We start from the raw sequence: 230,686 nt of genomic DNA, 5'->3' as shown, positions 1-230,686 counted from the left end.
CTTCTATTTGCAGTCCTTTTTCCTTCAGCTCATCAATAACCGGCTTCACTTCCTTGCCATTGAAGTTTTGGCCGATAATCAAAGCAACCTTGCGGGTATCGGCTTTGAATTTCGTGTTTTCCTGGCTCAAGGCTGGAGAGGCTTTTGTTACGCCGGTATCCTTTCCTTGCGGCGGATTGGCCCCGATTGCTTTCGCAAATTCAGTCGCCAATTCGGTACTTACATTACCAAACATGTCGACAACCTGCTGCCGGACAGACTCGCTTTCCACTTTCCCCAGCTCAAAGCTGAAGGCCTGGATCATATGTTGTTTTTCCGCTTCACTCATGCTGTTCCAGAATAATGTCGCTTGCGAAAAGTGGTCTTTAAAGCTGTCGCTGCGGGCCCGGACTTTGTAGCCATCCACTTTTTCTTCGTAATGCTTAAACCCGCCTTCTTCTTCACTAGCCGGTTCCGGCGTATTGGCAGCAAGCGAATTATTATGGTAGCTGACACGTCCCTTGTTGATCGTTTGTCGTCCGTAACCGTCCCGCTGGTTGTTATGGAACGGGCATACTGGACGATTGATCGGCAGCTCGTGGAAATTCGGGCCGCCCAGCCGAATCAGCTGTGTATCCGTATAAGAAAACAACCGTCCCTGCAACAGCGGATCGTTGGTGAAGTCGATGCCCGGAACGACATGACCCGGGTGGAAAGCAACCTGCTCTGTTTCCGCAAAATAATTATCCGTATTGCGGGTCAGCGTCATTTTTCCAATCAACTTCACCGGAACCTCTTCCTCTGGCCATATTTTGGTAGGATCCAGAATATCAAAGTCAAAACGGAATTCCTCTTCTTCCGGAATCATCTGTACACCGAGTTCATATTCCGGATAATCGCCATTTTCGATTGCCTCCCATAGATCGCGGCGATGAAAATCGGGGTCCTTCCCGTTGATTTTTTGTGCTTCGTCCCACACTACTGAATGGGTTCCCAACACAGGTTTCCAATGGAACTTGACGAAATGGGCCTTTCCTTCTGCATTGACGAACCGGAAAGTATGGACACCGAAACCTTCCATCATGCGGAAGCTTCTCGGAATCGCTCTGTCAGACATCGCCCACATGATCATATGAGCCGACTCCTGGTTATTAGCAACGAAATCCCAGAAAGTGTCATGGGCTGTCGCGGCCTGGGGAATTTCATTATGCGGTTCAGGCTTAACCGCGTGAATCAAGTCCGGAAATTTCATGGCATCTTGAATGAAAAACACCGGTATATTGTTTCCTACTAAATCATAATTTCCTTCATCCGTATAAAACTTGGTGGCAAACCCACGGGCATCCCTGGCCAGTTCGCCAGAACCACGAGACCCAGCAACCGTGGAAAACCGCACGAATACGGGGGTTTTCTTCGAAGGATCCTGTAAAAAATCCGCTTTGGTGAATTCCTTCATCGATTCATAAACCTGAAACTCTCCGTGAGCGGCAAAACCACGGGCATGCACAATCCGCTCCGGTATCCGTTCATGGTCGAAATGCGTCATCTTTTCACGAAAATGGAAATCTTCCATCAAAGTCGGGCCGCGTTCACCTGCTTTCAGCGAAAATTCATCCTCCGATACTTTAACACCCTGATTGGTCGTCAGTTTTTCTCCTTTGTCATCCGTTTTGAACTGTTCCAACTGTTCCTGTTTCCGGTTTTTGTTCTCACTCATTTAATAAACTCCTCCCTTTATGTAAAGATTGGACATTTTTCTTCTTCCCAGGGAAACGCCCTAATAAACGAATAATTTAAAACTTTTATTATTTTTTAATGATTTTAATCAGATAGTCGCACTAAATTAGGCTTACTTAAATAGGAATTATTTTGTAACCCTAATCAAAAAGAGTAATTTATTTAGAAAAATCTGTTAACATATAAGAAAGTGAAATGGGATTCCGTTTCGAGGGAAGGGATAGAAAACATGAAATATCTTTTCAACCTGCCTTGCGGCAATGAGCAGTACGGTATTTACTGTAACTGGTCAGGGAGCTACCGGAATAAGCGTGGAATTATTGTGGCTACTGCCTAGGGGCATACTTTAGTAAACCAAAGTTTACCAGGCACAAGGGGGAGATGATTTTTGAGAAAAAATAAGCGCAGAAAAGCGGACAACCGAATGGAAAAATGGGATGTTCTTGAATTTTTGACTTGGATCCCGGAAATCTTCACGTTTCCTGTCCGTTTGGTTGCTTGGTTGGTAAAAGGGATAGGCAGGCTAATCGGCAGCATTTTTGACTGGGTCTAAATCCATTAACGACTTTCTACTTGGATGAGGACCTTTTCGACCCTTATCTACTCATCTTAAACTTCCTAGCCGGGAAAAAGGCCCTTATTTCCCGTTCACCAGCCGCATTCTAATCTTCATCAACCAGATGAATAGTTTTTGCCATTTCTCTGCCATCCATTACTATTCGTCAATTGTCTGAAGGGCACTTCGCGTTCCTTTCTATCTCGATTCCAGTACTTTTGCTGTCTGGAAAAGGAAGAACCCGCCGGATTCGGCGGGTTCTTCCTTTTAGACAGTCGCTTTCGCTTTGTCTTTCTTGATTTGTTTGCTTCGCAATTGTCCGCAGGCGGCATCGATATCGGAGCCTTGTTCAACGCGGACGCCGCAATTGATGCCTTGATCCATTAACGTTTCATAAAAATCGAGGATGGCCTGTTTGGTGCTGCGTTGGTATTGGTTGTGTTCATCAACCGGATTGTACGGGATGAGATTGACGTAGGATAAATGGCGTTTATCCTTCAATAATCTGGCAAGCTCCAACGCCTCTTCCTTATGGTCGTTGACATCCCTTAACAGGATATACTCGAAGGTGATCCTGCGATTCGTCTTTTCAAGATAATAATCGACAGCAGGCATCAGTTTTTCCAACGGGAATGCCTTGTTGATTTTCATGATTTTTGTGCGCAACTCGTTATTCGGAGCGTGCAGGGAAACAGCCAGATTGATTTGAATGTCTTCATCCGCAAAGTCATAGATCCGATGGGCGAGCCCGCTTGTAGAAACAGTGATATGTCTCGCCCCGATGGAAAGCCCCTTCTGGTCATTGACCACCCGGAAGAAGTCCATCATATTCGTATAGTTATCGAACGGCTCGCCGATACCCATGACGACAATGTGGCTGACCCTTTCATCCTTGCCTGCCCCATCTAAATGATGCTGGACATTCATGATCTGTTCGACAATTTCGCCACTGGAAAGGTCGCGATTCTTCCGCAGCAAGCCGCTGGCACAGAACGTACAACCGATATTACATCCAACCTGCGTGGTCACACAGACAGAAAGTCCATAATTGAACCGCATCAATACCGTTTCAATTAGATTTCCGTCCTGCAGCTCGAACAGGAACTTGATTGTCCCGTCTTTTGATTCCTGCTTGATTGCCTGTTTCAATGTCTGCACGACAAAGTGCTCCTCCAGCAATTCAATGCAGTCCTGATTCAAGTTTTTCATATCTTTAAAAGCGGTAACCCGTTTTTTATATAACCAATCCCAAACCTGCTTGGCACGGAACCTTTTCTGGCCATGCTCGGTTAGCCAGGACGTCAGTTGATCGAAAGTTAATCCATAAATGGATTGTTTGTTCATTTGTTACCCTCATTTCAGTAGGTTTCCTTAATTTTTTCCTATACCCATACTACTGAATGTATCGCCATGTAGCAAGTCCCGGTTGCGCGATCCTAACACTTTAAAGCATCAAAGCTCCGTTTCCCCTACCGTTCCGGATACAAAATTGGTTGATATTGCCGAATAAGACCGGGGGACGAACTCCCAGTCTCCACGTCCACATCACCTACGAGTTAGCAGCCAAACGCCTTTGCTTAGCCTTTTTCATTAACCAGCCGTGTTTCGGACTGAAAAGAAATGCCGCCAAAAACAAGAGGCCTGTCGCACTTGCCATCGCACCGGCAATCGAGACATTCCAATACACTGCTGCTCCATAGCCAATCATAGCAGAAAGAATGCCGACCACACCGCTTATTAACAGCAATGTGATGAAGCGATCCGTCAACAAATAGGCAGTTGCACCTGGAACGATCAACATGGCAACAACCAAAATGGCACCAACGCTGTCAAAGGAAGCAACAGTCGATAGAGAGACCATCCCCATCAGCAAGTAGTGGACAAAAGCGACCGGTACACCGATCAACTTAGCATATTGCGGGTCAAAGGTGGAAATTTTAATTTCTTTATAAAAAACGGCAATCAGTATCAGATTAAGAACCAAGACGGTTCCCAGCATCCATACAGCAACTGGTCCGTAGCTCTCTCCTTTGATTTGCAATGTATCCCAAGGCACAAATGCAATTTCTCCCATCAAAGCATGTTTTGTATCCAGGTGCACCTGGTCACCGATAAAAGAGATTAACACAACTCCCAACGCAAAAAGCGATGTGAAAACAACGCCGATGGCTGCGTCGGACTGTATCCCGGATCGGTGCAAGGATTCCACGAAAAATGCGGTTGCCAGTCCTACAACCGCCGCGCCGATCAGCATGGGCAGGCCATTTAGCGACTGGCTGACAAAGAAGGCCCCGACAATTCCCAACAACACCGTATGACTGATGGCATCCGCGATCATCGACATCTTTTTAAGCATCAAAAGGACGCCGCTCATCCCACACGTGACACCGACCAAACAACCGGTGAGAATAATCCAAAGTGTATAATTCATAGCAGCTTCACCATCCTTGGGAGCATTCCTTTTTTACTGCCGAACAAAAAGGATAGGAAAAAAATAAACGATGCACTTAATACCATCATCGGACCGGTCGGCAAGTGGTCGATGGTTGTACTCAGAATAGCCCCGGAAATGCCGGAAACCGCACCGAAGCTTCCCCCTAAAAAGGCCATGACTCCCAGCTGCTCCGTCCAAAAGCGTGCTGCAAGCGGCGGTGTGATCAACAGTGCAGCAATCAAGACCACTCCCACCATTTGAATCCCGATAACCACGACGAGCAGAACCATGCTGAACAGCAAACTGTCGAGCAGTCGAACGGGAAGGCCGATTCCTTTTGCGAATGCCGGGTCGAATACCACTGTTTTGAATTCTTTAAAAAACAATGCCGCAATCATAGTTAAGATTAGAGAACCTATCGTAATCACTTGGACATCACTTTTGACCAGGGAAGCTGCCTGACCGAATATAAAGGTATCCAGGCCTGCCTTGCTTCCCCCGAAGTGTTGTTGGATGTAGGTCAACAAGACAATTCCGAAACCAAAAAAGACGGAAATGACGATTCCGATCGCTGCATCTGTTTTTATTCTCGACCGGTGAATGATCAGTTGAATCGCCTGGGTTGCCAACAATCCTGTCAACGCTGCGCCAATCAAAAATAACGGAATCGACTTTACCTGGAAGAGGATATACATGATACAAACCCCCGGTAAAGTGGCATGAGCCATGGCATCGCTGATCAGGCTTTGTTTCCTCAACAAGACAAAACTGCCGATGGTTCCACTGGCGAAGCCGAGTAGCAAACTGCCTGTCAACACCCACTCCGTATTGGCGTCAAATCCTAACACCGAGAAGAAATCCACTTTCATCGCCCTCCCGCTGGTGTTGTTTTTTGTAGGAAGGCGATACTGCCTCCATATGTTTTTTCCAAGTTGTCGATTGTAAAAACAGATTGAGTCGGCCCGCAGTCGACTGGGCGCTTGTTCAATAGCAAGACATGATCGAAGTAATCCTCTACGGTCGACAAATCATGGTGAACCACCAATACGGTTTTTCCCTGTCGTTTCCAATTCTTCATCAGTTGAATGATCGCCTTCTCGGTAGCAGCATCTACTCCGGCAAATGGTTCATCCATAAAATAGATGCTTGCATCCTGGGCAAGAGCACGCGCGAGAAATACACGCTGTTGCTGTCCGCCTGACAGCTGGCTGATTTGACGTTTTGCGAAACCCTCCATTCCGACTTTCTCCAGACAGGCTCTCGCCCATTTAATATCCTTGTTATTTGCACGTTTAAACCAGCCAATCTGCCTATACCGCCCCATCAGGACGATATCAAGCGCATTGGTAGGGAAATCCCAGTCCACTTCGCTCCGCTGTGGGACATAGCCAATCAACTGTTTCTGGTTTTTATAAGGCTGATCAAAAACCTCAACGGTTCCACTACGGACAGGGATTAACTGAAGGGCTGCTTTGATCAGCGTTGACTTCCCTGCTCCGTTCGGCCCGATAACCCCGGTCAACGAGCCTTCCGGTATCGAAAAAGAAACGTTTTCCAATGCCGGCTGCTTATCATACACCACTGTCATACCGCTAACTGTTATTGCATCCATGGTTCCCACCTCATTTCAAAGATTCCACGATGGTATCGATGTTGTGTCGGTACATCCCCAGATAGGTACCCTCGACTGTTCCTTCTTCGCCCATAGCATCTGAATAAAGTTCTCCGCCGATTTTGACTTCATGCCCCGCTTCCCCGGCCCCTTCGACCACTGCATTGATTGATCTTTCAGAAACGCTGCTCTCCACAAAAACTGCTTTAATATTGCGTTCCGCCAATACATCGATAATCCGCTGGATATCGGTCAAGCCATAATCCGATTCTGTGCTAAGTCCCTGAAGACCGATCACTTCGAAGCCAAAAGCATTACCGAAATAGTTAAAGGCATCATGCGCGGTTACCAAAACCCTGCTCTCTTCAGGTATCTCCATTATGCGTTCCTGTGCATAGTCCTCTAATTCTGTTAAATCTTTTAGATAATCCACTGTGTTCCGCTCATAAGCGGTCTCATTATCTGGGTCGATTTCAATCAATTCGTCCCGTATCGCCTCCGCAGCCTGCTTCCAAATAGCAATATCAAACCAAACATGCGGATCAATAATGCCCGGATTCTGAGGGTCCGTCAATAATTGGTCTTCCGGTATTCCTTTCGCAACAGCAACAGTAGGCTTCTTCTGCCGCATTTCTCTAAAGATTTCTCCCATCTGCCCTTCTAAATGCAGCCCATTGTAAAAAATGATATCCGCTTGATCCAATTTCTTGATATCCCCCTGGACCGCGTTGTATAAGTGTGGATCATCGCCAGGACCCATCAAGCTCTCCACCTCTACGTTATCACCTCCGATATGAGCTGCCACATCACCGATTTGGGCTATCGTGGTCACTACCTTAACCTTTTCTTCTCCACTTCCAACAGCATCCTGTCCAGCCGAACAACCGAACAACACCACCATCAATACACCCAAAAACACTACCGGAGTCCACTTCAAATTTCCCACCTCCACTAATTTTTCCCAAGGGCAAATTTAACTCTAAAAAAACGCCTTTGCCTGTTTTTCATTAATAACAAAAAGTTTACCTAATCCAAATTATATGCATGAAGGAAATATTGTCAACTACTTAGATCTTCATTTTTTCGTTAAAAAGCGACATTTGCAAGCAAAGCAGGGCTTTTGACTCCATTCTATATGTCTTGTATGTTATTAACGTAAATTCCCAGTAATCTACTAGGAGTAATAATAGAATCCAAACAAAGGAGTCATTTGATGAAAAAAATATGGAGAGTCTACCTTGATACATCCTTGATTGTTAAAATAACCACTGCTCTTATACTCGGCGTCATAACCGGCCTTCTTTTTGGCAATGAGGCTTCCATATTAGAACCGCTTGGCGATTTGTTGATCCGTCTGCTTAAATTTCTGATTATTCCTTTAGTATTGTTTACGCTGATGGTAGGCATTAATCAAGCGGAAACCGGCAGTCTCGGAAGGATGGGCGGGAAAGTGTTCCTTTACTACATTGTTTCCTCTGCCTTTGCCATTATCATCGGTGTTACTATCGCCAGCGTTTTCCAGCCGGGTACCGGGATGACCCTGGGAAACAGTGAAGCGGTCGAGGTTCCGGACAACCCAGGCGTGACAAGTGTCTTGCTGAATATCGTTCCGGACAATATAGCCACGGCTTTTACGGATTTAAATCTGCTCGGAATCATATTTACTGCTTTTGCCTTCGGGATCGCCATTTCTTCTCTTCGTTCTTCAGAAAGCTATGCGGAACTGGGGGAAAGTGTCTACAAAGTCATCAACGGATTGAATGAAGCAACACTGACCATCATGAAGGTGATCCTTCAATACGTTCCGATTGGTATTTTTGCGATTGTCGCAAACACGGTCGGCAGCCAGGGGATCGATACGTTACTTGAGCTGGGCAATATGGTTGCCGTTCTTTATATCGCTTTAATAGCTCAAGTCCTTCTCTATGTCGTTTTCCTACTTCTGGCCAAGTTCAACCCGGGGCGCTTTTTCTCCCAGGCCCGGACTCCGATGCTGACCGCGTTCGCCACCCAAAGCAGTTCAGGTACGTTACCGTTGACCTTGAACGCCGCGGATAATTTAGGGCTGTCACGCAGCCTCTACGGCTTCAGCCTGCCGCTTGGAGCAACAATCAACATGGACGGTGCAGCCATCCGAATCGCCGTTTCTGCAGTTTTTGCGGCCAATATAATCGGTGACCCGCTCAGCTTCACGGATATGCTGCAGGTTGTATTGATCGGCACCCTCGCCTCGATCGGCACGGCAGGAGTCCCCGGGGCCGGGATTATCATGATTGCCACGGTTTTCGCCCAGCTGAACCTGCCGATGGAAGCAGTCGGCCTGCTGACAGCCATCGATGCCCTTGTCGGGATGGGCTGTACTGCCCTCAATGTCACTGGCGACCTGGTCGGCACCTCGATTATTGACAAAACGGAAGCAAGAAAACCGAAACCAGCTAAAACTGCAAATGAATAATGATTGTAATGGCACCCTGTCTACGCTTGTTGTGGACAGGCTTTTTGTTGTCAGACTCTCTTTATTGAAGGAATTCCCCTTCAAACAGAGAAGTATTAGATGAACCGTTTTAAAAAACAGGAGGATTACAATGAGACTATCATCCTTTTCTAAGCATCCGATCATACAAGCACCAATGGCCGGCGGAACGGCAAACCCGACTTTAGCAGCGGCGGTTTGCAATGCCGGCGGGCTTGGCTTTCTTGCTGCCGGGTACAAGACTGGCCAGGAAGTGCGGGAGGAAATCAAACAAACCCGAAAACTTACGAGCCAAGCTTTTGGGGTAAACCTGTTTGTTCCAAGCGAGGATACAGTAGCGTCGACAACACTCGATGACTATGCGGGCAGACTGGAACACACAGCTAAGCGGTTAGCTGTCTCCCCCGGTGATGCCAAAAACGATGACGACGACTGGGAGACCAAGCTTGAAGTAATGATTGACGAGCACATCCCGATTGTCAGTTTCACCTTTGGCTGCCCTGCTCCGAGCGTCCTGGACAGATTGAAACAAAGCGGCAGCTATGTCATCGTAACCGTCACTTCGCCTGAGGAGGCCACGGAAGCTGCTCAAGCAGGAGCAGATGCCTTGTGTTTGCAAGGAATTGAAGCCGGCGGCCACCGAAGTTCATTTCAAAACAACAATGAGACAGAAGACTTTTCGCTCCTCCCTTTACTGCGTCTGGTCAAGCAGCAGGTAGATCTTCCCTTGATCGCCGCAGGAGGCATCATGCACGGACAAGATATAGCTGCTTTGCTGATAGCGGGGGCGGAAGCGGTCCAGTTGGGTACTGCCTTTTTGCGTTGTCCGGAGAGCGGTGCAAAGCCCCTGCATAAACAGGCACTTGCAGACAACCGTTTCTCGGGAACAACTGTCACCCGAGCGTTTACCGGCAGGCGAGCCCGTGGACTGAAAAATGCCTTTATCCAGCAAAATGACGAAGCTGCACCTGCAGCCTACCCTTTTGTCCACTACATGACCAAGCCGATTCGAAAAGCTGCAGCAGAGGCGAAAGACTTGGAAGCAATGGCGTTATGGGCTGGACAAGGCTATCAGATGGCCCTGGATTTACCGGCAGCGGAAATCGTTTCAAGATTGGTGGAGCAGCAGCACGAAGCACTTCAGGCGCAAAAAAGGCTATAGACACATGTCTATAGCCTTTCTTCATTAAAAGTCAAAAGTGTCCGGGTCTGGTCCTACCCGGTGGTTTTCGTTCAGATTATCAATTTGTTCGGTATCTTCTTTTGTCAGTTCAAAATCGAAAAGATCGGCATTCGCCTTGATCCGGTGTGCTTTCGTCGACTTAGGGATAACGACGATTTGCTGCTGCAAGTCCCAACGCAGAATAACCTGTGCCGTGGACTTATTATATTTTGCCGCGATTTCCAGCAACACTGGATGATCCAGAATCTGTCCCTGCATAAGCGGCGACCAGGCCTCCAGCTGGATATCATGCTGCTGGCAAAAGGCTAAAAGTTCCTTCTGTGTCAACTTCGGATGCCGTTCAACCTGATTGATTACCGGTTTGATGATTGCGTCTTTGATTAATTCCTCCAGATGGTGGATTTGAAAATTGCTGACACCAATCGAGCGAATGCGGTCCTTTTTATAAAGTGTCTCGAGAGCACTCCATACCTGTTTATATTTGCTATTTCCCGGCCAGTGGATCAAATACAGGTCCAAATAGTCCAGCCCCAGCTTTTCCAGACTCGTTTCAAATGCTTGAAGCGTCCCCTCATAATCCAAATGGTCGTTCCATACTTTCGATGTGACAAACAAATCTTCACGGCGGATACCGGCAGCTTTTATTCCTTCCTTGATTCCTTGTCCGACGCCTGCTTCATTCCCATATATGGCGGCCGTGTCTATACTACGATAGCCTTCTATGATGGCTGTTTTGACAGCCTCCACCAGTTCCGACCCTTCTTCCACTTTAAATACGCCAAGCCCGAGCCAAGGCATTTTTGCCCCGTTGTTCAATGTTGTCACTGCTTGTAAATGGTTTGTCATCTTTAATTCCTCCTGTTTTATCAAAAATAATTGATTAATAATACTCAACAAGCTTCTTCCTGTACGATTTGCTCCACACGATCTTTTTTCTCCAAGGCCCTGCTCCATACGGTAAGCAGAACAGCGGCGGTTACCATCAATCCGCCAAGCCAGCCAGTATGAATCAGTCCGATGGAGTCGGTTATGATTCCTCCCATATAGGAGCCAATCGCAATTCCGGCATTGAAGGCGGCAATATTTATGGCGGATGCCACATCGACTGCACTTGGCACAAAACGTTCCGCCAACATGACAACGTACACCTGCAGCCCGGGAACATTCATAAACGCAAACAAGCCCATTAATATGATCGTCGCCAGTCCGGCCACTTTGAACGGAGCGGTAAATGTCAACGTGAATAACACGATTGCCTGAATGATGAACATAAACAGCAAAGCTGTAATCGGATTTTTGTTGGACAGTTTCCCGCCGATCATGTTTCCAACAGCTATTGCCAGACCATAGACAAGCAGCAGTACCGCCACAGTCCCTTGTTTAAATCCGGTTATATCCTGCAGCAATGGAGATAAATAAGTGAAAACGACAAACGTACCTCCATAGCCCAAAGCCGTAATCACAAAGACAAGCAGCAATCTGCCGTTCGTCACCAGTTTCACCTGATCGGCAAAAGATGTCCTGGCACTCGTCTTCAAATTAGCCGGAACTAAAATACTGTTGGCGATAAAGGCAATTACTCCTATCAGGACAATCGCCATAAAGGAGAGTCTCCATCCAAACTGCTGACCCAAAAATGTACCGAACGGAACACCAGTCACCGTCGCGACGGTAAGCCCGGTAAACATGACCGAGATAGCACTGGCCCTGCGGTTTTCCGGTACCAGGTTAGCGGCAATAGTCGATCCTATCGACATGAACACGCCGTGAGAAAATGCCGATAGCACTCGGGCTGCAAGCAGTACCCCGACACTTGTGGCACTTGCCGCAATACTGTTTCCGATAATAAAAACAACCATGATCCAGAGCAACAGTGATTTACGTGACATGGATGCGGTCACTGACGTCAACACCGGTGCCCCGAAGGTCACTCCCAAGGCATATAACGATACGGTCAATCCTGCTGTCGTGACAGAAACATGCAAATCCTCCGAAATTAGCGGCAGGAGACCGACACTGATGAATTCCGTAGTCCCGATGGCAAAGGCACTTACCGCCAAAGCCAACAAAGCTAATACACTACGCTTTTTTTCTATTGTCATGGATATTTTCCTCCTCTTGAATTTGAATAATGATGGCTATCATTGCCGGCAAATGTTATTATGGTACACAGAAACAAAAATAGGAAGTACGTACTTTAAAGTGATATAGGAACCATAAAGTAATGTAGGTACTTTTTAGTGCCTATGGAAGGAGAAAATACAATGAGAAAAAAGAAGTATAATATATCGGTAGAAGCAACATTAGAAGTGATCGGGGGCAAATGGAAATGCGTGATCCTTTGCCACCTTACCCATGGAAAAAAGCGGACAAGCGAGCTGAAGCGCTTGATGCCGAATATCACCCAAAAAATGCTGACACAGCAGCTTCGAGAATTAGAAGAGGACGGCGTGATCAACCGGATTATTTACAACCAAGTGCCGCCGAAAGTCGAATATGAATTGAGTGACTACGGAAAAAGCCTGGAAGGGATTCTCGACGCACTGTGTGCCTGGGGGGATCAGCATATCACCAAGGTGTATGGAGACAAAACAGAGGTGTTGGAAGAAAGCGTATTGAACAGGTAAAACAAAGACAGGCTTGGTGTTATCAGGCCTGTCTTTTTTATGCCCTTCCTTAGTTATTTCTTATTAATCCTTAAATATGATAAATCATTATTGATTGGCTGAGCATTAAGCTAAAAGCGAGTCGGCTTTGATAATACGTGGCAAATCTGGTTACTTGTTCACGAAACTTTGAAAACATTTATGCTTCCGACGCATGCTCAATTGGCCTTTTGGCGAAAAAAACATCCTCCTGTCGAAAATAATTGTTAACAGAATAGGTATTTTGTAGTATTATTAGAAAAAATAGAGTACAGTTTGCCGGATTCATAGTTCTTTTTTCTTATTTGGTTTTTCTCATTCTTACTCTATTTTTAAAAAATCGAAAGGAGGAGTTGGAATGAAAGTAACACTGCAAAATGAAGCGGGTTTAACAAAAGTAGTAAAGGTTGGGTTTAGCTGGACTACTTTCTTTTTTGGATTTTTCCCGGCCTTATTCCGCGGGGACTTAAAATGGGCGGCGATTATGTTCATAATTGAGGCCATTCTTGGTTCTTTCACATTAGGTATTGGGGCTTGGATAAGCGGGGTAGTTTTTTCCTTTGTCTATAACAAAATCTACATAAAAGAGCTTATCGAGAAGGGCTACAAGCCTGCCGATGAGGCAGCCAAAGCACAATTAGAGCAAAAACAAATCCTTTCTCCGACAGCTTAATAATTTCGAGTGGCTTCAGTGGAGAAAGCAAGATAAAAACGCTTGGATACATTCATATATCCAAGCGTTTATTTGTTAACTACCGTGATAGCCGGATTTTACGTTCCTTATGAACGGACATGTTCAGCACTAAGTTATCAGGACTCTCCGGTTTGTTCCACCTTGCGTTGCTCCTGTTTGGAGATCAACGCATAATACGTGACATTCCGCTTAAACTGGCCTTGATTCTCTAAAAACTCCTGCAACTCCTCTATCCCAATTCCCAGCTCCTTCGCTTCTACCATCAAGTCTACCCATTCCTGATCAAGCTTTTCATAAACGTTCACGATAATTCCCTCCCAAAATACATAAGTATTTCAGGCGGCCCAGCCGTCATTATTGTTTCCAATAGAAGACCTGTGGCTTTGCGTCCCTATCTTTCAATAGGTTTGCCCTTATCTGAGTTTTTCCGGCAAGAAGCATGAATGAGAATCCCAGCCTTCGTTTTTTCTAACCCCATTTTACTAGATGACTCATTACACCTTCATTACATAGCCCGCTAAAAAGGGGAAATGAAGCAAAGTTGTTAAAGAAATTTTATAAATGATTACAAAAGACCAGGTTGATGGAAATGTCCTCTGACAGACAAAAACCACCAACAGCAATTAAGATTTCCTCATTTGAAATTGTTTTTGTAGGCATTGCGATGTTCATTCAGATACAATATTCTGCCGTTCAACTCTTCGTCTTCACCATAGTAGGAACAGTACAATTCCAGATAGAAAGCGGCGGATTTATAATCCCTTTTATCCTCAAACCAGTCAGCTAAAAATAAGGCCATTTCTGCCCGCTGCTTCTCAATCCAACTGCGCATTTCGAGAAACCAGTCCTCATATAATCCAGGCATCATGTTTTCACTTTGCTCAGACAGCAGCTGTTTAAATCTTGACGCCTTTTCATCATCGCCTTTCAAGCGATTTGCCAGCCGGATTGAATCAAGGAGACTTTGTAGATCGGATTTTAGTTTTGCCTGGAGAAAAACATGCTCCCTGTCCGTAATTAATATTGGATCATCATAGGCAAAACCGTTTCTTTCCAACAACTGTTTCAAATGATGCAATGCTACACGCAGACGATTCCTGGCGTTACCCAAATCGGCCTCTGGCCAGAATATATCGCAAAGTTCCTCTCTGGTTGCTGATTGTTGAATGCTCAAATAGATTAGAAGCTGCTTCGCCTTCCTTTTTCCCCACCCTTCAAATAATCGATTACCGTTCAAATAAACAGAAAAGCCATGGATAGTATTTACCAAGAGGATGTTACCTTGTCCGGGTTTTTTCGTATCCTGCTCCATCAACCCTCTTATTTCGGAATACAATTCTGATGTGAGGTGTTTTTGATAGTCATGCTCTAACAGACTGATAGAAGAAGAGGAGTTACGATGTTTCTGGATAAAACCGCCAATCCAGTCAGCAACCAATTTGGGCTGGTCCATCTGAATCATGAATGCCGCCTCTGGCACGGTATAACACCGTGCGTTCGGATTAAAGTTCAGGATAGCGCTGGATAATTCAGGAGGGAATATAACATCCTCTGAACCGGACAAGATCAGAATGGGAACCTTTATCCTTCGTAGACTTTCTACCCCCTCAGGGCCAAAACCGGTATGGAACAATTCAAAGTAGACCTCCGGTGATACTTTTTTGTAAGCGTTCAGCAGTGTGGATGCCTTTGCTTCTGTAGGTATGTAGCAGGCCTTATCGACGATTTCTTTCCCCATGGCCAGCATGTTTTCCTGTCCATCAACCATATACTTCCTCTGACTGACGACCTTGTCCCCCATCTGTTTTGGATAATGAATCGGTACACTGAACAATATCACGGTTCTTAATTGGCCAGGCTGCTGTCCCGCTATTTTTACGCCGACGAATCCACCCAATCCCTGTCCGATCAAATGATAAGTTTCTATCGATAATTCCTTCATCAGGAAGAGAAGATCCCCAGTTAAAACATCGATGTTTCTTTTTTCTATGCCTGCATCACTTTCTCCATGCCCCCGCAAATCATAGCGCAAAATATGATAATGTTTACGAAAATATGGAATGACAAAGTCCCATGAGTACATATCCAATCCGATTCCATGAATAAGAATCAAAGTTTCATTAGCGAACGGGTCTTCCGATTTAATCCATTGGTAATGGATGATTAAATCATCTCGTTTCATCCAGGACATTCGACCACCTCCTGCTTGGTAGACTGTGTAAAAATGACTAAATTTTCTTTCTACTATAATTCGCCAAAAGTGCGGATACTCCTTCATTCTCTGGCGGAGTCATGCGCTTAAACCATATCTTGAGGAGGAAAATTATAGAGCATGCGAGAAACTGCCAGTTTATGGTATGCACGAAAAGACAGCCTTAGAACCAGCAACAAGCAGGTGATCCACGAAAACAAAGGTTAGTGCAAATGAGCCATGTCGCTCGCTTATTTACCGAACGGAATAAAACGGAGTTGGGTTTCACAAAAACGGGTCGGCTGGATTCAGTTTCTATATTCTAAGGCCTCCAGCAAGTCTTTTGCCATCCGCTTTTTATCTCTTATAGCCCTTTCTTCCTCCTCCAGCCTTTCATATAGTGCCAGCAAGCTGTCTGTAATTCCACGGATTAATTGATCAAATCCACATCCGTTCATTTGCTTTCGATCAACAATCCATTGAATCTCATTTAATGAAAGGCCTAATTCCTTCATTTCCCGGATTGCCTCAAAATCCTTTTCTTGTCGGTGTCCATACAATAGCCGGCTATCTTGCCAGTCTGGGCCGAGCTATCATTTTAAAATGCCGACGGGATTCAATGGGATATCAAACCTGCCGATTATGATGGAAACAAAGCGCCTTCCAGGTATAATTCCGGAAGGCGCTTTTTCTCAGGCAAGATTGTATTGGGCACTTTTTTGCTTGATACTGCGGTATTTGATGATCTGGCTGGCGTACCACAGGATGACAACAAAGGTAAGCGAAAACCCGATAATGGCAGACAGCTGGTAACCAAGGTTCAAGCCTTCGGGCGCATAAAAGATATACATGCAGACAACTCCTGTCATAAAAACAGCCGGAATGCCGCAAATCCAATGCAGCTTGAAGTTCTTCAGCAAATACAAGGTGCCAGTCCATAGCATCACGGTCGCCACGACCTGGTTAGTCCAGCCTACATACCTCCATAAAAAGGTGTAATCGATCGTAGCCAGGAAAAATGCCGGGATAGAAATCGGAATCGTCACAAGTAGTACTTTCCACTTGCTGTCCATCTGATAAAATTTAGACAAAACATCCGTAGCAATCATCCTCGATGAACGGAGCGCCGTATCGCCGGTCGTTATCGGCAGGATGATAACTCCGAAGATGGCAAGAATCCCACCGATCGTGCCTAATAACGAGGTGGATATTTCATTGACGACTCCGGATGGACCGCCTGCAGCTAAGGCTTCCGAAAGGCCTGCTGTTCCGTTGAAGAAAGTCATACCGGCAGCTGCCCAGATCAACGCGATTACCCCTTCCATAATCATCGCGCCATAAAAGATTTTTCGTCCATCCGATTCCTTTTTCATCGTACAGGCCATAATCGGACTTTGGGTACAATGAAATCCGGAAATCGCTCCGCAAGAAATGGTGACCATCAGCAACGGCCATATTGGCAGATCCCCTGGATGGAGATTCGCCACTGTCAGGTTTGGCATCGGTTTGCCGGATACGATGGTACCAATCGCAACAGCCACCGCCATGATAAGCAAAATCGCTCCAAGCAAGGGATAAATTTTACCGATAATCCGATTGACCGGGAGGACAGTCGCCAAGAAAAAATAACCGAAGATAATGATCAAGGCAACCATGAAGCTAAGTGGCGTAATTTGTGAAATTAACTGGGCAGGCCCCGCTGTGAATGCGGCCGCAACCAGCAGCATCAGTACGAGCGAAAGACCGTTAATAAACGCCTTCGCCGGTTTTCCTAAGTAACGGCCTACCAGAGACGGAAACTGTGCTCCATTATGACGAAGCGACATCATGCCGGAAAAATAGTCGTGTACCGCTCCGGCAAAAACACTGCCAATTACGATCCATATAAATGCCACCGGCCCATAAAGGGCCCCCGCTACCGCCCCGTAAATCGGACCGAGTCCGGCGATGTTCAATAGCTGGATAAGATTCCCCTTCCACCAGCTCATCGGTACAAAATCCAGATTGTCCCGCTTGGTATAAGCAGGAGTAGGTGTTTGATCATTGATTCCAAAAATCCGTTCTACAAATTTTCCATAGAATACATAACCGAGAATAAGTAAGATGAGTGCCGCGAAAAATGTTACCATTGCCAATCCTCCTGTTGAAAGTCTAGTAGAGTATGAACAATCTTAACATGTTTTCGTGGAAAGTAAATACAATTTTCAGAAAAAAATTACTATTAAGTATATTAAAGGGCTTACATAAATTGCATGTCCAGTAGATTAAAGTTTTTTGAGTTCCCATGAAAAAATGGATCTTCCTTTAGTTGTTTTCGCTCTTCTTCCGGACCAAGTTGATCCTCTTTAGCGGAAAGTCGATCTTCTTTCGCTGGGTTGATCCTCTTTCAGCTGTTTTCGCTCCTCTTCTGGACCAAGTTGATCTTCTTTGGCGGGAAGTCGATCTTCTTTCGCTGAGTTGATCCTCTTTTAGCTGTTTTCACTCTTCTTCCGGACCAAGTTGATCTTCTTTGGCCGAGAGTCGATCTTCTTTCGCTGGGTTGATCTTCTTTCAGCTGTTTTCGCTCCTCCTCCGGACCAAATTGATCCTATTTGGCCGAAAGTCGATCCTCTTTCAAACGCTCCTCTTCCGACAAAGTTGACCTCTTCGGCGGAATATCTATTTTCCCTCAATAATTTTGTATTCTCTTCGATCACTAAAATAACAGAAGGCACCCAACATATCGTTCTTGGGTTCCTTCTGCTATGATACCGTTAGTTCACCCGTCTGAAGGGCTTGTTTTCCTTTCTTTCAACCAAACCTTTTACCGTTCTTCGCCATCTTCCTGCTTCGCTTCGAAGGTCCATTCCAAATTCAACCGCAATCCCTGCAGTTCATTTTGCGGTTCGCCGCTATCTTTGAAGCTGAATTTTACGTAAAGACTGTCCTCTGCATTTTCTCCATTACCTGCTTCGATACCGTCTATTAAGCCCATGAAGTTACCAGATAATAATTCATGTTCCGTTGCCGCGTTTTCCAATACCATATCTTTTAATTCAAATAACGATGTGCTATTGACGATGACTGGATAAGCAAAGACGTCGCCATCCCCGGTGTTTTTAAGGAAATCAACCCGAAGTGCCTGGGCATATTGGTTTGCCAGTTCCTCACTGACAGGGTTCCCGTCTTGATCCGTTACCGTATAATCGGTATAGAGCAGTACCTTTTTAATATCCAAACTTCCTTCATTCGTAAGGAAAAAGCTTTTTTCTGTCCAATCCCCCGGTTTTAAATTATCCAATTCTACTATAGTGGATGGGTTTGCGCTAAGTTCCAGTGTGCCTGCGGAAAAGGTGCTAGCCGAAGTGGCCGTATCACTGAAATAAGCAAAAGTCCCCCCACCTACTAAAGCTAATCCCAATACTGCTGTCATAATTGCTGTACCGATTTTTTTATACATAATGATTCCTCCTCTATTTTTGTTGTATTTCAACCCATCTTAAATAATGGGAGTGATTGTCTTTTAGTTAAAAAACGAGTTTTGTTCTTTTTTGAGAACGATAAGGCCATTTTAACTTTTATAAAATAAAATTAAAACCTTTATATTCGGTCATATATTCGTTATAAAGAACGTTTTGCTATTGCTTTCTCCATTTTCCGCTTTTTTCCTTTTAATTTCTTATCTTTTCACTCTGAAAACAGATTTCAGTGCTTATTTGAACCCACTAATCTGATTTCATAGTCTAATAAGGAATTTTTAAATAAATACCACTTGCCCACGACCTGTTTATCAACCGATCCGAATTCCCTGACGATTCATCTTGGTGCACTAAGCTGCATTCGTACAGTCTTAAAAAGGGCTTTACTTCTTTCTCTCCTATACAGGAAAAGAACGGTTCCTGTGATTTCGTTTGGGCTAAAATCGACCGGAAAGTAGAGAATAAAGTATAGATATTTGCTATACTTTTGCTAAAAGATTAAAAAGCGTGGTGAACGTTGTTGTTTAAAATCCTGCTGATCGAAGATGACACAACCTTGTTTCAGGAAATCAAAGACCGGCTCGGGCAGTGGTCGTACGATGTATATGGAATCGAGGATTATGAACGAGTTATGGAAACATTCACGGATGTTCAGCCTGAATTAGTCATTATCGATATCCAACTCCCTAAATTTGACGGGTTTCATTGGTGCCGTATGATTCGCGAGCATTCCAATGTTCCAATCATTTTCCTATCCTCCCGTGACCATCCGACAGATATGGTAATGTCGATGAATCTCGGGGCAGATGACTTTGTCCAAAAGCCGTTTCACTTTGATGTGTTGATTGCCAAAATCCAGGCGATCCTGCGCAGGGTATATAATTATAGTAATGATGTGAACGAATTGAAAACCTGGGCGGGAGCGACCATCGACCTGGAGCGGAACCGTGTCAGCAATGAAACGGGGATGATCGAACTGACCAAAAATGAAATGTATATTTTAAAACTGTTGATTGAGCGGAAAAACAAAATTGTCAGTCGCGAGGAATTGATCAACCGGTTATGGGACGATCAACGATTTGTCAGCGACAATACGTTAACCGTTAACATCAACAGACTGCGGAAGCGGCTCGGCGAGCTGGGACTTGGCGATATGATCGAAACCAAATTCGGCCAGGGGTACGTAGCGAAAGAGCAGGGAAGCCAATGATCATAAGCTTCTTACGAGAGCGATTAAGCTGGATTATCCTGTACTTATTCATACAGCTGCTGGCCCTGCTGATTGGATTCTTGGATGAAGCCATCCGCTTTTCTTCGATTATTTATTTTGTATTTCTTTCCCTTATTGTCTTTGTCATTTTTCTAATCGTCCGGTATCAACGAGAAACAAAGTTCTTCCAGGAACTCGCCGACCGCGAATATGATCTGGATGTGACCAGCCTGCCTGACCCAAAAACGCCATTCCAGCGGCTGATTATCGACAGTATCGTGATTCCAATCGAACAATTGAAGAAGGATGCCTCGACCAATCAACAGCTGCTGGAACAGGAAAAAGACGATTTACTTTCCTGGATTCACGAGGTGAAAACACCGATGACGACCATGCATTTGATTATTGACCGGATAAATGATCAACAATTGAAGTCACAGTTAAAAAATGAATGGCTGCGGATTCATCTTTTGCTAGATCAACAACTCCATCAAAAACGGATTCCTTTTATTGAGAACGACCTGTATATGGAAACAATAGAACTGGAGCCGCTTTTATTCAATGAAATAAATTCCCTCCGTTCCTGGTGTATGCAAAAACGGATCGGCATCGATGTCGATCTCTCTGTTTCTACTGTCCTAAGCGATGCAAAATGGCTTTCTTTTATCATTCGTCAACTCCTGACAAATGCGATTAAATACAGTGAGGTCTCTTCCGAAATCATGGTCAAAAGCGGGCAAAAGGACGGACAGGATCAACTGCAAATCATCGACAATGGCAGAGGAATCGAAGCCAAAGATCTTCCCCGTATTTTTGACAGGGGCTTCACCTCTACGACGAAGCACCAGGACAATGCAGCAACCGGAATGGGATTATACCTTTCAAAGATAGCAGCGGATATCTTGAAAATGGACCTCCGCGTACAGTCAGAACCCGGAGAAGGAGCCACTTTTACGTTGACCTTCCCGGATCCGGATGAATTCGTAAAAATCCGAGGCATGTGACAAAAGTGTCACATGCTTTTGCTGTTTTGTTAGAAGAATGAAAGGACTCCTGAAACCAGACATTATAGAATGGAGCTAACAACGCACTTTGGAGGGGTACAAATGAATGTATTGGAAGCATCAAAAATCCATAAAAGCTATGGGAATAAGTTCACCAAACAAGAAGTCTTGACAGGGATAGATATCAACATCGCAGCGGGAGAATTCGTCACCATCATGGGGGCGTCAGGTTCTGGGAAAACCACCCTGCTAAACGTACTCTCTTCCATCGATCGTGTCAGCCATGGCACCATCAAGGTCAATGGAGAAGAGATTACCGGCAGGAAAGACAAGCAGCTGGCTGAATTCAGAAAACACCACTTGGGATTTATTTTTCAAGAATACAATTTGCTCGACACCTTGACGGTAAAAGAAAATATCCTTTTGCCGTTATCCATCGCGAAGGTGTCCAAACAAGAGGCTAACAAACGATTTAAAGGAGTAGCCGATGAATTAGGGATTGCCGATATCCAGGACAAGTATCCAAATGAAATTTCCGGCGGACAAAAGCAACGTACGTCTGCGGCCCGAGCCTTCATTCATGAGCCAAGCATTATTTTTGCCGACGAACCGACCGGCGCACTGGATTCCAAGTCGGCTTCGGACTTACTGTCGAAAATGAGCGACTTGAACGAAAAACGCAAGGCAACCATCGTCATGGTTACCCACGATCCTGTGGCAGCAAGCTACAGTAGCAGAGTCATTTTCATCAAGGACGGCAGCATTTACACGCAATTGAACAAAGGGGATCAGACAAGGCAAACCTTCCTGAAAGATATCATGAAAACCCAAGGGGTACTGGGCGGGATCCAATATGAACATTAATCAACTGATTGTCCGCAACCTGAAAAAGAATTTAAAAAATTACTACTTGTATGTCTTTGCCTTGATTTTCAGCGTGGCTCTCTATTTTGCCTTTGTCACCATGCAGTACGATCCGGCAATGGATGAGGCGAAATCAGGAATAAAAGGGGCGGCAGGAGTACGAGCAGCATCTGTCCTGTTAGTGGCAATCGTCTCCGTGTTTTTGTTGTACGCCAACAACTTATTTATCAAAAGGCGCAGCAAGGAAATCGGGCTGTTCCAGCTAATCGGGATGACAAAAAACCGGATTTTCCGGATTCTCAGTGCAGAAAACCTGATCATTTATTTCGGATCGCTGGCAATCGGCATCGCGGTAGGGTTTTCAGTCTCCAAGCTGATTACAATGGCTTTCTTCAAAGTAACCGGTATCGAAGCAGTAGCGAATCTTTATTTTTCACCGCAAGCACTTGTTCAAACCCTTATCGTGTTCAGTGCGATCTATTTGTTAATCATGCTGATGAATTATCTGTTTATCAGGCGGCAGAGCATTCTTTCTTTGTTCCATGTCACTTCTAGTACTGAAGAAAAAGTGAAGAAAATATCAATCTGGGAGATTTTGATGGGTATCTTAGGCCTTGGATTGATTGTGACAGGTTATTACGTTTCATCCAAGTTATTTGACGGAGATTTTAACTCGATCACCTCCTTGTATGTAGTCATGCTCTTCATTTTGGGTTCTGTCATCATCGGCACCTATTTCTTCTATAAGGGATCCGTCCGGTTCGTAGCAAATTTGATCCGGAAAAACAAAGGCGGCTATTTGAACATCAACGAGGTGCTGTCTTTATCGTCGATCATGTTCCGTATGAAGTCGAATGCCTTGCTTCTGACCATCATCACCACCGTGTCAGCACTGGCGATCGCTTTATTGTCCTTAACGTACATTTCCTATTATTCAGCAGAAAAAACAGCGGAAACCGTGTCACCGGACGACTTTTCCTTGATTGACCAAGAAGCTGCCAAAAACTTCGGAGAAAAACTAACCGAGCAAGGCATTGCCTATCAAACAACCGAAATCGAAGTATTGACGGCCAGCATCAATATTACAGAAATCACGGATGCAAATTTGGAAGAATTTAATACAAACGACGGGAAAATGACCGTACCAGTTATAAGCGATACAAGCGTCGAGGAATTTGACTTGACCGAAAATGAAACTTTGTTTACCGGCTATAATGACGCTCTTCAAAAAATGATTAACTTAGATGGAGAGGGCAACGTCACGATTTATGGAAAAAACGAAGAAATACTCCAACGTTATGCCGGGCTGTCCAAGGAGAAAGTAATATCCAATTACTTTACAGTAGGCGGTCTTCCTACTGCCATCGTTGATCATACAACATTTGAACAATTGAAACATGATCTAGATCCAGAGGTACAGCAGGAAGCATCGACCTATATCGGCATCACTTTGAAGGACGAAAACCAAGTTGAGGAAGCAAATGATATCTTTCAAGGCATGGAGTTTAGTGAGGAATTTGGAAACAATTCGCTATACCAATCTACGCTGAACCAAAAACAAAACATGGGATTGATCATGTTCATTGTCGGATTCTTGGGACTGACATTCTTAGTCACTTCGGGCTGCATTCTATACTTCAAGCAAATGGGAGAAAGCGAAGAAGAAAAACCGAGCTATACCATTCTGCGCAAGTTAGGCTTTACCCGGAAAGACTTGGAAAAGGGTATCCGCGGAAAACAAGTATTTAACTTCGGGATTCCGCTAGTTGTCGGATTGCTCCACAGCTATTTTGCCGTTCAATCTGGCTGGTTCCTTTTCGGCAATGAACTTTGGACACCGATGTTAATCGTGATGGGACTGTACACGGCGCTCTATTCGATATTCGGATTCCTTTCTTTCCTTTACTATAAAAAAATCATTCATGAGTCCTTGTGAATACAAGCCCTGATTCCGTTGGTATCAGGGCTTTTTTTCAGGCCCTTTTCGCAGGCTTTGTGCTTTTTGACTGTGACATAGTTTGAATGTGTCTTCCTAATTTCTCGCATTAATTAAGCCGGAGTTCGGCGCTACTGAAAGCGAAGTATGCTGCCGAAGCGTTTGGTAACACTCTTTTTGAATAGGCAATAGAACTTCCCATTCGGTTACTGTGCAGTTTATATCTTTCACGAAAACCACAATCAAAAAAAATGGACGGACCCGCCGTTTTGATGGAAAGGCCGGTACCGAGAAAAAATCCCGCTCCGATGATGGAGCCGATGCCGATTAAGGATAACTGCCACCAATGTAAGTTACCCTTACCTTTTTCCATTTGCTTCTGTTGACGATGCTTTACTGCCTGTTTTACTAAGTGATGATGGTTCAATGCCATTTCCTCCTGCAGCCTGACTTTGTCCCTTATTATGTGTCAGTTGCTACGAAGCCATAACCGATTACCTTTACAAAGTTAGCGAACCATAGCATCCAGTCCACTCAAAGGAAAATTGCTGCTTTTTCCAAACAGGAGGAAACGGAAAGATAAATTTAATAGGACTACCATATGGTCGTCGTGACTAAGAAATTACCTACCCACCGCTTGAAGGAAATCAGTTTGTATTTTCCAGGTCTATAAGTCACTCCTTATTATCCTTTTAGAAAAATAAAGATAAAGCCAAGGTCCAAATGCAAACAAAAAATAACAGGCCAAAACTATATTTCAATGTCATGTTTGTTAAAGGTGCTTCGCTGCCTGTTTTACCGACCGCAGCGGTTGCGATGGCAATCGATTGCGGAGAGACGAGCTTAGCTATCACACCACCAGCTGTATTGGCAGCAATCAACAAGGAAGAGTTGGTCCCGATGATGTTGCCTGCAGTAGCCTGGATAGGGGCGAAAAGCGTATTGTTATTCACTACCGACCCTGTCATGAAGACGCCGATCCAACCGAGAACAGGTGACAGTAACGGAAAGACCTTTCCTGTTGTCGCAACTGCCTCCCCTAAAGCAGTTGTCAATCCACCGTAGGTCATCAGCTTGGCAATGCCAATAATGGCACAAATCATGAGAATTGGCTTCCAAAATTCTCGAACGGTCTTACCAAGAAGCTGTAGACTCTGGCTAAAACGAATCGCCCTTGTGGAAGCAACTGTCGTCAATCCTGCCAACAATATGGCTGTACCTGTCGCCCCCATGAAATCAATCGAAACAGGTATAGAAGAACCAGGAATGATGAAGCCCCATACCGCCCACTCAAGCACTGCCCCCTCTGCAAACAACCCTTTAAAAGCCGGCAGACTCCACACAAGTACGAATGCCGTTAATAGATAAAACGGAGACCAGGCCTTGATGACCTCGCCGGCAGAATGCTTCTCCGTCTGACACTCCTTGCCGTCCAGTAGAAAGATGTCCTTTGGTTGCCACTTTTTTAAAAATAACGCCAACAATCCCATGGCAAATAGAGAAGGAATGATATCTGCCAACTCCGGTCCAAGCACAACTGTAATAAGTGCCTGGGTTACCGTGTATGTTGTTGAAGTGACCAGGATGGCGGGTAGTACTTCTTTCACTCCCTTTATCCCATCGATTAGCAGAATAAGCAAAAACGGTATCGTAAAATTAATGAGTGGCAGTGTCAGTGCCGTCATGAGCGATACTTCCATCGAAGTCACTCCGCCTTCTAATGCAAACGTGTCGATAATTCCCACTGGGATTCCAATTGCACCAAAAGCTCCGGATGCCCCATTGGCGATCAAACAAAGCATAGCTGCTTGCAACGGCTTGAAGCCAAGCGAAACCAATAGTACCGCACAGATAGCAATTGGAACGCCAAATCCGGCAGCCCCTTCCAAAAAGGCATTAAAACAAAAGCCAATCAGTAATAAATGGATACGTTGGTCCTTCGATATCCCTACAATACTCCCGCGAAGTGTTTCAAATTTCCCTGACTTGACCGCAACTTTATATAACCATACAGCCATGACGATTATATAACCTATCGGCCATACTCCTTGAATCAATCCTTGCATGACGCTTCCCAGAGATTCCCCCAAAGGAAGTCGAAAAAGGAACAATGCAATGAAGAAAGTCACCATCAAATTTAACAGAGCGGCATAAATCCCCTTCATTTTCAATACTGTCAGACATAATAAGAACAAGAGAATCGGTATTGCAGCGACAAGTGCTGATACAACCAGGTTATCGAATGGATTGAAACTCTCTGCCAACATGTTAACTGCTCCCTTTTATAAGTTAGATCCCGAACGTTACTTCTTCCATAATGCCGCTTGGATATCTTTTAATGTTTTAACAGATTGGGCAAACTGTCCTTGTTCCTTTTCATCAAGCGATAACTCGACAATTTTTTTCACCCCTGTCCGGTTGATCACGGCCGGAACACCAATATAGACATCCTCATGACCGAATTCTCCATTCAGCATGGCGCCAACCGGAAGGACGACATTCTCATTTTTCAAGATAGCTCTCGTAATTTTCGCCAGTCCCATGGCGATTCCGTAAAAAGTCGCTCCTTTGGATTCGATGATTTTATAAGCAGCCTCACGAACCTGAGTCGAAATCTCCTCTTTTCTCTCTTCTGTCAGCTTAGGGGCTATTGGGGTGCCGGAGATATTCGCAGAACTCCAAACCGGAAGCTGGGAATCTCCGTGTTCTCCGATAATATAGCCGTGAACGCTCGTCGGAGCAGTTTCAAATTCTTCCCCGAGTAAATAACGGAATCTTGCCGAGTCCAGAATGGTTCCAGAACCAATCACCCGTTCTTTTGGCAGTCCGGAAAACTTCCTTGTGGCATAGGTAAGAATGTCAACAGGATTAGTGGCCACCAGGAAAATACCATTGAAGCCGGAATCCATTACACTGGTGACAATCGAATCGAAGATTTTCACATTTTTCGTTACCAAATCGAGTCTTGTTTCCCCAGGTTTTTGTGCTGCACCGGCACATATCACGACAAGTGCTGCGTCGTGACAATCCTGGTAACTGCCGAACCTTATTTGAATCGAACTAGGCGCATAGACAATGCCATGATCGAGATCCATGACATCGCCCCTCGCTTTTTCTTGATTCAAGTCAACCAGCACCAGTTCATCACAAATCCCCTGATTCATCAGCGCATAGGCATAACTGGACCCAACCGCTCCTGTACCGATTAAGACGACTTTGCTTCCAGGTGTTACATTCATCATTCATACCTCCCTACTCATATGTGAATTAATTCACATATGAGTTTAAAATTTTTTCACTAAAGTTTTTCACCAGATAAACCACATATTGTGAAGTATTTCACAATTAAATTATAATACACCTTTTTTAGATTTGCAATGCTTTTAAGGATAAGAATAAAGCATTTCTGAAATAGAAGGGTGTTCGTAAAAGCCACTCCAAAGTGTACACCGTTCCCTACGTACCTTACCCACTTTCAAAGGAAATCACACAATACGGGACAACAGAAAAACCACTAGACGTGTAATCAAACAGATAAAACACTGGAACCCGTCGATTATAGGATTAGTCGCTATGACCAGATGTAGAAGGAACAGGCTTCATGTTAAAGCCATCAAGCGGGAGACAACTCGTGTACCTGCTTGATGGCTGCTTTTTCCTTCCTTACGAAACGGTAAAAGGAACCCCGGTATATTCCTCACTCAATGTCCATAAACGGCGTGCCGCTTCCGGGTCAACAGCCCACGGACTGACACCCGTAGCTTTCTTACTGTCTTCCGGAACGACTTCTGCTATATCGACATTTTCACAGTAAACGCCGCCAAGCCCATCAAGCTGCGGACTCACTGCGCACCAGACACTAGTTGCGGCTCCTTGCTCGATGGTATGGAATTGCGGCTTTTGCTCCGAGGCTTGAGAACTGTTCTTGCTGCTTTTTACTTGTTTTGGTCCAAACTCTTCCTTGGTTAAATCCCTACCTAAGTCAGTGCTCGGAATCAATCCAGGGTGTACCGAGAAGGCACGAACATGGTGGGCCTTTCCTCTTTCGTCCAATTCCAAGGCGAATAAACTGTTTGCTGTTTTCGACTGTGCGTATGCTTTCCATTTGTCATATTCATGATGCTTATAATGAGGATCACTGAAATTAATGTTTCCTAACCGGTGACCACGTGAAGAGACTGCCACTACTCTGGCGCCATTCGCTTGCTTTAAAGCTGGCCACAGACGGGCAGTCAGTTGAAAATGACCAAGATGGTTGGTTGCAAATTGAGATTCATAGCCCCGCTCATCTCGCCTTAATGGCGGAGCCATGATCCCCGCACTGTTGATGAGCATATCCAATGGACGTTTCGAGGCAAGGAAATTCTCTGCAAATGTATCGATAGAGGCTGGATCAAGCAAATCCATGGTGTCTATTTCCACATTGGCAAGACCTCTCAGCGCTTCCTCCCCTTTTTCCAGATTCCGGACAGGGACAACCACAGTTGCTCCGGCGTTCGCCAACACCCTGGTAGTTTCCAGACCAATGCCTGAATAACCGCCTGTCACAATGGCTGTTTTCCCTGATAAATCCATGTCTCCTATTACTTCTGAAGCAGTTGCATAAGAATCGAAACCGGACCCGATCGGTTTTTGATCAGGATTGATATTCATTGCTGCAACACTCCTCTCGTTTATTAGTGAATGCCTGAAACCAAAGCGTTCTTTTTCACCAGCTTTTGTTCCGCATTTCACTATATAACCACTATAAACCTCGGAGTGGACTTGAAGGCAAGCATGGCGCTCTGACTAAATTGAAAGGTCCACGGTCGAAAAGGATAACGGGTCGGACACCTTCACGTTTTCTAGTTCATTCCCTTTTGACAGACGCTCTACAAAACGATTCCAGTCACCGATATAATCACTGCTGATCCATGAATTATGGTAAGGGTGATAACGGGAAAGACTGTCGGTTTGATCGCCCCGTGCCTTATCGGCATAGGATTGCATGGCGGTTTTCACAGCTTGCTTGAATGCAGCGTTGAAGTCGTTTTCTTCCAAACTTCCCGCCATGCTGCTGACAATCTCGGAAACAAGGGGTTTATCCCATTCAACGGCATACGATTCCTTATCCCTTGTGAATGGATCATTTCTCCTGTTTATTATATAATCCTCGGCCTTTTGGTTTTGCTTTTCAATAAAGGCATCGAAGGCCGTTCCCAACTTTGTCTTTACGCTGTCGCTGATATTGTGTGTATCAACAAGCAGCGAATACTTCATGGCAGTCAACCCAAGTTCGACGCCGAATTCTTCTTCCGATTTATGCTTGTTGTATCCAAGCTGCCGGGAGTTATACCCAACGTTCCGTGTCTCCTTAGCCAATATGCCGACCGCTGCTAAGTCCTCCATACCATACCATACCCTTCGTTTTCCTTATCTTGTCCCTCGACGTTTTCCTTTGCATATGCGTGCCGCAGTTGTTCCGCCATAAATTGGTTATCGGCCAGCAGCCACTCATCCGCGGTTCCCCTGACCCCTGCGAAATTCTCATTCTGCTCCACAAACGATTGATACTGCTCTTTTCTTTGCTGGAACTGTGATAAAATACTGTCTTTTATCTTTATTTTTTCACCGGTAACTCCATTATCTTCAAAAAAACTTCCGACAATAGTCGAAAACGATTTCGCGTATTTTTGGACATGTGTCCCCATGAGATCATTGAGTTTTTGAAGATTATTCACCTGCTCCTCACCCGAGTAGCTTTGTTTTATCCTTTGTTCTAACTGCACATATTGAGAAGCCAGGTAGTCAAGATCGTTCGCAATATTATCGGTGGTCGATGCACTGGAATATCGACTGGTGAACTGTAATTCCAAAGAAGCCCAGTTTACATCCTTGCCTTCCAAATCACTTTCTCGAATCGCCAATACTTCCTCCCGGCTATATTCCCGCTTATCAAAGGAAATGGTGCCATCCCCCTGTTTGGATAGGTTCACCAGCACCGGAGACATCATCCTTCGAAGCGCGTCCTCCTTGTGGGAGTTGATGGTGCCAGATTCCTGTTGCAGTTTATTCAAATCGCTTTTATTAAGAAAACTCGTATTGAATGGTTGGAACATGCTGCGGTCACCATAGTGTCCACTTACACTTGAACCTGCTTTCATGTAAAAGCCCCCCTTTTACGGTTACGTTCCCTTTCTATATACATCGGAGAATGATTGGAAAATTTTTAATAAATATGGAAAAAGTGTATGAATGCTTTAATAGGTTTTCACTTGATTCCGCCCTTCTCCTTTTGCAGCATACAGCGCTTTATCCGCTTTATTCAAAACTAAGTTCAGCGTCTCTCCCGGTACTTTCTCCGCCTCCGCAACACCGCAGCTTAAGGTGACGGAAACCAAACCATCGGTCGTTCTGAGTGGATGTTCCTCGACACTTTTCCGCAATTGTTCCGCGATCTCCCAGCCCTCCCACGATGTTTTCTCCTTCAGTCCAAGTACAAATTCCTCCCCGCCATAACGGGCAAAAAGAATGTCTTCCTCTAATTGGTCCCGGCAAATCTTTGCCACGTGGACAAGCAATTGATCTCCGATATGGTGTCCATATGTATCATTCACATTTTTAAAGAAATCCACATCCATCAAGATCACCGTAAATGGCGAACCTATTCTTCTTGCTTCACTGAATGCTTCCTCGCACTTTTGGAAAAACGCCCGACGGTTATATAGTTGGGTGAGTTCATCATAGTAGGCTAAACTCTCTAACCGAAGCTGAAGCCTTTTTATCTCTGTGATGTCGGTAAAAATAATCAACAGACCTTTCGCCTGTTGGAGGGGAGCTGTTCGAACCTGATAGGTCCGCCTTGCATCTTCGACCGTTAATTGGACCTCTCTTTGGAAATCCGCTGGCTCTAATTTTGACGGAAGCGGTGCGCCGGAAAGAATCGGCCACACCTGTTTAAATTCCAACCCGAACAGCTTCTTACTCAATTTCGGCAACATTCTTTTTACCGCCTGGTTGAACTCAATTAAACGGTAGGATTCATCCAAAACGATGACGCCATCATTAATACTATGAAAGATCGCGTCCTTGGCAATCGGCATCAGGGTGAACAAACGAGATGAATTGATCGACCATAAGTATAAGAGAGAAGAAAGCCATAACACCATCGGAACAGGATCAATGCCCGGCGGCGTGAAGCCGGTTAAATAGAAAAAAGCAGTAACCATGGGAACGAGTTGTCCGCACATGACCGCAAATAGTTGTGGTCGATAGACCCTTGCCGTCTCCTTCCAGCGGGACAACACTAATAAAAAAGCCACAAACATGCAGGCGAATGTGAAGATGCCGTGAATCATATACCATACGCCGACTTCCTGGTATATGTAAGGGATTCCCTGAACAGGGTCAATGTCAAAAATTCGGTAATGGAAATGGTGGAAATCATTGGTGGAAACCATCAATAAACTGATGAAGGGGAGAACCAGAAGCGCTGCCAAACTCTTCTTCGTTATTTTCATCCCTAAGTATTTCATTACAAACAGCAATCCTAAGGGCGAAGAAAATGGCAAGCCAACGTATTGAGCGGCTGTCCAAAATTTCACTTCTCCCAGGCTTGTTGCCATCAAGCCAAAAGCATAGGCAAAGCAATAAATAGTTATCGAGGCAGAATAAAGAATGAAGTAGTTGGCGATATGTCGATAATTGTGCCGCTTCAAAAATACATATAAACACAAATATAGATTAAGTACACCCGAGGTACAAACTAACGTTATAAAAGCAGTTAATGGAGAATGCACGATTTACCGAACCTCTTTTTTAAAGGTATTTTTACTATAAAGTAGCACAAATCGGTTTCTTTTTTTTCTGATTCCTGAGGATATTTCCGCTATGGTCAGGTGACTGAAGGGATTTTTTAGTGGGGCTGAAATTGACTACGCAGATTTCATGGGATTTGCTACCCTCTTGCTGTCTTAAATTGTCTTGCCAAATCCAATAAAACGACAAAGAAAAGACCGTTCCACGCAAATAGCGATGTTCAAAGAGATTTAACCATGCTGCGAGACTAGATAAAACAAGTGATATAAAAAGCGATATTTTCTCCCAAACGCCCCTTTTCACTTTTTCAAAGTGGATAGTCACACAGTTTAAAAAGGAAGTATAAATGAGCCAATTCGTCATTTATACTTCCTTCTTTCTATTACTTGTTATGGACAACCGCTGCGTCTGCCAGTCCAAGCGTACGGCCTGTAGAGACTTGCAGCTCGCGAATCAGCTCCGGTTTTTCCAAAAGGGCTTCGCCGTAAGACGGGATCATTTCTTTGATTTTCGATTCCCAGTCCTTCAGATGCTCCGGGAAGCACCTTTCGATGACTTCAAGCATGACGGACACAGCAGTCGAAGCACCTGGAGAAGCACCAAGCAGAGCGGCGATTGATCCATCCGCAGAGGTGACTACCTCTGTTCCAAATTGCAGCGTTCCTTTGCCGCCATTCTCGGTATCCTTGATAACCTGTACCCGCTGGCCGGCCACAACCAAATCCCAGTCCTTGCTGTCCGCATTCGGGATAAACTCCCGCAGCTCTTCCATCCGCTTTTCTTTGGATAATATCACTTGCTCGATTAGATACTTGGTAAGCGAAGCATTTTTCACCCCTGCTGCGACCATCGTAGCCAGATTATCCTGTTTCACGGATGTTACCAGATCAAGCAGCGACCCTGTTTTCAAAAACTTCGGCGAGAATCCGGCAAACGGCCCGAAAAGCAACGATTTTTTGTTATCAATAAACCGTGTGTCCAAGTGCGGAACAGACATCGGTGGTGCACCGACTTTTGCTTTTCCGTACACCTTGGCATGATGCTGTTCGATGACTTCTGGATTATTACACACCATAAAGAGACCGCTGACTGGAAATCCACCGATATGCTTGGATTCCGGTATGCCCGTTTTTTGCAGGAGATGCAAACTCCCGCCTCCACCGCCGATAAAGACAAAGTTCGCCGTGTGGTATTCTATTTTTTCATTTTCCATATCTTGTACTTTTACTTCCCAATCGCCTTCGCTTGTTTGCTTGATGTCTTCTACACTATGCTTATAATTTACCTCGAGTCCCTTGCTTTCCAAATGGCGGAACATTTTCCGAGTTAATGTACCAAAATTGACGTCTGTTCCTGTATCAATCTTCGTTGCCGCGATTGGCTCCTCCATTGTCCGCTCTTTCATAATAAGCGGAATCCATTCTTTCAATTGTTCCGGGTCATCGGAAAATTCCATTCCTTCAAACAAAGGATTGTCCGCCATTGTTTTAAAACGCTTTCTTAAAAATTCCACGTTTCGTTCCCCCTGGACAAGACTCATGTGGGGCAATGACATGATGAATTCCTGAGGATTATCAATGCGTTTGTTGTTGACAAGGTAAGACCAAAATTGTCTGGACACCTGAAATTGTTCATTCACTTTAATAGCTTTGGAAATATCAATCGATCCGTCTGGTTTCTCGTGTGTGTAGTTCAATTCACATAATGCAGAGTGTCCGGTTCCCGCATTGTTCCAGACATTCGAGCTTTCCTCTCCTGCGCTATCAAGCTTCTCAAATACACGAATGTTCCATTCCGGCACTAATTCTTTCAGCAACGTTCCAAGCGTTGCACTCATGATTCCTGCACCAATTAAGATAACGTCTGCTTTCGTATATGTTTTGCTCATTTTACCTTCAAACTCCCTAACGTTTGCTAAAGATGTAGGTACTTCTGCGAAGGCGTTTACAACAGCAAGGTTAGTTTCGACAAAGTTCTACATCTTTTCCAAATATTTTTATCTCCTCTCTAGTTTATCACTATTATCAAAAGATTAAAATATTTATTGCTAATAGAAGGGATTTTGAATGAGGAAGAAAAAGGAATTAGGAGGAAACAATAAGAAGGAAGGGACCAATTTGACGGCCCCTTTCCTTCTTCCTGCTCTATGGTCCTAGCGCGAGCTTGGCAATGGAGCATTCCCTGACACAAAGCCTTTATCCACTAACTCGTTCCAGAACTCCTTCGGTATGTCCCGTTGGATCATCTCGATGTCCTCTTTGATTCTTCCTGGGTGGGTTGAGCCAGGAATCACTGCTTTGACTGCAGGATGGGCAGACGAAAATTGAAGTGCTGCCGCTTTTAATGGAACATCGTATTTCTCGCCGATTTTATTTAACTGGTTTACCCGATCCAAAATTTCAGGGCCGGCTTTTTCATAGTTATAATGGTCACCGCCAAGCAATACTCCGGAATTATATGGGCTTCCGACCACTATATCGATGCCCTTCTTTTCTGCCGTGGGCATCATCCGCTGCAAGGCATGCTCGTGCTGCAATAGAGTGTATTGCGTAGCCGAAAGACAGACATCCGGCTGGGTTTCCTCCAGCATCATCGCCAATTCAATCGGTTCTGTGGTATTTACCCCAAGACCCCAGGAACGAATGACACCCTCTTCTCGAAGACGCGTCAGAACCCGGAAGGCACCTTTTCTGGCCTCTTCAAACTTCGCAGTCCACTCTTCTCCATGAAAGTCAGGAGAAACATCGTGAACAAACACCATGTCCAAACGATCTGTCTTCAACCGTTCCAGACTCTGCTCGATCGACCGCTTCGTCGCATCCTCGGTATAGTCGGTGACGACTTTATTGTCTCGGGCATATTGGAACAGCCCTTCTTTGTCTTCTTTCTCATCGAGGACGTAACGCCCGACCTTGGTGCTTATCACGTAATCGTCCCGATTGTAGTTGGATAACACCTCGCCGACGCGCATTTCCGCCAGGCCGGCACCATAAAAAGGGGCTGTATCATAATATCTTACTCCCTGATCCCAGGCAGTTTGAATCGTGGTTTGCGCTTCCTCTTCCGGAACCTCCCGGAACATATTTCCCAAAGGGGCAGTGCCCAGTCCTATTTTATGATTTAACGCTTCTTCTAGTGATTTCATGAATACTGTTCCTCCCTTGTTCAAGTCATTTTATTTCATTGTATATCCATTGGAAGGAAGATTAAAACAATTGATACACCATTACTTTTCGGATGCAACACTCCAGGGTAACCAATCACCTATTTTCCAGGAAAATGCGGGAATCACCAATAAAAAGATAAAAGCAAAGCCTACCTAGGCCTGGCTTTTTGCTATTTACTCTTAACTCCCTCAAAAAGGGAGAATCTTTCTTATTTCAAATACCGATACTCCAATAAATCGTTCAAAATAGACACTTGTTGTAATAATTCCTCGCCGATATTTGTTTCCCGAACTTTTTTTCTTTCCAATTCTTTATCAACCAGTCGTTTCACAGATAATACGTCCATCCCGTTCTGGAGGATTTCTTCCTTTGAATTAAAATGTTTGTGGGCGACGAGCTGCATACCGTAGGAATTGTATAACAACGTATAGCCCGCAATTCCCGTTGTCGGCTGATATGCCTTGGAGAAGCCTCCATCTATCACAATCATCTTCCCATTGGCTTTGATGGGATTTTCCCCCTCTATTTCTTTTACCGGGGTATGCCCATTGATGATATGACCCTGATCCGGGTCCATGTCGAACTCTTCAAGAATTTTCCGGCAAATGTCTTCCTGTTCACGTAAATGGTAATAAGGATTTTTCTGCTCTTTGTGCGTTTTCTTGTCTTTGATAAAGTACCTTTCAAAGGTGGTCATCGCTCTTTTTCCGAATAAAGAGGAAGACTCTCCGGTCCATAAATACCAGACCATGTCTGTCGCCAAATCATCGGTCTCTTCCGGATGGGCAAAGGCATGCAGCAAATTGCGCTCAAAAACATCAAACAACTCCCGGCCTTTGTAGCTTTTGCCTTCCACCTCCATGCTCTCCATATTGCCATCTTCATCCAAAGGAATACAGCCATGAATCAACAGGTTGCTGTTATATTTCAAATAAAGACTGCCTTTTTTCATTAGGAACTTCATGTGTCTGGCCAGCTTTTCCGAGTGCTGGACAGAAAACAGCAGCCGATCGATCACTTCTGCTTCTTCGTCCAACAGTTCTTCCGGATGCTCTGGATTGACTGTGGCAAAGCACGGGTTTTCAATTGGGTGCGTTTCTCCTTGAATCGTCACTTCGTTTTTATCGTAATCAACTTTATCGAGCAACAACCGATCGGACATATTGAAGTATGGGCGACGCTTGATGATCGGACTTTCGAGTTTGAATTGAATCATGGTGATTGCCTGATGAATTTTCGTAATCTGCCATTCTTCATAATCGGACAACTTTTCCTCCGGCTGTTTCTTCGGACGGAAAGCCGTATTGTCGTCATAGTATTTTTCAGCAAGGTTGAGAAGCGGCCGGAGATTGATGCCATAAGCATCTTCGATGATACCTAAGTTGTTATAGCGAGCGCATATCCGGATGATGTTGGCAAGGCAAACCTTGGATCCGGCAAAAGCGCCAAGCCACAGCACGTCATGGTTACCCCACTGAATATCGACAGAATGGTAGTTGATCAGCGTTTCCATTATTTTGTCCGGCTCTGGCCCCCGATCGTAAATATCGCCTACGACATGAAGGTGATCGACAACCAGCCTTTGGGTTGTATAAGAAAGTCCGATAATCAACTTGTCTGCCTGTCCGAGCGAAATAATCTCCTGGACGATTTTTGTATAATATTCTTTCTTGTTGGTGAATTCATCTGTTTTGTACAACAGTTCCTCGATAATATACACGAACTGCTCTGGCAATGCTTTCCTTAGCTTGGAACGGGTATACTTGGAGGAAGCATAGGAAATCAGCTTGATCATCCGCTCTATCATTTCCGTGTACCATTGATTAAGTTCCTGCGTACTGTTGAAATTGCTTTTAATCAACTGGAGTTTTTCTTCCGGGTAATATACCAATGTCGCAAATTCAGTAATTTCCTCTTCCGATAACTCCTTCGCAAACAGGTCGCTTATCTTTTCTTTTACTTTGCCTGATCCATTTCTTAATACATGCTGAAAGGCTTTATATTCGCCATGAAGGTCACTGACAAAATGCTCGGTCCCTTTGGGCAGATTGAGAATAGCCTCCAGGTTGATAATCTCCGTTACTACCTTTTCTTCACTATTGTACTTCTGGGCTAGCAAGTCTAAGTATTTGGTGTTCAAAACGAATAATTCCCCTTTCGATGCTCCGCCTTACGTGTGAAAATATATAAGCAGCCATTGTGTTATTGCATGCAAGTCCTTTCATCCTTTTCTCCATTTACCATTGGATTTCCTGCATGGCTTTGGGATGAAAAATATCCCAAAAAGAGAAGGAAAGTGCACCGTTATGCCTTGGTCTCCAAAACATTAACTTTGCACTCCCTCTAGGTGGTACTTTCCCTTGTAAATACCCATTGTTATCAATTACTAATCAGTCCTAACTAGTCATCGACTACATACAGCCCGGTAAAAGGAAATTATTTACTTTAAAGATAAATGGTTAATAGCCCTTTTTAGATCAACATCCTCCTTGATATGCCTTGGAGTCCAAGGAACGTAAATATCCGGTTTTATCCCAATTCCACTCACCCCGACCCCTTCATCAACTCTAGATAACTTAGACGTTGGATACCATAATTCAAATTTGTCTGCCCAGCTCTTTGCAGCTATATTCGCATAATCATTTAAACCTAATGTAGGTCTTCCTATTACCGTAACCTTAGAGGAGTTTTTACACACCTCCACAAATGAATCACCCGAGCTTCCACAATATACATCCGTTAACAAAACGATGTTGTCGGGACCAGGTTTTGTATTTATCACCAAGCTGTCCTCCGTTTTGCCAAATTCAAGCTCAACAAAACCCCTCCCCCTATTACTTTCCAGTTCCCCGATTATGGTGTTTATCTGATTCAAAGTGGTTGCATCATGAATGGAGGCAGCAACTTGTTTTAGTAATTTTTTGCGGAGGGCGACATTTCGGCTCGTGCAATTGGTCAACATCTTATCTTGATTAAAACTGTTCAGGTCTATCTGCTTGCCATTAAAAATAAAGGGGAGTAATTCAAAAAAAGCTAAGTCACTACCACCTTTATTTTCACGCACATCAATGATGAGGTTCCTGCTTTTGCTTAACGAAGATTCGTTTTCTGTAACTAATTGCGTAATAGCTTGCTGATCCAAAAAGTCTGTTACCTTTAAAAGCAATGTTCCTTCGGATATTTCTTTTAAAGTGTATAGTCCTTGATAAATTTCCTTTTCAAATTTTTTGATATCTAAATGGTATTCATGGCCGGTAACATCTTTTATTTCCATGGTTTTATATAATGGAAGAATGGTATTCCAATTTTCTCTTTCTGGTTCCGTCTCCATCAGTTGTCTTTGGTGAATTTCTACCAAGTCTTCAATTGCTTTACCGTCCAAGGCGATAATTTTATCTCCTGGTTTTAAACGATTTTCTTTTCCAGCAGACAGTATATAAAGAGAATCTTTGTATCTTCTTGTGGAAAAACCGACCTCTGTTTCATGGTTGTTGAATTTATCCGTGTAACGAAAACTTATATGTAAATCCTTAAAATCCAACAGATAATCACGAACGATACGGATAAATTGATCATCGTCTAAATCTTTTTGTTTTTGCCCTTCTATTATTTCCTTGCGATAGAAGTTCGGATTATCCCATCCCTGCTTATCCAGACAACCAGCATAATCATTATGCAAGATACTAATAACCTCTTCAAAAATGTCCTGGTACACTTCTTCCTCTCCTTTACTCCCATTTATTTACTATACGCACTTTTACAGCAAGATGTTTCAACTGCTCCCTAGAGATTTACGTGTTTCAGTAACAGAATCCTAGGTTAATAGTATTTTTTCACATTCAGAGTGGTTTAAAGGCAGATTGTCACCCAGCCATCATTGGTTCACTCTAAGTTAGAAAATCTGTTTTTACACCAAACCACTTATGTTCGCTAAATGTCTTTTTTAGAACCCTTTCGTAAATATAGTTCTATTTACCTAATAACACGTAAAAAAGAATGAAGGAGAATGGGAATGTCAATAGAAGAACTAAACCTCAAAACCCTAAGAAGCAAAATCATTCTCATCTTAATGATGCTGATCCTATCAGTCATTTTGGGCACAGTCGTGGAGATAAGTTTAGGTAATCAGTGGGAATTATTTGGGGATGCTTTTAGGAGCCATAATAATTATCTGCCCCGCAGAGAACAACCTTTCTTTAATTTACTTTTTGTTGATTTGTTCTACCCTGTATATTAGTAAACCCGGATTTTCTTACTCTATACTTCTTTCAAATACCGGTGGTGTATTACTTCTTGTTCCGGAATTAAAAAGTGTTCTTTATTACTTTTGTAACATTTTTCCACGGAAACTCTTTTCTTAACTTATGACTTTCGTCACTTAACAAATTAGCAATTATTGTTAGAAAATAAAGGTAAGGCGATATACAGAAAACATTATTGCCAATTATACTTGGGAAGGTAGGGGTACAGAAATGAGTAAACTTAAGAAAAACAAAAATAGCCATTTTATAATGAAGAAATTACACTTAATTTATCTATCTTCAAATTTACCTTCTTACTACTTTCGTGATTCCAAGCTGGCGGATTCATATACCTGTAATAAAATTAACGCTTCTAATCCCCAGATTTTCTCCCAAATAGAAAAGAGAATACGGAACAACACCTCTCATTTGAATGCACAAGAAATAAAACTAAGTAATATTTGTTTTATAGTTCTGCCAGACCCCTTTTCTGATAAAGGGATGTTTGTCATTGGACCTTATTTACGAGAGAATAATACAGAGACATTTGGAGAAAAACTAAATGTAGAGTGTCCCATTAAACTGGAGTATTCCTTCAAGATTTCTAAATTATCCAAAAGAGAAGTGGAAAGATATAAACAAATTCTCTACTTAGGAATTTGTTCTCAGCAAGAGGAAATAGCCAATAATAAAGAAATCCTCGATGACATAACCCTCCATCAAAAAATCACCGAAGAAAAAGAATTGTACTACCCTCATCAGCAGGAAACGGAGTTTTTATCGTTATTTAAAAAAGGAGATAAGCGATGTATTAAAATATTTCAAGAATATCGGCCTTCTTCATTACAATACTTAAACCTGTTCAACATTCGATATATGAAAAATAATTTAATGATTTTTGTTTCTACACTTACTCAGGAGGCTATTGAAGCAGGATGTAACCCTCAACAAATGATTAAACTTAGAGAATCATTTGTTAAACAGATAGAAACAAAAATATATCCCAAGGATCAAAACCATTATATCAAACATGAATTAAGAATATTGTCTTCCTATTTAACAAAAGTTCAGCAATATTTAGTGAAAGGGCACTCAAAAGCAACGCGAACGGCAGTAAGTTATATCCAAGATCATCTCACAGATTCTATTACGTTAAAACAAATAGCAACCTATTGTGGCCGTCACCCAAGTTATATTTCTTCTTTATTTAAAAAAGAAGTAGGCATTCCCCTGCAAGAATATATTTTAGGAGAGCGTCTTAAAAAGGCGAAATATTTTCTAAAGAATTCATCTTATTTACTAGTGGATATTGCGCACTATTCGGGATTTGAGAGCCAAAGTTATTTTTCCTTCCAATTCAAAAGGAAAAATAAGTGTACCCCCCTAGAATACAGAAATAAAATGATAGATAATGGTTACTAAGTTTACAATGAAAAAACTGTAATCTTCCTTAATGATCATCGTTTTTATATTAGCCAAAGATTTATAATGTTTGTTGACTAACTTACATAATAACTCTTCTTCTTTTACCGGACTAATTCATGGTACGGGTAATTATATCCTCTACCAAGGTTCGGCATAATGGATTTAAAAAAGCTGGCTATTTCTAATGAGCCAGCTTTTTTAACGAGTCTACAGCATTATTCTTCCATATAGCCAGGGTTTTCTTGTTTAAACTTCTGATAAGTCTCTTTAAAAATAAATAATGCTGTCATGGCCTTAGGAAATCCAGCGTAGCCACTACAATGAATTATTAACTCTAATATTTCATCTTTTGAAACACCCGCCCTCAATGCTACGCGATAGTGAAAAGTTAAATCAGTACCTTGCTCTCCCTGTGAAATCAAGGAAGAAAGGGTAATTAGTGCTCTTTGCTTTAAGTCTAGCGTATTATCAGAATAAAGATCTACGTATCCGAACTCTAAAGCTAATTTAGCAAATCTCGGAGAAAAGTTTTGGACTTCTTTCATCACTTTAACTCCGTTATCTCCTGCTATTTCTTCAATATTTCCCCAACCTAACTGTTGTTTATCCATTATTTCTTCCCCCCCTCTATTTAAATCTTAATTCGATTGGTGGCATTTCATCTTTCTGGACCATTAATTCTATAACGGTTGGCAGATGTTGTTCTTCCAAAGCTTGCAAGGTTGCTTCTTCAATATCCTCTTCAGTGAAACAACGACGTCCTATTGCACCTAATGAGGTCGCCAGTTCAGTTGCATTTATCTCTGTGTAAAACTTCGCCCCTACGGTTTTATCATGAATGGTTTTCATTCCTTTATCCACCATGTCATACATTCCGTTATTAAAGACATAAATAATGACTGGATAATTTTCACAAACTGCTGCAGAAATCTCCATACCATGCATAAAAAGACAGCCATCTCCAGTGAAACAAGTAATAATTTCATTTGGCCGAGCTGACTTTGCACCAATGGATAGTCCAATACCATTCCCCATGGCCCCAAACACATCATCAAAAAAGAATGTACCTGGTTTACAAACATTGAAGTGCCTTAGTGCATAGAAGGTATGACTTCCATCGTCCCCATAAGTAATTGTTTCAGGAGGTAAAAGAGACCGTAAGATTTTCATGCACCTAGCTGCTGACAAATATTCACTGCTACCAGACGTATTATCGTTAAGACCATCTCCTGCTTCAATTTCATTTTTGATCTTAATCTGTTTAGGTCTTTCAGGAGTGTATTGAAGTATATATTGAAGATTTTCTTTCGCATCCCCATTTATCATTAATATCTCTGATGGCATGGATTTCCCCGCAAAGGTTGAATCAATATCAAATTGAATAACCTTCTCCGGGAAATTGTTTTCATGAAAGCTAGCTGTAGACATATCACTAAGCTTGGAGCCAATCACAATTAATAGATCCACCCCTTCGTCTAAATAATCAGAAGCTGCTTGTGCTCCCCCCAGCCCTAAGGTTCCTAATGAAAGGGGATGGTTGGAAATGAATGTTCCCTTCCCACCCGGGGTAGTCATGACAGGTATATTCCATGTTTCAGCTAAACGTTGTATTTCTGGATAGGCATGTGCCCCATGTGCTCCTTTTCCAACCAATAGCGCTGGACGATTGGCTTCTTCTAATAGGGAGAAAAATTTATTCATATTTCCTGAAATAATAGGGTCCTCTACCTTGAGATAGTTCAGCTGACTAGAGGTCGTATCTTTTTGAAGTATGTCTAAAGGGATAGATAGATGTACAGGACCCTTCGGACCAATCATAGCTTTTTCTAAAGCGTGTTGTAAGTATAGATTGATGCTATCCTCACTTTCTACCTTTGCACTAAACTTAGTTACTGATTTAAACATATCCACTAAATCTGTACCAAAAATACTAGAATCTTGACTTAGTGCTCTCCCTGATTGACTAAGTGGGGGATGTCCAGTTATAAATAACACCGGTGCATTAAAAGCAGAAGCTTGTGCAGCAGAAGTAACCATATTGGTCCCTCCTGGTCCAGAAGTTCCCATAGCTACGCCCAAAGTATTGTTTTGTAAGGCATAGCCAGTAGCCATAAAACCTGCACCGCATTCATGCCGGGATAAGACAAAATCCATTTCTTTATCATCTATAGAGAAAATAAGTGGTATGATACTTTTGCCAGGGATACCGAATACCTTTGTACAACCTTGTTCTTTAATGAAGTTTGTAATTATTTCTGATACTTTTAAAGTACTATCCGTACATTGCACACTTGCCTCATTTAATATATTTACCATATTCGTTGATTCACCTCTTGGAAGGATTATTGAATACACTCCAGATTCTTCAGATACCTAGCATATATAGTGAGGTTGAAGTAATAATCTAGTGTATAAGCGAAGGTGGACTATTCCCTAAACTATCTGAATAAAATAGAAGAAAAGAGGGGAGAAAACCCTCTCTTTTCTCTTTTTTAAGTGCTATTTTAAAATACCTTGGACGGCAATACGTTTTTTTCCATCTGTTGTGCAAGTAATCAAAGTGATTTTGTCATTCACTTTGTCGTCTTCCAGGATATCTACATTGGTTGGTTTGATTTTTTTTAAACTTTTAACTTCATATACAAACTTCTGTCCTCCATTAGACACAATTATATCTGCCCCAATCGGTACATCAGGCAAATTACTGAAGTAACGGCCATTTCTATAACCTCTATGTCCTGCTATTGTAAAATTCCCTTCACCGAGCGTTTGATCTTGTTTAATTTGGGTTAATGCTACGTTTAAATTTTCCTCTGTAGTTTTCGGAAGAACTTTTTGTTTTAAATCAATTGCAGGAATCTCCAAATCTAGTACATCATTTAATTGTTCTTTAGGCACGGTTAATTTTTCTATCGAATCTAGTTCTACAGGTTCTCCTTGTGACTCAGAAACCATTGTAAGTGCCTTCTCCATCGCAGCTACTTCTTGACCGTTTTTCCATTCATAATACAAGGGAATGGATAAAAGAATGAGTCCGATGAATAGCAACACTATTCCGGTTTTTCTATTAATTCCTCTCAACAAACTCATCCTTTCTTATCTATTCCTCAACACGTTCATAACGGCTGCCGATAAGTAAAACTCCTCCCACTCCTACTAAAACCAAGCCTAATAGAAATAGGGTTCTCAGCCATTCTTCTCCAGTTTGGGGAAGTGTTTTCGGTTCTTTTTCAGGTGTGTCGGGTGTTTTCGGTGATTCATCATGTGTTTTTGGCGTTTCTGGTATAGCAACGTTCTCGATAACCAATTTCGCACTTAATTTTTCTTTATCAATGGTGAAGGTGATCGGTTCTTTTAATCGCTCGTACCCTTCAGGTGCTTTCGTTTCCACTAAAGTGTATTGGCCAGGGACTAGGAAGTTTAACCGAGCCATACCCATATTGTTTGTCTTGAGAGTGGATAGAACTTTATTATCACTATCTCTCACCTCAAATACAGCACCCTGAAGAGTCTTGTCTGTTTGATCGTCAACCTTGATTATTTGTAAACTACCCATTATTTTCTCGTTTTTTACGGTTACTGTTGCTATTTCTTTCTGGTTTTTCATAACTTCAAATGGTACAGCAGAAGAATCTAGCTGATATCCGGAAGGTGCTTTCGTTTCTATGAATTGATAGTTACCTGGTTTAAGATTCTCGACAACCAGTTTCCCTTCTTCGTTGGTGGTCAGTCCACTCTGAATTTCTTCTCCGTCTTCATTCAATAGTTTGAATTCAGCACCTTCAAGAGTCTCTCCTTCTTCTCCAACTTTGGTCAATTCTACAGAGCCCGGTGTTAATTTGTTAATAGCTTCTACCGTTGTTTTCTCTTTCTGACCTAACTCGATTTCGAACGTAATCGGGGCTGCATTCAGCTCATAACCAGCGATACTCTCAGTTTCCACGAACTGATAGCTTCCTGGTTTAAGACCTTGTACCATTAGCTTTCCGTTCTCATCGGTAGTCAATCCTCCTTGTAAAGTCGTTCCTTCCTGATCTTGTAATTCAAAAGTGACTCCCTCAAGGGGGGCTCCGCCTTCTCCTTGTTTGGTCAATTCCACGGCAGATGTTTGACGTTCATTCTCTTTTTCCACCTGTACTGGCTCTTGTTGGTTGAACGCAATCTCAAAAGGTAGCGGGGTTTCATCTAATTCATGACCAAATGGTGCTTTCACTTCCACGAATTGATAGTTCCCTGGTTTAAGATTCTCGACAACCAGTTTCCCCTCTTCGTCGGTGGTAAGTTCACTCTGAATCTCTTCTCCGTTTTCATTCAATAGTTTGAATTCAGCACCTTCCAGAGTCTCCCCTTCTTCTCCAACCTTGGTCAATTCTACAGAGCCCGGTATTAATTCGTTTTCGGCAGTTACTGTTACGGCCTCTGACTGCCCTACCTCAATGGTAAATGGAATCGGGGTTTCATCTAGCTTATAGCCTTTCGGAGCCTTCGTTTCCACGAACTGATAATCTCCTGTAAATAAGCTCTCCACGACTATCTTTCCATCTCCACCAGTAGTTAACCCCGATTGAATTACATTCCCTTCACTATCTTGAAGATCGAATATAGCTCCAGAAAGGACCTTGCCATTTTCGCCATTCTTTGTGAGTTCCACCATATTATCGTAGTTCATGTAAGCTCCAACACGAAAAGGTTCTACAGGTTGCCCTTTATCAGTTGCAACAGCAAAGGAATTCCATGCTGCTCTTGAAGTAGGATCGACAGAACCATCAAGGATGGATTTCGGCACATCCGATGCATCAGGTGCCTGCATGGAAAAACCAATCGTAATATCTTCACCAACCAACCATTTCGTATCCTCTTTGGATTGAATCTTGAATGAGTGAATATTTGACCAATCGTTCACCTCACTTGCAGTCATCCAATTCGGTTCTTGTGCACCTAGTGGATTATTAAGAGGTTCAGTTGTCTCAGGGTAATCCGTATACCTAGTTAAATCATCCCGTTTTGGGTTCTCTACGGTACTATAGAAGACCTCCACCCTATCCGTCCAAGAATCTGGGAGCTGAATAGCTCCATTGAACGTAGGAGTAAATTGACTTCCTCGTTCCACATTATCTGTAATACCTAAGTCATCGACTGATGGCAAAACATCGATTAATGTCAAGTTAGATATATTTTTACCACTTGAATTGGTCAACTTTAACTGATAATCAATGGTTCCTCCCGGAGTTGTTTTACCAAATGAGGAAAACTCCTCATCCAATTCACCTTTTACTAACTTCTCTGTTTCAATTTGATATTCACCACGCATAAAATAGGTATTACCAGATTTCAGCCTCGGTTCATCGGTTACATCATCTTCATTCAAATCTCCTGCATCTGTCTCAAGGATGGTATCTGTTGTATCCCCATCGTTATCAGGGACATCTAACTGCTCGTCCCCCGAGAAACCATACACATCCATTATCAAGTTATTTGGTGTATCCTCAGGTATATTGATATCTAGTTGGGCAGAAAGGCTGCTCCCAGGGCGTAAAATACTATCATTCCAGGAAATACGGACAAGTTGACGTCCACTATCATTAAAATTATTACTTAGAACTTCGTAAGATCCTCCCGCAGCTGATGTTGTAGCCTGACTTGACTTTCCGTCCTTGTCAATGTAGTCAGCGTTCGGTTGATCCTTTATTGTCACTCCCGGGGGCAGTAGTACTACAGTTTCAAGCTTCTCATTCATAGCTAAGGGAGAGTTGTTAGTGTTATTCAAATCAACTTGCATGCGGTTATCACCAGAAGTGACCTCTCCATTATTCTGTTCGAGTAATTTCACTCCAACTGTAGCAATAGGGGGTTGACCCTCTGGTTTGGTAGCTATAGTAGCACTTCGAGGTCCAGCTACGGAATCTCGTGAATCCTCGTCGTAATGCTTATTAAACGCATTGCCATCCCCATCTATCCCATAAACATTAAAAGTATTAACGACTTCGCCCGTCGTGCCTTCCTTGACGGAAAAATAATACTTAGCTCTTCCAATATTCAACATTCCTGAAGGAGCGTAGGTAAAGTCGTATTTAATGTAATCTACTTCATCTGTTTCTGTGAGTCCGAAATCTCCACGAGTATAAGTACGATCTGTTTCCGCATTCTCCACAAGCGTCTGCTCTTCTCCATTTACAGACGCTACAATATTAAAGCGCGGATCTTCATTTAAAGGTACACCATTTGGGGAATCGCGAGTAGGCTTATATCGGAATCCGCCAGGTGTATCTAATTTTTCAAAAACTAAATCACGGTCAATGTCATACACTGTTACATATTGTTCAAAATCCCCTGCTTCACTTTCCGGTAAGGGAGCAATCCCGTGTTCAAACCCTAATAAGGCATCATCATACACAACAGGGTTGGGATTCTTATTATCAAAGGAGGCCGCATTCCCTACTCCGTCCACAGGACCGAGGTGCACAGGTGCTAAATAGTTTCCTTCAAATTCTCCATTTGCTTGATCAGAATCTACGACGGTAACACTATCTTCGCCAACCGTTCGTTTCGTTGAATCATCGATATACGTTGTTTCTGTCTCAACTTGGTTTGTTTGCGTTGTACCAGCTGTTCCTTGATTTGCAGTTAACCATACTTGCACCTTTTGAGAATATATCTGTTTATCTGCATTTGATTGTTCTTCTATTGTTGGGGTTTCAAACGTCCAGCTTAATTGATTCCCATTCTGAGAAGGTTCTGGACCGGATTTCATAGAATCATAGGATAATCCCTCAGGAAGGATATCTGTCATCACAATTTGAGAATCCTCTTTTAGATACATCTCCCCCGATTCCTTTTTAGGGATATTTAGCTCAATCTCCCAAAGTGTTTTCGCCCCTGGAGAGACAAGGTTTCTATCATTATCTTGGACCTCTAGGAATTGCTTAGACACACTAGCAGACTTGGATGCTTCTATGTCGACAGTGGCGTCATCGGAAACCGGCATTTGCTCATTGGCCATGAAGGTTGCAGTAGCATCTAGTCCATAACCATCCGGAGAAACTCCATTTTCCGTATTAATTTTCAACACCGTTTCATAAGTACGTCCTGATGCAATATTGCCGAGGTTGTAATTCAACCGCTGACTAGAAGCGTCATATGTAGGAGTAACTCCATTAATTTTTAACTCTTCGAGATCCTGAGTAAAAGAAGTGAAATTCGTTATAGGAAGGTCAATAGATACTTCCGCATCGGTATATTGAGTCAAGGATCCTGTAGTCTTAAACACTAATTTATACGCAGCTGCCTTACCAGCCAGCACCGATTCATATTGTGGAGAGATATCGATATCCACATTGAGATTTCCTGATAAGATTCCAATGTTATTAAGACTGCTGACTTTTACAGTTTCTTTTTCTTCATTTATTTCCCTTTTATTTGTTTGCTCTTTTTTACTTTCCCCTTCTAACCCTGTTTCTTCTGTCGGTTCTTTACTTTGACTTTTTCCCAGTTTATTTCCGCCTTGTTCACTTGCTTCTTCCTTTTCCCTTGGTTGCTTATTATTATTATTTTCTTCCTCAGTATCTGTATTAGCCTGTTCTTCCTTAGAACTGTCGTGAGAGTTTTGTTTTTCTTTTTTTTGTTCATTGGATTGTTCAGAACCCTCTTTATTAGTGATGCCTCCTTCAGCATCATTAGATTCTTGGGCTGGTTTGTCTTGGGAGGGATTAACCTGATTTTCATCTGATAATTCTGTGTTTGGAGATTCTGATTCTATATTGTTATTAGGAGTAGATGAAGGGGGAGCAACACTAAAAGTTAATTTTTGAGAAGATAGTTTCTCCCCATTCGAGTATCCTTGAGCTAAGATAGTATTGTCCCCTTCTTTCAAGTTGGTTAAGACGATTTTAGAATTAATAAGTGTCGCCTCTTCTTTTTGCTCAAAAGTGACTTTGTGGCTCGTTTTGTCATATGATAGTCTAATATCCTCGTTTGTGAATTCTTTTGACTTTTGAATATTAAGTTTGGCCTTTGTTGGAAGTTTAACCTCTGCTCGGTGTGTATTCTTATCTTTCGAAGCGAATCTAACGACAGTTTTATCATGTGAAGATTTTCCTACAACCTCCATTTGAAAGGGGTCTTGAGAAGATTGTTGAATTGCTGCTAAAGCAGTTGAACCATAACTTGAGAACATCACTATTACTATAAGTATTGTTGAAAATGCTCGTTTCATCCTCTATCACCTCTCAATTTAAAAACTTAATTAAAAAACTACTTCTCTAACTAGCAATTATTCCTACTAAAACAAAGCTAAACTCCTATTTCTAACAACTATAAAAGCTTCAAATTTAAAAAAATATCGACATCTTAATATTTTTGTAAAATTATTAGTATTAAAAGTTTTTTGAGAGGTATTTTGTAATATTTTGGGTGTGTCAATTCAATTTTCAATTGGCATGAAAAAACAAGCGTTTGCCCGATTTTTATAAATCAAGATTTGCTTCGAACATTTTTCTTAGAAAACTTCACTCCAGTCCTTATATTGAAACGATTCGTAGAGTACTCTATATAATCAGTAAAGTAAATACAGGAGGGGTCATCGTTTTAGAGCCAAAAATAAATTTTATACAATTTATAGATTCATGGATAAGTACAAGGTTCATCTATATCCATTCCATTTTTGTAGTATCTCTGCAGTGTTTTTCCTTTACGGACACCACTCTAAGATTCATAGATCCTTGCTAAAACACTTTATATTGATATCTATTCAGTTCATGAATTCATCCATATAGCTCTGAAATCCATCCTATTGGTTTACACACAAAAAAGTTTTGGTTTCTACTTATCCTGCAAATTCGTTCACTAAGAAGCCGGCAGTCGATTTCAAAGGGGGAGAATGGACAGAATTTTATTAGAAATGAAATCATCACAAAGTTGAGCAATCTATTCGGAGTAGCAATAGATGAGAAGTGATGAAAAGGTGATAAACAATAGCAAGGCGTTTGAAAAACCGCGACTGGCCAGGTTCGAGGCATCCATCTATTTCAATTGCTTTTAATCAATTGGAGTTTTTTCCGGTTAATATACCGTGGTCGAAAGTTCAGTAATTTCCTCTTCCATTAATTCCCTCGCAAACAGATCACTTATTTAACACCTTCCGTGATGGAATATTAATCAAACACTTTATCAATCATCTTTCTTCCAATTACCCGAACATCATACACCATTTCGTCATCCCGAAGGTTTATGCCTATTTCCTCCCTTTCACTTGCGATTAGTTTATTTTAGGGTTGACATTCCTTTGATTACATATGTAGTATTGTATTACAGATGTAATCAAAAGGATAGGAGGGATAAATGCTTAATGTAACGTTGACCCGTTGTGAAGTAGTTTACTTTGACAGAAAGAAGGAATCATGATGAGAAAAACAACCCGGAACAAGTTCAAGATGATGAAATTCACACTATACATAGCATTGCTATGTGTAGCAATGCTATGTATAGCAATGCTTGCGGCATGTTCAAACGCAGAAAATAAAACAGATGCCTCACCCAATGAAAAAAAGAAATCAGAGAAAACCATCGATTTAGATGAAGAATTCTCCCAAATCGAGGAAGCGTTTGACGCCCGACTGGGGGTCTATGCAATTGATACGGGCACGAATCAAAGCGTCAAATACAATCCGGACGAACGTTTCGCCTACTCCTCCACCTTCAAATTACTCGCTTCAGCATTCTTGCTGAAGCAAAACGACCTCAAAGATCTTGAGAAGGTCGTGACCTTCGGTAAGGATGACTTGGTTACTTATTCTCCTGTTACGGAGAAACATGTGGATACTGGCATGACCCTTTTAGAAATAAGCGAGGCGGCTATTCGAAAAAGCGATAACACTGCCGGCAATTTGTTACTCAATGCTCTTGGTGGTCCGGAGAACTATAAGCAAGCCTTGCGTGAAATCGGCGATGATGTTACACAGCCTGAGCGGTACGAAACTGAATTAAATGAATTCTCACCAGGGAATAAACGTGATACCAGCACACCCAGAGCCTTGGCCAACAACCTGAGAAAAGTCGTACTTGGTGATTTCCTTCCGCGTGAGAAACAAGAGTTACTTATCGATTGGATGAAAGGAAATGCAACAGGCGATGCACTAATACGTGCAGGCAAACCGGAAGGGTGGACAGTCGGGGACAAAAGCGGGGCGGGAAGTTACGGCACAAGGAATGATATTGCCATTGTATGGCCACCAGGGAGAGAACCCATCGTCATAGCAGTAATGTCCCGGCATAAGAAAAAGGACGCAAAGTATGACGATGAACTAGTTGCAAGGGCAGCTGAAGTCACACTAAACGCTTTTAAGTAAAAGGAGCACACATGTCGGAAAGAACTGGCATGTGTGTAACTTTCTTTGTTCCGCTTTGTTGGCCGTTTCTACCATACCCTGTCATTCTTGTACTTATTTTTCTTTATCAAAAATAGTATACTATTTATCATACTGCAGAGGTTGCCTGCCTTGTTTATCCTTCTAACAACAACATGGACAAATCGGTTCCGGATAAGGAGATGAATAGAATGCCGGACTTCCACCTGGCTGTATGCATGTTTGTATCGTCTTTCGTGGTCATTGCCATCGTACTGATCCGGAAAATTTTTCAGAATCAGTTATCATCCAAATGGCAATACAATTTATGGTTTATTTTGCTGCCTGCACTAACACTTCCCTTTCTCCCTGCGAATTTATTGAACGTTGGATCTTCGTTCGTGTGGAATCGCAACCAAAATAACAATCTATCACCGGCCAATCCCTCCACAGAGAATCTCATAACGGAAAACGGAAGAAATTGGGCGCACGATTTTTCCATTTCCGTCAATCGGTTTGACGTGACATGGCTGAATCAAATCCTGACTTTTGCCTGGATTGCTGGCATTCTTGTTATGGTTGCTCTGAACCTGCATGCATGGTTGAAACTGAACCAAGTCAAAAAGTCTTCCAGGACGATAACGAATCAGGAAGTACTCACCATATTCGATAAATGTAGGCAACGCCTGCATATTTCGCAAAAAACTGTACTGGCGGATTCACCGCTCGTAAATTCGCCGATGACGTTTGGTATTTTCAAAACCTACATCATACTACCCTGTGATGCAAAAGCATGGCTATCTGACGATGAACTGACATACATATTTCTTCATGAATTACATCATGTGAAATATAAAGACATTGCGACGAATTACTTGATTGTCCTGTTCCAAATGTTGTATTGGTATAATCCGCTGATTTGGATGGCTTTCCGAAAAATGCGGTTAGACCGGGAAATCGCCTGTGACAGTGCCGTCTTAAAAACACTCGATCAAGACAATTATGCAGCATATGGAGACACCATCATCAAGTTCGCGGAGAAGTCCATTTCTGCAAGCCGGTTTGCCATGGTCAATCAGCTCGCCAGTTCCAAGCAGCACTTAAAAGAAAGGATTGTGCGGATTGCTGCCTTTAAAACAGAATCCAGACGGTTAAAAATAAAAAGCATTCTGGTTTTCAGCTTACTCGCAACAGTGGTCGTTTGCCAGATACCAGTTGTTTCGGCCATGTCTTACGGAGAGGATCGAATCAATTTTGAAAACAAACAGACAGTTTATGAAGATTTAAACGATTTTTTCGACGGGTATGATGGCAGCTTTGTCCTTTACGATTTGCAGAAAGCACAATACCATATCTATAATAAAGAGAAAAGTGTGTTAAGGGTTTCACCAAACTCCACATACAAAATTTATGATGCGTTATTTGCACTAGACTCCGGTGTCATTACACCCGGGCAGACTTCCTTGGAGTGGGACGGCACACCGTATCCATATAAAGCCTGGAACCAAAATCAAAATCTATCTACTGCGATGGAAAACTCCGTGTCTTGGTATTTCCAGGAGCTGGACAAAAAGATACAAAGGCATCATATCCAAGCCTATGTTCAAAAGATACAATACGGAAATCAAAATTTGTCCGGAGGATTGGAAACATACTGGCTGGAATCTTCGTTAAAGATTTCTCCAATTGAACAGGTACAGACGCTCAAGGACTTTTATACAAACCAATTTAAGTTCAAGGAGAAGCATGTTCAATTCGTTAAGAAATCCATTAAGCTGGAGTCAAAAGACCATGCAGCACTATATGGAAAAACCGGCACAGGCACGGTCAACGGAAAAAACGTGAACGGCTGGTTCATCGGATATGTAGAAACGAAAAACAACACTTATTTCTTTGCAACCAATATTGAAAACAACCATCACGCAAATGGCAGTATAGCTGCTGAGATAACAAAATCCATTTTAAAAGACAAAGATATTTACTAAAAAGGCAAGGGCAGGGATTCACATGAAAAATGAGATACCCAGCATTTCAGAGTCGGAATGGGAAGTGTTGAAAGTGCTTTGGAATAAAGCGCCGCAAACAGCGAATGAAATCATTTCCTCTTTGCCGGACCAAACAACCTGGAAGCCAAAAACAGTGCGCACGCTATTAGATCGACTAACCAAAAAAGAGGTCATCGGCGTTAACAAGGACCAGCGAGTCTATACATTTTATCCACTTTATTCTCAAAACGAATGCCAGCGAGCTAAAACAGAATCTTTTGTGAAACGATTTTACGATGGGACATTAAAATCGATGCTCGTTCAGTTTATGGAGGACGAGGAATTGTCCGATGAGGATATTAAAGAACTTCGGTCAATTTTGGATAGTAAGCAGGACAGACAATAAGACTCTGCAAAGATCCTTTGAATGTTTCTAGTTTAAGGTTCTGAGAAAGCTTGGTTTAGCTGTATGTTGGGTTTGAAGCATCCATCTATTTTCAGCAGTAGAGATATTTGATTAAAAAGCATCGGCAGATGACTGCCGATGCTTTTTTCTGTAACCTGTTCAGCTATACTCCTCAGTCACCGTTCTTCTGATAAAATGACCAGACCCAAGCCATGCCGACAATGCAAAAATCAGATAAATAGCTTGTGTGGCCTGAGCACCCTGCAAGAGCACTTGTAATCCCATTCCAAGTCCCAGTGCCGGGATCACCACCAGGAAGGTGCGAAAGATACGTTCAAAGCCTTTGTGAGAAGGCAGTGGCCAGATACGTGAAAAAGCGATTCCTAGCAGGACGCCCCATACCGTCACCACAAAAAGCTGGATGAGCACCAGTGGAGTTGGAAATGGCCAGTCTAACGCGTAAGAGCCTATCAGGTAAAACAGCTCCAAAAACAGCGTGATGCCGATTGCTTTGCGAAAGGTCTGCAGCCCCATCCAAGGATGAAACCATACAAGCACTGTTGCCGAAATGGCGATGATATTTACTAGATCCAACGTATCCGCCTCCTTCTCGCCAATTGGCTAACTAGTTATCTTCTGTCGTGGCTGCGATTTCCAGCTCGCTGTCGACTTCAGGTGCCCGGACATTTTCTATCAGCTGCTGGATTTCCACTGGAGGTGCAGGCGTATTTCTGGAGACAATGAAACTCACGATAAAGTTTAATGCCATTCCAATAACACCGACCCCTTGCGCATTGATGCCAAAGAAGCTGTCCAAAATAGCTCCCTCGGTTCCGAAGATGGATTCCGAGAGAATCAGCCCGATCATCAGAAGCGTGAAAATCAAGCCTGTTAGAATGCCGGCTATGGCCCCTTCTTTATTCATCCGCTTATCGAAAATTCCGAGCAGGATAACCGGGAACAGACTCGCCGCACCTAACCCGAATGCCAAGGCAACGACCTCTCCGGCAAACCCTGGGGGATTGATTCCGACATAAGCCGCGATCAACAGAGCGACCAATAAGGTGATACGGCCAACTCGCAATCTTTGTTTTTCAGAAGCTTCTTTATTAAATATCCGGTAATAGATATCGTGAGAGACTGCGCTCGACATGGTGATCAACAGCCCCGAAGCGGTCGAGAGGGCAGCCGCCAATCCACCTGTTGCCACGAGCGCAATAATAAACGGCGCTAAATTGGCAACTTCAGGCGTGGAGAGAACAATAATGTCTCCGTCAATGACGACTTCATTTGCATCCCCTTCTGAAAAATTGACGATTCCATCTCCGTTGAGGTCATTGAATTGCAGCAGACCGGTTGTTTCCCATTTGTTTACCCAGTCGATATCTTGCACTTCCTCAAGCGGTTGGTCGGCAATGGTACTGATCAGGTTATACTTCGCAAATGCGCCCACTGCCGGGGCGGTTAAATAAAGCAGGGCAATGAAAATAATCGCCCACACTGCTGACCAACGGGCGGCCCGGACATTTTTGACGGTATAAAAACGGACGATGACGTGTGGCAGCCCAGCTGTTCCGGCCATTAAAGCTAGTGTAATCATGAAGACATTAAGCATAGATAAATCGGTGAAAGGCGCCATGTACTCTGTCATACCGAGGTCGATTTGAATGGAAGTCAACCGATCGACGATATCACTGCCGGTAAGAGCCAGCTGTGGAACCGGATTTCCTGTCAATTGTAGCGAAATGGCAATTGCGGGGATTAAAAAGGCGATGATAATGACAAAATATTGGGTAGCTTGTGTCCAGGTGATTCCTTTCATCCCTCCAAGCAGGGCAAAGAAACCGACAATGGCCATTCCAATTAAAACACCAATGATAATGTCTACTTGTAAATAACGGCTAAAGACAATGCCGACACCGCGCATTTGTCCTGAAATATAGGTCAGTGAAATAAAGATTGTCGCTATCGCTGCGACCGTCCGGGCAGAACTGGAATAAAACCGGTCTCCGATAAAATCAGGTACGGTGAATTTTCCGAACTTCCTTAAGTATGGTGCCAATAATAAGGCCAAAAGAACATATCCGCCAGTCCATCCCATCAAATAGATGGTTCCATCATATCCTAAAAATGCAACAAGTCCCGCCATGGAAATAAACGAAGCAGCGGACATCCAGTCCGCAGCAATAGCAGCACCGTTCGCCACCGTCGGGACATTTTGTCCTGCCACATAAAAGCTGGATGTATCCTTTACCCTCGACCACCAGCCAATCCCTGTATAGAGACCGAACGTAATCAGCACCATGATAATGGTGATTGCTTCTACACTCAATGCCATACCTCCCTGCGAATTTATTTCTTTTTATTGATGCTTCTTTTCAGCATACTCCCGGTCCAATTTGTCCATTCTGATGGCATAGCTTAAAATCAACAGGATAAAAACCAGGATAGCCCCCTGCTGTGCAATCCAGAATGACAACGTGACCCCGAAAAAGGGAACTTCATTTAAAGGAGCAGCAAAAAGCACGCCTCCACCTAACCCAACAAGAAACCAAATTACTAGTAACAACGAAATAAGCTTGATGTTTTTCTTCCAGTACCAATTCTGTTTGTCATCAAGCGTTTGTACTCTTTCTGGTTCTCCCATTGTCCAGCCTCCTTTGTTTTTCCTTAATTATCAAGCCAATGGCTTACCGACCAATAGATTATAACCACCCATCTTTTGAAGCGCTTACAAAATGGTGAATTTAATCACCTCCTTGTCTGAAAACTTGATTCTTTACAGCTTCTGTATATTTATATGAGACAAACCAGTATTTATTTTTAGATAATTCAAAAATTTGAAAGGCCAGGTATGATAGTTGGGACTAGCAGTGAAAGGTGGAATCAACATGGTGCACCAAAATTTTTGATGACGCTACACTGCCTTTTGGCACTTTTGTTTGAACATGAGGATGAGCATGCGGGCTTAAACCCATTGAGCTTGTCCAGTGAATGTCGAAACAGTGAGTCCGTGGAGTTAACATGGATTGTTTCCAAGTGTAAAATATTCAGAGGTTTAATGTATGGGTATCTTTAAACATTTTGTTATTAAAGACTTCTTCCTGCATAACTAGTCAATGAAGATATCTAGACCTTATAACTAAGCACGAAACAAATCTTGTGAAAGAACGGATGGCACCCTTCTTCCAGAATTGAATCGCAGTTGGAATATTAATAGAAAGGGAACCAGGCTAAAGATTATTTCGACAGCTAAGCTAATTCTCCTTCCTTTCCTTTAAATTGCCGCTTATATTTTTTGCTATTTCTACGGCTATGTGATTGTTACGTAATATATTTATTTATGTTTTGACTTAGCTGCTCCCTATTCTTTTGTGAATAATAAATTAAACATGCTGCGAGAGGTAAAAAAATTTGGCCAATAATCTTTAAATATCATTTAAAAAATTTATTATAAAGTACCATGCAAGTAAGAACAATCAAAACAATAAACGCAAAAATAAACAACAAATATGCGATCAATTGGAAATTTTCCATTTAAAACACCTGTTCTTTATTCAAGGCCTGTATCCCAACGTCATACTAAAGAAAAAAGCATAAACAAAAAGCAATATCATTCCAACCAGAAAGAAAAGAAATGTGAGTGTTTTTCCTTTCAGGTCTTTCTCTCTTTTAAACCAAAAGAAGCATACCATTAGAAAGAGAACCACAGTTGGCATCAAATACAGGACCAGCCCTATGTCAGACCACCACGAATTTTTCTCCCAATAAACAGCAGGAATCGGTGGATGCTCATAAAGGTAACTGATTCTCTCTCTCACGGTGATAAATACTACCGTTAAGACAAAAAAGTATCCGTAACCAATATACTTAATCATTGGGGCGAATGCACTGGAGCGATGCAGGATAACAGCAACCGCAACTAATAAAGGTATCAAAGGGTAATAGTCGCTCACATCCACTTTTTTTCACCTCTTCTTAAGATATTTGATATGAAGATATATTCCGAGTAACACAGTGGCTCCGATAGATACGGATACAGAAATTTGTAAGACCTCTACAATGTATTCAAATATTGATTTTTCTTGAAAGGTCCGTGTATTACCGTTAACATATACCTTCGTTTGTGAAACAAACAATATACTGTAATAAACTCCTGCAATAAAGCCGTATATCAATGCTTTCACTAGTGTCATTTCGTTTTCCTTCAAAAACTTCATTTTTCACTCTCCCTAATAACCCATAGTTCTCTTATGCTGATCAAGACGTCTTCTGAACCTGGTTCTGTTAACCTTCAACAACAAACTAGTCCACCAATAACTGGTGAACTAGTTTAATGAATTTTCATGATCCGAATCAGACGTTTTACTTTTTCAGCATCCCCTGGTTCGACGTATACTTCCTCTGCGTCTTTGATAATTCCCTCTGTATATTCCTTCATGAAATTCTCATCCACTTCGGCGTTACCATCCCAGCGCAAAGGAACGTTATATACATTGATTGTTCCGTCGCCATTGCTGCTATATGTAACAGAACCATCCACTAATCGGGAACCTGCTAATTGGATGACATCCTCTGGATAGACAGCGCTCGTCTCATCGTTGGGATTGATCAATTCGCCGGCCGGTATTCGATGAACATTCAGTTCATCGATTTCTTGATTTGGTCCAAGCTGAAGCCAAACCCGCGCATATTCGATTTCCTCAGCAGAATACTCCGCCAATGAGTCGTTATTTTCTTTCCTTTCTGGGGTGTTAGAGGAATTTTCATTGCTTGCTTCCTTCGAATTTGAAGAAGTGCCGTCCGAATCCTCCGGCGTCGTTTCTTCTGATTCTGTTGAGGAATCTAAAACATCCCCCTCTTCATTCGGCTCGTCCGCTTTTTTTCCCGATTCACTACCGGTTTGATTATCAGAAGTATCTGCTTCTGATGGTTCATCCGAACTGCCACACCCAGTGAGCAACAGAACAAATCCTAGTAAGGCAAGAATGCAGCACATAAGCTTTAATTGTTTCTTCATTCAATCATTCCTTTCCTATACGAACAATCTAGCATATCGAAATCGGCTGTCAACGGACGAAAGAAGCCTGCCCAAACACCCACACAAAAACTTTCTGGTTACTAAAAATTACGATTCACCTAGACTCTTACATTATATACGAATGTTTTTCCTATCAAAATAGTAACAAGTGAATTAGTCAGCAAACTTGGAAAATTTCCTTCAGAGGTTAAAGAAGGTCTTTTAATCATCATTGGTAAAATAAGAATCTAAAAGCCAGTCCCCCTCTTCATGGGAAAGGGACTGGCTTTAATGCTTCAAAACTATTCTAATACAGAACTTTCAATTCTTTTACGCCAAACTCCAACGCATCTTCTACGTCCTCCATATATACATCCATCCGACCTTTGGTGATGGCACTTCCTCTGTCTTCACAAGTGAAGGTTTTATCAAAGTATGGAATGTAGACTTCTGTGCCAAAAGAGAAGGATGGCGGACAGGCGATAGTTTGTCCTTCTTGTACTTCGGTTCCCGATGCCGTAATGCCGTATCCGGGATCTCCTGGTTGTTTTCCGGTTGATTCATAGCCAGCCGTATAGGCGGATACTTTAAATGTTTCCCCTTTTGCATCCGGAATGGTGATTGTCTGGCCGGTAAAAATGACATCCGGGTTGGTAATGGCTGAGTTATACTCAAGCAAGGAATCGACACTTACGTTATGTTCCATGGAAATTTCCGATAATATGTCGCCTGACTCTACAGTGTACTTGCTGCTGGCAGATACTTCGCCTGCAAAAACAATTAATCCTAAAATTAGTAATGTGACTAGTGTTAAGTATTTGATAGTGATTACCTCCTATGTTTTATCTGCTATAGATATCGCATAGGAGGCTGTCTCTTATGGACGTTTTAATAGAATTGCAATATAGATGTAAAGAGAAACGAAATAAAAATTATTGTCCTCTTTCCCTTTTATACTTAACTCTTGGAGTTATCTAATATGATAAAGTAACCTTAAGAATTATATTTTTTCTTTAGATTTTAAGGGGGAAAGGTATGCTCAAGAAAAAAATTAAAGCAGGTTTAATCTCATCAATCTTTTGCACCTTGATAATCGCAACATATCTAGAGCTTAACAGTTTTCCGAATGAAACTTTTCCTTTTTATTTTTGGCTATTCTTTATGGCAATGTTTATATTTCCAGCTATATTGATATTTGGATTATTAATATCATATATTTGGGATAAAATCTCTGACAAGTATAACGTTAATCACATAATTAGTTTGTGGTTTTACATCTTTTCCGCACTTATGATAGCCGCCATAGCAGGTTTTTTCATAGATTCGGAACTCTTTTTGGTCATCTTGCGTCCAATATTTTTCATTTCTACCATCCTTTGCGCTGTTACTTTTTGGTTTACTTTGCTTTGGTTGGATAAGAAATCCCATTGATTACTTTAATAATATGAAACCAAATCCACCGTTATCTCCGTCCCTTTTCCAGGTTCACTATCAACGTGAATCTGTCCGTCGTGCAATTCAATGATTTTTTTAACAATCGACAAACCAAGACCGCTTCCTCCAGCATTGCGATTTCTCGCTTTATCGGCTTTATAGAAGCGCTCGAACAGATGTATCAAGGTTTCCTTATCCATCCCGATTCCTGTATCCGAAATCTTTACCTCTACTCTGTTATCGGCGGTTTTGTTTGCCTTCACCGTAATGGTTCCGGCAGGAGGGGTGAATTTAATACTGTTATGCAGGAGATTCGTCCATACTTGGTTCATCAATTCCTCATCCGCCATAAGCGTTACGTTATCCAGGGAAACGTCCATTTTGATTTCTTTTTCGACCCACTGTGGTTCATTAGCAAGAATAATACGTCGCAGCTGATGATCCAGACGGTAATTTTTTCGTTCAAGAGCTAAATGATCAGACTCCAAAGAGGTGAGCTTCAATAAATTTTCACTCAGTTTGGACAACCTATAGCTTTCCGTTTCAATGATTTGCAGGTAATGGTCGCGTTCTTCCTGGCTTAAGTTTTTATTTTTCAGCGCATGGGCAAATCCACTTATGGAGGTCAAAGGAGACTGTATTTCATGCGAGACATTGGAGATGAATTCCTGGCGCATTTCCTCCATTTCCCCGAGTTTATCTGCCATATGGCTGATGCTTTCGACGATTCTGGAGTATGGATGGTCACCCTGATCCCGAAATTGTGTTTGATAAAAGGAAAGGTCGATATTGAAGTTTCCTTCCGCCATCATCTTCATTGCCTGGATAATCGGATGCAGGAACTTCTCCTGATTGTTCCTCATCCATTTCGTTCGACTGATAAAATGCATAGCAAACCCAAACAATAGAAAACCTAGAATTGAATTGACCAGCTGCTTGGTAAGACCGTGTGGATGATATCCAATCGTGTCATACAATAGAGAAGTTAACCAATAGGCACAGGACCATCCGATCAACAAAGCAGCGGTGACACCCAAAATCGGCAGAATTCTTCGTTTGATGAATTCTGAGCGCTTCACTGCTTCACCTCCAACCGATATCCGAGGCCTCGGACGGTCGCGATTTTAAACGGGAAATCGTCTCGGGAAAAACGCTGCCGCAACCGTTTGATGTGGACGTCCACTGTACGTTCATCGCCCTCGTAATCAAATCCCCAAATATCTTCGATCAATTGTTCCCTGGAGAACGTTTTTTGCGGCTGTGCCGCAAGCTTGAACAGCAATTCAAATTCCTTCGGCGGCAAGTATACTTCCTCTCTGTCAATAAACACTTTATACGCAGCGCGATCAATAAGGACATTGCCTATTTCCATTTGATTCGATATGGTCACTTGATAACGCTTAAGCAATGCTTTCACCCGTGCCTCCAGCTCGGCAGGAGCGAATGGTTTTACCAAATAATCATCGGCGCCAAGGTCGAAGCCCTTCACTTTTTGGGCTGTTTCGCCCTTTGCCGTTAACATCAAGATCGGAAGTGTGGCGGAATAATAGCTGCGCACTTCCCGGCAAAATGCCCAACCATCCATATTCGGCATCATAATATCGAGGATAATCAGATCTATTTTTCCCTTCTCAAGTACGGAAAGGGCCGCTTCCCCGTCTGCCGCCTCTATGATAGCTAGTCCTTCTTTGGATAAAATCACCCGAATCAATTCCCGGATGTTGGGATCATCATCTACTATCAATATTTTAGCCATACAGTTCATTCCTTTTTATTAACTAAAGGGAACCGCTGGCCTGTATTGCGATTCCCATGTTCTTTTCCCTATTTTATATCATTACGTGCGTGATCACTATGCCTTGCGCATATAAGTCCGTACAGTCAATGGTGCAAAAATGGCCACAATGATAGCTGCACCCACCAGGGAGATCGTAAAGTCCCAGCCGATGGAACCTTGGTTGATCAAATCTCTGACCGCTGTGACCAGATGGGAAATCGGGTTGATTTTCACAAACCACTGCAGCCAATCCGGCATCGTTTCAGCCGGCACAAATGCATTGGAAAGAAACGTGAGCGGAAACAACACGATCATCGAAATGCCTTGTACACTGGACGCCGTCCGTGCAATCACCCCGAAAAAGGCAAAAATCCAGCTAATCGCCCAAGCGCAGCCAATGACAAGGAGTGCCGCAATCAGAACATAACCCAATCCGCCTTCAGGACGGAGCCCCATGATATACCCCATGGTGAAAGTGAGCACTGTGGCGATCGTGTATCGAATACTGTCCGCCAACAGCGCCCCTGCTAATGGGGCAATCCGGGCAATCGGCAGGGATTTGAATCGATCAAACACCCCTTTGTCCATGTCTTCCCGCAATTGCACACCAGTCACAATTGAAGTAGTGATCACCGTCTGTACGAGAATACCGGGAATGATGACGGGCAAATAACTTTGCACATCGCCAGAGATGGCGCCGCCGAAAATATATGTGAACATCAGGGTGAAGATGATCGGCTGCAACGTGACATCGAACAATTGCTCTGGTGTGCGCCGTATCTTAATCAACCCTCTAACAGCCATGATGAGTGAATTTTTCACTGATTGACGAAAGCTCGTTTTGTTGCGAAGCTTTCGTTCATGGGCAGGTTTTATTTGCATACTATCCATTGTTATACCTCCACTGCTTTCTCTGATTTATTATTGCTTTCCTCGGAAGTTCCAGCACCCTGACCGGTAATCGTCAGAAACACCTCATCCAGACTTGGTTTCTGTACGCTTAATTCAGCCAACTGAATATCCGACTCCCTTAAAGCAATCAATAAGTCCGTCATTCGGTCGACATCTGCCATCGGAGCGGTGATTTTCCCACCTTCTGTGGAAACAGCGGCTCGGACATTCAGCACCCGTTCAATAATCCTCCGTGCTTCTTCCATCTGTCTGGAATGTTGTACACCTAGATGCAAGGATGAGTTCCCAATCGATGCTTTCAATTCATTGACGGTACCTTCCGCAACAACCCGGCCATGGTCAATGACTGCAACCCGGTCAGCCAGCTCATCCGCCTCTTGTAAATACTGTGTCGTCAAAAGAACTGTCGAACCTGACTTGACCAAGCGCCGGATGGTATCCCACATTTGATTACGTGTTCGCGGATCAAGTCCGGTCGTCGGCTCATCCAGGAAAATGAGCGGCGGCTGGGAAATCAGGCTGGCAGCCAAGTCCAACCGCCTGCGCATGCCGCCCGAGAAATGTTTTAACGGCCGCTTTGCTGCTTCCGTCAAACTGAATTCTTCCAATAATGCAGCCGCCTTGTTTTTTGCCTCCGCTTTCCCCAGACCCAGCAGCCGGGAGAAAATAATGAGATTCTCGGTAGCGCTGAGTGACTCGTCAACAGAGGCATATTGCCCCGTCACTCCGATTAATTGCCGGACGATATGCGGCTCCTTTACCACATCATGACCAAAGATACTGGCAGAACCGGCATCCGGTCGCAGCAATGTAGCCAGCATTCTAATCACGGTCGTCTTTCCTGCCCCATTCGGACCAAGCACTCCATAAATCGAGCCTGTAGGGACCTTTAAATCCACACCGTCAACCGCTCGGTTTTCTCCAAACGTTTTAACGACACCTTTCGCTTCGACAGCCCACTCGCCGCTGCCTTTCGCGATATTTTTCCTATTATTGTTTTGCATGCTAATCCTCCTGTTTTATGTTTCTTATAAAATCTACTAATAAAGCACTTTTCGATAATCGTTCCTTGTTCCTTACCTTTCACTCCTTGTTTGCTCCATAGGTTTCCATCGATTGGTTAGCAGAAATGTTTATTACCTGTTGGATTATATACAAGGTTTATGAACGTAATATGAACATCGAGATATATTTTCGAAAAGAATTGCGAGAGGGAGAAATGGCCAGGCATTGGTCAAATAATGGAAGCAGAAGAATAGATTGAGCGTAATGTTTTCGTACGGCATAACTGGGAATCGTTTTGGAGAGGTGATTCAAATGACCATACTGACGGTTATAGCCTGGATTGCAATAGTAATCGGCTTATTATCCTCCCTCATCCTCCTTGTGGACGTTATCAGGCACCCGCAAATGATGTGGATCATGAACATCGTCTGGCCGATCAATGGCTGGTTTCTTGGCCCTTATGCGGTCTGGACCTATTTAAATGGGGACGGCTTAAAGCAAAAGATTCTGAAGCAGAGGACCACCGTGGTTTCCCTGCGAAAGTGTACTTTTCAACAAGTCACTGTTCATCAGGGTGTACACTGGGTGACGCGTTCGGCGTACCAATTGTCACGCTGACTGGATTCACCATCCTGAGCACCACTTTATTCGCCCATTATGCAGTACAGTTCACCCTGGCATACTTATTCGGCATTCTATTCCAATTTTTCGCTATTTATCCGATGAATAAAGACGCTGGCGTAATGAAAAACCTTAAAAATTCGATCAAGGCGGATACCCTTTCCCTGATATTGTTTGAAGTAGGCATGTTTGGCTGGATGGCCCTCGTGCATTATGTCATCTTCGCCGAACCTCCAAAGCCCCACCAGATGAACTATTGGTTCATGATGCAAATTGCCATGATTTTCGGCTTCCTGACAAGCTACCCGGCAAACTGGTGGCTGGTTAAGAAAGGCATCAAAGAGGAAATGTAAACGTGAAAAATGATGTAGGATGACGCAATTGATTCCTATCAAAATTGATACCAAGAAGAGACCATGGATAGTAGACTATCCATGGTCTTACATTAGTCAAAACTTTGCTTAACTTGGGCAATTCCCCGGACCGCTGGAAGTATGGGTAATATCGCTTACTTGAAATCAAACACGGGCAATCCATGGGTAAAATCGACTTCAACAGACAGATTTTCCAAGTCCACTCTATGTTTTGTCTTTCGCTCGATTGTTTTTTCTCGGGGACGTTCAAATTCTAGTGCAAAGTAAAAAAGCTCTAAAAAGTCAGCATTTAAACCATGACCATTCGACTTATATTTGATATTATCCACGTCACCCTTTTTCACAAGTATAAAAGCTGAATTTCCGATTCCTTCAACAAAACGTTTCTTTGTTTGATAGTCAACGAGATTATCTTCATCCCCTTGAAAGGATAGAATCTGCGTCTTTCCTCTAAAATTATTATAAAGCGTTTCTAAGTTTAAGTTTTGCTTGTTTTTTATCATTTTCTTCGCAAAATAATCAAATTCAATAGCAAGAGTGGCCTTTCCCATTTTTCGATATAGGACTCTGTTACTTGATAAATATACTGGCTCCATCCACGCTGAGTTATCTACTAAAAAGGAAAACAGATTTGGAACAAGCCTGTTACTCAAGTGCAAAAGATAGGCTCCGTGTGAGTGCCCGTAACCTATGATCCTGTTAGCATCAAATGTTAATTCATTCTCCCTCAATATAATTCTGACAGCCTCTATTGCACTTATGATATCTATTGCCTGCATGTAGCTCATATCATTGAACTCTTCTGCACTTTCCTTTATATCAGCAAGGACAGGAAGCAAAATATTTTTTTCAGCCAAGACCTTTAATAATGCAGAAGAGTCTTTTGCTACTGTCTCTAATTCATCTTTTGTAAGAATTTTTTGTAAGCCCTGTGGTTCTTTCAATTTAAATTGATCCGCTGATTGCATAAAAGCACTGCCAAAATAATTGCACTGAATGGTTACCATATTATACGTGTCGGCAAACACTTCTCTCATTTTTTTATAGACCTTTGAGTCTATATTGGCACCGAATCCAGGGACAAAAATGAGTAATCCTGTATTATAGTTCACTCCGTTTTGTGGAGTTGAAAAATCTATCCGCAGTTCTCGATCTGACATTCCCGTATATATGTTACGGTGTGCTGCAATATTTATACTATGCTGTTCTGCCAACTCATTTTACCCCCGATATTATTTAACACCATGTGTTTTTAAAAGGCTCTCTACTTATATTTAAGCACAAAAAGGACGGAATGTAATGATACATCTTTTTTTGACTTGGTCTCCATTGTATTTCCTAGTCTCTTTCTCCCCTTATTTACATTATAAAAGTTTTCTCCATTCTACAGCATTACCTTTCATCCACGTTCATGTTAAAATATACCTGTTTGCTATTAAACTATTGAAATTAGGGAATAGATATAGAATCATAGATGAAGGAAATCAATACATAAGGAAGTGACAACATGAAAAAATTAACCCTGCTACTCTCGGGAGTTCTCCTGGTCTTTTTCCTGGTCGCTTGTTCGGAAACCACTTCTACAAACGACAACGATGAAGAAAACAATGAAGACAAGCAGTCGGAAGAAAGCGCCTCAGAAAATAAGAAGGAAGAAAACAAAGAAAAAGAAGAAGAACAGGGAGAACAAGAAAAAGAAGAAACGAAGCCACCTCAGCCTTACGAACCGTTAGAGCCGGCGGAAGATGCCGAACCGCTCAAAGATAAGCTGTCTGAGGACGAGCTGGAACAGATGCCGAAAGCCGAAGCGCACGGAGATGACCGCACAAGGATGGTTCCAGTCGGAGAAACGTTGGTAAAAGGAGCCGAGGATCAAACCGATGGGCCTTTGAAGAATCATAGGCTTGTAGCCTATTACGGCCATCCCAACTCTACCAATATGGGAATCCTTGGTGAAATGGAACCCGACGCATTGATGGAAAAGTTAAAAGAACAAACGCAGGCTTATTCGGATGCCGATCCGTCTCGCCCGGCCATTCCAACGATTGAGCTGATTTCTACGGTAGCACAGCGTAACCCCGGTCCCGAAGGAAAGTATTTCCACAGGACATCGCCGGAGCAAATCGACGAATATGCCGAGCTTGCCAAAGAAAACGATGCGTTATTGATGCTGGATGTCCAGCTCGGAACAGACTCTGTTATAAATCAAGTGAAATTACTGGAGAAATGGCTGAAGCTCCCATACGTCCACCTGGCCATCGATACAGAATTCCACGTTAAAGAAGGGGAAACGCCTGGCATTGACCTTGGTCAAGTAAATGGAGAAGAAGTGCAAGAAGCAGTGGAATACCTTACGAAGATGGTGGAGGAAAATAACTTGCCGGATAAAATTGTGCTCGTCCATCAGTTCATGGACGAAGCACTGACGAACAAAGAAGCCATCCAGCCCACTGAAAATGTAGAAGTAGTTTTGAATTATGACGGCTGGGGTAATTCCTCCACGAAGATGTCGCTTTACCGCAAGTTCGTACGAAATGAAGCCGTGCAGTACGGCGGGTTCAAAATCTTTTATCAAAAAGATGAACCTGTGTTGAATGCTGAGGATGTATTGAAGCTTGATCCGAATCCGGCGATTATTAATTATCAGTGATTAACGATTGAGCAAAAACACAAAAATAATTGGTATAACTAGAAGTGCTGAAAAACTGGACGCAATTTTCTATAAATTAGACAGAAAACATAACTCTTGGGATAACCATCAAAATAAAATCATACCGTAAACAAAGAAGCAGGGTCATAACCCTGCTTCTTTGTTTTAGTAAATGCTCTACTTTGATGATACAGTATCGCAAGCATACTATTTAATAGATGGAGAAGATAAAAATACTATCTACTATTACGAGGGCATCCTGTTATCGCTTTTTGGCTGGGTATTATCACTGTTTTCCATAATCCTTTTTACTAGATGAGGTGAAAAGGAAAAGTGATTAAAGTTCAGTTAGTTAAGATGTGAGATCTCTAATTCGTTTTATTTTTTTGGCTTAGCTTTAAAAACGTAGTATAACATTAGCTTTGTCCTATTGATTCAGCATCACTAGCAAGCATTACGAACGTTTTATCCTATTCTCCTGACGGAACAATTATTGGTGTGGAGGATGATAAAGGAATACCAAAATCAGGTGTTCCATCAGATCGCCAGCCAAATTTCTGAGTACAAGTCATTCGAAGTTCGTTACCACCTTGCGATTCAGGAATTGCATGATAGACAATCCAATCCTCCGTTCCATCAGGGGATGGAACAAAGCTATTATGCCCGGGAGCAAACATCTTATTTTTCACACTTTTTGTAAAAACAGGAGCAGTGGATTTCAGCCATGAACGGCTATTCAACACATCGGAATCTGTAGATGCAGTCAACATCCCTAACGAATAATCATCAGACCATGTAGCGCTGGCTGAGTATACCAAAAATAATCTATTGTTTCTTTTTAACATTGCCGGTCCTTCATTTATTGCCATACCACCTTGTTTTTCCCAATCGTATTCAGGTTTTGATATCAATATCTCGGAGCCAGACAGTGTCCAAGGATTTTCCATTTCTGCAATGTAAAGAGCTGATCCATAATCAGGGAAGTACCCATAGCCCGCATACACAAAGTACAATTTTCCTTTATGTTCAAAAATAGTCCCATCCAAGCCTGGATGCTCTGTATTTATACAACCCTTTTCAATCCAATTCCCCTCAAATGGATCTTCAGCTTCATTCTCTAAGACAAAAATTTTTCTAGTCTTATCTCCACCCTTCCCATCGTTAGCAGTGTAATATACATACCATTTCCCATTCGCTTTATGAATCTCCGGAGCCCATATATTGTCACTATTTATTCCTTCCGTCGGAGGTGTCCAAATGGTCTTGCGCTCCCCATTTGGGATACCCGTCAAACTTTTCGATCTCCACAAATCAAGTCTTTTACGTCTTGTGCACATGAAATAATACTTATTTTTATCCTTATAGACCCACGGATCAGCACCTGGATTTAGTAGTGGATTTTTAAAGGTTCTTTCCTTCATGAATTCACCTTCTTTAACCAAAGTTAACTATAGGAATCCTCCAACCATCTGTTTTAGTTCTTTCTAGCGGTCTAAATAAATTAATTAGGATTCATTTCAAAATTATCAAAGCTTGCTTGATTATTCATTACTCGAAAACCAGCTTTCCCGTGTGTAAAAGGCTGAACCGATGTATCCTCGTACACGATTTTAGGTGTATCCATATCATTTACAAATACTTGAAGCCTAGTTCCCTTCACATCTACTTTCACATGGTGCCAAGAATCTACGGATAAAGTTGCAGAGACGCTATCCAATGTTTCCCATCCATAATTTTGCTTTCCTAAGTAAATTCCATTAGTTGTTATAAAAGCATAGTAGCCTTGCATAAAGTCGGGATTATTTTGTCCATGCGCCACACCATTAGCCGGATTGAGCCCGTGTACCAGAATGCCCGCATCACCACTCGTGTTACCTAGCTTTATATCCGCTTCCACCTGATAGTCCGTCCACCCGTTTTCACCGACAAGCACCTTAGAAAAGGCTTTGTCACTTGGTTGGAACGTATCATCTTTAACCGACCAATAGTTCTCGTACATTGACCAATCCAAGTTAAGACGCTCCGTAAAATCATCACTTAGAGGAGTCATGGTACTCCCTTTATAAAATGTCATAGAGGCAATATTTACTTCGCCTTTGACTACCTCTATTCTTAATTCCTGTTTTCCTTTTGTTAATTCTAAATCTTTTATCGTTATAGTTCTCCAATTATCCTTACCACCTGTATTTGGTAAAGATATAGTACCCGAAATATCAGTATCTCCCTGTAAAATTTTCAACTGGCTATCTTCATCCTCTGTTGCAATTCGAAGATCTGCATGAAAGCTATTATCTTCGTCAACATTCACCTTATAGGAAAGCCATTCTTCCGGTTGATCCATACGTACGTAATAAGCACCCTCTGAATCCTTCCTAATGTCTACTGGATCGGGACGGTATTCATTATTAGTAGAATTTTGATCGTCATCGTGATAACCAACACCTTCTCCGCCACTCTGATAATGCACAGCTTCCACTGTACCCGGAAGGGGCTTGTTAACATCCCATACACCACTTCCGTTTACCTTATTACTAAAGGCAACATAACCGAATTCCGCCTGTGCATCCTTTGTTACATAGCCAACCTTTCCTGCATTAAGAGATGCATCTACTGTTTGTTTCAGCATGCCATCAACGTAAACTTTAAAAGAATGCATGGATTTTTCTACCCTTATTTGATGTAACTTTGTAAAATCAAACTCATTTGGCAGTGTAGAGGACTCAGAATGAATTTCTTTTCCATCCCTAATAAAACGAGTAATCAATGTGTTTTCACTTGGATTTAATACCGCAACCCCATAGTTATTGTCATCCTGATAAGAAAAAGCGGCACCATATAAACCAGAGACCTCTCCATTCCCCATCAGCTTCGCATGGAATTCAGCTGTATAGTTACTTTTTGTTTCTGCTTTGGTTACTAGCTTATAGGAATTAGTCGATTCTGTGGAAGTTTGTCTTAAATACGTTTCATCATCAATCTCCCAATCTCCATCATCGAGGTTGATCCAGTTGGATTTTACGTTTTTTCGATCAAAACGGTCTTCAAAAGCAGGAAGCTCAGGACTTTGTTGTTTTGTATGAGTCGGACCTAACACCGACATCTTATCTCCATTCCATGCCATTCGGTCCATATTCATGTGCCGTAACGGACCAACAACTCCAGGTCCCTCTAAATTATGATAAAAGATATAGTCTGTATCTAGATTGGGGCCTTTGACTACACTATTGTGTCCAAGCCCTACTATTTCTCCCTCTGTATTTAGCACCAATGGGTTCTGTCTAGAAGGCCGATAACCATTGGTTGGACTATCACTTACAGCATAGTCAATTCGATAGCCTTCGCTGAACACATGGTTACCTGTATAGGTCATGTAGTACTTGCCATTTCGTTTAAAAATAGTGGACCCTTCCGTCCATCCATTCATATACGCTGCTGTAACCGTGCTTTCACCAACCGTTTCCGGATCACGCATAGAAGCAATTTCAATTCCTCTAGTCCCTGCATGAGAGAAGTACATGGAACCATCATCATCAATAAACACATTACCATCGATCGATTTACCGAAATTATCCGTCACCACTTCAAACGGACCAACAGGACTATCACTTTTCAAGACGTAGTGTCCATTTCCTCCAGGAGAAGTGTACATATAAAAGTATCCATTCCAATAGATTACCTCTGGAGCATAAGCTGCTCTCGTCTCCGTCTCTTCCGTTGCAAGCCCCTCGTACTTCCAATCTACTAGATTGGGTGAGCTCCATACTTTCACTCCTATGTCCGTATCCCGTGTACTTACATATAAATAATATAAACCATTGTACTTAAATACGTATGGATCACCCAAACCATAGTCTTCCCACTCATTGTCTAACATGATTGGATTTTGGTAACCGCTCGCTTGAGGCTTCTCTGAGCTCTCTCCATCCCCACTACACGCGCTGCAAAAACTAATCATAACCAAAAGCACAACAGACATTAAGCGCATCCATTCCCCTCCCATACCCTTACTTTTGTGCATGCTACCTATACAAAAGAGCCTGAACCAAAAAGCTTGGATTTTCATGATTAGACGTTAAATACGAACAACGAAATCCTCCCTTTAGGGAACAGCCTCCCAAAACTACCTCTTATTCATTTATTGCTTTAATTTTTTCCAAGGCAATTTTCGGTGTTCGATCCGCTTTCAATAACCCATTAATTTCTTGTTGAACGTCCGTAGTTTGCGTATAACAGTAACCACTAATATACGGGATTTCTTTAATTGCATCCGTAATATCCTTATATCGTCTCAAAAACTCTTCTTCCGTCTGTACTTGGTTGCCATACCCCCAGCCACTGTCATCATCAAAGGCAATACCTCCATATTCGGTAACGATGACAGGTTGACCTTTATATTCATATCCCTCTGCAAATGCATATTTGTGCTTATTGTGAGGGATTTTATTTTGGAGGATTCGCTCCTTATCCTTATAGCGCTTTAAGAATAATTCTCCAAATTCTTCATAATCATGGAGCGCTATGATATCAGAAACGGTATGCTCCCACCCATCATTTACGATGACCGGGCGTTCTGGATCTATTGTTTTGGACAAGTAATAAATGGATTCTGTAAATGCTTGTTGCTGTTTATCTACTAGAATATTCGGGATTCCCCACGATTCATTGAATGGAACCCAAGTAATAATGGAAGGATGATTATAATGCTGCTTCATGATCTCTTGCCATTCATTAATAAAGTTCTCTACCGCTTCATCTGAAAATTCATAGGTCGCTGCCATTTCTGACCAGACAAGTAAACCTTTTTTATCACACCAATATAGAAAGCGTTCATCTTCAATTTTTTGGTGTTTGCGAACACCGTTAAAGCCCATCTTCATTGTTTTTTCAATGTCTTCTATCATCGCTTCGTCTGAAGGAGGTGTCAGCATAGTGTCCGGCCAGTATCCCTGATCCAGTAGCAGTTTTTGATAGATAGGAACATTATTCAATAATACTTGATCGCCCTTTACGGATATTTTCCGCATACCAAAATAGGAATCCACTTCGTCAACTAGTTCTCCACCAGCAAACAGGCGAAATGTAACATCATATAAATGTGGATTTTCCGGGGTCCAATGCATGACTTTCCATTCCATTAACTCAGAACGCAAGTCGGCCTCACATTTCATGGTGGATCTGTCAGCAACAATGGCGAATTCTTTTACTTTTTCCCCATTAAAGCTAATTATTGTTTCTAATCTACAACCCTCTATAACCGCCCCGTTCAGCTTATATTCAAAGCTAACAGACTGCTTATCGATATTTGGCGTGATTTTCACATGATCCACATTCACATCACTTAAAAATTCCAACCAGACCGTTTGCCAAATCCCAGTATTTTGGACATACCAGCACCCAAAGTTTTCATCTCTCCAGCGCTGCTTCCCTCTGGGTTGAGTGCAGCTTTGACTATCTTCTACTTTGACAACCAATTCATTATCCTTCGTACTATCCACCGCACTAGTAATATCAAAAGAAAATGCGGCATTACCGCCCGCATGGTAACCAATATAGCTTCCATTAACCCATACTTTTGTAAGGTAATCAGATGCTTGAAACCTCAGAATGGCTCGTTTACCTGCTTCTTCCTTTGGGATGGTAAATAATCTTTGATACCATACATACGGATGAAACACTTCTTCTCCGATGCCGCTCGCTTTCGTTTCATACGTGAAGGGCACTTGTATATCCGTAGCAAAGGATGGGGTTTGATACCATAATGCATGTTCGCCTATATTCTGATCATCAAAAGCAAATTTCCAAGTTCCATTTAATTTCAGCCACGATTGACGTTTAAATTGCGGACGAGGATATTCTGTTCGCTGATACGTTTTCATACTTGTTGTCTCCATGTATTTCTCTCCTTTTTTAACCCTTTATTCCTGTAAAACTAATACCCTTAACGATTTGTTTTTCAAAAATCAAGAACACGATAATCACTGGTATGGAAGCGATAGCATTTGCCGTCATTGGTAACACATATGCCTGTGAATAGGTTGCATTAAATACCGGGAGACCCACCGGTAACGTGTATAAATTCTCAGATAGAATAGATAAATACGGCCATAAAAAGTTATTCCAGGATCCAATGAAGGTAAAGATACCTATGGATGCCATTGCAGGCTTGGCCAACGGCAAGATTATTTTATAGAAAATCTTAAAATTGGAACAACCGTCAATAATAGCGCTCTCAATTACCTCTTTAGGAACATTGTCAAAAAAGCTCTTCAGGATAATTACGCCCAATGGTGATGCAATCATAGGTAATATTAAGCCTGTATAGCTATCTAACATATTTAAACTCTTCACAATCTCATAAAGCGGGATGATTGTAGCCTCTCCCGGAATCATTAATCCTAATAGAAAGAAGATAAAGATATAATTTTTATAGCGAAACTTCATTTGAGAAATAGCAAAAGCCGCAAGAGACGTTAGTATCAATGTCAATATGGTGGTGATAGTTGCAACAAGAAAACTATTGAACAACCAACGTATAATAAGACTATCGACTACTATGTCAATATAGTTAGTAAATGTAAACGGCGGTAAAAACCAATCCAATGGGTTCGTTGTCGAATAGCCATTAGGTTTTAAAGATACCAACAACATCCAAATAATCGGCAGAATAAATAAGACGGCAACAATGAACCCTACGGTTAACTTCCCTTTTCGTAATGGATCACGATTTATTTCTAATAAACTAGATACTTCCGTCCTCGACGTTGAATTTTTTTCTACATTAGGCTCACTCATTTATCGCTCCTCCAATCTTTGGTTCCGAAGTTGGATAATAGAGAGTATTAGTAAAATAAAGAACAACGCATAAGACATGGTAGCAGCATAGCCCAGGTTGTTTTGTCTAAATCCTACTTCATAAATATATTGAATGAGAGGTCTGGTTGCACCACCAGGGCCGCCACCTGTTATCAACAAGATTTGTGCAAACACTTTATAAGAGGCCAGTATTTGTAATAACAAAATAACTCTCCCGATTGGAACAAGCTGCGGTAATGTTATATGACGGAATTGATCCCAGCGACTTGCTCCATCAATCTCACTTGCTTCATACAAGGAATCAGGGATATCTTGTAATCCGGCAAGGAATAATACCATATTAAAACCAACCGTCCACCATAAAGTAACGACTACAATACTTACCCAAGCAAGCACTTTATCGGCCATCCAAAAAGGTTCCGCTTCAATACCGATACTGTGCAGAATAGTATTAACAAAACCACTGTATGGTTGAAGCATAAAAATCGCTAAAAAGGAGATAACTGCTACGGATAAAATACTCGGTAAGAAAAACGAGCTGCGAAAAAAGGTTTGAAGCTTCGTTTTGATATTAGCTAATAAAGCTAATCCTAATGCGAGCGCCACCATGGTCGGAGTCGTCAAGATAACAAATAATGTCGTGTTCCAAAGTGTACGCCAGAAGTGAGGATCTCCTAACATCTCTTTATAATTTTCCAATCCAACAAACTCCATTTTTCTAACAAGAGTCCAATCAAATAAACTCATTTCCAATCCTTTAAATATAGGAAGGATAGTAAATATTAGATAGGCCACAAAAAAGGGTAAAAGATAAGGAATTGCCTTCAAGTCTTGTATCCACGATTTTTTATTCATGCGTAACCCCTTTCCCTCAAACTTAAAAGCCCCTAAGCTGGTTAGGAGCTTTTAGATTAAAAGAGTTGTTCCCTTATTAGTCTATTAAGCCCTTGATTTCTTTCTCGATTGTTTTAAATGCCTGTTCAGCTGTAACTTCACCTGTCCAAACTAGATCCAGATTTCGTACCATGATGTCTTGCACACCTCTCCCATAAATGGTATGGTCTGCAAAATTAACATAATTCGCTACCTGAGCGTACTCACTACGGTATGGAAGCTCTTCATACTCCTCAGATTCTATAACCTTTGTTTTCGCAGGGATATGACCTGCTTTAGCCCAAATCGCCCCTTTATCCGTTGCAAAATCCATAAATTGAATTGCCGCTTTTTGTACTTCTGGATCAGCATTTTGATAATAAGGGATGACAAAGGTATGTGAATCTCCCCAGGTACCCTTTTGATCAAATACATTCGGTACAGGCATTGCTGAGAAGTCTAAATCCTCCGTCGTTTCCCATGTTCCTGTGGCCCATACCCCCGTTGAAGTAGCAGCAGCGTTTTCAGATTGAAATTCCGTATAAAAATCCTCAAGATTTAATGGAATAACTTCACTGTCATAATAAAAACCTCTCAAATAATTAGCTGCTTCAATCGCTTTATCGACATCCAGGATATATTCAGGATTATCTATATCCTCCTCTGACAAAATATGCTCCCCGCCAAGCTGAGTATAATAAGACCACCATAGACGGTAACTATCCACCCCTGCAGTGGAGAATGCCAATGGATATTTATCCTCAGGCAATTTGTCTTTGAGTGTTGTTAAGAAATTTACAAACCCTTCTGGTGTTTCCTCTATTTTTGGATTACCATCTTCATCAAGGAGCCCCGCGTCCCCCACAAGCTTATTATTCAAATAAAATATTTGAGCGTGTGTATCAATTGGTACTGCATAGTGCTTCTCTTCATAAGTAGTCGCTTCTAAAATATTGGAATTAAATTCATCCCAATTCACTCCGACTTCTGATCCCAGTGAATCCAATTCCTGCACAAGGCCTTGACTAATTAGTTCCGGCAACACACTTGTATGGGATATGGCTAAATCCGGCCCCTTGCCCGCTGCGACACTAGTCAAAAGCTTTGTATAGTACTCATCATAATCCTGCATAACATTATTGATATAGACATCGGATTGACTCTCATTGAATTCATCTATAATTTCTTGCATGTAATCTGCATCTCCACCACCAAAAAGGTTCCACATAACAACTTCTGTTGCACCCTCAGGTATCTTTACATCTGATTCACCATTCGTTTCGCCATTGTCAGCACCACTAGCTTTGCCATCCGAACCACCTGAACCCGAGCATGCAGCCAATATAAGGACGGTTAGTGACAAGACTATAGAGAAAATGATACACTTTTTCATAACTTACTCCTCCTCCTCAATCATGAAAAAACAAAATCAAACCTTTTCACTTTTTAACAATTCAGAAATTTATAAAGCCAACTTCACAAAGAACAATACATTTTTCTGTACTACGGCAGTTTTTTAATACTGCTTAGCAGAAGAATGAAACCCGACAATAGAGTTGCATCACGCCCCTTTGGCTTTATTAATGAAAGAACCGACCTACTTGCAACGAATGATTGCAACCTCTCAAACTTTTTGTAACCGCTTACTAAGATGATACAATATTAAGTGTGTCGCTTATATAACATATTTAGTATAAAATATACTTAATATGTTTTTTTATCGGAACATAATATTTTTATTACCTGAATCAAATCACACAGAGGGCATAAGCAGCTTCTCTATCTACATGATCAACCCATACGAATCTCGATAAATAAAATAAAAACTCCCCCTTGTAATATGCAACAAGAGCACATTACTTGGCGAAGTAACAGAATAAACCTGATGGAATTTAACAAATGGCAGCTTTTTTGAAGAAAAAAGTGGCTGCTCAAGCTTTAACAAATTCAACCGGGATAAATAACCTTTCCGGTTCATATTCATCATTTAACTGCTTTACCAGTAAACGAACAGCTGTTTTACTAATTTCTTTTACATTTTGCTGAATATAAGATATTGCGTTATTCCTAGTAGGGTCGAACGAGACGATTTCTATGTCTTGAGGAACTTGCTTCCCGATCTCTCTTACAGCAGTGTACGTGTACTTGGCCAGTTCTGCATTCATGGAAAACACTGCTGTTACATCTGGTCTATCTTTTATAAAGCTTCCTATTGTCTCAATCGCCTGTTTCGAAACTATATCGAAGTCCAGAAGGCACCATAAATTCTTATTGATATTCAAATCCTTGCTTAAAAATGCCTTTTCAAACCCACTTATCCTTTCATTCGTTGCAGTGTTAGTGTTTGGTCGACTTATTAAACCTATACTTTCATGGCCATTATCCAATAAATAACTAATTGCTTGATACGTACCATTTAGATTTTCTGAGCTGACACTATACGTATTGATGTTCTCTAAATATCTATCAATCAACACGAGCGGAAACTGATCTAGTGTAAGCTTTAGAATTGCTTCATTATACGTTGCCTTTTCCGTTGGAAAAATAATCAACCCTTTGACATTCAATTGACGGAACATATTGACTGCATTGGTTTCCTCTATTTGGGACTCTCGCGTAATTCTAATAATCAGTTCATACCCATTTGCACGTACATATTTTTCTATATAATTCAAAAGCTGTTGATCCACTTGCGTTTTCATGGTTGGTATAATAAGGCCAATTATCCCTTTGTATGAAAGTTCAGCTAAAGGAGCAGCGGCTGAATATTTATTATTTTTTTTAATGAATGTTCCTTTTCCTTTTATCCGCTCAACTATACCTTCATCAGCTAATCCTATTAGTGCATTCTTACTTGTAATTTGACTAACATGATACTGCTGTGCTAATTCCTTTTCAGAAGGAACTCGGTCACCAGGCCGAAGTTCTCCCGATTGTATTTTACTCTTGATCTTTTCTTGAATTTGCTTATACAATGGTTCCGCCTTCATCATCATCCACTCCAAACCCAACAACATAGTATATTAATTATATTAATCATACTATGCAAATCCGATTAATTCTACATGTATTCTAATTAAATGGGGGATTTAATTGAATGATAATTAAAAAAAGGAAAGACACTACTCGATTAGTCCCGAAAGGAAAACAATATTATAATGATATTTAAGAGTGTTAAAACAAGGGCGGTCACTGGTATAGTTTTCTTATCCCTATCATCTTTAAAAATGAATATGGTTAAAATAACCGAGACAACTGTGCCTGATATTATGAACCAAACTAATATGGAACCAATTTTATCAGCCGTTACGGTTGCAATTGTTTCTGAGAGAACCATGGAGAGGAAAACTAAAACGCTAAGTGTTAAAAATACATAACTTTTCCATGTTTCTTCTTTTCCTTGATGCCCATACCTCCTAAAATCTTAAACGCGTTAACTAATCCAAAGACCTGTAACCCTTTAAATCTGGCTCATAATCGAACTCCTCTAAATCCTTATCTACTTCCAAAGTTTTCGTATAAAGCGAATCAATGATATCTCCGTCCATACCATATATTTCATATTGGATTAATATTCCGGTCTCCTTATCCACCCAAAAACGAAAAGAATCTGCTGCATTTAACTCCTTTCCATAATCACTAAGCTCACCTGCGATGATAAAGACCTCCCTGCCATTTAGCTCTGCATTCTGCTCCTCAATCGACCACAAATCCATGCTTGCAAGATAGTCTATGGCCATTTTTCTAGGGAATATCGATTGTGTAACAGGCTTTAAAAGAGGTTCCACATCCTGATTATCCGCCTTAAAATAAGTTTTGTCTGACTCATCTACCTCCCAAATATAATCCTCATTAAAGTAGTAACTGCTTTCATTCCCTTCATGATTGCTTCGAGAAGTGGCATAACCCCCAAATGGGTCCTCCAAACTAAGCTTAAACTGAACTTCCTCATTCAAATCTACACTGCTCCGGTGATAGGTGAATTCGCCTTTTGCTGTCGTGAAATTTTCCTCTGCATGCATCATAAGCTTCTTGATAGCTTTTTTGGTTAACTGGTTCCTTTCTTCCTTGTTGGACTCGTTGGAAGAATCGTTCTTCTCACTAATTGATGGATTATTTTCGGAAGAAGAGTTGAATTGATTACCATTCTTTATGACGCCCAATCCAAAATAACCAGTACCCAGCAACAAGATTGCCGTAAGAGCAAAACTTATTGGTCCTCTCCAACGATTTCGTTTCTGAAGGTTCTCATCATTTGTACGATGTAATTTTTCCAGGACCCGCTCTTTACTCTCTTTTGTGAATTCGACTTTTGTTAACTCTGAAGAGTTATCCATTCTTTGTTTTAATGACTGAAAGAATTCATCATCCATTCTTGGACACCTCTTTCTTTAATAAGTCTTTAGCCCTTCTCAACCGGGACTTTATCGTGTTTTCATTCTTCTCTAATGTGTCGGATATTTCCTTAATCGTCAGCTCTTTATAATAATACAATGTAATGATTTCTCTATATTTAACAGGAAGGTTCATAAGGCATGCTGTCACATCATCCTCGATGCTCTTCTCAAGTACCTTTGTTTCTACTGAGGGGCTTTTTAGTAAATTGATCAGACTGTCTCCTAATAAGGTCCGTTTTTTATATGCACTCCGCAAATAATCTTTGGAGCGATTGACGGCTATTTGGATCAGCCAGTTCCTTAGCGAGTCCCCTCTAAATTGGTGGTAATGTGTAAAACACTTGATAAAGGTTTCCTGCGTAATGTCGTCGGCTAATGAATAATCTCTAACATACATGTAGACAATCCTCTTAATATCTGTACCATAGCGGTCCATTATTTCTTCGAATTCTAATTCCTGATCATCCATTTTTTCACCTCATCAATAGGACGGGATAGGTTTTAAAAAGGTTTAGTTTATTTCGAAAAAGCAAAAGAAAAAGTGCAATCCTGGATATTCCCAAGGATGCACTTTTTCTTTTACGGAGGGGGCTCCTTTTAACAGGAGACAAAGGATATCAAGCCAATAGTTCGAGCTACGAGATATTTCTTTCATTTATTTTATGTATTTTCTCTCTCAAGTAGCCTTGATACTCCCCTCGCTCCACAGCACTCAAATTGGAAGGTTCCTTCTTTAAAATAATGGCAAATATTTCTGATACGTAAAGGAAAAAATGGTGTTCATCTTCACCGAATCTTTCAAATTCATCCCATGAATAACGATGATGAAAATTATCTGTATGTTCTTTCAATGCCAGAGTCCGTGATAACCACTTCATAATCCCCTAAATGAACAGGCTTCACCTTTCTATATAGCCTTTTGACATTAAACATTGTGAACAAATCATAAAATGATGAAAAACTTAAAGATACACTAAAGGCAATAGCAAATGCGAGCAGTGCCTCGCTCATAAGAGGAAATCTACCTAACATTAATAACGGGAAAAGAAAAACAAATAGAGGAAAAATCGTCGTACCGCTCTTTTTCCTTTTGGTATGCATTTTCGAGTTTGCCAAGGATTCTTTTTGCGACGCGATCATATCATCAAGCGTGATACTGTATATTAAGACCATCCGACATTCTCCTTATCCATCTATCCAATGACCAGCTCTTGATAGCGTTCTAGTTTACTAGAAAAAACCTTCTTCAGAAGGACAGCGATTATGTTTGCTCCTCTACAGGTTGCAATGAAATTCTCTCTTCATGTATGTCCTCTTCCTTTACGCCTCTCCACTCCACGATGATGTATACCTCCGAAATATCCGCGATGGCAAGCGGTTCCCCTCGTTTATTTTGATAGGATTCCCATTCTGCCGAGAACTCCCCGGTCGATTGCTCGGAGATTTCCAAGTCGCCGGGATCCACATCTTCTCCTTCAGTAGAGAATGTTTGTTCGTGAAGCGGGATGTCGTCCCTTCTATCCACCACAACGTGGACGCTAGATTTGAAATAATTCGCCTGATACAATTCCTGGCCTTTCATATATATTCTTCCTGCAAAGGTTCGGAACAATGCCGGGTTCGCTTTTATGGTGTAATCCATGACTTTCCAATGTTCACTTTCTCCACCATATGTTTCGGTCGTTTGTTCTTTTGGCAAATCCCTATCATAGAAGAGTTGTTCTGCTTTCTCTAAAAGGGTGGCCAATTGTTACCTCCTTTAACTATATCATTTTACTTCCGAGAATTATATACATATTATGGAAAAATGTAGCTGGTTATCATCCACCTTATCGGCCGATTAGAGGGCACTAGCACTATAGGGCATTAAGATTGTCAGTGCTAAGGAAAACACTTGGATCAATAACACATACCGAAAAGAATATAAAAGCAATTCCCCGGTTAGATTAATTGCATTCCCTTTATAAAAGTATTACGGTAAATAAAAAAGGAGAGTGAACCAATGAACTATATTACTTTAAACAACGGATTGAAAATGCCCCAGCTCGGATTCGGAGTATGGCAAGTAGAAAATGACGAGGCAGCAAAAGCTGTATCCAAAGCGCTTGAAGTTGGTTATCGCTCTATCGATACCGCGATGATCTACAAAAATGAAGAAGGTGTAGGAAAGGCGATCAAGGAATCATCCGTTCCACGCGAAGATTTGTTTATCACGACAAAGGTTTGGAATAGCGATCAAGGCTATGAAAACACCTTGCGTGCCTTTGATGAAAGTCTGGAACGACTTGGCCTGGACTATGTTGACCTATACTTAATTCACTGGCCGACACCGGAATATGATGACTATGTGGACACATATAAAGCGATGGAAAAGCTTTATAACGACGGCCGTGTCAAAGCGATTGGCGTGTGCAACTTTGAAATTGAACATCTACAACGTTTGCTAGACGAATGCGACGTCAAGCCTGTTCTAAACCAAGTTGAATGCCATCCACATCTTGCCCAAAACGACATCAAAGAGTTCGCCGCCAAGCATGACATCTTTGTGGAAGCATGGAGCCCATTAGAACAAGGCGGAGAAATCCTAAAAGATGATGTCGTCAAAAACATTGCAGCCTCCCATGACAAAACACCAGCTCAAGTAGTGCTGCGCTGGCATCTGCAAAACAACACGATCGTTATTCCTAAATCCGTAACGCCTTCCAGAATCGAAGAAAACTTTAACGTTTTTGATTTCGAGCTAACCAATGAAGAAATGGAAAGCATTAATAGCCTTAACCTGGACAGAAGGAAAGGTCCGCATCCGAATGAGATGAATCATCGGTAATTCTCTAAACATACAAAAAGAGACAGTTTCTTGCTGTCTCTTTTTACATGCTTCTTTAATATAGCTAACAGTATAGTTTTATTTCTCACTTATTAACTTTAATTTCCTCAGTTACAACTTTATGATTCCTCAATAACTTTTTTGGACATGTAACTAATGCCGTCAAAAAAGAGTAAATTTAAGATAATTAATTTATTCTACTTCCAACGTAAAAATGCAGATGATAACCATGTTTTTTATGAGTGCCTGTATCAATAAGGTATGTTGAAAGGATTTAATTGTGCATACTTCTTGATTCGTCCATTTTCTTCATCACTTTTTTGTTTCCTCTGCAGACAAATTGGTATATTTTGAATTCGTTTCAATAGTGTTATGACCTAATTGGTCTCTAAGCAATACCAAGTTACCACCTTTTTTAATCCAATCGCTTGCAAATGTATGCCTTAACTTATGAGGGCTCAAACCCTTCCCGATAGAAAACTCGCTTTTAGAATTAAAGGCCTTTGTATAAGTAGTTGCAAGGGTCTAGACACTTCTTACGGAGATTGGTTGCGGCTTCCTTTGTAATTTGTTATAAAAACGTAAGGCCCGTCCTCCGATACGTTAAACCGTTCTTTTCCTTTCTACCTCTCTATCATGTATCCCCACACCCCAATCGCTCACTGTTTTATTCATTATGAAGGTATAAAAGATTTATAAGGATTCAAAAAGAAAAAAATGGATGCCTCCATCAGAAACAACGATTACATTTCCACAAATTTTATTTGTAAATGTGTATCAATACAAGGAGGATCACGGGTGTTAGAATTTTAACCTGCGCATCCATAATTCCATTTTGCTAAACAAATCAATATATAAAATAGACAACAGTTAACTTTCTTCCCTACCCAACAGTCAGACCCCAAGTTATAATGAATCACCTGTACCTAAAACCCCTTACTTTTAGTACCAAATCTGTCACCATCGTTAAATAGGGTCTTTTCTAGGCATCATAAAAAATGATCGCATTATTATTATTAATCATTTTACTAAATGCATTTTCCGGTATAAACTCAAAATGTAAAGCATTTAAATAGGGAAGGGAGTGAAATGGTGCTTTGCCGTAATGATTATGATCTATAAAAGAAAGAAGGAATAAAACATGACAAATCAAATGCAACAAATTCAAATCACTCCTGACCCTTATGCACCATTCAATCTGTCCCAAGGAATTACAATCGGGGACTTACTCTTTATTTCTGGACAAACGAGCATTAATGGAGAAGGAGAGCTCCTCCATTCAGGAGATTTTATGGCTCAAGCGGAACTAGCTTTTAAAAATCTTGATAACGTTCTAAAAGCTGGAGGTTCTGCGCTTGATAATGTCTTAAAAGTAACGATTTTCATGAAAGATATGAGGTATTTTGAAGAAATCGTGGCCCTGCGAGAGAAATATTTTACTTATCCTTATCCAGCTGACTCAATTATAGAAATTAATGGATTATTTCATCCAGAAGCTTTGATTGAAATCGAAGCGATTGCTGTTAAAAATGAAAAATTTGTGGATCCTAAAAACTAATCGGACAACTCCTAAAAGATCTTGGAAAGTTTTCTCCATTCTTTTAGGAGTTATCCACTAATGAGAAATTATTATAAGAAGATGGGCACATGAGTCAGTCTACTAAAATGAAACCAAAACGATAGTCTTAAAAGTAGTCAGGGGAAGTCTTCAATCGAAGCTGCCACACTATTTAGTGATGCTCGGCGTGGGAAGAAATCTTTTGAAATGTCAAAGGGGTTACAATTCTTGCTTCTAAATAAAATGAAATAAAGTATTTCATTCCTCCTGTCTTTAAGTAGAGGGATACCCCTACTGGAGTATCCTTGATAAAGTTTAAATATTACATTATCTACTAATATGTTTCTTCATTTCTTATTACCGCAATAGGATCAAATACACGATGATCAAACTTAGATAATGTTTGATTATCTTTTACTTTGTGTGGCCAATCAGGATTGGCCAATGCACTAGTTCCTACTGAAACAAAATCAGTTTCTTTTTTACCTATCATTTCTTCTGCTCTATCGGGGTCTCCTAACTGCCCGTTTGCAATGACAGGTACATTACCATATTTTTTTGCAAGACTAGCAAGTGTATGACCATGGTCTCCAAATGCTGGTTTATCTGCTTGAAATTCGGTTGTGTGTATATAATCTGGGTTAGCTGTGGCTAGGTTTTCAAAGATTATTTTCGCCTCATCCTCTCCTCCTTTCCATTTATGAAAGAAATCATTCACTTTTCCTTGAGAAACACGGATACCGATAACAAAATTGTTGCCTACTTTATTTCGAATAGCCTTTAACACTAGAGTACTTAGTCGAACACGATTTTCAGGGGTTCCCCCAAATTCGTCTTCACGAAGATTTGTATAGTCTGTATGAAATTGATCTAATAAATATCCATTAGCTCCGTGGACTTCAACACCATCAAATCCTGCATTTTTGGCTCTTAGTGCTGCATTGGCAAAACTCTCGATAACTGCATCTATTTCTTTTTTACTTATTTCTTTTGGCAATGAATATTCTCCACTACCCCCATGGTCTTTAAGTTTTTCACCTTTTGGCTTCACAGCAGATGGGGCTATTGAATAGTTTGTATAGCGATTGTATTGAACGAGTGCTCCTGCATGTTGAATTTGCAAAAAAATTTTACCACCTTCATTATGAACTGCATCTATCACGGGTTTCCAAGCATCGGCTTGTTCCTCCGTTGCTATTCCAGGTTGATTTTCATAAGCTTGCCCATGTGCTAAATCAGGATAAGTACCTTCTGTGATGATTAAAGAAAAGCCTCCCCTTGCAAACCGCGAATAGTACTGGGCCATTCTTTCATTAGCTAACCCGTTCGGTTGAGCACTTGTTCTGGTCATTGGAGATATAACCGATCTATTTAATAGCTCCAATGAACCCATCTTATATTCGGAAAATAAATGAGGATACCTTGACATTAAATATTCACTCCTGTTTTTTTATTTGCTTGCAATTAAAAGTTTACATATGCACTGGCATTTAGTAAAATGATTAAAAATGATATATCCATCAACAATAATGATGAGGAGAGTATTATGGAGTTAACCGATTTAAAGATTTTTCTAACTGTAGCTGATGAGGGGAATTTTTCAAAAGGAGCAGAAAAGTTAGGCTATGTACAATCTAATGTCACGAACCGTATTAAAAAACTGGAATCCGAACTAGGGGTTACTCTATATAATAGACATCCGAAAGGAGTTAGTTTGACTGAAAGAGGATTGATTTTTTATGAACATGCAGCCTCTATAAGTAAACGAGCTAAGGAAGCTATTGCAGCTGTTCAGGATACAGATAACTTTGGGGGGAAGTTGGCTATTGGAGTAGTTGAAACTCTTGCATCAAATAAGTTTATGAATATACTTTCTGACTTTCAAGTACAATATCCTAATGTATCAATTTCATTAATTACAGGAACATCACCTAAATTATTAGAAATGATTCAAAAATACAAACTAGATGCTGCATTTATAACAGGCCAAACAAAACCCGATTTTATTGAAATCGAATATACAATTCAAGACGTAGTCAGTTTAATAACCAAAAAAGATTTTAAAACAGAACAGACACCAAAAACGTGGGCAGTATTTCCTGAAGGATGCCCTTTTAGAAGGGTTTTAGTAGAATGGTTGGACAGTAACGGCGAAAAACCTACTAATTTTATAGAAGTTAGCACCTTAGACACCTTGTTAAATTGTGTGAAATCCGGCTTGGCTTCAGCAGTTCTCCCTGAATCTGTAATTAATAGAACGCAAGAAATGGAGTACAACTCAATCCCCCTACCGAAAGAATATCGACTAATGGAAACACATTTGGTCAGACGTAAAGGTTTGGAAACTAACAGGATTTTATCATCGTTTATTCAAAAGATTAATGAAAGCAATCTATAAATAAAAAAACACATTAGAAATTTCTAATGTGTTTTTTTATTTGACTTTTATCTCTAGTAACTATCACTACATCAAAATGTGCTAGCAGAATGAATGAGCATTAAGCGCATCTTTTCGATAAACCAAATAGACTTTAGGCGCGATCAACTCTAATTCATTTGCCCAATCGACTGCCTATGCCCACCATCAGAAATAAGTACGGTTTTATCTTTAAATCATTGGAGTGATTTAATCGTTTAGCGAAGATTAGCAACCTCATATTTTTCTGCCCCGTCTTATTCCAGTTTTTGTGGGTTGAGAATACTACCTCCGATTGCCAGGATAAATTGTCTTGGAATACTGCTTTTCTCCTGAGGCTGTATCAAGAATAAATATCCCTTGTTTATCCTGAGCAATCGTGGTTACCTTTTCCTTACAGCCATTCATTGAATCGAAGGTTTTTGCCTGTTCTATCATTTGTTTCTATCAACTGTTCACCAGACACCGGTGTCAGAGCGCCAATATCCCAAATCATTTTTTCAAGATGACATGCACCATGCCGCCCAAAGGTCTTGATACTCGATCACCTTTGTTTTCACATCACGCAATCCACTATAAAAGAGAAAAGATCCGCCGGCCCTGCTCCAATAATGGTCACATCGTAAATCTCTGGAGCAAACAGGAGAAGGAAAGGAACTCTTCCTACTAGTTTACTCGAATAACTCTGGATACATTTCTTCCGCCAGTATTTCCATACCGTCCAAGGCATTGTAGCTATAGCCAAACATGTAATTGTAATCCACCGCATAGACTTGCTCGTTCTGAATCGCCTTCATACTAGATAGTTTTGGATTACTGTATAAGCCCTCTTTTACCTTTTCTGCATTCTCAGGGTCATTATCTATCCAAGTCGGAATAATCAGTACATCAGGGTCTGTTTCGATTAACGTTTCTAAGCTTACCTCGCCTGTTTCCCCTTCAAAAGCATTGGTGAGTTTCACTTTACTAAATACATCATTAAAAAAGCTTTCCTCTCCAGAAGCGTACACAGATACCTCATTCGGATCGGTCATGTGTAAATAGACAAATGTCTTATCCTCTTCAATACTCGATAAATTATCGAGAATAGCTTGTTCTTGCTCCTTTAATTGTGAAATAAACGCTTCTGCTTTATCTTGCACGTTAAAAATATCGCTGACCTGCTCGATATCTTTGTAGATCGATTCATATGTTGCACCAGGTATCGAGGACTCCAGCACATAAGTATTCACACCCATCTCATTTAAGGAGTCTACCGTCCCGACACCCCACTCATCATTCGTAAACAAGCCGCCTCGGCCAAAAATCAAATCTGGATCAGTCCCTAAGGCTACTTCTTTACCTACATAGGAGTCACTTAGAATGTTTAAATCATGATAGTCCTCTTTAACGGTTGAATCTGGAGCACCAAAACTAGCACCAACACCCGCAATCTTATCCTTCAAACCCAAATGCAGTAATAATTCGGCAGCTGGTCTTGTATTAGCCATGATTCGTTCAGGAGCTTGATCAAACACTTGATCCTTTTCTTCCCATTCCGCACCACCCTCCGCTTTGGTATAGTTGGTAATCGTTACGGGATATTCTTCGGCTGTCCCCTCTTCTGCTGTTGCATTACTCTCTGTTTCATTGCCACAAGCTGCTAATAGGCTTATGATCATAACGGTCATGCATATATATAAATATTTTTTCATGTTCATCCTCCTATATTTGATACACAAATCCTAGTTGTTTCGTTACTGGATTTGTATATGTTTCACATTTGATTTGATATAACTCTCCAATAATTTCCGGGGTTAACACCTCTTCCGGCGTCCCAGCCGCATATACCTTCCCATTCTGCATTGCATAAAGATAGTCACAATAATGAGCAGCCATCTCTAAATCATGCAGTGCCGCCAAGACACCAATCTTTAAATCTTTGACACATTGTAAAATTTCCAGTTGATAACGAATGTCTAAATGGTTGGTTGGCTCATCTAAAATCATAAATTGCGGCTGTTGCGCAATGGTTCGTGCCAAAATGGTTCGTTGTTTCTCACCGCCAGATAAGGATAAATAACTTCTGTTCTTGTAATCTAATAGATTCGTTTGGCTTAATGCCTCCTCCACGATATCGATATCCTCTTGATTATCTACTTCTAACAACTTCTTATGCGGCGTTCTGCCCAACAGCACCATTTGCTCCACCGTTAAATCAAAATGCATTTCATTAAACTGACCGACGACGCCTAATTGCTGTGAAATCTTCTTTTGTGATGTGTTTAGTACATCGATATCCCCCAAAAAAACCTTGCCGTTATGTGGAGGAATGCTTTTATAAATACTCTTTAATAACGTGGATTTTCCACAGCCGTTCGGTCCGATCACGCCGACAAATTTTTGTTTGTTGACTTGCAATGAAATATTCTTCACAATTTCCTTTTTTCCCAACTTTGTCTCTAATTGATCCACTACCAGCTGCATAGCTTACCCTCCAAAATTATAGCCTCTTTTCACGATCATATAGATGAATAATGGAGAACCGATCACAGAAGTGAGAATGCCGATCGGGAGCTCCACATTCTCTACCAGTATCCGCGACAACACGTCTGCCCACATCAAGAAGAGGCCTCCTAAGAGTAAGGATGCTGGCATTAATCGTGTATGATCGGAACCAACTAATCCCCTACATATGTGTGGGATAATCAGACCAACAAAGCCAATCATTCCTGAATAGGCAACCATGGTACCGGTGATCAGTGCCGCGATGATCATGTATAGTTTTCGGAACACACTGAGATTAATTCCTAAGGTGATGGCCGATTCATCGCCTAATAACATGGTATTTAACACACGATGCTGGAAAAGGAAGAGAATACAACCAGCCAGTACAACAATGGTCAAAATAGGTAACTTGCTCCAACTCGCTGATGCCAAACTTCCCATGGTCCAAAAAGTGACACTCTTGATTCCCTCGGCATCATTCGCAAAGAAAATGACCAGACTAGATAATGAACTGCATAAGGCGCCGATCACGACACCAGATAACACCAATTTTATCGACGTTACCTTTCCCCCAATGCTTGATATGCCAAGAACGAGAACGGAGGTAATCATTGCACCCATGAATGCACCAAATGCGACTCCAAACTGGGCCAATACCGTTCCACTTCCAAATCCCACAAGGATAGCAAAGGTTGCCCCCAATGAACCTCCTGATGAAATACCAAGTATGTAAGGGTCGGCTAGTGGATTTTGTACGATGGCCTGCATCACTACACCACATAGAGCAAGCCCCATACCAATGAGCAAGGCAAATAGGACACGCGGCATACGAACTTGCATGATGATATTGATATATGAATCACTTTCTATTTGTTCTAAAGATCCAAGATGCCCATTAGTGATGGTATGTAACACCACTTGCATGGATTGTTGGAAGGGAATTGGGACCTGACCAATAGAGACGGAGTAAACAGCGGTAATTGCAATTGCGCAAATAAGAAAGATCATGGCAAACAGATAATAGGTTTGCTTGAGTCGTGCATTGCTTACTTGTTCAGTACGCAAACATGTACCTCCTTCCTTTTAATTGATAATGATAATCATTATCATTATAGAGGAGGGTGGTGCATGTTTGCAATCTGTTTTTGAAATAAATTTGAGGGGCTTCAATTTTTTACTGAAATATACGTTTATATGACGAGTTTTTAAGGAGGGTCAGCGCTGTGGATTTGCAGCAAGAATATAAGCTAATTCCAAGTCTAAACAGACTATTTAGTCTCCTGAGTAAAATTTCTCTTTCATGGGGTTAAGAGTTGACAGTTTACACTCCATTGGTGATTAAAATTACGAAGAGGAGGGGATAAAGTGGTTGGTAAGTTTTCAATTGGCTTTTTTGTTTTAAGCATAGCTTCTTTCTTAATGGCTATGTGGGATGTATTATCCCCGTATTTAGTTTTTTAGCGCAGTAGTTATTGGTATAATTCTAGGAATCCTTGTCATTAGCATATTAATGATTTTTGCATCAACCTCAAGTATTTAACATTATCTCTAGTTATAGTAACCTTCACGACATATTCTTAATCCGAAATTAGTAGCGGCATTATCATCACTTGGCTTCATAAACAAAATGTATAGGTTGCATGATGTTTTTTTCAAGCGCAGTAAGTTTATAGCTTGCTGCTGAAAACAACAGTGGTTAAAAAATCCAGAACCATATTCTTTACCAAACCCAGCATTAAATAATGCCGACACAGAAACAATTTTTCCACCGCTCTTTATCACTTCGAATGATTTCTCAAGTGCCTCGCCACCAAGCGTATCAAATACAGCATCATAGTTTTTCAGAATCTCTTCAAATTTTCTGTTTTATAATTTATAATTTCATCTGCACCTAGCGATTTTACTAAATTCGCACCAGCTTCACTTGCAGTGGTTGCAATTGTTGCGCCCATTATTTTGGCTAGTTGAGTAGCGAATGCACCCGGACATTATTAGTGTTTTACTTACTAAAACAGTTGTTGATGTTCTTCTTATGTAAAATTACTGTTTCAACCTGAATACATTCTTATCTAGAAAAAACCATACCTACAATATGCTGTTACTTATGGAAAAGATCTTTTGGAGAACTCAGATTAAAAATAAACAAACTCCCCATACGTCGTTCAATTGGTAGGGGAGTTTTCATACGTAGAATAATTTCAGTCTGATTTATGAGATGTTTGCTATGCCTTTATACAAGATATCTATAGCTTGTTTCATTTTCAATAGCTTACCAAAACATTTTCTCTAAAGAGATTTGCTACCTCTTCATCTAAACTGTTTAATCGTTGTTCTAGAATAGACGACATCTCATAAGACATGAACATTGGACGATTGACAACAGTCTCTATTTCTCTATTACTATTCTCTAACTTATCAAGCAACATAACCACACCATGGATGTCTTTTTCATTTAAGAACATATTTCCAAAAGTTATATCTCTGCCTTCTTGACTAACAAAGTATAAATCAAAATTAAAACTTTTTTCAGAACCACCTCTGTTATATAGCGTCTTAATTTTGGGATTTATATCCATTCTTTCTATTTCATCCAATGAAAGCGTGGTTGATGAGAATAAGCCTTTACTATGTATTGCAGTCTCATCGACATATTGATAATGATTAAGTAATGCAATATTGCAACCAATAAATAGTAGTAGTGCCCATATTGTGAAATGCCACCTTTTAAACCAATATTTCTTTGAAGAGAAGTAACAACGAACAAACACAATCAAAGTTATAAAAGGTAAGAAAAGATAAAACATTTCGATATATTGATTATGAAATTGACGAACATATACTGCATCACTAGGCACAAACCAATCTTCCTTCATATCCGTCAAAAAGCCGGACACATTAATTAATAAAAGAAAAAAGAGTACGCAGATATATCCCTTAAACCATTTGTTTTCAAACCATCGTTCTCCTTTTTCCTTTAAAATCAATACTCCCGAAATACAAAAAAGAAACGAAGTCAAAAGTCCGATCCAATGATCAGGCAGTATTAAGAGAATAAGATAAGCGATCACTAAACTAAACCCACCAAAGAACTCCATATATATCCCCCCAATTGTTTCACTTTCCTTGCACTATGTTGCAGTCAATTTTAACACACTGTCACATCTTTCCATCCTTCCTCGTCTTGAGTATGAAATCACAATTGGAGGTGATCTTATGACTCAAACGTGGGATGTTGTCATTGTTGGTGGTGGATTAGCAGGTTATGTTGCGGCAAATGCTTTAGCAAAAAATAATTTATCTATCCTACTATTAGAAAAAGGAAAAAATATTGGCGGGAGAGCTAGAACAAGCAAGATTAAAGATCAGTATTTGAATATTGGGCCCCATGCCTTTTATAAAAAAGGAAAAGCCAAGGCCTTTCTCGAAGAATATGGTATTAAACTTAACGGTAAATCACCTCATTTAAGTGGTGTATTAGTTGAAAACAATATGGAATATACTGCACCGTTCACTCCTCTAGGGATTTTTTCAACAAGTCTTTTAAATTGGAAAGAACGGATGGAATGGCTCTTGTTTATCATGAAAATTAATCGTATCGATACCGAAAAATTAACAGGACTAACATTCGAACAATGGGTGAAGCAAGCAGCACAATCTGAAAATGTTCGGTCATTACTTTATGCTCTAGGCAGACTTGCGACGTATTGTCATGCCCCCGAAAAGGTGAGTGCAAAATTAATTGTATCGCACTTGAAAACGGTGATGGGTGGAGTACTTTATCTTGATGGCGGGTGGCAGACGATTATCGACCAGCTCCACAACAGAGCAGTCATCACAGGTGCTCAGGTTCAAACACGCACAACCGTAAAACAAATTGTCCCGGATGAACCTGATCATCTTAAATTAGTGCTATCCGTGGGCGAGGAAATGCTAGCTAAGCATGTGATTTGTACAACCGGTCCTAACGAGCTTACTAAATTGTTAGGAGATAATCTCCCCCAAAGCAGCTTTATCACCCAACCAACACCAGTAAAAGGTGCAACGCTTGATGTTGCTTTGTCTCAGCTTCCTAATCCAAAGCGGTTATTTGCCATGAGCCTGTCCGGCCCCTTTTATTATTCCATACATTCAACTTATGCCCGACTATCTGAAGATGGAAAAAGTGCTGTTCTGCATGTGTTTAAATATCACCATCCAGATGATCACATAGATAGGAAAAAGGTACAACATGAGCTTGAACAATTCCTAGATAAGATGCAGCCAGGATGGCAAAAGCATGTGATTACAAGTCGCTATATTCCGCAAATTATTGTTAATCAGCGCTTACCCCGCATTGGGGATGAACACAATCTGGTCCGTTCTAAAACAGATATCCCGGGATTATATATAGCAGGAGACTGGGCTTCTCCTCATTCCATTTTGGCAGAAGGAGCTATTAGTAGCGGGAAACAGGCAGCTGAAGAAATTATTCAGAAAGAAAAGAGTTGAATATGGTGCAGATTAGTAATGAGGATTATAAACAATTTAAACGGTTGTTGTTTTCAATCGGTTATCGGATGTTAGGTTCTGTAGCAGAAGCAGAAGATATGGTACAAGAAACTTTTTTAAAAGCGTATCAAATTGATGACCAAAAGCTAGATAATAAGAAAGCATATCTCTGCAAAATCATGACAAACCGCTGTCTTGATGTATTAAGATCAGCACAGTATAGACGAGAACATTACGTGGGACCATGGAATCCTGAACCTCTATTGCAAGAGAGTACACATGACATTGATCCCTCGGAGGTTGTTCTTCAAAAAGAAGGATTGAGTGTTGCCTATTTACGAATGATGGAACATTTAGCACCGGATGAACGGGCAGTCCTCCTTTTAAGAGAAGTATTTCATTTCTCTTATTTGGAGATTAGTAACTTCATTGAAAAGAAAGAAGAAAATTGCAGGAAAATTTTTAGCAGGGCCAAGCAAAAAATCTCGAGCATAGAGGGTGAAAGTTTAAACTACGAGAAGAATAAATCCCTTATCGATCGCTTTATCCAAGCGTTTCAAATGCAAAATATCGATGCCTTACTAGAACTCATATCTGAAGTAGTCACGCTCTATTCCGACGGAGGAGGAAAAGTCAATGCAGCTGTTCGTCCAATTGAATCCCGCTCCAATGTTTTGGCCTTTTTATACGGAATCTTCAACAAGGCTCCTGAAGACTTCTCTTTCAAAGTCAAAAAGGTCAATGGTCAGCCAGCCATTGTGACTTTTGTAAATGGTAAGGTCCAAAGTATCATTAGTTTTTATATACGTGATGATACAATTAAGGAAATGTATATTACCATGAATCCTGATAAGCTTCCCACTTATTGAGAAAAATTAAGTTGTCACTGTCGCTTAAGATTAGAAAATTATAACCTTTGGGGACAGCCTCTTTATCTATATTAAATACAAAAAGCTAATTTGTTTATGATACGGTTCCACCGCAGGAATACTAAACACAAAGTATATTTTGATAATAAAGTGTATATACAAATTTTTAAAAAAACTATAAGACCACTTAAGTATTAAGTGGTCTTATAGTTTTTTGATTACATTCTTTTCATTTTTCCATTCTTAATGAATATAATACTTCTTAAGAACATCTATAATGTGCTTTTCTCTTTTTCCTTCTAGTAATTGTAATAATTTTTCTCCATCATAAAACACATCGTGAGTTTCTGGTTTAACATTTTTATGTGTATTTATATTATTTAACACTTTTAAAGCATCTGCTGAAAACCTAGCAGTAGTAATATAACAGCCCTTCACAGGAAATGAGTTTTGCTTTTGTAACTCTTCTCTAGCAAATGGTAATGTTGTATTAAAAAACCATTTAACTGTATTTGGTTTATCATGTGGTTTTAATGGAATTTCTATTTTAGAGTTTTTACCTTTAAACTCATAAACAATAATTTCTTCATTTTGAAAATCACGAACAATAACATCATATTCATATTCACGATGTGTTCCATCAACTTCTTTTCTTTTTAGAACCTTTCCTAGTTCTATTGAAGCGTGTGGATGGATTATTTTTATTAAAGGATACATCAATACCTCAAACAAATCACCTTTCATATTTCCTAAATTAATTGATTGTCCAGACTTCTCCATTTCAGATAATGTTGCATCCACATTCTCTACAATTTCTTCAGATGTACCCCAATCATTTAATATTGAACTTTTAATTTCTTTAATTTTATGAATGATAGGGTATATATTTTCTCCAAAAATTGACCCTAAATTAAGCATTATAAAACCTAATGATTTTAATTGACTGAATGCATGAGAAGAAATTTCTTGGTACACAACAATAGGGAGTATTTTCCTCTCCCTAGTTGCACTTGATCGAACGGCTTGAACCCTTCTTAAAAACCCCTGCACATCACATGACATATAGCTTCTATGTATTACTATATCTAACACAACTAATGTCTTTTTTTCATCACGTTCTATACTATTACCCAATGTAGTATTGTAACCAGTTGTATTAGTATAAGCAAAGGCATCCCAAATATAATTATTATGTTCTGCACCTTTTGATGGTAATGTTTGATTTCTGTATACTATATATTTATTATCGATGAAATTATGTTTTATTAGCCAATTTCGTACATCTGGAATGAAAAAGCAATCCATAATCATATTACTTCGATGTTGATACATTAAAGGAATAACTTTATTACTAACACTTGATAAAATTATGTAGGTAATGCCACTATCAGTTGTTGTTTCAACAACCCCTAGATATTCTAGCATATATAGTATTTCATTCAGAGTATTAGACTTTTCTTTTTCTTTTCTCAAAGGGGATGCTGTAATCTTTAGCCCCTCGTAGTAAGAAATGATTCCTTCGCTAGCATCTAGTAAATTTAATAAATGATAAACTGGAGGACGGTTCTTTTTAGTTATTTCCTTAATAACATTAATACTTAAGCTAGTTTTATTTTTATAATAAACATACTGACCATTTCCAAATGTTATAGGGTGACTGGATTGTAATATCCCCTTACTACAAGCCCTAGAAATAATCTTTCGTGCATTAGAAGAAGTTATTTGAAATTTTTCTTGAAGAATTTGGTTTAATTCATTACCTGTCTTATAAAATTTATCATTAGCAAATATTACTGATAAATACTCGTCATATTTACTCACATAATCACCCATTTTAAAGTATTGTCACACTGCCCTTATATTATATTAATTGCTATAAAACAGTGCCTTCCTATTTTTTAAAAAACACTGTTAAATCAATGTTTTCACACTTCTGTTTTTTTAAAAGGTGTCACAATGTATCATTTTTAGTTTTACTTAAGTAGTCATGGGATACTCAACAATAAAAATAAAATTAACACTTCCACTTCATCAACCATATTTATTCACTTAATACAAATTAAAGCTTGTCACACTGCCCTTATATTACATTAATTTCTATTAAACAGTGCCTTCCTATTTTTTAAAAAACACTGTTAAATCAATGTTTTCACACTTCTGTTTTTTTAAAAGATGTCACAATGTATCATTTTAGTAAACATTAAGTTAGTACTGGTTTAATTCCCAACTCAATACCCCCTTAATTTCTGTTTACATTTATTTTAACACTTAAATAAAGTTCGTTTCGCTTAAGTATATAATTATAGTCTGTCTTTAGATGTGCTACCACCTTTCATAAAATCTCACCCTATAAATTGTTGTAAAGTACCCTCCACTACAATAAAAGACACTCTTTACGAATGCCTTATACAACCTTATCTTTACTTTTTCTCTATTGCCCCATTTTCTTACTATTAGAATAATTATACTAAATATCTATCATATTTTTCATAATGGCTAAAAAAAAGTTTGGATATTGATATGCCAATCCTTTTTTACCTTTCGCAGTATTTTCTTGTCCAATACTAGGTCTACTTGCTGTTTTTCAATCGCTAACTTTGCTCTCAGGTATTATCTCGTTCTAATATTTTATTTAACAACCAATTGTATTTGCTCAGAACAGCGATATTTCTTTCATTATTTATCTTTTGTAAGACCTTCTCCTTTAAATTGAGCAAACTTTGTTTTTCAGAGTCTAATTTAACTAGCCACTTTAAAGGGTCTATATAATATTGTCCATCGAAATCTCTAGTAATATTTAACTGATCTGTATCTCCATCTATTACTTTTACAACAGTTTCATCTATTAATATTCTCGGATAAATTGCATATTTTGATTCTAACTCATAAGCGTTAATTAGAGCTTGTCCAAAAAGCAATCCTTTATCCGAATTATATTTTATATTTCCAATTACTATTGAACCTCTTATTAAAATCCCAAAATGAGTTAACATATTTATTTGAATAGCTGCTATTCTATCAATAATTACATTTAAATAGTCAGAGAACTTTTGCCCATAGTCATTAAATATTGGTTTGAGGTCCAAAATATTAATAACTGAATCAGAAAAAACAATTACATCTGATTTATAATCTGGTTCTGACAATAGATGCATTGTTGTTAGTATATCTTCAATTTTTTCAGGTTGATTTTTATACTTATTCATTATTAAGTTCTTAAAACCTAATACATCGAAAAATACTAGTATTTTTTCCTTATATCCGTTTTCACTATTCAAAACGTTTCACCTTCATTTCTAATGCAATTTCAATAACCTTCAAATAATCTTTATAACCCTAAATTTTCGAAATTAGAATATGGTTTTAATAAGCTCAAATATTATATATAAGGAATTATATAGACCAATCCCACCAAAAAATATAGAGAAAATCAATAATAGTATATAAGTTATTACTATTAATACACCTTTTAGCGACTTATCCTTTTTGCGAAAAATTATTTTACGATATTGATGCTGTAGCTTTTCGACTGCCCAAGAGGATTCATAAAAGAATAATTCTTCTATCACAGGTAGATAGTTATTATTAAGTAACGTGTCGTAGTTTCTATATATACTAGTACTGTGTAATTCTTTTCCTTCTAATTCCTTTATAGATGACTTATCAATACTTAAGGTAAATTTACTCCAGTATTTTTGCGATTTTTCTTTTACCATATAATTATCATACACAACTACACTACTATATGAGTTTATATTCTCCAGACTAAAATCTTGATTATGTATTCTTCGACTACCTTGATAAAAGTATATATCACCTTGAATATACTCAATTTTCTTAGGCGTTAAATTATATAACTCTATCAATCTATATACCTTTCGATTTCCTTTAATAAATTCTATTTTATCCCTTACTTGCAATTTTAATATGCTATTTTGAGCTTCATTATTATTTCTACTATATTCTGCGAGTTCTTCGGATTCTCTTTTTTTAAATTTAATGTCACTAATTTTAAATAAAACAATAGTTCCCAAAATAATTATCCATAACACTATTAGTCCAATAATATTAAATATACCTAACCCCTCTCTAAAATACTTTATTATGGGGCTAATAATGAATACCAATAATAATAATAAGCCAATAAATCTAAACATTTTACGCTTCCAAAGAAAACTTTTACTTTCTGGACTTAACATTATCTCTTTTCTTTGTATCTTTTCATCTTCATTCATTATTGTTACAAATTTTCTTAACCTATCATTAAAACTCTCTTTTAGTAAAACATCCCCGTTAGTAGATGCAAGTAAAGTTTGGGCGATTAGACTTCCATGTATCATATTTAGTTTCTCAGTATTTACTTCAAGACCTAGTTTATGTAAATACTCATTTAGTGTTCTTTTAACATTACTTTCAATAATGTCTATATTAAGATTTACTTGTGTTAGTTTTATATCCTTAGTATTATCCATTTCATCATCTAAAAAAGACGTTAAATTATGTACATCAGAATCACTATACATCTTTTTTGATTCCGCACTGAATTCACCAATAAGCACAACCTCATATGTAGTTGCCTTTTTATCTGAATTTACTAATGATCTTATTACTTCTTTAATAATTGATGGTTTAAAGCTATTTTTTGTAGACTTTACTTGAATAAATTTAACACTTCCATCTATGTAAGTTATTTCTATATCTACTTTTTCTTCATTAGGTTCTACTGAGATATTTTTCCACGAAGTATTTCTAACAGACTCAAGAACACTAATTAATGCTTGTAAATAAAAACCACGAGAAGCATTTCTTCCACCATTCATCAAGTTCCCCCACTTTTTTTTATCACCTTTTTAATATTAGTTCATTCTTAAAATCTTTGTATATATTGAACCAGTGCCACTATAATATTCGACATTTATATAGATTATCCTACAAGAATGAAATTGTAATATTAATATGTAATGGAATGATATTAATAAAAAGGCTTAGTTTTTCACTAACCAAGCCCTTTGTATAACTAATGCAATATTTTGTCTAATATAACCTTATCAAAAACAACTTCAACCCTCTGCTTTACCATCACTTGTGATACGGTTCATTGTGGTTTATCTAAATAGGATTTAAACGTGTTCCTCAAATAGACGCTTTCACAAGACTACGTCTGCTGAACTACATATAGCTTATCTAAGTCATCATTTTTTAAAGATTTTAGTGAAGAGTTATTTATCCCACTCAAATAGTAAAAGTGCTTCCCTGTCAGACAAAATAACCTAATTGCTTACTCCCCGTTCGTAATTCAATCAGATATGCTGATAGTTGCTTAATTCTGGCATCGCTCGATTTGTGAAAGGTATATATATCACAAAAAGCATACATCTTTTCTTCGCCATTCTCACTTGGGGTTTTCATCGTCCCCTCGATGACCGCATTATTTCCTTGTACAAGAATACTTTTCGTGATAAATCTAAATACGTTTTTTCTGATTAGTATGTAAAAAAGCCTTAATATAACCTGTATTAATGGGTTGATCTTTTTTTGCTTCTCTCATAATTGGCTATTCATTATTTGTTTTAATAATTTTAATACGACAGGCAACAATAGAATTGAATTTATTAAAGGAAAGAAAAGAGTTGAGTTGGTGAATGCTATTAAAGTATAAAAACTTTTTTTCAGTTCTCGGTTTATGGATTATCTTTGGAAGCATAATTGGTATAGTTGTCGGGTCGACAACCACTTTCCTTTTAGAGACAAACGATTACCTTGGAGATGACATACGATTAAAAAGAGATTGGCTTATCTTCCTTCTCCCCTTTGGAGGAATTATCATTGGATACATATATATGAACTACGGAAAGGTGTTTTTGAATAATACTTGGAATGACACTGCTAAACTAAATAATCTGGTAATAGACTCGGTTCACGGAAAAAAAGAAGTACCGAGGAGAATGGGGCCTATCGTCTATTTCGGGACTTTTATCACAGTCCTTTTTGGAGGTTCAACCGGAAGAGAAGGTGCAGCTGTCCAAATGGGAGGAAGTGTAGCTGCAACGGTCAACAAATTTTTTAAGGTAAACAAATTCGATAAGAAAATTTTAATGATGAGCGGTATAAGTGCTGGCTTTGGTGCTGCCTTTGGAGCACCTATAACAGGTGCTGTTTTTGGCATGGAAATGACTGCTTTGGGAAAGCTGAAATTTGAAGCACTTGTTCCTTGTCTTACTGCAAGCTTTGTTGGTCACTATATAACTACAGCAGCTTGGGGACATAAACACGAAGAATTTATAATACAAACCGTTCCGGAGATATCTATTATTACATTTATAATAGTTATTCTTTTATCAATCATTTTCAGCCTAATTAGTGTTTTATACTGTCAGTTGAGGCATTGGATAGAAAAATTCTCTGAGAAAGTTTTCAAAAAAAACCATATGAAAAGAGCCTTTTTTGGAGGTATAGTCATTGTAGTATTAACTTTAATGGTTAATTCACAAGATTACAACGGCCGAGGATTACAGATGTTAGAACAATCTTTTATAGAAGACGTTCCGCCCTTTGCTTTTCTGGCCAAGCTAATATTTACAGCAGTAACTTTGGGTACCGGCTTTGTTGGCGGTGAAGCTATACCTTTATTTTTCATTGGGGCTACATTAGGCAATACCTTACACACATTGATCGATTTACCTATGTCATTTCTCGCTGCATTAGGATTAATTGCTGTTTTTTCTGGAGGGACTAATACCCCTATAGCAGCTTTCCTGCTTGCAATGGAGATGTTTGATGGAAAAGGATTAGAGTACTTTTTTGTTGCTTGTATAGTCAGCTATCTATTCTCAGGACACCATGGATTATGGCCATCGCAAAAAATATATGAGCCTAAGAGCAGGTTATATAATACTCTTCGTGCGGAAACTATTGAAAACGTTGAAACAAAGAAAAAACTTTAGAAAATTAGACGTAAACAGCAATATGCTGCCGTTTTATTGCTCTATTTATATAAAGACACTTCACTAAATAATAAAGTAACGGGTATCATCCAACAACAATAAACAATAGGAATTATAATTAAACAGAAAGACTCAATTGTAAGTATATTTTTAGCAACATTTGAAAAGAGGAGATGTTTATGGATTTACACTTCATATGGAAAGCTATTGTCGTCGTGATAGGAGGAGTCCTGATCTTACGATTAGCTGGAAGAAAATCAATCTCACAGCTTACTGTTGCTCAGACTGTCATGATGATAGCTGTTGGGTCATTAATTATTCAACCTGTTGGCGATAGGAACATCTGGATTACAATGTTGATTACATTTTTAATGGTAGCTACACTTCTTTTTATTGAGTATATCGTTTTGAAATCGAATGCTTTTGAAACGTTAATTTATGGAAAAGGAGTTGTAGTAGTTGAAAACGGCCAAATTAATGAACGGAATTTAAAGAAACTGCGGTTAACAATTGATATGCTTGAAGTACGAATGAGACAACAAAACATTCAGCATTTTACTGATTTACAATGGGCTACAATAGAATCGAACGGTCAGTTAGGGTATATGTTAAAGTCTGATAAACAATTCGCTACTAAAGAGGATATTCATATGCTGAAATCGCTGATTGAATCAAATCAATCTAATCCTCCAAATGAAACATCAAAAACTAAAACAAGTGTGTCAGATAACATATTTACTGAGGTTAAAAATAGAAAGCATAAAGAAAAACCTAAAGAAAATTTGGATTAACAGTAATGATAAGCATGATGATTTGCGTTCTTGATCAAGAAACATTCTTTAGGAGAATTACTAGTTTGGCTGCATCTTTCCTTTGGAGACAAACAAGAAAACGGAATCTCTGGTTTTCCTTCGGGCGCCTGCCACTTACCTAATTTTTCCATATTTTATCGAAAAATTTTAATGTGTACATTATTGTTGCAACTTGGAACTAAAAACCTCATTTACTTATGGTAAGGTTCTCCATAAGTGGTTTGGTAAAGCAAACCACAGAATTTATTGTAACTTTTTCCAACGGAATTCTTAAAGATATAGTGAATGCACTCCCTTCAGAGCATTAAGCACTTATATTGGTATCCAACCTTTTAAGGATGCACCACCCTCTGGGTGATTTCCAACAACTAATTCTCCACCATGTTGCCTAACTATTCGTTGTGAAATAGTTAACCCTAACCCGGCTCCTCCGGTTGAACGATTTCTCGATGCTTCCCCTCGATATAGTGGTTCAAATACTCTTTGAAGATCCTTTGCAGAAAATCCCTCTCCTGTATCTTGTATCGTAAAGGTCACACAGGTTTCATCTCTATTGCAATTAACGAAAATATTACCACCACTAGGTGTATGTCTGACCGCATTATCTATTAAGTTATTCACGGCTCGCTCTAATAAGTGTGAATCGCCCTTGATATTGCAATCACTTGTCAAGTTATCCGCTATGATAGAGATATCCTTTTGCTCAGCCTGAGGGCTTAGGCTTTCAATCGAGTTCTTGAGAACAAGGCTGAGGTCAATCATATTTTCGCTTAGTATCATTTCTTGGTACTCTGTCTTCGCAAACGTGAAAAGATCCTCTACAAGGCGGTCTAACTGCACTGACTTCTCCTTACAAACTGCGAGATACTCTGCTCTCTTTTCAGGTGAATCAGCAATACCTTGCTCTAGGCCATCTAAATAACCCCGTAAGGCAAATAACGGTGTCCGTAAGTCATGCGCAACAGCAGCAATCACAAACCTCCGTTCATCTTCCAGTTCAACCTGTTTCTGAAAAGATTTTTTTAGACTATCAACCATAATATTAAACCCATCATGGACTTCAGCAATTTCTGAAATTCTTGAAGAAGGTATTTCGATATCCAAATCTCCTTCTGCAATCTGCCGAGCACATAGGCTCATCTTCTCTAGCGGAATAAGAATACATCTTCGCATTGCATAAGCCACAATCAAAAAGGCCAATAGTAGACCAGTGATTCCCGCAACTATTTGAGTCATTTTTGAATCGGTCTCAATTCCCAGATTGAATGAATTTGTTTCAAAAAAATGCCCAACTACATAAAATATCCACGGAATAGTAAGTATAATAAATAAACTAAGAATGGTGAATTTACGAATGCGAATGGTTTCCATTTTCTTCTCCTTTAAAACGATAGCCTATGCCCCATACGTTCACAATAAATTGCGGATTATTCGGATCAGCCTCAATTTTCTCACGAAGCCGGCTTAGATGGACACGAATAGTATGTTTATCACCAATTCCTTCCCAAAACTTTTCAAGTAATTGGTCATATGAAAAAACGTATTTAGGATGTTCGGCAAACAATTGAAGTAAATCATACTCTTTCGGTGTCAGTGAGATAGGCTGCCCTTTTATAAACACTTCTCTTGTAGACAAATCCAACGACATACGCCCATAATCCAAGACCTTCCTAGATCCTTGTTCAGAACTCGAACGCCTTAACACAGCCTTCACTCTTGCAACAATCTCACCCGGTGAAGCGGTTTTGACTATATAATCATCTCCTCCAAGTGCTAGTCCGCGAATCTTATCTACATCATCACTTAGAGCACTCAAAAAAAGGATTGGGACATCGCTTTCCATACGAAGCTGCCTACATAACTCAAAACCGTTTTGTCCCGGCATCATTATATCCAAAATGATGCACTCAATTGTACTTTGTTTCAAGATGACAAGTGCCTGAGCAGTGTCATAAGCAGTTTCCACATAAAAACCCTCATTTTCTAAGAAATCTCTCAATAGTTCTACAATACTTTTATCATCGTCAACGACTAGAATCGTCTGTACTAAGTTCACGAAAATCTCACCTTTCCTCAGATGACACACCCTTGATACAAACCTATCAACATTTAAATTTCAATTTAAGTTTATCATTTTTTCAATGAAGAATAAGTATTATGATGGATTGTGATTATTTTGTGATTGTTTTATACCCTCTTTTGAGATATTAAAAGGTTATTCTTTTATTGTTAAACAAGCAGCAGATATTTGTAATGTTTTACAACACCTTTAACTACTTTGAAGGGGGATTTACAAATGGGTATTGAAGATCAAACATTCTCATTCTTTCCATTCGGCGCTTTGTTTTGCCTTACATTATTTTGTTTTGTAGCAGTCCGCATTTACGCAATACGCTCTCGTTATATGCATACTAAGAAAATTGACCGTCTTAAGGACCTAGTAATCAACGGGGAACTGAGAGAGGCGGAATATCAAAAACTGAAAAGTATTCTTACAAAATAAGACATAATCAATCTCAAATCATTTTAAATGGAGGGAATATATATGCGTATTCAAATTGTGTTGTTTGATGGATTTGATCTATTAGACGCCATCGCGCCTTATGAGGTGTTTACTGCCGCTGCGATGTACTCAGATGAAACTATCACCGTTGAACTCGTTTCTGCTGAAGGTGAAAGAATGGTGACAAGCGGAGTAAACCATTTACAAATCCAAGCAAGTAGTGAACTTGACTTAACCCGTAAAGGAATTATTCTTGTTCCGGGTGCATCTGGTTCTGTTCTTGATAATGGACCTGAATCAATACCGGTTAAATTACAACAAGCAACAGAAACAAACTTAAGTAATTTACTCAAAGAGGCTATGATGAAACCAGAGATACTGCTTTCCACAGTTTGCGGTGGTTCTCTCATTTTAGCAATGATTGGCTTATTAGAAGGCCGTCATGCTGTTACCCATCACATGGGGATGGGGCTTTTGAGTACTACTAATGCTATTCCAGTTAATGCTCGAATTGTAGATGATAGGAATCTTGTTACTGGTGGTGCCGTTACTTCAGGACTCGATGTTGCCCTTTACTTAGTTGAGCGAGAATTAGGTCCACGTATAGCACACGCAGTGGAGCAACTGTTCGAGTACGAACGCAGGGGTACAGTTTGGAAAGCAGAAGGAAATATACCGAAAGAAAACCAACAAGAAAATCTAGTTGAGGAGACAAGTCATCATTCCTATACTCAATCTAATGAAACAGAGAATTTTCATGGAAAATGGGATACTGCAATCTCCACTCCTATTGGGAAACTCTCCGTTTTATTAAATTTAACAAAAATAGATGGACAGATAACAGGAACTGCAAAGCAAGGAGAAGATATTGTCACTTTAGACAATCTGGTACTAGAAGGGAATCAATTAAAGTGGTCCATGAAAGTTTCCAAGCCTATGCGTCTTAACTTAAAATTTATCGTTTCTGTAGATGGAAACAATATGATTGGTGAAGCAAAAGCCGGAATGCTTCCTGCATCAAAGTTAATCGGACATCGAATTTTATAAACCGGAGGATTAAGAATGTATTCATTTATTATATTCCTTCATGTAATTAGTGCATTATTTTTGGGGTGTTTTCTTGCATTCCCTTTAGCAATTAATACATTGTTTTCTCGTACGAGTAATGAATTAATAACCAGCCTTAAAACAATTTTAGCCTTTACTCGAGCAGGACATTATGCATTGGTTCTTATTATGGTTTCTGGAGGTTGGATGGTCATTGGGTATTCATCCTACCCTTCCTTGTTTTGGGTGACACTTTCAACCCTTATACTGATCCTTATCGGTGGCTTAATAGGTATGGTGAATAAGAATATAAAACAGATTATTTTTGCAAATGATTCTAAGAAAGCACTATTGGAAAATATGGTGAAGTTAAAATGGTATGGTTGGATTACCTTCTTATCCATATTAATTGCTGTATTTGTTATGACAAATCGTAGTTTGTTTTCCTAAGTATTGATGGAGGATTTCATTCAAATGAAACAAAAAGCGGGTATACTTATTTTAATTATTTCAATGATGTGGGTGCTTCACACATTTTCAAAGAATTTTATGGTAGATCCTCAATTCGAGAAATTTATTTCTAGAAAAGATCAAATTCTAACAGACCATAACTTATGGATTTTAATGATTCGTATTCATATCTTACTTGCTATTATTTCTCTTATTACTGGACCTCTAGGAGTTATAAAAACAATCCGTGATAAATCAAGAAACTTTCACCGTTGGAATGGCAGAATATATGTGATGTCCATTATTTTAAATTTCATACCTGGCGTCTATGTCTCTTTCTTTGCTACAGGAGGATTACCAAGCATAATTGGGTTTATTATTTTAAATACATTATGGCTTATAACAACTATTCTCGGATTTTGGTATATCAAAAGACAAAGAGTTATGTTACATAGTCAATGGATCACTCGAAGTTTCTTTCTTTCCTTTGCAAATATTACTATTTATATAATTGTAGCCATTTCACATAACCTAATGAATTTTTCTTATGGAAATTCCTACACGCTAGCAGTCTGGTTAAGTTGGTCTCTTAATCTACTTTTGTCAGAATTTGTGATTAGAAGGAAACTATTCTTTTGAAGAACTTTTATGTAATTGTCGTTGAAAACTAATTTTAATAATAATGATGATTCTTTGTTCCCTCATTATTTATCTATACGTAACACAATTAATAGGCTAAGGTGAATCAAACAATTTTTAATATGATTGATTTATTAAGAAGGAATATTATTACATCAATTTATTTAGCCAAACTTTATCAATTACAATTTCTACTCTATGCTTTACCACTATTTGTGATACGGTTCACCGTGATGTATCTAAATGAGGTTTTTAAATTTTTTTCTCATCTAGATATGATTCAACAAGACCACGTCCGCTGTAATACATAAGCTGATTTAAGTCCTCAGATAATGTTCTCAAGGATTTAATAAAAAGGTCCTTATTGCCTTCAAACAATAAAAGCACTTCCCATTCAGTTGTTAGAGAACCTTCAGATAAAAATTGCTCTATATGAGTTCTATCATCTCTATAGCCAAAACATCCACTAACATAATCATAGTCACCTAAGTATCGATGTTTTAATGAACGTAAAAATTCAAACAAATCGTAATGAATCATGTATTCAACACTATCAAATGCCAATTGACTTTCATTAAAAACCTCTTCCATAAAAGGGAAAGTAAACATTACTTCAATGGGTAAATGATACGGTCTTTCTGGTTGTAATCGTTGAAAAGCATCATATAAATTTCTCCGTGGAGAAACATACCAAGAAAAAGCTTGTCTGCTATGAAGTCTATCTCTTACTTTTGGTTTCATCATAATTTCATCTAAAAGTTTATATTTTCTTCTCATCGTTAATGATATTCCCATACTATAAAAAACAGCTTGCAGTGGTAGTTGCTTCAAGCCTAATAAATAAACTCTTCCATCACTGCTTTTTATCGATGTAAATCTTTCTAACGTCTCAATTAGCAATCGTTCTTGAAATTCATCTTTACCATAATAAGCAAGTATTGATGATAAAACGGAAATAGGTTTTATGATGGCTTTTATTTCTGCAATCCATTGTTTCATAAGTTCAATAGTTGCTTCTTGATTAGAATCAAGTTTATTAATTTTACCAATAACGTCTCGTGATTCATTAGTAAACAAATCACGAATAGCCGATTCATCATCATTTTGAATATAATCTTTTAATCTTTTAATTTTGACTTGAATATTTTCTGGATTAACCTTCTTCAACTTAGAAATGTTAAATACAGCTTCTTTTATTTCTCGAAAGAAATGGTCAGCACCTCTAGAATCTATTACTAAATTGGCATCCCTGAAATTAATTAATTCTTCTGCTTTTTCACCAATTGATTCAGAAAAAGAGTGCCAGTACCATGAGTACCTACGTCCCTTAACACTTTTAATCGTGTCTCTAAGCGCTGTATCCCACTCAGCCGACCAACCTGATATTATTAGTCCATAGTCATCAAAAACTTGTTGTAATAACACAGATAGATTAGAGGAATAGCACTCTAACTCATCGGTAATATTTTTAAATCTTGTGTCTCTGTAATCGCCATGAATTTTTAGTACTGTACAATCAGCATGTGCTAAAGGTTTCATTCCTTCTATGTCTGAATCATGGTAAAGTGTTTGATACTGTACACTCAATTCATCTAATGCTTGTTCAATTAAGCGGTCAAAGTTTGTTGTGACAATTACTTTTATAAAACCTTTTTTTACTAATTCTGCAATTGATTTATGGGCTTCAGTTGGTATCTTTCTACCTTCCTCTAGGTCTTCTTCTGTAGGCTCAAAAAACTCCTGTAGTAATCCATTCCGTTCTGAAGATGTTTTAGCCAGCATAGCTATTACCTCATCATATAAAGGAGCTTTACCAAATTTCTCTTGATACCATTTAATTTCATCGGGCTCCTCCGAACCTTCTACTAACATAATTCTCCTGCATAACTCTTTCAATACACCCCAGCCTGTAGGAATACTTGCAGAATATGATATGCCTGATCCAAGTAATAAAGCATAAACCCCTTTATTTGCCTCGACTGAAAATGACAGTGACATTAATTTTTCATCCATCATAACGCCTCCTATTAATTTAATTTACAGCTCATCATAGCCGAATTCCTTAAATAATGAATCTAACCGTTGCATTATATAATCATGTGCTCTATTTGTTACTTGCAAATGGGACTTTTGTCTATGTGTATAAATTATTTCATTAAAGTTTGATTTGGGATTGGGATACAAATCAGACTGTAGTTCACGAGCAAGTTCCCTAAGTGTTATCCCTTCTTTTATAGGCGCCTTTAAGAATCGTCCACTTGTTAATTCAACAAAATAAGGATATCTACCTCTCCTATCCTTTGAATCAAAAGGCGCGTCATCATCAATAATATTTTTCTCATTAAACCCTGATGTAATTGCATAACCAACAATTATAGGTGTCCCTTTGTTCTCTTTATCAGTACTTACCATGGTCATAAACAATAATTGACCATCTTTTATTCCAGATGGTGGCTTTGGAAAGAATGTACGTTTCCTGTGTTCCTTTTTCCTTCTTCCAAAATAGGTTTGGTGGTTAGGAATACGGTTTTCGCTGTTACCTTCAAACTTTAGCCAAATTCCTGTGTTACGTATGTGGATTCGCTTTTCATCTTCCTCTTTTAGAATTTCCTCTATGACGTCTCTTTTCTCTTTACCGTTTAAAGTTTCGGTACCATTCCATTCAAGTTTTGCCCCCCACTTAACTCGATTTGGATGAATTATAACAGGCGACTCATTTTTTCTAGGCTTCTTTTGTGAATAGGCTCTATCTGTTACAGCGTCATCACAAAAGGTTTTCTCCTTGGCAATACGGTCTAAAGTAATCTCCCAATTATTATCTTTCTTTATATCATTAAGTAGACCTTCAAAATAATTATTGCACTCTCTCGAAAACACCGGCTCTCCTTCCATAAAAATACCAAATTCATGATTCTTATAGAATCCATTGAAGGTGAAATTAGCTGAACCCATTATTACAGATTCATTATCAAATATGTAAAGCTTAGTATGAAGACCTTGAAGCGCGTACATTTTCACTCCAGCTTTTTTCAGATATTCTAAACCAGTAATGCTGCTAACCCCTTTTATGAAGTCTTCTCTGTCAAAACGTGTAATTAATACACAGTCTAGTTCATTTTCAGTCTCCTGAATAAAATTAACTAAAGCTAATGCTGTTTTGTAACCAATGAATGGAGAAATAATTCGAATTTGTTTCTTTGTTGAATCTAATAATGAGAAAAAAGTACTTCCAAAATTTTTATCTAAGAAGCTAATTGGCATAGGAAATTCCCCCTTAACCTTCATTTATATCATTACAGTTATTATTTTTTGCTGCATAGCAAAGTTGTACATCTTCATCACAAAGTATTCCAATTCTTAGAACAGTGAAGTTTGTAAGTTTAACTTCGTCCATAAATTCTAAATCCAAAAAGTTATTCAGAAAATTACTTAATTCTTCCTTTTCTTCTAATAATATCATAGCTTGGTAGGGTTCGAGTATAAATTCATCTATCTTTTCACCATTGCTTAAGTATTCATAAAGCCCATAAAACTCCTGTTTTAAATAAGATAGGAAGTTACCACTAATAACACTAGCAACAGCTTCAAAATCTTCTAAGCACCGAATTTGTTTCATCTATTAACACCCCAGTATGACCTTTGCATTGTTTCAATTGCATAACAAGCTACAACACCTACAACTGTACCCATCAAGAAATATTGCATTATGATTCCCCCTTGTTAACTTTGTCCTTGATTAAAATGTAAAGGGAGACACCGAAAGATACTCCCTTTTTAAATAGATTTATTGGTGTCATCTATTCACCTCCTTTAAAAGCTAATCAAACACAAATAAACCGCAACTATCATAGTCCCAGTTAACAATTTTTAGTTATGATGTTATTAGTCTTGTTACAACATACTCAAATAAAGCTTATAGGCTTTACTAGCTCGCCATATTTTAAAAGGCCAATCCCATAATTCCTTACACCCCTTTGGTCTTGTAACAAACACACAACGTTATTAAGACCATCATCATAGTAAAACAACCAACATGTTACAGGCTCACTTATTTCTTTAGGCATAATAGCTTTAAGGAGTTCATTCGGGATATCCTGTACTGGTATTAATCTAACATCCGCCTGCCAGTCCATATGTGCTATGTGTGGGTGATTTTTCGCCATATAACTTCTAAATACTTTTATTACACTCATCAATTTTTCGCTCCTTCTTATACGTTAATGAAGATAGAAAAAGGAGGAGCAAATTCATCAGCGATCGACGAATTTGCTCCTCCGTTAAAGGTGAAGTGTTTTGCCACTTCTTTATTTAATTGGATTTGTATGGTGTCAATTTTTCTTTCTTCTGAAATGGTAATTTTGTGGATTAAGAGTTGCAACAACTTCTTACGCTGTTCAAATGTTAAAGACCTCTTGTAAGCCGTCATGAAGTTCATCATAATCTCCTTTACCACCTCATAGTCAACATTTGGGACACCTCCTTGACCTAATTGTTCTTCGATTGGGTAAATTTGTTCTTCGAGGCGTTCTTTTTCACGCTCAAGGTTGGCTAATTGACCAGTAAGTTCGCCTTTGTTAATCAATTCGTCCACATATAACTTTAAGTATTTATCCTTTTTAGATTGAATAGCAGATAGTGATTTTTTCAGCATTTCATATTCCTTCTGTAGAGGTATTATGCCGTCCTGATTTTTTTGGTTAATTCTATCTACAATTTGATTAATTAACATATCATTGCTAGCTAAACCAGCTAATTTTTGAAGAACGTACTCATCAGCATACTCTGTCCTTACACCATTTGAATGGCAGACTGCTGTTCCTTTATTTTTCCATGCGCCACAAACGTAATATTCTAGTACACGCTTACTTCCATCCTTGTTTCGATTAGTCGTTCTCCCTAATACCATGCCAGCACCACACATAGGGCATCTTAGGATGCCAGTAAGTGGGAATTCCCCACTATGAATTCGATTTGGTTTTCCAGTACGGCTTTTCATGATACTTTTAGCCTGCTCCCATATATCGCCAGAAATAATGGGTTCATGTTGGCCTTTCGTAATAATCGGGTATGGGTTTATGTTATTTCTTCTTTTTTCACTCCAATCTCGCCTAACATTGTATCTGATGAACCCAGCATATATAGGATTACACAAAATCGTTTTAATACCATTAATAGAAAACGCTTTGTTTTTCTTCGTTTTATACCCTTCTTTATTCAATCGGTTTGCAATTGCTTTATACCCATTTCCTTGCAAATATAATTCGAATATCTTCCGTACAATAACCGCTTCTTGTTCGTTAACGATAAGTTTAGATGATTTTCCTTTTCGACTATCACTTGGGACACTTACTACATCGTACCCAAGAACTTGCCCACCATTCCAAGAGCCTTCCTTGGCCCTTGCTATCATCCCCATTTTGACATTTTCAGCAATATTTGCACGTTCAAACTCAGCAATAGCTGCCATCATTTGGAATTGCAGTCTTCCTGAGGGACTTTCTGTTTCGTATCGTTCAGTATATGAACGAAAGCTAATGCCTTTGTTTTGTAAATTATCAACCATCGTTAGAAGGTCAACACTTGTTCTTGATAGCCGATTCATTTTCCACACTAATACAATATCAAAGCACTTTTGATTAGCGTCATGCAGTAATTGCTGAATGGCTGGTCGACCTTTGATGCTTTTACCACTAATTCCTCTATCAATATACTCTTTATGAATTGTATATCCTTCTCTGTCACAAAACTCTCGTAAAACATTAATCTGCTCATCAATACTGTATCCTTCCTCAGCTTGCTCAATGGTAGATACACGAGCATATATCGCAGCTTTTTTTTGCGGTCCAGACCAGGCTGTTTGATCATGGGAGCTAGATAGATCCAACGCATGATTACGCATAAAATTCACCTCCTTTCATACTTTGGCCATTTGTCATTATTAATCTTGCTAAGCTTGAAAGTGGAATATCTCGTTTGCAAGTTAGATATTCATGCTCTAATAATGATGCCATTATCCTAAAATGTTCAAGCCCCATAACAGTATCTGTTTCGAAAATCTCTGTTACAGAACATAACTCAATATCGTGATCTCTTAACTTTCTTTCAATAAACAACAAATCCTCACCCTTAGCAGCAAGGTAAAATACTTCCCACACCAGAACTACATTAAAGTATCCCTTCTTAGCGTCCTGTAATAGCTGCTGTAGAGCAGGTCTACCTGAAACAGTATTTCCATAGCATGATGAATCAGAGTAAATTCTAGTAATATCATAACCTGCACGCCCATATCTCTCTTTTAGAATTTGAATATCATGATGAAGCCTATGTCCACCTTCTACTAGTTCGGATGAAACATTTCGGGTATAGATAGCAATCTTTGTAGCAACATCATTTTCTTTGACCTGCTGTGATAGGTTAGTTACTTGGGATAGGTCTTTCATCTGATGCACTTCCTTTTTTATTATTTTCATTGCTGTTGGTTGTTAAATAAGTTGTAACCATTTCGGATAAAATATCTAATAAAACATTATATTGGTAATTGATCGAAGTTTCATTTTCCAAAATTAGTTCCCCCAGTAGTTGATTCAATAGAATAATATATATTTTAATTTGGTATTGAGGGACTGGGGGCAATCAAGATAGAAAATATAATCAATCATATTCACAATATTTCGCAAATTTTATCTGCACCCCAGTTTCCTACCCAATGTAGCGTCAGTAGCAACACTTTTGTCATTATTGACAGTACTGTAGCTACGTTCGGATTAGTCGCCCCACTCCGCAAATTCATCGTAGTCTGGTGATAGTTCCACCTCATCTAGGTTTGTTGACGTACTATTTATCTTTTTTTGATCAAAGGGAACGACTACATTACTACCGACCTTTTTGATTGTTACTTTTTTTGCATCCCCTGCATGGCGGATATCAAAAATGATACCAACCTCTTTTAGATTGGATTTCACTTCCTTCAAACGGCGACTAAGAATATGAGCAGCTTTGGGCCATGTTTTGACATTCGTATCAATCCTTTCTCGGCCAGCCTCGTAGTCCAGTCGGGTTAGTAGCTCTGCTACTGTTCCAGTCCAATTATTGCAGTTACGCATCAGTACAACGATAGCAGCCGCAACTGGATGGGATGAAATGGCTTCTTCGTTTGATTTATTTTGATTGTTACGATAGGCTTCAAGGAATCTTTCTCCTCCGTACCCCATTGCTTCTGCAATTGAAAATCCCCAACGAGTAAAATCTGCCATTCTAGATAATTTCTCAATCTTAACATTGGGATATATGGCCATTGCTTTTGACAATATTCGAAATGCCCCGCCAATAATAGATGGTTTGTCTTTTTCAAATTCCGCCCTAACTACACTTTCTTCCTTGCGGTCCTCTTCTGAAATTCGCTCTAATTCTATAGGGATGGAACGATCCATCAAGTCAGGTCTTGTAACTACCATGTTAATCCCATTTAGTGCAGGGCATCGTTGTAACTCCAATAACGTTTCGTCATCATCGGTAAATAGTGTTCTCTTACTGAACCCGCCACCTGTAGAAGCAATACACAGTAAATCACTTTTTGCAGCCGATAGGTTATCCAAATTGTCAAAACATGGCATATAGTTATTAGCTAACGAAATCGCCAAATCTTGAATACTATTTGGCATAGTCAACAAATCTCGTACAGCCGGATCAATAATTTGTCGTATATTTCGCATAGATGTAGATTTTGCAGCACCCTTTTCCCCATTAAGAACAAGTACTGCATGGGGAATCTTTGGTATCAGACAAGTTACTATATAAATCAAGAGGAGAATCTGATCATCTTCACTTTTGGTACGAACATGATTTAGTAATAATCGAATATCCCCATCAAAATCAGGCATCACTTGCGCCTTCGTATTTTTATTTCTAGTAAAGAGGATGGGTGGGTTTTCAATAACCTGACAACCTTTCGGTGTAATTTCAACTATCTCCCAATCACTATTAGCCATATCGTAATAAAACTTTCCATCCCTTTCAGCAACCCTCAATTGTAAGTGATGTTCTTCCCCATCAAACATTGCCTTCATTTCCATCACACCTAATGCCTGGTTCATTGCATCACTAGTGGACGCTTGTCCTGTCTCATCAAAGAACCTTTTAGTTAACCACATTTTGAAAGTTTTACTTTTCACTTTCCAGAGTTCTGTATGACCGTTAATTTTTATCGCTGCGTACGCTTCTTCTAATTCGTTTTTAAAAAACCTCGCATCACTTCCTAAACGAATTAAAGTATCAGCTTGTGAAGGCCTTCCTTTATTGCCAACCTCTTTACGAGAATAGTCAGGTTCATATTTCTTACGTAACGTATGCCAGTCCTCCTGTGAACAGCTATTGTGATGACACCCTGCAGAAATTGCACCATTCGAAAATTGAATGACGTATGCGCTTCGATCAATATGCTCTTCATTCCAAGGGCATGCACTTAAGACATACTTAGTAGCATTTTTTTGCCAAGTCCCCTCAGCTACAATTTCTATTCCTTTCTCATTTAACCATGCTTTAGCACAAATACTATTAGTAGCGTCTACTGTTTGGTCCCGACTTGCACCTTTTATAGGTAGAGCTAACTTTTCAGTTAGCCCGTTCAACTGTTCTTTGGATACCTTAACTACTTCCTCAGGAGATTTAATGATTTGAGAATAACGATGCGGCCGCTCTTTAGTGTTATCACCTTTACAGGCTTTCGTACCATAGAGTTTCCATATTCGTGCTGCATTGTAAGTTGTTTTATCCACTTCAACCATTTCATTACTAAATTGAAAGTCAAGTATTTCCAATATCCTTTTGACAAGAATACGACTTGCATCATCATTTGGTAGATTGATGGCATACAGTAGGTGAAATCCATTCCCACTGTCTGCTAAAATAGGTTCTGGCCAACCTTGTTTTGTTAAATATTGTTGAACATTCTTTGCTAGATTCAATGCAGCTTCATGTTCCTGGTCTGTCGATGATATTCCCGATGCACGAATTGGATCTAAATCAATTGGTAACCAGCTTCTTGAAGCTATATCTCTATCAGATGTTGTTTGCTTTACGTAACTCTGTACACAATTGTTGGATCTTGTCAGCAAATCTTCCTTGACTGGGTTTAGGGTGATATATACACCTGGTACCTCTCCATCAAATGTTGAAGCCGCTTTTGCCATGGATGTATTCTCGTCAAAATAACCACTTGCCGTACCTTTAGAAGTATTTAATACTCGGAGTTCTGTAACTTCTTGATTTACCCTTAAACTTTCTAATGTATCCTCAATGTTAGCTATTACATCAATTCGATTCTTTTGGTTCATCCTGTGTTCCTCCTGTACTTTTCTACCCTATAAAAAACCTATAGAGTTTATTTTATTTTTTCTCTACTTCATTATTAGTTCAGTCTGTTGAGGGGTTCATGTCGATATATACAACTTTTCCTTTATCTGTTTCTTGCACTTTATACACTGGGAACGTTAACGATGTGCGATTAGAATAATCTAAATTGTATCGCTCGATTATTTCTTTTACGAGTACTGCATTGTAAATCGCATTGCTTTTTCCATTTTTTTTAAGGGCATAATTTGTATTTGATTCCCCTAGGTAATTAGCGATTGCGATTAATTTATCGCTATAAGCGATTTGTACAGAAGTTAGGTCTGATAACTGTTCAAGAATTGAAGTATTTAGAGATAACCTTTTACCATTGTCTGAATAGACTACGGTCACCCCTCCTTTTCTAACTGAACGATTTTTATCGGTACAAGTAGACGCCTCAAATTTAGTTACATCTAGGGAATCTCTTTTTAATGGATTCATATTGTTTTCCTCCTTGTTTTTTTGAAGATGTTTTTTGTCTCAGTGACATTTTCTAATTTAACTTTTTTGTTAATACTAAAAAACATGAAAAAAAATATTCTTTTTTTCATGTACACTGTTAATTTTCCATATAAAAAAGCAGGCTCTTATGAACCTACTCTATATTTCTCTATTCTCATAATATAGTCTTACTGCTTCGTTTATAACTTCTTCTGATGTGCGGAATTTTTGTCCCAAATCAGCATCTTCGTTTGTTACTATTTTAAAATGCGATGTACCTTCATTATTATTGGCGAGTTCTTTTAACTCCTTTACTACCATTTCCTCATTTTTAATACCAGTCACTTCTTTTAATTCTTTAAGATTACTAAGGTACAATTCATCATCTTCACCTTTTTCCAATAGTTCCTTAACAACCTGCTCATGGATTTCTAACCGTTCTTCTTTTGCCGTAATCTCTCCTTGTTTGGATTTAAGATCACTAGTTAGAAGAACCTCTTCTTCCCTCAGTTCATGAACTATATCAATGATTTCTCTTAATCTCTTATTAAGATGCTTTATCTCTAGCATATAATGATTCGTTAAAAAAACTCTATCTTCCTGATTTAACATATTATTAAAGTTAGGGCAGAGCATACTCTCTGTTTCCTCTATTAATTCCTTTATGCTCTCATCCTTCATTTGTGAAAAGGATTTTTTTACATTAAATTGCGTAAGAGTATCAAGCTTATTCAATTCGACTAGAAGGGTTTTCCCTTGAAGAGTATAACTTAATAATATTTTAATACACTCTACAATTCCCTTCAGGTCCTGAAATGTCAAATGCTCAAATTTACCTTTTCTAACTGACTTCATTGGGCTAGATGTATATGAAAGCAAAAGGTTCTTAACAGCTCCCTTTGCCTCAATGGGAATTTCATATTCACTTTTTTTAGATCCCTGTTTTTTAAAATATTGTGGATCAATACGTAACCCATTCAGTATTTCTTTGAACTTCCTAGAGTATGCACTTGTTTGTTTCGATATTTCAACCGAACTAGTTCCTTCTTCTAATACTTCCTCTACAATACCGTAAATAGAAATCTTCTTCATGCTCACACCTGCTTTTTTTCTGTATTTATTTTGGCTATTAAATTATCGGTTAAAAAGTAGAGTCATTAACAAGAAAGCTAATTAAGTTGGATTGGGTCACCTACCCTTGCCTAACATAGTGTCAGTAGCGACAATAGATCCACAACCTCTTTTGCTATTGCCGCTACTGACACTATGTTAGAAACTCTATTCCTTTCCCGATAAGGCAAAAACTCTTGAGATGTTTAGACCCTTTGTTGGCTAAACAGTATTTTTCTCCTTAATAATTGTTTGATATCATATCTTCTAAAAATTACAAAAAAGCCATTGATACTAATGCACTCACATGGCTTTTTTGTAACCATCAAAATATTTCAGTACTTTTAACAATCCCTTTCTTCAAGGAACCTGAACGCTTATGTTCCACACGTAGCATCAGTACCAGCTGTACCGAAAGTTCTCTATAGCTCCTTGTGTCGCTACCCTGTATACACAGAAGTTATCAAGAACACCCATTTATTAATTATTCCAAATCTGTTATTCTAAAGTAATAGCTCGGTTGAAAAGCGTATAGGGGTCCATTATAGGAGATCTATACCAAGCTAGGACAATTCCTTCTTCTTTCACTTCATAACCAACTGGTTTCATTTCTAATTTGTCTAAATTAGTGATAATAAGTTCAATAGTAGTCCTTTTTTCTTGTTCTTCCATTTCTGTAAATCGCTTGGTTCCATAACGATTAATTTCAGCAAAAAACATTACATTTTTAAATGCTATAATACCTTCCAAAGGGTTAACTTCGTCATCTTCGTGCCAAAAGTCCATTTTTAGTTCATTGCCAAACTCATAAAGGGAGACAAATTCCTCTTCTTTTTTTAAGGAATTCTTATATTCTTCCTTTTTTGCATCTTCAATTTGCAACCATGTAAAATTACCCGAATAATATCTTTTTAATAGCTTCTCTAGTGACATCTACAATCCCTCCATCATGTTTTTTTGTCCCCCTTACAATTCGCGAAGAGGTGATTAGAATATAAACTTAATTATCTTCAAGAGTGATCTTTAATCCCAACACATTAATAAACTGATTTAACCTAAATACAGATTTCATGTATTCCTCAGGCGTAAATATGCTACCGTCATCAACCCAAGATGCGAATTGCTTCTTCATTATACAAGATTCCAAATTATTAAATTGGTTCCTTATCTTGTAACAGAAAATTGATATATTTTCCTTACTATCAAACCAATCCTCATGAATAAGATTAGGTAAAAACCACATACATCTGATACCTGTATCGTCTATTATCATTTTAGACGGCGGGCAAGGTAGACTTTTAAACTCTTCTACCATAAGTGAAAATATTTTATTTTTTTTATCTTCATCAAGGGTGTCGATTTGAGAGGTAGGTTCAAATCGCGCAAAAAACGCTTCACATAAACTCATCTGCCAAACCGCCTCCTCAATTTCTTCATAAAACAATTCATTGTAGTACTTGTCTTGAAAATCCTCGAAGTAAATATGGTCCCCCACCTTGTAAGTTTTAAATTCCTCTTTCTTTTTTGCTTCAAGTTGATTGTTTTTCAAAATATTTCCTCCTTCGTATTATTTGGTGACTTCACAAATAGACTATAGCACATACAAATTCATCTATGAATAAAAAAACAACTATATAAACGAACTTGAACCTCAATAAATATTCATTTATAATGTTTTTATTCACAATTTTATTCATGTTGATGATTCACTTTATGAAATATTAGTTTTAAACCATTTGTAATCTATCGTACAAATACTTATTCGGACATTTACTATGGCAAACTAAACGAATTCAACTTACGGATATACTTGTGACAATTTTGTGAACAGGAGGGTTTTTATGAAAAATCATATCTCAGAAAAAAATAAAGATAAATTGCTAGCAAAAAACAAACGCCATAAGAATATATTTGAAATTATTGACCAAGAGGAATTAACAACCGCAAATGAAATCGTTGAGGAATTAAGAAAAAGGAACATTGCAACTAGTCAACCAACTGTACACAGGGATTTAAAGGAGCTAGGAATTAAAAAAAATATAAACAACATATTCGAACCAACTGAAGAAATTCATAAAAATTTTCATCTTGACCTCATTTACGATTTATTAATCACACATAATGCTCACACTAGCAGCAATGTAGCAACCTATTTTATTAGCACTGAAAAGGGTAAAGCACAAGAGATAGCCTTTCACATGGAAAAAGCTTTCAGTAATATTATTCTAAAAACCATAGTCGGGTTAGACAATATAGTGGTATTAGTGGATGGTGATGAGATAACTGAAGAGTTTCATAATATTTTTGCTAGTAGTGTAGATTAATTTTTATGATTACTATATCAACATAAAAAAGAAGTTAAGCCCCATTTCTGAGACTTAACTTCTTATATTATTAGATCTAATAATCCTATGAAAATAGCATAGTTTGTTTGTCGATATCCCCAATCCCCCAAACAGTCATGGTTTTTTATTAATATTGCCTCTTTTATTTATAAATTCCTCTTTCAAATACGATTGTTCTTGCTTATTAGTCATCCTTAACTTATTATCGGAAACAATAATATCAAAAACTTGAAGGTAATCCATCGTTTCCTTCCTTTCTGAAGCCAATAAATCCATCACTCCCCATAGGAGCATTTTTAATTCAACATTCACTTCTTCACTAATTGCCTTAGTCATATAGCGAGACTTATGTTTCTTTGGCATTTTTGATCCCCTTTTGGGTTAACACTTTTTCATATACTTTTTTGCCATCCTTAAGGCAAACTAAATAGAGTGGATAATCGGTTCCTTCTTTAAAGGCAATTCCGATTATCCACTCTGATTTTTCTTGGTACACGTATGTTTGAAAAATTACTGGGTTTGGCAATAATTTATTTACTTTAGGAGAAACAATATCTTTATCAAGCTCTTCCAAATATACCAATAATGCCTCTTCTCCCAATCTTTCACCATCGATATTAACCTCGAACTCTTCTTTCATTAATTTTATAACTTTATCCCTAATATTCAATTTTTTAATCCCCTTACAAGTATCCTTTTTCTTTTAATGATATAAACTTATCTTCTCCTATAATAATATGGTCAAGAAGGTCTATTCCTACTATTTTTCCTGCTTCAGAAATTCTTTTTGTAACATGAATATCCTCCTGACTCGGTTCAGGTTGGCCACTTGGATGATTATGTCCTACAATAATTGAAGCTGCGTTAGACAAAATTGCAGGCTTGAACACCTCTCGCGGATGCACTATCGAGGCATTTAAACTACCAATATGACAAACATTCAAAGAAGTGGGTTGATTTTTTGTATTCAAACAAATTACAAGAAAATGCTCTCGGTCTACATCACCTAAAAATTGTTTTATCAGTTCATAACCATCCTCTGGAGAACGAATTGTTCTTTTCTTATACAAAATTGAAGATTCTTTTAAAAGTTTCAAACTTACGATGTTAACTCGTTTTGCAGGCAATTGTTTATAATTGTCTTCTTGTAATATAGATAATTGCTTAACCCTTTCTCCTGTATAAAGTTGTTTCATTATATTTCCTCCTCTAAATATAAAAATCCCCATATGCCATTAAAATGGACATGATGGGGTATTAGTTAACAATTATTCAAATATATAATATATATTTGATTTTTCACCTATTTAATATCTACGTATAATTTGATATTACTGCAATGCAATTATTAAATAGGTTATTGGAGAAATTCAAAAATCCATGTTTAGAAGAGATTGTTTTTGATTCAACTTCAAGGCCTAAGATTATCTTATTTCCAACTTCAATTTTTTCAAACATGTTGATATCACCTAAAGAGTAGCCTTCTTTTGGTTCTGCAGGGTACGCTAAAAGAGCTACTCTAAGATCCGTAGCATGTAGAAATGCTAAAGATTCATAAATATCTTGTTCCACTATCCTTTTTGCTGTTTTCTCTACATGCCCTTTGTATTTTGCATCAAATACAAAATCTTCTGACCCATTGTTGGAAATTAATAGATCAGGGATTACATTTACATTTTCAGGATTCCCCAAGAGTCGCTGTCGTTTTCCTAACACAAATGCATTTTGTTGCTTTACATTTTCCATGCCAAACCCGCTACTAATTGCTATACTTAAAAAATCTTCCCATACCTTCCAAGTATTAAGTACATAACCTGGTGCAATTGAATCCTTTGAATGATAAACAAGCCCATACCCTTTTAAAATATCTAATGATAGATTATACAACTGTTGCCATCTAGATAATCTATTAGGTAATTTGATTCGCCTAACATTATTAATGTTTTTTTGCGGTGCAAGTAACTGGATTACCCTTTGTAACTGTGCAATTAAATTTGGTTCCCTTAGATTTGGCAATAACTGCTTAGCAGCATTAATTATAACTGAGTTATATTGGTTCATATGGTCAAAGAACAAACCTTCTTGTTTAAATCCTTCTCCATCAGGAAAAAGTAAAGATTCAGGATCCACATCTCCATCAATTGAAAAATCTTTAAAAGTTCTTCTACTATATGTTCTTAAAGAACGCCTATGATTATCCCAATACATTTCCACAAATGCCCTTGCAATTAGATTATGCAAGTCTCCTTTTTCTCCTGGTTTAGACAATATTTTATCTGAATTCAATAACTTCCCGCTTGACGATAAGGTAGCTAAATAAAAAAAGTCTTCTCTCCAACGCTGATTTATCGAATCTAAGCCTAAAAACTTAGGAGCTACTTCAATTTCAATTGATGGGCCAATTCTTAAAATACCTGCAAAATCAGTAACTCTTATTTTATCATCACTTATATTAATAGGGTTTTTTGAATAACCTAGTATGTTTTTAACCCGATCTCCTGCTTTATTAATCCTCTGTATTAAATCTTCCCGAGATAAATCTGTGTCCTGCATCATTTGTTCAATTACTGGTTTCGGAGCGCCATATTCTATTACAGATATTCTTTTCACAATAATCTAACCTTCTGAAACCGCTTTTAACAACTTGTAAATATTATGGTTATCTACTTCATCTAACCCTTGTAAGTCTAATCTAGGTTCTCCGCCAAACGTAATTTCCTGTAATTTAAGAGGATGGGATCTTATACCACTAGTTACATTTAGTACTGTAGCCATTCCATATATATCTCCAAAGAAAACTTCTTCTATATGTTCTTGGACATATCCCCACAGTTCAGTAACATCTTCAAGTGCTTCATCTAATTCCAAACTGGGTTCTTTTTCATTAGTAAGAAAAACTCCATGACCTAATTGAAATTCTTTCCCCTTACCTAAACGAATCCGCTTATTTATCGCATTTAGTGCTCTAATTGCTGCTTCATAAACCGATAATGCATTTTCTGGTGTTGATGGCAAATCATCATCATTTTCTTCTAATGAAAAGTATTCCCTAAGAACTCCGTAATCAGGTTTTAACCTATATGGCGCCCACCTTCTTAAGAAAGCGACATCTAGAGGTTCAACAGATGTATCTGCTTGATTCATTGCAGCTAATATATATAGATGCTGCGGAAGAGCATATTCTATAATATCTCCCGTCTCAGGATCAAGTAACTCAAAGTACTGGGTATTAAGGGTATCAGTGTTATCTTCATTTAACCTCTTCTCAGGCTCAATACCAGCAATACTCCCTCCAAATACTTGAACGGCAGGTCCTCGATTAATTTCATCAATTACTAGCAGTGACGCTCCTCCTTGTAATTTTGCATGCTCACTTGCTCTGTATAGGGTTCCACTAACTACTCGAAATCCACTCTCTCCATTTGTTAACGGAGAGAGTCCTGATACAAATTCACGATGTTTAGTTTGTTGATGGAATACTGTTTTAAATACCTTTCTCTGATCTCTACCTTCAGCTGGCCAGACATTCTGAAATTCCTCATGTTCAGTTTCAACCTCACGAGGTATAGCCACTGGTGAATCTGGCACTAAAACTGGTGAAGGTGCCGATACACTAGTGACAGGCGTATCCATAAATGCGTGACCTACTTCATTCAAGAGTCTAGATTTGCCACAACCTGGTGGTCCAGAAAGTAATACATTCTTTCTTCTTTTTAACAAACTTAAAATTTCTATTGCTTCATTTGAGTAACTATCCATGGTTGCAAAATTCACTCCCTAACTCAAAATCTACAAATCCGGAGGTGGCCATATTTGATCGCTTTTTAGAATTATGGCAGCTCAGAATCATATTACTTACATCTTCATGCCATTCATTCAATAATGCATTTTCTGTCGCGAAGCTAGGCCATACTTTTCCTTCACTGTCTTGAATAAATAATATAAATACCGTTCCTTCTTCTTCATTAGGGATTTTATCAGTCGGTAGAAATTTGTCAATATTAGCTATTCTTCCCTCATTCCCTCGCGCACTTGTTGGAGGATGAAAAAATGCATCCTTAGATACCTCCCGCCCGGCTTCATACCAGTGAAATTTACCAGAGGCAATTCCTTTATCATCGATATGTGGGAACATTTCTTCAAAAGCAGTTTTAAATTGAGAATAAGGACTAAAACGTAAATCTCTTGCTCCTCCACCAGAAGCTGTATCATTTGACCTAGCTTCAAATTTTCTCCTGTCGCCTGCAAGTAATTCTTTGAACACTATTCTTTTTACAGAAACCTGATTTTGGCTCATTCCTTAATCATCCTTTATATAGCATTTTTAGTAAGTATTAACATTGATGTATGTCCAGGTGTTATTATATTACTTTTAACGTAATTATTCAATACAAAAGTGTTTTTTTTTTGCGTTTAACGTAATTAATTGATAAAATATCAATATCCTTTTAGAAAGGTTAGATACCATGACTGTCAAACTAAGATTATCCGAGTTATTAGGAATTCATAAAATGAGCCAAAAAGAATTAGCACAAAAAACAGGAATTAGACCTGCGACAATATCAGCTATTTATCATGAACAAATAAAAAGAATCGATATTGATCACATAAATTCTTTATGTAAGGTTTTAAAATGTGAGCCCGGCGATTTAATAGTTTATATTGAAGATGATGAATTTGACACATTTAGAAATCAGTATTCAAACAAATCAAAATTAAAAAATAATGATATGAGACTTGAAAATTCTAACCATGGTTTAGTTATTAAAAGTAATTATAACACTAATCTTAGTAAAGAGTCTGAAAACATTAAATATAATTTAACACGAGAATACATTGAAGAAATATTACTTGATATACTTAATGACAGGAAAAAAAATAAGCATAATGATTAACATCATTATGCTTATTCATTTCCTTCCCGGAACATATGCAATTGCATTTAACTCTTTTGCTTCATTGACTCGTTTATCAATTCTTCTTATGTCTCCTGTTATTTCTTTAATATTAATATTACACTGATTATAAACTTCAATAATATCTTGTGATGTTGGTTGATTATTAATACTCAAATAATGATACAACACTAGATCTCGAGTGATATATGAACCTTCACCTCTATTATTTAAACATTTATCTCCAGGAAGTCCAGGTTGTTTTCTATCTAACAACGGAAATTGATATAGAACAAATGCTATATCAGGTAAGTTTAACCCAAAAACATTTGCCACCAATGCATCTATTTCTGCTCTTATCTCTTGTCGCTCATTAGAATAAATAACTGGTTTAACTTCATCACTATTGACCTCTCCATTATAAAAGTGAATCAATTCTTCTCTTTCTTTATCCATATATGGTGAGAGTAATGATAACTTAGCTGAGTTTACTACCAATTTCTTCCCACAATTTGAAAATACATCTATTAAAGGTAACGGCAATTGATTCCAATGGAAAAAGTTTATTGTAGTTGACATTCTAAGTCTCATTAGCCAATCAAACACAAATGAATTCGTTAAAGCAATCCATAATAAGTTGTGGGCTACATCATTGGGTGTTATTCTAACTGTCGGTACCTTATTTCCAGCTACAGTATGTCTGGGAATTAATGCAGTTTGAACTGCTCTTTCATTTGTTTGGCCTGCTATGTCACAATAACCTGGTCTAGCTTTGTTAGCTTCTATATTTTTCTTTTCAACTTCAATTTTTTGAACATAAAAGTGTGGTAGAATCTTTTTAGCTTCCCAACTTAAATCGCCCCATTTAGCTTGCCTACCTTCTCCAGATATATACTCTTTAGCTGCAAAATCAAATTGGTTTATCATACGACCTTCATATAATGGATAGTAATCTTTATGTTCTTTATTAATCACTTCTTTATGAACAAATAGATTGCTATCATTGGTCATATCTAATTCTCTATTAAATTGAATTTTCCAACCTCTCGTAGAATTAATAAGCGGATGTACCTTGTAAATTTTTTTTAGTAACTCTACTTCGTATTGTGATTTTATATCAGGTAACGTTTTATAATTTGGACTTAATAGATTGATTAAATCGCTAGGGATTTTTAATAGCTCATTATTTTTTAAACTATTATTGACTTCCTCCAATGACCTCAACATAAATCTGCACTTAATGTCAGCTTCACCAGTTTTAGTCTTTTTAAATATTAATAAAGCATATTTAAACCTACTATCTATAGGAAATATATTATCTCTGTTTTCAACAGTGAATAGCAATTGAATATTGTTTTGATTAAATAACAATTCACGCATACCAGTGGTTCCCTCAGAATGTGTGAATGCGGCTGGAATAATAAAACCTACATAGCCATTTTCACATGTAAGATTATAAGCAAGTTCTAGGAAATATTTGTATAAATCTCTATCTCCACCTTGCCTTCTTCCATTAATAACATATGCCTGATGTTGAAATTGTGGAGAATTATTCACAGCTTTTGAGTAACTACTAACATTCTTCTTATGATCATTCCATAACTTTTTATAATATTCCTGAGAAAGAAACTCTTCTTCAACGTATTTTTTTAATGCTTTTCCCTGCATACCTTTTATTGTTAAATCATAATGTATAAAAAATTCCTTGAGATGAGCTTTTACTTTATTCCATGGTGGGTTACCTATTACCCCATCAAAACCATTAGAGTTTTTATATACATTTTTAAATGAAACTTGCCATATGAAAGTTTTACTATTTCTTCCCTTTTCTATTAAATCATCATTTAAGAGTTTACCGTTCCCTTTCTTTACGAAAAGTTCTTCATATTCTTCTTCCCAATCCTTAACTTTATCTCCATTTAACAATTTACCTACCAAATAGTTATTTAATAATATTAAATTTTCTTCATCATAATTATTTTTCTTCAGATTCCATTCCCTAGCTAATAATGAATCTCCTTCTACAAAGTTTCTTTTTATAGTACTTATTGGAAATTGATTCTCACCTACTTCTATCCACAAAGAGTAAATCGCTGATTTTAAAGCGTTTGGGTTAATATCTACTCCATATAAACAATTCTTTATTATTTCTTTTTTGTAAGAATTAATATCTATGTCTTCTTTAGTAAGGTTTTTAATATGAAATAATATTCTTTTTAGAGCAGACAGTATGAAGGAGCCAGACCCCACAGCTGGATCTATAATTTTTAAGTTTAAAATCTCTTTAATAGATTTATTAGAACATAAAGGGTCAATTGTATTTTTAACTATAACATCAATTAATTCGTCTTTAGTATAATAAGAACCTTTTTCCCTTCTATTGTTAGAAGAGCCGTTTTTATTTGCTAAAACTGTTAGTTTGCTTTTTTCCCATGAATCTTCTACTAAGATACTCAATATATCTGTATTTAATCTTGTTTCTTTCATTATTTTATAAAGTTCTCTTATAAGTGAATGTAGTTCTTCATCCCATTTCTCATTAGTAATATCGTGATCTCGTAAGTTTGAAACTTCCATTTTTAAATTTAATGTTATATCTGTATCTTCGGATAGTTCTATTAAATTTCTTTGATTTGCTAATAATATAAACAATAAATCAGTTAGTATTGAAATTGTTTCTTCATATATAATACTTGTGTCTCTTTTTGGATATAATTTTTTTCTTTGATTAAACAATAAACTGCTTAGAGCAAAAATTCTTTTCTTAAAATCTTTATAGTTTAATCTAAAAGAGGACGTTTCATGTGTAACGTCCCTAGACTTCGTCGTTTTAATACTCATTAGTAATCCCCTCTACTAGTTATTAATCTATAACCTCAACATAATAAAGCATCTCTTTTAGACCCTCTATTTTTCCACCCTCCGGGTTATTACTTCTAAATCTTTTATAATCTACTCCCCAGTATTTTGGTTCTCCTTTGGTCGATAAGATATCTAATATTTCATTATGAGAGATATGACCATCTGTACTATAACTTAAAAAGATATGTCTTGCTTTAATATTATTCACCAATTCATGTAGTGCATTTCGAGCTTCTCTTTTATAACAATAGGCAGAAGTTTCATCACCTTGTCTCGGCCTTTGCCCTGTTTTACCCCAAACTTTGGGATTATCACCAATTGCAAGAGTTTCAGGGATATGATAATAAGCATTATATTGTCTCTTGGTATAGGGAGGGTCTATATAGACTATATCTGCAGTTTTTAATTTTTTTACTAGATTATTGGCATCTTCATTAAACACGCTATAGTTCCCATTAGAAAAGAACAATGGGTACCTTTCAAGTTCAATTTTCTCTAGAGCTCTATTATACCAAGACTTAAGGTATGCTCCGTAGGTACCTGATATATTAGCAACTTTATTAGTCGCTAAGATTAAACTTGAGATTAATAGAGACCTTTCAATATCATCTATAAGCTTTTTCTTATACCAATAATTAATCTTTATTCTAATTGCATCTATTTTTTTTGCATTATTATCAGTAAAATATTGCCTCGGTTCACTCAAGTATTTAGCTGAACCTCCTGGTGCATATTCTTTATAGAATAATCCCTCTATTTCTGGTAGATTATTTAAATACTGTAATACTAAATCGTAAGGTTGCTCAAATAAAGAATCCGTATTAACATCTATATTTGGTAATAAGTTCTCAAATCGGGGCTCCTCATTCACTAATAAACCAGCTTTAGAATATATAAAAGAACTAATTAGTTTATCATTAGTTATAACATCGAATCCAAGTTTTTTTGCACCAATCGCAACTGATGTCGTTCCCGTAAATAAATCTACAAACAGTCCACTTGTTAGATTTGTTTCTTCAATCACTTTTTGCAAAATAAAATCTAACAATTTTTGCTTATTTCCTATAAAACGTACAGCCATGTTGTTTTTACTCCTCTTTATACTTTCCCTAATAACAAATTATAGCATAAACATCTACATAGAATAAAAAAGTTATACTTATCACAAATAAAAACCGTATCTTTTTATGATACGGTTTTATGTAATACTCTGCTAAATAAGTTCTCATACTTACCTTTGTAATGATGACTATTAATTTTAAAATCAAGTTTATCAAAGTCAAATTTAAAGGGTACTAATCTGCATTCTTGATATACCCTTACCTTGGATTAAGGATTTCTTCATCTCCAATTAAATCTTTATCCATATCTTTTTTCAAGAAATCTATACAACTCTCAACCACTAACTTCAGTCTCCCAAAAGGAATTAACTTATGGACCTCTGAATATAAAGAAATTCGGTTCATAAGCTCAGGTGAGTTTTGTCCAATACTTCTACTCCATCCCCCATCAGGGAATCTTTGTGAATAAATAATCCCTTCTGCCTCTTTACCCTTCCCATTTTCATTCAAATATTTGAGCCCATTGACGAAATCTACAACCGTCTTTTCAGACAAAGTAAAGCATTCCATTAATTTTAAAACGCCTCTAGCATTATCCTCATTAATAAAATACTTAAGAACACTAGGCCCTACAGGTTCCCCTTCTCCATCAGCCCTTAAAAACAAAGGTTTGATAATAGTTCTTAGATCATATTCAGCAAGTAACCGTTTATCTACAAAATTTATTAACCTGTTAACTAAAAAACTAAAACTTTCCACATCAGAGATAAACTTAGTTAAAAAAGAAAAACCACCATATGGAACTTTGTCAATCCCATTAATATCTGTGTTCCTTAATCTATCTTCAATGAACTCAATAGCTTCTTCTTTGCTTCGTAACAATACTTCAATGATTTTTTCTTTATGATAATTTAACTTTTCCATTGCACTGATTCTTACTAAAATCTCATCTTTAAATTCTTGAAATCCTTTAACAATTTTAAGGTCATTAATGTATTGCTGAATTATTAAATCAATCATATCTGCCATTGAGTCATTGAAAGGATACTTTTGAATGATTTTCAAAAGTATATTAATCAAGTAACTACGTTCACGATTTTTAAAAATGAAGTACAACCGATGTATGATACCTCCAGCATATTCGAAATTGTAGATATCAATGATACTATTAATCATAGTTACTACATATTCATTGCTCAAAGAATTATCTTGAGCAATATTAAGTAATATGAATATCTCATCATTTGTTAAATTGGCCTCAGGTACTAAAAACGAACTAATCATTTCCTCTTTTTGATTACTATGAGTAATTACTGAATTAAATATTGATGCCTTTAGAAATCCTGCTACACCTGAATAATGCATAGATTTTATAAATTCAATAAATAAATTATTGTTATATTCAAACCATCGCTCAATAATGTTTGGGCTTGACCATGCTAACTCAAAATTACTAATAATTTCGGATTCGTAAATAAGGAAATTGTTAAGAGCCTTCACACTTTTAATTTCACTATGTAAAACCTCTGCAATTCTTCTTGAATCGTCTCTTCTATCATTTGTATTTTGCATTACTTCATCAACGAACCAGTCCCATCGTTCTTTAGAAGGTGCCAATTTTGCTATCTCTTCAAAAGAAAAAACTCTATAATCGACGTCGACATAATATTTTGCAAACAGATATTTACCATCACGTTTAAACTGAAGCAAATAAGACTCTGCAAATTCGCATCCTGAATATTGACCAGCCCACCAGTATATCAAAATTCTTTCGATAATAATGTTAACTGAAATATCTTTAGATTCTAATAGCTTATTGCCTAGCAATTCTACTAACTTTTTTCGTTCCTGCTCAATTACTTCTTTTAGCGACTTCTCTTCAGGTTCACTTTTTCCAAATGACATAGCCCCGATTTCATGACAAATTGACTCTATTATTTTTACAATATTATTCTCTAATCTACTATTTACTAGATATTCGATTATTTCAATGCATTTTTCACGCATACGAACTACTTCATCACTTACTTGTACTACACTTACACCAAATTGAATACCATTAATTATTGGTTTCGTTACTTCGTGGCCTCCCTTTAGTATTTCAGAAGCAGCATACTTAAATATTGTCAAAGCTGCATTTTTATCATTACTTATCCATTTTTGAAGAATAGTCAATGATTCTATTATTTTTCTCGGGCTGTTTGTCACTGGAGAAAATAAGTCCCTAGTAATCCCTTTCACTTTATAATTATCATATGTTCCGTCTATTTGAATATTTTCCAGCTCACATAAGAAATTAAGTATGGTTTCAATATCATTGTTATATCTCCAGAGTTTTAATAACACAGGACCAAAATCATCTGTTGTTAATCGAAAATAGTCTCCACCATTTGCATTTTTAACACTATCAAGATAGCAATAAATAAGATTAGTAACTGATTCTGGAGAAAATCTTACAATATAGCTGGCGATTTCAAGATTTTTGCATTGTTCATAATATGCTTCTGAAAGCGACCACTCGTCAATCAGTGACTTTAGGATATCTTGAATATCCATTTTACTAACTAGTCCTGCTTCATTGATATTCTCTAACACTCTGTTTTGGTCATGTCTAATCCAATAATCAAGAATGTTTACGTCATATAAATCATTTAATGAGTATGCTAAAAAAATGTCCCCTTTTATATCTGGATAAAACCTATATTTATACCCAACTTTACGAATAATACCACCTTTTTGCATTAAACGAACTATCATTTTTATGTCATAGTTTCTTTGAATCGACTTATTAATTAAGTTGCATTGTTCATCACTTAAATCAAACGGGACTGCACAACATAAGCTAAATAGTAACCTATTACAGTCTTCTCTAGATATATAATTATTTAATATTCCATACGTATCATTCTCTAGTAACTCTTTGTGCTCACGAAATAGAACTTCTATTTTGTTTTTATCTGATGATAACTTCTTCTCTCCAATCCATTTGATTAAAGTTGGTGAAGGATATTTAGCAACTATAATATCTTCATCCATATACTCAGGTACTTGTGCAGCCACTCTTAGAAGATCAATATAGTCCTCCCTCTCCCAATTATTCAAGCTCACCTGCACCATACTATTAAAAAGACCGGCTTTTATAATTAAAGATTTAATTTTCTCATTTGAATATGTTTGAACTGACAATAATAATTTACTAAATACTCCAACAGATTTCATAAAGTTAAGTAATTCCTTAATTTCACCCGTGCATAATTCACTATCATCAACAATTATTAAGTATTTTTTTTCTTGGAAAAACTCCGACTGCAAAGAATCAACTATATTTCTCACACCATGCCTCATGACGATGATGCTATCAAATAGATCCCCTATGCCTTTTGATATAGATACATTTTTAAGAGTCTCTGTTTTTCCAAATCCTCGAAAGGAGTCTATTAATACTATGTCAGAGACTTTCAAATTATCAATCACTCTTTTTACATCACTATCCAATTTCTTTGCTTCCGTTATATTTCCGTTAGCCTCGAAATCAAAAAACTCTTCAGGGCTCACAAACTTTTTAAATCTAATTTGTTTAATTTGTTTAATATCATCCATTATTCGCTCAGTTAAAAAGTGATGCTCACGCATATGTCGATACTGAATAAGTCTCTCATCATTATTAAGATTCTCATTAAAAATAATAATGAAATCCTTCACTACTTCTTCAGGTGTAGGATTGCCTGAATAATCTAATATATTCTCAAATTCGATTTCAGAGGTATCTTTGAAACTCAATACAGTTTTCATAACAAGTTCTAAATTCTTCTGTCTAGCTAAAAAATTGTCATATGCACCACCATATGCATTTTGATATTTCTTATTAAATTCATCAACTGATTTATTGTATATTTCATCAACCACTAAAGCTAAATCTTTTTGCTGGAAGGATTCAGACACTTTATTAGTAACCAAGCCAACAATGAATGGTAATACAATACTTTCAAAAAACAAATTTTCTCACCCCTAAAATAATTTAGTTTCAATAATAATTAATTCAAACTACTACTATTTACAAATAGTCAGTCAAATTTATTAAATGATTAACCACATAGGTTAATATAGATACATTTAGAACTTAAAACCTCATTTACTTGTGGTACGGTTCCCCCCGATTAATCCGAAACGCCCGATAAACCTGCTCTAACAACACCAGCCTCATCACTTGGTGAGGGAACGTCATCTTCGAAAAACTAAGCGCATAATTACTCCGCTGCTGTACTTCATAGCTTAATCCCAGTGACCCACCAATCACAAACACGATTTTGCTGTTCCCATAGGTGGTCAACTTGTCGATTTTTGATGCGAGTTGTTCGGATGTAATCATTTCTCCCTTTATTTCCAAAGAAATAACATAGTCGTCGGCGCCAATCTTTGCGAGTATGCGGTCGCCTTCCTTTTGTTTGACCAGCTCCATGTCGGCTGCACTTAGGTTTTCAGGTGCCTTTTCGTCAGGTACTTCGATTTCCTCGATTTTCGCGTAAGCTCCTAGGCGTTTCACATATTCCGCGATGCCTTGCTTTAAGTATTTTTCTTTTAGTTTTCCTACAGAAATAATTGTTATTTTCATGGTTTCTTCCTTTTCTATCGGTGATATTGTCTATTCTCTTTAGTATAACGAGAAAAAATGGAAAATGCATGGGTTTGCGGCAAACATGAAAAAGACTATTGCTTATAAGCAATTATAATAGATGTACTAGCTCATAAAAAAATCCCGGCATGTATAAGAGCCGGGATTTTTCTTTTTATTACAGATCGTCAAATCCGTTTAAGTCGCTTGTTTTAGTGTATTGGCGGGACTTCTGTTCGAAAAAATCGGATTTTGTGCCGTTGAAGTTATCGGCATAGGCACGGATCCATTTCATAGGGTTCTCTTGATAGCCTTCGTAAATCTCGCTTAGACCGAGCATGCGAAGCATCTTGTTGGCTCGATACTTGATATAGCCTTCCATTGCGTCGAGCTGGATTCCGTCAATGCCATCGAGCACGTAGCGGCTCCATTTTGTTTCCTGTTCAACAGAATGGCGGAATTGGTCGTAAACCCATTCGATGAATTTCTCGTTATTGTACTCTGGATTTTCTGTCAGGGTGGCACGGAACAGTTCACTGATAAAGCGGCCGTGGTACAGCTCGTCCCGATTAATGTAAGAAATCATCGTGGATGTACCTACCATTTTCTGATTGCGCGCCAGGTTGTAGAAGAAAGCAAACCCACTATAGAAGAATAGTCCTTCCAATAAAGAAGAATACACCATTGCTTTTAATACCGTTTCGATAGTCGGATTGGTCGCAAATTCATTATAAATCTCGACGATTCGTTCATTGCGCTCAAGCAGAACAGGATCTGTACGTCCTTCATTAAAGGATGCAATTTGGTTATCGTAATTTGTCACCGAAGCCAAAACGTATGTATAGCTGTGATTATGCTCGCTTTCCTGGTCGGCGATGGTTGCAAGCAATGATTTGACGCTTGGATCTGTCGAATAGGCAGAAATCTTCGATGCGATATCCGTTTGCGGTCCGTCCAATGTCGCAAGCAGTCCGATGATTTTAAGGAAGGCGGTTCGCTCCCGTTCGGAGAGTTTGCTGAATTGCTTCGTATCCGTCACCATGTTGACCTCGTTGGCTGTCCAGAAAAGCCCTCGGATTGTTTTCCGCATGTCGTAAAAATGCGGATATTTCACATTGTCCCAATGGAGAATCCCGCTCGCTTCCCCGTTAAACAGCGCTGTAGCTTTATTCGGATTTGTTGGTTCCAGTACTTTTGCTCTTGTTAACTTAGCCATGTTAATACCCCTTTCATCCAGTTGATGACTTCTTGTTCCTGTTCTCCTCTTGGAGATTGCTCCACCTTCAGCGACGGAAGCGGTGAATGATAAAATCTAGCCAGCTTTTCTGCTGCCAGGCAAAACATATCATCCCCGCCAAACTGTGTATCGCCGGTGCCGAAGACGAACACATTCTCCGGCTTATAGCCTAAATCGGCCACGAAATCCTTTACGTCGAACGGTGTCTGCCCGTTATTCCAGGTATAGCTGCCAATCAGCATGGCATCATAAGCCTGCACGTTGGGAAAGGGTTCATTTCCCAAAATGTTATAGAGCGTAACCTGTCCGACATGCCGCTCGAATTCCTCAGCAAGCATTTGGGCCACCTCACGCGTGTTACCACTGATCGATACATACACTATAATGACGGATAACGAAGCAAGTGCCCTGTCGTTCGAATGCTTTGTTCTCATGTTTATGCCCGTCATGGATATCAACCCAATCTTTTTGAGAGTATACTACTAAGTTGGCGAAATATCTATATATGTAATAAAAACTATTTAATCTACTACATATGGTATCAATTCAACCACTTTAAGACAATGGCAAATATGTGTCGATTTTTTATGTGGGATGGAATCATCGTTTTGTCTGGCCGTGAATGACTTTTTTGTCTACTACTTTGAGGGATTGTTCAAAGAATAACATGTACCCCATTATTTCCGGGGAAATAAAGGAGGATTCTGTCGAAATTTTGGGGAGGATGGTTTTGCATCTTTGATTGCGATTTGATTGTTAGCTACGATATGTTTCCTGGGAATTTCTCATTTATATTCCGATTACTCTCTTGCTGAATAGGCTCCCAGTCACTATGCATCTTGCAAGACCTGCTAGTTTTTATTTCGTTTGCTTATCTCGTTCTAATTCCAATCCCAAGTTTGTCCCCGTTCTTTGACGGGAAATGTTCACTATAAGCTATTTGTACCCCTCGACTTTGGCAAGATCTCTATTCACTTGGAAGGAGAGATTTTCCCATGGATAAAATTCTTTTCGTACAGACCGGAACTGGTATCGACGTGCATGGCCAAAACATCACCAAGGCAGCCGTCCGGGCAGTGGACGATGCGATCCTCTCGAATTCGATGCCCGGTATTGAACAAAGCTTGCCGGGCCAATCGTTGGAAAACATGAAAGTCAACGTACGTCTCGCCGTCCCGTTAGACAGGCAGCAGCTCGACAAGGATGAAGTCAAAAAGGTGATTCCGTTTGGCTCCGCTACTGTTGAATTGACGGATGGCGGCATGGCAACCTCAAGCGGAATCATTCTCGAAGAAGAGAACGATGAAAACGATCTGATGTATATCGTCAATGCCGCTGTCGAAGTCGGTTATTGATGAATAATGCTCCCATCTATATGGGAGCTTTTTTTCTGGTTGAAAAAGGGTTTTTCTCGTGAACAACGAATCAGTTTAGAAAGGAGGAATTTTTATATGGCATATACACCAGATGAAAATCGTTATGAATCGATTGCTTATAACCGTTGTGGGAATTCTGGCTTGAAGCTTCCGGCCATCTCGCTCGGTCTTTGGAATAACTTTGGCGGCGAGGATGTTTTTGAAAACCAGCGCAAAATGATCCGCAAGGCGTTCGACCTTGGCATTACGCATTTCGACTTGGCCAATAATTACGGCCCGCCACCGGGCTCTGCCGAGGAGAACTTCAGGCGTATATTGGAAAAAGACTTTGCCGGCTACCGGGACGAGATGGTGGTTTCCACAAAAGCAGGGTTTACCATGTGGCCCGGACCTTATGGGGATTGGGGTTCGAAAAAGTATTTGGTCGCCAGTCTCGACCAAAGCTTAAAGCGTATGGGGCTGGATTATGTCGATATTTTTTACCATCACCGTCCGGATCCGGAAACACCATTAGAGGAAACGATGGCGGCGCTCGACTTGATCGTCCGGCAGGGAAAGGCACTGTATGTCGGGATCTCCAATTATAATGCCGAAGACACCGAAAAGGCGATCGACATTTTGGAACGTCAGGGTACACCGTTTATCATTCACCAGGCGTCCTATTCGATGCTGAACCGCTGGGTCGAAGACGGGTTGACCGACCTGCTCGCTAAACGCGGTGCCGGCTGCATTGCCTTCGTCCCGCTCGCCCAAGGCTTGTTGACCGACAAGTATTTGAACGGGATTCCAGAAGATTCACGGGCGGCCAAACAGTACATCCGCTCACTCAACGAAAAAGATGTTTCTCCTGACGTCATCGAAAAAGTCCAGCAGCTCAACGAAGTAGCACGTGACAGGGGTCAGTCCCTTGCCCAGATGGCGCTTGTTTGGGTTCTGCGGGAGAAGGCGGTCGTTTCTGCTTTGATCGGTGCCAGCAAGGTATCGCAAATCGAAGAGAATGTGAAAGCCTTGGAAAAGCCTGATTTCACCGAGTCGGAGATTGATCAGATCGAGAAGATATTGAGATGAAGCAAATACGCAGATTTTCACATAGCAAGGCTAATTTGAATATATAAAAATACCGTTTCAACATAGAAAACGCTCAGAGCCATTTACTTCTCTGAGCTTTTCGTTTGATTGATATCGAGTACAAAGGCGTTCCAATAAGAAGAAACCATTCTGGTACCCATGAAAGATAAATGGAAAGCTACTGCTTAAAGTTTTCTTTTTGCTCACCAGTGATTTTACTAGCCATTTGGTAACTCAATTGTTTTATTGGTTATAGGAGGAGATTGGGTGTATTTAATACTTGCGTATGGATTATTCTTAGGTTTGTTGGTTTTTGGCTTCTTCTTTATCCTTTCAAAATTTAAAAAGCAGTTTTACTTGGCCCCACTGTTGACATTTATTACAGCTTTAATCATTGTTCTTTATAGTTTTTACATTGTAAGAGGGTTTGAAGGAATGGGGTATGTTTTTCTAGCAATAGGTGTCTTTCTAATTAGTGTATTGGGAACGATGGCAATGCCTTTATTGACGAAATCGTCTAAACTCACAAAGGTCACTATTTGGGATAAAATCGGTCTAGTCGTATTACCGGTGATCTTTTTCACCACCATATTCGTGGTGAACGGAAAAGATGATGATTATTGGATTATTGATGAAGGGCACACCGCTGTTAATGACAACACGTATAGTCATTATCGCGTTTCCACGATTTCAGAAGGAAACAAACAAATTTATTTAATACTCGGCGAGGAATATATCGGAAAGAAAATGGAAGTGCAGGAAGTTAATCAAAACGAAAGCACAGAAGTTGTTTTGGATGTGGTGGAGGATGAAAGCAATCCGAACAAGTCCCCGTTTATTTATATAGGGCTCGATGAGATCAAAGAACCTTTAACTGTTCGCACGATGGAAGGGGAAGAAATTCAGTCAGCTCTTGAGATAATCAATGAATAGTAGAAGTTTATTTGAGTCCCGTAAGCAGGAGTTTTTATTAGCAGGAACAGCTGTCTGCTCTCGGGAACCAAGCCATCAGGAGCGGGTGCAACATAATAGGAGCACATAGCAATACGGACTACCTTGGATTTCAATATCCCTCTTATTTCGTTTGTTATAAAAGGTTTTGATTTTATTCTTGGGATGGAGAAACCGGAAGTCTTACCACGTTAAGAAGGGCTAAAACAAATATTGTTTCACGCCTTGCATGGAAGGTTAACTGAGCTATAGCGAGAATGAACAGAGGGTTCATAGAGAGCGAGGCGTCCGGATTTGTATTTTTTCCTTGCCATATTTTTAACGGTCCCTTTTACCATAACTTAGGAAAACAATTATCGAAATAAAAACTATAACGTACAAAATAAAAATAATTAAATGTTGAAATATGGAGTAAGTGATAAAAAAAGTTCCTATTATTAAATCAAAAATTCCTTCTTCAATTTTTATAGTTTTCTCCTGCTTATTTCTTGAAAAAATTATAAGTCCAATCACTGTAAAAATAATCCCAGCACTTAAAAGAAATATTCCTTTGGTATCATCATCTTCCAAATAAAACATAGCAAAGACTAAGGTTACTGAAATAATTATCTTTATTTGGCCCCATATTCGGTCTTTTATTGACAACATTTTCAATTCCACCTTTTTAAATTGTAAAACAATTCTAACAGATCGAGGGGGATATAGGGCTGTTTTTTTAGTGGAATTATTAGTTAGCATTTTGACAACGAAACACCAACAGATAACTATATGTAACCTTCGTTCGTAATAACCGGCGGAAACTAATTATTTATTTCAATTCCTAACAACTATATCTGCATTTTCGATTGGCGAAACGGTTTCCATATAATAGTCTTCCGCTTTCCAATATCGCTTTTCAAACTTCTCTATGTTATTTCTGGTTGTCTGGCTTTCACGATGGAATCTTTTTTCTCTCGGGCTATCCAGGTAAATCATAAAATCGTAGTATTTCCTCCACTCTTTTCTTTGTAAAAATACCCCTTCGATGATAATCAGGCAGGTATCCAGTAATTTGATTGTCTGTAATGATTGTGTATCGGCTAAATCGTCATAAGTCCGTAACTGTAGTTCCTTTGTTTCTTTGAGTCTTTCGAATAAATATTTTCTTAGGTAATTTATGTCCCATTGCAAATAATAATACTCATACCACGCTTCGTATCCAGTATGGTAACGTCTTTTCCGCTCGACAATGTAATCGTCTATATGAAAAATACAAACCGGAATTTTTTTCTCTTGCATGTCCCGTTCAATAGAACTAACAAATGTTGTTTTCCCGGCACGACTTAATCCATCTATTCCTATTACAACCTTTTGATTTTGTTCCACTGCAGGGAACATTTTTACTACATTGGATATGTTCTCTTCCAAGCCTATCCCGCCCTAATGCTTATTGTCTATCCTTACCTTGTTTCAGATCTATTCTTCCTTCATTTTATCACGAAATTGCCCCATCCTTTCGAGTTATTGAAAGGGCCAGTGATTGGCACGTTGAAAAATGATACATAAAAGCAAAAAACAGGCCGAATCATTGCGATTCAGCCTGGTTTTTCTCCTGATGGTTGAAGTTTTCCTTATGGATGGGAAACGATAAACGACGCCTTCCCGGATAAATGATAGTGCTCAACAGTGGATGGCACGATAAAGTGGTCGCCTTTTTTCAAGGTGAAGGTGGTTCCTTCCACGGTTATTTCCCCTTCGCCGTCCAGTACGCTCACCTGCAGAAAATCTTCCTCTATAGCTTGGTCGACTTCACCGTCCAGCTCCCAATAGTAGACAGTAAAGTATTCCTGCTGGACGAGTCGATTGGATGTCAGGCCGTCTTTGCTTATTTGTTTTTGCTCGATATCGATTGTTTCATGTGGAACGGTGGATACGGCAATCGCTGAATCCAGGTGCAGCTCCCTTGTGTTGCCTTGATCGTCGGTCCGGTCGTAATCATAGACCCGGTACGTAATATCGGAGCTTTGCTGGGTTTCCAAGATCACGATGCCTTTTCCGATGGCATGGATGGTGCCGCTCGGTACATAGATGAAATCTCCGGACTTCACTTTCACCTTGCGCAGCAAATCATCCCACTGGCCGCTATCGACCATTTGCTTGAATTCCTCGCGGCTGCCGGCATGGTGGCCGAAAATGATTTCCGCATCTTTTTCCGCGCCGATGACATACCAGCATTCCGTTTTCCCATATGGCTCGCCTTCGACTTCTCTTGCATACGTGTCATCCGGGTGCACCTGGACGGATAAATCGTTGGCCGCATCGAGGATTTTCACCAGCAAAGGATAGTCCTCCCCGCCTTTGGCTGCGTTACCGAACAATTCGCTGTGCTGTTCCCAGGTATCCTTCAATGTGCTGCCTTGCAATGGGCCATTGACGATCCGGCTCGGTCCGTTCGGATGGGCGGAAATCACCCAGGCCTCTCCGGTATGGTCATAGGGAATATCGTAGCCAAATTCCGTCTTCAGTTTTTGGCCGCCCCAAATCCGCTCCTGAAAAACGGGCTCTAAAAAAATCGGTTCTTTATACATCGTTTTCCTCCTTATGTACGTATTATCCTTGTTGTTAATTAGCTAAAATCAGTCCAGCTGCTCCGACGACGCCGGCATTTTGATCCAATTGAGCCGGTACGACTTCTGTTTCCCGGCCGGCAGGGTTCAATGCATAATGGCTGACATAATCCCGCACTTTTGTGAACAATGGTTCCCCAACCTTGGAGACTCCGCCGCCGATCACGATTTTCTCCGGATCGAAGGTGTTGATCAATGTCACACACGCCACGCCTATCAACCGGAATACGTCATCGATATACGGAACGATGTTGGCATCACCTTGCTCGTAGCGTTGGAACACTTTCTCGGTCGTTAGCGTTTCTCCTGCCAGCTCGGAACCGCGTTTGGCGATGGCTGTTCCAGACACGATGTACTCCAGACAGCCTTTCTGGCCGCACGGGCATTGGCCGTAAGACGGATCGACGACGGTGTGCCCGATATCTCCGGCATTGCCGCGCGCTCCACCCAGTAGTTTTCCGTCTGCAAACAACCCGGCTCCGACCCCGGTGCTGATGGTCATGTAAGCAAAGTCCTGATTTTCCTGTGCGGCGCCTAACCATTTTTCCGCCATGGCAGCCGCATTTGCATCGTTTTCCAGCACGACAGGAACCGGAAAATGCGCGCGTACCTGCTCCACAATCGGAACGTCCTTCCAGTTTTGCAGATTGGGTGGACAGGAGATGACCCCCGCCTTGCTGTTCAACGGTCCCGGAGACCCGATACCGATGCCGGAAATCTGACTGTCTTCAAGCCCTTCCTCCTTCAACAGCTGTTCAATCGCATCAATGATCCGTTGTATCATTACCGCTGGCTCAACGGATTTATCTGTTTTCAGTTTGCTATGCCTGCTGATGTTACCTTGTTCATTCACCAATGCCAGGGCTACTTTTGTTCCCCCGATATCTACTCCTACTGCCATTCCCATATTATCACCTTTTCCCTGTTTGTCATTTCATTAACAGCTGCGGATTGGAAAACAAATGATCGAGAATCACTGCCGCCGCTCCGACAAGCTGTGCCTCTTCCTTGAACTGCGACCGCTTGATGATCATTGGTTCTTTTCCATTGTATAAAATTCGGTCGTTGACCAGATACGAAATAGTTTCCATTGCAGCCGGATAACCGTGAACGATTGCGCCGCCGATAATGATTTCCTCCGGATTAAGGATGTTAGCTGCGTTGGCGATGCCTACCCCCAAGTAATTTGCCGATTCTTCCAGCAGCTGCATGGCTAGCGGTTCTCCTGATTCTGCGGCTGCAAAGATTTTCTCCAATGTAATCTGCTGCTTTTCTGCAGACAGTGCTTCACTCTGAGCTTGGAGCGTTTCTGCCTTCTTCGTCATCGCGATGCCGGAAGCCAATGCCTCCAGACAGCCGTAACTTCCGCAGCTGCACTTGGGCCCGTCCATGTCAATGGTATGATGGCCGATTTCTCCCGCTCCGTTTAAAAAGCCGCGATATACTTTCCCCTGAAAAATAATCCCGCCGCCAATTCCCTGGTCAGCGAATACATATAACATGCTGCTTTTTTTCTCGGAGGAACCGAACCAGTGCTCACCGAGTGCAGCTGCATTCGCATCCCGCTCCAGGACGACAGGCAGCCGGTAGCGTTCTTCCAACAGCGCACCCACTTCCCACTGTTCGATCGCTTTAATGTTCGGCGGATTTAATAGCGTTCCGGTATCCACATCGACCGGACCAGGAGCGGAAACGGCGATTCCCATTACCTCCGCTTTGTCTGCACTGTTTTCCAGCAACTGATCAATCAAATCACAGACCAATGCAGCCCATTCGTTTTGTTGTAGTTGTCCACAAACAGATTTTTTTTCGACTTGCACGATTTTCCCTTGGGGATTGATTTTGGCAGTCTGGATGTTATCCACATGGATAGCGACACTTATTACATAGTTTTGCTGGTGTAGCTGATACAACAACGGTTTCCGGCCGCCCTGAGATTCTCCGCTGCCGCTGGTTTCCACTAAACCGATCGCTTGCAGTTCTTTGATGATAGTGGAAATCGACATTATCGATAAGCCGGTGTGCCGCGCCAGCTCTGCATTGGAAACAGGGCTTGCTTTTCGCAATGCTTGTAAAACGAACGACCGGTTCTGCCGTTTCATTTCCTCCGCACTGCCTGCTGTGGATGATGAAGCCATTGTCCGCCTCCCTTCCGCTTTATTATTAAAATGATTTTAATAAGTATAGCGTATAATAAATTTTCGTAAAAATCAATTTAATTTTCAAAGCAGATTTCACAGTTATTCACCGAATCATCCAGTTATGCACAAGGTTATCCACACCCGCTCTGATTTTCTCTTATGCACATGTTTTCCTTTGCTATAAACAAGTTATCCACGCTGTTTATCCACACATTTTGGAGAGGCCTGCTTTATTTGGGGCAAGAATAAATGTTCGCCACCATATATGGATAGTTATCCTCAACTCCATCCACAGGCTGTGCATAACTATGGTAGTAACGGAAATGACGCTGTTATCAACAGGCGATTTTAGTATTGTTACGCCTTACATGTCCTTTCTTAAAGCAGAAAAAAAGCCGGATCCATATGATCCGGCTTTTTCCTATTAGTATTCCTGGGCTGCCAGTGTTACCGTTGTTTCTTGACGTTCTCCGTCACGATAATAGGTGACGGTCATTTCCTCGCCAACTTGTTTTTCCTGATAGAGATGCTTGCGCAAACCAATCACATCCTGGATTGGCTCGCCATCCAATTCGGTGATGACATCGAGCTCTTGCAGGCCAGCCTGATCTGCAGGCGACATAGGCTCAATGCTCCGTAAGTAGATTCCGCCTTCCACTTCTTCCGGAAGGTTCAGTCTCCGCTCCCATTCCACCTGGGCTACTTCCTCAAGGGAATAGGCTTCAACACCTAAGTATGGCCTTGTGACCGTGCCTTCTGTCTCCAGTTGTTCGATTATCGGTGTCGCACTGTCGATCGGGATGGCGAAGCCGATTCCCTCAACAGAGGATTGGGCGATTTTCATCGAGTTGATTCCGATTAATTGCCCGCTCATATTGATCAGTGCGCCGCCGCTGTTCCCTGGATTGATGGCGGCATCCGTCTGAATGACTTCAGCCTGCCAGTCAGCCCGTCCGTCTCCGTCAAAGTCTTGTGGAATGGCCCGCTGCTTGCCGCTGATGATTCCTTGAGTAACCGACCCGGAAAACATCAACCCGAGCGGATTCCCGATGGCAATTGCCGGCTCGCCAACTTTGACACTATCCGAGCTGCCGATTTCGATCGTTTTGTCGACTTGGTCAGCGCTCATCTTCAGTACGGCCAAATCGGTGAACACGTCACTGCCGAGCAGCTCTGCGGAGACGTGGGTTTCGTCAGAGAGTACCACTTCGACCTCGTCTGCACCCTCTATGACGTGGTGATTGGTCACCACATAGGCGCTTCCGTCTGCCGTTTTATAAATAACGCCGGATCCGGTGCCTGCTTGTCCGGATTCTTCTTGCTGCCAGAAGTTCGTAGAGGATTGAATGTTGACCACTCCGACTACTGCAGGGGTCACTTCGCCGACGATTTCGGTTATTTGCGACGAAACGTCGACGTTAACATTGGACGTAGGACCGGCTTGTGAATTGTCACCGTTTCCTTGGGTAATTTCATTGGAACCTTGTTCAGCGGACTGGAACGGCAGCAAACCCGCTTCTTGTAAGGCAGGAAGTGCCACAATCACAATCAGTGCCCCGATGACTGCCCCGATAAGCGAAGGCAGAAACCAGTTCCTTTTTTTCTTATTCGTTCTGTTTGTTTGATAATGATCATCATAATAGCCCATCGCACCCATCCTTTCTGACCTGGAAAAAACATAAAGCTCAACGTTTATAGTGTTTCCTTTCGCCAGTCCGGTTAAACTACTTCATATAGAGGGGTCGGCGTCTTCGGGTCTGTATCATGCAGGTGCAGTTTGTCGCCGATGGTGAAACCATGGTCATTTAAATAGTTTTGCACGGACATTCTGGCCAATTCTTTCATGTTGTTATCTTTGCTTAAATGAGCCAAATAAATACGTTTTGTTTGGTCTCCGATGATATCGCTCAAAGCCAGGGCGCAATCGTCATTGGAAACGTGGCCGCTGTCCCCGAGAATGCGGCGTTTGACATTCCACGGGTATCTGCCCATTTGCAGCATGGAAACATCATGGTTGGCTTCGAAAATATAGGCATCCGCATTTTCTACGGTTTTTTTGATGCGCTCGGATACGTAACCGAGATCGGTTACGAGAGCGACTTTTTTCCCCTCATGGTGGAAGGTGAAAAACATCGGCTCGGCAGCATCATGCGAGACACCGAACGATTCCACATCCAGGTCGCCGAAAGCCTTGGTTTCCTCCATGTTGAACACAAACTTCTGATCCAACTCTATTTTGCCGATCGAACCTTCCATCGCTTTCCACGTTTTTTCGTTGGCATAAATCGGGAGTTGATAACGACGGGCCATGATGCCCAACCCTTTGATATGGTCACTGTGTTCATGGGTGACCAGCAGCTTGGTAAGACTGTACGGGTCGATGTTCACTTCGCCCATCAGCCGTTCCATTTCCTTGCCGCTCAATCCCGCATCGACTAAGATTTTCTCTTTTTCTGTCGCTATATAAAAAGCATTTCCTGTACTTCCTGATGCAAGTACACTAAAGCTTAATGTCATTCCTCATCACTCACCCTTGTGGATTCCAATAACCTTTGGTACACATTTTGCAATTCTTCTATTTCCTCGTCGGACAGCTTCGCGTCTCTCATGCCGTCCTGCGCTTTCCGGATTGTATTCCGTACAAACGTCGGATTGTCATGCTGGGAAAATTGTCCTTCAGAACCCATTACCACATAATGCAAGTCGTCATTGATGGCAAAGTGCCAGGAAGGAGCAAAAACCTGCTGTCCTTCATCGAGATCGACGAATGAATAATAGCCCACTGTCGGGGTTTCCGTTATTTCCGGATCCTCCATTGGCAATGCATTGGCTTTGAACAGGCTGCTTATCGCGGAATACGCAGTAATCATGCTTTTTGGCTCCTGTCTGTCCACTTCATCAACTGCGGTTTGCAGATAGCTGGTGATTTCATTGTCGCTGTTGACAAAGGCTACCACAAAGCCGCTCTGGCTATAATAAATCGGCTTGCTGTTATTTGTCTGGAAAAAAATCAGGGCACCGGAAGCGTCATCTTTTCCCCAATAGACATATTCTCCACCAGAAAGGATGTGTTCGGATAACTCCAATTCCTTTTCCGCCTTCGTGCTATCCGGATCAATCGGCACCGGTTCCTTGAACTCTGAATACAGCAGGTTGCCGCTGCCAAGCAGGTCCACTTCCTGCTCACTCATGGCCTTGAGGGTCTTTACGTCATCGGCCGTAAAGTTTCTCGCTTTTACCGTGATGAATGAATCCTTGACCTGCTCCTCCGGCAGCTTGTCGAGCCCTTTCACATTTTCTTTCATATATTCTTCCAGTTTCGGTTCTGCAATATCTCCGGATGGCGATCGGGAATCCATCGTCTTCAGAAATTGCTGGAGTAGGAAGATATCCAGAATAAGGAAACATATGATGAATAGTGTTTTAATTTGTCCCCATTGCATGGCTTATTCCTCCCCCAAGCCGGACATTTCGCTCAAATCCAGCTCGCTCCAGCCAGTCGTGTCCTGTTTGAACCAGGCTGGCACTAACCGGATTGAAATGCCTTCATCTACCAATTTGTAACCGAGGGCAATATCCTTAATACTGCCGCTGCCTTTGGCATCTTCTAAATAGCCGGCGATTTCCTCACCACTCGGTAAATCCGGCGGCTCTCCATAATCAAACGCTTCGCCCAATTTGAACAACGGGCGGTCATATTTATAAGGCTGGTTACGCCAGGTTATTTGAATGGTAGCCTGCTTATCATTTTGGCCGAAAACCGGATACTCGTTATAAACAAGCCGGTACGTCACTTCATTCCGCTGCACATTTACATTGTATAGCTGATACTCATCGTTGGCAGAGTTGGTCCAGCCTCTGTGGGCATTGAGAAAATTGATGGTTTGGTTGACCAGTTCCGAGCCCTCGATAGTGCGGTTTTCCGGAAGCGGATTGACGTATTCCATATACTTCTCGCTTTCATAGGCCCGAAGCTCCCGGATACCGTCCGAGTAGGAAGTGCCGCCGCTCTCCAATCGATTTGATGTCATGACTTCCCGGTTTGTGAACAAGTTGTTGAGCAGCGGATCTAGATCGGAAATCGTGGTAAAGGTATCGACTGAAAAAGTCAGGTCATTAATTTCCGGTTCCCCCTGTGGGATATAAATCGGTGCCCCAGCGCCTTCTGCATACTCAATATAATTGATTTTACCATCCATATCGGCATATTGGTCCAGCACATCAGCCGCCCCGGCATTCTGCACCTCTGCGTGAATACTCATCTTTGCTTCCGTATTGTAGAATACCAATTCGACGGTACCACTATTATTTTCGTTCAGAAAAATCCGATCAAATGAACCACGTTGTACTTGATTGATGTTGTTCTCTTCCAAAGTGAACAAGTCTCTTATCGCTCCAGCCGGCACCTCCAATGGATATATCAGCTGGACAGAATAGTCATCACTGTCAGGCAGTTTCTGATCGGTCTGGATTCCCTGGTCGAGGCCGGTAAGCGACCACTCCTGGATTTCCTGGTAAAATGCTTCCTGGTCACCTCTGTTTTCAAACGATGAGAAAATGCCATTAGCTTGAAAAATAACTTTTGATGGTTCAATAATGCTCTTCTTGCTTTCCTCGTGGCCGGCCTGCAAAGGTTCATCAGTATAGTTGCTTTCCACATTTTCTGTCTCATCGTAATTCGGTTTGTAATTCCAAATTCCCAGAGTCAGCAGCAAGCTGGCCGCAATCAACGCCGACAAGCCCAATGTTTTTATCATTTCGAGCCTCATCTTTTGTCACCTCCGCTTTTTTTGATAAGCGGCAATGTGAAATGGACAGTCGTCCCCTTGCCTTCCTTGCTTTCTGCCCATATGTGGCCGTGATGGGCTTCGATGATTTCTTTGGCGATTGCCAGGCCGAGCCCTGTCCCGCCAAGATTTCGGGAGCGGGCTTTGTCAGCCCGGTAGAACCGGTCGAAGATTTTGTCCACCTTTTCCTGGGCAATTCCCATGCCCTGGTCGGTGATCGACACCATTAGTCTGTTGCGGTTGTTGTCTACCCGGAAGGTGATCCTGCCGCCATCCGGCGAATACTTAATCGCATTGGAAATAATGTTATCAACTACTTGGGTCAGTTTATCTTTATCCATCCAGACAAAGAATTCTTTGTTCGGGAGCTTCCGGTCGAGTATGATTTCTTCGGCTTTATTCATTTCAAAACGATCGATGATATGGTGGAAAAACGTGATAAAATCGACCCGTTCCATGTACAGGTCGGTTGCCTTGTTATCCATTTTGGAAAGCTGCAGCAAGTCGTTGACCAGCCGGATCATCCGGTCTGTTTCGTTTTGCGTCACATCCAAAAATTTCGGGGCGATTTCTTTGTCTTCCCAGGCACCATCTGTCAGTGCTTCCAGGTAGCTTCGCATCGTCGTCAATGGTGTCCGCAGCTCATGCGAGACATTGGAGACGAACTCTCTTCTTTCCTGCTCGACCTTTTCCTGCTCCGTTACATCACTGATGACGGTGATAAAGCCGCCAAAATTGCCGTCTTCATCCTGTATCACCGAAAAATTCGCTTTGATTAAAAAGAATTCTTCGTCATCACTGAAGTCGATGGTGACCGATCCAGTGTCAGCCTGCATATCATCATCGATTTCGTCTTCTAAATGCAGTACCTCGATCAACGGCTGTCCCTTCACTTCTTCAAAGTCTTTGCGAATCAGCTGCAGAGCCGGTTCGTTCATCAAGGATACTTTTCCTTCCTTGTCCGTCGCAATGACTCCGTCCGACATATTGGACAAGACGGAACTCAACTTACGGCGTTCTCCCTCTGTTGTGTTATGGGCTTGCTTCAATTTGTCGTTCATATCATTAAAGGTCATTGCCAGCTGACCGATTTCATCGGTGCCATATACGTTGACTGTTTGGGAAAAGTCTCCGGTAGACATAATTTTGGCCTGTTTCCGCATTTCGGTAATCGGCTTGGTGATGGTACGCGCGACCAAAATCCCCAAGACGATGGAAATGGCGATAGCAATTACGGTTCCTCTGGCAAAAATATCATTGATATTGCCCATTTGATCATAAACGCCTTCCATCGAGGCTTCCAAATACAGAATGCCGTCCGGGTCGTCCTCGCCACCTATCGGCAACACGCGCACCTTCATCCGCTTGTTGGTCTCAGGGTCCCGCATTGTAGTGTTTTCTTCCACACCGAAAATCAATGCCCGAGTGATTCGCGGATCTCCCGTTTTCCTGCTGCCGATAATATTGCTGTCAATTTCATTTTTAGCTCCGATAACCCGATACTGCCTGTCCAATACTTGAAGGGTAGAAAAAACGCTGCTATCGACCCGATCGAGAATGTTCTGGACATCTTCTTGCAAGGTCGGACCTTCTTCATCTTCACTTCGTTCTTTCTGAAAAGCCTGTTCCAAATAATAACTTAACCCTTCAATTCGTTCTTCCACCGTATCGTTTAAATTCTTTTTTAAATTTTCTTCCAGCCGGATGGCAAAATAGGATCCAATCACTTGAATTGCCAGTAACAGCAGCAAAATATAGATAAGGACAATTTTAAATCGGATCGACTGGAAAAAACCGACTTTCTTCATAAAGCATTACTCCTGTTCAGGGTTACGCAAGTAATAGCCGACACCTCTTCTGGTCACAATCCAAACCGGCGTGCTCGGGCTGTCTTCGATTTTTTCGCGCAAACGACGCACTGTCACATCGACCGTGCGGACATCCCCGTAATAATCATAACCCCATACTGTTTCCAGCAAATGCTCCCTTGTCATTACCTGGCCGATATGTCTCGCCAAATAATGCAACAGTTCAAATTCCCTGTGGGTCAATTCCACTTGTTCGCCGTTTCTGGTAACTGTATAAGCATCCGGATGGATCACCAGGCTGCCGATTACGATATCTTTATTGGCCCGGCTGTTATCTTCGGGCACCACTTGTTGCCTGCGCAAGTTCGCTTTGACTCTGGCAATCACTTCCCGATTGCTGAAGGGTTTGGTTACATAGTCGTCCGCTCCCAGCTCGAGACCAAGCACCTTGTCAATTTCCGCATCCTTGGCGGTGATCATGATAATCGGCATCGTATGGTTCTTACGGACTTCCCGGCAGACTTCATTGCCATCCTTGTTCGGAAGCATAATATCAAGCAACAATAAATCCGGGTTTTCTTTATTGGTCAGTTCGATTGCTTCGTCCCCATCATAGGCACATACGACCTGATAACCTTCTTTTTCTAAGTTGAACTTCAGTATATCTGCAATTGGTTTTTCGTCGTCTACCACTAGAATCTTTTGACTCATTATGCCACATCCTTTTCTCGTTCTTTAATAGGTTTATTTTAACGTACTTTGCGTTGTCTGTCCTTTTTCCCGATAAAAGCAGGACAATTTGCCAGAACAACTTCTTCCTGTACAAAAGCCCTTGTCATCATTTTGACAAGGGCTGCATTATTTTGGTAAGTGGTGAATCATACTATTCTATTAAAAAAGATTTGCCGGGTTCTGTAGTGCCCCGTTCTTATATACTTCGAAATGTAAATGGACCCCGGTTGAATCACCAGTCGAACCCATTACTCCTATTTTACTACCTTTCGCTACGGTTTGTCCAGTTTTCACCCGGATTGAAGCCAGGTGCGCATACACTGTACGATAGCCATTTTGATGGTCGATGACAACTTTGTTTCCATAGCCGCCACTGTTAAAGCCTGCCGAAACGACTACCCCATTGTCAGCCGCCAGAATGGAACGGTTGCTGACACCGGCAATATCAATTCCTTTATGCTGCTTTCCCCAGCGATGTCCCATTTGACTGGTAATCGTGCCGCCGACTGCCGGCCATTGCAGCGATCCGCTTCCATGGGAGGTCTCCACCTTGGTACCTTTCACGACGATTTCGTCGGTCGGTTCCTTTGTCGTTGTTTCTTCCAGCATTTTCTGCTCGGAAACTTGTCCGTTCACTTTTTTCACTGCATAACGTACTTGTTTGCTGCCCTCTTCGCCTTCTTGCTTGACTTCCGATTCACCTTTGTAAAGCGAGTCAGATTCTTTCACTTCTTTTTCATAAGGAATTGCTTCTTCCTTTTCTGTTTCTTCGGAAACAATTACCTGTAAATAGGGCTCCCGCTTGGCAACATGGATATCCTGGTCGATTTGCAGCACCGATTCTTCTGTTAATTCCGGATTTAGTTCGAGCAGGTCATCGATGTCCATATCGTACTTTCCAGCGATTTCGCCAAGCACTTCTCCCTCATTTACAGAATGGACAGTATCTTTTAGCGTGCCTTTTTCCAACTGTTTCAATCCCTGTTTCTCTGACAGCATGTCGTCGGGGTCTGCTTTAGCTTCCGATACCTTCACATCCTCGGACAGTTCTACTCCTGTCACCAACGTCTTGCCGTCATTCGTGGGAACTTCGGATTCACCGTCCGCCAGCTTTTTCAGCACTTCTGCATCGACAAACCTCTCTTTATAAGAGGTAAGAACCTGCTTTGCTGCTTGTTCGCTTTTGAAAAAACCAAGCTTTTCATCGCCGATCACCAATTGAAAAGCATCGATGTTGACGGTGAGTTCGTCCTCCAAGGTTTTGACCACTTGTTTTTCTTCTGTCACAGGCTCAAACACCTTCTCGGGAACGAAAGAAATCTCCTCGCCCGTGGTCAACGAATAACCCTTGTAATCATCCGCATGTTCCGCCAGTACCTTATCGACAGTTTCATCAACCGTTTGCTTATCTGCTACCGTTCCGACACTTTCACCGTCCATGTACACGTGATAAACGGTGTCTAAGTCGTCCTCTGCTGCCTGTACCACTTGAAAAGATAGCGCAAATCCTGCCAGAGCGGCAGCTGCTGTGGTGAACCATTTATTTCGGCGTCGTTTCGTTTCTTTATGTAAAGCTTGTATCTTCATTTGCAGGGTCCTCCTAAACGCGTTACCTGATTCCGAATCTATTTTTCACTCTCTTAATCTACCATAGGAGCAAATCGGAAGATACCGAATCAGCAGGATGTAACGAAACTGTATAAAAGCTGGTAAATTCCGCCTATGCGTGAGTATTATGGTTCACTTTTGTGTAAAATGTAACTATTTCTATCTCTTTTAATGGTAATATTTGGTTGTTGTGTTGCGATTTTGTTACATGATCAAGGAGTTTATTGGAGAATATTGGCGGTATTGGTTTTATTTTAGTGCTTTCGGGGAATAAAGAAGGTTATTTGACTTACATTGTTTCTCGGTTCAAGGTTGTTTTTTATTAGAGACCTGCACTTATCGTTGCCAGGCAGGGCTTTTCTAAATAGCGGGCTTTCCTTACAGAGCTACGGGCATCCTACGTGAATTCCCGCCAGAGGAAAGCCACCAGCCGCCTGCGGGTATATTGCTGTGGCGAGCCCAATTTATGCTGAAAAGCAAAAAAATCACCAGCGTTCTATTTCACGCTGGTGATTTTATAGAGGGAGATTCTCAGAGAAGTCCCGTCCATTCTGTATTCATGAACATTTAGCTGTAAACACTGCGGACAACATTCGTCTGTGTCCGGTCAGGACCTACCGAAAAGACAGACAATGGTATTCCGGTCAACTGCGAGATCCGCTCTAAATAATGCCGGGCATTTTCCGGAAGCTCATGCAAGCTTCTCACACCGGTAATATCCTCTGTCCAGCCTGGAAGTTCTTCGTAAACCGGTTCGCAGTCCGCTAGGTCCTTCAGACTTGCCGGGAATTCATGGATGGTTTCGCCTTTGTATTTGTATGCTGTGCAAATTTTCAGCGTCTCTATGCCTGTTAATACATCCAGTGAATTCAAGGACAAATCGGTAATGCCGCTGACACGGCGGGCATGACGTACAACAACGCTGTCAAACCAGCCGACACGGCGTGGACGGCCTGTCGTTGTACCATATTCCCTTCCTGTTTCGCGAATTTGGTCGCCGATTTCATCGTGCAGTTCGGTCGGGAAAGGACCGTCACCGACACGGGTTGTATAGGCTTTGGAGACGCCGACCACATGATTGATCTTAGTCGGTCCGACACCAGAGCCGATTGTGACACCGCCAGCAATCGGATTAGAGGAGGTGACGAATGGATAGGTGCCTTGGTCGATGTCGAGCATAACCCCTTGTGCTCCTTCGAATAGCACGCGACGTCCGTCATCCAGTGCTTCATTCAACACAACCGATGTATCACAAACATATTTTTTAACCTGCTGGCCGTACTCGTAATATTCGTCCAGAATGTCTTCCACAGCGATAGAATCTGTTTCATACACCTTCTCGAATAAACGATTTTTGTCTTTCAGGTTTTGCTCGAGCTTGTCCTTAAACGCATCCTTATCGAGTAAGTCGGCGATTCGGATACCTACACGGGCTGCTTTGTCCATGTAAGCTGGACCGATGCCTTTTTTGGTCGTGCCGATTTTGTTGGCGCCTTTTTCTTCTTCCTGCAGGGCATCCAGCTTCAAGTGATACGGCAGAATGACATGCGCCCGGTTGCTGATGCGCAAATTATCGGTAGAAACACCCTTATCATGCAAGTATTGCAGCTCTTCAACGAGCGCTTTCGGATCGATGACCATGCCGTTGCCAAGTACGCAAATCTTATCATCGAAGAAAATCCCGGAAGGAATCAAATGCAATTTATACGTAATTTCGTCAAACTTGATCGTATGTCCAGCATTGTTGCCGCCTTGGTATCTGGCCACAACTTCTGCATTTTGTGATAGAAAATCTGTAATTTTACCTTTACCCTCATCGCCCCATTGGGTTCCGACTACAACTACTGAGGACATATAGGCACCTCCGCCAACTAAATTATATTTACTATGTGCATAACATAGTAAGTTTATCAATCCCCATTTACAATGTCAATGAAATATACGAACATTATAACTTAAAACTCGATTTTCGTTCGTGAAATTGGGGGTCAGTCCCCACATTCATGCCAAAACGGGGACTGACCCCTTGCTTTTTTGAGGAGGTTGAAGTATACCCGTGGAAACATCCGTTTCTTTAGAAAAATTTTGGGCAAAACAAAAAAGCAGACGATTCGTCTGCTTTTTCCATTCTTAGCCCCCAACTGCACCGACTGGCGGTATGTCGCTTTCCTGGTAACGATGATCCAGGTCGACGAATTTGTTGTATTCTTTCACAAACGCAAGCTCTACGGTTCCAACCGGGCCGTTACGTTGCTTGGCAAGAATGATTTCAATGATGTTTTGTTTTTCCGATTCCTGGTCGTAATAGTCATCACGATACAGGAACCCGACAATATCGGCATCCTGCTCGATACTTCCGGATTCTCGCAGGTCGGACATCATCGGTCGCTTATCCTGGCGGGATTCTACCCCACGGGATAGCTGCGACAATGCAATCAGTGGTACGTTCAGTTCACGGGCCAATGCTTTTAAGGAACGGGATATTTCTGATACTTCCTGCTGCCTGTTTTCTTTGGAATTGGCGCTTCCCTGGATCAGCTGCAGGTAATCAATCAGAATCATGCCGAGACCGTGTTCCTGCTTCAGCCTTCTGCATTTACTGCGGATTTCACTGACACGGATACCAGGTGTATCATCGATATAGATTCCGGCATTGGACAGGCTTCCCATTGCCATGGTCAGTTTGCTCCAATCCTCTGCCTCCATCTTTCCCGTTCTGAGCCGCTGGGCATCGATGTTCCCTTCTGCGCAAAGCATACGGGAAACCAGTTGATCTGCCCCCATCTCCAAACTGAAAATGGCAACATTCTCGCTTGCATGAATGGCGACGTTTTGGGCAATATTCAAAGCGAATGCCGTTTTACCCACCGACGGACGTGCTGCGATGATGATTAAATCATTCCGCTGAAATCCTGATGTGATTTGGTCCAAATCCCGGTACCCGGTAGGTATTCCGGTAACAGACCCATCATTCTGCTGCAGCTGTTCAATATTATCATAGACATCGATTAGAACGTCCTTGATATTTTTAAAGGCTCCTGAATTGTTTCGCTGGGAGACTTCCAAAATACTTTTTTCCGCGTCGTTCAAGACGTCGGCGACTTCGTCTTCTTTGGAAAAACTATCGGTTACGATGTCTGTCGCAGTCCGGATCAGTCTCCGCAAGAGTGCCTTTTCTTCTACAATTCTACTATAATACTCGATATTGGCGGCCGTAGGTACAGAGTTTGCCAGATCACTTAAATACGAGACCCCGCCCACCTCATCCAGAATTTTCGCATTGGACAGAGCCGTCGTAACCGTGACCAAATCAATTGGTTCTCCTTTGTCAGACAAGCTCGTCATCACTCCGAATATTCGCTGGTGACCCGCACGGTAAAAATCATCCGGGAGCAATATTTCCGCAGCCCTTGATAACGCCTCAGGCTCTAAAAAAACCGCCCCAAGAACGGCTTGTTCAGCTTCGATATTGTGCGGCGGCGTCCGATCGGTCCATTGTTCATTCATACAGCATCTTTTCCTCCTTTAATTGGAAAAGGAAGCGAGCTGCCGCCTTCCCCGGCAGACAGCCCCTTCTTTGATGACTACCCATGATGTAGTTGATTCGATGCAGCAACCGATTTTCAGGCTTCTTTTACGTGTACTTTAACGGTTCCGGATACTTCCGGATGCACTTTTACCGGTACGTTGGTATAGCCAAGTGCCCGAATCGGTTCATCCAGTTCGATTTTACGCTTATCAATTTTGATTTGATGGTTTTTTTTCAGTTCTTCGGCAATCTGCTTACTGGTGATCGAGCCGAATAGACGGCCGCCTTCTCCTGATTTCGCCGTCAATTCAACGGTCAGATTTTCCAGCTTTTCTTTCAGTTGTTTTGCCTCTTCTACTTCATTCTGCTCTTTTTGTTTCTCTTTGTTCTTTTTCGCTTCCAAGGCCTTCATATTACCTGAAGTCGCCTCGACCGCCAGATTATTTTTCAAAAGATAGTTGCGGGCGTAACCGTCCGAAACATTCTTGACTTCGCCTTCTTTTCCTTTTCCTTTTACATCTTTCAAGAAAATTACTTTCATTCTTCAGCTCCCCCTTCAAAATATTCATCTATAATTGCTTTCAGCTGTTCTGTTGCATCCTCGACAGAGGAATCATCCAGCTGGGTAGCAGCATTGGTAAGATGGCCGCCGCCATCCATTCTTTCCATGATCACCTGAACGTTGACATCGCCCAGCGATCTGGCACTGATACCGATCCGTTTATCTTCCCGCTCCGAAATAACGAACGAGGCGACGATTCCACTCATCGTCAGTAAGGTATCGGCAGCCTGGGCAATTACCACCGGCCCGAAGGTTTCACCTGGATCTCCTGTTGAAATGGCAATGCCGTCGCGATATATGTGCGTATGTTCAATTAAACGACTGCGCTTGACGTAAATATCCAGATCCTCTTTCATGAACTTCTGGACCAATACGGTGTCAGCTCCCTTTGATCGTAAATAGGAAGCAGCATCAAATGTACGGGATCCCGTCCTCAAGGTAAAGCTTTTCGTATCGACAATGATACCCGCCAGCAATGCCGTGGATTCCAGCATATTCAGCTTCAGGTTTTTCGGCTGATATTCCAGTAATTCCGTCACCAACTCTGCCGTAGAGGAAGCATATGGCTCCATATAGACGAGTGTCGGATGATTAATAAATTCCTCTGCCCGGCGATGGTGATCGATAACGACCACATGCTCCGTTTTACTGAGCAGCTTTTCCTCCGCCACCATTGATGGTTTGTGGGTATCGACGATGACAAGCAGCGTGTTTTTCGTCACCGAATCCAACGCCGTATCCGGATCCATAAAGTGGGATCGGAGTTCTTCATTTCCGTTGATTTCCTCGACCATCCGCTGGACACCTGTATTGACATCGTCCGGATCCATCACGATGCTACCCTCCACATCGCTTGCCTGGGCAATTTTCAGGATACCGATCGCTGCCCCGATCGAGTCCATGTCCGGCGCTTTGTGTCCCATAATCAGCACTTTATCACTTTCCCGTACGAGTTCTGTCATCGCATGGGAGATCACCCGCGCACGAACCCTGGTCCGTTTCTCCATCGGGTTGGTTTTTCCGCCGTAAAAGCGAACCTTCCCGTTTTCATCTTTTATCGTAACCTGGTCTCCACCGCGGCCAAGAGCCAGATCAAGACTCGACTGAGCCAGTTCACCTAGTGCCGGCAGGGACACACCGCCGAGCCCGACCCCGATACTCAACGTCAGCGGAACGTTTTTGTCGGAGATCAATTCCCGTACCTCATCCAGTATTTCAAACTTGGTTTTTTCCAGCTGGTTGAGAATTTGCTGATTCATCACAGCCAGGAAACGTTCTTGCGATATTCTTTTTAAATAGATGCCGTAATCATTCGACCATTCGTTTAAGATCGACGTTACTTTTGAGTTGATTTGGCTTTTGGCCGTATCATCCATTGCCTGTGTGATTTCTTCGTAATTATCCAGAAAGATAATACCCAGGACAGATTGTTCATTATGGTAAAGGTTTTGAATTTCGGTCTGTTTCGTACGGTCAAAAAAGTACAGCAGCCGCTCTTCCTTTTTGATCATTACTTGAAACTTGTAATCCTCCATCGACAACCAGATTTCGTTGTTGTCTTCTTTCACTTTTAAAACGAGGTCATCAGAAAGATCATTCAGCGACTTCCCGACAAGAGAGTCTTCCTCCTTCAGCCTGTTCATGTAAGGATTGGTCCACTCAATGGTGAAGTCCTCACTATATAGCACAATACCAATCGGCATCTCGAGAAGGGCCTCTTCCCCTACCTTCTTGACCCGATAGGAAAGCGTCGAAATGTATTCTTCTGTATCGTTGATCATCTGCTGTTCCTGCCTGTAACTGTAGTACAGCGAAGCAGCCAAGAATACTGTCATAATCAAGCCGAGCATCCATTGGTAATACCAAAGCATCCCTAAAAAAACGAAGGACAAAATGTATATGAACCATAAATGACTGCCTATTGTCGGCTTTTTAAATAATTCTGGCATGAAAGTCAGCTCCTAAACCCTTTTCTGAGCTTATTTTTTATCAAAATTGATCCGGTCTCTTAACGAGAATCCTAAATCAATTATACCGAAGATTCGCAGAAGATACAGTCCTATAAAAGGAAAAAGAACGGTTAAAACGATAACAATAATTGGTACTGCCACCGACATTCCCTTCTGTTTAACGTAAAAGAAAACAAAGGACAGTCCCTGCAAAGCAACCAGTAGTCCGGCAAGGTTGGTGACGTTGACAGCACCTATATGCCAAATGCTGTCCGGATCACCGCTCACCCATGTGACGACCAAGGCGGCAAAATAGATCCACACCAGACCGACCGGCAGCCGAAACTGTCGGAATGGCGGAAAACGCAGCGTTGTTTTCTCCAACCATCCGATAACTCGATAGCCGATCCATTGACTGGCTAATCCTAATACCAGCGCCATCACCACTAAAATCACCGGCAGCAAATTGACAATTTGCCGCATTTGCTCCAGCAAGTCATCAACATTTTCCTGGTTGAAGTCCATGCCCAGATCCTTCAGCATTGCCTGGCTTTGGGCGATCGAATCATTGATGGCCTGGTTCATTTCCTGGACAATATTGATTTGGAACAAACCTTGCACCGCCAAAAAAGTGAGCAAGAGACCGATCACAAATCCGACGGTCCCCCTTGCCCATGTTTCATAGGCTGTGAGCCGCTGATGGATTGCAATCCCTGTCATCAATCCTCCGATTCCCGTCAGTAATACAAGCGGAAGCGAATAATAGGTCAAAAACAAAGACGAGGCTAGTGCCAGGAGTACAAATAAACCGGCAGCCCGTTTGCCCCCAAATCTCGCCGCAAATACGATGACGGGAACAGGGAGTAAAAATAAGGTGACAATTTCAATGATTGGTACGAATAATGTAAGAAACAATACGAGTAAATAAAGGACAGCTGTAATAGCTCCCTCTTTTATGACGTTTTGCGATGTCATGGCGGCACCTCTAATCCTAATTCGGTTATTCTTCCATGATAACACGGCTGTACAGGAGCGTTGAAATCAGCATCTGCTCACCTTTTGTAAGAAAAAGCACAGCTCAAGCGCTGTGCTTTTCTGTCTTATCAGGAACGGATTCCTTTTCCGCTTTTCAACCGGAAAACCCGTTTAACTCATAATTCTACTAACTGATTATAAACGAAAAAAGGGTGTTTTTACAAATCAAACTACCTCTTTGCCAGGTCTGTTAACAAGAGTCGCTTCCTTTCTGTCTTTTCCGACTACTAGTTTACTTCCGGCAATATTCCTTGTAAGCTATTTTAATAAAAGCGTTTCTTTAAGATTGTTTGTTCTTGAAGTATATACTGCGGATTTCATATAGACTTCCTGCCGTCCTTCACTCGTTGAGCTGAAATGCGGCACTGCGGAGATACCCTGCGCTTTCCGCGGGCGGTGAGCTTCCACGAGCTGACGTTCTGTGGGAGCTCACCCATGCCTTTCCTCCCGCTGGAGTCTCCGGGTATTTCCTTTCGCTAGAACAGCATCCTGTTTAGAAACAGGGGATACTAGCTCCCATACCAAGCTGCAGAAAATGTGCGAGCCTCCAGCGGGAAAAGAAACAGTCTGAAGACTCCACTGCATAGGTCTGCGTCTCCTTGTTTAGCTCCGTAGCGGGATTCCTCCACCTAGGAGAGCGAAGAATCTGATTCATGTTGTACATGGCTATAGAGTTTTCCGCGGAAAGCACAGCGTATTTTCGTAAGGCCATGCTCCGACTCAATCAGGGGGTAGTGGGAAGACTTATTCAAGTTATGTCGCAGTTTCCATCAACAGTATAAAAACCTGACATACAACGAAGCCTGCAGACGAGGCTTAATAAACATTACAGGGGGAAAATGGATGTTGAAAGCAATCATGTTTGATTTGGACGATACGCTGCTTTGGGATAAAAGAAGTGTGGAGGAAGCGTTCAAAGCAACCTGTCTCACTGCAGCAAAAATATATAATATCGACCCGGGTCTTCTGGAAGAGAAAGTGCGCCAGCAGGCACGCGAACTTTATGCAGGCTATGAAACCTATTCCTTTACTAAAAACATCGGTATCAACCCATTTGAAGGGCTATGGGGCGAATTTACTGAGGATGAAGAAAACTTCCGGAAGATGAATAAACTGATGCCAACTTACCGGAAGCAAGCATGGACAAAAGGATTGGAAGCAGTAGGAATCGACGATCCTGATTTAGGTGTCCAGTTGGCCGAGCAGTTCCCCCAGGAAAGAAAGAATAGCCCTTTTACTTACGAAGAAACATTCCCTGTTCTCGATCAATTACACGGCAAGTATCAGTTATTGCTATTGACCAATGGCTCTCCCGATTTACAACAATCCAAACTGAAGTTGACACCAGAAATCGCTCCATACTTCGATCATATTGTTATTTCCGGACAATTTGGCAGCGGGAAACCCGATCCAACAATTTTCGAGCATGCATTAAAGCTGCTCTCCTTAGATAAGAATGAAGTCATCATGGTAGGCGATAATTTGTTAACCGACATTCTCGGCGCATCTCGTGCGGGGATTAAATCGGTCTGGATCAACAGGCATGGGAAAGAGACCGATGAGGTTGTACCAGACTATGAAATTTCCCACCTGGACGAGCTTGGGGGCGTATTGGCCAAACTATGAGAGACCTGTTGAAAAACAGGCGCAAAAGCAGTCTTACCTGCCTTGCGCCTGTTTTTTTATAAATCGATGGCTGTTACATCATATATATCTGTAAGCCCGGTTAACTGATTCAACCCTTCAGTTTCTAAATGTTTGTCAATGGTAAGCATCATGATGGCATCCCCACCGACATTGGATCTCCCAACCTGCATGGTCGCGATATTGATGTTCTGCTCTGCCAACAGGCTTCCGACTCTTCCGATTGCACCTGGCTGGTCTTTATGGTGGATGACGACCATGTGTCCCTGCGGGATGACATCGACGCTGTAATTGTCGACCTTGACAATTCTGGCACCAAGACCGTTCAGCAGTGTCCCGGATACTTGGCGGGTTCCCGACTTGGTCGTCACTTCGACGGTTAACAGATTGGTAAATCCTTTCGTCGAGGACGTTTTGTGTTCATTTATGGTGATCCCCTTGCGTTCCGCAAAGTATGTTGCGTTGACATCGTTGACATGGTCGCCCAAGTGGCGCTTCAGTAAACCTTTGACGGTGTTTCTTGTCAGTGGGGCCACATCGACTTCGGTCAAATCACCAGAATAATAGATATGCACTTCCTCCGTCACTTCCTGCGTCAAATCGGTCAGAAACAGACCCAGTTTTTCCGACAGTTCGAAGTACGGAGCGATTTTATTCATGATTTCTTTTGGAACGGACGGCAAATTGACTGGATTTTTAGCCAAACCGCCATTCAGGAACTGGACAACATCGCGGCTGACATCAATCGCCACGTTCTCCTGCGCTTCCACGGTACTGGCACCGAGATGGGGAGTGGCAATGACTTCGGGCAACTCCAACAGCTTATGGTCGCGGGCAGGCTCCTCTTCAAAAACATCCAATGCCGCTCCTGCCACTTTTCCTTCCCTTATCGCTTCATACAGAGCTTCTTCATCAATGATGCCGCCACGGGCACAATTGATGATTTGTACGCCGGTTTTCATTTTCTGAAACGCATCCCGGTTGATCAGATGCCTGGTTTCCTTGAGCAACGGGGTATGGACCGTAATAAAATCGGCCGCTTGCAGTACTTCTGGAAGTGTTCCGTATCCGATTCCCATTTTTTCTGCCTTTTCTTCTGTGAGGAACGGGTCATAAGCCATGATATTCATTCGCTGTCCCTTCGCGCGTGCTGCTACTTCCGCTCCGATTCTCCCGAGACCAACGATACCGAGTGTCTTGTTTTTCAACTCGACGCCTACATACTTTTTGCGTTCCCATTGTTTATGTTTCAACGCATAATATGCCTGGGGAATATTACGGGCCAGGGACATAAGCATCGCGATCGTATGCTCCGCTGCAGAGTTGGTATTGCCATCGGGTGCGTTGACCACGATGATTCCCTGCTCTGTGGCTGCATCCAAGTCAATATTGTCGACCCCAACACCGGCCCGCCCAATAATTTTCAATTTTTTTGCCTTCATAATGATTTCCCTTGTCACCTGTGTCTGGCTTCTGACCAAAAGGGCATCATAGTCACCGATTTTTTCAGCCAGAGACTCTGCGGTAAGATTGGTGTTGACGGTCACCTCGATGTTTTCTGCATCTCTCAATGGCTGGATACCTTCTTCACTTAAAGGATCACTGATTAAAACGTGAAATGCCATTCTTGAACCCCCTGTTCTTTATTCTTGCATCCATTCATCGCTACCTGCTTTCCTCTAAATACACCTGTTGTGCGGCCCTTGTTCCCGCACCTAAGTCGACGTTTTTACCAATCTGCTGGAGACCGATTTCTATTGAACCAATGATTTGCAGAACATCTGCCGGAGAACAGTAGCCCATATGGCCGATTCGGAAAATCTTTCCTTGCAGATGCTGCTGTCCACCTGCTATAGATAGGTTGAAGCTCTGTTTCACAGCTTTCCGCAAATCCTCCGCTGCAAAATCCTCCGGTTTTACTGCTGTTACTGTCGGGGATGCCGCATCATCACTTGTCAATAGCGGTATATCCAGCGCCCGAAAAGCTTGCCGGGTCATTTTCATCATCAGCCCATGTCTGTTATAGACATTTTCCAAGCCCTCTTCTTCGAAAAGATTCAGTACCTGATCCAATCCAAACAAAAGGGATAACCCAGGGGTGAACGGGGTAGCGTTTTTCTCCAGGCTATCCCTGTATTTGCGCAAGTCGAGATAAAAGCGCGGCTGCTTGTTGGAATCGATAACCTGCCAAGCCCGGTCACTGACGGAAATGAACGTCAATCCTGCCGGCAGCATCAATGCCTTCTGTGAACCGGTGACCAATACGTCAATTCCCCAGTCATCCATCCTGGTTTGCACTCCCCCGACACAGGAAACGCCGTCGACGATAACCAGGGCATCAGACGTATCCTGAACCACTTTGGCTATGTCCCTTATCGGATTGAGTATACCTGTCGACGTTTCGCAATAAGTGGCGAACACCGCTTTTATTCCAGAATGAGTTTCAAGAAACTGTTTCACGTCCTCAGGAGTGGCCGCGCTCCCCCACTCAACCTCCATGCGATGGGTTCTAATTTGATAGGCTTCGCAAATTTTAGCAAACCGGTCTCCAAAAGCACCGGTGACCACTACCAGGACTTCATCTCCCGGTTCGACGGTGTTCACTACGGCCGTCTCCAGTCCCGAAGTGCCGCTTCCGGTAACAATCATGACCTCTTGTTCCGTTCCAAACACCGGCTTCAGCCTTGGCCGGATTGTCGCGAGCAAATCCTTGGTTTCCTGTCCCCGATGTCCAATCATCGGTTGGGCCATCGCCCTCTCTACGCTGGGCGGTATTGGACTTGGGCCGGGAATTCTTAATATGTGCTGATCTGGTAACATGCTCTATCTCCTCTCATTTTTCGAGGTTTCGGGAAAATTTCCCATTAAAAAAAAACTTCCCGTCCCCTACATTTCTGGTAAGGGGCGAAAAGTTATCACTCTCGCGGTACCACCCTTTTTCACTGTTTTCCAACAGTCTTCATTGGCGCCATGCGTAACGGGCATGAAGCGGGCAGACCTACTAATGTTTCAGCTTGCCTATTCCGAAGTGCTATTCCATAACAGCAGCACTGGTTCCCACCGACCACCAGCTCTCTGAAGTCTGCCGATTACCGAACTTGTCTTCATCACCATATTTATGTAACAACTTGAATTTTTATTTATCATAGCAAATTTATCATTATTGTCAATATATTTCGTCAATTTAGTTTTCGTGCACAGCTTCCCAGTGATTCTGTTGTAAACGCTTTATGCACTGTGGTTATTGCGCTCTTCCTTGTGATATTTTCTTACAAAAAAGTTGCATAAATAATCATATTGTTTTTTATAAAAAGCACTTCAAATCGGAACTTCGACTTGAAGTGCTTGCCTCCTGCCTAGTCAATGTCGATTTGGTTGCTCGTTTTGGCCTCTTTTGGACCTCTGATGGTGAGCACACCATTTCTGTAGGCAGCCTTTGTTCTATTCTTCTTGATTGTGTACGGCAGCTGAATTACCCGCTCAACGCCTTCAATCATCCGCTCTCTACGGTAATAATTGTTGACATCGTTCGTCTCCTCTGTCTCGCGGTCATCGACTATCGCTATCTTCAGACGGTCCCCCATCGGTTCAATTTTGATATTTTCCTTGCTGACTCCCGGAATTTCCGCCTCTACCACCCACTCATTCGGTGTTTCATAAAGATCCACCGCGATGGACGTTTTTTTGAACATCGGTTGTTGAAAAAGCGAATCAATGGAGCTTAACAATCCATTATAGGGAGCACTTTTAAAATAATCTTCCATTTGGCTAAGCGGGTTATTTTTCCTTGGCTGTCGTCGGCTTTCTTCCTCCACACCAACTCCCCCTTTCCAATACTGATTTCTTTATGAATAGGATATGGAAAAGGGCCCGTGTTGGTATGGACGAATGTCACGGGTATAACAGCCTTTGTATGTTTACTATTCTGCTTAGATAATCACTTTTCTAAGGACTTTTGAAATCGAGCCACATCGGTTTTTGGCGGTAAACCGAATAATCTTGCGTATTCACGGTTGAATTGTGTAGGACTCTCGTAACCAACTTGAAAACCTGCATCAGCAGCCTCAGTAGTTTCCGTCAATAATAAATTGCGTGCTTCCTGCAGTCTTAACATTTTTTGATATTGCAGCGGAGTCATGGCCGTCACATTCTTAAAGTGCTGATGAAAGGAGGATGTGCTCATGTGTACCTGTTCAGCAAGCTCCTCTACTCTCAATGGTTCTTTAAAATCACGGTAAATCATTTGAATTGCCTCAGCGATGCGGTTTACGTTGGATCCGTTCTTGGCAAACTTAACGATGTGGCCGCCTTGCTTACTTTTTACTACTCGATAAAGAATTTCTCGGAGTATAAGGGGAGATAAAGGCTCGATATCTTCCGGAGTATCCAACAGCCCTACCAGGCGGGTTATCGCTTCCAACAACTGCGGTGTCGTTTCGTTCAATACGAGGCCACTAGGAGCCGCTGTTTTAGTCGGGTTCTGAAGCGGTGTAGTATTTAACAAATTGATTATCTCTTCAAGTTGAAAGCTGATTTGAATACATAGAAAGGGACTTTCGGTTTCTGCTTGAATAACCTGTCCGATGATTGGCAGATGGACAGAGGCAATTAAATATGACGTTGCATCGAACGGAAAACGGTTGCCAGCCAATGTGGCCATCTTCGCTCCCTGGACAATGACACAGATGGATGGTTCGTAAACTGTATGGATTGGTTCTCCCGCAGCCGACTGTCGGATAATGTTCAGCGAAGGAATCCTGGTAGGATGATCACCATCCACTACTGCCTGTTTATTAATCAATGAAATCAATTGCTCTTGATATTGGACAATACTATTCAGCGCTTTCGCTTCCCTTCCCATTTAGATAAGAGTAGCTTACCAAATAGTTGGAGAATTAGGCAATGATTTGCTAGTAACAGGCTACAGGTTTTAGTCGGCTTTTTATTAAAATGAATATCAGACATACAATAAGGAGTGATTCGTTTATGGCATTATCATTAACTGGAAAAGTAGCTTTAATTACGGGAGGTTCACGTGGAATAGGAGAAAAAACGGCTGTAAAGTTAGCTGCCGAAGGGGCAACAGTTGCGGTCAACTATGTTTCCAATAAAAATAAGGCGGAAGCAGTAGTTGAGCGAATCACTACTCAAGGAGGAAAGGCAATAACAGTACAAGGAAATATTGCCAACGTCGAAGATATCAAGCGAATTTTCTCGACAACATTAGAAGCATTTGGAAAGATTGATATCTTGATCAATAATGCCGGGGCAATGGTTACCAAACCTATTGATCAAATTACGGAAGAGGATTTTGACAGACTATTCGCCATTAATGTAAAGGGTACCTACTTTGCGATCAAAGAGGCATACCGATATTTAGAAGAAGATGGCCGCATCATCAACCTTTCCACCTCCGTTAACGGGAACATGATTCCCACTTATAGTTTATATGCGGGAACAAAAGGGGCAGTCGAACAATTCACACGCCAGCTGGCAAAGGAATTCGGTCCAAAGAATATCACCATCAATACTATTGCGCCCGGACCAACTGCCACAGAGTTATTTTTCGCAGGTAAAACGGAGGAACAAATAGAAATATACAAAAATAACAATGCCTTCCATCGCCTTGGAACTCCGGAAGATATTGGCGATGCCATCAGTTTGCTGTTAAGCCGGGAAGCATCATGGATTACCGGTCAAACGCTGCGGGTAAATGGTGGATTCATTTAAAAACAATTAAGCGGTCAGGCATCATGGGTAACCCATGATGCCTTTGTTTATGTGTTAATCATCCACCAAGTAGTCGTCATCAAGGTTACCACTGAATATAAAGGGGAGGACATCACCGTCTTCCAAAGTAATCGCCAGCTGTGTTTTAAAGGAATCCAGGTATATTTCGTTGAAATGGATTCCCGCCTTCCGTTCATTAGTGCCTGCCGGTATCTTGATATAGTCCGGATTTTCGGGATTTGTCTGCACCTCTCCGTCCTCTGTATCATCCACCGTCTTCGGTCCTTCATAGCCGCTCATCGGATATATATTTCCTTCCCCGTCCTCCAAATAGGTCGAATTTGAGGCATCATTATTCTCTTGTCTATCTGTCTCTATTATCACATCTTCGTCTGTATGGTTGCTGATTTCATAATAGAAAGTGGTCAGTTCATATTTTTGTCCTTGAAATTCTTCGACACGATCAAGTGTTACTTCTATCCCTTGCTTTTCTTTTGTGTCCGAATAAGCAAACGTTCCTGGAGAATCAGAATCACAAGCGCTAACGATGCTAACAATAAGGAGTATCACTATCATTGATTTTCGAATAAAAATTACCTCCCATAAACTCTTTTAAACAGCAAGCATGTTATTAGCAACAAGGGCTGACAGGATACATAATCTGTATTTTTATTTTTATGCGACCACTTACTATTCCTAGATTTATCAGGATGAAGAACTATAACCAGTGTGGTATGAATGTGTGATGTATGAATAATGCTCTAAAGGAATTATCCCTTACAGGAATCAATATTTTCGGTGAGGGAAACTAGCAACGGGGCTCAGAAAAAACTCATTTTTTATTCCCACTAATTAAATATAGTTACAGAATACCATAAATTAACTTCTCGATTATAATTTTATAAAAAAAGCCCTATGGATTGCTCCATAGGGCTCTTTCAACTTACTCGGTCACGTATGGCAATAGAGCCATTTGACGAGCACGCTTGATAGCTTTAGTCAATTTACGTTGATATTTTGCAGAAGTTCCTGTTACACGACGAGGAAGAATTTTTCCACGCTCAGAAACGAAACGTCTTAGCAAATCAACATCTTTATAGTCAATATGTGTAATGCCGTTAGCTGTGAAGTAACACACCTTACGACGCTTTGCACGACCACGACGAGCTGCCATAGGTATTACCTCCTTTTTATCTTGAGATTAAAAGTATCGCACTTTCAAGCTCATTAGAATGGTAAATCATCATCAGATATATCGATTGGTTCCCCATTATTGCTGAATGGGTCCTCTTCATTTTGTCTGGAAAATTCGTTGTTGTTTGATTGGTTCTGATTCTGTTGGTATCCTGGTGAACCTTGTCCTCCACCTTGTGAAGACCCTTTTGTTTCCAGGAATTGTACAGTATCGGCCACTATTTCGGTGACGAATACCCTTTTCCCATCCTGACCTTCAAAGTTGCGGGTTTGTACACGTCCATCTACGCCTACGAGGCTTCCTTTACTCATAAAGTTTGCCAGGTTTTCGGCGGCACGTCTCCATACCACACAGTTGATGAAATCAGCTTCCCTGTTTCCTTGCTGGTTAGAAAAAGGTCGATTGACAGCTAATGTGAAATTAGCCACAGCTACTCCATTTGGTGTATAGCGTAAGTCCGGATCCTTCGTCAACCTGCCGACAAGTACGACACGATTTAACATCAGAACCACTCCTTATTGGTCGTCTTCGCGAACTGCAATATGACGAATAATGTCATCAGAGAATTTCGCTTGACGATCGAATTCATTAATGGCGTTTTCATCGCCTTTAAAGTTGATTAGCACGTAGTATCCATCGCGATAATTGTTGATTTCATAAGCAAGGCGTTTCTTGCCTTTTTCATCAACTTTATCGATTTCCGCACCATTATCAGTAAGAATTTTGTTGAAACGCTCGACCAAAGCTGTTTGCGCTTCCTCTTCGATATCTGGGCGGACGATGTACATGATTTCATAATTTCTCATCCGTTTGCACCTCCTTTTGGACTTAACGGCCCCTTTTGTTGCAAAGGAGCAAGGAGTAATCATTAATTACTCACAATGTTGAATTATACCAAAGTCCTTAGCATTGTGCAAGTCCCTACTACAGGCTTGCACCTCATTCCAAAGAAAGACGAATTCCCCTGCTTACACATTGAAACGGAAATGGATAATATCTCCGTCCTTCACCAAATAGTCTTTACCTTCCAATCGAACCTTCCCTTTTTCTTTAGCTCCATTCATGGAACCAGCTTCCATTAAATCATCATACGAAACAGTTTCAGCTCTGATAAATCCTCTTTCAAAGTCAGTATGGATGATTCCTGCTGCCTGTGGTGCTTTGATCCCTTCTGTAAAGGTCCAGGCACGAACCTCCTGCTCACCTGCTGTGAAATAAGTCGCCAGTCCGAGCAGATTATACGTGGCTTTGATCAGTTGATCCAAACCGGATTCTTCAATGCCCAGCTCTTCAAGGAACATTTCTTTTTCCTCACCTTCCAGCTCGGCGATTTCCGATTCGACCTTGGCACTGATGACAATGACTTCCGCGTTTTCAGTAGCTGCAAATTCGCGGACGAGTTTCACGTTTTCATTATCGTCAGCATCCAGCAGTTCATCTTCTCCGACATTTGCCACATAAAGAATCGGCTTACTGGTCAACAGATGCAGCCCTTTCACCAGTTTTTGTTGTTCGTCGGAAAACTCTACTGCACGAGCTGGTTTTTCATCCTCTAGTGCATCTTTCAGCTTGCTTAATACATCAAACTCGGCAACTGCTTCCTTGTCTTTTTGTCTTGCCATTTTTTCGACACGCTGCAAGCGCTTTGTCACCGTCTCCAAATCTGCCAGAATCAATTCCAGATTAATGGTTTCGATATCGGAAATCGGGTCTACTGTTCCGGAAACATGGGTGATGTTCTCGTCCTGGAAACAGCGGACCACATGACAAATGGCGTCTACCTGCCGAATATGCGACAAGAATTGGTTCCCAAGTCCTTCCCCTTTACTTGCCCCTTTCACGATACCGGCAATATCGGTGAATTCAAAAGCTGTTGGTATCGTCTTTTTCGGCTTCACTAATTCTGTAAGTTTCGTCAACCGATAATCGGGGACTTCTACTATTCCTACGTTTGGATCTATTGTGCAAAATGGGTAATTTGCCGATTCAGCCCCTGCCTGTGTAATTGCATTAAACAACGTAGACTTTCCTACATTGGGCAAACCGACAATTCCTGCTGTCAATGCCATAAAAACTTCCACTCCTTAAGGATACCGCTCATATGAACGTTTCAGTCATACCAATTATAGATAGACTTGGCCGAAATGACAAGTTATCAAAATGACAAAACAAGGGAAATATCTCCCCTTGTTTTCCACCCTTTGGTACGTGATATTTAGTTTTGTAATCGTGCAAACTTAGTATTTTCAGAAATCATGCCTTTTTGGAGGCTCTTTTTACACGTAATCACTCTATAATCAGGCAGTTGAGAGAAACTGCGAACTAATGAAAATTTCCTTTTATAAGGATCTCACTCGTTCTAATGAATTTGCGTGTTAGTCCCGCGCTGCGGAAAACGCTCCATTCCGGAGCAGAACACGAAGACCCCTATGGGAACAGCACGCTTCCGAAGGGCCCCGTAAAGAAGCTTCCTTTGCGTCTGCGGAGGCTGAGACCGTACCTATGGAAAGTGAAGTATTCTGCCGCAACGAGATTTTACACTCATTTATCATCAGAATAAGAGAATTATTCCGCTGTTTATATAAACGACCATCGTTTATAACGCCAATTTTTGATTTGTTTCACGTGAAACAAATCATTCTGTTTCCTCCTGTCTTTCCAGTACTTTTTTCATTTTGCTATTGAACTTCTTTCGGGGAATCATCACGCTGTGGCCGCAGCCTTCGCACTTAATCCGGATATCCATGCCCATTCTGATGATCTTCCAGCGGTTTTCCCCACAAGGATGAGGTTTTTTCATTTGTACAACATCATTTAACTGATAGTCTTTTTCCTGCATCGTTTACTCCCCTCTTTCTCCTTGATTTTGATTGGACGATTCTTTGTCCCGGCTGTACATGACCATCCGTGGTAGTGGAATATCGATTCCATGTCGTTCCAGTCTTCCTTTGATTTCTCTTCTCAACACTCTTGCGATCATCCAGTGTTCCATCGGTACCACTTCCGCAATCACCCTTATTACGACATGGGAGGTTTCCATTGTCTGTACTCCTAACAATTCCGGGACCGTAATCATTTCCGGGTACTGTTCCGGAAGTTCCGGAAGCAGCTGCTCTATGATTCTTTCCGCAGTCGGAATGTCCGCTTCGTAAGGGATGTTGACATCCACGACGGCGATACTGTTGTGGATAGAATAGTTGGTCACCTGGTCGACACTTCCGTTAGGGACAATGTGCAATTCTCCTGTCCAGCTTAATATTTTCGTTGTTCTTAAGCCGATTTCTTCAACTGTCCCTTCTATCCCGGCAGTTTGTATATAATCGCCGACTGAAAATTGGTCCTCGAAAATGATAAAGAAGCCGGTAATCACGTCACGAACCAAGTTTTGGGTACCAAACCCGATGGCCAACCCGGCAACCCCCGCACCGGCCAGCAAGGCACCGATCGGAATGGTCATCGCGTCGAGAATCATGATGAAAGCGGTGAAATAGACTACATATGCCAACGTATTTTGCACCAGCTTTTTCAAGGTGTTTTCTCTTCGCTCGCTGATACGGAACGGCCCCCGCTCCCGTTTTCTGAAAATCCGGTTGATCAGGGAGGTTCCAATCCGGATGATGAGTGCAGAGATGATCAGAATCATGATGATTTGCAGGATCACATACCCTACTTGCATCCAAAATTCAGGTCCCATCAGCCTTTTCACCCATTCAGCCCACTCTTGTTGTATTTCTTCCACTTTTTGTCCTCCAAAATTGATGGTAGTAATTATTTTACCATTTTTCATTCGATTTTGTACCTATTTACGATTGGATAGACGATAATACATGACAATACGTAGAGATTGAGAACGCCATATAGTGGGTATAAGTATTCTATCAAGGTTGAGAAGCCTATCCTGGTCAGCGGCACCATCAGAAGTACAAGTACGGTGGCCAGCACCCAAAGCGGATAATGCAGTTTGTCTCTCACTCTGGTTACCAGGCCGAGTGTTCCGGAAACGGCAGTTGTGAAGATTGCCAGCCAGAGAAGTACCGAAATAAACAAGAACATGATGTATGGGTAATTTTTAAGTATTGCAAACAAAGGTATTTCATAGAGCAAAACTTCTTCGGATATTTGGACGAGGCTGTTGTTATAAACATAAGAAATCACCCCAAGTACAACACCGCTGCCGACACTTGCGATCCATATTTCTCCCCTGCCCTTCATTTCGTTGCCAATCGCTCCAAGTACGGCGATTAGCGGCAGAATATTAAGGGCGGTGAATGGAAAAGCTGCTGTCCAGTTTCTTTGTTTTGATATGTCTGGTATGAAGGATAGTTGCTGATGAAAAGAAAAGATGAGCAACGTTGCTAATAGACCGGTAATTAACAATGGCAGAATGAAACTATTCAAGGATAGGACGCCTTTTATATCCCAGATAAAAACGCCAATCAATGGCAAAACGATCGCTGTTATTCCCCACCAGTCCGGAAAACTGAAGGCATGCCAGGTAGCACCGCTTCCTGCCAGCATAATCACGGTTGTCGTAAACAAATAGACAATGATCATGCCGTCGTATAAAAATGATAGTTTTTTTCCGACGATCATTTGCAGGACTGGTAAATAATGAGTCGATTGGCTTTTATAACTGATCTGCAATACAACATAGCAACTAACCGAAAAAAGGATCGTGAACAACAGGATGGCTAGTCCACTTTCATGACCAAAAAATTGCCAAAGCTCTCGTCCCGATGCATACCCGGCTCCAATCATGGTGCCTACTATTAAAAACATCCATTTAAAACCTGCTTTCCACATACTGATCTGCCACCTTTTCACCCGGTCAATGTTTGCCAGGTTTTTTACTGGACCTTTATGTAACGCATTTACAGAGGTATAAAAGTATAAAAAATTCGTATACTAATACCAATATGTTTCTGGAGGAACAGCTATGAATCTAAAAAAGAGAATTTCCGGCAAAAAAGAAGGACGTTTCCATTATGAAGACGTGTTATTCTCCCAGAATATGCGGCAAGGTCTAGCAGAATTACTGCCGTTTTATACAAAGGAAATAGTTGTTGTTTGTATTGGCACGGATCGATCCACTGGAGACTCGTTGGGTCCTTTGACAGGTACTTTACTAAACGAAAAAGCAAATAAAAGATTATCTGTGTACGGCACCCTCTCAGACCCGATCCATGCCGTGAATCTGGAAGAGAAAATGGAAATGATTGAGGAACGGCATCCTAAAGCCTTTATTATTGCAATAGATGCCTGTCTGGGGCGGACAGACTCTATCGGCTCGATAATCTTATCCCCTGGACCATTAAAGCCGGGAGCGGCATTGAAAAAGCCCCTGCCGGATGTAGGAGATATCCACCTCACAGGAGTAGTCAATATCAGCGGTTATATGGAATTTTTAGTTTTACAAAACACGAGACTTAACATTGTGATGCAAATGGCAAGAAAAATAACCGATTCACTTCACCTTTTAGATTTAGAACTGGCAAAGAAACAAGCAGTACCTTTGCGGGTTAAATAAACAACGGAAACATGAAAAAAAACCGTCCTTCTCAATGGAGGACGGTTTGCATGCTGTTCCACTGCGCATGTCTTGTCGGCTAATTCGTATCATCGCTGTCTCCCGTATTTCATTTACCCTGTAATCAATCCATAAATATAGAACACAATACCTACAGTCACTAATGCAGGAAGCAGGTTAGCAACACGGATTTTAGTCAGCTTGAGCAGGTTCAGACCAATAGCAACAATCATCAGTCCCCCTACTGCCGTCATTTCAACGATAAATCCATCAAAAAATGCTTGAGGAAACCAACTATCAATCTGTGTTGCCAAAAGCGCGATTCCTCCTTCATAGAACAAAACAGGCAAAACAGAGAAGATCACGCCCAATCCCATTGTAGTAGTCAATACTAAAGCGACAAATCCATCTATGAATGCTTTCGTAATCAGCACACCATGGTCACCCCGTATCCCGCTGTCCAAAGCTCCGATAACAGACATGGCTCCGATGACAAATATCAAGGATGCAGTGATAAAGCCCTGAGCCACACTCGTCCTTCCTGTACCTTGTCTAGCAAACTTCCTTTCAATCCAGTAACCGGCATTGTTTAACTTTGTCTCAAGGTGCATTGCTTCCCCTGCAATAGCCCCTGTAAGAAGCCCTAACAGAACCACGACAATATTTTCGGATGTTAAGGCCATTTGCAGCCCAATCAATATGACTGCCAGACCGATTCCATGCATGACGGTTTCTTTATACCTTTCTGGTATGTTCGTAAAAAACAAACCGATAAGTGATCCTATAAGGATGCAGATTACGTTTACCATCGTCCCAAGCAAAACCATATGTTCATCTCCACTCTTTTCACTTGCGTTATGTTGCTTTGATTAACTATGTTTCATGTGAAACAAGATAAAAATAAGCCCGGCCGTTAGGATACATATCCTACTGGCCCAGGCCTTAGTGGCAGTTATTGAAACTTGCCAAGAATTCGATCTAAATCTTCATTCGAGAAAAATTCAATTTCTATTTTCCCTTTACGCTTGCCACGATGTATGGTGACGCCTGTCCCCAAGTGGTCACGCAACTGGCTTTCCCGCTCCGAAATAAATATATCTTTTTTCGGTTTTTCTTTTTTCTTCTGGGGTGTCTTTTCATTCAACTGAATAATCAGTTGTTCCACTTGCCGGACGTTTAAACCTTCTTTGCGGATTTTATCCACCAGTGGATTCAATTTTTGCTTATCCTTTAAGCCAAGCAAGGCTCGTCCATGTCCCATAGTCAGCTCTCCGTTGTTGATCAATGCGCTGATTTGATCAGGCAGGCTTAACAACCGGACTAAATTCGCAATGTGTGGTCTGCTTTTCCCCAATCTGCGAGCCAATTCTTCTTGCGTGATATTTAATTCTTTCATTAAGTTCGCATAAGCCGTGGCCTCTTCAATCGGGGACAAGTCTTCCCGCTGCAGGTTTTCCAACAGGGCAAGCTCCATCATCTTATCATCCGTTAGTTCTTTAATGATGACAGGAATTGTTTTTAAGCCTGCTTCTTTGGCAGCCCGGAAACGTCTTTCCCCGACCACAATTTCATAGCCTTTGATGCTTTTTCTAACAATTAACGGCTGGAGAATACCATACTCAAGAATAGAATCCTTTAATTCTTCAATCGCATCTGCATGGAATGTTTTCCTTGGCTGATATGGATTCGGCCTGCATTCTTTCACTGAAATTTCCTGAACAGATTCCTCTTCCTTTGTTTCCAACTCAGGAAAAAAAGCATTAATACCTTTCCCCAACCCTCTCGCCATTAGCGATCACTTCCTTTGCTAAGTCTAGATAAACATCTGCGCCTCTAGATTTTGGATCATAAATGATAATTGGTTGTCCATGGCTGGGCGCTTCTCCAAGCCTGATATTTCTTGGAATGATGGATTTATAAACTTTATCCTGAAAATACTTTTTGACCTCTTCAATAACCTGAATGCCCAAATTGGTTCTGGCATCAAGCATCGTCAATAACACACCTTCAATCATCAGTTCCTTATTCAAATGCTTTTGCACAAGTCTGATGGTGTTCAACAACTGACTTAGACCTTCCAGTGCATAATACTCACATTGTACAGGAATAAGGACAGTATCTGCTGCTGTCAGTGAGTTAATCGTCAATAATCCAAGGGATGGCGGGCAGTCAATAATCACATAATCATAATCATCCTTGACACTGTCGATTGCTTTTTTCAATCTGACTTCCCTGGAAATAGTCGGCACCAGCTCTATTTCAGCGCCGGCTAGTTGTATGGTTGCGGGTATGATATCTAAATTTTCTACGGTTGTAGGAACACATACTTTTTCAGCTTCTAAATCTTCCACCAGCACATTGTAGATGCACTGCTCCATATCTGCTTTATTTATTCCTACACCGCTCGTAGCGTTTCCTTGCGGGTCTATATCGACAAGCAGGACTTTATGGTTTAAGTATGCGAGACATGCACTAAGATTCACTGCTGATGTAGTTTTTCCTACGCCACCCTTTTGATTAGCAATGGCGATTACTTTTCCCATGGTGTCACCTACCTACTCTAAAACTTCTAACTCTTTTATTTTATCACTTATTTTACTCTATGAATGCGAAAAAAAGATAGTTTTTTAAAATGTTAGCATTTTGTAATCATCTTCACGAATTCCCGATCAACTTTCCAGCCCCTTGCAATGTTCCACGTGAAACGAAAGAGTGCTAAAAAACACCCATCTTTTAAAAAAAGATGGGACTAACCTTGGTTATTCTTTTTCGGTATTTTAATCGTAATTTGATAGTAATTTTCATGGTCTTCTTCATCGGTCTCTAAGTCGATACCGGTATCCGAAACCATGGTCAACGATTGGCGAATCGTATTCATCGCAATTCGCATATCTTTATTTACACCTTTAAGTTTTGCCTTCTTTTGTTTTGGCTTATCTTCAGAGAGTTTGGCTATCCGCTCTTCTGTTTGCTTGACGTTTAAATCCTTTTCCAGAATTTCAGCCAGAATTTTTTCCTGTTTCTCTGGATCTTTTAAAACAATTAAGGCACGGGCATGCCTTTCAGTAATATGTTTTTCAAGTAAAGCCTGTTGAACGGATTCAGGCAGTTTCAACAGACGCATTTTGTTGGCTACCGTCGATTGGCTTTTTCCCAAACGCTGCGCCAGCGCCTCCTGGGTAAGTCCATGCAGCTCCAATAAGCGCTGATAAGCCATCGCTTCCTCAATGACAGTCAGCTCTTCTCTTTGTAAATTTTCTATTAAGGCAACAGAGGCTGTTTCTGTATCGTTCATTTCTCTGATGATGGCAGGAACATTTTCCCATTGTAAGTATTGTACCGCCCGCCATCTTCTTTCTCCCGCGATTAGCTCGTACCCTTCTTCTTCCTTGTCCAGTTTGCGAACGACAATTGGTTGAATCATCCCATGTGTATGTATCGTTTGGGCTAATTCTTCAATCCTTTCTTGAGTGAAGATGGATCTCGGCTGATAGCGGTTCGGTTCTATTTGGTTGACAGGAATCTGGATTACTTCATCCGGATGATATTCCTCTTGGACTTCTGAGTCTGATTTATCACCTAAGCCAAATATACGACTGAACGGGTGTAACATAGTCAGACACACCACCTTTACTAAACGGTCATTGGCTATATGGTATCTCCCCTATTTTCTATGTTCCACGTGAAACATAGAAAAATAGAAAACAGAAAATGCGCTGCAGTGAGAAGCTGCTGCGCATTAATAGCCATTTCAGTTTCCAATTCTTATTTTATCATAGATTAGAGAAGAAAAGTATCGTTCTGAATTGTTTATTTTATAAAAATTGTCTGGTTTCCGGTTGCCTCTTCTTACAATACAGATAGAAAAGCCCGGACTGTTTCCAGCCCGGACTTTTCTGTTTCACTTAATCAGCTTGGTTATTCAGCTTTCCTTCATTGATTTTAGTAACCAGGTCATAACGGGCAAGCTCTACATCAGGAGTTGATGTCAGCCACTCAAAGTCAACCGGCTTTCCTGCTGCCAGAGCTATGAATGCCGCCGGGATGTCCGCTCCTGCTTCGTGTGAAAAAGCATAACCTCCGCCGAACCGCGGGTTGATGTCAATAATATAATAATCCTTTCCGTCATAAAACACATCGGTGTTCAAATAACCGTTATGCTTAAAGTGGTCGCCGATCTTCTTACCGATTTCCACCAAGGGTTTCTCTTGGCTGGTAATCGTGCGGTCTACATCTCCCCCACGCATGGCCAGCTGTTTTCTTGCCAGTGAAGTAAGGAATTTCCCTTCCAAGTCATTGACGATGTCTAGACTGTATTTTTCTCCTTCAATGACTTCCTGAATGATGACATTGTCTTCCGGATCCTTTTCTGTATCAAAACGGAGCGGAGACTGCTCTATTTTGTGGACTGCCAGTTGATAAGCAGATTTTAACTCTTCCATATTATTGACGACTTCTATCCCAATGGAAGCAGAGCCATTACGCGGTTTTACAATAAATGGAAAGTCACTCTTTCCATTATTAATGGCCGCTTGTACGTCCTCAATGGTAAAGTACGTATTCGGCGCCTTTAAACCGATTTCGCCCAGCAGTTCTTGATATCTCCCTTTATCCCTTACCTTTTTCACTACTTCATAGTCCGGGATGAATAACTTTACCCCCAGCTCATCAAAAGCAGCCTTGTTCTCTGCTAATTTCGGAACTTCCCAGTCATTCAACGGAATCAACATTTCAATTTCATCTTCCTTGCAAATGTCCAGGATCTTTTCAGCATATTTATCATCAGTCTGATGTGGAATAATATAGGAACGATCCGCTACCTGCAGCGATGGTGCGTTATAATCCGGGTCTGCAACAATCACATTCCCCAGGATCCCTGCTTCTTTTAGTGCTTCTTGAAAAAAACCGATAAAGTCTATTCTTCTCGCACCAGATGTCAGTAAAATGTTCATATTTGCTCCTCCAAATCGCTCTATTTTTCTGTTTTCAGTGAGTAGTTGTTATATCCCCCGATCAGTGGCGAGACAAACCTCTGTAATGAAATAGTTAACGAATTGTATTACTTTGGGATTCAAACCGATTTCTAAAAGATTCGGCGGCAAATTGATAAACCTCTACTCTTGATCCTAGAAGAAATGTGGCTTTGTCCTGCACAGCAGGGATAACTCTAATTGTAAAATACAAGATGCCATACATTCCATTCCGGCAAGATACCCCGCTTTCCGTGGGCAAGGTGTATGCTGGATGAACTTCGGAGTATTAATACCATTTCTACTATCCTCGAATGCTTTGACCGCCTCCTTATGTAAAATTTCTATTATTTATTCTCTATCATTAATAATTTAATCGATTATATACGTGACCCTGTGACCGCTTTATACACAAAAAAACTGTCCGCAACAAGCGGACAGTTTTTTTCAGGAAATAGGGGTTCTGTTCGGAATCCCTGGTTTTCTCGGGTATTTGTTCGGCGTTTTTCTTTTCTTTTTGATGACAGCGATATTCCGTTCGCCATTTTCACCAGGTAATTCAAACGTATGGGTGTCAATCGGTTCCCCGCCAAGCACTGTGATGGCAGCTCCTGCATCCGACATTTCCTCGGTTAATTGGGGACCCTTCATGGCAAGGAACGTTCCGCCTGTTTTACAAAGTGGCAGGCATAATTCTGCCAATACCGACATGCGGGCCACTGCCCTGGCAGTAACGACATCATACTGGGCGCGGAACTTATCGTTCTTCCCGAAGGTTTCCGCCCGGTCATGATAGAATGCCACATCGCTTACATCGAGTTGACCTGCCAGATGGTTCAAAAAGGTAATCCGCTTTTTCAACGAGTCGACGATGGTCACTTTCAATTCGGGAAAACATATTTTTAACGGCAGACTTGGAAAACCTGCGCCTGCCCCGACATCACAAACGTGGAGCGGACCGGTAAAGTCGTGGTAAAAAGCAGCGGAAATGGAATCAAAAAAATGCTTCGCATAAACCTCTTCCCGGTCTGTAATGGCAGTCAAATTCATTTTTTCATTCCATTCCACTAACGTTTTAAAATATGTGTCAAACTGATCAATTTGATGATCGTTTAACGTTATTCCATGTTTTTTTAATTCTGTTAGAAAGGTTTCCTGATTCATCGATAAATCCTTTCTTATCCTATATTTTATTGATTTGCCACACGGGAAACATTTCCTTGCTCGATATAGACAAGCAAGATAGAGACGTCAGCTGGATTGACTCCGGAAATCCGGGATGCCTGGCCGACAGACAATGGTTTGACGCGCTTCAGTTTTTCCCTTGCTTCCGTCGCTATACCGCCGATTGCATCGTAATCTATATCTTCCGGTATTTTCTTGTCTTCCATTTTTCTCATCCGCTCAACTTGTTGATTGGATTTGTCGATATAGCCTTGATACTTCGTCTGTATTTCTACTTGTTCTTTTACATCAGCCGGGAGCTCTTTATCTGCAGGCGTGACTTTCTCCAACAATTCGTACTTGATTTCCGGACGTTTCAACAGATCAGCAGCCTTGACTGCCTCTTTTAAGGCTGTACCGCCCGCTTCCTCGATTATCGCCTGCAACTCTGCTTCCGGTTTTAAGATAATTTTGGACAACCGTTTTCTTTCCTGTTCGATCAACTGCTTTTTCTCTGTAAACCGGTCGTAACGTTCCTGCTTGATAGTCCCCAGTTTATAACCGATTTCCGTCAACCGTAAATCTGCGTTATCATGACGCAGCAGCAATCGATATTCAGCCCGGGAGGTCAACAGACGGTAGGGCTCATTTGTACCTTTTGTCACCAAATCATCGATCATGACACCGATATAAGCTTGTGAACGGTCGAGAATCAAGGACTCCAAATCAAGCGCTTTGGCCGCCGCATTAATACCGGCCATAATGCCCTGTCCAGAGGCTTCTTCATAACCAGATGTACCATTGATTTGGCCTGCGGTGAACAACCCTGGGATGGTCTTTAGTTCCAGCGTCGGCCACAACTGAGTCGGTACGACTGCATCGTATTCAATTGCATAACCGGCCCGCATGATTTCCGCATTCTCCAAACCAGGAATGGTTTGCAGCATTTCTTTTTGAACGTATTCTGGAAGAGAAGTGGATAGCCCTTGGACGTACACTTCCTCGGTGTGCCTTCCTTCCGGTTCCAGGAAAATCTGGTGGCGCGGTTTATCGTGGAAGCGCACGACTTTGTCCTCAATAGACGGACAGTAGCGTGGTCCAGTACCTTTGATCATTCCTGAATACATGGCCGACAGACTTAAATTATCATCGATCACTTTATGAGTGAATTCATTTGTATAAGTGAGCCAGCAAGGAATTTGATCCGTAATAACATCCGTTGTTTCGTAAGAAAAACTTTGCGGGTTTTCATCACCTGGTTGAATTTCCGTTTTCGAGTAATCGATCGAATGGCTGTTCACACGTGGAGGAGTACCGGTCTTGAACCGTACGAGCTCGATCCCTAGTTCTTCTAAGTGCTCAGACAACGATACCGATGCACGTTGGTTATTCGGTCCGCTTTCATAGGATAAATCTCCGATAATCACTCTTCCGCGCATGAACGTGCCGGTCGTGATTACGACGGACTTCGCATAATACGCTGCTTTGGTTTCGGTGATAACCCCTTTGCATTCGCCGTCTTCGACGATTACTTTTTCGACCATTCCCTGTCTCATAGTCAGGTTTGCTTCATTTTCCAACATCTGTTTCATTTCCTGGATATACAGCGGTTTATCCGCTTGGGCTCGGAGTGCACGTACAGCCGGTCCTTTTCCAGTATTCAACATACGCATTTGAATGTACGTCTTATCAATAACTTGCCCCATTACACCACCCAAAGCATCGACTTCCCTGACAACTACACCCTTAGCAGGTCCGCCGACTGAAGGGTTGCAGGGCATAAAAGCGACCATGTCCAGATTCATCGAAAGCATCAACGTCTTTGCTCCCCGTCTGGCCGAAGCTATTGCAGCTTCGCATCCCGCATGGCCTGCTCCTACAACGATTACATCATAATGTCCAGCATCATATGTCATTTGCTGTCTCTCCTTTATAAAAAGCTGTTCGTTCCAGCTATCCTTTTCATTATTTACCTAAGCAGAATTGAGAAAACAATTGGTCGATCAAGCTTTCATGGACAGTGTCCCCGATTATCTCGCCAAGAATCTCCCACGTCCTCGTAACATCTATCTGGACTAAGTCTATCGGCATTTGATTTTCCATGCCTTCCATAGCATCAGATAATGCTTGCAATGCTTGTTTCAGCAACTGAATGTGCCTTACATTGGAAACGTAGGTCAGATCGCCTGCATCTAAATCCCCTTCGAAAAACGTCTCCGAAATTGCTTTTTCCAAGTCATCGATGCCTTTCTCTTCTATCAAAGCCGTTGTAATTACAGAATGATCTGCTGCTAATTCTTTTACTTTTTCTAAATTGATCTTTTGCGGCAAATCGGTTTTATTTACGATTACAACAACTTCCAGACCTTCTACCGCTTTAAATAAATTCAGATCCTCCTGGGTCAGTTCCTCTCCATGGTTGAGTACCAGCAGAATCAAATCCGATTCTTTCAGCACCTGGCGGGATTTTTCTACCCCGATCCGCTCGACGATATCTTCTGTTTCCCGGATTCCTGCTGTATCTACCAGACGCAAAGGTACTCCACGTACATTGACATATTCCTCGATTACATCTCGGGTCGTGCCCGGGACTTCGGTAACGATCGCTTTATTTTCGTGGACGAGCGCATTCATCAAAGAAGATTTGCCGACGTTCGGCCGACCGATGATAGCAGTCGACAAACCCTCACGCAAAATTTTGCCCTGCTTGGCAACTTCCAGCAGGCGCTCGATTTCACGATATACCTCTCTCGTTTTGCCGATCATCATTTGATGCGACATTTCTTCCACATCATCATATTCAGGATAATCGATATTCACTTCTACATGGGCGACCGTTTCCAACAGTTCCTGGCGAAGTTTTTGAATCAGCTGGGACAGACGACCATCCATTTGCTTGAGCGCAACGTTCATCGCCCTGTCAGTTTTTGCTCTGATCAAATCCATCACCGCTTCTGCCTGAGACAAATCGATTCGTCCATTCAGAAAGGCACGTTTCGTAAATTCCCCTGGCTCGGCAAGACGCGCACCTTGGGCAAGGACGATTTCGAGCAAGCGATTAACCGATACCAAGCCACCATGGCAGTTAATCTCCACGACATCTTCCCTGGTAAATGTTTTGGGTCCCTTCATAACCGTTACCATTACTTCTTCCGCTACTTGTTTGGTAGACGGATCAATGATTTTCCCGTAATGGATCGTATGGGAGTCAACGTCAATGAGGGATTTCCCGTCAAACAACTGGTTCGCAATCTCTATCGCTTCCGGCCCGCTCAATCGGACGATAGCGATGGCGCCCTCTCCGATCGGCGTCGATATCGCAGTAATTGTATCTGATTCCATTCGTTTCACCTCCAATAGTGCCAAAATGTATCTATATATAGTATCCACTAAAATTCCATTATCAAGTAGTGACCACAAATTATACAGTCACTAACTTATTAGCATATCATAATTCGGTTTATTTGAAAATATCCACAAGCAGGTTTTGCCATTTAGATTATCCACATGTGCATAAGTTTAATTTATTCGTATCCGTTTTTTCTATCCACAGCGAGTGCCGAAAGCTTATTTTAACACTTTCTGTGGATAATACCTAGAAGAATAACTAATTTTTTGCAGGAAAACATCCAAAGGATAAATTGGATTGAATATCGTGTCCACTTAACCAATGAATGTCTTTCATAGAAAACCTACTGGTTGAAAAAGGGAAGCATGGGGCATTGCAAAGGGGAGAACAAGCTTAGTAAAATTCCCGAAGAACACCTCAATACTGAATGCGCATCAGCCACAGGGATTTCAACGTTTATTTCTATCAGTAGAAAAGCTCTGTCGCTTTCTACCCTCACAGGTCTGATCTATCCAGGAATGGCGTTAATTCTGCGAGACATTGGATAGGCAGAAGACTTCGAGCTGATCGGTACTGAAAACAGTTGCAACGTATTAAAAAACCTTTTCTTACCTAGCAAAAAAGTCTGGCTGTCGTTAAAACGACAGCCAGACTTTTTAAGAATAGGATGGTTTGATGACTACGTGCCGGTTTGGTTCCACGCCGGCGGAAGTAGTGATTACCCTTTTATGTTGCTGTAAAGCTGTATGAATGATTTTTCTTTCATAAGAAGGCATCGGTTCCAGTGTGACTTCCTTATGGGTGTTAACGGCTTTGTCTGCCATTCTGTTAGCGAGATTGATCAACGTTTCTCTTCGTCGACCACGATACCCTTCTGCATCGACTACTACGGTATAACGTTTTTCCGCGTAACGATTTAATACGAGTTGGACCAAATATTGCAATGCATTCAACGTTTGTCCACGTTTACCGATTAATATAGCAATTTTATCTCCGGAAAGATCGAAGGTTACCTGTTTGTCAGTGACAATCGTTTTGACCTCTACCGATGCCCCTAACTCTGCGATAATCTCCTTTAAATAGGCCTCCGTTTTTTGTATCGGGTTTTGTGCCACGGATACTTTGACAATTGCCGGTTTAGAACCGAAAATTCCCAGGATTCCTTTTTTGCCTTCATCAATAATATTCAGGTCAACTTGGTCCCTTGAGGTGTTTAACTGCTTCAATGCTGATTGGACCGCATCTTCAACTGTTTGTCCAGTAGCAGTTACTTGTCTCACTATTTCGTTCCTCCTGTTTCAGCATCCTTATCCTTCATCATCGGCTTTCTGATGAAAATTGTCTGGGCTACCATGAAGATGTTGCCGACTACCCAGTACAAGGCCAGTGCCGACGGGAAGAAAATAGCTACGACACCGATCATGATCGGCATCATGTAGAGCATCATCGTCATTTGCGGCATCATCGCATTTTGGCTTGTATTCGTCCCTGACATCATCAGTTTTTGCTGCAGGAAGGTCGCTCCGGCAGCCACAATCGGCAGGATATAGAAAGGATCCGATTCTCCTAATTGGAACCAGAGAAAGCTATGCTCTTTGATTTCCGCAGTTCTCATGATCGCCTGGTAGAAGGCAATCAAGATCGGCATTTGCACAATTAACGGCAAACAGCCTGCAAGCGGATTGACGCCATTTTTCTGAAACAATTCCATTGTCTCCTGCTGGAGCTTCTGCTGCGTATTGGCATCTTTCGAACTGTATTTTTCCCGGACTTTTTGCAATTCCGGCTGAATATCCTGCATCGCCTTCGAGCTTTTTAACTGCTTGATATTCAACGGCAGTAGTACCAATCGGATTAAAATGGTAACTAGAACGATCGACAGACCGTAATTTTCATTAAACATATTTGCTACGTAGGTAATTAGCTGTGACAAAGGCCATACAAACCAGTTATTCCAAAAGCCATCACTTTCAGCCGTGATATCCTGGTTTACCTGTGTACACCCGGAAAGTAAGCCTAGTACTAGTGTCAAGGCCATTAGCAATAAGACCTTTTTACGCAATATACTTCCTCCTTACTTCTCTATCATCATCGATGTTAGTTATCTAATAGTATTCTATCATGTATCTTACAGGTCTTCTATATAAAATAGAGCAACCTACCTGGCAAGCAGCCTTGACTTGGACAGAACATGCGTCAGACTCTTTTTTATCTGGTGAAAATCCATGTCCTTCGCAGGCTTGCGGGCGATGACTATAATATCATAGGTAACCGCCACCTGCTCGTCCAATTCGAGAAATGCCTGTCTCAGATAGCGCTTTATCCGATTGCGAACCACTGCATTACCAATCTTCTTGCTGACGGATAACCCGACGCGGTAATGCTCCTGGTCTGGTTTGGCAAGATAATAAATAACCAGCTGCCGATTGGCAAATGATTTTCCTTTTTTAAATACAAGTCGAAATTCTTCGTTTTTCTTCAAACGATGCGCTTTTTTCATGTTAAATCTCCTCCAACTGAAGGTATGCACGAAGCAGACTTCAGAGGATCAGTGAAGTAATCGGTATAATCTGCAGGCAAAGAAAAACCGCCGCCTTATTAGGGCAAAAGCAGCCGATCCTGTCTTCTATGGTTTCCGGAAAGACAGCAGAAAAAACGTGCTCTACAGCATTATCCAGAAAAAGGCCCATGTTTATGCAAAGTTAAAAACATCAAAAACAGGTGGTAAAGCCTTTTTTCTGTCTATACTGTAGATTAAGCATTCGAATTTTCGGCTTTTTTCGGCTTAAAGTGGAAAAAAGACCACTGAAAATCTTCAGTGGCCTATGCAGATAATACTTTTCTTCCTTTACGGCGACGACGAGCTATAACTTTACGTCCGTTTTTCGTGCTCATGCGTGTACGAAAGCCGTGAACTTTTTTACGTTTACGATTATTTGGTTGAAATGTACGTTTCATCTATAACACACCTCCCTGAGGATGAAAAAATTCTTCTAATCAAGACAGTCCCATTCATTATACGGAATAGAGGTTTCATCTGTCAACTTGTTTTCAGACAATCCGCCCAGCCAACCATTGCCAATTTTACAAGATCCCCTTACCCCGCTTTCCTCTCGTTTGAACACCTGCGCATTTTAATATGTTTTCCTAACTTCTTACATAGGTTGAGTGGGAGTTTGACGCTGTGGAAATACCCTGCGCTTTCCGCGGGCGGCTGGTGAGCTTCCTCGAGCTAACGCTCTGTGGGATCTCACCGAGGCCTTTCCTCCCGCTGGAGTCTCCGGGTATTTCCTTCGCTAGGAACAGCTTCCTGTTTATTGGAACTCCAACTGTCTTGTTCAGAAAAGAAGAACAAATTTGCGAGATTCAGCACACTTCTTAGCGCAGGTAGCATACGCAGACTCCTGCGGGAAATGCGCGAGCTGAAGATCCACTTGGGAAAGCGGTTTTCTTTACCAAGTTAGCTGAAGCCGTGTCCGCGGAAAGCGAAGTATGCTGCCGAAGCGGTGGTTAACACGCTTTTTAAATAGGCAATGATACTTCCCATTATAGTTATTGCGAAGTTCCTATCTACAGCAAATCAAAAGTATTCTACCCATATAGATATAGATTCAGACACCATCCGTTAAGACAACTTCCCACAACTGTTATATCACAAGCTGTTATACGACAACCCTTCTCAACAAAAACTCTTCCTCTGGGTCCCTATCCGAAAACAGACTTTGACAGTTATCCACATGGCTTGTACACTGTTTTTTCATGAATAATATTTTTCCACATCGGTTATCGACAAATTAATCACAAAATATAGTGCTGTGGATAGTTTTTGTCTACAACCTGTAGTTTTTGTGGATAACTGTCGAAAAACCATTGCGCCATCCCGATTTATTTGATATTATATTTGTGTTTTAACAGTTGAAAACAAACCCATCAAATTATTTTTATCCACAGATTGTGGATAGTGTGTGGACATTTACACACATGACTGTTTTTAAAGTTATCAACAACGTTGTGGAGTACTTCGATAATCGGATCTATCCCCTGAAACGACCGTATCTTTTTATCCACATTTACTACGTTATCATTCTCATACCTTTCGATCTTTCTCCCGATAATAGATCACAGAAAGATTGCGAGAGGTTTTTTATTTCTCTTAACTTAATGAAAGGGGTGACGACGGGTTGGAGAACATCCAAGAGTTATGGACAAACACGCTGAAATCCATTGAACAAAAAATTAGCAAACCAAGCTATGACACCTGGTTGAAAAATACCAAAGCAGACCAATTGGACGATGATACATTAGTCATTTCGGCTCCAAACGAATTCGCTCGGGACTGGCTGGAAAGCCGTTATACCAATTTGATATCCGATGCTTTATTTGAAGTTACTGGTGCCGAATTAAAAACCAAGTTCATCATTCCAGAAACGGTTCACGAGCCGGACGACGTCAAGCCGCCTGTAAAAAAGGTGCCTGATATTAAAAACAACGATAGCGATGGGGAATCCCCGAAATCGATGCTAAATTCGAAGTACACGTTCGATACATTTGTAATCGGATCTGGAAACCGGTTCGCCCATGCAGCCTCCCTTGCTGTGGCAGAAGCCCCGGCAAAGGCCTACAACCCGTTGTTTATTTACGGTGGTGTTGGATTAGGCAAAACCCACTTGATGCATGCGATCGGCCATTATGTATTGGACCATAATCCAGCTGCAAAAGTGGTCTATTTGTCTTCAGAAAAGTTCACGAACGAATTCATCAATTCCATTCGTGATAATAAGGCAGTGAACTTCCGGAACAAGTACCGTAATGTCGATGTTCTACTAATCGATGATATTCAATTTCTTGCCGGAAAAGAACAAACCCAGGAAGAATTTTTCCATACCTTCAATACCTTGCATGAAGAAAGCAAGCAAATTGTGATTTCCAGCGACCGGCCGCCGAAAGAAATTCCGACATTGGAGGACCGTCTTCGTTCCCGGTTCGAGTGGGGATTGATTACAGACATTACCCCTCCAGACCTGGAAACCAGAATTGCCATTTTGCGCAAAAAAGCAAAAGCGGAAGGATTGGATATTCCGAATGAAGTCATGCTTTATATCGCCAACCAGATTGATACCAATATCCGTGAATTGGAAGGTGCACTAATCAGAGTGGTTGCCTATTCCTCTTTGATAAACCAGGATATCGATGCTTCATTGGCTGCCGAGGCACTGAAAGACATAATTCCGAGCTCCAAGCCAAAGGTGATTACCATTGACGGCATTCAGGAAATTGTCGGTGAACGTTATAATGTAAAACTGGAGGATTTTGCGGCTAAAAAGCGGACAAAGTCTATTGCTTTTCCCAGACAAATCGCAATGTATTTAACAAGGGAATTGACCGACTACTCATTGCCGAAAATTGGGGAGGAATTTGGAGGGAGAGACCACACAACGGTTATCCATGCCCATGAAAAAATCTCAAAAATGATTAGTCAGGATACCCAATTGCAAAAAGAAATCGAGGAAATAAAAGAACAGCTTAAATCTCTATAAACAGCACTATTTTCTACTTATTTTTTAATATGGGAGCTGTCCTACTGTTTTTCCACATGTGAATAACGTGAATAACCATACAAACTTACTAACAGTCTATCCACAGCCGGATAGGCTTTGCTTCCGGAGGAGATTTTGAGTTATCCACATAATCACATGCCCTATTACTATTACTACGATTTTTTATTAATAAAATATATATAATATACTTCCCCTAGGAGGATTATTGATGAAATTTGTAATTCAGCGTGATGAATTGATGAATAGCGTACAACATGTCATGAAAGCTGTATCTTCCAGAACGACCATTCCAATATTGACGGGGATCAAAGTGGAAGCAGGAGAAGAAGGCATTAAATTGACGGGAAGTGATTCCGATATATCAATCGAATCCTTCATTCCACGAGAAGAAGACGGAATTGTTTACGTAGAGCAAATAGAACAAGGCAGTGTTGTATTGCAGGCTAAATATTTCCCGGATATCGTCCGTAAACTTCCAGAAAAAACAGTAGAGATCGAAGCAGACGAACATTTGAAAGTCACCATCCGTTCTGGAGGATCGGAATTCCACTTGAACGGACAGGATGCGCAAGAATATCCACAGCTGCCCCAACTTCATACAGAAGACAGCTTTGAGTTACCCACAGATTTATTGAAAAACCTGATAAAACAAACCGTTTTTGCGGTATCAACTGTGGAAACCCGTCCGATTCTGACAGGCGTGAATATGAAAGTGGAAGAAGGCAACTTGAACTTCATCGCTACAGATAGTCATCGCTTGGCCTCGAGGAGGATTCCATTGGATGAGGCAAATTCCCAGGTTCGATTCTCTAGTGTCGTAATCCCGGGTAAAAGTTTGATTGAGTTGAACAAAATACTCGAAGGCAGCGAGGACTCGATTCAAATCAGTGTAACGGAAAATCAGGTATTATTCCGGACAAGGCATTTGTATTTCCTTTCCCGCCTGCTGGATGGAAACTATCCAGAAACATCCCGGCTGATTCCAGAGCAAAGCAAAACGATTGTCCACAGTGCTACCAAAGAGCTGCTTCAATCGATTGACCGTGCTTCTCTTTTGGCGAAAGAAAGCAAAAACAATGTGGTTCGGCTGATGACAAAAGAAAACAATCAAGTAGAAATAAGCAGTAACTCACCTGAAGTAGGAAATGTGACAGAGGAGGTTGCTGCGCAATCCATTGACGGAGAAGAGTTAAAAATCTCCTTTAGTGCCAAATATATGATGGACGCATTAAAAGCAATCGACAATGATCAGGTAAGAATCGAATTCACGGGTGCTATGCGGCCCTTCATTATCCGGCCAATCGACGATGATCAAATTCTGCAATTGATCTTACCTGTAAGAACTTACTAACTTTAGATAAACTTTTTTAAACTCTTGCCGGGGTGTAACCTGGCAAGAGTTTTCCCTTTTTCATCAGTTTATTGAGGGGATATTCTCTGCAATGATAAGGAAAACTGATAGAAAGGGCACTACCAATTGGGTAGCGCTTTTCATATTCCCAAATGTTTAGTAAAATAAAAAGAAGGCATAAAAATCAGGTGATAACATGAACGAAGAAATCGAAATCAATACAGCGTACATTCAACTCGGTCAGTTCTTGAAACTGGCCAATATTTTGGAAACCGGCGGTATGGTAAAATTGTTTTTAGCTGATTACCAAGTTTTGGTGAACGGTGAGCCGGAAAATCGCAGGGGAAGAAAACTCTATCCAGGCGATACTGTGGAAATAGAGGAAGTTGGTTCTTTTACTGTGGCTAAGCAAAAGTGACGGTTTTTCCTCGTGAACCAGGAGAAGAAAGGGAATTCGGATGCATATCAACCAACTAGCCCTTAAGAATTACCGGAATTATGAGCAAATGCAATTAACCTTTGATGATAAAGTTAACGTCATAATCGGGGAAAACGCCCAAGGCAAAACGAATTTGATGGAGGCCATCTATGTATTGGCCTTCGCGAAATCACATCGGACGCCGAGAGACAAAGAACTTGTTCAATGGGAGAAAGAATATGCTAAAATAGAGGGGAATGTCACAAAAAGAAACAGAAGCTTCCCCCTGGAAATCATCATCTCTTCCAAAGGCAAGAAAGCCAAGCTGAATCATCTTGAGCAGCGGCGCTTGAGTGACTATATCGGAGCGATGAATGTGGTTATGTTCGCACCGGAAGACCTGAACCTTGTGAAAGGCAGTCCACAGGTCCGCAGGCGCTTTATCGATATGGAAATCGGACAAATTCAGCCCACCTATATCTATCACTTAGTTCAATACCAAAAAATCGTTAAACAACGCAATCATTTGTTAAAAAGTTTACAAAGAAAGCAGCAGACCGACAGAACGATGTTGCAAGTATTGACAGAGCAGCTGATTGAGCATGCAGCCTTTATTATAGAAAAACGATTTACCTTCCTGGAATTATTAAGGAAATGGGCCGATCCCATTCACCAGGGAATCAGCCGCGGGATTGAACGACTCGAAATTAACTACCAGGGCACGATTGAGGTATCAGAAGACAGTAATAGGGAAAAAATAACAAGTATGTACCAGCAGCGTTTTGCGGAGGTTGAGGACAAAGAAATTGAGAGAGGGACAACGCTTGTTGGACCTCACCGCGACGACCTGCTGTTTCTTGTCAATGGCAAAGATGTGCAAACATACGGCTCTCAAGGGCAGCAGCGCACAACTGCTCTTTCATTGAAGCTGGCTGAAATAGAGCTGATTTACAATGAAGTCGGTGAATATCCTATCCTGCTGCTTGATGATGTACTTAGTGAACTGGACGATTTCCGACAATCTCACTTGCTGAACACGATACAGGGAAAGGTACAAACCTTTGTATCAACCACCAGTGTGGATGGCATTAAACACGAAACATTGGAAAAGGCAGAACTATTCCACATTGAAAATGGAAAACTCGTCACGTAGAAATGGGGGAAAACGTTGTTTATTCATATTGGAGATGATAATGTTATTCGTTCGGAGGAAGTGGTCGCCATTATTGACCACCAGATAGTCGCCTCCTCCACGATTAATGAGCAAATGCTTTTCAATCAGCGCAAAAACAAAAACGTGCTGGACCCCTCGGAAGAAGGGACAAAATCAATTGTTATCACAACAAATCATATTTATTACAGTCCCTTGTCCGTGCTTACTTTGAAAAAGCGGGCGAGCATGATTTCAACGATTAGTAAATTAGAAGACTACTCGGAGTCTTTTGAAGAATAGAAACCAAAGGATCAAACCCTTGAGAAGTGTAGGTGAAAGAGTTGGCAGATAATATAGTAAATGAGCAAACGTATGATGAAAGCCAAATTCAGGTGTTGGAAGGTTTAGAGGCTGTCAGGAAAAGACCTGGTATGTATATTGGATCCACGAATGAACGCGGCTTGCACCATCTGGTGTGGGAAATCGTTGATAACAGTATCGACGAGGCACTTGCCGGTTACTGCGATACGATTCAAGTCTTTATTGAAAAAGACAACAGTATCACAGTGACGGACAATGGACGCGGAATTCCGGTCGGTATTCAGGAAAAAACGGGTCGTCCGGCAGTGGAAGTAATCATGACCGTCCTGCACGCAGGAGGAAAATTTGGCGGCGGCGGTTACAAGGTATCTGGCGGTCTTCATGGTGTAGGGGCGTCGGTCGTAAACGCTTTGTCGACTGAATTGAACGTGTATGTGCACCGGGACGGAAAAATCCACCATCAAAGCTTCCGACGCGGCGTACCGTATGGTGAGTTGGAAGTAATAGGTGAAACGGAGACAACCGGCACACGCACACATTTCAAGCCTGACCCGGAAATTTTTGATACGGTCCGGTATAACTATGATACGCTGGCCCAGCGCCTTCGTGAGTTAGCATTCTTGAATAAAGGACTTACCATCTCCATCCAAGATAAGCGCGAGGATGGAGAACCGGAGACCTTTTACTACGAGGGCGGGATAAAATCCTATGTAGAGCATTTGAACAGGTCCAGAGAAGTGCTGCACGAACCTTTCTTTGCAGAAAAAGAAGAAGAAGAAATTACGGTGGAAGTGGCACTGCAATACAATGATGGTTTTGCCAGCAACATCTATTCCTATGCCAATAATATTCACACCTATGAGGGAGGAACCCACGAATCCGGGTTTAAAACCGGGCTGACGCGCGTGATAAATGACTATGCCCGTAAAAACAACATGTTCAAAGAAAGTGATCCGAATTTATCGGGAGATGATGTCAGAGAAGGGTTGACTGCCATCATTTCCATCAAGCATCCCGATCCTCAATTTGAGGGTCAGACGAAAACAAAATTAGGCAATGGAGAGGCCAGGGCGATCACTGATCAGGCCTTTAGTGAAATGTTCTCTAAATTTTTGTTTGAAAATCCCGATTCGGCCAAGACGATTGTCGAGAAAGGGTTGATGGCTTCCCGCGCAAGAATAGCAGCAAAAAAGGCGAGAGAGCTTACCAGACGTAAAGGGGCGCTGGAGATTTCCAATTTGCCCGGAAAGCTTGCCGACTGCTCTTCTAAGGATGCCTCTATCAGTGAATTGTATATCGTAGAGGGAGACTCTGCCGGCGGCTCTGCAAAACAAGGGAGAGACCGTCACTTCCAGGCGATTCTTCCTTTGAGGGGAAAAATCATCAATGTAGAAAAGGCGCGTTTGGATAAAATTTTATCCAATAACGAAATCAGGATGATCATCACGGCGCTTGGAACAGGAATCGGTGAAGATTTTGACATTTCCAAAGCGCGTTACCACAAGATTGTGATCATGACGGATGCGGATGTCGACGGTGCCCATATCCGTACGTTATTATTGACGTTCTTTTATCGTTATATGCGTCCGTTGATCGAGAATGGATACGTTTATATTGCCCAGCCGCCTTTATATAAAATACAGCAAGGTAAAGCAGCTTACTATGCTTATAATGATAAAGAAATGGAGCGCATCCTCGGCGAAATTCCAAAGGCACCGAAGCCTGGATTGCAGCGTTATAAAGGATTGGGTGAAATGAACGCAACCCAGTTATGGGAAACAACCATGGACCCTGATACGAGAACACTGCTTCAAGTAGGCTTGGAGGATGCGATGGATGCCGATCAGATATTTGATGTATTAATGGGCGACAAAGTAGAACCGAGACGGAACTTTATCCAGGATAATGCTCAATACGTCAAAAATCTGGATGTTTGATTTCCCAGCTTTTCACGTAACGAAATAGAGAAACATTTTGCAGAGACTGGCTTGTAATGGAATGCCCTGCTCAACGATTATGCGTTCCTATGGCCAAGTCTCTCTTCCTCATTTTGATTAGGAGGTAATCCCATGGTGGATCAACAACGTCCGCAAGTTCAAGAAATAAATATTAGCCAGGAGATGAGAACCTCATTTTTGGATTATGCCATGAGTGTTATTGTCTCACGAGCCCTTCCCGATGTCCGGGACGGATTGAAACCAGTACACAGACGTATTTTATATGCGATGAATGACTTAGGTATGCATGCTGATAAAGCATACAAAAAGTCGGCGAGAATCGTTGGAGAAGTTATCGGTAAGTACCATCCGCATGGTGACTCTGCCGTGTACGAAGCGATGGTTAGAATGGCACAGGATTTCAGTTACCGTTACATGCTCGTTGACGGGCACGGCAACTTCGGATCCGTCGATGGCGACTCCGCAGCCGCCATGCGTTATACGGAAGCAAGAATGTCGAAAATATCGATGGAACTGCTGAGGGATATCAACAAGGATACCATTGACTATACTGATAACTATGATGGTTCAGAAAAAGAGCCTGTCGTCTTCCCTGCCCGTTTTCCTAATCTGCTTGTCAACGGTGCTTCGGGAATTGCGGTAGGAATGGCGACCAATATCCCTCCGCACCATTTGGGTGAAACGATTGATGCAGTGCTTGCTGTCAGCCGCGATCCTGATATTACAATCGAGGAACTGATGGAAAACCATATATTTGGCCCAGACTTTCCGACGGCAGGCCAGATTTTAGGTCGAAGCGGAATCAGAAAAGCGTTTGAAACCGGTAAGGGATCGATTACCATCCGGGCAAAAGCGACGATTGAAGAACATGCAAATGGTAAGTCCGATATTATTGTGACGGAGCTGCCATACCAGGTGAACAAAGCGAAACTAGTGGAAAAAATCGCTGATCTAGTGCGGGACAAGCGGTTGGAGGGTATTACCGACCTGCGTGATGAGTCCGACCGGACAGGCATGAGAGTGGTCATAGAGCTGCGCAGAGACGCCAATCCGAACGTCATTTTAAACAACCTTTATAAACAAACAGCGCTGCAGACTTCTTTCGGCATCAACATGCTGGCATTGGTGGATGGTCATCCAAAAGTTCTCAATCTGAAACAAACACTCCAGCATTACTTGGAGCATCAGAAAGTGGTAATCAAACGCCGGACAGCTTATGAGCTGAAAAAGGCCGAAGCTAGAGCGCATATTTTGGAGGGCTTGCGGGTTGCCCTTGATCATCTTGATGAAGTAATTACCCTAATTCGCCAATCTAAAACGACCGATATCGCCAGAGAAGGTTTGATGAATCAGTTCGAACTATCTGAAAAACAGGCACAGGCCATTTTGGATATGAGACTACAGCGTCTAACCGGACTGGAAAGAGAAAAAATCGAAGAAGAGTACCAGGAACTGATCAAGTTGATCGAAGAGCTGCGGGCCATCCTGGCAGATGATGAGAAAGTGCTGGAAATCATCCGGGAAGAGCTAACGGAAATAAAAGAGCGTTTCAGTGATGAAAGAAGGACCGAGATTGTTATAGGCGGAACAGATTTCATCGAGGATGAGGATCTTATTCCAGAAGAGAACATCGTCATCACCTTAACGCACCAAGGTTATGTCAAACGCTTGCCATCTTCCACTTACCGTGCACAAAAGCGCGGAGGACGAGGCATCCAGGGCATGGGAACTAACGATGATGATTTCGTAGAACATTTAGTTTCTGCTTCCACCCATAGCCGCATTCTCTTTTTCACGAACAAAGGGAAGGTTTACCGTTCCAAAGGCTATGAGGTCCCTGAATTCGGACGAACAGCCAAAGGAATACCGATCATCAACCTTTTGGAAATCGAAAAAGATGAATGGGTCAATGCTGTTATTACGGTGGATGAGTTCAAGGACGATCATTACTTGTTCTTTACGACGAAACAAGGGATATCGAAACGAACCCAGTTGTCTCAGTTCGCCAACATCCGTAAAGGCGGATTGATCGCACTCAATCTTCGCGAGGACGACGAATTAATATCTGTACGACTGACAGATGGGACGAAGCATATTATGATTGGAACCCAAAATGGGTATTTGATCCGTTTTCCTGAAGATCAAATCCGTTCTATGGGTCGTACTGCTTCGGGAGTAAAAGGAATTTCCTTAAGAGGTGACGATAAGGTAGTCTCGATGGAAATCATCGAAGATGGGCTGCATGTCATGAATGTTACCAGCAAGGGGTATGGAAAGCGAACTCCTGCGGCAGAGTACCGGATAACCAACCGTGGCGGGAAAGGAATATTCACGTCCAACCTTACCGATAAAACCGGCAAGATTGTAGCAGTCAAAGCGGTGACAGGCGAGGAAGATATCATGATCATCACCGAAGCAGGTGTGTTGATCAGGATGCCGGTCGAAGGAATTTCGATTACTGGCCGTAACACACAAGGTGTCCGCTTGATCAGAGTACAGGAAGGTGAAGAAGTGGCGACGGTGGCCCGAATCGAAACAGAGGAAGAAATCGAGGAAGAATTACCGCCGGAAACCGTCAATGAAAACGAACAAGTGCCGGTCGAACCTGAAGAAGTAGAAGAGGTTCTGGAAGAAGAAGCGGAAGAAGAAGAATAAAGCAAAATAAATTCCAGGTGGAAACGGGCTGACTGATGCAAACAGATCAGCCCGTTCTGCCACATTAAGAAGTTGATTACATACGGATAAAAGGGGTGGAAAAAGGTGAAGGTGCATCCGTCTCAGTTAGTTCCAGGCTGTGTGGTTGTCAAAGATCTTATCGGTAAAACCGGACGCCCGATCATGCATGGAAAAACTGTTTTAACTGATGAATTGATAGATATTTTACATCGTTTTCTTATCGATGAAGTGGAAGTGTTTTCCCGCCTGGAAGATGGAAAACCGTACATTCCCGGCAAAAAAGAGGTCGTAGAGGCCCAGGCTGAGGAAAAAAATGTTCCTTCTGACCTGCCTTTTACCGATTTTTATATATGGACGGTCCAACAATACAAACGGATGTTTACCGACTGGAGGAACGGCAAAAAGCTGCAGATCAACCAAGTCAGAAAGCTGATCGTTCCTTTGCTGGAAAGAGTCGATGAAATCGGGTTGAGGCTTTATAATTTGCATAAGCTTTCAACTGGGAAGGACTATTTTTACCATCATGCTGTCATGGTGGGATTGCTGTCTGCCTTCTTAGCAAAGAAAAGCAACTACAAGCATGAATGGATACAAATAGGCATAGCGGGCTTTCTAGCCGATTGTGGCATGGCGAAAATCGATGATCGTATCCTTTTTAAAGCAGGCCCGCTTAATACGGCTGAATACGAAGAAATCAAAAAGCATCCGGTTTACTCCTATCGCTTTGTAGAGACTGTATCTTCCCTTTCCAAAGGAATGAAATTGGCCATACTTCAGCATCAAGAAAGGCTGGACGGCAGCGGATACCCACTCGGAGTAGCAGGCGAGAAGATTCATCCATATGCCCGGTTTATTGCCATCAGTGACATTTACCATGCAATGACTGCTGAACGTGTTTATCAGAAACCACAGTCCCCGTTTAAGGTTATTGAAGAAATGCTGTATGAACAATTTGGTAAATTGGACCATCCTTTAGTAGAGAACTTTGTCAGCAGTTTGACGAATTTTGGAACAGGTACCAAGGTGACTCTGTCCAACAAGCAACAGGCAGAAATCGTATTTATCGAAGCAAAACATCCGACAAGGCCAATGGTTAGACTCCAATCCGACCAGCAGGTTATCTCCTTGAAGGATGACCGGTCGCTCTACATAGAAGAAATTTTATCCTGAACTAACATTCTGAGGTTTGAAGGGCTTTCCAAGCTTTTTCAAGCCTTTTTTGTATGGGAGGATGCTCAAAAACCATCCTAGCTTTAAAAAAATGAATAAAGATCGTCGCTTCTTTGTAGATTGGAATGGAGGACAACTGATTCCAGGGGGGAACCGAACGAGAACTTCGGCGACTGGGTCTGTGTCTCCTGGTAAAATGCTGTAGCGGACTTTCTCGTCCTAGAACGGTAGTGCCGTGGCTGAGCATGTGTCCGCGCATACCATTGGCCGGAATGAACCCCTCTTAGCTATACAGAGGGGCTGCTTTTTCATTGTTGGTCATACAAATACCAGCCAAGCAGAAAAGGCACTTTTTCAGTAGTGACTTGTAGAAAGTGAACGATAAATGGATGGTCTTCATTTGGGAGAGTGTGCAGTAAATCCCCCCACCACTCTGTTTCATAACGGCAAATCATGCTTAAATTGTAAAGAAGCAAATAATGTGCCATTATTTCATGCCATTCAGTGAATTGATCTCTGCCAGAAGGAAAGTATATTGCTTCCTCCTCCAAGTTAATAAAAACAGGTCCATGAGAATCTGGGGAAACGGGTCCTGGCAAATCAACGACCAGATGATTTTTGGTCGTCTTTTTGTCGAGAAAAGGAGGAAAGAAAGCGGCCATTTTCGTTAGGAAACTCGTTTCGGTCATATGATAAGTATCCAGACAAGAAAGAGGAAAGCGTAGTTGCTGTTCCGCATAGCTGCCAATATTGATCAGCGGCGTATTTCCATGATGGAACCGGATCAGCCTGCTAACTTCCGGAATATGGGCGAATAGACGTTGCATGGCTATTTTTCCCGCCTTGAGAGCGTCTATATCAAATAAAACATGAGAAAAGTAAGGAAATAATCCGTTATGCTGGATTTTTACCTCGTCCTTCCAAAAAGAATACTGTTGTTTTTTTCTTTTTCTTGTTGACACACCGTGGGCAAGTAACGTTGTATTTTCCGGGTAGTCCGGCCTCCTGGTGAGCAGGCAGGCCTTTAAAAGATGTACCATGCCATAAAAAAGCAGAATTGGCTTTACCATGAGCGGAGCATTCCTGCTTGTCTCGTAAAACGTGCGCCCGTGCTCTAAGTAATAAAGAAAACGATAGCAATTCTGGTAGCTTTTTGCTTCTGCTTGTTCCAGGTGAATGGTTTGATAACAACGATACAAATAGGTTTGAGAAGTTTCTGCTGATTTCAGATACGTAAGAAAGTCATTTACTTCTTTTTTCCACATGAGTAAGACCCTTTCCAACCGCTTTAAAAAAACTGATTATTTAAACTTTTTATCTTGAAAACCCTTCCTTCTCCTTGTTTGCGCTAGTAAGATTTTCCGCTGCCGGAATTTGTTTAGAAATGCTTGAAAAAGCAAAAGGGTTGTCGTATTGTAAATAACAATAAGTTTTTGGTGTACGCTTAGGATAACCAATTTTTCATAAAACAATAAGAAGATATCAAAGGGAGGATCCAGCAATGAGGGAGGACAAGTTTGCCAAGGAAGGACTAACGTTCGACGATGTATTGTTAATGCCTGCAAAATCTGAAGTGCTGCCAAGGGATGTGTCATTGGATACAGTATTATCATCCAATATCAAGTTGAAAATGCCATTGATAAGTGCAGGAATGGATACCGTAACAGAAGCAGCTATGGCCATATCGATGGCTCGACAGGGCGGTTTGGGAGTCATTCATAAAAATATGTCGATAGAGGAACAAGCTGAAAATGTCGATATGGTAAAGCGCTCGGAAAGCGGTGTAATTACCAATCCGTTTTTCCTTCTTCCAGAGAACCAGGTTTTCGATGCTGAACACTTAATGGGTAAGTTCCGCATCTCCGGAGTTCCGATCGTTAACAACAAAGAAGAGCAAGTACTTGTCGGAATCATTACGAACAGGGACCTTCGTTTTATTCAGGACTATTCCATCAAGATATCGGAAGTAATGACGAGCGAGCATCTTGTAACAGCTCCTGTGGGAACGACACTGACTGAAGCAGAAGAAATACTGCAAAAGTACAAAATCGAAAAGCTTCCGCTTGTCGATGATCATGGTGTGTTGAAAGGATTAATCACCATTAAAGATATCGAAAAGGTTATTGAATTCCCTAATGCAGCCAAGGACAGCCAAGGCAGACTGCTGGTAGGGGCAGCTGTAGGGGTAACGGCAGATGCTATGACCAGAATAACCAAGCTCGTGGAAGCAGGTGTCGATGTCCTTGTCATCGACACGGCGCACGGTCACTCCAAAGGTGTGATTGAGCAGGTGCGCAAGGTGAGGGAAAGCTACCCGGCTATTGATATCATAGCTGGTAATGTAGCTACTCCTGAGGCTACAAAAGAACTGATCGAAGCGGGAGCCAATATTATTAAAGTCGGTATTGGACCCGGCTCTATCTGTACGACCCGTGTCGTGGCTGGAGTAGGTGTACCGCAGATCACCGCAATCAATGATTGCGCAGAGCAGGCCCACAAGCAAGGTGTTCCGATAATCGCCGATGGCGGAATCAAGTATTCAGGTGATATTGCCAAGGCAATGGCAGCAGGAGCGCATGCGGTCATGATCGGCAGTCTGTTTGCTGGTGTATCAGAAAGCCCTGGTGAGACGGAAATTTTCCAGGGCAGAAGGTATAAGGTTTACCGTGGCATGGGATCTGTATCGGCAATGAAGTCGGGATCCAAGGATCGTTACTTCCAGGAGAGCGAAGAAACCAAGAAGTTGGTACCTGAAGGTATCGAAGGGCGGGTTGCCTACAAGGGACCGCTGGCTGACACGGTTCACCAACTGCTCGGTGGCTTGCGATCTGGTATGGGCTATTGCGGTGCTGGAGATTTGGAAGTATTCCGGAACGAAGCCAAGTTCATTCGCATGACGGGTGCAGGGCTTCGGGAAAGCCATCCGCATGACGTTCAGATCACCAAAGAGTCTCCCAATTATTCCGTATAATCATCAGAAGTAGACTGGACAAAAGCATCGTGACCAAAACGAAAACCGAACGATCATCATTCGTTCGGTTTTTTTGATGAGCAAAAAGCAAAACATTCGATGCTATGATAAGCGCAACTTTCAACTCCGGCAAGGTACTTCGCTTTCCGCGGGCACGGCTTCAGCTAACTTGGCAAAGAATATCGCTTTGCCAAGTGGATCTTCAGCTCGCGCTCATGCCGCTGGAGTCTACATACCTTGCCTCCGTTGGATGGAGTTACCTTCTTCTGGTGTGTTTTCTGTTTTGCATCATGCCGCTACGGATAGAAAGCGAAGCCGCATGGAGACCAGGAGTACTTCTTTATCCTTATTATCCAATTTCCAAAGAATAAAGGAACCTCCGTGTTATTTTTTGTCTTCTTCTCTATTTAGATACCTATCAGCCAATAAAAGAATACAGTTCTGTTCATCTTGTCTTGGTAAAGTAGATATCAGGCCACGAAAACGTAGCGAAGACAAGATACGGAGACTCCTACGGGAACAGCACGAGCTGAAAATCCCGCAAGAAAGCGGTTGGTGCTTTCCGAGGAAGTTGAAGCCGTGCCCGTGGAACGCGTAGTATCTTGCCGTAGCGATTCGAAGCACACATCAAACAACAGGATATAACAAGAATACGCAACTAAAAACCGAAAGAATTTGGTTGGTAGTTATAATTTTATAATTCATTCGGTTTTTGATTTGGTGGCCATGCTTTTGTCCCGGCCTCTTTTTGCTTAGAAAAAAGTAAACCGTTCTGCCCTTCTCTTATGAATTGTGTTCTATCCAGCTGGATTTTGCTTCCCCTACTTTATGAATCGAAGGGGCAGGAAAGGAAGCAAAATAACTTCGAAGTTTGTCGAGGGGACAAATAACATTTGAATTTAAAATAATGGGTTTGCTATAATGAAGTATATTTTTAAAAGGGGGAAGAGTATGGAAAAGAAAAAATGGTTACTTATATTGGTTTTGTCGTTTGCTTTATCCATGCTGCTAGCTGCTTGCGGCGGCGGGGAAGCTGATCCGGATTCCGGTGGCGATAGTGGAGAAGGCGACAGCGCTGATAGCGGCGAAACGCAATTTCTCAGCATTTTGACAGGTGGAACAGAAGGTACATATTATCCGCTTGGCGGTACTTTTGCCCAAATTATCAACGAAAATCTTGATAATGCCGAGGCAAACGCACAATCAACGGGTGCTTCTGTTGAGAACATGAAGACAATGAGAGACGGAGATGCCGAGCTTGCCTTCACTCAAACCGACATTGCTGCTTACGCGGCAGAAGGTTCTGTCATGTTCGAGGGTGATCAGATTGATAATATCCAGGCAATTGGAACCCTTTATCCAGAAACGATTCAAATTGTCACTACAGCAGACTCCGGAATTGAAACCGTTGCCGACCTGGAAGGGAAAGTTGTCTCTGTAGGTGCTCCCGGTTCCGGAACAAATGCCAGTGCGACCGATATTCTGGAAGTTTACGGTCTTTCCATGGATGATATCGAAGCACGCGACCTGGATTTTGGCGATTCTACTTCCGGTATTCAGGACGGCACCATCGATGCTGCTTTCATCACTTCCGGTACTCCGACTGGAGCAGTTGAGAGCCTGGCTGCTACGACAGATGTCAACATCGTACGTTTTGATGAGGAAAAAGTCCAGGAATTGATTGATTCGCATCCTTATTATGCAGAGGACACAATCAAGGAAGGTACTTACGACCTTGAAGAAGATGTAAAAACCGTTGCTGTACAGGCAATGTTAGTAACCTCTGCCGATTTAAGCGAAGATCTTGTTTATAACGTGACGAAAGCCATTTTTGAAAACACCGATAAAATCAGCCATCCGAAGGGAGAATTTATCTCTGCGGATACTGCTCTTGATGGAGTAGGTATTGATTTGCACCCAGGTGCTAAAAAGTATTTTGATGAAAAAGGAATCGAACAGTAAAACAAGACAAAAAGAGTACTGATGAGGATGTCCCATTCCACAGGTCTGCTTTTATATCCTGCGGCAGCAGCTCCGTTCTTTATGGCGGTCTTGCTGCCCCCGGGTATTAGAAAGCCTGTCTGCGTGGACTCCCTCATCTTTTTATGTTAGAAGGGATAATATATGCCGCTGAAAAAAGGATGGCTGTTCATAGTTAGTATTTTTTTGCTTGCTGCTACAGCCGTATTACTGTTTTATCCTTATCGCTATATACTGGCTTTGCAAGATCCATTTACCGATGAAATATTAGCCTACTTGCCTGTCAACGACACTGATCACTTTCAAATAAAGTTCACCCACTCTGTTCATCTTTCCGATGTCATCGAAGAGTATGAAATCAACCAGGAGACGATTTATCCCTATCAATTGATTTATGAGGACACTGCCATTGGCATGCCTTCAAACGCAGGAGAAGGGGAGACGTTTGAGATGAAAGACGGAAAATACTATATTTCCAATTTGCAGGGTTCTCTTTCGGAGATCAACCTTGCAGTCGGCCAGGTAAGAGCAAATCATAAGATCATCTATCAAAATCAAAGCTATTTACTTAAAGACTATGTCGGGGCGGGTACCTCCATTACCATAACCCCCACTCATGAAAGTAACTGGCATCTTTTAAAAGGGGTGAATATTCATGAGCGCTAAGAATGAAACGCTTACAGAACAAAAACAACAAGAATTGCTGCAACAATATGACCAGGAATCATCCTACCGGTTTTTAACCGGGACGATGGCCAAAGTGGTCTTTTTCGGACTGTTGGCTTTTTCTTTATACCAAATCTTTGCCACTACTATTTATCCTCTACCAGCGCAAATGCATCGTTCCATCCATATCGGATTCGGACTAGTGCTCATCTTCTTACTTTTCCCGGCTACGAAAAAAGGGAGAGCCAGCGGAAAGGTCGCCTGGTACGATTACATCCTGGCGTTGCTTGGTTTTGGGGTAGGCGCCTACTGGCCATTGATGTACGAGGAGATTGTTAGAAGAGCTGGCGAAATCAATCAAATGGATTTGATTGTCGGAGCGTTGGCCGTGATCCTTGTCTTGGAAGCAACCCGGCGTTCCGTCGGTCTTCCGATTACGATTATCGCTATAGCCTTTTTAGCTTATGCCTACTGGGGAAGGCAAATGCCCGGGTTTCTCATCCACCGCGGTGTTAACTTAGATAATCTGGTTCAATCGATGTTTTTCACAACAGAAGGTATTCTCGGCACGCCGATCGCTGTTTCTTCCACGTTTATCTTCTTGTTCCTGTTATTTGGTTCCTTCCTGGTAAAAACGGGTGTCGGCCAATACTTCAATGATCTGGCCGTGTCTCTTGCCGGGAAAAGAACCGGCGGACCGGCAAAGGTGGCGATTTTTTCCAGTGCTTTGCAAGGTACCATCAGCGGAAGTTCGGTGGCCAATGTGGTCACGTCGGGTTCCTTTACCATTCCCATGATGAAACGACTTGGTTATCGGCGAGAGTTCGCCGGCGGTGTTGAAGCAGCTGCTTCAACGGGTGGTCAATTGATGCCGCCAATCATGGGTGCTGCGGCCTTCCTGATGATCGAGTTTATCGGAATTGACTACTGGACGATTGCAAAAGCTGCGGCCATTCCGGCCCTGCTCTACTTTACCGGCGTCTGGATTATGACGCATTTTGAAGCGAAGCGGACGGGTTTAAGGGGATTGTCTGATGAAGAAATTCCTGATCGTAAGGAAGTATTGAAGAAAATCTACCTTCTGCTTCCCATCGTAGCGATCGTTTTCTTCTTAAGCAGTGGATTAAGTGTCATGCGGGCAGCCATTTATGGAATTTTGACGACGATTTTAGTCGGTGTGCTGCGCGAGGATCGGTTCCGTAAAATTTATCCAATTGTATTCGGAGCAGTTTTCGTGCTTTATCTGGTATATGGTTTCATCACAGCCGGACCGTCTGTTGTCCAAAGTCTGATAGTCGCTGCTATCGTCACCATCATCGTCAGCTATTTCTTTGACGGTAACTTTAAGGAATCGGTGGATGCGTTAGTTGACGGGGCAAGGACGGCATTGGCTGTAGTGGCGGCAACGGCAGCTGCCGGTATTATTGTCGGTGTCGTAACCAAGACTGGCTTAGGACTGAAGCTGGCCAACAGCCTTGTTTCCCTGGCCAATGAACAAATTTTGCTGACCCTTTTCTTCACGATGATTGCGGCCATCATTCTGGGGATGGGATCACCTACTACAGCCAACTATGTCATCACGTCGACGATCGCTGCACCTGCGATTATTTTGTTAGGGGTCGCTGATTTACCGGCTCATTTATTCGTGTTTTATTTCGGGATTGTGGCGGACATTACGCCACCGGTGGCGCTGGCAGCCTTCGCCGCGGCGGGGATTGCTTCGGGAGAACCGATACGGACTGGACTTAATGCGGCCAAAATTGCGATCGCAGCATTTATCATTCCGTATATGTTTGTCTTGCAGCCGCAGTTGTTGATGATTGACACGACTATCTTAGAGCTTATTTGGATCCTGTTTACTGCAGTGGCAGGAATGATTGCCATCGGAGCAGGATTGATCGGATACTGGTACCGGAAAGTTTACTGGCCTGAACGGTTGTTTGCCGTGGCGGGTGGGCTGACATTGATTTATCCGGGAACTTATTCTGATGTCATCGGTTTGTCGGCCTTTGCCATCCTGCTGGCTTTGCAATTTTTCTTGAAGCGAAACGAGGTCGGTGTACCGGAAATAAAGGCGAAAGCATAAACCAGAAAACTGTCCCATTAACAGCGGGGCAGTTTTTTATTGCCCGGGGAATTTATTGAATTTGGGACGATTACTGCTCCTTGCTTCAGGAAGATTGAATGTAGCGGAAGGAACGTGCAAAAGGCACTTTCGTGCGACTTAATATAAATTACCTGCTTTTATTCAGTACCAAATTCAGTCCCTTAAAGCTTATCAAGAGGTATGACCGATTCACTTAGGCTTTTATTTGTTACACTGAAAAAGGAAAAGATTTTGCAGAGATAAGAGCATCCAACGTTTTCAGCAGATATTGCGAGGTAAACGAATTAGTAAAACCAAGAGGAGGAGAAAAATGGCTAAACAATTACTGAAAAATGACTGGAATGAAAAGCTCCAAGGAGAATTTGAACAAGATTATTACCAGGAGCTTCGTGAATTTTTGAAACAGGAATATGGGCAAAAAACGATATATCCAGCAATGGATCATATTTACGAAGCACTCCATTTAACTTCTTATGCCAACACCAAAGTAGTCATTCTCGGACAAGACCCATACCACGGGCCGAACCAGGCGCATGGATTAAGTTTTTCTGTACAGCCAGGCGTGACACCTCCGCCTTCTTTGAAAAATATCTTCAAAGAGTTGAATGATGACATGGGCTGTCCCATCCCTGAGCACGGTTATTTGAAAAAATGGGCCGAGCAGGGAGTACTCCTGCTAAATACGGTATTAACCGTTCGGAAAGGACAGGCAGCCTCCCACAGGGGGAAAGGCTGGGAACATTTCACCAATAGGGTGATCGAGGTGTTGAATGAGCGGGAAAGACCTGTCGTTTTCCTGTTATGGGGCCGTCATGCCCAAGAGAAACAAGCTCTATTGGATACGAATAAACATCGGATAATCACCTCCCCCCACCCGAGCCCGTTTTCCGCAAATAAAGGATTTTTTGGCAGCAGGCCATTTTCACGGACCAATTCCTACTTAGAAGAGTTGGGTGAAACGCCAATAGACTGGTGTCTGCCAGAGCAGGAATGAAGACCATCTATCAATCATGAAGGAATAGGTAGAAATCAATAGAAGCATACCGAGCAGTTTGTTAAGCTAGTAGGTCCATTTACGCATCTGTTTCATCATTGCTAATAGGCTTTGGAAAAGCAGTTTCGCTTTCTTCCTACCTGTGATAGAATATGAAAGATGCATACTATTTTCGTGGAGGTAGAGAAAGTTGAAACATAATTTAAAAGCATCCTTTTTTCTATTAATGGCGGTGCTAATCGCATGTACTTCGCTAACAGCCAATCCTGGGAAGGCAAATGCCGCTGAGTCGCTTGATTTAAACGCAGAGTCTGCGATTCTGGTAGATGCGGAGACGGGAAAGATTTTATATGCGAAACAGCCTGATATAAAATTACCTCCGGCTAGTATGACCAAAATGATGACAGAATATCTTGTATTGGAAGCCATCAACGAAGGTCAAATCAGCTGGGATACGACAACACAGATTAGTGATTACCCTTATGAAATTTCTGCAAGTAATATATCTTCAGGGGTGGGCCTGACGCAAGATAAGGATTATACAGTACGAGAGCTATACGAAGCGATGGCAATCATATCCGATAACGGAACGACCATCGCACTCGCAGAATTGATTGCTGGGTCAGAAGGCGAATTTGTAAAAATGATGAATGAAAAAGCCGAGGAAATGGGATTGCCGGATTATCAGTTCGTGAACGCTACCGGTCTTTCCAACTCCGACTTGGGTGAGAATCATCCGGAAGGTACGGAGCCGGACGCCAATGACCTGCTCTCGGCAGAGTCTGCGGCCCTGCTTGCCTATCACTTAGTGAATGACTACCCAGAAGCATTGGATATATCGAGTAAAATGACAACGGAATTTGAAGGAAAGACGCTGGAGAACTTGAACTGGATGCTCCCTTGGGATAATGTCAACTTCAAACAGTTTGGTTTTGAAGGCGTGGATGGATTGAAGACAGGCTGGACGGACAATGCAGGCTATTGTTTCACCGGTACAGCAGAACGTGACGGCAGACGGCTGATTTCTGTGGTCATGAAAACAGAAAGCAAGGAAGCCCGCTTTGAGGAAACGGCAAAATTGCTTGATTATGGCTTCTCTCAATTTGAAAACAAAGAGGTTTTTCCTGAAGGATATCAGAAGGAAGACCAAACAAGCCTGCCGGTATCAAAAGGAAAGCAGGATGAGGTCGAAATCGCATCAAACGCAGCCATTCAGGCCCCTATAAAAAACGGGGAAGAAGAGAGCTATGATGTTACCTTAAATATTGATGAAGAAAAGCTGAATGAGGATGGCGAACTGGTTGCTCCGCTTGAAAAAGGCGAAAAAATCGGGACCATGGAACTTACTTACAAAGGTGAAGCGGATTATGGTTATATCACCGGAGAAAAGCAAGCACAAACTGTTGATGTAGTTACAACTGCAGCTGTTGAAAAGGCCAACTGGTTCTCCTTATCCATGAGTGCTGTCGGCAATTTTTTCAGTAATATTTTCTCTTCTGTTTCAGATACTGTAAAAGGTTGGTTCTAATTTACTCCGATACATTCTGGTTGGGCTTTTCAGAAAAATAAGGTAAAATATTGGATAACCAATGAAGGAAGATTATAAATGAGTGATCATATATGGGAGGAATACTGAATGTCTAATTTGGGTACTGATCGCGTGAAACGTGGAATGGCAGAAATGCAAAAAGGCGGCGTCATCATGGATGTTGTCAATGCAGAGCAGGCGAAACTTGCAGAAGAAGCCGGTGCTGTTGCAGTTATGGCATTGGAAAGAGTGCCTTCTGACATCCGTGCAGCCGGCGGTGTAGCAAGAATGGCAGATCCTACGATCGTAGAAGAAGTGATGAACGCTGTATCCATCCCGGTAATGGCAAAAGCAAGAATCGGCCATATTGTCGAAGCACGGGTACTGGAAGCAATGGGTGTTGACTATATCGATGAGAGTGAAGTATTGACTCCTGCAGATGAAGTATTCCACATTAATAAATCAGATTACACAGTGCCTTTCGTTTGTGGCTGCCGTGATCTTGGTGAAGCTACCCGCCGTATCGGAGAAGGTGCTTCTATGCTGCGTACCAAGGGAGAACCTGGTACTGGCAATATCGTCGAAGCAGTGCGCCATATGCGTGAAGTTCAGTCTCAAATCCGTAAACTGATTGGCATGTCGGACGATGAAGTCATGACTTTTGCCAAAGAACTTGGTGCTCCATACAATGTCTTGCTTGAAATCAAAGAAAAAGGCCGTTTGCCGGTCGTTAACTTTGCGGCGGGCGGCGTAGCGACTCCGGCTGATGCTGCATTGATGATGCAGTTGGGAGCCGATGGCGTATTTGTCGGATCTGGTATTTTCAAGTCAGACAATCCAGAAAAATATGCTCGCGCAATAGTAGAAGCCACAACCCATTACCAGGATTATGAAATGATCGGAAAAATTTCCAAAGGTCTTGGTACTGCCATGAAAGGTATCGAAATTGGAACCCTTGCTCCGGAAAACCGTATGCAGGATCGCGGTTGGTAAGCAGCAGGTCTAACATACTCTGTATTAAATATGGAGGAGGAGACAGCCTACCTGCTCATACCTGAATTTTTCAGGTATGAAATAGCGTTACTGCTCCCCCATCACGCTTGAAGGAAATGGCCAATCGTTACGTTTTCTTTAGACAATAAAACCTCTAAAAGGAGATATGCACCATGATAAAAATAGGGGTATTAGGCTTGCAAGGTGCTGTAAGGGAGCATATTGATTCCATTCAAGCATCTGGAGCCGAAGGCATCATCATTAAGAAAAAAGAACAGCTGGAAGAGATCGATGGCTTGATTCTTCCGGGCGGTGAGAGTACAACGATGCGTCGTCTGATTGATAAATATGACTTTTTTGACGCGTTGGTCGCCTTTGGAAAACAAGGCAAGCCTATTTTTGGTACGTGTGCTGGCTTGATTTTATTAGCTGGAGAAGTTGTCGGCCAGGAAAAGGCTCATTTACAGCTGATGGATATGAAGGTAGAACGAAATGCATTTGGTCGCCAGAAGGAAAGCTTTGAGGCTGAACTACCGATAACAGGGGTAGCAGATGATTTTAATGCGGTCTTCATCCGTGCTCCGTTTATCCGTGAAGCAGGTGAAGATGTCGAAGTGCTGGCTGTCTATAACGAGGCGATTGTGGCGGCGAGACAGGGACATTTCCTTTGCAGTGCTTTTCATCCTGAACTGACCGATGACCATCGTATGACAGCTTATTTTGTCACCATGGTGGAAGAATCGATGAAAGAACTTGCATCTTAACGAGTTTTTCGCTATTCTAATCTATAATAATCCAATGTAATGATAGGAAATAGTAACAAGAAGCCTTTCGTCAGAGAGCCGGTGGTTGGTGAAAACCGGTGGGAGGTCCTTGTGAATCCATCCTTGAACAGGTGTGCCACAATGCGCACCCGGCAAACGCCGTTATCGTAAGTGAGCCGGAAGAAATTTTACATTTCTTCAATAAGGGTGGTATCGCGGGATCAAACTCCCGTCCCTGTAACAATTCAGGGACGGGAGTTTTTTAATGTTTCGGCATTCTTTAATAATGAACAATTTAACGTCTTGTTAGTGAATGATTAGAAGTATGCTAATCCAGCGCTGCGTAAATACCCTGCGCTTTCCGCGGGCGGCTGGTGAGCTTCCTCGAGCAAACGCTCTTTGGAATCTCACCGAGGCCTTTCCTCCGCTATGTGCTTACTTTACTAAGAAAACACCCAAATGGGGTCAGCTGGTATGCCTAGAGAGTAACACTTCTAGCGTAGGTACATACACAGAATTCTGTGGGAACAGCACGCTTCCTACACAATGATATGAGAAAACTGCTCAAGTAAGTTCACAGTGTATGTTTCTTTGCATGAAAGAATTATCCTTTCGCAACACCCTTTTTGAATGACTATATGAAGGAGGACTAACTTATGTTGGACATGAAATACTTACGTAACAATTTTGCAGAGGTGAAGGATAAACTAAAGCACCGTGGAGAGGATTTATCAGAGTTAGATAAATTCGGTGATTTGGATGCGAGGAGAAGAGAATTGATTGCTGGCACAGAAGATCTGAAGGCAAAGCGAAACGATGTCTCGAAGCAAATTGCCGAACTAAAAAAACAAAAGCAGGATGCAGATTCTTACATTAAAGAAATGCGGGAAGTAGGCGAAAAAATCAAAGCCTACGATGCAGAACTGAAAGAAGTGGAAGAGAAGTTACAATCCTTGCTGCTGTCGATTCCAAACATCCCGCATGAAAGTGTGCCTGTCGGGGAAGACGAAGAAGACAATGTGGAAGACAGGAAATGGGGCGAGGTGCCTTCTTTTACATTTGATGCGAAGGCCCATTGGGACATTGCAACCGACTTGGATATCCTTGACTTCGAACGGGCGGCGAAGGTGACGGGAAGCCGCTTTGTATTTTACAAAGGTCTTGGTGCCCGGCTAGAACGTGCATTGATTAACTTCATGATGGACTTGCATGCAGAAGAACATGGCTACGAGGAAATGCTTCCTCCGTACATGGCCAATCGTACAAGCATGACAGGTACTGGCCAGTTGCCAAAATTCGAAGAAGATGCTTTTAAAGTTGCTGATACCGACTACTTTTTAATTCCGACAGCTGAAGTGCCGGTGACGAATTATCATCGGGATGATATTCTGTCGGTGGAAGACTTGCCAAGAAAATATGTGGCTTACAGTGCATCTTTCCGTTCCGAGGCTGGCTCTGCCGGAAGAGATACAAGAGGGCTGATCCGACAACACCAGTTCAACAAGGTGGAATTGGTCCAGTTCGTAAAACCGGAGGAATCTTATCAAGTATTGGAAGAACTAACCGGAAATGCTGAAAAAGTGTTGCAGTTGTTGAAGCTGCCATACCGGGTGATGAGCATGTGTACAGGTGATCTTGGTTTTACAGCTGCCAAAAAGTATGACATCGAAGTGTGGTTGCCAAGCTATGATGATTACAAAGAAATTTCTTCTTGTTCTAACTTTGAAGATTTTCAAGCGCGTAGAGCCGGCATCCGCTTTAGAAGAGAGGAAAAAGCAAAACCAGAGTTTGTCCATACGTTGAATGGATCAGGTCTTGCAATCGGCAGAACCGTTTCAGCCATCCTGGAAAATTACCAGCAGGAAGATGGAACGGTAGTGATTCCTGAAGTATTGCGGCCATATATGGGCGGCAAAGAGGTAATCCAATAACCATTTATTAATAACCGGAAAGTCACTTGGCAAAAAAACTTCCCGGTTGCAAGTAAAATCTAGATTTGATAGTTGACATCAATTTAGCCAGATGGTATATTAATTGATGTCGACACGGAGGATTACCCAAGTCTGGCTGAAGGGAGCGGTCTTGAAAACCGCCAGGGGCTTCATCGCCCGCGGGGGTTCGAATCCCTCATCCTCCTCCATAATTTAATTCACACGCAAACAAATTGGAGATTATACAGAAAAAATCGTTACCTGCGTAACGGTTTTTTTATTTTGACCAATTAGCATAAGCTGTGGTTTTGCTCTATTCTGTGGTTAGTATCTATGCAGAATAAGTCGACTCCCTTGGTAAACCAATTTTTTTCACCAGACTAGTTGTTATATACCTTGACAGAAAACATTTTTCCAAGCATAATACATAAAAATAAACCATTGCGAAGAACAGGCCAGTAAATAATGGCAGGCGTCAGAGAGTGGGATCCACCGGCTGAAAGATTCCATCGCTCATGCATTATTGAAACCTACCTGGGAGCTGTCAGGCAAGAAAACTGACCGTAGCCGGCGTTAACGGTCCGAGCGGGCACTCTGTTTCACATGGAACAATGCCAACCAAGGTGGTACCGCGGATGACAACCCTCATTCCGTCCTTATGATATAAAGGACGGGGTGGGGGTTTTATGTTTTGGTTAAAATAATATGGCATCTATTCAAGGAGGAGATAGGCATGTTTAATAAAATTGCGTTTATCGGGGCAGGTTCGATGGCTGAGGCAATCATGACTGGTATATTGGCTAAAGGATTTTTACAAGCAGATCAAATCTGGGTGACCAATAAAGAAAACAAGGAACGACTGGAACGGCTGAAAAACGTCTATCATGTTCGTTGTTCCACTGATAAGGAGCAGATTGTCCAGGGAGCGGATGTCATCATTTTGTCCATGAAACCGAAGGATATTACGGAAGCGATAGAAGGAATTAAAAAACATGTAACGGATGAACAGATTGTCGTATCTGTGTTGGCAGGTGTTTCAACGGGATATATCTCGGAACAGTTGGAAAAGAATTGTCCGGTCGTACGGGCGATGCCGAATACATCTGCTACCATCGGCTATTCTGCAACAGCCATAGCAGGGGGAAAGCAGGCAGGACAGGAGCACATTCGTTTGGTGGAAACCTTGTTCCAAACGATTGGCACAACGACCGTTGTCGAGGAGGAAGATGACCTTCATACCATCACGGGACTATCTGGAAGCGGGCCGGCATATATTTATTACTTTGTCGAGGCAATGGAGGATGCAGCTGCTGAAGCCGGGTTGAAGCCTGAAATTGCCAAGGAATTGATTATCCAAACCCTTGTCGGTGCTGCGGAAATGCTGAAAAACTCGGATGAACAGCCATCTGCCCTGCGCGAAAAAATCACCAGTCCAGGCGGAACGACACAAGCCGGTTTGGAAACATTGGAAAAGTATAAATATCAAGAAGCGTTGATGGCATGTATCAAGCAGGCAGCAGCACGTTCGATTGAGCTGGGGAGTCCCTATCAGGCAAAAAATGATGCGAATAAGTTAAAGTAAAGGGGCTTGCCAAAAAAGAATATATAATAAAAAAGAGTCGGACAAACAAGTGTCCGACTCTTTTACGGTTTAGGTTAATTGCCCGGATTTCCACTTACGGGATTGCTGGATGAAGTGGCCGATCTTTTCCAGTACTGGTTCGATCGAACTTTCGTCATTCATCAAGTCGTAGTCGGCAATGTTGATTCGCAGGATAGGGCAGGAATTGAAATTGTTAATCCAGTTCTCATACCGCTTGAACATTTCTTCCCAATAAGCGATGGGAGTTTGCTGTTCCATCGGGCGGCCGCGCTCTTTGATTCTTCCCAGTATATCATCAAAAGAACCCTCTAAATAAATCAGTAAATCAGGGTGCGGGAAGTAAGGAGTCATGACCATTGCATCAAACAAACTTTTATAAGTCTCATAGTCGACTTGAGACATGGTTCCTTTATCGTAATGCATTTTCGCAAAAATGCCGGTATCTTCATAAATGGAACGGTCTTGAATAAAGCCGCCTCCGTATTCAAATATCCGTTTCTGCTCCTTGAACCGTTCAGCGAGAAAATAAATTTGCAGATGGAAGCTCCAGCGTTCAAAATCGGCATAAAATTTATCCAGGTATGGGTTGGTATCTACTTTTTCCAGAGACGTCCGGAAGTTCAGAGCGTCCGCCAAAGCGTTGGTCATCGTCGATTTTCCCACTCCAACCGTACCGGCTATTGTAATGACACTGTCATTCGGAATGTTATAACGTTCTCTTAAGTTCATTTGACTACTTCCCCTTTTCTCAAGTGCTCTTCAACTGTATAAATAATCCGATCGAGATCATCCTGGTGTTTAACAAAGTCCAGATGGTCGCCATTCAAACGGATGACCGGAATGGATGGATTCATTTGTTCAAACTGATCCATGAAGTCATTGTAATCCTGTGAAAGCTGCTCCAGATACGCCGGCTGAATATTCTGCTCTACTTCCCGACCACGCATTCTTATCCGGTCTAACAAGGTTTCCAGGCTGGCGTCCAGGTAAATCATCATATTTGGCTGCGGCATATCAGCGGTCAAAATATCATAAATCTTTGCATACTTATCAAATTGCTTTTCTTTCAGTGTACGCTTGGCAAATATCATATTTTTCGATATGTGGTAATCGGCGATGACAGGCTTGTCCCGATTTAAGTATTTGGTTTCGATATCCTCCAGCTGCTTGTAACGATTGCATAAGAAAAACATTTCCGTCTGGAAGCTCCATTCTTCTATGTCATCATAAAATTTGCCCAGGAATGGATTTTCTTCAACTATTTCTTTCAGTAAATGCAATTCAAAATGCGCAGCAAGCTTTTTAGCAAGCGATGTTTTGCCTACCCCGATGGGTCCTTCTACAGCAATAAAAGGAAGTTGTCCCATTTCTCCTCCTCCAATCATCAAGCAAGGTGCTAATCTATATTCAGTCTAAGAAAGTACGTTTTTCGTTATTATTCGACAGACAGATACCATTTTATCACATCAGCAGCAGTCTGGAATAGTCTTCAGTAAAATTGTCATGTTTTTCCCTTTTCAAGAGGAGAAGTATTTTGTATAATAAGTAGTGCTTCCATTTTTGCAAAAGCTAAATTGAATAGTGGCTCCATAGCTCAGGGGATAGAGCAATGGTTTCCTAAACCATGTGTCGCAGGTTCGAATCCTGCTGGGGCCATACCGAAATACACTTATGTACCAAGGATTAAGGGCATTGTCTAAAGCAGGCAATGCCCTTAATGTTTGCAAATCGCATACATTTTGCTAACCATTGAAATTGAGTTAATAATTTTATTCCTTATTATGCTTACTTTTTTGATTCCCATCATCTTGAAAAATATCGTTCTTCTTTTTGACTGAGGCTTGTTGTAATCAGGGTTTACATGCGAATAAGTATCCAATTAATTTTGAAACTAAGTTCTAGGAGCTCTTGCCCTGTGGATTATATGTCATTTAATGTCATAATAGGGGCAGGAGGGAGATATATGAAAAATTATATATTAACTATAATTTCTTCAGCTATTACTTTCGCTATTATTTACATTCCCACTACTTTAAGAATAGGTGTGCTAACGAGGGGTTTTTGGATATCTTTACCACTTTGTACGATAGTAACTTCTTTATTTTTTTGATAACAGCACTTCCGCTTTCATTACTTTTAAATAAAAGGAAAAAGAAGTTTAGCATAATAGACTTAATCCTATACATGGCTGGGGCTTTAATTGTTATGCAGATAATTGACGATAGTCTGATATTTAGAATGGTGGAAATGACAGGCGAAAAGTTAAAGAAGGAGACTGGGTTGTATACATCGTATGGTTTACTGCAGGCTGTGGTTATTGGTTCTGGAATTCCTTACATAATTTAAGAAGACGGATGGATAAAGTTTATTAAGAGGAATCGATTAATAAAGAAGACTCAAGTCAAATACTTAAATAAAGTAGGCATTTCCATCTATCTGCTATACCTCCTGGTTACCAGTGAGGATAGGTTTTTCTATATTTTCCTCCGATTCCTACTAGGCATGGAGCATTTTTTCATGTTTCGGTAGCATCATTTTATAAACTTCCTATTTTATTGAATCACGATTGTTTATCAAATCCCTCTTCATTTCTTCTAAAGGGGTTCTTATTTACGGTAAAGACGTGATTTCTGCAAGATTTCTGCAAGATTGTTCCTGAGGAAAAAAATTTTGGATAAAGGGGCTGTTTTTCTCGTATAACGGCCCCTTTTTCACAAATAGTCTTAAAATCATATATCGTTATGTTTGTTATAGTTTAAAAAATAAATAGGGAGAAGCCAGTGCAGTAATGACTAGACAACCAACGGCAATCGCACCCTGTTTATTTCCTTCCTTATAAATAGTACGTGCAAAGGAACCACAATAAAAAGCGATATACAAAGAGAAAAGCGTTATAATGATTGTTCCCATCCCTAATCCCTCACTTCCCCGATATTGGAATCATCGATCATTTTGCCAAAGTATAGTTGTTTCAACTTAAAATCGACATTAATTTCTGCATTTGGGTAAATGTTGTGATTCCAGTCCGCTTTTTCGTACTCCTCGATCGTCGAGAAATATTTCCTTATATATAAGGACCAGTAAAAAACGTCTGTTTTGTATTCTTCTTGTGTTTTTTTTATTAAGTTATTTGCTTCCTCCTCTGCAAACTTGGGAATATATGCTTCAAGTAATGACCGGTTTTCTCCATTCTGCGAATAATCGACAAGACTGGGAATCCCGATAACTTCAATCGAAAACGGAACGGTTATATTGATTTTTGTTGGTTGGTCTTTCTGGTAATCAATCTCCACATCGATAGGGCGGTCTTTTGTAAAATTAGCTGCAATCCGGTATTTTTTATTTTTCGGGTCTGGATAGGTACTATATAATGCTTCCATTTCCATCGTGTCATCAAGAATGTTGGCTATCCTTGTTTCCTGACCACTGAGAACATCAATCATTTTTCCTTCTTTAAATACAGCTGAACCCATGAATTGTGTCGGATTTCCCCCTTCTATTGGAATTTGACCGGCAATGTATTGATCTTCATTCCCCTCTATTTTTTCTTCCGCATGTTGTGTAGTAGCATAAATAGCAAGGAAAGCATCTGCATCCCCTTCCGTTATCTGAAAAAATCGATGGATATCTGCTTCTGGGATAATCCCTGTTTCTGTCGCACGACTAAGCATGTACTGATAGTATTTATGTGGGCGGGTTTCCAGTAAAGGCTGGTTATTTTTTAAAAAGTCACTCGCGTTTTCCTTTGAAACAATAATCTGCACTGAGCGCCTTAGTTCGGTTGTTCTGGCAGCAGCCTGGATAAGTCGCAGAAATTCGCCGGATCTGGCAAGTTCTTCAGACACAACCACCACTTTGGTATGGTCTAGAGCAATTTGTTTGGTCATAACTGAATTAGCAGTGTCTTTCGTCGCAATTAGATCGTTTCCTACAAGGGTGACGGTTTCTCTTGGTTCCTCTTGTGATCCGCCACTGGAAATGGTACTGCCGACTTCCGGATTTGCCGCTTGAAAGGTAATACGAAACTTGCCTTCTACATCTGTCTTATCGATGCCTATGGCTATCACGTAAGTCTGCTGCTCTACTTCAATTTGATCGTAGCAACCAGTTAACGGTACGAGAAATAGTATTAGCAACCATATCCTTTTTCTCATCGTCGTAAATCTCCTTTGATTTTGGCTACCAACCATAGTAAAACGGGAAAACCAACGAAGAAGGGAGTAATCATGTTCATGAATGATGACTTGAATACGAGTTCATTTATCACGGCATTTTCTGGAACCATCCCGGCTACAATCCCGAAGAAAGCAAACGGAAGGATTAGTGGTTCGAACTCTTTTATATTAAAGACTGCACCGAAAATCCATGAAATAAAGTACAAATAGATCATGTACTTGATAAACGCGGCAAACAGCCAAAAAATCATGAAGAATGTCTCGATATTGGTAAAAAAATCGCCCATATCGACATACTGGGTCAATTCATGAAAGGGGAATGCCACTTTATCAATCGAATTGTAATCAAATGTGGTGCAGTAAAGAAAGAAAAAAAACGTCATCTCAATAAAAACGAAGGCGAACCCGCTCAGCACACCTAATCTGAACTTTTTTGAGCTGTCAAAGGAGGTATAAGCCATGGTCAGCAGGAACACATCAGAAAATATCGATGCCTTTTTGGCTCCTTCGATCACTAACGGCTTCAGTCCATTACCGAAAATAGGAAATATTCGATCGGTAATTGTCTCCCGGAAAATCAAAACTGCGAGCAATAACACAGATGCTTTAATGTAAAATAAGAATATGTAAGAGGCAGATCCTATTGTCTCCAGTCCTCTTTTTGCCCCATAGAAGGCGATTGCAAACAAGATGAAGAAAACAAAGGGAGTGGGGGAATCCGGGAAATAGAGCAGTTTCAACTGCTCCGTATAACTTCTGCCTTCAATCGCCATCAAAACAAAGAAAATCAGAAATAAGAGGAAAGCAATGACTTTACCTATATGACTTCCTAAAACGTCTTCCAAAAGCTCTACCAGGTTTTTATCCTCATATTTCTTTAACAGGTAATACAACAAAAGAACAGAAGGCAGGATGACAACTAATGATATAGAAGGCATCAACCACATAGCATTTGCTCCCGTTTGGGCAAACAGAGAAGGGGTAGTGTTCGATATTTTTACCCCTATCATCAAGATAATCATGGCAAATGCTTCTCTGGACCTTAGCCTGGATTCTTTTTTAAACAATGTCATCCCTCCTGTTCTCTGTTATCCTTTTTTTCTTAAGTCTTTCGGTTTTATTTGTCCAGGCCTGAAGTATTCATTTTTGATTATCTTCCTGAACACTGTATCGTTAGTTGATTTGTAGCTTGGAGACAATGGTGCCAAAAAGGGCACGCCAAACGACCGCAGGGATGCCAAGTACATCACCCATAATAAAAATGCCCCTGTCAGACTCAACATTCCGAAAAAGGAAGCTGCAAAAATAAACAGGAATCGAGTTATCCGAATGGTGAAATTCATGCTGATATTGGCCACAGCAAATGAGGAAAGCCCCGACAATGCCACAACGATAACTACAATCGGGCTGACGATGTTTGCTTCTACGGCTGCTTGTCCAATGATCAAAGCTCCTACGATGCCGATAGTCGGTCCCAGAGGATTAGGTATTCTGAGTCCAGCCTCTCTTATTAACTCAAAGGATATTTCCATAAGCAGGACTTCAAAAACAACCGGAAAGGGCACTCTTTCTCTTGCACTGACAATAGCTAAAAGCAAATCGGGTGGAATCATTTCACTATGATAGTTGGTTACGGCTACATACACGCCTGAAACTAGTAAAGAAATCAAGAAAGCTAACAGACGGATAATCCTGGAGAAGTTCCCGAATAAAAATCGTAAGTAACGATCCTCTTCAGAGTGAAAAAAAGACCAGAAGGTAACCGGTAAAACCAAACAGGCAGATGAGTTTTCCATCATTAAAACAATATATCCATCTTCCAGATAAGAGGCCGCACGATCGGGACGTTCTGTGTACAATAAACTTGATACAATTGAATAAGGGCGTTCTTCAATATATTGCTCGAGGGACTCAATGTTTCTGACGTTATCCACGGACAACTGATCAAGCCGTTCCCTGACGTTTTCCAGGATCTCATTGTTTACCACGTCTTTGACATACATGATGGTGACATCGAGCTTCGAGCGATTGCCCACCGGTTTTGCTTCAGCTATCAATTGTTTATCATGAAATCTCTTACGTACTAATGAAATATTGACATTTAAAGACTCTGTGAAAGCCTCTTTTGGCGCTTTTACTGCATTCTCATTCTCTGGTTTTTCAATCCCACGGTGTTTAAAGTCGGCTACGTTTACAGAATAAGCCGTTTTACTGTCTTCTAGTAACAAAACAACGTTGCCGCTATTTATATCATCTATAATGCTGTCAAAATCAGTTAGTTCCTTGATTGCTTCAAGGGTAATAATCGAAGGTAAATTTTCCCCTTTGGCCTCGAGTAATGGGCGGATAATACCCTCATGAATCTTGGTGCTGTTGACAATCGAAGAGTAAAAGAATAGTTTTATCCGCTTATTTGAATACCTTGCAGTTATTTCGCGAGTTGAAAAATCTTTATTAAGCTCAGAGGAAAATAGTTGTTTGAGATGGGTTGTGTTTTTCTCCAGGTTTCTACTCAAAGGTACCTGTTTGTTGGCTTCCGCGTTTTTTTTTCCCTTAAAGAACACAAAATCACCTCTATTCGTTATACTGCTCCCTATTGTTTGTAGAAATGGATAAATTATAAATATATTTTTCATTTATCCTTACGAAAGAGGTGAGGATTTTAAGTGGAACTGAAACAGCAGAAAGAAAAAAGCGGTTAATTGGATTGGATGTTTTATTAAACAAAAAAAGCATCCACCAAGTAAATGGTGAATGCTTTTCCATCTTTATTATGCTTGTGTAGTTGCTTCCAACTCGATAGAAACTTTGATATCGTCGCCGATAAGAACGCCGCCGGTTTCCAGAGCAGCATTGTAAGTCAGACCATAATTGCTGCGGTTGATTTTGCCTTCGCCGCTGAAACCATAAACTTGGTTGCCCCACGGGTCTTTGCCGCTTCCTTCAAAGTCTACTTTAAATGTTTCCTGGCGAGTCGTACCGCGGATAGTCATATCGCCAGTAACCTCGTATTCGTCATCTCCGACTTTTTTCACGTCTGTCGACTTAAAGGTGATTTTCGGGTTGTTTTCAATATCGAAAAAGTCTCCTGACCGCAAATGGGTATCACGCTGATCGTTGCGGGTATCGACACTGTTAACATCAATCACAAATTCAACGTCAGCAGTAGTCAAGTCTTCTGGGTCAGCAGCAATTGTGGCTTCGAAGTCGTGAAAAGTACCTTTCACTTTTGATACCATCATATGTTTTACCGAAAAATCAATGCTTGTGTGGGTTGGATCCACATTAAATGTCTGTTTTGCCATTTTCTCTTGTTCCCTCCATTTTTAAAAATAATAACTTTAAGAGCGTTATTTTTAATGATTAGCTTACTTTATGTAAGTAAGTATATATTAGTAAATCTTAAACGTCAACCATTTTATTTCGAAACTAGGATAATTTTAATTTTATCAAAAGATTCTCCAGTCACTCGGTAACAGCAGCTTATTGGAAACAGGTTGGGGGTTTTCTCTTTAAATTATTCACTAAATCGTCTAAAATAGGTAGTAATTAAAGGAATTTTTCAAAAATTTAATAAACAAAACAAAGAGGACATAAGGTGTAGAGGTAGTAGAAAAGGGGTATTTTTGAAATCGTTTGCAAAAATTTTCGGATGAGGTGATCTAATGGATATGCAACCTATTGCAGCTCGTGAAGGAAACCATAATTTAAAGGATTACGAGAAAGCACGACAGTCATTTGACTGGGAAGACGTAAAAAAGGAATTTAGCTGGTACGAAACCGGCAAAGTGAACGCAGCCTACGAAACGATCGACCGACATGCTGAAAACCCTGCCAAGAAGGATCAAACAGCATTGATATACTCCTCACCAGACAGGGAAGAGACATTAACCTTCCATGAATTAAAAACAATGAGCAATCAGTTCGCTAATGTACTTAAAAAGCACCATGTCCAAAAAGGAGACCGAGTCTTCTTGTTTATGCCGCGTAGTCCGGAATTCTATGCGAGTTTCTTCGGTATTCTGAAGGTTGGTGCTATAGCCGGCCCGCTATTTGAAGCTTTTATGGAACAAGCGGTTCGTGACAGGCTGGATGACAGCGGGGCTTCGATGCTGATTACGACGCCTGAACTGCTCGAACGGGTTCCGCAGGAGGAGTTACCGGAGCTCAAGAAAATTGTGCTAGTCGGGTATAACGAAGAATCGGACGAAAAGTACATCGATTATTTCCATGAAATGGAGCAGGCTTCCGAGGAATTTGAAATAGAATGGGTTGACCTCGAAGATGGCATGCTTCTGCACTATACCTCTGGTTCAACCGGGAAACCGAAGGGAGTATACCATGTTCATAATGCGATGATTCAGCATTATGCAACAGGAAATTGGGTGCTTGATTTGAAGCAAGATGACATTTATTGGTGTACGGCAGATCCAGGCTGGGTTACCGGAACAAGCTACGGGATTTTTGCACCATGGTTGAATGGAGTGACGAATGTAATCCGAGGTGGTCGTTTCACTGCAGATTCTTGGTATGAAACGATTGCTAAAAACAATGTTACGGTTTGGTACACGGCCCCGACTGCGCTGCGGAAGCTGGTGAGCGCTGGAGAGCAGACGGCGAAAAAATATGACCTTTCTTCTCTTCGACACGTCTTGAGTGTCGGCGAACCGTTGAATCCGGAAGTAATCACCTGGGGCGTCAAGGCGTTTGATTTGAGAATCCATGACACCTGGTGGATGACCGAGACAGGAGCGATGTTGATTGTTAACCTTCCGGATATGGATATTCGCCCTGGATCAATGGGTAAACCGATTCCTGGAGTTGAAGCTGCCATCATCGATAACGAAGGGAATGAGCTGCCACCTAATCAAATGGGCAATCTGGCAATCAAGCAAGGGTGGCCATCAATGATGCGCGCGATATGGAAAAACCCTGGAAAATATGAAAGTTATTTTATCAATGGCTGGTATGTGTCAGGAGACAGTGCCTATAAAGATGAGGATGGGTACTTCTGGTTCCAGGGAAGGCTGGATGATGTCATTAATACATCCGGGGAACGGGTTGGGCCGTTCGAGGTGGAAAGTAAATTGATTGAACATCCAGCTGTTTCGGAAGCTGGTGTCATCGGGAAACCGGATCCGGAGCGAGGAGAAATCATTAAAGCTTTCATCACGTTGAATGAAGGATACGAGGCAAGTGATGAACTGGTTGAAGACATTCGAAAGTTTGTCAAAACCGGACTAAGCGCACACGCTGCGCCAAGGGAAATTGAAGTCAAGGACACGATTCCAAAGACAAGGAGCGGGAAAATTATGCGCCGGCTTTTGAAATCCTGGGAATTGGGTCTGCCGACAGGGGATACTTCGACTTTAGAAGAATAGGCTAACAGGCACCGGGAAATTAATCCCGGTGCCTGTTATTTTATTGAAGAAACCGGGCGGTAAATTGCTGCTGCAGTAAGATACTTACCGTCCGCATTCCTCAGCGATTAGCACTTGAATCTTCCATATTGTGTTTAATCTCCAAATGCGAGGGTACATTATTGGTGTAACCGTAAAATCCTATTGTTTTAAAGGAGTGTTGTTACGATGAGTAAAATTGCTTGTGTACTGACAAACATGTTTGAAGATGTGGAATATACGGATCCTGCCAAAGCGTTTAAGGATGAAGGGCATGAAGTAGTAACCATCGAAAAGGAAGCTGGTAAGCAAGTCACCGGCAAACAAGGAGAAACAAAGGTGACGATTGATAAAAGCATCGATGATGTCAATCCTTCAGACTTTGATGCCCTGTTTATCCCTGGTGGATTCTCTCCCGACCAATTGCGCGCAGATGAACGCTTTGTTTCTTTTGCAAAACACTTTATGGACGAGAAGAAACCAGTTATGGCCATATGTCATGGTCCACAGCTGTTGATTACAGCTAAAAAACTGGAAGGACGCCAGGCAACTGGGTTTAAATCCATTCAAGTAGATATGGAGTATGCAGGTGCCGACTTAAAAGACCAAGAAGTCGTCGTTTGCCAAAATCAGCTGGTAACCAGCCGTCAACCGGATGATATCCCAGCTTTCAACCGTGAGTCATTAAAAGTATTAGCATAAATGAATGGAGTAGAGGTTGTCCAAAAGGGCAGCCTCTTCTTTAGCTTATACCTAACTGGTAAAAGGAGCAGAACAATCATGATAGTAAGAAGAGAAGATGATCAGTGGGAAATCATTAAACAGCATGATCATGCATATTTATCCTTTCAAATTGCAAGCCATTGGAAAAGTGATGCTTTTCCGCATCCAGCGTTAAAACAGGATGTGCTTTATGCAATCCGACACCATGATCGTGCCTGGATTCCGCTTGATCAACAGATTGTTTGGAATGTCGCTGAACAGAGGCCTTATGATTTCACCGATTATCCTTTGGAAGAAAAGCTTCTTGCATACAGCCGGGGCATTGATCAAGTTGCTGAGCAGACCCCTTATGGAGCTATTCTGTGCAGTATTCATTATGCCTCTTTTTTTGCTACTAACAAAGGGGGTAGCCCACGTATTGCTGCGTTTTTGCATCACGAACAGGAGCGAAGACAACGCTTAGCCTCTTCTTTAACAGTGGCCTCGCTTGAGGAGGCAATTCAAAGTCATTACCGCATCCTGCAATTTTGTGATGATTTATCCTTATATGCGACATTGAATCCCCCTGGTGCGAAAAAGTCGGAAGAAATCGGCTGGTTCAGGGATGGATTTCGTCAGGAATTCCGCTTTGCTCCGCACGGGATGATGGCGCAATGGCTGACAGACTCGGACATACAGGTTAAACCGTTTCCTTTCATTTCGGAATTTGAAGTAAAGGTACCGGCCGCACGTGTTTCTCTTGAATCTTCACAAGCAGCGGTTGAATGGGTAAACGGCTCAAATGATTACCGGATTTTCCGTTTCTCTTCCGGCTAAGTCATTTAAGTTTTTTTGAATGGTCTGTTTGATGGTTGGCAGTGATTTCCTCAAAAAGATTCTGTTGAGATGACTGTTTTGGTTGCTGTGTGCTGTCCATCACAGCCGGGTTCAGCATGCTGGGGTGAATCATTTTTTTAAATTCCCCAACGGTGAGAGGACGGGCATCTTCCTTTAATTCATATCCAAGCTGGCCATTCGGTTCAATCGTTGCCGTTTTGATGGCGGATAGGTTGGAAATCCCTTGCTGCCGAAGAAACATTTCGAGTTGGTCGACTGTAAGCCGGTTCTTGTTTAAATTTTTTATTTCCAGTTGTCCGTTTTGAATGACGATCTTTGATTTGCCGGTAATAAATTTTTCCACAACATTGAATTTAAGTTGAAGCCACTCGATAACAATCAGCGTGAAAACAAATATGGCGGCGACGATAATCGTGCGTATTACGCTTCTTTCCACAATTGGTTGAATGATAACCGAACCAATCGAGATCATCACCACAGTCTGTGCCAATGTCATTTGCGAGATGGATTTTCTTCCGGAAATACGCAGCAATAATATTCCTGATAACACCAAGATCACCGATCTAAATACAAACTGGAAGTCCAGATTCATGTCATCACCTTTTCTTTCTATCTTCTGATGTTTTTAGTGTGAGCAGCTTCCAGTAAATTTAACAATGGTATCAATAGGTAAATCAAAGAGATGGTTCCACAAACAAAAAAACCAGGATGCAGATTATCCCGGTTTTACGATGTCAAAGTTTGCGTCAAGCAGCTGCCAGTTTTGGGGAAAAGCCAATCCCAGTTTCCAATAGCTAATCCCGCGAAGTCCCAGTTCCTTGATTAAATCGAACTTGGCTTGAATGGATCGAGCGTCTTCAAACCATACTTCGTGTCGGTTTCCTTCATCATCTGTATAATTAAAAAATGGAGCTTGATCAGTCTCGTCATACTCAATGGCAACATTTTCATTTCTAGCCAGTGTGATTGCCTGCTGGGGGCTTAGTGCTTGGGCGTACTCGCCGCCTGGCTCGAATGGCAATGTCCAATCGTAGCCGTAGAGGTTTTGACCGAGCATGATTTTTTCTGCGGGCATTTCGGTCAAAGCATATTCTACCACTTCTCGTACCGGCCCAATCGGTGATACAGCCATAGGAGGTCCGCCGCTATATCCCCATTCATAGGTCATCAGGACAACAAAATCGACAATTTCTCCATGGGCGGCATAGTCATGGGCTTCATACCAAGCACCTGTTTGTTCAGCGCTTGTCTTCGGAGCGAGAGCGGTAGACATCATTAATCCCGCTTCGCTCAAACGTTGCTTCGTCCTTCTTAGAAAATTGTTATAATCCTCACGGGTATCCGGCGGCAGAAATTCAAAATCAAAATGGACGTCTCGATACCCGCCAGCTTCCGCTGTGCTGAGAATTTCATTCAACAGCGTGTTCTCTACTTGCCGGTTCGTTAAGATTTCCCTGCCTAATTCTGCGCTAAATGCACCCTCTTCCAAGTTAGTAACTACCAGTACCAGACCGGCGTTGTTATTTGCAGCAATCTGCCGGAAGTTATCTAGCGGTGGAGGGGTCAGGGTACCGTCCCGGTTTATCTGATAACTGAATGGGGATAAGTAAGTAAGGTATTGTGTATTTTTCTCTGCAGCATTGATCAGTGTATCCGAGACTGTTTCCCCGTAAGGTTCGATATAGGCATTTACTTCGGTCCTGGTTTTAGGCTGCTGGGGAATATATAGCGGAAATCCTATTTGAAGTTCAAGATTGGGGGAAATATTGTTAGCATTGGCAAGTTGTTGTACAGACACCCCGAACCGCTGACCGATCGAATATAAACTGTCACCGGGTTGGACATGATAAATATTTCCCTGAAGCGGTACTACCAATGCTTGCCCGACCACTAAATTGCCGGGAGCATCCAACTCATTTGCTGCCTGCAATGATGCTACGGTGGTGCCGTACATCATGGCTATGGCATACAAGGACTCTCCCGGCGCAACCACATGGATTTGCACATTCCATCCTCCTCTGTAAATAACGTTATTCTCCGTTATTATCCTATGTGGAGAGGAAGGAACATATTCTATTAGACAGGATCAATATCGGCGCTAAGTTTTTCAGCCATTAGTGTGAGTGCTCGATCGTTCTGTTGATCCTCATTGGAGGCAATACAGTTTTTTGGTACACTGATAGTATATTCACGCATATGAGCATCGTTGGCCGTAAACAGTACACAAAAGTCACCAGCAACCCCGGTGATGATAATATGATTTACGTTTAATTCTTTCAAAAGGGATTCGAGTGCTGTACCGTAGAACCCGGAATGCTTAGGCTTTATTAGGAAATAATCATCTGGTGCAGGCTGCATTTGATCGATGATTTGTTTGTTCTGTTCATTCCGGCAGTAATCACTGACTTTTTGAAAGTCCGATTGCCAAATACCATAATGATCATTTACATAGATAATAGGGATAGACTGCTGAGTTGCATATTCTCTCAATTTTTTAAGATTGGGGAGGATTTTCTTGGTGTTTTCCAAGAGCTGTGGGCCCTCCGGAAAGTCAAAATCATTGATGATGTCTACGATGACCACAGCGGCATCGTTTTTGCTTACATCCATGTTTCCACTCCTCTCTTCCTTCTTATTATTTATCTTTTTTTTGCTGTTTGAAACCTTCTAATGAAAAGTGGGATGACTAATGGACGATCAATATTATATGGAACTGGCCATCATGGAAGCCAAAAAAGCAGGACAATTGGGAGAGGTACCGATAGGTGCGGTAATCGTTCATGAAGAACAAATAATTGCTGCTTCCTTCAATCTGCGAGAGTCCCTTCAGACAACTGCCTCTCATGCTGAGTTGATAGCAATTGATAAAGCAAATGAAGTAATAGGGAGCTGGAGACTTGAAAATTGCACCCTTTATGTTACTTTAGAACCCTGTCCGATGTGCGCGGGAGCGATCATTCAATCTCGTATTCCCAGAGTTGTATTTGGCGCATATGATCCCAAGGCAGGTTGTGCGGGGACTTTGATGAATCTGCTGGAAGACGACCGGTTTAATCATGTGGCGGAAGTTCGCGGAGGGGTATTGGAAGAGGCATGTGGACAGCTGCTGACCGAATTTTTTCGTAATCTCAGACAGCAAAGGAAGCGGAATCGCGGTGGTTGAAGAAGGCTTCCAGTCTCTACCTATTGCAATTATCGAGAAAAGTCGTTATACTATGAATTGCGCTATTAAGCGCACCAATAATCGTTAGCAAATTTGTCGTGCTAGGTGGGGAGGTAGCGGTGCCCTGTACTCGCAATCCGCTATAGCGAGGCTGAATCCCCATCCGAGGTAGTATGACTTTAAGGTCTGCCTTAAGGGATTGGTGCTGACACCCGGGTCCTGCGCAACGGGAACCCGTGAACCCTGTCAGGTCCGGAAGGAAGCAGCAGTAAGCGGTACTTCCTGTGTGCCGCGGGGAAGCCCGGGTCGAGCCATGAACTTGAGTAACGCTTAGGGTCGTACTATCGAAGATGGGTGCACGGCTTTACTTATATAATGAATAAATGAAATGGAACCTCTTGTCTTAGGACAAGAGGTTTTTCGTATAGAAGGTTTCCAACTGTAACATAATTCAGTTATAATTAAGAGAGCAATGAAAAAAGGGGCAAGTATTGAATGAGCTATCAGGCACTGTATCGAGTTTGGCGTCCAAAAAGCTTTTCTGATGTCGTCGGACAAACCCATATTACCCGTACATTGCAAAACGCCATTGTCCAGCAGAAGTTTTCGCACGCCTATTTGTTTTCGGGGCCGCGTGGTACAGGGAAGACCAGTGCTGCCAAGATATTTGCGAAAACCGTAAACTGTGAACATGCACCGGTTAAAGAACCGTGTAATGAATGTGCGGCATGTCTGGGAATTCAGGATGGTTCCATTTCCGATGTGATCGAAATCGATGCTGCATCAAATAACGGAGTGGAGCAAATCCGTGACATTAGAGATAAAGTAAAGTATGCGCCAAGTGCGGTCGCTTACAAAGTCTATATTATTGATGAAGTCCACATGCTGTCGATGGGTGCTTTTAATGCCTTATTGAAAACATTGGAAGAGCCTCCCAAGCATGTCATTTTTATTCTGGCGACAACGGAACCGCATAAAATACCGTTAACCATCATTTCCCGATGTCAGCGGTTTGATTTTAAACGGATTACTCCCTCGTCGATTGTAGAACGTATGCAGACAATCATTGAAGCAGAAGATATCAAGGCAACCCAGGAAGCCTTGGAAGCCGTGGCGCTTTCTGCTGAAGGGGGGATGCGGGATGCGCTCAGTTTACTGGACCAGGCGATATCTTACAGTGAAGATGAGGTTAGTCTGGAGGATGTCCTGGCAGTGACCGGTTCGGTCTCCCAAGAAAAATTGACGCTAGTGACTGAGGCTATGTACCGACAGGATATTCAACAGGCATTGCGCTATGTGGATGATTTAATCCAGGAAGGAAAAGAGCCTGGCCGCTTTGTATTTGATCTGATTTACTATTTACGCGACTTATTATTGTTTCAAAGTGCTCCTGATTTAGAGAATATTCTGGAACGTGCTTTGCTGACTGATAGTTTCAAGAAGCTTGCTGAGACAATCGATGCAGGGTGGATACAGGAAGCGATCAGGCAATTAAATGAATGCCAACAGGAAATAAAGTGGACGAACAGTCCCAAAGTATTCATTGAAATAGCTGTACTGAACATTTCTGATCAGCAAAAAGCTGCTGAAGGGCCGTCTTCAGAAGTAGTCGATAAATTGACTCGTAAGTTGGCTCAGCTAGAAAAAGAAATGCAGGAAGTGAAGAAAAACGGTGTAGCGGCACAACAGGTTGAAGCTTCTTCGCCGTCACAAACTCGCCCGCAGCCAAGAACAACAAAAAACAGCTATAAAGTTCCGTTTGAGCGAATTCGCCAAGTATTGGCGGAAGCTTCTAAGGCAGAGTTGAAGAATGTCCAGTCGCAGTGGGCCAATTTCATGAATATGCTGAAGAAACAAAGTGCGCCTGCCCATGCGACGATTCAAAACAGCAAGCCCCGGGCCGCATCTAACCAGGCGCTAGTTGTAGCGTTTAAGTACGAAATCCACTGTTCACTTGCTTTAGACCATAAACAAACGATAGAATCATTATTAGCGGAGGTCATCGGTAAATCATTGACGGTGATTCCGATACCAGAAGCGAATTGGCAGGAATTGAGAGAAGAATACGTCAGCAAGCAAAAACGGCAGGAAACGGAAGAACAAGGAGAATCCTCTCAGGAGGAAGATCCGCTGGTTGCCGAAGCAAGAAAGCTTGCCGGTGACGATTTATTAGAAATACATGATTAATAAGGAGGGATTTCCATGCGTGGTGGTGGAAATATGAACAAAATGATGAAACAAATGCAGAAAATGCAGAAGGATATGATGAAAGCCCAGGAAGAACTTCAAGAGATGAGTTTTGAAGGTACTGCCGGCGGGGGAATGGTAAAAGTAACAGCCAACGGCAAAAAAGAAATTACGGATATTCAACTAAACGAAGAAGTGGTGGATCCGGATGATGTGGAAATGCTTCAAGATTTAATCTTGGCTGCTACGAATGATGTACTGAAACAGGTTGAAGAAAAAACGAATGATACAATGGGACAATTCACGAAAGGGTTAAATATGCCTGGAGGAATGTTCTAGGAGGCATGCTTCATGTATTACCCAGAACCGATTTCAAAGCTGATTGACAGCTTTACAAAATTGCCGGGAATTGGACCGAAAACGGCTGTCCGCCTGGCCTTTTTTGTATTGAATATGAAAGAAGACGATGTTTTAGATTTTGCAAAGGCATTGGTCAATGCAAAAAGGGAGTTGACCCATTGCTCGATTTGCGGACATATTACCGATCAGGATCCTTGTTCGATTTGTCAGGACGAGACGAGGGATAATTCGGTAATTTGTGTCGTACAAGATCCAAAGGATGTCATTGCCATGGAGAAAATGAAGGAATTTGGCGGTAAATATCATGTCCTGCATGGAGCTATCTCTCCTATGGATGGAATTGGACCGGAGGACATCAATGTTCCGAGTTTAATCAATCGTCTAAAGGATGAGGAAGTAAAGGAACTGATCCTTGCCACCAACCCGAATATTGAAGGAGAAGCAACTGCAATGTATATCTCCCGCCTGGTGAAACCTTCCGGAATAAGAATCACCAGAATCGCCCATGGACTCCCAATGGGTGGAGACTTAGAGTATGCGGACGAGGTAACTTTATCTAAAGCGATGGAAGGACGGAGAGAATTATAAATTCTGTCCGTTTAGTACGTATTTTAGATAGATAGAGAGAAAGAGGATAGGTGATTAGAATGATTGGCGGTAAAAAGATAAAAAAGAGTCAGGTGGATGAGCAGTTGCTGGATGACATTTTTAAATCAAAGGAAGAATGGAAAAGTATTAAGTCAATCATTGAACGGAGTGTCGAACCAAGCGAGCACGGTGTTTATGAACTGATGGTTGCCGAGGCGAAATACTTTTACTTGCTACGGGAAGCGAGGATACGTAAAGTCAGTGCGATGAGATAATTTTTGTTCTGTTTGCTTTTGTTTGTTCATATCTATATATAGAAAGGGACAAGCAAAAGGAGTGGAAAAAATGAATCCAGCGGTCATTATAACAAGTATGGTTGTGTTAATTGCCTTACTCCTAGTTCTCGGAGCACCAATCAAACCTTTACGTTTTGTGGCTCAGGGATCAGTGAAATTAGTGATTGGTGTATTGTTTTTGTTTTTCTTCAATGTATTTGGTGCTTCTATAGGCCTTCATTTGCCGATAAACATATACACCGCTCTAATAACCGGTTTTCTAGGAATACCTGGCTTGGCATCATTGGCAGCTATTCATCTATTTATCTTCTGAAAACAGTTTCCGATAATTGGGAACTGTTTTTCTATTGCGTACGCATCTGTGACATGTTATATTATGAAAGTTGCATTAGACAACAAGCAACAAGCGAAAAACATATTGACTTCATTCGGGTTAATGTGTTATATTAATTAAGTTGCTGTTTTGAAGGAAACAACAAACAATTAAAAAAGTTGTTGACTTCATTCTAGTAAACTGATATAATAATTAAGCTTTCGATGAGACGGTGTGACAACTTGATCTTTGAAAACTGAACAAAACAACCAGTATGTCAAGCAAGATATACAAGCTAGTTTTTTGAACGAGCAAGCAAGCTCAACTTTTATGGAGAGTTTGATCTTGGCTCAGGACGAACGCTGGCGGCGTGCCTAATACATGCAAGTCGAGCGCGGGAAGCAGGCGGATCCCTTCGGGGTGAAGCCTGTGGAACGAGCGGCGGACGGGTGAGTAACACGTGGGCAACCTGCCTGTAAGATCGGGATAACTCCGGGAAACCGGGGCTAATACCGGGTAATACCTTCCTCCGCATGGAGGAAGGTTGAAAGGCGGCCTTTTGGCTG

The 230,686-nt window shown here is 41.2% G+C and carries 200 protein-coding genes, 2 tRNA genes, 1 rRNA gene, 1 other RNA gene, 3 pseudogenes, 1 riboswitch and 2 other annotated features (1 of these 210 cut by a window edge); of the genes and pseudogenes, 68 read left to right on the top strand and 139 right to left on the bottom strand.

The genetic code is table 11. The features are described from left to right. Positions 1 to 1,696, bottom strand: partial view of a catalase gene (locus BLR82_RS11675; protein WP_074599546.1) — the 5' portion only. It extends 338 nt beyond the left edge of the window; 1,696 of the gene's 2,034 nt are visible here — the first part of the coding sequence; the start codon lies at positions 1,694 to 1,696; its stop codon lies beyond the left edge, outside the window. Between the two features lie 408 nt (positions 1,697 to 2,104). On the opposite strand from BLR82_RS11675, the gene BLR82_RS21045 reads away from it, so the two are divergent. After that, the gene (locus BLR82_RS21045; RefSeq protein WP_175486796.1) at positions 2,105 to 2,269 is read left to right on the top strand and encodes a hypothetical protein; all 165 of its coding nucleotides are present in this window, start codon (positions 2,105 to 2,107) and stop codon (positions 2,267 to 2,269) included. Positions 2,270 to 2,539: 270 nt separating this feature from the next. On the opposite strand, the gene rlmN is transcribed toward BLR82_RS21045, so the two are convergent. From rlmN to BLR82_RS11650, 5 genes are all read right to left on the bottom strand, one after another. Beyond that, positions 2,540 to 3,616 carry a dual-specificity RNA methyltransferase RlmN gene (gene rlmN, locus BLR82_RS11670; protein ID WP_074599544.1) on the bottom strand — a complete coding sequence of 359 codons (1,077 nt, stop codon included), beginning with the start codon at positions 3,614 to 3,616 and terminating at the stop codon, positions 2,540 to 2,542. 205 nt (positions 3,617 to 3,821) lie between these two features. Next, the gene (locus BLR82_RS11665; protein WP_074599542.1) at positions 3,822 to 4,703 is read right to left on the bottom strand and encodes a metal ABC transporter permease; all 882 of its coding nucleotides are present in this window, start codon (positions 4,701 to 4,703) and stop codon (positions 3,822 to 3,824) included. Continuing rightward, entirely contained in the window at positions 4,700 to 5,575 is an 876-nt protein-coding gene (locus tag BLR82_RS11660) for a metal ABC transporter permease (protein WP_074599540.1), read from the bottom strand. The genes BLR82_RS11665 and BLR82_RS11660 overlap by 4 nt, the downstream gene beginning before the upstream one ends. Next, the gene (locus BLR82_RS11655; protein WP_074599538.1) at positions 5,572 to 6,318 is read right to left on the bottom strand and encodes a metal ABC transporter ATP-binding protein; all 747 of its coding nucleotides are present in this window, start codon (positions 6,316 to 6,318) and stop codon (positions 5,572 to 5,574) included. Before BLR82_RS11655 ends, BLR82_RS11660 begins: the two co-directional genes overlap by 4 nt. A 10-nt stretch (positions 6,319 to 6,328) precedes the next feature. Beyond that, on the bottom strand, positions 6,329 to 7,264 hold the full coding sequence (locus BLR82_RS11650) for a metal ABC transporter solute-binding protein, Zn/Mn family (protein WP_342721515.1): 936 nt from the start codon (positions 7,262 to 7,264) through the stop codon (positions 6,329 to 6,331). 267 nt (positions 7,265 to 7,531) lie between these two features. On the opposite strand from BLR82_RS11650, the gene BLR82_RS11645 reads away from it, so the two are divergent. Together BLR82_RS11645 and BLR82_RS11640 are read left to right on the top strand one after the other, a co-directional pair. Further along, entirely contained in the window at positions 7,532 to 8,773 is a 1,242-nt protein-coding gene (locus tag BLR82_RS11645) for a dicarboxylate/amino acid:cation symporter (RefSeq protein WP_074599536.1), read from the top strand. Positions 8,774 to 8,903: 130 nt separating this feature from the next. Then, positions 8,904 to 9,953 carry an NAD(P)H-dependent flavin oxidoreductase gene (locus BLR82_RS11640; protein WP_074599534.1) on the top strand — a complete coding sequence of 350 codons (1,050 nt, stop codon included), beginning with the start codon at positions 8,904 to 8,906 and terminating at the stop codon, positions 9,951 to 9,953. A gap of 24 nt (positions 9,954 to 9,977) precedes the next feature. Here the strand turns inward: BLR82_RS11640 and BLR82_RS11635 are convergent, their stop codons facing one another. Both BLR82_RS11635 and BLR82_RS11630 read right to left on the bottom strand, forming a co-directional pair. Further along, entirely contained in the window at positions 9,978 to 10,820 is an 843-nt protein-coding gene (locus BLR82_RS11635; protein WP_074600062.1) for an aldo/keto reductase, read from the bottom strand. Between the two features lie 44 nt (positions 10,821 to 10,864). Next, positions 10,865 to 12,076: an MFS transporter gene (locus BLR82_RS11630; protein WP_074599532.1), complete on the bottom strand. Its 1,212-nt coding sequence runs from the start codon at positions 12,074 to 12,076 to the stop codon at positions 10,865 to 10,867. A gap of 162 nt (positions 12,077 to 12,238) precedes the next feature. Here BLR82_RS11630 and BLR82_RS11625 point away from each other — a divergent pair, with 162 nt between their 5' ends. Continuing rightward, entirely contained in the window at positions 12,239 to 12,601 is a 363-nt protein-coding gene (locus BLR82_RS11625; protein ID WP_074599530.1) for a winged helix-turn-helix transcriptional regulator, read from the top strand. Positions 12,602 to 12,977: 376 nt separating this feature from the next. After that, entirely contained in the window at positions 12,978 to 13,292 is a 315-nt protein-coding gene (locus BLR82_RS11620; protein WP_026568808.1) for a hypothetical protein, read from the top strand. Positions 13,293 to 13,429: 137 nt separating this feature from the next. On the opposite strand, the gene BLR82_RS11615 is transcribed toward BLR82_RS11620, so the two are convergent. The 5 genes from BLR82_RS11615 to BLR82_RS11590 all read right to left on the bottom strand — a co-directional run bounded on the left by BLR82_RS11615 (position 13,430) and on the right by BLR82_RS11590 (position 18,943). Next, positions 13,430 to 13,618, bottom strand: coding sequence for an anti-repressor SinI family protein (locus BLR82_RS11615; RefSeq protein ID WP_074599528.1), 189 nt, complete (start codon positions 13,616 to 13,618; stop codon positions 13,430 to 13,432). Positions 13,619 to 13,648: 30 nt separating this feature from the next. Next, positions 13,649 to 13,735: riboswitch (cyclic di-GMP riboswitch) on the bottom strand. Between the two features lie 212 nt (positions 13,736 to 13,947). Then, positions 13,948 to 15,504, bottom strand: coding sequence for an alpha/beta hydrolase (locus BLR82_RS11610; RefSeq protein ID WP_074599526.1), 1,557 nt, complete (start codon positions 15,502 to 15,504; stop codon positions 13,948 to 13,950). Between the two features lie 308 nt (positions 15,505 to 15,812). Next, positions 15,813 to 16,064: a hypothetical protein gene (locus BLR82_RS11605; RefSeq protein ID WP_074599524.1), complete on the bottom strand. Its 252-nt coding sequence runs from the start codon at positions 16,062 to 16,064 to the stop codon at positions 15,813 to 15,815. 132 nt (positions 16,065 to 16,196) lie between these two features. Then, on the bottom strand, positions 16,197 to 17,633 hold the full coding sequence (locus BLR82_RS11600; RefSeq protein ID WP_074599522.1) for a carbon starvation CstA family protein: 1,437 nt from the start codon (positions 17,631 to 17,633) through the stop codon (positions 16,197 to 16,199). Between the two features lie 674 nt (positions 17,634 to 18,307). After that, complete coding sequence (locus BLR82_RS11590) at positions 18,308 to 18,943, bottom strand: TasA family protein (protein WP_342721508.1); 636 nt, start codon at positions 18,941 to 18,943, stop codon at positions 18,308 to 18,310. 539 nt (positions 18,944 to 19,482) lie between these two features. Between BLR82_RS11590 and BLR82_RS11585 the strand changes: the two genes are divergently transcribed. The 4 genes from BLR82_RS11585 (at position 19,483) to BLR82_RS11570 (ending at position 23,976) form a co-directional block, all read left to right on the top strand. Next, positions 19,483 to 20,172, top strand: a complete 690-nt coding sequence (locus tag BLR82_RS11585) for a response regulator transcription factor (protein WP_074599517.1) — start codon at positions 19,483 to 19,485, stop codon at positions 20,170 to 20,172. Next, on the top strand, positions 20,169 to 21,176 hold the full coding sequence (locus BLR82_RS11580) for a sensor histidine kinase (RefSeq protein ID WP_074599516.1): 1,008 nt from the start codon (positions 20,169 to 20,171) through the stop codon (positions 21,174 to 21,176). The genes BLR82_RS11585 and BLR82_RS11580 overlap by 4 nt, the downstream gene beginning before the upstream one ends. Positions 21,177 to 21,278: 102 nt before the next feature. After that, entirely contained in the window at positions 21,279 to 22,040 is a 762-nt protein-coding gene (locus BLR82_RS11575) for an ABC transporter ATP-binding protein (protein ID WP_074599515.1), read from the top strand. Next, positions 22,030 to 23,976: an ABC transporter permease gene (locus BLR82_RS11570; protein WP_074599513.1), complete on the top strand. Its 1,947-nt coding sequence runs from the start codon at positions 22,030 to 22,032 to the stop codon at positions 23,974 to 23,976. The genes BLR82_RS11575 and BLR82_RS11570 overlap by 11 nt, the downstream gene beginning before the upstream one ends. A gap of 109 nt (positions 23,977 to 24,085) precedes the next feature. Here BLR82_RS11570 and BLR82_RS20810 read toward each other — a convergent pair whose 3' ends face one another. The 11 genes and pseudogenes from BLR82_RS20810 to BLR82_RS11510 all read right to left on the bottom strand — a co-directional run bounded on the left by BLR82_RS20810 (position 24,086) and on the right by BLR82_RS11510 (position 38,619). Continuing rightward, positions 24,086 to 24,403, bottom strand: coding sequence for a hypothetical protein (locus tag BLR82_RS20810; protein ID WP_139186952.1), 318 nt, complete (start codon positions 24,401 to 24,403; stop codon positions 24,086 to 24,088). Positions 24,404 to 24,668: 265 nt separating this feature from the next. Further along, entirely contained in the window at positions 24,669 to 26,243 is a 1,575-nt protein-coding gene (locus BLR82_RS11560; RefSeq protein WP_074599511.1) for an L-lactate permease, read from the bottom strand. A 36-nt stretch (positions 26,244 to 26,279) separates the two neighbouring features. Next, positions 26,280 to 27,215 carry an L-lactate dehydrogenase gene (locus tag BLR82_RS11555; RefSeq protein ID WP_074599509.1) on the bottom strand — a complete coding sequence of 312 codons (936 nt, stop codon included), beginning with the start codon at positions 27,213 to 27,215 and terminating at the stop codon, positions 26,280 to 26,282. 424 nt (positions 27,216 to 27,639) lie between these two features. After that, positions 27,640 to 28,629 (bottom strand): oxidoreductase, encoded by a 990-nt coding sequence (locus BLR82_RS11550; protein WP_074599507.1) that lies wholly within the window; start codon positions 28,627 to 28,629, stop codon positions 27,640 to 27,642. Positions 28,630 to 28,764: 135 nt separating this feature from the next. After that, positions 28,765 to 29,364: a hypothetical protein gene (locus BLR82_RS11545; RefSeq protein ID WP_074599504.1), complete on the bottom strand. Its 600-nt coding sequence runs from the start codon at positions 29,362 to 29,364 to the stop codon at positions 28,765 to 28,767. Beyond that, on the bottom strand, positions 29,352 to 30,119 hold the full coding sequence (locus BLR82_RS11540) for a hypothetical protein (RefSeq protein WP_074599502.1): 768 nt from the start codon (positions 30,117 to 30,119) through the stop codon (positions 29,352 to 29,354). Before BLR82_RS11540 ends, BLR82_RS11545 begins: the two co-directional genes overlap by 13 nt. A gap of 96 nt (positions 30,120 to 30,215) precedes the next feature. Further along, the gene (locus BLR82_RS11535; RefSeq protein WP_074599500.1) at positions 30,216 to 31,754 is read right to left on the bottom strand and encodes a histidine kinase N-terminal 7TM domain-containing diguanylate cyclase; all 1,539 of its coding nucleotides are present in this window, start codon (positions 31,752 to 31,754) and stop codon (positions 30,216 to 30,218) included. A gap of 401 nt (positions 31,755 to 32,155) precedes the next feature. Next, positions 32,156 to 33,673: pseudogene (locus BLR82_RS11525) on the bottom strand (malate:quinone oxidoreductase); the annotation flags it as partial. A 252-nt stretch (positions 33,674 to 33,925) separates the two neighbouring features. Then, positions 33,926 to 34,918 carry an aldo/keto reductase gene (locus BLR82_RS11520; RefSeq protein ID WP_074599493.1) on the bottom strand — a complete coding sequence of 331 codons (993 nt, stop codon included), beginning with the start codon at positions 34,916 to 34,918 and terminating at the stop codon, positions 33,926 to 33,928. Between the two features lie 230 nt (positions 34,919 to 35,148). Next, positions 35,149 to 37,080: a fructose-1,6-bisphosphatase gene (locus BLR82_RS11515; RefSeq protein WP_074599491.1), complete on the bottom strand. Its 1,932-nt coding sequence runs from the start codon at positions 37,078 to 37,080 to the stop codon at positions 35,149 to 35,151. Between the two features lie 300 nt (positions 37,081 to 37,380). Then, positions 37,381 to 38,619: a S41 family peptidase gene (locus BLR82_RS11510; protein ID WP_245693792.1), complete on the bottom strand. Its 1,239-nt coding sequence runs from the start codon at positions 38,617 to 38,619 to the stop codon at positions 37,381 to 37,383. Positions 38,620 to 38,952: 333 nt separating this feature from the next. Here BLR82_RS11510 and BLR82_RS11505 point away from each other — a divergent pair, with 333 nt between their 5' ends. Next, positions 38,953 to 39,177 carry a hypothetical protein gene (locus BLR82_RS11505; RefSeq protein WP_074599486.1) on the top strand — a complete coding sequence of 75 codons (225 nt, stop codon included), beginning with the start codon at positions 38,953 to 38,955 and terminating at the stop codon, positions 39,175 to 39,177. Between the two features lie 235 nt (positions 39,178 to 39,412). Continuing rightward, positions 39,413 to 40,603 carry an AraC family transcriptional regulator gene (locus tag BLR82_RS11500; protein ID WP_074599484.1) on the top strand — a complete coding sequence of 397 codons (1,191 nt, stop codon included), beginning with the start codon at positions 39,413 to 39,415 and terminating at the stop codon, positions 40,601 to 40,603. A gap of 218 nt (positions 40,604 to 40,821) precedes the next feature. Here the strand turns inward: BLR82_RS11500 and BLR82_RS11495 are convergent, their stop codons facing one another. The 4 genes from BLR82_RS11495 to BLR82_RS11480 form a co-directional block, all read right to left on the bottom strand. Beyond that, the gene (locus BLR82_RS11495; RefSeq protein WP_074599482.1) at positions 40,822 to 41,217 is read right to left on the bottom strand and encodes a carboxymuconolactone decarboxylase family protein; all 396 of its coding nucleotides are present in this window, start codon (positions 41,215 to 41,217) and stop codon (positions 40,822 to 40,824) included. Between the two features lie 16 nt (positions 41,218 to 41,233). Further along, on the bottom strand, positions 41,234 to 42,922 hold the full coding sequence (locus BLR82_RS11490) for a thiamine pyrophosphate-binding protein (RefSeq protein WP_074599480.1): 1,689 nt from the start codon (positions 42,920 to 42,922) through the stop codon (positions 41,234 to 41,236). A 183-nt stretch (positions 42,923 to 43,105) separates the two neighbouring features. Continuing rightward, entirely contained in the window at positions 43,106 to 43,687 is a 582-nt protein-coding gene (locus BLR82_RS11485; RefSeq protein WP_342721505.1) for a class D sortase, read from the bottom strand. 19 nt (positions 43,688 to 43,706) lie between these two features. Beyond that, positions 43,707 to 48,818: a SpaA isopeptide-forming pilin-related protein gene (locus BLR82_RS11480; RefSeq protein WP_074599478.1), complete on the bottom strand. Its 5,112-nt coding sequence runs from the start codon at positions 48,816 to 48,818 to the stop codon at positions 43,707 to 43,709. A gap of 1,186 nt (positions 48,819 to 50,004) precedes the next feature. Here BLR82_RS11480 and bla point away from each other — a divergent pair. From bla to blaI, 3 genes are all read left to right on the top strand, one after another. Continuing rightward, positions 50,005 to 50,949 (top strand): class A beta-lactamase, encoded by a 945-nt coding sequence (bla, locus tag BLR82_RS11475; RefSeq protein WP_083334827.1) that lies wholly within the window; start codon positions 50,005 to 50,007, stop codon positions 50,947 to 50,949. Between the two features lie 209 nt (positions 50,950 to 51,158). Next, positions 51,159 to 52,931 (top strand): BlaR1 family beta-lactam sensor/signal transducer, encoded by a 1,773-nt coding sequence (locus tag BLR82_RS11470; protein ID WP_074599476.1) that lies wholly within the window; start codon positions 51,159 to 51,161, stop codon positions 52,929 to 52,931. A gap of 22 nt (positions 52,932 to 52,953) precedes the next feature. After that, positions 52,954 to 53,337 carry a penicillinase repressor BlaI gene (gene blaI, locus BLR82_RS11465; RefSeq protein ID WP_074599474.1) on the top strand — a complete coding sequence of 128 codons (384 nt, stop codon included), beginning with the start codon at positions 52,954 to 52,956 and terminating at the stop codon, positions 53,335 to 53,337. A gap of 159 nt (positions 53,338 to 53,496) precedes the next feature. Here blaI and BLR82_RS11460 read toward each other — a convergent pair whose 3' ends face one another. The 6 genes from BLR82_RS11460 to BLR82_RS11430 form a co-directional block, all read right to left on the bottom strand. Then, on the bottom strand, positions 53,497 to 53,931 hold the full coding sequence (locus BLR82_RS11460) for a hypothetical protein (protein WP_245693791.1): 435 nt from the start codon (positions 53,929 to 53,931) through the stop codon (positions 53,497 to 53,499). A gap of 31 nt (positions 53,932 to 53,962) precedes the next feature. Beyond that, positions 53,963 to 55,669 carry a sodium:solute symporter family protein gene (locus tag BLR82_RS11455; RefSeq protein WP_074599471.1) on the bottom strand — a complete coding sequence of 569 codons (1,707 nt, stop codon included), beginning with the start codon at positions 55,667 to 55,669 and terminating at the stop codon, positions 53,963 to 53,965. A 30-nt stretch (positions 55,670 to 55,699) separates the two neighbouring features. Further along, positions 55,700 to 55,984, bottom strand: coding sequence for a DUF4212 domain-containing protein (locus tag BLR82_RS11450; RefSeq protein WP_074599469.1), 285 nt, complete (start codon positions 55,982 to 55,984; stop codon positions 55,700 to 55,702). 1,321 nt (positions 55,985 to 57,305) lie between these two features. Continuing rightward, positions 57,306 to 57,557 (bottom strand): hypothetical protein, encoded by a 252-nt coding sequence (locus BLR82_RS11440; protein WP_074599465.1) that lies wholly within the window; start codon positions 57,555 to 57,557, stop codon positions 57,306 to 57,308. A gap of 113 nt (positions 57,558 to 57,670) precedes the next feature. Then, positions 57,671 to 58,357, bottom strand: a complete 687-nt coding sequence (locus tag BLR82_RS11435) for a hypothetical protein (protein ID WP_074599463.1) — start codon at positions 58,355 to 58,357, stop codon at positions 57,671 to 57,673. A 307-nt stretch (positions 58,358 to 58,664) separates the two neighbouring features. Continuing rightward, positions 58,665 to 59,063, bottom strand: a complete 399-nt coding sequence (locus tag BLR82_RS11430; protein ID WP_245693790.1) for a 3D domain-containing protein — start codon at positions 59,061 to 59,063, stop codon at positions 58,665 to 58,667. Positions 59,064 to 59,392: 329 nt separating this feature from the next. Between BLR82_RS11430 and BLR82_RS11425 the strand changes: the two genes are divergently transcribed. Beyond that, positions 59,393 to 59,788 carry a hypothetical protein gene (locus BLR82_RS11425; protein ID WP_074599458.1) on the top strand — a complete coding sequence of 132 codons (396 nt, stop codon included), beginning with the start codon at positions 59,393 to 59,395 and terminating at the stop codon, positions 59,786 to 59,788. A 5-nt stretch (positions 59,789 to 59,793) separates the two neighbouring features. On the opposite strand, the gene BLR82_RS11420 is transcribed toward BLR82_RS11425, so the two are convergent. The 4 genes from BLR82_RS11420 to BLR82_RS11405 all read right to left on the bottom strand — a co-directional run bounded on the left by BLR82_RS11420 (position 59,794) and on the right by BLR82_RS11405 (position 63,484). Next, positions 59,794 to 60,870, bottom strand: a complete 1,077-nt coding sequence (locus BLR82_RS11420) for a sensor histidine kinase (RefSeq protein ID WP_074599457.1) — start codon at positions 60,868 to 60,870, stop codon at positions 59,794 to 59,796. Continuing rightward, positions 60,867 to 61,547: a response regulator transcription factor gene (locus BLR82_RS11415; RefSeq protein WP_074599455.1), complete on the bottom strand. Its 681-nt coding sequence runs from the start codon at positions 61,545 to 61,547 to the stop codon at positions 60,867 to 60,869. Before BLR82_RS11415 ends, BLR82_RS11420 begins: the two co-directional genes overlap by 4 nt. Positions 61,548 to 61,643: 96 nt before the next feature. Continuing rightward, entirely contained in the window at positions 61,644 to 62,459 is an 816-nt protein-coding gene (locus BLR82_RS11410; RefSeq protein ID WP_074599453.1) for an ABC transporter permease, read from the bottom strand. A gap of 2 nt (positions 62,460 to 62,461) precedes the next feature. Then, positions 62,462 to 63,484, bottom strand: coding sequence for an ATP-binding cassette domain-containing protein (locus BLR82_RS11405; RefSeq protein WP_074599450.1), 1,023 nt, complete (start codon positions 63,482 to 63,484; stop codon positions 62,462 to 62,464). 411 nt (positions 63,485 to 63,895) lie between these two features. Here BLR82_RS11405 and BLR82_RS11400 point away from each other — a divergent pair, with 411 nt between their 5' ends. Beyond that, positions 63,896 to 64,459, top strand: coding sequence for a DUF4396 domain-containing protein (locus BLR82_RS11400; protein ID WP_245693789.1), 564 nt, complete (start codon positions 63,896 to 63,898; stop codon positions 64,457 to 64,459). Positions 64,460 to 64,614: 155 nt separating this feature from the next. Here BLR82_RS11400 and BLR82_RS11395 read toward each other — a convergent pair whose 3' ends face one another. Continuing rightward, positions 64,615 to 65,694 carry a DUF2920 family protein gene (locus BLR82_RS11395; protein ID WP_074599448.1) on the bottom strand — a complete coding sequence of 360 codons (1,080 nt, stop codon included), beginning with the start codon at positions 65,692 to 65,694 and terminating at the stop codon, positions 64,615 to 64,617. Positions 65,695 to 65,987: 293 nt separating this feature from the next. Here BLR82_RS11395 and BLR82_RS11390 point away from each other — a divergent pair, with 293 nt between their 5' ends. Further along, a complete protein-coding gene (locus BLR82_RS11390) occupies positions 65,988 to 67,130 on the top strand; it encodes a hypothetical protein (RefSeq protein ID WP_074599446.1) in 1,143 nt (380 codons plus the stop codon). Between the two features lie 470 nt (positions 67,131 to 67,600). Here BLR82_RS11390 and BLR82_RS11385 read toward each other — a convergent pair whose 3' ends face one another. The 11 genes from BLR82_RS11385 to BLR82_RS11325 form a co-directional block, all read right to left on the bottom strand. Continuing rightward, positions 67,601 to 68,551: a glycoside hydrolase family 43 protein gene (locus tag BLR82_RS11385; protein ID WP_074599443.1), complete on the bottom strand. Its 951-nt coding sequence runs from the start codon at positions 68,549 to 68,551 to the stop codon at positions 67,601 to 67,603. Positions 68,552 to 68,631: 80 nt separating this feature from the next. Then, a complete protein-coding gene (locus BLR82_RS11380; RefSeq protein ID WP_074599441.1) occupies positions 68,632 to 71,115 on the bottom strand; it encodes a family 43 glycosylhydrolase in 2,484 nt (827 codons plus the stop codon). A 142-nt stretch (positions 71,116 to 71,257) separates the two neighbouring features. Further along, positions 71,258 to 73,021, bottom strand: coding sequence for a glycoside hydrolase family 2 protein (locus tag BLR82_RS11375; protein WP_074599439.1), 1,764 nt, complete (start codon positions 73,019 to 73,021; stop codon positions 71,258 to 71,260). A gap of 16 nt (positions 73,022 to 73,037) precedes the next feature. Beyond that, positions 73,038 to 73,922 (bottom strand): carbohydrate ABC transporter permease, encoded by an 885-nt coding sequence (locus BLR82_RS11370; protein ID WP_074599437.1) that lies wholly within the window; start codon positions 73,920 to 73,922, stop codon positions 73,038 to 73,040. Next, positions 73,923 to 74,798 (bottom strand): carbohydrate ABC transporter permease, encoded by an 876-nt coding sequence (locus BLR82_RS11365; protein WP_074599435.1) that lies wholly within the window; start codon positions 74,796 to 74,798, stop codon positions 73,923 to 73,925. Between the two features lie 76 nt (positions 74,799 to 74,874). Then, positions 74,875 to 76,209 carry an ABC transporter substrate-binding protein gene (locus BLR82_RS11360; protein WP_074599433.1) on the bottom strand — a complete coding sequence of 445 codons (1,335 nt, stop codon included), beginning with the start codon at positions 76,207 to 76,209 and terminating at the stop codon, positions 74,875 to 74,877. A 538-nt stretch (positions 76,210 to 76,747) separates the two neighbouring features. Continuing rightward, positions 76,748 to 77,791: a GntR family transcriptional regulator gene (locus BLR82_RS11355; protein ID WP_245693788.1), complete on the bottom strand. Its 1,044-nt coding sequence runs from the start codon at positions 77,789 to 77,791 to the stop codon at positions 76,748 to 76,750. Between the two features lie 462 nt (positions 77,792 to 78,253). Continuing rightward, the gene (locus tag BLR82_RS11345; protein ID WP_074599430.1) at positions 78,254 to 79,189 is read right to left on the bottom strand and encodes a hypothetical protein; all 936 of its coding nucleotides are present in this window, start codon (positions 79,187 to 79,189) and stop codon (positions 78,254 to 78,256) included. Then, entirely contained in the window at positions 79,182 to 79,682 is a 501-nt protein-coding gene (locus BLR82_RS11340) for a sigma-70 family RNA polymerase sigma factor (protein ID WP_074599428.1), read from the bottom strand. Before BLR82_RS11340 ends, BLR82_RS11345 begins: the two co-directional genes overlap by 8 nt. A 166-nt stretch (positions 79,683 to 79,848) precedes the next feature. Then, on the bottom strand, positions 79,849 to 80,091 hold the full coding sequence (locus BLR82_RS11335) for a YcxB family protein (RefSeq protein WP_083334825.1): 243 nt from the start codon (positions 80,089 to 80,091) through the stop codon (positions 79,849 to 79,851). Positions 80,092 to 80,474: 383 nt separating this feature from the next. Next, positions 80,475 to 80,960 carry a hypothetical protein gene (locus BLR82_RS11325; RefSeq protein ID WP_074599421.1) on the bottom strand — a complete coding sequence of 162 codons (486 nt, stop codon included), beginning with the start codon at positions 80,958 to 80,960 and terminating at the stop codon, positions 80,475 to 80,477. A gap of 255 nt (positions 80,961 to 81,215) precedes the next feature. Between BLR82_RS11325 and BLR82_RS11320 the strand changes: the two genes are divergently transcribed. Next, complete coding sequence (locus BLR82_RS11320) at positions 81,216 to 82,040, top strand: aldo/keto reductase (protein ID WP_074599419.1); 825 nt, start codon at positions 81,216 to 81,218, stop codon at positions 82,038 to 82,040. 312 nt (positions 82,041 to 82,352) lie between these two features. On the opposite strand, the gene BLR82_RS21610 is transcribed toward BLR82_RS11320, so the two are convergent. Then, positions 82,353 to 82,514, bottom strand: a complete 162-nt coding sequence (locus tag BLR82_RS21610) for a tyrosine-type recombinase/integrase (RefSeq protein ID WP_083334824.1) — start codon at positions 82,512 to 82,514, stop codon at positions 82,353 to 82,355. A gap of 667 nt (positions 82,515 to 83,181) precedes the next feature. Between BLR82_RS21610 and BLR82_RS11305 the strand changes: the two genes are divergently transcribed. Continuing rightward, positions 83,182 to 83,598: a RidA family protein gene (locus tag BLR82_RS11305; protein ID WP_074599414.1), complete on the top strand. Its 417-nt coding sequence runs from the start codon at positions 83,182 to 83,184 to the stop codon at positions 83,596 to 83,598. 334 nt (positions 83,599 to 83,932) lie between these two features. Here the strand turns inward: BLR82_RS11305 and BLR82_RS11300 are convergent, their stop codons facing one another. Then, entirely contained in the window at positions 83,933 to 85,027 is a 1,095-nt protein-coding gene (locus BLR82_RS11300) for an oxidoreductase (RefSeq protein ID WP_074599412.1), read from the bottom strand. Positions 85,028 to 85,144: 117 nt separating this feature from the next. On the opposite strand from BLR82_RS11300, the gene BLR82_RS11295 reads away from it, so the two are divergent. After that, complete coding sequence (locus tag BLR82_RS11295) at positions 85,145 to 85,996, top strand: LysR family transcriptional regulator (RefSeq protein WP_074599410.1); 852 nt, start codon at positions 85,145 to 85,147, stop codon at positions 85,994 to 85,996. A gap of 93 nt (positions 85,997 to 86,089) precedes the next feature. Here the strand turns inward: BLR82_RS11295 and BLR82_RS21320 are convergent. The 6 genes and pseudogenes from BLR82_RS21320 to BLR82_RS11265 all read right to left on the bottom strand — a co-directional run. Next, positions 86,090 to 86,657: pseudogene (locus BLR82_RS21320) on the bottom strand (NAD(P)/FAD-dependent oxidoreductase); the annotation flags it as partial. Positions 86,658 to 86,685: 28 nt separating this feature from the next. Next, a complete protein-coding gene (locus BLR82_RS11290; protein WP_074599408.1) occupies positions 86,686 to 87,708 on the bottom strand; it encodes an ABC transporter substrate-binding protein in 1,023 nt (340 codons plus the stop codon). Positions 87,709 to 87,718: 10 nt separating this feature from the next. Beyond that, a complete protein-coding gene (locus BLR82_RS11285; RefSeq protein WP_074599406.1) occupies positions 87,719 to 88,480 on the bottom strand; it encodes an ABC transporter ATP-binding protein in 762 nt (253 codons plus the stop codon). Between the two features lie 3 nt (positions 88,481 to 88,483). Beyond that, positions 88,484 to 89,509: a FecCD family ABC transporter permease gene (locus tag BLR82_RS11280; protein ID WP_074600057.1), complete on the bottom strand. Its 1,026-nt coding sequence runs from the start codon at positions 89,507 to 89,509 to the stop codon at positions 88,484 to 88,486. A gap of 582 nt (positions 89,510 to 90,091) precedes the next feature. Beyond that, a pseudogene (locus tag BLR82_RS21315) lies at positions 90,092 to 90,483 on the bottom strand (zinc-binding dehydrogenase); the annotation flags it as partial. Between the two features lie 279 nt (positions 90,484 to 90,762). Then, the gene (locus tag BLR82_RS11265; protein ID WP_074599404.1) at positions 90,763 to 91,596 is read right to left on the bottom strand and encodes a hypothetical protein; all 834 of its coding nucleotides are present in this window, start codon (positions 91,594 to 91,596) and stop codon (positions 90,763 to 90,765) included. A gap of 118 nt (positions 91,597 to 91,714) precedes the next feature. On the opposite strand from BLR82_RS11265, the gene BLR82_RS11260 reads away from it, so the two are divergent. Then, on the top strand, positions 91,715 to 92,989 hold the full coding sequence (locus BLR82_RS11260; RefSeq protein ID WP_074599402.1) for a phytoene desaturase family protein: 1,275 nt from the start codon (positions 91,715 to 91,717) through the stop codon (positions 92,987 to 92,989). Positions 92,990 to 92,991: 2 nt separating this feature from the next. Continuing rightward, complete coding sequence (locus tag BLR82_RS11255; RefSeq protein WP_074599400.1) at positions 92,992 to 93,858, top strand: RNA polymerase sigma-70 factor; 867 nt, start codon at positions 92,992 to 92,994, stop codon at positions 93,856 to 93,858. Positions 93,859 to 94,101: 243 nt separating this feature from the next. Here the strand turns inward: BLR82_RS11255 and BLR82_RS11250 are convergent, their stop codons facing one another. The 3 genes from BLR82_RS11250 to BLR82_RS11240 form a co-directional block, all read right to left on the bottom strand. Further along, the gene (locus tag BLR82_RS11250; RefSeq protein WP_074599398.1) at positions 94,102 to 95,679 is read right to left on the bottom strand and encodes a hypothetical protein; all 1,578 of its coding nucleotides are present in this window, start codon (positions 95,677 to 95,679) and stop codon (positions 94,102 to 94,104) included. Positions 95,680 to 96,461: 782 nt separating this feature from the next. Beyond that, positions 96,462 to 97,136, bottom strand: coding sequence for a hypothetical protein (locus tag BLR82_RS11245; RefSeq protein ID WP_074599396.1), 675 nt, complete (start codon positions 97,134 to 97,136; stop codon positions 96,462 to 96,464). Between the two features lie 72 nt (positions 97,137 to 97,208). Beyond that, the gene (locus BLR82_RS11240; RefSeq protein ID WP_074599394.1) at positions 97,209 to 98,678 is read right to left on the bottom strand and encodes a hypothetical protein; all 1,470 of its coding nucleotides are present in this window, start codon (positions 98,676 to 98,678) and stop codon (positions 97,209 to 97,211) included. A gap of 822 nt (positions 98,679 to 99,500) precedes the next feature. On the opposite strand from BLR82_RS11240, the gene BLR82_RS11235 reads away from it, so the two are divergent. Both BLR82_RS11235 and BLR82_RS11230 read left to right on the top strand, forming a co-directional pair. Next, on the top strand, positions 99,501 to 100,802 hold the full coding sequence (locus BLR82_RS11235) for a voltage-gated chloride channel family protein (protein WP_074599392.1): 1,302 nt from the start codon (positions 99,501 to 99,503) through the stop codon (positions 100,800 to 100,802). 179 nt (positions 100,803 to 100,981) lie between these two features. Beyond that, entirely contained in the window at positions 100,982 to 101,593 is a 612-nt protein-coding gene (locus BLR82_RS11230; RefSeq protein ID WP_074599390.1) for a DUF421 domain-containing protein, read from the top strand. Positions 101,594 to 101,926: 333 nt separating this feature from the next. On the opposite strand, the gene BLR82_RS11225 is transcribed toward BLR82_RS11230, so the two are convergent. Together BLR82_RS11225 and BLR82_RS11220 are read right to left on the bottom strand one after the other, a co-directional pair. Beyond that, entirely contained in the window at positions 101,927 to 102,985 is a 1,059-nt protein-coding gene (locus BLR82_RS11225; protein ID WP_074599388.1) for a sensor histidine kinase, read from the bottom strand. Next, positions 102,963 to 103,670, bottom strand: a complete 708-nt coding sequence (locus BLR82_RS11220) for a response regulator transcription factor (RefSeq protein ID WP_074599386.1) — start codon at positions 103,668 to 103,670, stop codon at positions 102,963 to 102,965. Before BLR82_RS11220 ends, BLR82_RS11225 begins: the two co-directional genes overlap by 23 nt. A gap of 240 nt (positions 103,671 to 103,910) precedes the next feature. Between BLR82_RS11220 and BLR82_RS11215 the strand changes: the two genes are divergently transcribed. From BLR82_RS11215 to BLR82_RS11200, 4 genes are read left to right on the top strand one after another with little or no spacing between them, the layout of a single operon-like run. Continuing rightward, the gene (locus BLR82_RS11215) at positions 103,911 to 104,117 is read left to right on the top strand and encodes a hypothetical protein (RefSeq protein ID WP_074599384.1); all 207 of its coding nucleotides are present in this window, start codon (positions 103,911 to 103,913) and stop codon (positions 104,115 to 104,117) included. A 42-nt stretch (positions 104,118 to 104,159) separates the two neighbouring features. Beyond that, a complete protein-coding gene (locus BLR82_RS11210) occupies positions 104,160 to 105,164 on the top strand; it encodes a DJ-1/PfpI family protein (RefSeq protein WP_074599382.1) in 1,005 nt (334 codons plus the stop codon). Between the two features lie 15 nt (positions 105,165 to 105,179). Then, positions 105,180 to 105,614 (top strand): hypothetical protein, encoded by a 435-nt coding sequence (locus BLR82_RS11205; protein ID WP_074599380.1) that lies wholly within the window; start codon positions 105,180 to 105,182, stop codon positions 105,612 to 105,614. Positions 105,615 to 105,638: 24 nt separating this feature from the next. Further along, the gene (locus BLR82_RS11200) at positions 105,639 to 106,253 is read left to right on the top strand and encodes a DUF2306 domain-containing protein (RefSeq protein WP_074599378.1); all 615 of its coding nucleotides are present in this window, start codon (positions 105,639 to 105,641) and stop codon (positions 106,251 to 106,253) included. A 252-nt stretch (positions 106,254 to 106,505) separates the two neighbouring features. Here the strand turns inward: BLR82_RS11200 and BLR82_RS11195 are convergent, their stop codons facing one another. The 12 genes from BLR82_RS11195 to BLR82_RS11145 all read right to left on the bottom strand — a co-directional run bounded on the left by BLR82_RS11195 (position 106,506) and on the right by BLR82_RS11145 (position 118,743). Then, positions 106,506 to 108,266, bottom strand: coding sequence for an SIR2 family protein (locus tag BLR82_RS11195; RefSeq protein WP_074599376.1), 1,761 nt, complete (start codon positions 108,264 to 108,266; stop codon positions 106,506 to 106,508). A 24-nt stretch (positions 108,267 to 108,290) separates the two neighbouring features. Further along, complete coding sequence (locus BLR82_RS11190) at positions 108,291 to 109,514, bottom strand: phospholipase D family protein (RefSeq protein ID WP_074599374.1); 1,224 nt, start codon at positions 109,512 to 109,514, stop codon at positions 108,291 to 108,293. A gap of 13 nt (positions 109,515 to 109,527) precedes the next feature. Next, complete coding sequence (locus BLR82_RS11185) at positions 109,528 to 109,869, bottom strand: hypothetical protein (protein WP_074599372.1); 342 nt, start codon at positions 109,867 to 109,869, stop codon at positions 109,528 to 109,530. Between the two features lie 286 nt (positions 109,870 to 110,155). After that, positions 110,156 to 110,446 (bottom strand): hypothetical protein, encoded by a 291-nt coding sequence (locus tag BLR82_RS11180; protein WP_074599370.1) that lies wholly within the window; start codon positions 110,444 to 110,446, stop codon positions 110,156 to 110,158. A 17-nt stretch (positions 110,447 to 110,463) separates the two neighbouring features. Continuing rightward, positions 110,464 to 112,152, bottom strand: a complete 1,689-nt coding sequence (locus tag BLR82_RS11175) for a recombinase family protein (RefSeq protein ID WP_074599368.1) — start codon at positions 112,150 to 112,152, stop codon at positions 110,464 to 110,466. Beyond that, positions 112,145 to 112,693, bottom strand: coding sequence for a recombinase family protein (locus tag BLR82_RS11170; protein ID WP_175486794.1), 549 nt, complete (start codon positions 112,691 to 112,693; stop codon positions 112,145 to 112,147). Before BLR82_RS11170 ends, BLR82_RS11175 begins: the two co-directional genes overlap by 8 nt. Further along, entirely contained in the window at positions 112,668 to 112,814 is a 147-nt protein-coding gene (locus BLR82_RS21040) for a hypothetical protein (RefSeq protein ID WP_175486790.1), read from the bottom strand. Before BLR82_RS21040 ends, BLR82_RS11170 begins: the two co-directional genes overlap by 26 nt. A gap of 203 nt (positions 112,815 to 113,017) precedes the next feature. Beyond that, positions 113,018 to 115,585 carry a hypothetical protein gene (locus BLR82_RS11165; protein ID WP_074599366.1) on the bottom strand — a complete coding sequence of 856 codons (2,568 nt, stop codon included), beginning with the start codon at positions 115,583 to 115,585 and terminating at the stop codon, positions 113,018 to 113,020. Between the two features lie 79 nt (positions 115,586 to 115,664). Continuing rightward, a complete protein-coding gene (locus tag BLR82_RS11160; protein WP_074599364.1) occupies positions 115,665 to 116,084 on the bottom strand; it encodes a hypothetical protein in 420 nt (139 codons plus the stop codon). A gap of 159 nt (positions 116,085 to 116,243) precedes the next feature. Further along, on the bottom strand, positions 116,244 to 117,176 hold the full coding sequence (locus BLR82_RS11155) for a hypothetical protein (protein ID WP_074599362.1): 933 nt from the start codon (positions 117,174 to 117,176) through the stop codon (positions 116,244 to 116,246). Between the two features lie 516 nt (positions 117,177 to 117,692). Next, the gene (locus BLR82_RS11150; RefSeq protein WP_074599360.1) at positions 117,693 to 118,127 is read right to left on the bottom strand and encodes a hypothetical protein; all 435 of its coding nucleotides are present in this window, start codon (positions 118,125 to 118,127) and stop codon (positions 117,693 to 117,695) included. Between the two features lie 67 nt (positions 118,128 to 118,194). Beyond that, entirely contained in the window at positions 118,195 to 118,743 is a 549-nt protein-coding gene (locus BLR82_RS11145) for a hypothetical protein (protein ID WP_074599359.1), read from the bottom strand. A 292-nt stretch (positions 118,744 to 119,035) separates the two neighbouring features. On the opposite strand from BLR82_RS11145, the gene BLR82_RS11140 reads away from it, so the two are divergent. Next, positions 119,036 to 119,518, top strand: a complete 483-nt coding sequence (locus BLR82_RS11140; RefSeq protein ID WP_074599356.1) for an arginine repressor — start codon at positions 119,036 to 119,038, stop codon at positions 119,516 to 119,518. Positions 119,519 to 119,653: 135 nt separating this feature from the next. Here BLR82_RS11140 and BLR82_RS11135 read toward each other — a convergent pair whose 3' ends face one another. The 6 genes from BLR82_RS11135 to BLR82_RS11110 form a co-directional block, all read right to left on the bottom strand. After that, positions 119,654 to 119,902 carry a DUF960 family protein gene (locus BLR82_RS11135; RefSeq protein ID WP_074599354.1) on the bottom strand — a complete coding sequence of 83 codons (249 nt, stop codon included), beginning with the start codon at positions 119,900 to 119,902 and terminating at the stop codon, positions 119,654 to 119,656. Then, positions 119,886 to 120,209: a hypothetical protein gene (locus BLR82_RS11130; protein WP_245693787.1), complete on the bottom strand. Its 324-nt coding sequence runs from the start codon at positions 120,207 to 120,209 to the stop codon at positions 119,886 to 119,888. Before BLR82_RS11130 ends, BLR82_RS11135 begins: the two co-directional genes overlap by 17 nt. Positions 120,210 to 120,222: 13 nt before the next feature. Next, positions 120,223 to 120,735 carry a JAB domain-containing protein gene (locus tag BLR82_RS11125; protein WP_074599352.1) on the bottom strand — a complete coding sequence of 171 codons (513 nt, stop codon included), beginning with the start codon at positions 120,733 to 120,735 and terminating at the stop codon, positions 120,223 to 120,225. A gap of 118 nt (positions 120,736 to 120,853) precedes the next feature. Further along, complete coding sequence (locus BLR82_RS11120; RefSeq protein ID WP_074599350.1) at positions 120,854 to 122,149, bottom strand: 5-methylcytosine restriction system specificity protein McrC; 1,296 nt, start codon at positions 122,147 to 122,149, stop codon at positions 120,854 to 120,856. A 6-nt stretch (positions 122,150 to 122,155) separates the two neighbouring features. Beyond that, positions 122,156 to 123,298: an AAA family ATPase gene (locus BLR82_RS11115; RefSeq protein ID WP_074599347.1), complete on the bottom strand. Its 1,143-nt coding sequence runs from the start codon at positions 123,296 to 123,298 to the stop codon at positions 122,156 to 122,158. Beyond that, positions 123,291 to 123,836, bottom strand: coding sequence for a hypothetical protein (locus tag BLR82_RS11110; protein ID WP_074599345.1), 546 nt, complete (start codon positions 123,834 to 123,836; stop codon positions 123,291 to 123,293). Before BLR82_RS11110 ends, BLR82_RS11115 begins: the two co-directional genes overlap by 8 nt. Before the next feature lie 169 nt (positions 123,837 to 124,005). Between BLR82_RS11110 and BLR82_RS11105 the strand changes: the two genes are divergently transcribed. Next, positions 124,006 to 124,434 (top strand): helix-turn-helix domain-containing protein, encoded by a 429-nt coding sequence (locus BLR82_RS11105; RefSeq protein ID WP_083334821.1) that lies wholly within the window; start codon positions 124,006 to 124,008, stop codon positions 124,432 to 124,434. Between the two features lie 15 nt (positions 124,435 to 124,449). On the opposite strand, the gene BLR82_RS11100 is transcribed toward BLR82_RS11105, so the two are convergent. The 6 genes from BLR82_RS11100 to BLR82_RS11075 form a co-directional block, all read right to left on the bottom strand. After that, entirely contained in the window at positions 124,450 to 127,275 is a 2,826-nt protein-coding gene (locus BLR82_RS11100; RefSeq protein ID WP_074599341.1) for an Eco57I restriction-modification methylase domain-containing protein, read from the bottom strand. A 22-nt stretch (positions 127,276 to 127,297) separates the two neighbouring features. Continuing rightward, on the bottom strand, positions 127,298 to 128,377 hold the full coding sequence (locus BLR82_RS11095; protein WP_074599339.1) for a DNA adenine methylase: 1,080 nt from the start codon (positions 128,375 to 128,377) through the stop codon (positions 127,298 to 127,300). A gap of 238 nt (positions 128,378 to 128,615) precedes the next feature. Next, on the bottom strand, positions 128,616 to 132,353 hold the full coding sequence (locus BLR82_RS11090) for a hypothetical protein (protein WP_074599337.1): 3,738 nt from the start codon (positions 132,351 to 132,353) through the stop codon (positions 128,616 to 128,618). A 136-nt stretch (positions 132,354 to 132,489) separates the two neighbouring features. Beyond that, the gene (gene rlmH, locus BLR82_RS11085; RefSeq protein ID WP_074599334.1) at positions 132,490 to 132,969 is read right to left on the bottom strand and encodes a 23S rRNA (pseudouridine(1915)-N(3))-methyltransferase RlmH; all 480 of its coding nucleotides are present in this window, start codon (positions 132,967 to 132,969) and stop codon (positions 132,490 to 132,492) included. Between the two features lie 178 nt (positions 132,970 to 133,147). Beyond that, a complete protein-coding gene (locus BLR82_RS11080) occupies positions 133,148 to 134,191 on the bottom strand; it encodes a ribonucleotide-diphosphate reductase subunit beta (RefSeq protein ID WP_425440900.1) in 1,044 nt (347 codons plus the stop codon). After that, positions 134,173 to 134,640 (bottom strand): flavodoxin, encoded by a 468-nt coding sequence (locus BLR82_RS11075; RefSeq protein ID WP_074600054.1) that lies wholly within the window; start codon positions 134,638 to 134,640, stop codon positions 134,173 to 134,175. The genes BLR82_RS11080 and BLR82_RS11075 overlap by 19 nt, the downstream gene beginning before the upstream one ends. A gap of 561 nt (positions 134,641 to 135,201) precedes the next feature. Between BLR82_RS11075 and BLR82_RS11070 the strand changes: the two genes are divergently transcribed. From BLR82_RS11070 to BLR82_RS11060, 3 genes are all read left to right on the top strand, one after another. Further along, entirely contained in the window at positions 135,202 to 135,561 is a 360-nt protein-coding gene (locus BLR82_RS11070; RefSeq protein ID WP_074599330.1) for a Lin0512 family protein, read from the top strand. Positions 135,562 to 135,657: 96 nt separating this feature from the next. Then, a complete protein-coding gene (gene mgrA, locus BLR82_RS11065; RefSeq protein WP_074599328.1) occupies positions 135,658 to 136,650 on the top strand; it encodes an L-glyceraldehyde 3-phosphate reductase in 993 nt (330 codons plus the stop codon). Positions 136,651 to 136,917: 267 nt separating this feature from the next. Continuing rightward, positions 136,918 to 137,583, top strand: a complete 666-nt coding sequence (locus BLR82_RS11060) for a YesK family protein (protein WP_074599326.1) — start codon at positions 136,918 to 136,920, stop codon at positions 137,581 to 137,583. Between the two features lie 336 nt (positions 137,584 to 137,919). On the opposite strand, the gene BLR82_RS11055 is transcribed toward BLR82_RS11060, so the two are convergent. The 17 genes from BLR82_RS11055 to BLR82_RS10975 form a co-directional block, all read right to left on the bottom strand. Then, positions 137,920 to 138,249: a hypothetical protein gene (locus tag BLR82_RS11055; RefSeq protein WP_074599324.1), complete on the bottom strand. Its 330-nt coding sequence runs from the start codon at positions 138,247 to 138,249 to the stop codon at positions 137,920 to 137,922. Between the two features lie 165 nt (positions 138,250 to 138,414). Continuing rightward, positions 138,415 to 139,008, bottom strand: coding sequence for a kinase (locus tag BLR82_RS11050; protein ID WP_074599322.1), 594 nt, complete (start codon positions 139,006 to 139,008; stop codon positions 138,415 to 138,417). 203 nt (positions 139,009 to 139,211) lie between these two features. Continuing rightward, positions 139,212 to 140,168 carry a mannose-6-phosphate isomerase, class I gene (gene manA, locus BLR82_RS11045; RefSeq protein ID WP_074599320.1) on the bottom strand — a complete coding sequence of 319 codons (957 nt, stop codon included), beginning with the start codon at positions 140,166 to 140,168 and terminating at the stop codon, positions 139,212 to 139,214. 34 nt (positions 140,169 to 140,202) lie between these two features. Continuing rightward, positions 140,203 to 141,108 (bottom strand): ROK family protein, encoded by a 906-nt coding sequence (locus BLR82_RS11040; protein ID WP_342721497.1) that lies wholly within the window; start codon positions 141,106 to 141,108, stop codon positions 140,203 to 140,205. Positions 141,109 to 141,136: 28 nt separating this feature from the next. Further along, a complete protein-coding gene (locus tag BLR82_RS11035; protein WP_074599316.1) occupies positions 141,137 to 142,345 on the bottom strand; it encodes an ROK family transcriptional regulator in 1,209 nt (402 codons plus the stop codon). A 427-nt stretch (positions 142,346 to 142,772) separates the two neighbouring features. Beyond that, the gene (locus tag BLR82_RS11030) at positions 142,773 to 143,996 is read right to left on the bottom strand and encodes a S1C family serine protease (RefSeq protein WP_074599314.1); all 1,224 of its coding nucleotides are present in this window, start codon (positions 143,994 to 143,996) and stop codon (positions 142,773 to 142,775) included. 71 nt (positions 143,997 to 144,067) lie between these two features. After that, a complete protein-coding gene (locus BLR82_RS11025) occupies positions 144,068 to 144,865 on the bottom strand; it encodes an MBL fold metallo-hydrolase (protein ID WP_074599312.1) in 798 nt (265 codons plus the stop codon). After that, complete coding sequence (locus tag BLR82_RS11020) at positions 144,862 to 145,791, bottom strand: two-component system regulatory protein YycI (protein ID WP_074599310.1); 930 nt, start codon at positions 145,789 to 145,791, stop codon at positions 144,862 to 144,864. The genes BLR82_RS11025 and BLR82_RS11020 overlap by 4 nt, the downstream gene beginning before the upstream one ends. A 3-nt stretch (positions 145,792 to 145,794) precedes the next feature. Continuing rightward, positions 145,795 to 147,105, bottom strand: a complete 1,311-nt coding sequence (locus BLR82_RS11015) for a YycH family regulatory protein (protein WP_175486793.1) — start codon at positions 147,103 to 147,105, stop codon at positions 145,795 to 145,797. Between the two features lie 8 nt (positions 147,106 to 147,113). Further along, positions 147,114 to 148,943 (bottom strand): cell wall metabolism sensor histidine kinase WalK, encoded by a 1,830-nt coding sequence (walK, locus tag BLR82_RS11010; protein WP_074599306.1) that lies wholly within the window; start codon positions 148,941 to 148,943, stop codon positions 147,114 to 147,116. 6 nt (positions 148,944 to 148,949) lie between these two features. Beyond that, a complete protein-coding gene (gene yycF, locus BLR82_RS11005) occupies positions 148,950 to 149,654 on the bottom strand; it encodes a response regulator YycF (protein ID WP_074599304.1) in 705 nt (234 codons plus the stop codon). 180 nt (positions 149,655 to 149,834) lie between these two features. Further along, complete coding sequence (locus BLR82_RS11000; protein ID WP_074599302.1) at positions 149,835 to 151,262, bottom strand: M23 family metallopeptidase; 1,428 nt, start codon at positions 151,260 to 151,262, stop codon at positions 149,835 to 149,837. Positions 151,263 to 151,850: 588 nt separating this feature from the next. Next, positions 151,851 to 153,137, bottom strand: coding sequence for an adenylosuccinate synthase (locus BLR82_RS10995; RefSeq protein ID WP_074599300.1), 1,287 nt, complete (start codon positions 153,135 to 153,137; stop codon positions 151,851 to 151,853). Between the two features lie 276 nt (positions 153,138 to 153,413). Next, positions 153,414 to 154,790, bottom strand: coding sequence for a replicative DNA helicase (dnaB, locus tag BLR82_RS10990; protein ID WP_074599298.1), 1,377 nt, complete (start codon positions 154,788 to 154,790; stop codon positions 153,414 to 153,416). Positions 154,791 to 154,906: 116 nt separating this feature from the next. Continuing rightward, positions 154,907 to 155,353: a 50S ribosomal protein L9 gene (rplI, locus tag BLR82_RS10985; RefSeq protein ID WP_074599296.1), complete on the bottom strand. Its 447-nt coding sequence runs from the start codon at positions 155,351 to 155,353 to the stop codon at positions 154,907 to 154,909. Next, positions 155,350 to 157,323: a DHH family phosphoesterase gene (locus tag BLR82_RS10980; protein WP_074599294.1), complete on the bottom strand. Its 1,974-nt coding sequence runs from the start codon at positions 157,321 to 157,323 to the stop codon at positions 155,350 to 155,352. Before BLR82_RS10980 ends, rplI begins: the two co-directional genes overlap by 4 nt. A gap of 30 nt (positions 157,324 to 157,353) precedes the next feature. Next, entirely contained in the window at positions 157,354 to 158,298 is a 945-nt protein-coding gene (locus BLR82_RS10975) for a YybS family protein (RefSeq protein ID WP_074599291.1), read from the bottom strand. Between the two features lie 903 nt (positions 158,299 to 159,201). On the opposite strand from BLR82_RS10975, the gene BLR82_RS10970 reads away from it, so the two are divergent. Continuing rightward, positions 159,202 to 159,984: an HAD family hydrolase gene (locus BLR82_RS10970; RefSeq protein WP_074599289.1), complete on the top strand. Its 783-nt coding sequence runs from the start codon at positions 159,202 to 159,204 to the stop codon at positions 159,982 to 159,984. A gap of 56 nt (positions 159,985 to 160,040) precedes the next feature. On the opposite strand, the gene serA is transcribed toward BLR82_RS10970, so the two are convergent. The 4 genes from serA to BLR82_RS10950 all read right to left on the bottom strand — a co-directional run bounded on the left by serA (position 160,041) and on the right by BLR82_RS10950 (position 164,863). Continuing rightward, the gene (serA, locus tag BLR82_RS10965; RefSeq protein WP_074599286.1) at positions 160,041 to 161,627 is read right to left on the bottom strand and encodes a phosphoglycerate dehydrogenase; all 1,587 of its coding nucleotides are present in this window, start codon (positions 161,625 to 161,627) and stop codon (positions 160,041 to 160,043) included. A gap of 40 nt (positions 161,628 to 161,667) precedes the next feature. Continuing rightward, positions 161,668 to 162,822 carry a pyridoxal-phosphate-dependent aminotransferase family protein gene (locus tag BLR82_RS10960; RefSeq protein ID WP_074599284.1) on the bottom strand — a complete coding sequence of 385 codons (1,155 nt, stop codon included), beginning with the start codon at positions 162,820 to 162,822 and terminating at the stop codon, positions 161,668 to 161,670. 77 nt (positions 162,823 to 162,899) lie between these two features. Further along, positions 162,900 to 163,122: a binding site (T-box leader), on the bottom strand. A 236-nt stretch (positions 163,123 to 163,358) separates the two neighbouring features. After that, entirely contained in the window at positions 163,359 to 163,817 is a 459-nt protein-coding gene (locus BLR82_RS10955; protein WP_083334820.1) for an Hsp20/alpha crystallin family protein, read from the bottom strand. A gap of 122 nt (positions 163,818 to 163,939) precedes the next feature. After that, a complete protein-coding gene (locus BLR82_RS10950; protein ID WP_074599282.1) occupies positions 163,940 to 164,863 on the bottom strand; it encodes an AraC family transcriptional regulator in 924 nt (307 codons plus the stop codon). Positions 164,864 to 164,988: 125 nt separating this feature from the next. Here BLR82_RS10950 and BLR82_RS10945 point away from each other — a divergent pair, with 125 nt between their 5' ends. Continuing rightward, complete coding sequence (locus BLR82_RS10945) at positions 164,989 to 165,732, top strand: SDR family oxidoreductase (RefSeq protein ID WP_074599280.1); 744 nt, start codon at positions 164,989 to 164,991, stop codon at positions 165,730 to 165,732. A gap of 54 nt (positions 165,733 to 165,786) precedes the next feature. Here BLR82_RS10945 and BLR82_RS10940 read toward each other — a convergent pair whose 3' ends face one another. The 8 genes from BLR82_RS10940 to BLR82_RS10905 form a co-directional block, all read right to left on the bottom strand. After that, positions 165,787 to 166,302, bottom strand: coding sequence for a type 2 periplasmic-binding domain-containing protein (locus BLR82_RS10940; protein WP_139186950.1), 516 nt, complete (start codon positions 166,300 to 166,302; stop codon positions 165,787 to 165,789). A 373-nt stretch (positions 166,303 to 166,675) separates the two neighbouring features. Continuing rightward, positions 166,676 to 166,906 carry a 30S ribosomal protein S18 gene (rpsR, locus tag BLR82_RS10935; protein WP_026568902.1) on the bottom strand — a complete coding sequence of 77 codons (231 nt, stop codon included), beginning with the start codon at positions 166,904 to 166,906 and terminating at the stop codon, positions 166,676 to 166,678. 53 nt (positions 166,907 to 166,959) lie between these two features. Beyond that, the gene (gene ssb / locus BLR82_RS10930) at positions 166,960 to 167,430 is read right to left on the bottom strand and encodes a single-stranded DNA-binding protein (protein ID WP_074599276.1); all 471 of its coding nucleotides are present in this window, start codon (positions 167,428 to 167,430) and stop codon (positions 166,960 to 166,962) included. A gap of 12 nt (positions 167,431 to 167,442) precedes the next feature. Next, the gene (gene rpsF, locus BLR82_RS10925) at positions 167,443 to 167,733 is read right to left on the bottom strand and encodes a 30S ribosomal protein S6 (protein ID WP_074599274.1); all 291 of its coding nucleotides are present in this window, start codon (positions 167,731 to 167,733) and stop codon (positions 167,443 to 167,445) included. 162 nt (positions 167,734 to 167,895) lie between these two features. Next, positions 167,896 to 168,996, bottom strand: a complete 1,101-nt coding sequence (gene ychF / locus BLR82_RS10920) for a redox-regulated ATPase YchF (protein ID WP_074599271.1) — start codon at positions 168,994 to 168,996, stop codon at positions 167,896 to 167,898. Between the two features lie 566 nt (positions 168,997 to 169,562). Next, positions 169,563 to 169,766 carry a DUF951 domain-containing protein gene (locus BLR82_RS10915; protein WP_074599269.1) on the bottom strand — a complete coding sequence of 68 codons (204 nt, stop codon included), beginning with the start codon at positions 169,764 to 169,766 and terminating at the stop codon, positions 169,563 to 169,565. Positions 169,767 to 169,769: 3 nt separating this feature from the next. After that, a complete protein-coding gene (locus BLR82_RS10910; protein WP_342721494.1) occupies positions 169,770 to 170,666 on the bottom strand; it encodes a mechanosensitive ion channel family protein in 897 nt (298 codons plus the stop codon). 44 nt (positions 170,667 to 170,710) lie between these two features. Then, positions 170,711 to 171,730 (bottom strand): YkvI family membrane protein, encoded by a 1,020-nt coding sequence (locus BLR82_RS10905; RefSeq protein WP_074599264.1) that lies wholly within the window; start codon positions 171,728 to 171,730, stop codon positions 170,711 to 170,713. A 133-nt stretch (positions 171,731 to 171,863) separates the two neighbouring features. Here BLR82_RS10905 and yyaC point away from each other — a divergent pair, with 133 nt between their 5' ends. Then, the gene (gene yyaC / locus BLR82_RS10900; RefSeq protein ID WP_074599262.1) at positions 171,864 to 172,454 is read left to right on the top strand and encodes a spore protease YyaC; all 591 of its coding nucleotides are present in this window, start codon (positions 171,864 to 171,866) and stop codon (positions 172,452 to 172,454) included. Between the two features lie 113 nt (positions 172,455 to 172,567). Here yyaC and BLR82_RS10895 read toward each other — a convergent pair whose 3' ends face one another. From BLR82_RS10895 to rpmH, 12 genes are all read right to left on the bottom strand, one after another. Then, entirely contained in the window at positions 172,568 to 173,281 is a 714-nt protein-coding gene (locus tag BLR82_RS10895; protein ID WP_074599259.1) for a DUF554 domain-containing protein, read from the bottom strand. A gap of 125 nt (positions 173,282 to 173,406) precedes the next feature. Then, positions 173,407 to 174,243 (bottom strand): ParB/RepB/Spo0J family partition protein, encoded by an 837-nt coding sequence (locus BLR82_RS10890; RefSeq protein ID WP_074599257.1) that lies wholly within the window; start codon positions 174,241 to 174,243, stop codon positions 173,407 to 173,409. Continuing rightward, entirely contained in the window at positions 174,215 to 174,997 is a 783-nt protein-coding gene (locus tag BLR82_RS10885; protein WP_074599254.1) for a ParA family protein, read from the bottom strand. The genes BLR82_RS10890 and BLR82_RS10885 overlap by 29 nt, the downstream gene beginning before the upstream one ends. A gap of 206 nt (positions 174,998 to 175,203) precedes the next feature. Next, positions 175,204 to 176,067: a nucleoid occlusion protein gene (noc, locus tag BLR82_RS10880; RefSeq protein ID WP_074599252.1), complete on the bottom strand. Its 864-nt coding sequence runs from the start codon at positions 176,065 to 176,067 to the stop codon at positions 175,204 to 175,206. A gap of 292 nt (positions 176,068 to 176,359) precedes the next feature. After that, complete coding sequence (locus BLR82_RS10875) at positions 176,360 to 177,406, bottom strand: ATP-grasp domain-containing protein (RefSeq protein ID WP_074599250.1); 1,047 nt, start codon at positions 177,404 to 177,406, stop codon at positions 176,360 to 176,362. Positions 177,407 to 177,871: 465 nt separating this feature from the next. Further along, positions 177,872 to 178,588: a 16S rRNA (guanine(527)-N(7))-methyltransferase RsmG gene (gene rsmG / locus BLR82_RS10870; RefSeq protein ID WP_074599248.1), complete on the bottom strand. Its 717-nt coding sequence runs from the start codon at positions 178,586 to 178,588 to the stop codon at positions 177,872 to 177,874. A gap of 26 nt (positions 178,589 to 178,614) precedes the next feature. Then, positions 178,615 to 180,504: a tRNA uridine-5-carboxymethylaminomethyl(34) synthesis enzyme MnmG gene (mnmG, locus tag BLR82_RS10865; RefSeq protein ID WP_074599246.1), complete on the bottom strand. Its 1,890-nt coding sequence runs from the start codon at positions 180,502 to 180,504 to the stop codon at positions 178,615 to 178,617. Between the two features lie 49 nt (positions 180,505 to 180,553). Continuing rightward, positions 180,554 to 181,930 (bottom strand): tRNA uridine-5-carboxymethylaminomethyl(34) synthesis GTPase MnmE, encoded by a 1,377-nt coding sequence (gene mnmE, locus BLR82_RS10860; RefSeq protein WP_074599244.1) that lies wholly within the window; start codon positions 181,928 to 181,930, stop codon positions 180,554 to 180,556. A 663-nt stretch (positions 181,931 to 182,593) separates the two neighbouring features. Beyond that, positions 182,594 to 183,217, bottom strand: coding sequence for an RNA-binding cell elongation regulator Jag/EloR (jag, locus tag BLR82_RS10855; RefSeq protein WP_074599242.1), 624 nt, complete (start codon positions 183,215 to 183,217; stop codon positions 182,594 to 182,596). Then, positions 183,217 to 183,999, bottom strand: coding sequence for a YidC family membrane integrase SpoIIIJ (gene spoIIIJ / locus BLR82_RS10850; protein ID WP_074599240.1), 783 nt, complete (start codon positions 183,997 to 183,999; stop codon positions 183,217 to 183,219). Before spoIIIJ ends, jag begins: the two co-directional genes overlap by 1 nt. A 96-nt stretch (positions 184,000 to 184,095) precedes the next feature. After that, positions 184,096 to 184,437, bottom strand: coding sequence for a ribonuclease P protein component (rnpA, locus tag BLR82_RS10845; protein ID WP_074599237.1), 342 nt, complete (start codon positions 184,435 to 184,437; stop codon positions 184,096 to 184,098). Positions 184,438 to 184,760: 323 nt separating this feature from the next. After that, on the bottom strand, positions 184,761 to 184,895 hold the full coding sequence (gene rpmH, locus BLR82_RS10840; protein ID WP_050350585.1) for a 50S ribosomal protein L34: 135 nt from the start codon (positions 184,893 to 184,895) through the stop codon (positions 184,761 to 184,763). A gap of 1,223 nt (positions 184,896 to 186,118) precedes the next feature. Here rpmH and dnaA point away from each other — a divergent pair. From dnaA to BLR82_RS10800, 8 genes are all read left to right on the top strand, one after another. After that, complete coding sequence (dnaA, locus tag BLR82_RS10835; protein WP_074599235.1) at positions 186,119 to 187,474, top strand: chromosomal replication initiator protein DnaA; 1,356 nt, start codon at positions 186,119 to 186,121, stop codon at positions 187,472 to 187,474. A gap of 229 nt (positions 187,475 to 187,703) precedes the next feature. Further along, positions 187,704 to 188,846: a DNA polymerase III subunit beta gene (gene dnaN / locus BLR82_RS10830; RefSeq protein WP_074599232.1), complete on the top strand. Its 1,143-nt coding sequence runs from the start codon at positions 187,704 to 187,706 to the stop codon at positions 188,844 to 188,846. A 196-nt stretch (positions 188,847 to 189,042) separates the two neighbouring features. Further along, the gene (yaaA, locus tag BLR82_RS10825) at positions 189,043 to 189,264 is read left to right on the top strand and encodes a S4 domain-containing protein YaaA (protein ID WP_074599230.1); all 222 of its coding nucleotides are present in this window, start codon (positions 189,043 to 189,045) and stop codon (positions 189,262 to 189,264) included. Between the two features lie 40 nt (positions 189,265 to 189,304). Continuing rightward, entirely contained in the window at positions 189,305 to 190,417 is a 1,113-nt protein-coding gene (gene recF / locus BLR82_RS10820; RefSeq protein WP_074599228.1) for a DNA replication/repair protein RecF, read from the top strand. A 15-nt stretch (positions 190,418 to 190,432) separates the two neighbouring features. After that, positions 190,433 to 190,717, top strand: a complete 285-nt coding sequence (gene remB / locus BLR82_RS10815; RefSeq protein ID WP_074599226.1) for an extracellular matrix regulator RemB — start codon at positions 190,433 to 190,435, stop codon at positions 190,715 to 190,717. Positions 190,718 to 190,758: 41 nt separating this feature from the next. After that, a complete protein-coding gene (gene gyrB, locus BLR82_RS10810) occupies positions 190,759 to 192,675 on the top strand; it encodes a DNA topoisomerase (ATP-hydrolyzing) subunit B (RefSeq protein WP_074599223.1) in 1,917 nt (638 codons plus the stop codon). 132 nt (positions 192,676 to 192,807) lie between these two features. Next, positions 192,808 to 195,351, top strand: coding sequence for a DNA gyrase subunit A (gene gyrA / locus BLR82_RS10805; protein WP_074599221.1), 2,544 nt, complete (start codon positions 192,808 to 192,810; stop codon positions 195,349 to 195,351). Positions 195,352 to 195,456: 105 nt separating this feature from the next. Further along, the gene (locus tag BLR82_RS10800; protein ID WP_074599219.1) at positions 195,457 to 196,542 is read left to right on the top strand and encodes an HD-GYP domain-containing protein; all 1,086 of its coding nucleotides are present in this window, start codon (positions 195,457 to 195,459) and stop codon (positions 196,540 to 196,542) included. Positions 196,543 to 196,850: 308 nt separating this feature from the next. Here the strand turns inward: BLR82_RS10800 and BLR82_RS10795 are convergent, their stop codons facing one another. Continuing rightward, the gene (locus BLR82_RS10795) at positions 196,851 to 197,807 is read right to left on the bottom strand and encodes a YaaC family protein (RefSeq protein WP_074599217.1); all 957 of its coding nucleotides are present in this window, start codon (positions 197,805 to 197,807) and stop codon (positions 196,851 to 196,853) included. A gap of 236 nt (positions 197,808 to 198,043) precedes the next feature. Between BLR82_RS10795 and guaB the strand changes: the two genes are divergently transcribed. The 11 genes from guaB (at position 198,044) to proC (ending at position 212,058) form a co-directional block, all read left to right on the top strand. Continuing rightward, positions 198,044 to 199,513 (top strand): IMP dehydrogenase, encoded by a 1,470-nt coding sequence (gene guaB, locus BLR82_RS10790; RefSeq protein ID WP_074599215.1) that lies wholly within the window; start codon positions 198,044 to 198,046, stop codon positions 199,511 to 199,513. A gap of 951 nt (positions 199,514 to 200,464) precedes the next feature. Continuing rightward, positions 200,465 to 201,475 (top strand): TAXI family TRAP transporter solute-binding subunit, encoded by a 1,011-nt coding sequence (locus BLR82_RS10785; RefSeq protein WP_074599213.1) that lies wholly within the window; start codon positions 200,465 to 200,467, stop codon positions 201,473 to 201,475. Positions 201,476 to 201,637: 162 nt separating this feature from the next. Next, the gene (locus BLR82_RS10780; RefSeq protein ID WP_074599211.1) at positions 201,638 to 202,159 is read left to right on the top strand and encodes a DUF1850 domain-containing protein; all 522 of its coding nucleotides are present in this window, start codon (positions 201,638 to 201,640) and stop codon (positions 202,157 to 202,159) included. Continuing rightward, the gene (locus BLR82_RS10775; RefSeq protein ID WP_074599209.1) at positions 202,149 to 204,245 is read left to right on the top strand and encodes a TRAP transporter permease; all 2,097 of its coding nucleotides are present in this window, start codon (positions 202,149 to 202,151) and stop codon (positions 204,243 to 204,245) included. The genes BLR82_RS10780 and BLR82_RS10775 overlap by 11 nt, the downstream gene beginning before the upstream one ends. A gap of 331 nt (positions 204,246 to 204,576) precedes the next feature. Next, a complete protein-coding gene (locus BLR82_RS10770) occupies positions 204,577 to 205,260 on the top strand; it encodes a uracil-DNA glycosylase (protein ID WP_074599207.1) in 684 nt (227 codons plus the stop codon). A 190-nt stretch (positions 205,261 to 205,450) separates the two neighbouring features. Next, complete coding sequence (locus BLR82_RS10765; protein ID WP_074599205.1) at positions 205,451 to 206,788, top strand: D-alanyl-D-alanine carboxypeptidase family protein; 1,338 nt, start codon at positions 205,451 to 205,453, stop codon at positions 206,786 to 206,788. A gap of 108 nt (positions 206,789 to 206,896) precedes the next feature. Beyond that, positions 206,897 to 207,781 (top strand): pyridoxal 5'-phosphate synthase lyase subunit PdxS, encoded by an 885-nt coding sequence (gene pdxS / locus BLR82_RS10760; protein WP_074599203.1) that lies wholly within the window; start codon positions 206,897 to 206,899, stop codon positions 207,779 to 207,781. Between the two features lie 173 nt (positions 207,782 to 207,954). Continuing rightward, on the top strand, positions 207,955 to 208,545 hold the full coding sequence (gene pdxT, locus BLR82_RS10755; RefSeq protein WP_074599201.1) for a pyridoxal 5'-phosphate synthase glutaminase subunit PdxT: 591 nt from the start codon (positions 207,955 to 207,957) through the stop codon (positions 208,543 to 208,545). A 30-nt stretch (positions 208,546 to 208,575) separates the two neighbouring features. Continuing rightward, positions 208,576 to 208,785 (top strand) — a binding site (T-box leader). A 416-nt stretch (positions 208,786 to 209,201) separates the two neighbouring features. After that, positions 209,202 to 210,476 carry a serine--tRNA ligase gene (gene serS / locus BLR82_RS10750; RefSeq protein ID WP_074599200.1) on the top strand — a complete coding sequence of 425 codons (1,275 nt, stop codon included), beginning with the start codon at positions 209,202 to 209,204 and terminating at the stop codon, positions 210,474 to 210,476. Positions 210,477 to 210,592: 116 nt separating this feature from the next. Further along, positions 210,593 to 210,685, top strand: a tRNA-Ser gene (locus BLR82_RS10745). Between the two features lie 524 nt (positions 210,686 to 211,209). Beyond that, positions 211,210 to 212,058 (top strand): pyrroline-5-carboxylate reductase, encoded by an 849-nt coding sequence (proC, locus tag BLR82_RS10740; protein ID WP_074599197.1) that lies wholly within the window; start codon positions 211,210 to 211,212, stop codon positions 212,056 to 212,058. A gap of 69 nt (positions 212,059 to 212,127) precedes the next feature. On the opposite strand, the gene BLR82_RS10735 is transcribed toward proC, so the two are convergent. Both BLR82_RS10735 and BLR82_RS10730 read right to left on the bottom strand, forming a co-directional pair. Beyond that, entirely contained in the window at positions 212,128 to 212,808 is a 681-nt protein-coding gene (locus tag BLR82_RS10735) for a deoxynucleoside kinase (RefSeq protein WP_026568940.1), read from the bottom strand. Further along, positions 212,805 to 213,446, bottom strand: coding sequence for a deoxynucleoside kinase (locus BLR82_RS10730; protein ID WP_074599195.1), 642 nt, complete (start codon positions 213,444 to 213,446; stop codon positions 212,805 to 212,807). Before BLR82_RS10730 ends, BLR82_RS10735 begins: the two co-directional genes overlap by 4 nt. Before the next feature lie 216 nt (positions 213,447 to 213,662). Here BLR82_RS10730 and BLR82_RS10725 point away from each other — a divergent pair. Together BLR82_RS10725 and BLR82_RS21605 are read left to right on the top strand one after the other, a co-directional pair. Further along, positions 213,663 to 213,735 (top strand) — tRNA-Arg (locus BLR82_RS10725). A 405-nt stretch (positions 213,736 to 214,140) separates the two neighbouring features. After that, positions 214,141 to 214,425: a UPF0715 family protein gene (locus tag BLR82_RS21605; RefSeq protein ID WP_074599193.1), complete on the top strand. Its 285-nt coding sequence runs from the start codon at positions 214,141 to 214,143 to the stop codon at positions 214,423 to 214,425. Positions 214,426 to 214,827: 402 nt separating this feature from the next. Here BLR82_RS21605 and BLR82_RS21035 read toward each other — a convergent pair whose 3' ends face one another. The 5 genes from BLR82_RS21035 to BLR82_RS10700 form a co-directional block, all read right to left on the bottom strand. Further along, on the bottom strand, positions 214,828 to 214,989 hold the full coding sequence (locus BLR82_RS21035) for a hypothetical protein (protein WP_175486792.1): 162 nt from the start codon (positions 214,987 to 214,989) through the stop codon (positions 214,828 to 214,830). 2 nt (positions 214,990 to 214,991) lie between these two features. Continuing rightward, entirely contained in the window at positions 214,992 to 216,233 is a 1,242-nt protein-coding gene (locus tag BLR82_RS10715) for a Ger(x)C family spore germination protein (protein ID WP_074599190.1), read from the bottom strand. After that, positions 216,230 to 217,321 carry a GerAB/ArcD/ProY family transporter gene (locus BLR82_RS10710; protein WP_175486791.1) on the bottom strand — a complete coding sequence of 364 codons (1,092 nt, stop codon included), beginning with the start codon at positions 217,319 to 217,321 and terminating at the stop codon, positions 216,230 to 216,232. The genes BLR82_RS10715 and BLR82_RS10710 overlap by 4 nt, the downstream gene beginning before the upstream one ends. 21 nt (positions 217,322 to 217,342) lie before the next feature. Next, complete coding sequence (locus tag BLR82_RS10705; RefSeq protein WP_245693784.1) at positions 217,343 to 218,818, bottom strand: spore germination protein; 1,476 nt, start codon at positions 218,816 to 218,818, stop codon at positions 217,343 to 217,345. A 207-nt stretch (positions 218,819 to 219,025) separates the two neighbouring features. Next, complete coding sequence (locus BLR82_RS10700) at positions 219,026 to 219,559, bottom strand: YceI family protein (RefSeq protein WP_074599186.1); 534 nt, start codon at positions 219,557 to 219,559, stop codon at positions 219,026 to 219,028. 360 nt (positions 219,560 to 219,919) lie between these two features. On the opposite strand from BLR82_RS10700, the gene acsA reads away from it, so the two are divergent. The 3 genes from acsA to BLR82_RS10685 all read left to right on the top strand — a co-directional run bounded on the left by acsA (position 219,920) and on the right by BLR82_RS10685 (position 223,192). Then, on the top strand, positions 219,920 to 221,635 hold the full coding sequence (acsA, locus tag BLR82_RS10695) for an acetate--CoA ligase (RefSeq protein ID WP_074599184.1): 1,716 nt from the start codon (positions 219,920 to 219,922) through the stop codon (positions 221,633 to 221,635). 207 nt (positions 221,636 to 221,842) lie between these two features. Then, a complete protein-coding gene (locus tag BLR82_RS10690; RefSeq protein WP_074599183.1) occupies positions 221,843 to 222,355 on the top strand; it encodes a type 1 glutamine amidotransferase domain-containing protein in 513 nt (170 codons plus the stop codon). A gap of 78 nt (positions 222,356 to 222,433) precedes the next feature. Beyond that, positions 222,434 to 223,192: a DUF3891 family protein gene (locus tag BLR82_RS10685; protein WP_074599181.1), complete on the top strand. Its 759-nt coding sequence runs from the start codon at positions 222,434 to 222,436 to the stop codon at positions 223,190 to 223,192. Position 223,193: 1 nt separating this feature from the next. Here BLR82_RS10685 and BLR82_RS10680 read toward each other — a convergent pair whose 3' ends face one another. From BLR82_RS10680 to BLR82_RS10670, 3 genes are all read right to left on the bottom strand, one after another. Then, positions 223,194 to 223,805, bottom strand: a complete 612-nt coding sequence (locus tag BLR82_RS10680; RefSeq protein ID WP_074599179.1) for a DUF421 domain-containing protein — start codon at positions 223,803 to 223,805, stop codon at positions 223,194 to 223,196. A gap of 123 nt (positions 223,806 to 223,928) precedes the next feature. Then, entirely contained in the window at positions 223,929 to 225,218 is a 1,290-nt protein-coding gene (locus BLR82_RS10675; RefSeq protein WP_074599177.1) for a glycoside hydrolase family 18 protein, read from the bottom strand. 71 nt (positions 225,219 to 225,289) lie between these two features. Next, on the bottom strand, positions 225,290 to 225,823 hold the full coding sequence (locus BLR82_RS10670; RefSeq protein WP_074599175.1) for a cysteine hydrolase family protein: 534 nt from the start codon (positions 225,821 to 225,823) through the stop codon (positions 225,290 to 225,292). 79 nt (positions 225,824 to 225,902) lie between these two features. Between BLR82_RS10670 and tadA the strand changes: the two genes are divergently transcribed. From tadA to BLR82_RS10630, 8 genes are all read left to right on the top strand, one after another. Further along, on the top strand, positions 225,903 to 226,376 hold the full coding sequence (tadA, locus tag BLR82_RS10665; RefSeq protein ID WP_074599172.1) for a tRNA adenosine(34) deaminase TadA: 474 nt from the start codon (positions 225,903 to 225,905) through the stop codon (positions 226,374 to 226,376). A 96-nt stretch (positions 226,377 to 226,472) separates the two neighbouring features. Then, positions 226,473 to 226,738, top strand: an RNA gene (gene ffs / locus BLR82_RS10660) — signal recognition particle sRNA large type. A gap of 133 nt (positions 226,739 to 226,871) precedes the next feature. Continuing rightward, positions 226,872 to 228,563, top strand: coding sequence for a DNA polymerase III subunit gamma/tau (gene dnaX, locus BLR82_RS10655; protein ID WP_074599170.1), 1,692 nt, complete (start codon positions 226,872 to 226,874; stop codon positions 228,561 to 228,563). A 15-nt stretch (positions 228,564 to 228,578) separates the two neighbouring features. Then, on the top strand, positions 228,579 to 228,902 hold the full coding sequence (locus tag BLR82_RS10650; protein ID WP_074599168.1) for a YbaB/EbfC family nucleoid-associated protein: 324 nt from the start codon (positions 228,579 to 228,581) through the stop codon (positions 228,900 to 228,902). Positions 228,903 to 228,914: 12 nt separating this feature from the next. Next, positions 228,915 to 229,511 (top strand): recombination mediator RecR, encoded by a 597-nt coding sequence (recR, locus tag BLR82_RS10645; protein ID WP_074599166.1) that lies wholly within the window; start codon positions 228,915 to 228,917, stop codon positions 229,509 to 229,511. A gap of 59 nt (positions 229,512 to 229,570) precedes the next feature. After that, entirely contained in the window at positions 229,571 to 229,786 is a 216-nt protein-coding gene (locus BLR82_RS10640; protein WP_074599163.1) for a YaaL family protein, read from the top strand. Positions 229,787 to 229,856: 70 nt separating this feature from the next. Beyond that, positions 229,857 to 230,120, top strand: a complete 264-nt coding sequence (locus BLR82_RS10635; RefSeq protein ID WP_074599161.1) for a pro-sigmaK processing inhibitor BofA family protein — start codon at positions 229,857 to 229,859, stop codon at positions 230,118 to 230,120. Between the two features lie 327 nt (positions 230,121 to 230,447). Further along, positions 230,448 to 230,686 (top strand): 16S ribosomal RNA (locus BLR82_RS10630); the annotation flags it as partial.

The sequence above is a fragment of the Sediminibacillus halophilus genome, assembly GCF_900103695.1.
Lineage (GTDB): Bacteria > Bacillota > Bacilli > Bacillales > Amphibacillaceae > Sediminibacillus > Sediminibacillus halophilus.
Note: the sequence above shows the minus strand (reverse complement) of the source record. Positions and strands in the feature narration are given on the sequence as shown.

What these genes read in the sequence shown, in the direction of transcription:
- rlmN (WP_074599544.1), bottom strand. Translation starts at nt 3,616, where the DNA reads ATGAACAAACAATCCATTTATGGATTAACTTTCGATCAACTGACGTCC.
- BLR82_RS11665 (WP_074599542.1), bottom strand. Translation starts at nt 4,703, where the DNA reads ATGAATTATACACTTTGGATTATTCTCACCGGTTGTTTGGTCGGTGTC.
- BLR82_RS11660 (WP_074599540.1), bottom strand. Translation starts at nt 5,575, where the DNA reads ATGAAAGTGGATTTCTTCTCGGTGTTAGGATTTGACGCCAATACGGAG.
- BLR82_RS11655 (WP_074599538.1), bottom strand. Translation starts at nt 6,318, where the DNA reads ATGGATGCAATAACAGTTAGCGGTATGACAGTGGTGTATGATAAGCAG.
- BLR82_RS11645 (WP_074599536.1), top strand. Translation starts at nt 7,532, where the DNA reads ATGAAAAAAATATGGAGAGTCTACCTTGATACATCCTTGATTGTTAAA.
- BLR82_RS11640 (WP_074599534.1), top strand. Translation starts at nt 8,904, where the DNA reads ATGAGACTATCATCCTTTTCTAAGCATCCGATCATACAAGCACCAATG.
- BLR82_RS11635 (WP_074600062.1), bottom strand. Translation starts at nt 10,820, where the DNA reads ATGACAAACCATTTACAAGCAGTGACAACATTGAACAACGGGGCAAAA.
- BLR82_RS11630 (WP_074599532.1), bottom strand. Translation starts at nt 12,076, where the DNA reads ATGACAATAGAAAAAAAGCGTAGTGTATTAGCTTTGTTGGCTTTGGCG.
- BLR82_RS11625 (WP_074599530.1), top strand. Translation starts at nt 12,239, where the DNA reads ATGAGAAAAAAGAAGTATAATATATCGGTAGAAGCAACATTAGAAGTG.
- BLR82_RS11620 (WP_026568808.1), top strand. Translation starts at nt 12,978, where the DNA reads ATGAAAGTAACACTGCAAAATGAAGCGGGTTTAACAAAAGTAGTAAAG.
- BLR82_RS11610 (WP_074599526.1), bottom strand. Translation starts at nt 15,504, where the DNA reads ATGTCCTGGATGAAACGAGATGATTTAATCATCCATTACCAATGGATT.
- BLR82_RS11600 (WP_074599522.1), bottom strand. Translation starts at nt 17,633, where the DNA reads ATGGTAACATTTTTCGCGGCACTCATCTTACTTATTCTCGGTTATGTA.
- BLR82_RS11590 (WP_342721508.1), bottom strand. Translation starts at nt 18,943, where the DNA reads ATGTATAAAAAAATCGGTACAGCAATTATGACAGCAGTATTGGGATTA.
- BLR82_RS11580 (WP_074599516.1), top strand. Translation starts at nt 20,169, where the DNA reads ATGATCATAAGCTTCTTACGAGAGCGATTAAGCTGGATTATCCTGTAC.
- BLR82_RS11575 (WP_074599515.1), top strand. Translation starts at nt 21,279, where the DNA reads ATGAATGTATTGGAAGCATCAAAAATCCATAAAAGCTATGGGAATAAG.
- BLR82_RS11570 (WP_074599513.1), top strand. Translation starts at nt 22,030, where the DNA reads ATGAACATTAATCAACTGATTGTCCGCAACCTGAAAAAGAATTTAAAA.
- BLR82_RS11560 (WP_074599511.1), bottom strand. Translation starts at nt 26,243, where the DNA reads ATGTTGGCAGAGAGTTTCAATCCATTCGATAACCTGGTTGTATCAGCA.
- BLR82_RS11555 (WP_074599509.1), bottom strand. Translation starts at nt 27,215, where the DNA reads ATGAATGTAACACCTGGAAGCAAAGTCGTCTTAATCGGTACAGGAGCG.
- BLR82_RS11550 (WP_074599507.1), bottom strand. Translation starts at nt 28,629, where the DNA reads ATGAATATCAATCCTGATCAAAAACCGATCGGGTCCGGTTTCGATTCT.
- BLR82_RS11545 (WP_074599504.1), bottom strand. Translation starts at nt 29,364, where the DNA reads ATGGAGGACTTAGCAGCGGTCGGCATATTGGCTAAGGAGACACGGAAC.
- BLR82_RS11540 (WP_074599502.1), bottom strand. Translation starts at nt 30,119, where the DNA reads ATGAAAGCAGGTTCAAGTGTAAGTGGACACTATGGTGACCGCAGCATG.
- BLR82_RS11520 (WP_074599493.1), bottom strand. Translation starts at nt 34,918, where the DNA reads ATGAAATCACTAGAAGAAGCGTTAAATCATAAAATAGGACTGGGCACT.
- BLR82_RS11505 (WP_074599486.1), top strand. Translation starts at nt 38,953, where the DNA reads ATGTCAATAGAAGAACTAAACCTCAAAACCCTAAGAAGCAAAATCATT.
- BLR82_RS11500 (WP_074599484.1), top strand. Translation starts at nt 39,413, where the DNA reads ATGAGTAAACTTAAGAAAAACAAAAATAGCCATTTTATAATGAAGAAA.
- BLR82_RS11495 (WP_074599482.1), bottom strand. Translation starts at nt 41,217, where the DNA reads ATGGATAAACAACAGTTAGGTTGGGGAAATATTGAAGAAATAGCAGGA.
- BLR82_RS11490 (WP_074599480.1), bottom strand. Translation starts at nt 42,922, where the DNA reads ATGGTAAATATATTAAATGAGGCAAGTGTGCAATGTACGGATAGTACT.
- BLR82_RS11480 (WP_074599478.1), bottom strand. Translation starts at nt 48,818, where the DNA reads ATGAAACGAGCATTTTCAACAATACTTATAGTAATAGTGATGTTCTCA.
- bla (WP_083334827.1), top strand. Translation starts at nt 50,005, where the DNA reads ATGAGAAAAACAACCCGGAACAAGTTCAAGATGATGAAATTCACACTA.
- BLR82_RS11470 (WP_074599476.1), top strand. Translation starts at nt 51,159, where the DNA reads ATGCCGGACTTCCACCTGGCTGTATGCATGTTTGTATCGTCTTTCGTG.
- blaI (WP_074599474.1), top strand. Translation starts at nt 52,954, where the DNA reads ATGAAAAATGAGATACCCAGCATTTCAGAGTCGGAATGGGAAGTGTTG.
- BLR82_RS11450 (WP_074599469.1), bottom strand. Translation starts at nt 55,984, where the DNA reads ATGGGAGAACCAGAAAGAGTACAAACGCTTGATGACAAACAGAATTGG.
- BLR82_RS11440 (WP_074599465.1), bottom strand. Translation starts at nt 57,557, where the DNA reads ATGAAGTTTTTGAAGGAAAACGAAATGACACTAGTGAAAGCATTGATA.
- BLR82_RS11435 (WP_074599463.1), bottom strand. Translation starts at nt 58,357, where the DNA reads ATGAAGAAACAATTAAAGCTTATGTGCTGCATTCTTGCCTTACTAGGA.
- BLR82_RS11430 (WP_245693790.1), bottom strand. Translation starts at nt 59,063, where the DNA reads ATGGAACATAACGTAAGTGTCGATTCCTTGCTTGAGTATAACTCAGCC.
- BLR82_RS11425 (WP_074599458.1), top strand. Translation starts at nt 59,393, where the DNA reads ATGCTCAAGAAAAAAATTAAAGCAGGTTTAATCTCATCAATCTTTTGC.
- BLR82_RS11415 (WP_074599455.1), bottom strand. Translation starts at nt 61,547, where the DNA reads ATGGCTAAAATATTGATAGTAGATGATGATCCCAACATCCGGGAATTG.
- BLR82_RS11410 (WP_074599453.1), bottom strand. Translation starts at nt 62,459, where the DNA reads ATGGATAGTATGCAAATAAAACCTGCCCATGAACGAAAGCTTCGCAAC.
- BLR82_RS11405 (WP_074599450.1), bottom strand. Translation starts at nt 63,484, where the DNA reads ATGCAAAACAATAATAGGAAAAATATCGCGAAAGGCAGCGGCGAGTGG.
- BLR82_RS11390 (WP_074599446.1), top strand. Translation starts at nt 65,988, where the DNA reads ATGAAAAAATTAACCCTGCTACTCTCGGGAGTTCTCCTGGTCTTTTTC.
- BLR82_RS11385 (WP_074599443.1), bottom strand. Translation starts at nt 68,551, where the DNA reads ATGAAGGAAAGAACCTTTAAAAATCCACTACTAAATCCAGGTGCTGAT.
- BLR82_RS11380 (WP_074599441.1), bottom strand. Translation starts at nt 71,115, where the DNA reads ATGCGCTTAATGTCTGTTGTGCTTTTGGTTATGATTAGTTTTTGCAGC.
- BLR82_RS11375 (WP_074599439.1), bottom strand. Translation starts at nt 73,021, where the DNA reads ATGGAGACAACAAGTATGAAAACGTATCAGCGAACAGAATATCCTCGT.
- BLR82_RS11370 (WP_074599437.1), bottom strand. Translation starts at nt 73,922, where the DNA reads ATGAGTGAGCCTAATGTAGAAAAAAATTCAACGTCGAGGACGGAAGTA.
- BLR82_RS11365 (WP_074599435.1), bottom strand. Translation starts at nt 74,798, where the DNA reads ATGAATAAAAAATCGTGGATACAAGACTTGAAGGCAATTCCTTATCTT.
- BLR82_RS11360 (WP_074599433.1), bottom strand. Translation starts at nt 76,209, where the DNA reads ATGAAAAAGTGTATCATTTTCTCTATAGTCTTGTCACTAACCGTCCTT.
- BLR82_RS11345 (WP_074599430.1), bottom strand. Translation starts at nt 79,189, where the DNA reads ATGGATGATGAATTCTTTCAGTCATTAAAACAAAGAATGGATAACTCT.
- BLR82_RS11340 (WP_074599428.1), bottom strand. Translation starts at nt 79,682, where the DNA reads ATGGATGATCAGGAATTAGAATTCGAAGAAATAATGGACCGCTATGGT.
- BLR82_RS11335 (WP_083334825.1), bottom strand. Translation starts at nt 80,091, where the DNA reads ATGAAGTGGTTATCACGGACTCTGGCATTGAAAGAACATACAGATAAT.
- BLR82_RS11320 (WP_074599419.1), top strand. Translation starts at nt 81,216, where the DNA reads ATGAACTATATTACTTTAAACAACGGATTGAAAATGCCCCAGCTCGGA.
- BLR82_RS11305 (WP_074599414.1), top strand. Translation starts at nt 83,182, where the DNA reads ATGACAAATCAAATGCAACAAATTCAAATCACTCCTGACCCTTATGCA.
- BLR82_RS11300 (WP_074599412.1), bottom strand. Translation starts at nt 85,027, where the DNA reads ATGTCAAGGTATCCTCATTTATTTTCCGAATATAAGATGGGTTCATTG.
- BLR82_RS11295 (WP_074599410.1), top strand. Translation starts at nt 85,145, where the DNA reads ATGGAGTTAACCGATTTAAAGATTTTTCTAACTGTAGCTGATGAGGGG.
- BLR82_RS11290 (WP_074599408.1), bottom strand. Translation starts at nt 87,708, where the DNA reads ATGAAAAAATATTTATATATATGCATGACCGTTATGATCATAAGCCTA.
- BLR82_RS11285 (WP_074599406.1), bottom strand. Translation starts at nt 88,480, where the DNA reads ATGCAGCTGGTAGTGGATCAATTAGAGACAAAGTTGGGAAAAAAGGAA.
- BLR82_RS11280 (WP_074600057.1), bottom strand. Translation starts at nt 89,509, where the DNA reads ATGATCTTTCTTATTTGCGCAATTGCAATTACCGCTGTTTACTCCGTC.
- BLR82_RS11265 (WP_074599404.1), bottom strand. Translation starts at nt 91,596, where the DNA reads ATGGAGTTCTTTGGTGGGTTTAGTTTAGTGATCGCTTATCTTATTCTC.
- BLR82_RS11260 (WP_074599402.1), top strand. Translation starts at nt 91,715, where the DNA reads ATGACTCAAACGTGGGATGTTGTCATTGTTGGTGGTGGATTAGCAGGT.
- BLR82_RS11255 (WP_074599400.1), top strand. Translation starts at nt 92,992, where the DNA reads ATGGTGCAGATTAGTAATGAGGATTATAAACAATTTAAACGGTTGTTG.
- BLR82_RS11240 (WP_074599394.1), bottom strand. Translation starts at nt 98,678, where the DNA reads ATGAATGGTGGAAGAAATGCTTCTCGTGGTTTTTATTTACAAGCATTA.
- BLR82_RS11235 (WP_074599392.1), top strand. Translation starts at nt 99,501, where the DNA reads ATGCTATTAAAGTATAAAAACTTTTTTTCAGTTCTCGGTTTATGGATT.
- BLR82_RS11230 (WP_074599390.1), top strand. Translation starts at nt 100,982, where the DNA reads ATGGATTTACACTTCATATGGAAAGCTATTGTCGTCGTGATAGGAGGA.
- BLR82_RS11225 (WP_074599388.1), bottom strand. Translation starts at nt 102,985, where the DNA reads ATGGAAACCATTCGCATTCGTAAATTCACCATTCTTAGTTTATTTATT.
- BLR82_RS11215 (WP_074599384.1), top strand. Translation starts at nt 103,911, where the DNA reads ATGGGTATTGAAGATCAAACATTCTCATTCTTTCCATTCGGCGCTTTG.
- BLR82_RS11210 (WP_074599382.1), top strand. Translation starts at nt 104,160, where the DNA reads ATGCGTATTCAAATTGTGTTGTTTGATGGATTTGATCTATTAGACGCC.
- BLR82_RS11205 (WP_074599380.1), top strand. Translation starts at nt 105,180, where the DNA reads ATGTATTCATTTATTATATTCCTTCATGTAATTAGTGCATTATTTTTG.
- BLR82_RS11200 (WP_074599378.1), top strand. Translation starts at nt 105,639, where the DNA reads ATGAAACAAAAAGCGGGTATACTTATTTTAATTATTTCAATGATGTGG.
- BLR82_RS11195 (WP_074599376.1), bottom strand. Translation starts at nt 108,266, where the DNA reads ATGGATGAAAAATTAATGTCACTGTCATTTTCAGTCGAGGCAAATAAA.
- BLR82_RS11190 (WP_074599374.1), bottom strand. Translation starts at nt 109,514, where the DNA reads ATGCCAATTAGCTTCTTAGATAAAAATTTTGGAAGTACTTTTTTCTCA.
- BLR82_RS11185 (WP_074599372.1), bottom strand. Translation starts at nt 109,869, where the DNA reads ATGAAACAAATTCGGTGCTTAGAAGATTTTGAAGCTGTTGCTAGTGTT.
- BLR82_RS11180 (WP_074599370.1), bottom strand. Translation starts at nt 110,446, where the DNA reads ATGAGTGTAATAAAAGTATTTAGAAGTTATATGGCGAAAAATCACCCA.
- BLR82_RS11175 (WP_074599368.1), bottom strand. Translation starts at nt 112,152, where the DNA reads ATGCGTAATCATGCGTTGGATCTATCTAGCTCCCATGATCAAACAGCC.
- BLR82_RS11170 (WP_175486794.1), bottom strand. Translation starts at nt 112,693, where the DNA reads ATGAAAGACCTATCCCAAGTAACTAACCTATCACAGCAGGTCAAAGAA.
- BLR82_RS11165 (WP_074599366.1), bottom strand. Translation starts at nt 115,585, where the DNA reads ATGAACCAAAAGAATCGAATTGATGTAATAGCTAACATTGAGGATACA.
- BLR82_RS11160 (WP_074599364.1), bottom strand. Translation starts at nt 116,084, where the DNA reads ATGAATCCATTAAAAAGAGATTCCCTAGATGTAACTAAATTTGAGGCG.
- BLR82_RS11155 (WP_074599362.1), bottom strand. Translation starts at nt 117,176, where the DNA reads ATGAAGAAGATTTCTATTTACGGTATTGTAGAGGAAGTATTAGAAGAA.
- BLR82_RS11150 (WP_074599360.1), bottom strand. Translation starts at nt 118,127, where the DNA reads ATGTCACTAGAGAAGCTATTAAAAAGATATTATTCGGGTAATTTTACA.
- BLR82_RS11140 (WP_074599356.1), top strand. Translation starts at nt 119,036, where the DNA reads ATGAAAAATCATATCTCAGAAAAAAATAAAGATAAATTGCTAGCAAAA.
- BLR82_RS11135 (WP_074599354.1), bottom strand. Translation starts at nt 119,902, where the DNA reads ATGCCAAAGAAACATAAGTCTCGCTATATGACTAAGGCAATTAGTGAA.
- BLR82_RS11125 (WP_074599352.1), bottom strand. Translation starts at nt 120,735, where the DNA reads ATGAAACAACTTTATACAGGAGAAAGGGTTAAGCAATTATCTATATTA.
- BLR82_RS11115 (WP_074599347.1), bottom strand. Translation starts at nt 123,298, where the DNA reads ATGGATAGTTACTCAAATGAAGCAATAGAAATTTTAAGTTTGTTAAAA.
- BLR82_RS11110 (WP_074599345.1), bottom strand. Translation starts at nt 123,836, where the DNA reads ATGAGCCAAAATCAGGTTTCTGTAAAAAGAATAGTGTTCAAAGAATTA.
- BLR82_RS11105 (WP_083334821.1), top strand. Translation starts at nt 124,006, where the DNA reads ATGACTGTCAAACTAAGATTATCCGAGTTATTAGGAATTCATAAAATG.
- BLR82_RS11100 (WP_074599341.1), bottom strand. Translation starts at nt 127,275, where the DNA reads ATGAGTATTAAAACGACGAAGTCTAGGGACGTTACACATGAAACGTCC.
- BLR82_RS11095 (WP_074599339.1), bottom strand. Translation starts at nt 128,377, where the DNA reads ATGGCTGTACGTTTTATAGGAAATAAGCAAAAATTGTTAGATTTTATT.
- rlmH (WP_074599334.1), bottom strand. Translation starts at nt 132,969, where the DNA reads ATGAAAATAACAATTATTTCTGTAGGAAAACTAAAAGAAAAATACTTA.
- BLR82_RS11075 (WP_074600054.1), bottom strand. Translation starts at nt 134,640, where the DNA reads ATGAGAACAAAGCATTCGAACGACAGGGCACTTGCTTCGTTATCCGTC.
- BLR82_RS11070 (WP_074599330.1), top strand. Translation starts at nt 135,202, where the DNA reads ATGGATAAAATTCTTTTCGTACAGACCGGAACTGGTATCGACGTGCAT.
- mgrA (WP_074599328.1), top strand. Translation starts at nt 135,658, where the DNA reads ATGGCATATACACCAGATGAAAATCGTTATGAATCGATTGCTTATAAC.
- BLR82_RS11055 (WP_074599324.1), bottom strand. Translation starts at nt 138,249, where the DNA reads ATGTTGTCAATAAAAGACCGAATATGGGGCCAAATAAAGATAATTATT.
- manA (WP_074599320.1), bottom strand. Translation starts at nt 140,168, where the DNA reads ATGTATAAAGAACCGATTTTTTTAGAGCCCGTTTTTCAGGAGCGGATT.
- BLR82_RS11040 (WP_342721497.1), bottom strand. Translation starts at nt 141,108, where the DNA reads ATGGCAGTAGGAGTAGATATCGGGGGAACAAAAGTAGCCCTGGCATTG.
- BLR82_RS11035 (WP_074599316.1), bottom strand. Translation starts at nt 142,345, where the DNA reads ATGGCTTCATCATCCACAGCAGGCAGTGCGGAGGAAATGAAACGGCAG.
- BLR82_RS11030 (WP_074599314.1), bottom strand. Translation starts at nt 143,996, where the DNA reads ATGGGCTATTATGATGATCATTATCAAACAAACAGAACGAATAAGAAA.
- BLR82_RS11025 (WP_074599312.1), bottom strand. Translation starts at nt 144,865, where the DNA reads ATGACATTAAGCTTTAGTGTACTTGCATCAGGAAGTACAGGAAATGCT.
- BLR82_RS11020 (WP_074599310.1), bottom strand. Translation starts at nt 145,791, where the DNA reads ATGCAATGGGGACAAATTAAAACACTATTCATCATATGTTTCCTTATT.
- BLR82_RS11015 (WP_175486793.1), bottom strand. Translation starts at nt 147,105, where the DNA reads ATGATAAAAACATTGGGCTTGTCGGCGTTGATTGCGGCCAGCTTGCTG.
- walK (WP_074599306.1), bottom strand. Translation starts at nt 148,943, where the DNA reads ATGAAGAAAGTCGGTTTTTTCCAGTCGATCCGATTTAAAATTGTCCTT.
- yycF (WP_074599304.1), bottom strand. Translation starts at nt 149,654, where the DNA reads ATGAGTCAAAAGATTCTAGTGGTAGACGACGAAAAACCAATTGCAGAT.
- BLR82_RS11000 (WP_074599302.1), bottom strand. Translation starts at nt 151,262, where the DNA reads ATGAAGATACAAGCTTTACATAAAGAAACGAAACGACGCCGAAATAAA.
- BLR82_RS10995 (WP_074599300.1), bottom strand. Translation starts at nt 153,137, where the DNA reads ATGTCCTCAGTAGTTGTAGTCGGAACCCAATGGGGCGATGAGGGTAAA.
- dnaB (WP_074599298.1), bottom strand. Translation starts at nt 154,790, where the DNA reads ATGAATGAACAATGGACCGATCGGACGCCGCCGCACAATATCGAAGCT.
- rplI (WP_074599296.1), bottom strand. Translation starts at nt 155,353, where the DNA reads ATGAAAGTAATTTTCTTGAAAGATGTAAAAGGAAAAGGAAAAGAAGGC.
- BLR82_RS10980 (WP_074599294.1), bottom strand. Translation starts at nt 157,323, where the DNA reads ATGCCAGAATTATTTAAAAAGCCGACAATAGGCAGTCATTTATGGTTC.
- BLR82_RS10975 (WP_074599291.1), bottom strand. Translation starts at nt 158,298, where the DNA reads ATGACATCGCAAAACGTCATAAAAGAGGGAGCTATTACAGCTGTCCTT.
- BLR82_RS10970 (WP_074599289.1), top strand. Translation starts at nt 159,202, where the DNA reads ATGTTGAAAGCAATCATGTTTGATTTGGACGATACGCTGCTTTGGGAT.
- serA (WP_074599286.1), bottom strand. Translation starts at nt 161,627, where the DNA reads ATGGCATTTCACGTTTTAATCAGTGATCCTTTAAGTGAAGAAGGTATC.
- BLR82_RS10960 (WP_074599284.1), bottom strand. Translation starts at nt 162,822, where the DNA reads ATGTTACCAGATCAGCACATATTAAGAATTCCCGGCCCAAGTCCAATA.
- BLR82_RS10950 (WP_074599282.1), bottom strand. Translation starts at nt 164,863, where the DNA reads ATGGGAAGGGAAGCGAAAGCGCTGAATAGTATTGTCCAATATCAAGAG.
- BLR82_RS10945 (WP_074599280.1), top strand. Translation starts at nt 164,989, where the DNA reads ATGGCATTATCATTAACTGGAAAAGTAGCTTTAATTACGGGAGGTTCA.
- rpsR (WP_026568902.1), bottom strand. Translation starts at nt 166,906, where the DNA reads ATGGCAGCTCGTCGTGGTCGTGCAAAGCGTCGTAAGGTGTGTTACTTC.
- ssb (WP_074599276.1), bottom strand. Translation starts at nt 167,430, where the DNA reads ATGTTAAATCGTGTCGTACTTGTCGGCAGGTTGACGAAGGATCCGGAC.
- rpsF (WP_074599274.1), bottom strand. Translation starts at nt 167,733, where the DNA reads ATGAGAAATTATGAAATCATGTACATCGTCCGCCCAGATATCGAAGAG.
- ychF (WP_074599271.1), bottom strand. Translation starts at nt 168,996, where the DNA reads ATGGCATTGACAGCAGGAATTGTCGGTTTGCCCAATGTAGGAAAGTCT.
- BLR82_RS10915 (WP_074599269.1), bottom strand. Translation starts at nt 169,766, where the DNA reads ATGCAGGAAAAAGACTATCAGTTAAATGATGTTGTACAAATGAAAAAA.
- BLR82_RS10905 (WP_074599264.1), bottom strand. Translation starts at nt 171,730, where the DNA reads ATGTGGAAAGCAGGTTTTAAATGGATGTTTTTAATAGTAGGCACCATG.
- yyaC (WP_074599262.1), top strand. Translation starts at nt 171,864, where the DNA reads ATGAATCTAAAAAAGAGAATTTCCGGCAAAAAAGAAGGACGTTTCCAT.
- BLR82_RS10895 (WP_074599259.1), bottom strand. Translation starts at nt 173,281, where the DNA reads ATGGTTTTGCTTGGGACGATGGTAAACGTAATCTGCATCCTTATAGGA.
- BLR82_RS10890 (WP_074599257.1), bottom strand. Translation starts at nt 174,243, where the DNA reads ATGGCGAGAGGGTTGGGGAAAGGTATTAATGCTTTTTTTCCTGAGTTG.
- BLR82_RS10885 (WP_074599254.1), bottom strand. Translation starts at nt 174,997, where the DNA reads ATGGGAAAAGTAATCGCCATTGCTAATCAAAAGGGTGGCGTAGGAAAA.
- noc (WP_074599252.1), bottom strand. Translation starts at nt 176,067, where the DNA reads ATGTTACACCCGTTCAGTCGTATATTTGGCTTAGGTGATAAATCAGAC.
- BLR82_RS10875 (WP_074599250.1), bottom strand. Translation starts at nt 177,406, where the DNA reads ATGAACATTTTACTGACATCTGGTGCGAGAAGAATAGACTTTATCGGT.
- rsmG (WP_074599248.1), bottom strand. Translation starts at nt 178,588, where the DNA reads ATGAATCAGGAAACCTTTCTAACAGAATTAAAAAAACATGGAATAACG.
- mnmG (WP_074599246.1), bottom strand. Translation starts at nt 180,504, where the DNA reads ATGACATATGATGCTGGACATTATGATGTAATCGTTGTAGGAGCAGGC.
- mnmE (WP_074599244.1), bottom strand. Translation starts at nt 181,930, where the DNA reads ATGGAATCAGATACAATTACTGCGATATCGACGCCGATCGGAGAGGGC.
- rnpA (WP_074599237.1), bottom strand. Translation starts at nt 184,437, where the DNA reads ATGAAAAAAGCGCATCGTTTGAAGAAAAACGAAGAATTTCGACTTGTA.
- rpmH (WP_050350585.1), bottom strand. Translation starts at nt 184,895, where the DNA reads ATGAAACGTACATTTCAACCAAATAATCGTAAACGTAAAAAAGTTCAC.
- dnaN (WP_074599232.1), top strand. Translation starts at nt 187,704, where the DNA reads ATGAAATTTGTAATTCAGCGTGATGAATTGATGAATAGCGTACAACAT.
- yaaA (WP_074599230.1), top strand. Translation starts at nt 189,043, where the DNA reads ATGAACGAAGAAATCGAAATCAATACAGCGTACATTCAACTCGGTCAG.
- recF (WP_074599228.1), top strand. Translation starts at nt 189,305, where the DNA reads ATGCATATCAACCAACTAGCCCTTAAGAATTACCGGAATTATGAGCAA.
- gyrA (WP_074599221.1), top strand. Translation starts at nt 192,808, where the DNA reads ATGGTGGATCAACAACGTCCGCAAGTTCAAGAAATAAATATTAGCCAG.
- BLR82_RS10795 (WP_074599217.1), bottom strand. Translation starts at nt 197,807, where the DNA reads ATGTGGAAAAAAGAAGTAAATGACTTTCTTACGTATCTGAAATCAGCA.
- guaB (WP_074599215.1), top strand. Translation starts at nt 198,044, where the DNA reads ATGAGGGAGGACAAGTTTGCCAAGGAAGGACTAACGTTCGACGATGTA.
- BLR82_RS10785 (WP_074599213.1), top strand. Translation starts at nt 200,465, where the DNA reads ATGGAAAAGAAAAAATGGTTACTTATATTGGTTTTGTCGTTTGCTTTA.
- BLR82_RS10780 (WP_074599211.1), top strand. Translation starts at nt 201,638, where the DNA reads ATGCCGCTGAAAAAAGGATGGCTGTTCATAGTTAGTATTTTTTTGCTT.
- BLR82_RS10775 (WP_074599209.1), top strand. Translation starts at nt 202,149, where the DNA reads ATGAGCGCTAAGAATGAAACGCTTACAGAACAAAAACAACAAGAATTG.
- BLR82_RS10770 (WP_074599207.1), top strand. Translation starts at nt 204,577, where the DNA reads ATGGCTAAACAATTACTGAAAAATGACTGGAATGAAAAGCTCCAAGGA.
- pdxS (WP_074599203.1), top strand. Translation starts at nt 206,897, where the DNA reads ATGTCTAATTTGGGTACTGATCGCGTGAAACGTGGAATGGCAGAAATG.
- pdxT (WP_074599201.1), top strand. Translation starts at nt 207,955, where the DNA reads ATGATAAAAATAGGGGTATTAGGCTTGCAAGGTGCTGTAAGGGAGCAT.
- serS (WP_074599200.1), top strand. Translation starts at nt 209,202, where the DNA reads ATGTTGGACATGAAATACTTACGTAACAATTTTGCAGAGGTGAAGGAT.
- proC (WP_074599197.1), top strand. Translation starts at nt 211,210, where the DNA reads ATGTTTAATAAAATTGCGTTTATCGGGGCAGGTTCGATGGCTGAGGCA.
- BLR82_RS10735 (WP_026568940.1), bottom strand. Translation starts at nt 212,808, where the DNA reads ATGAACTTAAGAGAACGTTATAACATTCCGAATGACAGTGTCATTACA.
- BLR82_RS10730 (WP_074599195.1), bottom strand. Translation starts at nt 213,446, where the DNA reads ATGGGACAACTTCCTTTTATTGCTGTAGAAGGACCCATCGGGGTAGGC.
- BLR82_RS21035 (WP_175486792.1), bottom strand. Translation starts at nt 214,989, where the DNA reads ATGGGAACAATCATTATAACGCTTTTCTCTTTGTATATCGCTTTTTAT.
- BLR82_RS10715 (WP_074599190.1), bottom strand. Translation starts at nt 216,233, where the DNA reads ATGAGAAAAAGGATATGGTTGCTAATACTATTTCTCGTACCGTTAACT.
- BLR82_RS10700 (WP_074599186.1), bottom strand. Translation starts at nt 219,559, where the DNA reads ATGGCAAAACAGACATTTAATGTGGATCCAACCCACACAAGCATTGAT.
- acsA (WP_074599184.1), top strand. Translation starts at nt 219,920, where the DNA reads ATGGATATGCAACCTATTGCAGCTCGTGAAGGAAACCATAATTTAAAG.
- BLR82_RS10690 (WP_074599183.1), top strand. Translation starts at nt 221,843, where the DNA reads ATGAGTAAAATTGCTTGTGTACTGACAAACATGTTTGAAGATGTGGAA.
- BLR82_RS10685 (WP_074599181.1), top strand. Translation starts at nt 222,434, where the DNA reads ATGATAGTAAGAAGAGAAGATGATCAGTGGGAAATCATTAAACAGCAT.
- BLR82_RS10680 (WP_074599179.1), bottom strand. Translation starts at nt 223,805, where the DNA reads ATGAATCTGGACTTCCAGTTTGTATTTAGATCGGTGATCTTGGTGTTA.
- BLR82_RS10670 (WP_074599175.1), bottom strand. Translation starts at nt 225,823, where the DNA reads ATGGATGTAAGCAAAAACGATGCCGCTGTGGTCATCGTAGACATCATC.
- tadA (WP_074599172.1), top strand. Translation starts at nt 225,903, where the DNA reads ATGGACGATCAATATTATATGGAACTGGCCATCATGGAAGCCAAAAAA.
- dnaX (WP_074599170.1), top strand. Translation starts at nt 226,872, where the DNA reads ATGAGCTATCAGGCACTGTATCGAGTTTGGCGTCCAAAAAGCTTTTCT.
- BLR82_RS10650 (WP_074599168.1), top strand. Translation starts at nt 228,579, where the DNA reads ATGCGTGGTGGTGGAAATATGAACAAAATGATGAAACAAATGCAGAAA.
- recR (WP_074599166.1), top strand. Translation starts at nt 228,915, where the DNA reads ATGTATTACCCAGAACCGATTTCAAAGCTGATTGACAGCTTTACAAAA.
- BLR82_RS10640 (WP_074599163.1), top strand. Translation starts at nt 229,571, where the DNA reads ATGATTGGCGGTAAAAAGATAAAAAAGAGTCAGGTGGATGAGCAGTTG.
- BLR82_RS10635 (WP_074599161.1), top strand. Translation starts at nt 229,857, where the DNA reads ATGAATCCAGCGGTCATTATAACAAGTATGGTTGTGTTAATTGCCTTA.